Below are 230,686 nucleotides of genomic sequence, written 5' to 3'. Positions count from 1 at the left end.
TTGAGATTTGCCCGCGAGCAGGGAATTGTAGTGGTTAACTGCACGCAGTGTGCGCGTGGCAAAGTTGATATGAGTGGCTACGCTAACGGTCATGTTTTGAGTGAACTGGGCGTTGTTTCGGGCTCAGATATGACGCCAGAGGCTGCATTAGCAAAATTGCATTTCTTGTTGTCGCAGGGCTACGATTACGATGCCACTCGCCAGCTTATGCAACAGGATCTGTGCGGCGAACTTAGCTAAGCTCTGCTAAATATGCACTCTCACCTCGACGTTAGTTTTATCCCATTAACTCTGGGATAAGTGAGCGAAATACTGTGATAGATAGCAAATCTTACTCTCGCTATTTAGCTGAACTAAACTACGCTATATTGGTATTAATTCATTTACCAACTTCGTAGCGGGAAGTACCAAGTTAATACCGCTACACTTACTAAGGACCCCCCCTATGCGAAAATCAGGGTTAATCTTAATCGCAGCTCTATTAACGCCAGCGGTATGTGCTGACACGCCAACCTTATTCGACATTGTTGAGTCTCGACCTCTTGAGGTTAAGGCTCGTGATACGGCGAGAAATCCGGTTGAAACCTTACAATTTTTTAAGCTTGAGCCTGGTATGACAGTCGCTGAAGCGCTTCCCGGTGGTGGTTGGTATACGCAGATTATTGCGCCATATGTGGGCGAGAAAGGACGCGTTTATGGGATCAATTATAATGATGACATGTGGGCCCGTTTTGGCTTTTTCTCGGCAGAAGCCATAGCGGAACAAATCGCGTTAACAGCCAAATTTACAGGCATGGTTAGCGCCTACCCCAATGCGCCATTTGACGTGCAAGCATTCACCTTTGCAACCACACCAGAAGCATTACAGGGCACTGCTGATAGAGTATTATTTATTCGCGCATTGCATAATTTAAATCGGTTTGAAGAAGAGGCTGGCACCTTAACGGAAGCACTAGGCACGGCGTATGATCTACTCAAAGAAGGTGGCATGGTTGGCGTAGTCCAGCATCGAGCGCCAGAAGAAAACAGTGATAAATGGGCAGACGGTAGTGCCGGCTATCTAAAACAATCTCAATTGATAGCCAGCTTTGAAGCCGCTGGATTTACCTTTGTACAAAGCAGTGAGATCAATGCTAATCCTAAAGACAAGCCAACTGAATCTGACATGGTTTGGCGCTTGCCACCCACTTATTTTGGTGTGCAGGATGATCCGAATAAAAAAGCCAGCGTTGATGCGATAGGCGAATCTGATCGCATGACCTTACTATTTAAGAAGTAAAGCGATAGCGAGCGCTTCACAGCGCTCGTCCATCCATCCTGGCCGCTAATGAGTCGAGTCTCGATAAGGTATCATCAAAGCTGCTGTTAGCAGGCTTATAGGTTACCTTCACGTGAGCAGCATCTCTGCCATATTCAGCACGCAAATGGTCTTGCTGCCAGTTCTTCACTGTATTTAAAAAGCGATAGGCCACTGGTTCACTGACAAAACTAAATTCTATACTTTCTGTCACCATCACTAAATCTTCTCCGCTTGCATTATTGCCACCTGCATGCGATCCAGTAATGGCTTTTGATCCGCAAGAATCGGGCCCTTCGCTAACCAACCCGACCATAATTCTTCACTACTCGGCGTGTGCCCATTCTGTAGTTTGGTTTGCAATAGCAATAATTGCTGAGCTTCGCGATCATTCTGACAGGATTGAGGAGAACTCAGCCCCTGAATTATTTCTAATTGTAAGGTCAGCGCGGCACGATCATAGCCCGTTGTATAATCGCTGTCGGCAACCTTAAACGGCAAATCCTTAAGCGTCTCTGGTGCAATGTCGCTCCCTACAATAGACGTCAGTTGCTCAAAAACAGTATGCACAATTTTTGAGTTTTGGACTGTCTGATGTTTTTTCCAACAGACATCGATGTCATCTTCAGCCTGTGTCAGAAGTTTTTGCAAGGCTTTTCTATGTCCAGACAATTCAAGCTCTTCGCTCACTTGCTGTGACAGTTCACGCAATTGTTGATGGAATTGTTCTGCGCGCTTAGAAGTCATTGGTTCCGTTGCAAATGTTTCTGCTATCGCTTTAATTCGCTGTTGCAATTCGTGAAAGCGCTGCTCAGCTAGATTTTTACTTTCTGTTTTGCGTTGTCGCAAACCTGCAAACGCTTGGTCATTGCACTGCCTAAACGCCGTCCACAGTTTTTGATCAGTGCCTTTTCCGGCATACCCTGATAACTTCCACTGTTCTTGCAAGTCTTGCAACTGTGCTGCGCTATCGGCAGGCAATGTCGCCAGAATACTTTGCGCTTGCTCGAGTAATAGTTGTTTGCGCTTGGCATTGTCTTTTTCGAATTCACGCACGCGGGCGGCCAACGGTGCACATAGTTTTTTAAAGCGCCGCGACATTGTTTGCCAATCTGAGCGCTCCAACTCGCCGAGTTCAAACCATGACTGACGGATACGATTGTAAGCTTGAGATAACGTTACATCGTCAGACTCAGCATCCAGCTGAGTTAACTCTTGCAGCAAAGAATCAGCGTGTTGCTTATTCGCCGCACGCACCTGTGCTTGCTGTTGATAAAACTCTCGGCAGGGGTTAAATGCTGCTTCTGCTGCCTGCTCAAATGCCTCGGCAATTTCTTGATCGAGTACAACATCGCCCAGAGAACGCCAGTTGGCGCGTATGGCCGCGACCTGTTGCTTGCGTTTATTTATGTCAATATCTGTAGCGGCTGCTAACTGTTGCATTTGCGTGAGAAGCTCAGGCCGCTTAGGCACGGCCACGTACGCTTGCCAATCATTCAGTTTTTCTGCTTCAGTACTAAGCTGTTCAAATTGACGCGTAAGGTGTTTTTTTTGCGGCTCTGACAACTGCTTGAAACGTTCTTTTACTTGCGTATAAATAGCCAGTGCTGGCTTAAACTTACCCTGCTCAATAAGTGCCAGAGCTGTGCGGATTTTATTCCGACAAAAACGCTGATTGTCGCCTTGAAGCTTCTCATATTCAGCTATTTCAGCCTGCCACTTTGCCGCCAACGAGCGCCAATCCTGCAATATTTCATCGGGTAAAGAATTAATTATCCGCTTCAATTGCTGTTTAACATTCCTCTCTAATTCACGAAAAGCAATAACTTGCTCTGACGTAAGAGAATCTTTCTGTTCTGGGTCGTGCTGCTCGATAAATAACGACAATGCGGCTCTGATCGCATTTATCCCAGCAATATCAGACTTAATGGCGTTGATATTATCATGGCTCTTGGTTAGGTTTTGGTGCACTTGCTTTACTGGATATAGGGCGGCATTCAAAGTTGCAAAAGTATCCAGTTGGTGTTGGATTTGCGTTTGCACCGCTTGTATATCCTGTACTTGCAATTGTTCAAGGCTCTGCACTATGTGTTGCTCAGCAAGCACTACTAAACGTTCAGCTTGTGTACACCACTCTTCTGCAGCCGCTGCTTGTTGTGCAGCCTGCTGTTGCGCATCAATTAATGGTTTAATTCTGCTATATATGCCATCCAAACGAGCTTCAATTTTAGCTAGCTTAGTGCGCATTAATTCAGCCTGCTCTGAAGCCAACGCAGCAAGCTCTGGCAATACAGTATCAATACTCACTCGCAGAGTATTGCGTTTATCTTGCCACGTTAGGTAATCATCATCTTCAGCGAGAGCTTGTAGCTTGGCAAGATCCAACTTTAACTGTTGTTGCAACTCCAGTGGCCGCTTGGCCCGCTCTTCCAATAAAGTAATTCGCGCGGATATTACCTGTTGCATGTTGGGCGCTACTTGCTTACGCAACTTAATTAACATTGCTTGGTTATCAATGTTGTCTAAGAGCTGTTCGAGCACTGCCACTTCGGTCACCTGCGCTAGCACATTGCGGGTAAATTGACTGTCATTTATCCGCCCTAGCACTAACTGCAATAGCGCTGGATCTTGTGCAGGCCATACGGCTTGCTCAAGTACTGCACGTAATATCGTTGGATCTTGAATTTCACTTAAATTCGCTTTTTGTTGCTTTACAGATTGCGCCGAAGTCGGTGCAGATAAAGCTTCAATCACTCGTTGTTGAGCGGCTTTCTTAATCTGTTTATCAACCGCAATCTGGGACATCTTGAGCCACAAATCAAAGCTGTCTAAACGTGTTAATGCAGCCAGGCTAACGCGTGGCTCAGCGTCATTGAATGCGAGTTCGTGTAACTGACTCTTATGTTCTTGTTTAGACGGGTCAAGGTTGGCGATTGCAGCGAACCTTACATTGGGATCAGGGTGCGCCGTTTTGGGCGTAAACAGACGACTAAATATCATGCTTTTTAAACCGTGCAATTAAAGATTCTTGTGCCATCTTGAGCTCATTCTTAAGTTCCTGACGGGATTTCTGTACTATTTCACCGTCTGCCCCTATCGTCATATGCTCGCCTGATTGTTCAACTTTAGCCTGATAAATCATCACAGCCTGTAATAGTAATTCTCGCTGATGCGGCTCTAAGGCGGCACCGTCAAACCATTTCCCCGTTTCAACTAAACCTTTGATGCGGGCGTACATATCGGGCGTTAAAGCAGCAAGTAATTGTTCTAGTTGCATAAATTTATTTACGAAAAACGTTTTAAGATAACCAGTCTGGCGCGATTGATTAAATACCAAACAAAGCCGACAACTGAGCAGCCAACAGCGATATTCTGCTGTAAATCCGTCGGTTGTTGCCCCCCCCAATACCAGAGACCAAATCCAGAAACGAACAGCAACATGGCCAGCATTGATTGATTCTGCAAACTTTGTCGTTTGTTAAAACGCTGCATCTGTTGCTTGCGCAAAATATCCTCTTCACTTGCGTTACCGATAGCGAAATCACAATGGGGACAGCTTTTTGCTTTATCAGAAATTTTCTTATTACAAGATGGACAGTCTATTAATGCCATTTTCGACTCCTCTTCTTTCAGTTGCAGCAACTCTACATGCTGCTAATACGCTCATCGCGTGCAAACAGTTCGCGCAAATCACGATAAAACGATGGATACCATAAAAGAAAGGCACCAGTTGCACACTGATGCCCACGTTAGAAAAGCGACGCTTACTTTTTACCGTTACGTTGCCAGTAATCGTTAACGGTTTCTTTCATCTCTTTGCGCAGTAGCATAATACCAAAAAGGTTAGGTAACGTCATAACCACAATCGCCACTGCAGATAATGCCCATACCAAGGTGGTATCTGAAAAAGATGCCCAGATAAAGCCAGCGACATAAATAACCCGGTACGGCATCACTGAGCGAGGACCTAACAGATAGGTCATTGCTCTATCACCGTAGTACGACCAGGCAATTGCAGTTGAGAACGCAAACAGCAGTAGCCCAACAGAAACGATGTACTGACCAAAATCGCCAAAGAAACCGCGCGTAAAGGCAATCGCTGTCAACGGCGCTGAATGCACCAAAGATTTACCAGACACCTGCAAATTCTCACGTTCAGGCTTGCCATCGACTATTTCCAGCATACCGCTGAATAGATCTTCGTCGTTAACTCGGAACTCAACATCTTCTGCAATAGAGCGTGAATTAATTAACGTGTAGCCGCCAGAGACTGCAACACCATTGACGACCGAAATTTGCCCGTTAAACGCCGTCACTGCATTACCATCAACATCATTTAAATAGCGATATAGTTTATCCACACTAGCTGCGTCGCTTTCAGCGAATTCACCGGCGACAAAAAGCATATCTGAACGATCAAAGATGTTTTCATGCTTCTCCTTCCAGACACCTGAGGACAAGATAACGAGGCCAGTTATAGTACAAATAATAATAGTGTCGATGAAAGGCTCTAAAATCGAGACCATGCCTTCAGACACAGGCTCTTTTGTCTTGGCTGCTGCGTGTGCAATAGGAGCAGAACCTTGTCCAGCTTCGTTTGAAAACAGCCCTCGGTTTACGCCACGGTTGAAAGCATACGCTAAAGTCGCTCCCAAGAAGCCCCCGGCTGCCGCTGAGCCAGTAAAGGCATCGCCAATAACAGCGACAAACGCTGGACCAATATTCTCTACATTGGCAAAAATAACCGCAAAGGCACCAACCAGATAAATGACAGCCATTATAGGTACGATACGCGCAGTCACCGCAGCAATCCGTTGGATCCCCCCAAGAATGACCAAGGCCAACAAAATACCTAGGGTCCAGCCGACAATGTATGCGTCAATGCCAAACGTCGACTCAATACTGGTTGCAATACCATTACTTTGCGGCAGGTTACCCGTACCAAAAGAACTGATCACTGTGGCAATTGCGAAAGCAACCGCTAACCATTTCATGTTTAGACGGCGATCCATGTAATACATGGGGCCACCCGCCATAGTGCCGTCTTCAGTTTTGACCCGATATTTGTGTGATAACGTGACCTCAACAAACTTGGTAGTCATCCCCAAAAATGCGGTCGCCCACATCCAAAACAATGCTGCTGGTCCACCCAAGAAGATTGCAAATGCAACACCTGAGATATTCCCTGTACCAACAGTACCGGATAAGGCTGTAGTTAACGCTCTGAAGTGACTGGTATCACCCGGATCTGACGCTTTGTCATATTTGCCGGTAATAACCTTGCAGGCGTGTTTGAAATAACGAATTTGTGGGAATTTTAAGTAAATAGTAAAAAATAAACCCACACCTAGGAGCACATAGGGAAACCAAAAGGCACCACCCAGCAATCCATCTAAATCAACGAGAAAATTATACAAGCCTTCCAAGGAAATCCCCTTTTATTGTTATTGTTGTGGTTAATGCTCGCAAAGGTTACCCCAGTTCTTTAATAACTGCACGTATTGCGACCAAGATATCTTCACCCAATTGCATACTGCGTTGTGGCGACCAGCCGTAGGCAGGATCAGGTACATTCGCATTATCTTTGAATGGCATCTCAAACGTTAAGCCCATGCAGTTAAAGCGTTGTGCAACCGCATTTGATGCAATGGAAAGATCGGCTTTGCCCGGCTCGTCTTTTGGGTAGCCATGTTCCACTTGAAATTCAGGTGTTACCGCCAAAAGCGTATTACGGAACGTATCCTCTAAGCCTTGCATGCGCGCATCAAAATTCGGGATCCCTTCACTTCCTGCCACAAAATTATAAGGCAGCGCCTCATCACCATGAAGGTCGAGATACATGTCTACCCCTGTGGCCTGCATTTCCTGCAACACATAAAATACTTCCGGGCTGCGCTCTAAGGTCGGCTCAGCCCATTCGCGATTAAGGTTTGCTCCAACAGCATTGGTGCGCAAGTGACCACGCGCAGCGCCATCAGGGTTCATATTTGGTACTAAGTAGAACACAGCATCTTGCAACAGGGCGCGGGCTAATCCATCTTGTTCATCGAGCAAACGTGTCAATAGTCCTTCGGCGCACCACTGGGCCATAGTCTCACCCGGATGTTGACGTGCCGTAATCCAAACACGCTTTTTATTTTCTGCCGGCTCACCAATGATCAACAATGACATATCGCGCCCATCTAGGGTTTGACCTAACAACTTATGACTGCAGTCTAACGAGGTTTGCGCGTGCGCAATCAGGTCAAGGTGTCGCTCGTAACTGTAGGGAGCAAAGTAAGCGAAATAAATAGTGGCATGCTCTGGAGTAAAATCGACGCGCAGTCGCTCGCCGTCGAAGCTTGATTCAATTCGAAACCATTCATCACGATCATAACTGGCAACAATGTCATAGCCCTGCCATCCATCCGGGTAGGCTGATGATTTTAATTCGTTGATTGTCAGTGTGTGTTGTACATAGGGGGTGGAGTGTAGGCGGAAATGGAACCATTGAAAAAAGTCTGATTGATTGTCTTTGCGAATGCGTAGTTGAATATCCGTCGGAGAATCAGCGCTAACGACTTCAATATTACCGCTGTCAAAATTTGCAGAAATTTGCATGACACGTCCGTTTATTTGCCAAAACACTAGTTTAAACGGCAAGCCCCCATTCACTCAATAGCAATTCGTCTTAGTGAAGAGTTTATCTATCCTCCGTGTTAAAAACTTGACGTAATTTTAAGCCTAAAGCGGTGCTGTACCCTTGTGTGCCAGCGACTACCTCATGTGATTTATTAATAACATAGTAGGTTGGATATGCCTTTATTCCAAACTCTCGCTGTAAAGCACGATCACCCAGTAATATAGGAGCGTCTATCTCATGCTTTTGCACAAACTCTGCAACGTCTTCCACATGCGGATAATCAAGTGCAACGCGCACTACCGCGACTTTATCCGAGTCGATGTAATCCAGATTACCAATACTCAAATGACAAACTTGACACCAAGGAGCAAAAAAATAAATTAGTGTTGGTTTATCGTTCGCTAATAGGGATAGCTCTTCTCCATCCAGTGACACCAAGGCCCGATTTTCAATCACAACAGTACCATCAGTGGCGACTAGATCTCGCTCTTGCCACTGTAAAACAACAAAGATGATCAATCCGCCCAACAGAATATCGCGCAACCACACCGTCCATTTTTGCCCTGCTATTCTCATGAAGAATCCGACTCGCTATAACTAGATGATTAACTAAGACCGCTAAACTTACCGAATGATTCCCAGCGATACAAAAACGCCCGCATAAAGCGGGCGTTTTTATTAATTCAGGGATTATTTACGCATATCCGCTGGAATGGTAGGAAAATCTAACCCCGCCATATCACGCACAACACGCATAACCTGACAACTGTAACCGAACTCGTTGTCATACCAAACATACAGGGTAACTCGGTTATCTGCGACAATAGTAGCCTGACTGTCTACAACCGCTGCAGCACGCGCACCAACTAAATCAGTTGATACAATTTCTTTTGATGCGGTGTAATCGATTTGATGCTGTAACGGTGAAAACAACGCCGTGTCACGCAAAAATTCGTTAATAGCAACCTTGTCAGTTGGCTTATTCAAGTTGAGATTAAGAATGGCCATAGACACATTCGGTGTCGGTACACGGATCGCATTACCGGTTAGCTTGCCAGCTAATTGTGGGTAGGCTTTAGCAACGGCTTTAGCCGCTCCCGTTTCGGTAATAACCATGTTCAAAGGTGCACTTCGACCGCGGCGTTCAGCTTTGTGATAATTATCGATCAGATTTTGGTCGTTAGTATACGAGTGCACGGTTTCAACGTGACCACTGATAATGCCATATTCTTCATCAATGGCTTTCAATACTGGTGTTATTGCGTTAGTGGTACAACTTGCCGCACTGAGGATATTATCACAGGCTTCTATATCAGTATGGTTAACACCGTGCACAATGTTTTTGATATCACCTTTACCCGGCGCAGTTAATATAGCCTTCGCTGCCCCTTTGGCTTTTAAATGCAAACCTAAGCCATCGCGGTCACGCCAAATACCGGTGTTATCAATAATAATCGCGTTGTTAATACCGTATTGAGTGTAATCGACTTCGTCTGGACTATTCGCATAGATCACTTGGATATATGAACCATTAGCTTTGATGGCTTTGCGCTCTTCATCGATAGTTATGCTGCCATTAAAAGGTCCGTGCACAGAATCACGGCGCAATAAACTTGCGCGCTTCTCTAAGTCACCATCGCGACCACCACGCACTACAATCGCACGCAGGCGCAATTTATTGCTTTTACCCTGTCGTTCAATCATCAAACGTGCAAGCAGTCGACCAATACGACCAAAACCATAGAGCACGACATCTTGTGGTGTTTGCTCATCGCTACGGTCGACAACGTCAACTAATGCGTCACGCAAATAGGCGTCTAAATCAGTTTTATCTACTGCGCTGCCGTAATGGAAGTCAAAAGCCAATTTACCGATATCAATTTGCGCAGGTGCTAGCTGCATTTTGCTTAGCGCTTCAAGGATAGGCCAACTCTCGCGCAGTCTAAGTTTAACGCCTTCGTGCAAACGTACCGTGCGGTGCGCTTTAATCACATCAATTGCACTGGCATTAAGCAGTGGACGACCATAAATAGAAATTTCAACCGCATTGTTGCGATACATTTTGCCAATTAACGGCAGCATCATCTCTGCGTATTCTTGGCGTTCCTGCCAACTAGATTGTAACTCTTGCTCGAATTGTTGATTCATGCCCCACCTAGAAAGTAATCATTCGCTATACTTAACGCAACGCTGATGCGAGTGTATTGATTCCAATGTTTTAGAACATTAGGCTACACTAATTATCAACGATAACGCCCTCACTCAAATCGGGCGGTATTGTAAAGAAGCATTTGATGAACGCCAAATTGTTGAAAAATTTCAATTTTTCATTCTTAGTTGAGGGGAACACTATTTTTTTTCGTTATTTTTCCACAATTTTACTGTTGCTTTTTGCTCTATTGATCGGTGGTTGTGAAAAGTTCACTAGCAAAACTGTTGCCCAAATGTGTAGCGAAGAGCCCGACATATGCAATGATCTAAATCCTGACGCTTGGTGTCGCGCCGAGAAAGCTGACATTATTAAACACCGCTATCAGCAGGCTGAGCCACCTACCCATGCGCAACAATATCAACTCATTTTGTTTTTTGAAGATTATCAAGACTGCATAAGCAAAGCTGCACAGATCCGACATAAGCAACTGCGGGAAAAAGAAACGGGCCGAATGAAGGGCTTATTAACTGCCCAAAACGAGCTCAAACGTTTGGCTTATGAAACGCGCAATATTGATGACCCCTACCTTAGCTATTACCAATGGTCACGCCATGGTCATGACGATGCGCTTGCTCGCTTTCTTCGCTTCGAGCGTAATGGCGAACTCAATACCGCTCCTTTACAAGTGGGACTTGCCAGTTATCATGCCAAACGTGATACCGGCAAAGCGATAAATGCTCTGTATACCGCACTGTCACTGTACACCGAGGAAGAAGCCATCGATCCAGAAATATTTACCTCTCTTTACACCTTGCATCAGCAACGCGGAGAGAGTGAAATGGCAGTGGTTTTTGCCCTTATAGCCAAGGAATATGACAAAAATGATGTTGATCTAGCAACATTGCAACGGCTAGCAAGTGATGCCGGTTTAGATTTTGATTATTTGCAGAAACGCGCCGGTAGCATTCACGGTGCAATTGAAGCCCGAGAGTTTTCATTCTCCTCATAATTGAAATTAAATTTCATTTTTGCGTATCAAAATATTGACATATTTTGGCTATTTAGCAGATTTATTTGCTCAGAAATGTCAATTCAACAAAATTAACTAACTTCAAAACCCTTCGGAATTACCACTATACCGCTTTCACTGATGGTCAAACCTCGCTTTCGATCCAAATCAGCGTCAAACCCAATTTCGACACCGTCAGCAATATAAACATTTTTATCAACAATGACGCGCCTGAGTTTGCAGTTTTCGCCAACATGGGCCTTTCCTAAAAAAATACAATTTCGAAGTTCAGCTCTTGCGCCAACTTGCACGCCAAATCCTAGAACACATTCAATAATTGACGCAGCAATGATTTGACAACCAGCAGATAATATCGAGTTCACAATAGTCGCCGTATTTCCCTGTGGATCATTCAAGACCTTCACAGCTGGCGATGGCGGGGAGTAGGATCGCATTGGCCACTTTGGATTAACCAAATCCAACCCAACGTTTTGTTGTAATAAATCCATATGCGATTGCCAAAAAGTTTCCAACGTTCCAACATCTCGCCAATAGGGTGCACCTTCCTCACCTCTTATAACATTATTAGAAAAATCATAAACATATACGCGATTATTGGCGAAAACTTTGGGGATAATATCGCCACCAAAATCATGGGAAGAATCACTATCTTGGGCATCTTGATCTAACACTGTATATAGAAACTGAGTTTCAAATACATAGTTCCCCATGGAAACCAACGCCATTTTGGGTTGACCTGGAATAGGTTTCGGATCCGTCGGTTTTTCCACAAATCCTATCATGCGGAATTCACTATCAACCTCTATTACACCAAATCGACAAGCTTCTTCAATTGGCATCCGAGTCGCACAAACTGTCAACTCAGCCTGTTTCGCTTCATGATAATCCACCATCTCACGCACGTTCATTTTATAAACATGATCGCCCCCAAAAACACATACATTGTCAGGATGATGTAAACCAATGAATTTACTATTTTGATAAATCGCATCAGCAGTCCCTTCATACCAATGCTTTCCCATTCTCATTTGCGCAGGAACAGTCTGAATAAAATTGTCGGTAACCCCCGATAAATGCCAAGCTTGTCCCATATGAATACTTAGTGATTGGGACTTGAATTGGGTCAAAACATAAATTTTGAGGAAATCAGAATTGACAAAATTGTTTAACGCAAAATCAATGATCCGCATATTTCCGGCAAACGGCACCGCAGGTTTACTCCGCGAATTCGTAAGCGGATGAAGGCGTTTACCCTCGCCTCCGGCTAGTATCATTGCTAGAGTTCTAGACATAATTGGTAACTCAACTTTTCCTGCTTAATAACAGAGTATCAGAAGGCTTCAGTTACGGGACTAGAGAATGCGTAAAACTAGATTCAGATCAAATCCTATAAGCAGAATCGACTTATTCGTCTGATTAGTAAATCCATAACTAGACAAACATGACGCCAGAGGCACTAACTTACTCGCCTTTTTAGAACAACTGGATTCCCAAATCCACCTAAGTAGTCCTAACGCTTTATTTGTTCATATTTCACTTCTAAATTTTGTTTACCAGCTACAATTAACGACAGTCATTGAAATTTTATCTGTTATTTGCACTGCTTAACCGCCCTCTTAAACAACTTGGAGTAATTATGCATAACATTAGGAAGTTAAATGCTGAACAAGTCGGAAAGTTAGTTGAGATTTTACTGGAAAAAACCTTCGAAGCGGTTGTCATTACCGATGCCGATCCCCTTGAGCACAAAATTTTGTATGCCAATTCTCGTTTTTGTGAAATGACAGGTTACAGTAAAGAGGAGCTCTATGGCTCTTCGCCACGTATGTTATCTGGCGCAGATACCAATCCTAGGGTGATTGCCCGACTTAAAAACGCATTGAAAAAGGGGGAGCATTTTATTGGCGCTGCAACCAATTACCGTAAAGATGGTACGCCCTACCCTGTACAGTGGAATGTTTACCCTATCCCTGATGCCAACGGCGAACCTGAGTTTTTTATTTCAATCCAAAAAGACCTCTCTGATCTCAAACGCTCATTGACAAGGCTAAAATCTTCCAGCGAGCACTTTAGAATATTTTTACGGGAGCTTAAAACAAGTAAAACTGAAATATCGACCAATGAGCATGTGATTAAAAGTGCGGAAAATGAACTAAAAGACAACGCCAAGCTGTTATCCAAATATGTAAACCCCCAGCCAGACGATAGTGATGATATTGACGATTTCTTTGATTTTGACGATATGGCTGTGTTAACCGAGTCAGGTGACGAAGCCGCGCCGAAAACTGTGATTTCGGCCGCTACGTTTTTATCTGATTTAAGTGTGACGAAGGAAAATTTAGACGATATTTGTAATATCAGCCGCGAGCTCAAAGGGTTTATTACTACTTATGATATCGAAGATCTGGATGAATCAGATCGGCGTGAATTAATCACTGATTTGCAAGAGATGGCCAACGCTGTGTTTTTTGTTGAAGAGTTTATTGATATTTCGATCAGTTTGAGTGAATTATCTGTTGTGCTTTACCATCATTACGATAGGCCATTTGATCTAATTATATCGGAAGCGTTGAAAGGATTAGTCAACGACTTGTTCACTTGGACAACAGAAGTCTTTGTAGATAAGACAGCACAAGACATCCATTGGCTTGACGACAGTATCATTGGTAGCTGCAAGCAAACGCTGGTGTTCTTGCGAATGAAGTAAAAGCGTAGAAATAACCTTTACGGTTCAGCAATAAACTTGAGCGATACCGAATTAACGCAATAGCGTTGCCCTGTAGGTGCCGGCCCGTCATCAAACACATGGCCAAGGTGCGCATCACATTGTTTGCACACTATTTCTATACGTCGCATCCCATGACTTAAATCGGTGTGATACCCAACATTATCGTCTTGAGATTGCGCAGAGAAAGATGGCCAACCACAACCGCTTTCAAATTTGGCAGATGCGTCAAATAACGGAGCACCGCAACAAGTGCAATGATAACGACCGGGAGCAAACTGATTTAACAGCTCCCCCGTAAACGGACGCTCAGTCCCCTTCTCGCGACAAACTCGAAACTCTTCAGGGGTTAATTGCTGGCGCCACTCTTCGTTACTTTTCTTCATTTAGCCCTTCCTGCACCTTGGATTTACTTCTTAATACTCACCTGTGGGCGTTGTGGGTCATTCCATTCAATATGATACCGCTTGCCTTCAGGCATATCAGTACGTTGATAGGTATGTGCACCAAAATAGTCTCTTTGCCCTTGCAACAAGTTGGCTGGCAGCACCTCCATGCGGTACGAGTCATAATAGCTCAATGCAGAAGTCATCGCCGGACATGGTACACCTGACAAAACTGCATGGCTAATTGCGCTGCGCCAGTCTTGTTGATAAGCCACAATTTGCTGGGTGAAAAATGGATCCACCAGCAAGTTAGCAAGTTTTTCATCTTGCTCATAAGCATGTGTTATCGATTGCAAAAACACCGCGCGAATAATACAGCCAGCACGCCAAATTTTTGCAATTTCGGCGAAATCCAGCTTCCAGCCGTGCTCTTTAGCCGCCATATCCATTAACTGGAAACCCTGCGCATAAGCACAAATTTTACTGCAATATAGCGCATGCTTAAGTGCGGTAATAATACTTTGCTTTTGCTCTTCGTTGTATTGGGGTAGCTCTGGTCCAGCCAGGCATTTACTAGCGGCAACGCGCTCTTGTTTCAGGCTGGAAAGACTGCGGGCAAAAACCGCCTGAGCTATGGTTTGTGCTGGGCTACCAACCTCTAACGCGCTAACTGCGGTCCACAATCCCGTACCTTTTTGCCCGGCACGATCAAGGATTACGTCGACCAAGGGTTGATTAGTCTGTGGGTCGATTTGCTCAAGCACTTCTGCACTAATCTCTATTAAATAACTATTCAGCTCGCCTTCATTCCATTCTCTAAATACAGAAGCGATTTCCTGTGGGCTCATATGCAGAGCCAAGCGCATGATGTGATACGCCTCACAGATCAGCTGCATATCTGCATATTCAATCCCGTTGTGCACCATCTTAACGTAGTGCCCCGCACCGACCGGGCCGATATAAGTCGCGCACGGCTCGCCTTCTGTCACCGGTTGACCGGGTATATTAGATTCAATCGGCTTACCGGTTTTTGGATCTACTTTTGCGGCGATTGCCTGAAATACAGGTTCTAGTCTCGTCCACGCATAAGGATCACCCGAGGGCATTAACGATGGGCCAAAACGGGCCCCAACCTCACCCCCGGAAACCGCGGTAGAGAAAAAGATGAATTTACCTTTGTAGTGTTTTTCACGTTCAACCGAATCAGTCCACAAACTGTTGCCGGTATCGACAACGATGTCGTCTGCAGCGATGCCAGAATCAATCAAATGATGACATACGTGGTCAACCGGTTCCCCGGCAGGTACAGATAAAATTATCAAATGGGGTGCTTTTAACTTACTCAGTAACTCGGTATAGGACCGGCAAGCAACAACGCGTGCAGGCTTATCATCGCGCTCTTTGGCATCCTGAGCGATGATCGCATCGACCTTAGATTGGTCAAGATCAAAGCACGCAATACGATATCCGTTGTCGGCAAGATTTAAGGTAAGGTTCTTGCCCATTACGCCAAGGCCGATAAATCCGATATCACACAGATTTTCGTCAGCGATTATTTGGTTCGGTTGATTCATCATGTTTTCCCCATCGCATAATGGGGCGGCATAATAGCAAAGCTCGCCTAATAGGAGTAGGTGAAAATTGCAATTGATTTACCCGCCTGTAAAAACAACTGCTTAACGCAGACTTTCGGTTGCATAGACAAATCTGCATAACGCGTATCTAGGCGCAGGGTCCAGCCAGCTTTTGGGGCGAAAAAAGGTAGAGCAAATCGCACATCATCATCGCTAGCATTAAAACAAATTAGCCAATGTTCTGGCCGCATGTTCCCATGCTCATGCACGTGCCCGCGTATTTCGACCGCAAAGGCTTGATTCTCACTTTCATGCCAGTCTTGCGGGGCCTTATTGGTGCCATCAGGTTTATACCAAAAAACACTGGCCGGATTTCTATTCTGATAATAGCTGTCATCATCCAATTGTATCTCTTGTAACAACTGGCTACTATTGCGCAGAGCTATCACTTCTTTACAAAAACGCAAAAAACTAGCTTGTTTAGGAGATAATTCCCATTTGAGCCAGTTAATGGGGTTGTCTTGACAATAAGCATTGTTATTGCCCTGTTGTGTGCGACTTAACTCATCCCCGCCAAGAATATGCGGCGTTCCTTGTGATAAAAGCAAAGTAGTAAACAGATTGCGCTTTTGCCGTTCGCGAAGTGCATTGATTTTAGCGTCGTCAGTCTCGCCCTCATGGCCATAATTAGCCGATAGATTATGCGAATGTCCATCTCGGTTCTCTTCTAAATTCGCGGCGTTGTGCTTGTGCTTATACGTTACCAAGTCATGCAACGTAAACCCGTCGTGATAAGTGATTGGGTTTACCGAGGTACAAATGGGTTTAATGCCTTTGTGAAAAATATCTCGAGAACCCATTACTCGGGTTGCGAAATCACTGGTCAAGCCACGATCACCACGCCAAAACGCGCGCACGGTGTCCCTGAATTTGTCATTACATTCTCGCCAGCCAATGGGAAAACCTCCGAGCTGATACCCTCCTAAGCCAATATCCCAAGGCTCTGCAACTAACAATACATCTTGCAAAACAGGATCTTGCTCAATCGCGCGAAACAACGCTGCATTCGGATCAAATGCTAAGGGGTCACGGCCTAAACTAGCAGCTAAATCGAAGCGAAAGCCATCAACACCAATGACCTCAACCCAGTAGCGCAGTGCGTCCATAATAAGCCGTAACATTTGCGGATGCGCGACGTTAACGCTGTTGCCGCAGCCGGAATTGTTGACAAAGGCTTTGGAACCGTTATCTAAATGTTGATAGAGATAGGCTTGTGAACCTTGCAAACCTTTAAAACTAAGCGTCGGCCCCCCATCGCCACCTTCTGCAGTATGATTAAATACAACGTCCATAATCACTTCGAACCCAGCGTTATGGTACGCTTGAACCATTTGTTGACATTCTGCGACAGGGTCAGCGATCGCGTAACGGGGTTCAACTGCAAAAAAGTTGATAGGGTTATACCCCCAATAATTGGTCAATCCCAGTTGGGTAATATAGGGTTCGGGCATAAAGCTAGCGCACGGCAAAAATTGTATTGTTGTGACCCCCAAACTGCGTAAATGCGCCAAAATAGTTGGGTGGGCAGCACCGAGGTAGGTACCACGTTGCGCTTTTGGCACTTCAGGGTGTAGTTGAGACAACCCTTTTACATGCGCTTCGTAAAGTATCCGCGGCTGTTCTTTACTGAATACATAGGTTTTTTTTACCCGCTTAGGTGTATCACTTACTACACCTTTGGGCACCATCCGGTGACTATCATGTTGATATAACTTTTTATCCCAATGACAGGCCCGACTCAGTTGCTTGGCATAGGGATCAATTAGCAGCTTTTGCGAACTATTGTTACTAGGAACACCATCATCAACACGATATCCGTATAAGGCCCCAGCGGTAACACCAGCAATATGCACATGCCAAATGTGGCCGGTTTTACCCAACATTGCATATTCAACCAGTGGTGTTTCATTTTCTCCATCAAACAAACAGAGCGACACTGCCCGCGCGTCGGGCGCGTACACAGCGAAATTACACCCATCGTTGCAAAGTGTTGCACCGAATGGTTGTGGCTTACCTGCTGCGATTCTCACCATGTTTTCGGTTCGCCATGTCAGTCTAATACGAAGTACAAAGTTGCCAACGGAGGCAAGTTAAAGGTTATCGAACGAGGCTGGTTGTTCCATCCGTGCGAGTCAGATTTAACTAATGCTTGAGTGGCATAATTGCTGCCCCAAAATTCGCTGCTATCGGTATTCAACAACAATCGATACTCCCCCGTGTCTTGCACACCGAGTCTGAAATTATCACGCGGAATTGGAGTGAAATTAGTAATCGCGTAGACTTTTTGCTTGCCATCTTTACTTCGACGGACAAACGACAGAATGCTTTGTTCGGCGTTTTCGTGGTCAATCCATGCAAACCCGCCGGCCTGACAATCCATCTCATAAAGTGCAGGATGTTGGAGGTAACATTGATTCAGTGTTTTGTACAGTTTGTGGATCCCTTGATGTTTTTCAAACGCCAGCAAATCCCACTGCAATTGACCATCGTGATTCCACTCAGCAGCTTGGCCGAATTCATTGCCCATAAAATTGAGTTTTTTACCGGGATGAGCGTACATAAACGCTGCATAACTGCGCAAGTTCGCCGCTTGTTGCCATTCATCACCGGGCATTTTGCGGATCATTGAACCTTTGCCATGTACCACTTCATCATGAGAAATAGGTAGCACAAAATTTTCATCAAAGGCATACACCATCGAGAATGTGATTTCGCCATGGTGATAGCGACGATAGGCCGGATCTTTACTAATAAAGTGCAATGAATCGTGCATCCAGCCCATATTCCATTTAAATCCAAACCCCAAACCACCGTCAAACACGGGGCGTGACACTTTGGCAAATGACGTTGACTCTTCGGCAATGGTCATAGCGCGAGGAAACTTGTGATAAACTTCTTTATTCATCCACTGCAGTAAACTGATCGCCTCATAATTATGGTTGCCACCATCAACATTTGGGATCCACTCACCATCATTGCGTGAATAATCCAAATACAGCATTGACGCCACAGCATCTACGCGTAAACCATCAATATGGAATTTGTCTAACCAATACAAAGCGTTGGCGACCAGAAACTGGCGTACAGTCTGCTTGCCAAAATCGTAAATACAAGAATTCCAATCCGGATGCCAGCCTTTTCTAGGATCCTCATATTCATATACACAACTACCGTCAAAGCGTGCCAGACCATGACCGTCTTCAGGAAAATGCGCAGGTACCCAGTCGATAATTACACCAATACCGTGCTGATGGCACTTGTCCACAAAATACTTAAAGTCGTCAGGATGGCCGAACCGGCTCGTTGGAGCAAACAAACCAACGGGTTGATATCCCCACGAGCCATCGAATGGATATTCTGAGATAGGCAGCAACTCTACGTGCGTATACTGCATATCAACCAAATATGGGATCAATTCGGCAGCTAGGTCGCGGTAACTTAAGTAACGTTCACCGCTATTGGCATCAGGCCTTTTCCACGAGCCCAGATGACACTCATAAATACTCATCGGTTGAGTGTAAGGGTCGCTGTGTTGTCGATTCATCCACGCTGAATCCTGCCACACGTATTCAGTGTGGTCATAAACTCGAGAGGCATGCGAAGGATATTGTTCGGCGCTAAAACCGATAGGGTCTGCTTTGTGTGGCAACTGATTACCCGCAGCGTCTTTGACTTGGTATTTATACAGGGTCCCAGTTTGTAAACCAGGTACAAATAACACCCAAAACCCCAAATCGGTTTTCTGCATGGGATGGCAACGGCCATCCCATAGATTAAATTCACCAATGAGTGAGACCGCTGATGCGTTTGGGGCATAAACCGCAAAGCGCACACCACTGACACTGTGCTTTTCACTTACATCAAGCGTACAAAGTTGCGCACCAGCCTGTTGGTACAGATTCTCGGGGGCATGATCAATAAAATGCACCGCGTGGTAAGCTTCGTCTTTAAACGCATATGGGTCAAGCGCCTGATAGTCTGTCTCTGCCGTAGTAATCGAGTAACCATACAATTCAGGTAATTTGCTTTTGGCTATAGAGGCAATAAACAAGGCGCTATCGTCCTGGGCTTGCATTGAACAAACCACTTTTTTGCTTCGCCAATCAATCAACTCTACGCTCTGAGCTCCGGGTAACCACGCACTTACTTTAAGCTGTTTGCCCTTTTCATGTACGCCTAAAAATTCAAAAGGGTAAGCACATCGGGCTTGAGCGAGTTGTTGAATATGCTGCATTAATGATCCTTACTTGTCATTGCTAGCCTGTCGTCGGGCGCCATCGATCCGCGCTGCAAGGTTTAAAACATTGCCGTCATCAAATATAGACGATAACGAACGCGACAATTTACGTTTCCAATTAGGGTATTCGTCAAATGTACCTGGAATATTGACAGGTTTATCCATTTGAAGCCAATCCTCTAACTGTAGGCTCAATAATGCACTTGATCCACCTGCCATATGCACTTGTAAGCCATGATTTAAGGCTTCAGACATTGGTGTATGATCCACATACCGTCCGACGTCATCTCCAACAGACAGATGTCCGTGAAGTGAATCTAATATTTGCTGTTTATTCGCGTGCCGATCGTCATACAGGGTTTTTAGTACTTCTGGGTCGCGATAAAGGCCAAGAGTTTTACCCAGTTCCAAATCATTACAATGCCAATAACCAATCAGGGTTGGCATATCATGCGTTGTTAATGTAGACATAGACTGCACAGGGTAATGACTTGGTGAGTAAAAGCCGCCGTCTTCAGCTTGCTCAAAGAAAAACACGCGATAAGAATAAATACCATTTTCTGCTAGTTTTTCACGAATTTCTTCCGGAACTGTGCCCAAATCTTCACCAATCACTAAACTTTTATTTCGTTGGCTTTCCAATGCCAATATGCCGAGCAAATCATCTACCGGATAATATACATAGCCGCCAGATTCTGCACCGTCCCCTTTGCGGATCCACCACAGCCGTAATAATGCCATAGCATGGTCAATACGCAGAGCGCCAGAGGCATGCATATTTGATGCGAATAAATCAATGATTGGCTGATAACGCTGCGCGTATAACTGTTCTGGATCCATTGGAGGGAGTCCCCAATTCTGACCCAAAGGACCAAGAATATCAGGTGGAGCGCCAACACTCGCTTGTGTGCAGTACAATGACTTATTGCCCCAAATTTCAGCACTGCCCTCACTAACACCAACCGCGAGATCTCGATATAGTCCAATTGCCATTCCAAGCTCATCGGCTTTTTCGCTGGCTTGTTTAAATTGCAACATGGCCTGCCATTGCAGAAACATATAAAACTTGATGCGTTTAGCATGCTGCTTCTGAAACTTTGCCACCTCTCGGGTACTATAATCAGCGTATTTTGCTGGGAATACTGGCCAACCCCATGATTCTTTACCTTCAGCGTGCAAGTGCTCTTGCATGGCATCGAAAGTTGCGAGTACCTGCAGACTTTCAGCACCTTCCTCAACGAACGCCTTAAACGCTTTGTTCACTCTGGAGTTTTTGCTGAGATGCTTGGTATTGAATACTTCAAAAACGCGTGTCAATGCGGCCAGTTTTAATTTTGCTACAGCTGCATAGTCAATGTAATCAATCTGACGGACGTGTTGCAGTTGTTGCTGGAAGCCCGAATTAGCGACTAGGCTTTGAACTGAATCATCGTTGTAACCATCAATTTGCGTTACATCTATATACAAGTAGTTGAGCCAGCGGCGTGATGATGGGCCATAGGGACTGCATGCGTCTGGGTTCGAGGGGTAAAGTGCATGGATAGGATTTAAACCAATGAAGTCAGCGCCTTGATTCGCAGCTTTCTCAACTAGAAAACTAAGATCACTAAAATCTCCGATCCCCCAATTACTCTCGCTGCGTAAGCAATACAACTGAACACTCAAGCCCCAAATTTTCTTACCTTGCGCGACTGGATCTGGGGTATAGCACTTCTCAGGAGCAATGATAAGACGCATCTCAGCAAGCAAGTCGTTATCTTCCGCACGCAATTCTACGTGGTGATAGCCTAATGGAAGGTCGTCGGCTAAATTAACCGCATAAGCTTGAAATTCGCTATCATTAACCGCTGTCGCGTCAATCAAGTCGCAGTCCACGGGCACGAAAGCATGCTCGATAACTTCACCGGTCTCCAACACCAACACTAAATTGTGTGCATCGTTAACCAGCTCAATCGGTAGTTTAATCGGCACCACAACATGCTCATTTGTTCTCACTACTTGCACGGGCTCAAGCGGCTTCAACCATGCTTTGGCGACATATTGTTGTATTTGCTCTTCAATTACGGCATCAGAGTGGGTGTCATAACCCATAACTTCGAGCAACTTAGATTTGGTCGCTTCATCAACCTGCGCAGGTTTACCCCACGCATCTATATACTTTGTTTCGATTCCACGCATTTCAACCAAAGAATCAAGCGCTTTTGATGCCATATATGTATCCGTATAAAAGTCAGTACATGAACCAACGTAAATAAATTGTTAACATTATGATTTAACAAAGACTGCATCGCATTTGAATACGTTTGCAAAACCCTACGCAAGCGATTAAATGTAATTTTACATCATTTTTGCGCTTATTCTTTGCGAAAATTGCTTTTTTGATCCATAATTTCGTAATTATATTACACGAAAGGCAATACAATGACTATCAAGGTTGGAATAAATGGTTTTGGTCGCATTGGACGACTCGTACTTAGAGCAGCAACAAAACGTAATGACATAACTGTTGTCGCTATCAATGACCTGCTAGACGTAGATTATATCGCCTATATGTTGAAATATGATTCAACCCATGGGCGATTCGATGGCGATATCGACGTTGTCGATGGAAACCTGATTGTTAACGGTCAAGTCATTAGAGTTACCGCTGAAAAGGATCCCGCTGCACTCGCATGGGCTGACGTTAATGTTGATGTCGTAGTAGAATCAACCGGATTATTCTTAACCGAAGAAACTGCGCAAAAGCACATCGAGGCGGGCGCGAAGAAAGTTGTTATGTCAGCCCCATCCAAAGATGCTACCCCAATGTTTGTAATGGGTGTCAATCACAACGACTATGCAGGGCAAACGATTGTTTCTAATGCCTCTTGCACCACCAACTGTCTTGCTCCACTAGCCAAAGTGTTAAATGACGAGTTTGGTATTGTCGATGGCTTAATGACAACAGTACATGCTACCACTGCAACACAGAAAACGGTCGATGGTCCTTCGCAAAAAGATTGGCGTGGTGGTCGCGGCGCTTCACAAAACATCATTCCGTCATCAACCGGTGCGGCAAAAGCCGTCGGTAGAGTAATACCTGAACTCAATGGCAAATTGACTGGAATGGCGTTTCGTGTGCCAACCGCAAATGTGTCTGTTGTAGATCTCACCGTAAATCTAGCCAAGCCTGCGACCTACGAAGCCATTTGTGCGGCAATGAAAGCTGCCTCAGAGGGCGAGTTGAAGGGCGTGCTTGGTTACACTGAAGATGCGGTTGTATCACAAGATTTCATCGGTGAAACACAAACCTCAGTGTTCGACGCCACCGCGGGTATCGCGTTAACCGATACTTTTGTAAAAGTCGTCGCGTGGTATGACAATGAAATGGGCTACTCCAATAAAGTGTTAGACCTAGTTGCTCACATAGCGTAATCAGTGTTTTAGGTTCAATGCCGTCCGGTATTGAACCGCCCATACCCGCACGCTACTCTTATCTTATCTTTAACTAATACAACAGTTTCTTCATGAGTTCACATAAGCTGGAATACTATCAGCGCGACTCGGTTAAAATTGCGCGCTTTGAAAATGCTCATGCACAAGCAGAGATAAGTCTGTTGGGTGGTCAAATTCTGTCTTTTATCCCGCATCACGATCATCGCGAGCGCTTATGGCTAAGCAAGAATGCTAGTTTTGATGGGACACGTCCGATACGCGGTGGGATCCCCATCTGCTGGCCCTGGTTTGGATCTGCTCCAGAATTTTTAAACAATTACTACCAGTTGCCTGCTCACGGATACGTACGTAACTGTGAATGGAAAATTCAACGCGTTAGTGATCAATCTGAGGGTACGTTAGTTGTATTAGAGCCCGAGATTGATTATACGACCCAAGCATTTCCCGATTTGCAGGTGTCATTGCAGGTGCTGATTGGAGCACAACTAAACGTTGAGTTGATTACCGTTAACCAGGGTAACCCAATCTCTTTTTACGCAGCGTTGCACAGCTACCTCGCAGTTGAAGATATTACCTCCACGTGCATAGAGGGCTTAGACTGTCCTTATTTTGATAAGGTCACGCAAAGTAACGACAATCCTGCGCAAATTCCCTATGTCATTACTGGCGAAACGGACCGCGTGCACCCAACCACAATCCCCACTGTGACGATAAAAAATGACAGCCAACAGACCACGATCCATTCCTGCGGACATGACAGCATCGTTGTATGGAATCCGTGGAAGGCACTAAGCCAAGCTATGCCGGATATGGAGCCTGACGGTTATCGTCACATGCTGTGCGTTGAAACCGCTCGCACGCAAGAAAACTCACTAGCGCTAAATAAGAGCCATTGTCTTAGTCAAACAATAGCGTAATCTCAGCCCTCTTCCACGTGCTCCCAATTAAAAGCGAGGTGGCTCAATAAGTTCTGAGCATAAAAACCACCTACCGCAGTAGGTGGCTGAATGGGTAATTAAAACGAGGTTGAGTCAGTAAAAACGGAAATAAACCGTTAGTTTGCGTTTTTAATCGCAGTTGCGGCTAAGTCAGTTATCGCTGACCAGTTCTCTTGTTGTACGACGTCGTCTGGCGCGAGCCAGGAGCCACCAACGCATTGCACGTTCGGCAACGCTAAATAGTCCAAGTAATTATCTGGTCCTATCCCTCCGGTCGGACAAAAAGTAATCTCCGGAAATGGCCCACCAATTGATTTAAGCGCTTTAACACCACCAGACGCTTCTGCCGGGAAAAACTTAAGATGCGTATATCCCGCATCCTTTGCCTTCATCAAATCGCTTATCGACGATATTCCAGGGATCAGTGGGATACTTCCAGCACTGCCAGCGGCCAATAGGTCGGCGGTCATACCCGGACTGATAGCAAATTTCGCTCCCGCTTCAGTGACTTCTTTTAATTGCTGAGCATTAGTCACCGTTCCCGCGCCGATAATCGCGTCAGGAACTGAATCAGCGATGGTCCTGATAACATCAAGAGCCGCTGGCGTTCGCAACGTGACCTCGAGTACTTTAATTCCCCCAGCCATTAATGCTTGCGCAATAGGAACTGCGTGGGCAACGTCGTGGATAACCAGAACCGGAACGACCGGCCCAGAGGCGAAAACCTCAGAGGGAGAGATGGTCCAATTATTCATCATGCTTTTAAACTCGCTGTCTGTTGTGTTAAGTACGCGCCTGCTCCAAGCAATCCATGGTCAGGCTCTGCGATCAAATAGGTTGGGATAGGTTTAACGTAATCGGCGAATTGCCCCTTGGCCTCAAAGCAACGCCGAAAGTCGCCTTTTTGGAGCTGCTCAACGAGGCGCATGGCAATCCCGCCGCCAATAAAAACGCCACCGGTTGTCGCCAAATTCAGGGCCAGGTTGCCAGCAAAATTCCCCATAATTCGGCAAAACTGCTGAATTGCTCGTTGGCTAATTGCACAACTGCCGTTACTAGCCGCCTGACTAATATCTGCAGCTTCTATAAATTCTGGGTCGACATTTTCGTCTAGCGCCAAGGCGCGATAGATGTTGACGATCCCCCGACCAGACATAACCTCTTCCGCAGAGGCGCGGCCGTGTAAATCGACTAAATAACGCCAAATGATAACGTCGGTTTCATCGCATGGCGCAAAATCAACATGCCCGCCTTCACCATCAAGCGTTTGCCAGCCAGACTGAGTAAAAGTCATATGCTCAACGCCCAATCCAGTACCGGGCCCAAACACTGCTATATTACCCTGCTTATCACGCTGGCCAGCGCCTAGCTGGATCAGCTGCTCATCGCTTAATACGGGCAAAGAATGCGCTACAGCAGTAAAATCGTTTATCACTCCGAGCCAATCCAGCCCTAATTCCTTCTGCAAATCGAGCTTGGAAAACTGCCAACTGTGATTGGTCATTTTGACCCAATCGTTATTCGTAGGACATGCAATGGCGACACAACCAAGGGTAAAATCTGTGTGCCCAATCTCATCAAAATAATGCTTAATTGCAGCATCAATAGTGGCAAAATCACGGCACAAATATTTTTTAATATCGCTTAGCTCGCCATCAGCAAAACAAGCTAAGCGAATATTGGTTCCGCCGACATCGGCAACAAATGCCTTCATTGCCGCTGTTCCTGTTCCACAAACAATGAGCATGCACCCTCTTCAGCGCCGGTTAACGTTGAGCGCATACCACCGAACATCTCACGGCCCATACCAATTTGATGCATAGCAATATCCGTATGCGCTGCGTCGCGTGCTGCTAGCTCGTCTGCGTCAACCAGTAATGCGAGAGAGCCGGTAACCGTATCAATTTCAATCATATCGCCATTTTGCACTTTTGCTAACATGCCACCTTTATAGGCTTCAGGCGTGACATGAATTGCCGCTGGCACCTTACCTGAGGCGCCGGACATACGTCCGTCAGTAACCAACGCTACTTTATGACCACGATCTTGGAGAACCCCAAGCGGCGGTGTTAAACGGTGCAATTCCGGCATACCGATGGCGGCAGGCCCCTGAAATCTAACCACTACGATACAGTCGCGATCCAACTCACCAGACTGGAATGCTGCATCCAATTCAAATTGATCTTCAAATACCACCGCCGGAGCAGTGAGTCGACAATTGGGTTCTCTTAGGGCTGAAGTCTTGATCACTGCACGTCCTAAGTTTCCGCTTAAAACCGATAATCCACCATCAGGTTTAAACGGCTCATCGATTGGTGCTAATACTGCTTTATCCAAGGATTCCTTTGGTCCATCGCGCCATTCGAGTTCACCGTCATTGAGGAAAGGCTCTTTAGTGTACTGCTCTAACCCTTCACCACAAATGGTCTTCACGTCATTATGTAATAAACCGGCGTCTAGCAATTGCTTGAATAATAGCGACATCCCACCAGCGGCAGTGAAATGATTGATGTCTGCGGAGCCATTGGGATAGATCCGGGTTAACAGCGGTGTGGCGTTAGAGAGATCAGAAAAATCGTCCCAATTAACGATATACCCCGCCGCGCGCGCAACGGCAACCAAGTGCATCGTGTGATTGGTTGAACCGCCAGTAGCCAGCAATGCAACAAGTCCATTCACTATCGCTTTGGCATCAACAATGTGTCCTATTGGCGTGTAGTTATCACCTAGATCAGTTAATCGTGTAACTTGACGAGCAGCAGCTTTAGTCAGGGCATCACGCAAAGGTGTGCCGGGGTTTACAAATGAAGAGCCAGGCAAGTGCAAGCCCATCATTTCAACGACTAACTGATTACTGTTTGCCGTGCCATAAAAGGTACAGGTACCCGCTGAATGGTAGGACTGTGACTCTGCTTCAAGTAATTCATCACGGCCAACTTTTCCTTCAGCATACGCTTGTCTAACACGCGCTTTCTCTTTATTCGGTAAACCTGATGGCATCGGGCCAGCAGGTACGAATACGGTTGGTAGATGACCAAAACTTAGACTGCCGAGCAATAATCCGGGCACTATTTTATCGCAGATCCCCAACATAAGCGCACCGTCAAACATATTATGTGACAACGCAACAGCGGTGCTCATAGCGATTACGTCACGGCTCATAAGGCTCAGATCCATGCCCGGATTACCTTGTGTAACCCCATCGCACATTGCCGGTACACCACCAGCAAACTGAGCAACACTGCCGACTTCACTGACTGCTTGCTTTATGATCGCTGGGTAGGATTCATAAGGTTGATGAGCGGACAGCATGTCATTGTACGCAGAGACAATCGCTACGTTTGCTTTGGTCATACTACGTAAATCAGCTTTGTCTGCACTATTGCAGGCTGCGAAACCGTGCGCAAGATTGCCACACGACAATACCCCACGATGTGGACCATCACGTCGTGCTTTTTCAATTTTGGCAAGGTAGTCGGCACGTGTCTTTTGACTACGTTCAATGATCCGTTGGGTTACTTCTTGAATTTGTGCATTCATAAATACTCTCCTAAGGCGCCCACATCAATGTCACATCGCAGTTGTCGACGACTGCTTTAATTGGCTTATCTAGGGCTGAATCTGCAGCCAGGGCATCGTTTAAAACCGCTAATTTTTTATCACCGGTTAAGTGCAAAAACACATTCTGCGCCGATACCAATGCTGGCAAAGTGTAGGACATCCGTTGGTGCGGCGCGGTGGTTGGTTCAGTTGCAATAAAAGAACGGCCTGAGTTGAGGTCCAATCCTGCAGCAAGCTGAGCACAACAAGGAAACAACGAAGCCGTATGTGCGTCCTCGCCCATACCCAAGATCAACACGTCAAAAGGTCGAGCTGGCTGATCAGCGGATTGCTCCAGACTTTGCTCTGCCTCAAAGGCCGTACTATGTGCCGTTTTCAAGGCAAAAAAGTTCGCACTTGCAGCATGCTCGACTAACAAATTTTCACGGACTAATTTTTCATTGCTGTCGTTGTGCGTATTATCCACCCAGCGCTCATCCGCAAGGCTTACTGTTACCTTACTCCAGTCAATGCTTGACTGGCTTAAGGACTGAAACAAAGGCAATGGCGTACTACCGCCGCTAACCACTAAGGACGCGTTACCTTTTGCGTTAATAGCGTCGGACAACAATTGCGCGATACGCGCAGAAAATTCAACAATTAAGGCGTTTCTATCAGTAAAGTGTTGTTCTGTTAATGCCATAACGTCGTCCTATTTCTTTTTCGTTGTACGACTTTCATACCACGCACGGTTTTCACGAGCTAAGAGGCCAATCGAGGCAACTGGCCCCCATGTTCCTGCTTGGTATGGCTCTGGTGGTTCGTTGCTCCCCTTCCAGGCATCTAAGATCGAATCCACCCACTTCCAGGCTTGTTCAATCTCATCGCGTCGTACGAATAAAGCTTGGTTACCACGCATGACTTCGAGCAGTAATTTTTCATAGGCATCGGCAATGCGATCATCTGCAAAGGCTTCAGAGAAACTCAGATTTAGTTTTGATTTCTGTAAGTCCATTGACCCGTTACTGGCTAGGCCTGGAACTTTATTCATAACCGTAATTTCAACCCCTTCATCCGGCTGTAATCGGATCACGAGTTTATTCGGTGGTAAGTTAGCGAAACTATCGCCAAACAGGTTATGTGGTTGGCGCTTGAAGTAAATAACAATCTCACTCACTTTAGTCGGCATGCGCTTGCCTGTGCGTAAGTAAAATGGCACGCCAGCCCAGCGCCAGTTATCAATTTCTACTTTCAGCGCAACAAAAGTCTCAGTCAAACTCTCAGTATTTGCATCTGGCTCGTCTAAATAACCAGGTACTTCCTGCCCCTTAACGAAACCATTAATATACTGACCACGCACCGTTGATTGTTGGTAATTGGTCGCGTTAATTGGTCGCAACGCTTTTAATACCTTGAGTTTTTCATCTCGAATACTGTCTGCATCAAGGGTCGTTGGTGGCTCCATAGCAATCAAACTTAGCACTTGTAACAGGTGATTTTGCACCATGTCACGCATTTGACCAGCTTCATCAAAATAACCCCACCGACCTTCAATTCCTACCGACTCGGCTACACTGATCTGTACATGGTCAATACAGTTATGATCCCAGTTCGTTGCGAAAATCGAATTCGCAAAACGTAGGGCGATCAGATTTAATACCGTTTCCTTACCTAGATAGTGGTCGATACGGTAGATTTGATTTTCGCTGAAGTATTCAGCCACCTGTTCATTGATAACACAGGATGATGCAAGGTCATGGCCGATTGGCTTTTCTAGCACAACCCGCACGCTGCTATCAATCACGCCCGCTTCGTTTAACCCACGACAAATATCACCATAAATTGACGGTGGCGTAGCAAGGTAGCAAACCATGGTACGTTCAGGGTCAACATGCTCGCAAAACGCTTTGTAGCTTTTGCTGTCTTTCATATCGACCTTCACGTAATCCAAACGCGCTTCTAGTCGACCCCAAGTTTCCTCACAGAGCTTATCGCCAGAGAATTTCTCTATGTTCTGCTTAACTTGCGCCTTATATTCCTCAACTGAAATATCCTGTCGGGCAACGCCAACAATGGTTGAATTTGGGTGGATAAGTTCAACCTTTTCAAGTTGATATAATGAAGGAAGTAGCTTACGCCGGGCGAGGTCACCGAGGGTGCCAAATAGGACAAAATCACAGGGTTCTGTTGTACTTTCGAATACCATGAGTCTTACCTTAATTAAGGAGTGTGAAGCAGCACCGACTATCGCGGGGCCGCAAACATATGTCAGAGTAAACACTAAATGTTGTAATTTTACAACTTTATCCCACTGTCGTTTTCAATTAAAACCCAAATTTAGGGACTAATCGGGTGACAACTGACGATTTTTTGTCAAAAAATTACAGCTTTTGATGTCATTTTACCAATTTGTCGTAGTATATTGGCACTCATATAACAATAGTATAGTAATCAGCCACAGCATCGCTATGAACATTCTTGAAAAAATCACCGAACACAAAGCTGCATTCAGTAAGTCTGAGCGCAAAGTCGCCGAAATAATACTGGCGAACCCACAGGCCGCAATTCATAGCAGTATTGCCACTCTAGCTAAAATGTCGGACGTTAGTGAACCCACCGTGAATCGTTTTTGTCGACGCTTAGATACTAAAGGGTTCCCTGATTTTAAATTGCATCTAGCACAAAGCTTAGCGAATGGTACGCCCTACGTTAATCGCCACGTTGACGAAAATGATGGACCGGCCGAATACACCAACAAAATTTTTGAATCGACCATGGCGTCGCTAGAAGTTGCGCGTCAAAGTGTCGATATCGCCACAATTAATCGCGTCGTTGATTTGCTCACACAAGCGCAAAAGATTTCATTTTTCGGCCTCGGAGCTTCAGCTTCAGTGGCCCATGATGCTCTTAATAAGTTCTTTCGCTTTAATGTCCCTGTGGTGTATTTCGAAGATGTAGTGATGCAACGAATGAGCTGTATGAATTGCGGTGAAGACGACGTTGTGGTGCTAATATCACACACAGGTAGAACTAAAAGCTTGGTCGAGATTGCAGGAATTGCGCGCAGTAATGACGCAACAGTTGTAGGTATCACCTCAGCTGATAGTCCATTGGCGAAAGAGTGTAACTATGTGCTATCTCTAGAAGTACCGGAAGATACCGATATGTACATGCCGATGGCTTCGCGCATAGCTCAGTTGACCCTTATCGATATTCTTGCAACCGGCTTTACGCTTCGCCGTGGTAACAAGTTTCGCGAAAATCTCAAACGGGTAAAAGATACCCTAAGGGGTTCGCGGTTTGATAAGCGAGATTAGCATTTGCATCATTGGTCGTACCATTTGAACGGTAACTTTCATTTGCACTAACTGGGTACGCTGAACTACCATTAATGTAATTAAATTACGTAATGAAATTCCATTTCATTATTAAAAGGCGCAAAACGGCACAAATTATGACTCGAAGAACAAAAATTTTAGCGACCCTTGGCCCAGCGACAGATACCTTGGAAACCATAGAAGCCATCATCAGCGCAGGCGCAAATGTCGTGCGCATGAACTTCAGTCACGGTAATGCCGATGACCACATTGAGCGGGCCAAAAAGGTTCGCCAAGCAGCCAAGAATCTGGGCAAATACGTGGCCATTCTTGGCGATTTGCAAGGGCCTAAAATACGCGTTTCTCGCTTTAAAGAGGGCTCCGTTAAATTACCGGTGGGTCACCACTTCATTCTCGATGCTGAACTCGATACCGACGCTGGTGATGTCAATACTGTTGGTATTGATTACAAGGCGTTGCCTGGAGATGTAGGTCCGGGTGACATTCTGTTATTGGATGATGGTCGGATCCAACTTGAAGTTGATCATGTGGACGGACAAAAAATTCATACCAAAGTTACGGTTGGTGGCAAGCTATCTAATAATAAAGGAATTAATCGCCAAGGCGGCGGCCTATCTGCTGAAGCGTTAACGGAAAAAGACAAACGGGATATCGTAACCGCGGCGAAAATTGGTGTTGATTACTTAGCAGTTTCCTTCCCGCGCAGCAGTGCAGATCTGAATTACGCCCGTGAGCTAGCGCGACAAGCCGGCAGCGACGCTAAAATATGTGCCAAAGTTGAACGTGCTGAAACAGTAGAGTCTGATTCTGCGATTGATGACATTATTTCAGCATCAGACGCAGTGATGGTTGCTCGCGGTGACCTTGGCGTTGAAATTGGTGATGCTGAGTTAGTAGGCGTGCAGAAAAAATTAATCGCACGTTCACGCCAATTGAATAAGGTGGTGATAACTGCGACTCAGATGATGGAGTCTATGATCGATAGCCCTATGCCGACGCGAGCCGAAGTGATGGATGTGGCGAATGCTGTTCTAGATGGCACCGACGCAGTTATGCTTTCAGCAGAAACTGCTGCCGGCAATTACCCGGTTGAAACGGTCAAAGCAATGGCGCGCGTATGTGAAGGTGCTGAGACCCATCCCAGCGTTAAAATATCCAAACACCGCCTAGACGAATTTTTCACCTCGGTGAGCGAGACCGTTGCAATGTCTGCTGTCTACGCCGCGAACCACTTAGCTAATATTAAAGCCATTGTAGGTCTAACTGAAAGTGGTAATACGCCAAAGTTAATGTCACGTATTACAACTTCATTACCTATTATTGCGCTATCTCGACACGAAGCATCACTCAATACTATGGCTTTGTACCGCGGCGTAAAACCCGTTTACTTTGATTCGCGTAAGAGTGAACCCGGGCAATTAAAACAAGATGTTATTGATGTTTTGAAGCAGCACGGCCTAGTGAAGTCTGGTGATCAGTTTATTATGACTTACGGTGATGAAATGGAAACGGTTGGCGCGACCAACGCGTGTAAGATCGTCACAGTTAACTAATAGAAAGGGCGCTAATAAGCGCCCTTCTCTTTTGCGTTAACCGGAAGCTCGAACTCAGATAGTCGATACCTCTCCTGCTTAATTTTGCTCACCGCGCGTTAATTCTGCTCAACCTTGCCATTCGGTAAAGTAATTATTCGCGTCTCGACTTGGTGGGCCTTTCGGCTCACATGCCGGTGTTCCCAAATATAAAAATCCTACGATTTCATCATCGTTACTGATAGACAACGCTTCTTTTACGTAACTGCATTGAGCGTAGCTCCCAGTTCTCCAAATACCGGCATACCCTTGCGCTACAGCTGCCATTTGCATCGCATGTACGGCGCATCCAGCAGATTGCACTTGTTCAATGAAGGGAACCTTTGGATGTTCGGTATAGCGTGTTGCTGCGACAATCACCATGGGGGCTCGTACCGGTAGCTGCGGCGCTCGTTCGATGGCTTTACTATCTTCTCCGCGATGGATTGCCGAGGCTTCAAAGATTTCACCTAACTGTTTTAAGCCTTCACCAGTAAAGATAATAAACTGCCACGGCGTTAAACACCCATGATCTGGCGCGCGAAGAGCCGCTTTTTTAATGATTTCAAGGGCTTCGCCCGCAGGTGCAGGCGCTTGTAACCGGGGCAGAGATTGTCGTTGGGTTAATAATTTAATGGCATTCATTTCTCGGAACATCATTCGATTATAAAGACCAACACACTATCATAGGAATCTAGTGCTATCGATTATTTTTACTTAACAACTTCTCGTTTGTGTAACCAATAATCAACCGAAACGTAACGCCCACCGCCAAGGAAAAATAGAGCAACTAGCATGATAAAATAAGTCGCCGCAAATTCGATCCCATTGTTCAATATAACGAAATTCCCGCTACTGGTAAGCCAGTCATAATTCCCGTGGGTTTGTAGCAGTGACTTCGCAGCTGCGATCTTATCCGCCGCCTCCATCACACTTGGATTGCTTAAAATGGTTCCGTCTGCTAACCAACTACTGCTATCAGCGATGGCTAGCCAGCCATTCTCCCAATGCACGCTGAAAGCCGCAACTAACATGGTAAACATCAACGGCAGTGCAATTAGTCGAGTGGCTAAACCGAGCAGCAACAACACGCCACCAAGCAATTCTGTTCCAGCAGCCAGGCTAGCCATAAGTGTTGGAAAGGGCATGCCAAGCCCCCATTCACTGTTGCCAAACCACAGCACTACATCTTCAAAGCCAACCACTTTGTTCCAACCTGCTTGCAGCATAATCGGCGCTAAGTACAAGCGCAGTAATAGTGGTGCGATCCCTTCAAATCGCTGGCTTGCATTAATCAATGTATGATAGTTTTGGCTTACTGAGGCAATCACGTCTCTACTCCGTTCATATGGGTTAAATAAATAGAGCGTGCAAGTCATCTTTAAATTTCAATGATAATGAAAAATAATCGCGAGCAAACTCAACCAGCATCGGTATTTTCCCGCTTGCACGTTAGGCAAGCGCATAAAGTTAAAGCAACACCCAAAAAAGCACGTACCTTAATGGCACTGAGCGCGGATGACCATAAAGCGATGGCTCAACTCATACAAAAATGGTTGGGTGAAAGTTAAACAGCAACAGAACTGTCATAAATAATTACATTTTAAATTTCTCGATCCTTTCTGGATTGATTAACATATAGACAGTTAAAGATCAGAGGTAGTACTTGCATGGCAAGCAATGGTAATTGGACGAAATCTTTATTTGTTGGGCTTTGGAATGCGCTGAATTTCAGCCGCAAACTAGTCTTCAATGCAATCTTCATTTTCCTCATTGTAGGATTCTTTATCATCATCAGCAGTGGTGACGACAATAAGGTTACAGTACCGCAAGACAGTGCCCTTGTGCTCAACCTTTATGGAACTTTAGTGGTTGAGAAAACCGCTGTGGACCCGTTTGAGTCTTTTATCAACGAAGCCTTCGAGCAAGAAGAAGAAAACCCTGAGGTTTTGGTGTCAGATGTGGTAATGGTGTTGGAAAACGCCAAGGCTGATAATCGGATTAAAGCACTCGTGTTAGATCTTCACGGATTGTTCGGCGGCGGTTTGGATAAACTGCGTACCATTGCCAATGCGGTTGAAGATTTTAAAACTTCCGGTAAGCCAGTTTATGCCGTCGGTGACTACTTTTCCCAAGACCAGTATTACATTGCAGCGCACGCCGACAACCTCTACCTGCACCCGATGGGTGGGATGCTTCTTGAAGGCTATGGTCGCTATCGCACCTACTTTGCCGAAGCCTTAGAAAAACTCAAACTAACAACCCATATTTTCCGCGTCGGTACTTTTAAGTCTGCAGTTGAACCCTACTTGCGTAACGACATGTCTGATGCAGCGAAACAAGCCAATTCCGCATGGTTAGACGTATATTGGCAACAATATAAACGCGATGTTGCAGCGGCTCGTAATATGGATACCAGCAACTTTGATGAAAAGCTTGATGTATTGGTAGAGAAAATGGCTGCGGTTGAAGGTGATTTTGCTCAATATGCGTTAACTAACGGATGGGTCGATCAGTTAAAGGACCGTAATCAAGTACGCACAGAATTGCAGGAGATTGTGGGCAAAGACTCGTCTAAACTGGGTTACAAGGCGATTAATTACGAAAATTACCTGAGTGTTATTAATTTACCACTGGATTTAATGGCTACAGACAAAGATAAAGTCGGTATTGTCGTAGCGAAAGGCACCATACTCAATGGCGATCAAAAAGCCGGTACCATCGGTGGCGACTCTACTGCCCGTCTTTTGCGTAAAGCGCGTTTAGACGACAGCATTAAAGCGGTGGTACTCCATGTTGATTCTCCAGGCGGCAGTGCGTTTGCCTCTGAAGTTATTCGAAATGAGATTGAATTGTTAAAGCAAGCCGGTAAGCCAGTTGTTGCCAAAATGGGTACCTATGCCGCATCTGGTGGCTATTGGATTTCAGCAAGTGCAGACAAGATTATCGCTTCACCCAGCACCATTACTGGATCGATCGGTGTTTTCGGCATGTTTTTAACCTATGAAAACACGTTGGATTACTTGGGCTTGCATACAGATGGTGTTGGTACAACTGAACTGGCTGGAATATCTCCTGCCCGTGGTCTTGACCCACGCGTTGGACAAATTATTCAACACAGTATTGAACACTCTTACGACCAATTTATTAATTTAGTCGCAAGCGAGCGCAAACTTGACGAAAATAGGGTTCGAGAAATCGCTGAAGGCCGCGTATGGATTGGTGAAACGGCTCTAGAGTTAGGCTTAGTTGATAGTTTGGGCGACCTAGATGACGCGGTACAAAGCGCAGCTGAACTGGCGAATTTAGAAGATTATGCGGTGCGTAAGGTTGAACGTTCATTGTCACCTAAAGAAAAATTCTGGAAGGAGTTTTTCGGTCAAGCCGCCGTTTGGATGGCTGGTTCGGGTATTGCAACCTCTGAAAGTTACGCCATGGGACTATTTAAACAAGTCGTAATGGAATTTGATGCGGTGGCGCGACTTAACGACCCACGCGGTGTATACGCCATGTGTGTCGCGTGCGAAATCAAATAACGATTAACGTATACCCAACCATTGGGCGCCGCTTGGCGCCCTTTGTATTTGCATGCTAGCTGAATCAATAAAACACCAAATTCAACAACAGGTTGAAGCCTTAATTGCACAAGCTGAATCGGCTCTGGCCCAGCCATTGCGCGTACCTACTATTGGTTATCGGCGGGCAGGTAAAACCGGTGGTAGTGCACATCTGCAAAAAAACCATATCAACTTCAACCCCATCTATCTGACAGAAAATCTGGACCATTATCGTCAACATGTGATTCCACACGAAGTTGCCCACATCGTCGTTTGGCAGTGTTTTGGTAAAGTAAAGCCCCATGGGAAGGAATGGCAGACGGTGATGAGCGATGTTTTTAGGGCCACGCCTACGGTGACTCACAATATGCAATCGTCCCTGTTGCGTGATACCAGCGTTACCTATCGTTGCGACTGCGGAGATGTTGGATTAAGCCTGCGGCGACACAACAAAGTCCTGCGTGGGCAACAGTACCAATGCCGGCGCTGTAATCAGATATTAATCGTTAAAACCACGACTTAGTAAATACCCGATCCAATTCATCGAAGGCGGTTTTTAACATTGCCGCCAATTCCTTATAACGCGGCTTGGGGGTCAGTGCTTTTAAACGACAACCGTGCGCAGTCATCTTGCTGTGAATATCGATATACCAAGCTTTGAGTGCTGGAGGTAGCTGCTGGTTGGCGCGAAATCCCAACCACATCAGTCCTTGCAGCGGTAAGCTCAAGAAAAATGCAGCCACGGTCACGGCTTGCGGAATATGCGCTGTACCCAATTGTTGGATCAATACTGCACAACTGACGACCGCTAATGGCGGTGCTACTTTTATCAACAAACGTGTCAGCGCAACCACACGACACTCTGGAAACAGAGCATACAATGGTTTCTCCATCGGCCAAGTCTTCATGTAAGACTGACCATCTTTGAGCATGTTAGCGACTGAGAGCGACATTTGACTCGTTACCTCTAAGTTGATTCTTTAACTATAAACAAATACGGCTCAATTAGGTATATCGATTTATTCTATAAAAGCATGAGCACTGATAGTGTTGATCTTTACGTACAACGAGTGATGTGAATCAGCGTATTCACGCAGCAACTAGTCGAAAACAACAAACAAATTGTGATTAAATTCCTCCAAAGCACGCGGAGACAGTTGATTCTTAAAAATTAACCCCCAGAATACACAGCAGTAAAATTTTCCGGTTGTGTAACAGCGCAACTTTGTTATCGGAGCTCTTTTAATGCCTTCAGAAAAAACAACACGTCACGTTCGTTTATTAATTTTGGGATCTGGTCCTGCAGGGTACTCTGCGGCGGTTTATGCTGCCCGCGCTAATTTAAACCCTGTACTGTTAACCGGTATCCAGCAAGGCGGTCAGTTGACCACCACTACAGAAGTAGAAAATTGGCCGGGCGATCCGGAAGGATTGACTGGTCCTGATCTTATGGTGCGGATGCAAAAGCATGCAGAAAAATTCGATACCGAAATTATTTTTGATCACATCAACAAGACAGACCTTAGCAAGCGCCCATTCACTCTAGAAGGTGATAACGGCATTTATACGTGTGATGCCCTGATAATTGCCACCGGTGCTTCTGCGCGCTATTTAGGCCTTCCAACTGAGCAAGCCTTCATGGGTAAAGGAGTATCAGCCTGTGCAACCTGTGATGGCTTTTTTTACCGCAATCAAAAAGTCGCGGTAGTTGGGGGCGGAAATACCGCGGTTGAGGAAGCATTGTACCTGTCTAACATTGCCTCTGAAGTTCACGTTGTTCACCGCCGTGACAGTTTCCGCAGTGAAAAGATTTTGGCCGACCGGCTGATGGATAAAGCCCAAAATGGAAACGTTGTCCTGCACTTGGACCGCACATTGGATGAAGTTGTCGGTGACGACATGGGAGTTACAGGGATCAAGATAAAGTCAACCAAGGATGATTCGATCGAGTCAATCGATGTTGCTGGACTCTTTATTGCCATTGGACACAGCCCAAACACGGGTATTTTTGACGGCCAACTGGACATGAAAGATGGCTATATAGTAGTTAACAGTGGCCTTAACGGTAATGCTACACAGACCAGTGTCGAAGGTGTATTCGCCGCTGGTGATGTATCTGACCATATTTATCGTCAAGCCATCACTTCTGCTGGTACTGGCTGTATGGCAGCTTTAGATGCTGAAAAATACCTTGACGGTCTAGCTTAATTCAGCGCTATTATTAGGCCTCTAACCGAGGCCTAACTATGATCCAACTTTATCAGTTAGACAACAGCTTACACTTTCCTCCCACCGAGCTTGCTCTGCAAGAGCCTAGTGGTCTTTTGGCGTTTGGTGGAGACCTAAGCGTGGAGCGCCTTGTTCAAGCCTACCGGAAGGGCATATTTCCTTGGTTTAACATCGGCGAGCCAATTTTATGGTGGTCGCCTGATCCACGGGCTATTCTGAGCTGCGATGATTTTCACTGCTCGAAGAGTTTACGTAAACTGATTCGCCAACAGCGCTATCAAGTCACCATAAATAAGGCCTTCGGTGAAGTCATCCAGCATTGTGCAAGCGTGCCGCGCATGCATTCGTTAGATACTGCCGAGCTCAGTAACCACACGTGGATCACTCAGGATATGCAAGCAGCCTATCGCAGACTGCATCAAAATGGCTATGCTCATTCCGTCGAAGTCTGGGATGCAGGTAAATTAGTCGGCGGTTTATACGGCGTTGGTATCGGCGCTAGTTTTGCTGGAGAGTCCATGTTTCACCTCGCACCCAACACTTCCAAGCTGGCGCTTGCAGCTTTGGTTAGTCACCTGAAAGCGCACGGTATAAGCTTTATTGACTGTCAAATTGAAAATCCGCATTTACTCTCGTTAGGTGCTGAATCTATACCACGTGAGCAATTTTTAGCTATGCTTAAAACAGCACAGGCCAAACCCATACAGTCGACATTATGGCAGTCACAACACATCAACTTTTAATGAAGTTTGGGCTCACCCAAACATTTGAATGCAGTTATATTCCCGCACAACGCGAACAATTGTTGGTGTATGTAGAAGAAAACGACGATCAAAACGCACAATACGAATTATTGATACGCGCAGGATTTCGGCGCAGTGGCGAGCAAATTTATCGCCCTCATTGTCCCAACTGTAACGCCTGTGAAAGCTTACGTATTCCAGTGCATGAGTTCAGGCCATCTAAAAGTCAAAAACGAATTTTAGCCAAGAATAACGATGTCAGCGTGCAATACCGACGCGAAGCACTGCCTGAGCATTATCAATTATACGAACGTTATATCTCTGGTCGGCACGCCGACGGCAGTATGTATCCTCCAAGCCCGTCTCAATACGAAAACTTTATTCATTGTAGTTGGAATCAACCGCTATTTTTTGAGGCATGGCACGCAGACAAACTAATTGCCGTGTCAGTGGTCGATGAATTGAGTGACGCCTATTCCGCCCTGTATACTTATTTTGCTCCAGAATTGGCCGACCGTTCGCCGGGCAAATTAATGATCTTAAAAATCCTCGAACACGCCCAAAACCAAGCCAAAGATTTTGTTTATTTGGGTTATCAAATCGATGCCTGTCAAAAAATGAATTATAAGAAAGACTTTTACCCTCACGAGCGATTTTTTGCCAATCAATGGCATCGGATCACAAAAAAAGGCCAGTAAGTGCTTTACACCTGCGTGGTTATTGATTAAAGTCTGCGCGGCTATTTTTTTGGAATATTTTGAGGTAATTGCTTTACATGGCAAAAGAAGACAGTATTGAAATGGAAGGCGTCATCCTAGACACCTTACCAAATACAATGTTTCGCGTAGAATTAGAGAACGGGCATGTGGTCACCGCGCACATTTCTGGCAAAATGCGTAAAAACTATATCCGCATCCTAACGGGTGACAAAGTTACCGTTGAAATGACGCCTTATGACCTTTCTAAAGGGCGTATTATTTATCGCGCGCGCTAAGTAATGGCAAACCAACGAATCAAATAAAAAGCCCGGTTTTAAACCGGGCTTTTTTGTCGCTTAATGCGCTACGAAGATGTTGCCGGCTTATTTTTCTCAAGCGCTTTAAACTTAAAGGTAAATTTATCAGCCTTGAGTCCAACTTTTACACTGCCGCCATTACTGAGCTCGCCAAACAATAACTCGTTGGCCAGTTCTTTCTTCAATTGCTGCTGAATGACTCTAGCCATTGGGCGCGCTCCCATAGCTTTATCATACCCAAGTTCTGCAAGATGAGCGCGCGCAGCATTGCTGACTTCTAACGAGACGCCCTTCGCATCGAGCTGCGCTTGCAGTTCAATAATGAACTTATCCACCACCTGCAAGATAATGTCTGGCTCTAAATGGTTAAACCAGATAATTCCATCCAAGCGATTACGAAATTCAGGCGAAAATATCTTGTTGATTTCACTCAGCGCGTCATGACTGTGATCTTGTTGTTTAAACCCTATAGATTTGCGCACAGTTTCTTGAACACCCGCGTTAGTGGTCATCACCAACACAACATTGCGGAAGTCAACCTTACGCCCGTTGTTATCCGTTAAGGTACCGTGATCCATCACTTGCAACAGGATATTGTATATATCACTGTGTGCCTTCTCTAATTCATCCAGCAGAACCACTGAGTATGGGTTCTTGATCACAGCATCAGTCAACAGTCCGCCTTGGTCAAAGCCTACATATCCTGGCGGCGCACCAATCAAACGACTGACTGAGTGGCGTTCCATGTATTCAGACATATCAAAACGAATCAGTTCAACACCCATTATCTTAGCTAACTGTTGAGTGACTTCAGTTTTACCCACACCGGTAGGTCCAGCGAATAAGAAACTACCGACCGGCTTTTTCTCGTTGCCTAAACCCGAGCGCGATAGATGGATCGCATCGGTTAATGACTCGATGGCATTATCCTGACCAAACACCACCATTTTTAAGTTACGGCTTAGATTCTTAAGCACTTCTTTATCTGATGCCGATACGGATTTTTCTGGGATCCGAGCAATTTTGGCAATTACGTGCTCGATGTCGCCCACCCCAATCGTCTTTTTACGCTTGGACAGTGGTAACAAACGCTGACTCGCGCCCGCTTCGTCCATCACATCGATGGCTTTGTCAGGTAAGTGACGCTCATTAATGTATTTTGCGGATAATTCAGACGCAGCTTGGATGGCTTTGTTGGTAAAACGCACATTGTGATGCGCTTCGTAACGCGATTTTAAGCCCATCAAGATTTTAGTCGTGTCAGCCACACTAGGCTCTACAATATCGACTTTCTGGAAGCGTCGAGCCAATGCCCTATCCTTCTCAAAAATGCCTTGATATTCCTGATAAGTGGTTGAGCCTATACAACGCAGTTCTCCACTCGATAACTTTGGCTTAAGTAGATTCGAGGCGTCCATTACACCACCAGATGCAGCTCCCGCACCAATAATTGTGTGAATTTCGTCAATAAACAGGATCGCGTGTTCATCTTTACTGAGTTCCTTCAAAATTGCCTTCAAGCGCTTTTCAAAGTCTCCGCGATATTTAGTACCCGCTAACAAACCACCTAAATCTAATGAATAAACCGTACTCTCAGCGATAACATCAGGCACTTGCTTATTCACTATGCGATAGGCCAAACCTTCTGCTATAGCGGTTTTACCCACACCCGCTTCACCGACTAATAAGGGGTTGTTTTTACGCCGGCGACATAAGATTTGGATGGTCCTTTCCAGTTCGCTGTCACGACCAATTAAAGGGTCAATTTTACCGTCTTTTGCACTCTCATTGAGATTGCTGGCAAATTTATACAGTGCCGATTGGTTTTCTTCTCCATCAGCCCCTTCTTCAGCGGTCTCAGTCGTGCCAGGACTATCATCATCTGCTTTGCTTACGCCATGACTGATAAAGTTAACCACGTCTAAGCGGGTAACATCTGCCTTTTTAAGAATGTAAACCGCTTGCGACTCTTGCTCGCTAAAGATTGCTACCAGCACATTCGCGCCGGTGACTTCTTCTTTACCTGACGATTGAACGTGGAATACCGCACGCTGCAACACACGTTGAAAGCCAAGTGTGGGCTGCGTTTCTCGCTCATTTTCGTCATCTTCTAGGATTAACGGTGTAGTATCTTTCACAAACTCTGTGAGTTCGTTACGAATAATATCAATGTCTGCACCACAGGCTTTGAGTGCCTCTTGTGCCGCGGGGTTATCCATCAATGCCAGCAACAAATGCTCAACCGTCATAAACTCATGACGGTGTTCTCTGGCGAATACAAAAGCAGTGTTTAAGGTCTGCTCTAAATCTTTATTTAACATACTTCCCCCAATAATACTTACGCGGGCTCCATGGAGCACATCAATGGGTGCTGGTGTTTACGCGCATATTGATTAACCTGCATGACTTTCGTTTCTGCAATTTCAGCAGTATAAACACCACATACCGCCTTCCCCCGATAATGGACCGTCAACATCAGTTGATTGGCCTTCTCACTGTCCATGTTGAAAAATTTTCTCAACACCTCAACTACAAAATCCATTGGTGTGTAGTCATCATTATTAAGCAATACCTTATACATCGGCGGCGGCTGAGCTTTCTTGCGCACATCTTCCAGATGCTTTTGCTTATCAATACTGATGGTGTTGTCTTTACTCATACTTTAATAATAGTCACAGATTTGAAATTTTAAGAAACATTTGTTTCAGCGATTTTTGCCCAATCGCCTTGACATATAGTGGTTAAAATATCTACAGTTTAAGAGTGGTAATGTGAAGTGACGCACATTTCCCGCTTCTCTACTTCATTGTGGGGTCTAAAAAGTTGGAGTTCAAGGATTAAGAGGAAGTTGATGTATGGCAGTTGGTAAGGTTAAGTGGTTTAACAACGCGAAAGGGTTCGGTTTTATTGTGCCGGAAGATGGCGGCGATGACATCTTTGCACATTATTCAACGATTCAAATGGAAGGCTACCGTTCTCTTAAAGCAGGTCAGGAAGTAACGTTTGATATTCAGGAAGGCCCCAAAGGTCTTCACGCGGAAAATATCGATGTCCCGGATAAACCGGAACGCTAAAAGTTACAAAAAAGCCCGGTTAACCGGGCTTTTTTATTACTTATCCTATCGGAAATGAAATAGGCCTACACATTAGAGACCTATTTAGCGGCAACACATCGAATGAAATTTATACGCCGGTAAGCGCATCACGAAGCAACTTGCTCGGCGACATTGCTACACTGACTTTATCTTCATCCGGCATATAGTAACCACCAATATCAATTGGCTGGCCTTGAGTCGCATCAATTTCTGCCAAGATCTCACTTTCTTTTTCTGCCAAGACTTTAGCTAGCTTAGAGAAGTGCTCAGCCATACCTGAGTTTTCTTGCTGTGCGGCAAGCGCTTCAGCCCAATACATAGCAAGATAGAAATGACTGCCGCGGTTATCCAGTTCACCCGCACGACGTAACGGCGACTTGCCTTCATTGAGCAATTTCTCAGTGGCTTGGTCGAGAGTTTTAGCCAAAATTCGTGCGTTGGCATTATCATTTTTGATCGCCACGTCTTCTAGCGAAACCGCCAAAGCTAAGAACTCACCGAGAGAATCCCAGCGCAAGTGGCCTTCTTCCACGAACTGTTGCACGTGCTTAGGCGCTGAACCACCTGCGCCCGTTTCAAACAGGCCTCCGCCGGCCATCAACGGAACGATCGATAACATCTTAGCGCTGGTACCAAGCTCTAAAATTGGGAACAGATCCGTTAGATAGTCACGCAAAACGTTACCGGTTACAGAAATCGTGTCTAAGCCACGAATAGCACGTTCCATGCTGTAACGAATGGCACGCACGGGTGACATGATTTGGATGTCTAATCCAGTCGTGTCGTGGTCTTGCAAATATTTTTCTACTTTCTTAATTAACTGTGCATCGTGAGCACGCTCATCGTCTAACCAAAATACTGCGGGCATGCCACTTTGACGTGAACGAGTAACCGCAAGCTTAACCCAGTCTTGGATCGGCGCATCTTTAGCCTGACACATGCGCCAGATATCGCCCTCTTCAACCTGATGTTCAATCAATACGTTTTCGTCTTGATCAATGATGCGTACGGTTCCATCAGCGTCGAGTTCGAAAGTTTTATCATGCGAGCCATATTCTTCAGCTTTCTGAGCCATCAAGCCCACATTCGGTACCGTACCCATGGTCGTTGGGTCGAATGCACCGTGGGTTTTACAGAAGTTGATCACTTCTTGATAAATCGTTGCATAGGTACTTTCTGGGATCACGGCTTTAGTGTCTTTCGGCTTACCATCTGGCCCCCACATTTGACCTGAATTACGGATCATAGCAGGCATAGACGCATCAACAATAACGTCACTTGGTACATGCAAGTTTGAAATACCTTTATCTGAATTCACCATCGCAAGCAACGGACGGTCGGCGTAGCATTTATTGATGTCGCGTTCAATTTCAGAACGTTGTGACTCTGGTAAGGTAGAAATCTTGTCATAAACGCTGCCCAAACCATTGTTTGGATTTACGCCTAACTCATCAAATAACTCACCGTATTTTTCAAATAAATCTTTGTAGAAAACTTTTACACAGTGCCCAAACACAATGGGGTGCGACACTTTCATCATGGTTGCTTTTACGTGCAATGAGAAAAGCACACCGGTTTGACGGGCATCTTCAATCTGCTCTTCGAAGAACTTACACAATGCGTTCTTACTCATGAACATGCCATCGATTACTTCGCCGGCCAATAAATCAACGCGCGGTTTTAATACTTTTTTATTGCCATTCTTATCTTCGAATTCAATGCGTACATGACCCGCTTTTTCAACCGTCATGGATTTCTCACCCGAATAGAAATCCCCGCCACGCATGTGTGCTACGTGGGTTTGTGAAGCCTGACTCCAGGCTCCCATGGAGTGCGGGTGCTTCTTGGCATAGTTTTTAACTGCCGTTGGTGCACGACGGTCAGAGTTACCCTCTCGCAATACGGGGTTTACGGCACTGCCTAGGACTTTACCGTAACGTTCTTTAATTTTCTTTTCTTCGTCTGTTTTGGGATCTTCAGGGAAGTTAGGAACGGCATAACCTTTGCCTTGTAACTCTTTAATCGCCGCGCGAAGCTGCGGGATAGAAGCACTAATATTAGGCAGTTTAATAATGTTAGTGTCTGGATGTTGGGTCAATTCGCCAAGTTCAGCTAACGCATCTGTAATACGTTGAGATTCCTCTAGGTATTCAGGAAAACTAGCTAAGATACGCCCTGCCAGTGATATATCACTAAGCTCAACGTCGATATCTGCAGTACCCGCGAAGGCTTTAATGATCGGGAGTAATGAATATGTCGCTAAGAGTGGCGCCTCATCTGTTTTCGTGTAGATGATTTTAGACTTTGATGTGGTCATTCTGAACCTCTTCAACTTGGCTCATTGAGCCGATTAATTAAGAAATGCTTAAACGCTCAATTGTATATGGGCATATGTAAGATATACAAGTCATACCATTGTCGTATAAAGCATTTTTGATCAAGGTGCGCTTCGCGTATGATAAATCTTCGAGAAAAAAGCAGGTGCACATGCGCAAACTATCCAATAACTCTAGACAAGTTGTTCTATTTAACAAGCCGTATGATGTTCTGTCACAATTTACCGATGACCAACAGCGGCAAACGTTGAAAGATTTCATCGATATACCGGGAGTGTATGCAGCGGGTCGCCTTGATAGAGATTCAGAGGGACTACTGTTGCTAACCAATGACGGTAAACTGCAACATAAACTCAGTCACCCCGCGCGCAAAACATCTAAAACCTACTGGGCACAAGTCGAAGGAGTGCCGGATACTGGCAGCTTAAAAGCCTTTGCAACAGGGCTGGAACTAAAAGATGGCCTGACCGCACCGGCGAAAATAGAGGTGATTGAGCAGCCTCACATGCTTTGGCCTCGGACACCGCCGATCCGCGAACGTAAAAGTATTCCAACGAGCTGGCTAGCGATAACCTTGACCGAAGGTAAAAATCGTCAAGTCCGACGCATGACAGCGCATATCGGATATCCCACTCTACGTCTGATCCGCTATCGGATCGGTAATTGGACCTTAGATGGGTTAAATAGCGGTGAATACCGGCAAATTATGCTCTAACAGTATCGAATTAGCGCGAGGCTTCTGCTAAAATTCGCGCCTTTCTTTTTTAGCCTAAAGGTAGTCATGTCAGAGCACGCTCTTCCCTGTCCAATGCCGGTTGCAGATGTTGCCGAGCCGCACACCAAGAAAGTCATTGTTGGTATGTCTGGCGGTGTGGACTCTTCTGTTTCAGCTTACGTCCTGCAACAACAAGGTTACCAGGTCGAAGGCGTCTTTATGAAGAACTGGGAAGAAGATGACAATGACGAATATTGTGCAGCGGCTGAAGATCTAGCTGACGCGCAAGCCGTTGCGGATAAACTTGGTATCCATTTACACACGATTAATTTTGCTGCCGAGTATTGGGATAACGTATTTGAGTACTTCCTCGCCGAATATAAAGCCGGGCGAACGCCTAACCCGGATATCATGTGTAATAAAGAAATAAAATTTAAGGCATTTTTAGAGTTTGCTGCCGAAGACTTAGGCGCCGATTATATTGCTACTGGGCATTATGTGAGACGGCGCGAAATTGACGGTAAGTTTCAACTCCTGCGCGGTAAGGATGATAACAAAGACCAAAGTTACTTCCTCTATACCTTGAGTCACGAACACGTAGCAAAAACCCTTTTCCCAATTGGGGATATCGAAAAGCCACAAGTGAGAGAAATTGCTGCGGCGATCGGTTTGGTCACCCATGATAAGAAAGACAGTACAGGTATTTGCTTTATTGGTGAGCGCAAGTTCAGTGATTTTCTAAGCCAGTATTTGCCCGCACAGCCTGGACCAATAGTCAGTGCAGAAGGTGAACACCTTGGCGAACACCAAGGACTGATGTACCACACTTTAGGCCAGCGCAAAGGCTTGCATATTGGTGGGCTACGTGACCATGGTGATGAGCCTTGGTATGTGGTCGACAAAGATGTCGCTAGCAATACCTTGATTGTTGGCCAGGGCGCCGACCATCCACGTTTGTTTTCCAACGGCTTAATTGCCAAGCAAATGCATTGGGTTGCGCGTCAAGAATTGTCCGAGCCACTGCGAGTGACTGTGAAAACCCGCTATCGCCAACAGGACATACCGGCGATGGTATCGCCACAGCCTAACGGTGACATTGAGGTCATGTTTGATAGCCCACAAAAAGCGGTCACGCCAGGTCAATCTGTAGTGATTTATCAACAAGAAGTCTGCCTCGGTGGCGGCATTATAGAGAGTTATATTCGATAAATGTTAGTGCCTGCAATAGAACAACAACTTGCACTTGCTGGGGTTTGCCAAGCCGCTGCACTCGTTCAGCGTATTGCGCGACAGGGCGAGTTCGACAGTAAAGCGACTGAAGCCAGCTTATCCAGTATTTTGGTTACCAACCCTGAAAGCCCACAACAGGTATTTGGCGCCCTCGACAATCTTAAACTCGGCTTTCAGACCATTGTTGCGCAACTCCATAATCAGCCAGGCAATAAAGACGCTGAGCTAACGCGTTATATTGCCAGCATCCTCGGGTTGGAACGTAAACTGGCTAAAAATTCCCGTGCTATGGCGCAATTAGGCGAGCGTATTTCCCATGTGCAACGCCAACTCAATCATGTTGAGTTCGACAATCACCAGATCATCGCTTCACTTGCCAGCATTTATACCGATATTGTTAGTCCTTTGGCACCACGTATTCAGATCGCTGGTCAGCAACAGCATTTAAGTCAACCGCTCAATCAACAACGCGTACGAGCGCTGTTATTGGCCGGTGTGCGCGCAGCAGTTATGTGGCGTCAAATGGGCGGTAAACGCCGTAACATCTTATTTAAACGTAAATCTATCATCGCGGCAGCCCAGCAGGCGCTACGTATAATCAACTGAATCGGAGTCGACTTTGGATATTTCAACACTTACCGCAATCTCGCCAATTGATGGACGTTACGCCAGTAAAACATCGCCGCTACAAAGTATATTCAGTGAGTTTGGCCTACTAAAATACCGCGTTATCGTAGAGGTTCGTTGGCTACAATTGCTTTCAACATTAGAAGGTATCGCAGAAGTTCCTGAGTTTTCAGCACAGGCTAATGCGCATCTGAATGCCATTGTTGATAATTTTTCAGTGAGTCATGCTGAGCGCATCAAAGAAATCGAAAAAACCACCAATCACGATGTTAAAGCGGTGGAGTATTTTCTTAAGGAACAAGTTGAGTCAGTACCTGAATTAGCAGCAGTCACTGAGTTTATTCATTTCGCTTGTACCTCGGAAGATATTAATAATCTATCTCATGCTCTTATGTTGGAAGAGGCTCGCCGTACAGTCGTTTTACCCATGCTGGATAAAATCATTGCTGAAATGCAAGCGCTGAGCAAAGACTTAACGCCAGTGGCAATGATGGCCCGCACCCACGGCCAGCCAGCTTCCCCGACCACCATGGGTAAAGAGTTCGCCAATGTTAGTTATCGATTACAGCGTCAACGTAAACAAATTGCTGAGGTAGCAATTCTCGGTAAAATCAACGGTGCGGTGGGCAACTACAATGCACACTTGTCTGCTTACCCTGACATCAACTGGCACGCAGTTGCTGAGCATTTTGTTACTAGCTTGGGTATCGACTGGAACCCTTATACGACACAAATTGAACCGCATGATTACATTGCCGAATTGTTCGATGCGATCGCTCGCTTTAATACCATTCTGTTAGATTTTGACCGCGATGTATGGGGTTATATCGCCCTTGGTCATTTCAAGCAAAAAACCGTCGCTGGTGAAATTGGTTCTTCAACCATGCCGCATAAAGTTAACCCGATTGACTTTGAGAATTCAGAAGGCAATTTAGGCCTTGCGAATGCCCTATTCTCACATTTGGCGGCTAAACTGCCGGTATCACGCTGGCAACGTGACCTCACTGACTCGACCGTGCTGCGTAATCTTGGAGTTGGTTTGGGCTATTCTTTAATTGCTTATCACGCCACGTTAAAAGGCATGAGCAAGCTAGAAGTTAACGCACAAAGTTTATTGGACGAACTCAATGATAATTGGGAGCTTTTGGCTGAGCCAATCCAAACAGTAATGCGTCGGTACGGTATCGAAAAGCCGTACGAAAAGCTCAAAGAGTTAACCCGAGGTAAAAAGGTTAATGCGCAGATCATTGCTGACTTTATTGATGGGCTTGAATTGCCTGAGACCGCAAAAGCAGAACTCAAAGCCCTCACCCCAGCTAATTACATCGGCGATGCAATTAGCCTATCCGAACAGTTACCACGCTAATAATTAATGATTATCCTTAGCTAACTCAGGTTGGCTAAGGATAGTCTATGCTCGATACAGTAAGATCACTGCTGCGCTTGCAATTGAGCAATAGGGAGCAGATTGCCCGCTCCAGCGCCCTCGTTAAACATTTGCCTGCAAAATCAGTATTCATCATGATTACTTTGTTGGTTTTTGTCTTTCAAGTTGTAACCGCTGTGCACACAGATACTGTATTTCCGACGTTGTGGCTAATACATGCTTTGTTTTATTTGTGTACCGTGCTGGCATTGTTGGGTTATCGCTTCGCAGCACTGCAAGACCTTCGATCGCATAAGTTTTATTTAGTAACCATTGTAAGCGCTTTTGCTATTGTAGAGTGGCAAATACTGCATACCCAATTTGCTTTTGGGATTGTCACTACCCTACTCTTGACCGCTAACAATTGTGTGCTAGTGGCTCTACTAAGTGCTTGTTGCGCTGATCAAATACGCCGCGCTCAGCATGATATTAGGGGGCGTCGCCGTCAAATGTCTCTCACTCGCCAAACCAATCACACGCATATCCAAAGTGGCGCTTTTAAAACGACGACTCTGTATCAAGAATTGCAGAATATCGCGGTAATGTTTATCGACATGAGCAACTTTTGCGACCTAGTAAACCAGCGCAATGCCGCAGAACAACACGCCTTATTACATCAGTTTTATTGTGAATTTGATCGGCTAGTAAACTCATATGGTCTATACCGCATCAAAACCAACGGTGATGAATACATTGTTGCCAGCGGGTTAGCATGTATAGGCTCGCAAACCGATCAAAAAGCGCTTGAGCAGCAAAATGCGCTAGCGTTATGTCTTTGTGCATTAGCGATAAGAGCTTACTTTAACCAAGCCATCACGGAATACACTGACCGGTGTCATTTGCGCATTGGTATCGCCACGGGTGAAGTTGTCGCCGGGCGCATTGGGCGAAAAATGTTAGGCTACGACTTGTGGGGAAAGCCAATGCTGCTCGCATCTCGCTTGGAACACAGTTGTATACCTAATCAAATACAGATTTGTCCGGTAACCTATCAACAAGTAAAAGCGCAGTTGCTGACTAGTCGACGAGGTCCACAAGCATTAAAAGGCTTAGGTATCGTGACCTGCTACTGGCTGCTCAGCGACAGTCACGCTCAGGCTAAACGGCTGGATGGAGTTGTCGCAGCAAACATAAAGTCTCTGTGTTAAGCTCTGAACTTTGTACAATCATCCACCTATACAAACCGTGATCCGAACTGATTTTAATAGCGTTGACTTTCTCACCAACTATTGGCAACAGAAACCCTGCTTATTACGTGGTTTGCTACCCGCGTTTGATGATCCGATCGACGAACATGACCTTGCAGGCTTAAGCCAGGAAGAACATGTCGATAGTCGCATTGTGAGCCAATTAGATACTGGTGAATGGCATACTCAACAAGGGCCATTCAAAGACTTTAACCACGTTTTGCAAGGCAAGTGGAGTTTATTGGTCCAAGCGACCGACCGGGACTTCCCTGCGATAGATGCATTGGCTCAAGCCTTCGATTTTATTCCCTATTGGCGCTCAGATGATGTCATGATCAGTTTTAGCGTGCCCGGTGCAGGTGTTGGAGCGCACGTGGATCAGTATGATGTATTTTTAGTGCAGGGCAAGGGTCAGCGCCGATGGCAAGTAGGTATGCCTTCCAGTGAAAAAGAGGTGATCAATAACGGTCTACGCCACGTCCCACCATTTACCGCGGTAATTGATTGTATTTGTGAAGCTGGCGATGTTCTTTACATTCCGCCAAATTGGCCACATAAAGGTGAAACGTTAGTCGATGCGATAACTTACTCCGTCGGGTACCGTGCACCAGACAGTGAGCTTTTATTTGGAGCGGTTCTTGACGGGATCATGCAACAGACGATTGCTAACCAACGCTACCAGGATCCAAGCCCCCAATTTGCCACTTTGCCCGCACAGGTATCAGCAGAGGAACTTAGCCGTCTAAAGCAGCAAATGTGCGCGACCATCAATTCAGAGGCTGTAACTACGGCTCTGCTAGCCGCATTGAGCGTGCAGCACATTGATACTGAGGGAGAAGCGATTGCGCAAGAGACTATTGCACAGTCGTTGGTTTCTGGATTAACCCTGAATCGCCGAGAGGGTCTGCGCCCTATTTATGCAGATAAGCAGTCGGGTTCTGTTTTCTGGTTTTTCATCAATGGTGAGAAAATGGGCGCTACTATGTCGTTACGCCCTAATCTCGAACCGCTGTTAAATCAACCGCAGCACACAATGTATACCACCACTGAGCCAGAATTAGACGCTGAATTATCTCAACTTTTAGGTGAGTTAATTTCTTGTGGCTTTTACACTCTCGATTAAACCTTTTCACGCCGTTAAGGTGTTAAAGATCTACTGTTGCTGCCAAAGACGATCTTGTCCCTCGAGTTCAAACAAGTTTTCAGCGCGAGCTTCCAGCAAGGTCGCATAATCAAGCTGGGTCTTATCATTGGTGACTTGCAAGCGAATGTTCTCAGCTTGCAATTGCCATTTTAGGGCAAAATGTTTTAACGCCGCACGAGCGTCAGCGGCTACTGAGGCCGGAATAAAATCAACAGGCAGATCACCGCTTACCACCCATAATTGTTTACTATCACTGGTATTGATCTTCCAAACCGCAATTAAAGGCGCTAAATAGCGGCTTTCTTCGGCAACAACAGATTCAAATAACAAGCCATTTTCCGCCAAATGCTTGTTGGCTTTTTGGAATTGTTCCTTCGCCCATTCACCGAGTTGTTGTTGGTTTTGTGGTGTTTGTTGTTGCATAACTATCCTACTGATTGTTGACGCAAGTGTTGTGCTAACACTTGCAATGGATGAAGCGGTTTAAAGTCGGCAAAGCGACCTACCTGACTGCGACAAGAATACCCTGTCGCTAAAATTGTTTCTGGATTGGCATTACCCACAATCGGGGCCCAACTGAGGTTATAAATCCCCTGACTATTGGCTAAATTTTGTTGCTCATGACCGTAGGTTCCGGCCATGCCGCAACACCCGACGGCTGTCGCACTTAGCGTTAGTCCTAGTTTAGCAAATATCTCTGTCCAAAGTCGCTCAGACGCAGGCAGAGCGGTCTTCTCAGTACAATGACTTAATAATCGATAGCTAATCGCTGGTGATTGCACTTGCACTTTTGCAAATTCTACTTGTTCGACTGCGTCTATCAGCCACTCCTGAACAGTTAAAACCGCAAAATCACCACGTTTGTCCTTGAGAATTTTATTGTATTCATCGCGATAACAAAGGACTAACGATGCATCAACTCCAACCATGGGTATACCCAACGTATGGAGCTGATTTAAAAGCTTCGCGGTTTTTTGTGCGGTGCGTGCGAATCGATCTAAAAAGCCTTTAACATGCTGCGGCTTACCGTTGGGTGTAAAGGGTATAAGCACTGGCTTTAATCCAAGTGCTAGTACTAGCTCAGCAAAATGCGCGACAACTTCTGCATCGTAAAACGAGGTAAAAGGGTCTTGAACAATAAACACATACTGAGTGCGCTCTTCTGCAGACATGCCCGCAAAGCGCTTAAACTCATAAGCGTCGCAAAGGTGTTCGACGCGCTGCTTTAAATTGGGGCTGGAAAGCTGAGGCGTATCCACATAGCCAATGGTTTTAGTAAGTAGCCATTGGCTGAGTTTATTGCCTTGCAATACATTGAACAAACGCGGAAAGGCGGCCATTAGAGGGGCTAAGCGTTCAACATTGGCTACAAAGTAATCTTTCACCGGACGCATATAGCGCTGATAATAAATACTTAAGAACTTCGCTCTAAAATCGGGCACATCAACGCCCACCGGACATTGGCTGGAGCAGGATTTACACGCCAAACAGCCGTCCATCACTTCCAAAACTTCGTGGGAGAAGTCTGCGTCTTTGGGAGTTTTGCGGGTATTGACCCATCGTTCCCATATTGAAGTACTGAATGATTGCTGCTCCAACATTGCAACATCTACTCCTTGCCTAGCCAATAACCGTAACCACTCACGGATCATGCTCGCACGCCCTTTCGGACTGTGACGTCGATCGCGCGTGATCTTACTCGACGGGCACATGGGAGAAGTAACATCATAATTAAAACATAGGCCATTACCATTACAGCTCATAGCGGGTTCAAACGCTTGCTTGAACTGAATGGGGATGGTTCGGTCAAGATGACCACGTTTTGGATCTGCGACCCGCACCAGTTGCTCTGACGAATCCATCGGCGTGCATATTTTGCCTGGATTCATTTGATTGTGTGGGTCAAACGCGGTCTTTATCTTACGTAATTCCGTGAACAGCTCTTCACCAAAAAATGCCGGCCCGTATTCACTGCGATATCCCTTGCCATGCTCTCCCCACATCAGACCGCCGTATTTTGCCACTAAAGCAACGACTTGATCAGATATTTGGAGCATCAATTTCTCTTGTTCTGGATCACACATATCCAACGCTGGCCTAACGTGTAAAACGCCAGCGTCCACATGACCAAACATGCCGTAATGTAACTGGTGACTGTCGAGTAAGGCACGAAACTCTAAGATAAAATCAGCTAGGTTCTCTGGAGGTACCGCAGTATCTTCGGCAAATGCAATGGGCTTGCGCGCGCCTTTGGTCTTGCCTAACAGTCCTACCGCTTTTTTGCGCATCGCGTAGATTTTGCTTATATCAGCGCCGTTAAAGGTGATCTGATAGCCAATCACGCCTGCAGACTGCTGTTCAATAGCTTCGTCCAATGCTTTTGATAACGCATTGATACGAGTAGTGATTTCCTCTTCTGATTCGCTGTTATACTCGACCATATTGAGCCCGAGTAGGGCTTTGTTTGGCACGTCACTGATCAAATCTTTAATGCTTTCCCAAATGATATCGGTACGGGCTAAATCGAGCACATTGCTGTCAACGGTCTCCACCGATGTGGCGTTAGCTGCCACCATAGCAGGCGCATGACGCAAGGCCGACTCAAAGCTATCGTATTTGATGTTTACCAACGCTTTATAGGCTGGGATTGGGGTGATATCGAGTGTAGCTTCTGCAATGAATGCCAGAGATCCCTCGGAGCCTGTAAGGAGGCGGGTAACGTCAACGTGTGCTAAGTCAGTATCTACCGCATGCTCTAGGTCGTAGCCGGTGAGAAAGCGGTTTAGACGTGGAAATTTTGCCATTATTGCGTCACGCTTCCCAACACAACTATCAATAACCTGCTGATAAATACGACCAACAGTATCTGTTAGCGCAAATGTTTGTGTGTCAGAAATACTCTGCGGAGCTGTCTTTAGCACCTCACCATTCGCCAGTACAGCAGTCAATCCAAGCACATGATCACTGGTTTTGCCGTAGACTAAAGAGCCTTGGCCCGAAGCATCGGTATTGATCATTCCGCCCAAAGTAGCGCGATTACTGGTGGAGAGATCCGGCGAGAAAAAGAATCCATAAGGACGCAGAAAGTCATTCAATGCGTCTTTGACGATACCGGCTTGAACTTTTACCCAACGCTCCTCAACATTAATCTCAAGCACCTGATTGAGATAACGGCTGATATCAACAACAATACCGTGCGTTAATGATTGGCCATTGGTACCGGTGCCACCACCACGCGCAGAAAACTTAATCGCTGGCATCTCACTGGCAAGCTGACCGACGCGTTGCAAATCAGCAATACTACGTGGATACACGACCGCTTGCGGCATCGCCTGATAAATGGAATTGTCCGTCGCGACAGCGAGGCGGCTAGAATAACTATGCTCAATATCACCTGAAAAAGAAGAATTCCGCAACGCATCTAAGTACGCCATATATTCACTAGCGACACTACTTTCAGGCGGCACAACGGGCAAAATCAAGCGACTAACTCCTTAAAACGACGAGCGCAAAGTATACTAAAGCACGCAACGCTTTGCTGAACATTTTTACTCGATTTAGTGCGGATTGACGCGCCAGGAGAAAAGTATTCGCCTGTTAGCGCGACAACAAAGTAATGCGTAGTTTGGACACGCTCCTTTATCACACAAATTGCCAACCTACTTAAGGAGCAGGCCTCCTAGGATCAATACAGCTGTGGAAGCCATACAGCAATTGAGCGACATTGCGGAAATATTTACTAACATAATTGTGCTCGAACGGTGTAATAAGGGTCTGCTATGGTGAGGTATTAACACGGAGAAGATATGTTAGCAAAAACCCTACGTACTACCATTGGTGCTAGTTTGCTCGCGATAGGCGTGATTTTTACTATTGTGCCTGGGTCAATTTTATTGGTGTTAATTGGCTTGGTCCTTCTCAGCATCGACCATGCACTGCCGCGCAAGTGGTTACGCAAAGCCCAGCGCGGAATGACACTCGGCGCACGCAAACTCGACGCATGGCTACTTAGTCGGCGCTAGTCAAACCTTTAGAATACTCTGCGTACCATTGCGGAAACTCATCAGCTGGCATGGGTTTAGCGAAATAATATCCCTGTAACAAGGTCACTTGTTTATCACGCAAGTAGTTGACTTGAGCCTCAGTTTCAACCCCTTCGGCTACCGTTTGGTATTTAAACTCACGGGCGATAAAAAGTGACGCTCGCACAATCACATCCTGAAAACTACTCGCAGGATCCACAAAGGCTTTGTCAATTTTAATGGTGGTCGCTGGCAAACGTGTTAACTGAGTAAAGTTTGAATAACCGGTACCAAAATCGTCAATCGACAATCCAACGCCAAGCGCTCTTATTTCATTCAGCGTATGCAGGATATGTTGTTGATTCTCCATCAACGCAGTTTCAGTAATTTCCAAATGCAGTTGTTGTGCCTGAAAACCCGTTCGCGTTAATACTTGCTTAAGCCGCGGTAAAAACTGATCACCGCTTAATTGCCGTGGCGAAACATTAACCGAGAGGTGCTTACCTGCAAGCAAGGGTTGCTGTAGCACTTCAACGCAACTTTGCTCAAGTACCCAAAGCCCCAGCTCTAATATAAACCCGGTTTTTTCTGCGAGCGGAATAAAGTCGTTGGGCCTAACAAGGTCAGTATAAAACTGCCAACGAACCAATGCTTCTACGCCCCATAAATCTCCGCCCTCAGCATACACAATGGGTTGATAAACCATAAATACTTGGTGCTGCTTGATTGATTGCTTCAGCCCAGCAATTAACTTTTGTTCTTGGACTACCTCTGATTTAAGCTCGCTATCATAAAACAACACCCCTTCACCCTGCTCTCGTTTGAGTTTGTACATAGCAACATCGGCTTTTTGCACCAAAATCGTGGGAGAGTCGTCATGCTCAGGGAACAATGAAATACCAATACTGGCATCGGTGTTAAGTGAGTTTCCGGCAATATCAAGGGGCTCGCTCACCACATCCAATATGCGTTGAGCAAACTTTTGTACCCGCTCACGCTCAGCATAAGGCAACGCGATAACAAATTCGTCGCCGCCCCAACGGCATAATAAACCTGCCAACATAATTTGATCTAAGCGTTGTGCAATCTCTTGCAGAACCAAATCCCCCACGTGATGACCTAAAGCATCGTTGATGGATTTGAATCCGTTTAAATCAACAAAGAGGATCGCTTGCTCGGACGCACTATTAAGCTCAGCTGTTAAGGCTGCAGAAAATGCTGTGCGATTAAGAAGGTTTGTTAATGGATCTAAGTTAGACAAAGTTTCAATCGCTTTGGTGCGTTCAGCAACCTTGTCTTCCAGGGTTAGGTTAACCTCGTCAAGCTGTTGATTTGCCTGACGCAGTTGAGAATACGCTTTGGCCAATTCGTTCCGTTCTGATTCTATCTGTCGGCGTAGTGTGACCTGTTGATTCTTAAACAAAACAGATTGGCGGGTGATTTCTGCGGCGCGTCGACTCACATTGATCATCAATAGCCAGTATATAAGGCCAAGCACGCCGACTTTGAACAACTCACCTTCAGAGCTAGACAACGCAACAAGGCTGATCGGTAATAATAAACAAGTTGGAAATAGCAACGATAGATAGCGACTGGCGGATAATACAATTACGGCCCCACCGGTCATTGAGCCTAACGCAAGCAACGTAAAGTAGCGTTCTTCTATGTTTTGATAGTTAAATAACACTACAGCGCCACCGGCCCATAACAGCGCAGTGCAGGTCGCCAGACATTTAAATCTAAGCTTTGCGGCGTTGGAATAACCTACCTGTGTTTGATTCACCCGCCAATATAGCCAATCAATCAGGCGCAGTAACAGCACCCCGCCCATAGCGCCCGCTAACGTCGTACGCAGATAAGTCGGTGCCTCACCGGCAAAAAGAAAGATTAAGGAAAAATAGGTGATCCCAGTGATCAGCACGCCATTGAGTAAATGACTGTAGAGGTAGCCGGTCAGTTCTTGTTGATCAAGCGACAGTCCATTGGCAGTCACTTGAGGAGAATTATCTTTCATACACAGGCAAGATTTTTTCTTTTCACCCTACACTAAACCGCTACATTCGACAATCGTAAAGCGTTGCGGGTTATTGAGAATAAAGACAGACACAAAACAAAGCCCCTGTTCAGGGGCTTTGTTAAATTAACTATCTGAATTATCCGTGCTTCTCGGCAAGATAAAGCCAGGTTTCTACCACTGTGTCAGGGTTCAATGAAACACTATCGATGCCCTGCTCGACCAACCAAGCGGCGAAATCTTCATGATCCGAAGGTCCTTGACCGCAGATCCCAACATACTTACCGCGCGCTTTAGCGGCCTTGATCGCCATCGCAAGTAACGCTTTAACCGCCTCATTACGTTCATCGAACAAATGTGCGATTACCCCAGAGTCACGGTCTAATCCTAAGGTCAGCTGGGTTAAGTCATTAGAACCTATCGAGAATCCGTCGAAGATATCTAAGAACTGATCGGCTAACAATGCGTTCGATGGTAACTCACACATCATGATCACACGTAAGCCATTTTCACCCTGTTTGAGGCCTTGTTCTGCAAGTAGCTCAATAACTTTTCGACCTTCTTCCAGCGTGCGCACAAATGGGATCATGATCTCAACGTTGGTCAAACCCATTTTATTGCGAACGCGTTTAATCGCTTCACATTCAAGTGCAAAACAATCACGGAAATCTTCTGAGATATAGCGGCTTGCGCCACGGAAACCCAACATTGGGTTTTCTTCATCCGGCTCGTATTGGTAACCACCGACCAAGTTAAAGTACTCGTTCGATTTAAAGTCAGACATACGCACAATCACCTTATTCGGTGAAAAAGCAGCTCCAATAGTAGAGATACCTTCGACTAACTTCTCAATATAAAACTCAACCGGGGAGGCATACCCAGCGATCATATCCGAGATTTCTTCTTTTAAATCTTCAGGTTGGTCATCAAAATTGAGCAACGCTTTAGGGTGCACACCAATCATACGGTTAATGATAAATTCCAAACGAGCAAGACCAACACCTGCATTTGGCAGACGTGCGAAGTCAAAAGCACGGTCCGGATTACCCACGTTCATCATGACTTTCAACGGAAGATCAGGCATTGCATCGATACGTGACGTTACCACATCAAAATCGAGTGCTTGATTATAGATGTAACCTGTATCACCTTCAGCACAAGACACCGTAACAGTATCACCGGTCTGGATTGAATCCGTCGCATTGGCACAACCAACCACTGCAGGAATACCTAACTCACGCGCGATGATTGCAGCATGACAGGTGCGTCCACCACGGTTTGTAACAATGGCTGCGGCTTTTTTCATGATCGGTTCCCAATCCGGGTCAGTCATGTCTGTGACTAACACATCACCCGGCTGGATTTTGTCCATTTCTTCAATTGACGCTAACACTTTAGCTTGACCAGAACCAATTTTGTGACCAATTGCGCGACCTTCGCATACAATCGAGGCCTGACCTTTAAGCTGGTATCGCTCGATCACTTGCATGTCTTCGCGACTACGCACCGTTTCAGGACGTGCTTGAACGATATACAATTTGCCATCAACACCGTCTTTAGCCCATTCAATGTCCATTGGGCGCTTGTAGTGTTGCTCAATAATTTGCGCCTGCTTAGCAAGCTCCATCACTTCATCGTCAGTCAACGAAAACTGCATCGACTGTGCTTTTTCAATATCAACAATTTCGACTTGCTTGCCGTGTGCCATATCCTCAGAGTAGATCATCTGAGTTAACTTACTGCCCAAGTTCCGACGCACAATGGCCGGATGACCTGCATTTAGAGTTGGCTTGTGCACATAAAACTCATCGGGGTTTACTGCACCTTGTACGACCATTTCACCCAAGCCGTATGAACTAGTGATAAACACAACGTCTTCAAAACCGCTTTCAGTGTCGATAGTGAACATTACGCCGGATGAAGCGATGTCACTGCGCACCATACGTTGGATACCGGCAGAAAGTGCTACGCCTTTGTGATCATAGCCTTGGTGAACACGGTAGGAAATTGCACGGTCATTAAACAGCGAGGCAAATACGTGCTTAATGGCGACCATGACAGCATCATAGCCTTTAACATTCAAAAACGTTTCTTGTTGACCCGCAAATGACGCATCCGGCATATCTTCTGCTGTAGCGGAAGAACGCACCGCAAATGAAGCTTGGTCACCTGCATCCCCTTGTAGGGTATTAAACGCGTCTTTGATTGCGTCTTCCAGCGCGGGTTGGAACGGGGTCTCGATGATCCAATCGCGGATAGTTTTGCCCGCTTCCGCCAACGCATTCACGTCATCCACATCAAGCGCATCAAGAAGTTCGTGGATACGCTTTTCAAGGCCACTTTGATCTAAAAACTCATTAAACGCTGAGGCAGTAGTCGCAAAACCTCCCGGCACTTGTACACCCGCATTAGCCAGGTTAGAAATCATTTCTCCTAGAGAAGCGTTCTTGCCGCCCACTCTACCCACATCATGCATACCTAACTGCTGATACCAAAGTACGTACTCTTGCACTACTGAAGCCTCCGGCTATTTTATTGCTAAATTTTAGGGTTTGTGTTTTTAGTACTGCTGCCTTACATTCTATTAAACTTTGCAGGCCTGCTTATTATTGGCAGCGATTTTAGAATGCTGTTGATATCAAAGTAAAATTTAATTTCCACCTGTAATAAATTTACAACAATGTTAAGGAGATGTTGTGCGCACCGCGTTTTATATTTCTGATGGTACAGCCATTACTTCTGAAGTGTTTGGCCATGCTTTACTGTCACTTTTCCCGCTAAAACTCGAACATGTCACCATCCCTTTTGTTGAAACTGAAGAACAAGCTCACGAAGTATTAACAAAAATTTCTGAAAGTTTTCAAGAAAGTGGTGAACGCCCTTTGGTGTTTTATACCATCGTAAATACCGAAGTCCGCAAAATCGTTGCAACCTCGGTTGGCATCAATTACAACTTTCTTGACCAATTCGTCGCGCCATTAGAGAAAGTGCTGGGCGTTCCTTCAAAACCAGAGAAGCACCGAACCCATAGCATTCACGAAACAACCTATGATATTCGGATCGAAGCGGTTAACTATGCATTAGCGAATGATGATGGCTCGAATTTGAAGGACTACCACGAAGCCGACATTATATTAGTGGGCGTTTCGCGGAGCGGCAAAACACCAACTAGCCTGTATTTGGCGTTGCAGTATGGGATCAAAGCGGCAAACTACCCGTTCACCGAAGAAGACATGGGTGATATGTTAAAATTGCCGCCAACATTGCGACGCTTCAAGAACAAGCTATTTGGCTTAACCATACAACCGGACCGACTGCATCAAATCCGGTCCGAGCGACGCGCCAACAGTCGCTATGCTTCTATTCAACAGTGCCGGATGGAACTGCGTGAAGTCGAAAACCTGTATCGTAAAGAAAAGATCCCGTTTTTAAATTCGACGAAATACTCAATTGAGGAAATATCGGCCAAGATATTGGCCACTACCGGATTACAGCGGCGTAAATACTAGTACCTGAAGACGTTCAGTTGCTTCTTAGCTTGTTAGGGCGACCGCCAGTTACTTTATCAGCTCGCCCTTCTTCTTTGGCTTTTTCAGCACGACGTTTACGGACTTCTTTAGGGTCGGCAATTAATGGACGATAAATTTCGATACGATCGCCTGCGGTAAGCGTTTCTGTGAGTTTTACAGTTCGATTCCAGATCCCAACCTTATTTTCATTCAGGTCGATATCCGCATACATTGCCAGAATACCACTTTGTTCAATAGCACTCTGTACTGTGCTGCCGGCGGCAACTTCAATCGGCAACAATGTTTGTTTTTCCGGTAGCGCATAAACAACTTCTATGGAGATCTTGTTAGTCATTAGGCATACACCTGCTTAGCGCGCTTGGTAAACGCATCCACCATATTGGCGGCGATACTATTGAATATTTTCCCAAACGCCGCTTGAGCTAATCGACTACTGAATTCAAAGGTCAAGTTCAGTTCTATTTTACAGGCTGATTCAGATAGGGGAATAAAATGCCATGCACCACTTAAATGACTGAATGGACCTTCAACTAAGCGCATATCTATGCGCTGATTCGCAACTAACTCATTGTGCGTCGTAAACCATTGTTTAACGCCTGCTTTTGCGATCAATAACGAGGCCTGCATCATCGAGCCTGATTTTTTCTCGACTCGACTTTGCGCGCACCCCGGTAAAAACTCAGGATATGACTCGACATCATTAACAAGCTCAAACATTGATTCAGCACTGAATGCCACTAACGCACTTCGTTGTATGCTTGGCATGAAACCTCAATAAACAATACCTTTGACGAGTTGCAGTTTAACATGAAAGACGCCAAGAAAAAGTGCACAAGTGTCTGTGATTTATGCGTAAACTATGCAGACAATAGCGTTGACTGCAGTATAATGCGCCCATGAAAAAGAAAAATTCAAATCCAGGCACTATTGCCAAGAATAAAAAAGCGCGTCACGAATTTCACTTAGAAGATAAATTCGAGGCTGGCATTGAATTACAAGGCTGGGAAGTAAAAAGCATCCGCGCCGGTAAAGTCAGTATTACTGATACTTACGTCACCATCGATAAAGGTGAGGCGTATTTGTTGGGCTGTACCATTCAACCGCTAAACCAGGCATCTAGCCATGTAATCTGTGAGCCTGCTCGAGACCGTAAACTGCTGTTAAATAAGCGTGAACTCGACAAATTGATGGGCGCTCGTGATCGTCAAGGCTACTCTATTGTTGCCACCGCCATGTACTGGAAAGCCTGTTGGGTTAAAGTCGAAATTTATCTGGCTAAAGGTAAACAGGCGCATGATAAACGCGATGCCGTCAAAGACCGTGATTGGGCGCGTCAGAAAGAGCGCGTTATGAAACACAGCGCGTAAACTGCGCGCTGCATCGAATTCGGTTACTTCACTTCAGCAGCAAAGCGACGGCGATAACGTTTAGTTAGCTTAGCCAAACGTACCTGATCGAGCACTAAACTCCATAGGGGTGAATCAGTATATGACGGTTGCTGACCTTTGCTCATGCGCCGTAACTGACGTTTAATAATCGCCATAGTTGCCAATCCGGCTAAGGTTTTATCCTGCCAGGTAACCTTTGGAATAATGCCTTGGGTACTGGTATCCTCGCGCCATAGATTCACTAAATCAGGCGTAAAGGCCAGTGCACTCGCCATACCCACCAAGCAAACGCCACTTTGCAGCACGCGCTGCACAGTCGCAAATCGGCTAATGCCACCGGTAGTCATGATGGGGAGTTGTGTGCTCTTGGCTATTCTCTGTGCAAATTCTAAAAAATAGGCTTCGCGAGCCAGTGTTCGATCATCAGCGGTGCGGCCTTGCATAGCCGGTGCTTCATAACTACCGCCAGAGAGTTCAACAAAATCTATAGCAAAAGGCTCAAGCATTTTTACCACACTCTCGGCATCATCTATGTCAAATCCACCGCGTTGAAAATCAGCCGAATTCAATTTAACTGAGACGCTGAATTGTGCATTGCAGACCTCCTTGATCCTCGCTACTACGCTTAACAATAGACGCGCTCGATTCGCTAGCTCTCCGCCCCACTGGTCACCGCGCTTGTTGGTTAAAGGCGATAAAAATTGCGCCAATAAATAACCGTGAGCCGCGTGCACTTGAACACCATCAAAACCGGCCTTTTCAGCTAATTGAGCAGTTGTTGCGAAACGTTCAATTAGGTCCGCTATTTCGTCTTCACTCATAGGCTTGGGCTGCGCAAATAACTTGGAATGTTTTCCCATATCCAAAGCAACGTCTGAGGGGGATAACACTTTACCGCCCATTTTCTTAAACACTTGGCGTCCAGGATGATTGATTTGCATAATCACTTTAGTGTTATTTTGTTGTGCAATCGAAGCTAATTGTTGAAAGGGCTCTAATGGCGTTCCCTGTTCTAATACAACGCCGCCTGGGCCCGTCATAGCGAGATGATCAACCATTACATTACCGGTAATGATCATCCCTACACCGCCCTTTGCCCATTGGGCATATAGTTGTTGTAGCTCATCACCAGGCAACTGCTGGGCTGTAGCTAGATTTTCTTCCATCGCGGCTTTTACTAAACGATTTTTGACAACTAGACCGCTGGCAAAGGTAAAAGGTTGTTCAATTACGCTCATAGACATACTGGGTTTTAATTCGAATAGCACTACTATAGGGGCAAAGTGGACTTTAAGGCCAATAGCAGTATGCAAATAGTTAAACTACAAACACAGCAACGTCAGTTCACTGCGCTCAATCAATTGTTAAGAACCACTTGGGAAAGCAGTCAAAATGTTAGTGCAGCGAAGATTATCCAAGCATTAACGACGATGTGATTAGCTGCTCCCCTCCGCAATACACACGTATGAATATTAATACTTATCAGACCTCACCTACTTGATACGATCGCGCAAATTTTGGTCTGAGGTCTAAAATCCATGTTGAAAAAGATTTGTACTTTTGTATTGCTTAGCGCTATTGCAGCGACGGCAAATGCCAACCTAATTGTTAATGGTAGCTTTGAAGATAATGCTGTTAATCCAGGCACTTGGCGTTGGTTTTATTCTGCTGATGTGAATGGCTGGACAGGCAGCAACATTGAAATCTGGGATGATTTCCTAGGTGTTAAAGCGGTTGACGGAACTCAATTCGCAGAACTAAATGCACACGCCAATAGCGGTCAACAATTCACCATTGCGCAAAGTTTCAATACCACGGTAAACAGTCTTTATGACTTATCCTTTTTCTACCGCGCGCGCCGCTCAAACGATGAAGCTTTCCAAGTGTCTCTATCAAATGGGCAATCGAACTTTTTTGAGCAAATAATGACCGATCACATAGTTGGAGAGTGGTCGTTTTTCAACGCCACATTCCGTGCGGCGTCAAGTACGACAACGTTATTGTTCTCTTCGGTACAACCGCATTCTGGTACAGTGGGTAACTTCCTAGATAACATAGTGGTAACAGGTGCCCCAACATCATTGAGCGCACAGCCCGTATCTGAGCCAGCCGCCTTTACGTTACTTGCTATTTTTGGAGGCCTTTTCCTAATGCGCTTAAAAAAGCGCCAATTCGTCAAAAAATAACGCTACGTGATTCAAAGTCGTTAGAATTTTAACCCCACCCTATGCTAGACTATGCGGTCTGGGGCTGATTAGGATTCGACAGGATTTGAGACGCTTTAGGTGCATGCAGAGGTGCGGTTTGCCTCTTTAAAAAGCCGCAATTAAATAGTCGCAAACGACGAAAACTACGCACTAGCCGCTTAATAACCGGTATAGGCCCTTCCACCTCAGTCTCTTTCTGCTAGCGGGGATTCGGAAGGTCATATAAGCAGGATAGCGAGGGAAACTTGTCTGAGGTTGAACCGCGAAATAGTATCAGGCCAGCCGCAAGGAAATCCTGTTTGTCGGAGTTCCACGAGGTTAAATAAATGACAAACTAAGCATGTAGTACCGACGGTAGACACTTTCTGGACGCGGGTTCAAATCCCGCCAGCTCCACCACCTTCTAGATTAACCCTCTGAAAATCAGAGGGTTACATCAACCAACACTGTGGAAATTGCGAGTAGTGTCACACAAAGGTGTCACACATGCAGAAGCTTCCCTACCTTCTAACGAACAGAAATCACACTTACTACATTCGCATTGTTTGCCCTAGGAAAAGCGGACGCAGAGAATTTCGCTTCTCGCTACATACCCAATTTTTCTGTGTAGCAAAAATTCGTTACTTCAATATCATGCCACTCATCAACAATTTTAAGTGCGTGTTATTAGGTAGCGACGACATGAATCATCAACGGGAAGCTCAACTGATCAAGGCAATCAAAAATGAAATCGATTTCCTGATAAATAGCGTTTCTGAAAACGCACCACACTGGAGAACAGTATTAAGAACGAGACAGGTAGTCAGACACTTTAGTGAGTTAGCTGATCAAAATAGACAACTCCAGTCAGAGCTACGCCATCAGTCTACACGCAATAAGAAAAGTGCAGCCATCATTGATGCACTGGCTTCTTCGGGTCGCGTGGATGACGACAATGCGGTTGATAACGAGACGCTAAAATCAGCTCTTAAGACCTATATTTCTACCAAAGCGCCTGAATGGCGCCCTCGCACGCTTTCTATGAAAAAACTATACTTATTGCGCTTTGTCGAAATAATGGGCTTAGAGACGCTCACGCAAAGCATTTCGGGCAAAGATGTTCAACGCTATAGAGAAATCTTAGAAAAACTTCCCGCAAACGTGAGGTTTCCAAAATCACGACCTGTAGAGTCTGCTCTAATTGCAGATTGGTGGGGACAGTTAGCTACCCAAGAGCATGCGAGAGTCTTAGCACCTGAGGGCCTAAACTCTCACTTTTCAGCAGTGCGCTCATTCTTAACGTGGATACACTCTAGGCATTTAAATTCAAAGGACTACTCTAGCTACCTGAAAATCAGTAAGAGAGTGCTTGAGGCAAACAAGATCGTCAAAACCGAGTTCAATGCCCAACAACTCAAAAATATGCTTGGTAGTTATCTATATAGCGACCACCTCAGATCGAGAGAGAAGCCTAAGGACTTTCACTTTTGGTTACCATTGATTGCATTAACTACCGGAATGCGAGTCGGCGAAATCGCAAGCCTAGAGAAACAAGATATCTACCAAATGGATGGAGCATGGGTATTTGACATAAACAGCAAATGGCACAACCCAAAACATGCTGAAAATGGATTAGAAAAAGGCAAAAAGAATAAGTGGTCTGAGAGAATCATACCAATTCCCCAAACTATAATTAATGCAGGCTTTTTGAACTTCGTATCTAGCTTAAGCGAACATCAATTTGTGCTGAATGACCTTCATCGTATGAAAAATAAACCAATTGGGGAGAAAGCGTCCCTCTGGTTCAACGATTATTTCTTAAAGTACGTTGGTATAGGTAAAACAAATGAGAATGGCTCCAAAGTATCACTTCATTCAATGCGCCATACTTTCGTTACACGAGTGAACAAAACGCAAATAGGTGGTCAGTATTTGCCTGATTCAATGCACCACTACCTTACTGGTCACGAGCAGATTGGGACAAGAAACCGTGTTTATAATCACGGCGTTGATATAGCTACATTGAAGCAGTATATGGATGCTATTGACTATGAGTATGATTTAAGTGGGATAGCATTTTCAAGGTTTACGAACAGACGTAAGGGATAGTTCTTTTTAAATTTACTTACGTTAATAATCGAGAAATTGTCAGATTCGGCAATATACGTGAAGCAGACATACGCATACGTCAAAATGGTCAAGATTCATTCCCTGCTCGGTGGTAACAAATTCAATGAATTAGACGTCTACCTAGGGATACAAAGCGTAAATAATTTTGTATTGACTGTTTGAAACAGACGTTTGCTCCCATATTCAGGAAAACGACCCAATCACTCCCTTTTGTCCAAATCGCAAATACCGCTATTGCATCGAAAGCATAGTATCCTCTGGCTTTCAGAAACTTACTAATCATGGCATTATGGATAACAGCAAGAGTAGGATTAATAGAAATATGCGCAATTTGCGCACTATTAAATTGTTATATGCCAAGGATGCAAAAGTGGGTTTAATTGAGGCTATTTTAGCTGGTTTACTATTTGAAAGACTTCAAAAACCAATCGTGTTTTTTACTATGCTCATCGGATTCTTGTTTTTCTCTTTAGCTGGAATTGCAATTTTTTATGCTGTATTTGAGACACTCATTTCAGAACAAAGTAAAGTTTACCGCGAATTTCCATATGGCCCTTTATTTGGCATGGTGGCTTTCTCATTTGTCTTTTGGGGGTTAGCTGCGATCTGTGGGCATATGATAAAAAAATGTATACGGTAATTGCATATAACAAAAGTTTTTATTCGCCCACTCGGGGCATGTTTGTCCCCTTTAAACGGAGCGCTATGTGAATTTTCAAAGTCTAGCTATGGGGTCCGATGTTTAATTTATTAATTAACAATATTAGATTTCATTTAATTTGCTACTTCTCAAAACATATCTGCCCAAGTCAATTTTCACTGACCTCGGATGAAGCTAAAAGAAATGACTTTTACGAAGTCCATATTTTTATACCCAAAGGTACGAATGAAGATATTTCCAAGATCCCAGAAAACAGTCGCGGTGCATTAGAGATTAAATGTGAATTTATGCCCATTAAAAATGGAAAGAGATGGGGCAATATTTTAGCTGGAGTCAAGAAGAGCATACATGATGTTGAATGGCAACCGACTCTATTGTCGGCTGACTTCTTGATGTACTCACGAATTGATGTGAACTTGTTTTTTGGGTTATGGGATTTAAGAGAGCGAAAATGCTCATTACTTACTTTAATTAGGCTATACCTGTTAAGAAAATTTAGGCTTATATATATAGAAATACTTTTTTATAAGTTTAAGAGCTTTGTTAATAAGCAACGTATTCACAGGAGAATAAGAACACCTCTTAGATCCAAATTCGAAATTTATGAAGCTCTAATGAATAGTGATGATTTTTTGCGCAAAGGCACTTTCAGAAAAAGTGAACTATCACAGCTTATTTTCGGAAATCATTACTTAGGGAAAATTGAAATTTATCAGAAAGTATCACAATCGCTGGAATGGATTTTAGATTCATGTGTAGAAGATAAAGAGATTCAAAAAATCTCAGCAAATCATGATCCTGATCCACTATACAAAATGAAAGGAAATGGGATTCATTATTTCACTTTAACCAAAGAAAAATTAGCTAATGCTGAAAATAATAGAGTGATTCAGCGGCAACAAGTTAGCTTGCAGAGATGGATGGCTTTCTTGACATTCTTGCTGGTCATAGGCACATTTTTAACCGCTGTGGATAAAATTGATGCTGCAAAATCATACTTAGCGCCATTATTAACTTATTGTAATAAAGTATTAAATTACATTGGTACTATATTCACCTAACAAATTGCTCAAACGGACACTAAACAGTTGGCTAGATTCGTTCCTCGCGATTTTAGCCAACAATTTCGCCCCGCTTAATAATGCGTGAAGGCCACAAGAAATGGATTACGGAAATGGAGTCTTCGGAAAAACTGGCAGATATCATTCGTGACCATACGCGAGAGTGGCTCACATCCCTTGATGCATGGGCTGAGCAAAGCAACATACTGCTCCCTATTTTGCTCTCATTGGTCGCGGCAATGTTTTTTTGGTTGGTATTCTCATATCTACCAGAGCGAAAACGTAGAAAGAAGCTAAGGCCGATTGTTGAGCTTGCGCTATTTGACGCATACAAAAAATTATTCTCGTTGTTTGACTTGGTTATGCGTCATAGCACCCATAGTCCATCTTTCTTCCAGTCAAAAATTCGTGCAGGCAATCTTTCTGAAGATGACATACTACTTGGACTTCAGAACAAGTGTCTTAATGAGTCTTATCTTTACGACCCCCGCGTAAAAGATGCTCTTCTTGTTGTGGGGGAAGATATCCAAGATCTGACCTTAGATATTGATGAACTAGCTAACAAGGTACTCAGCTTTCACACGTATGCCACCGCTGAAGAGCTTATTCTTCTTGAGAAGGTAAGGGAGAAAATTCATGTGTATCACTTCGGCAAGCGCGATCTAGAAAGGCACTGCAGAACCAAGGTCAATGGACGAGTTATCCGCCCGGTTGACCCATCCATCAGCTACCGCCATCGTAATTTTTTCGAGCTATATGAGCTTTTCTGCCACCTTCAAAAGTTAGTGCTAAATTATAGTCCACTAGATAGGGAGCGTTTTGTCTACAAGATGCAATGGCTATACTATTCAGGTCAGTATCATTTGTGCGTAAAGTTGATTCGATCCCAAGGAAGTCTCTTTAAAAAAGACTCAACGCTCTATAGGAACTACTTGGCGTTGAGTGAGCGTGGAAGAGGCAGAATGAAAGCTTTCTACAAAATCATTGAAGACACTTATAAATCTAGGCCATATGGTGGCTCACTGGTCTCTTCGAGAAGTACATTTACAGAACTCCTTGAAGATAACAAACTGCTTGAGATTTTGGCGCAATTTCATTCCTCTGAGGAAATCTCTGTTTTGAGGGCATCCATAAAGCAAGAAAGTAAAAATAAGGAAGCATTCGAGAATGCGAACCAAGAGTTGGCGAAATATTTTAGGGAGCAAGCAATTCGCGCAGGCGAAGCCTAACAAGTTGCTACTCGCTGAGAAATTACTCGCTGGGCTCCCAATTTTCTTCAATTGCGGGTTGAAATCCTCTATCAAACCCAAAATGAATGGGCGTATTACTCTTGAATAACAGGATCCGTCCAAAACTTTTTTCTTTACGGTTTTATAAGAAAGGTGTGATCTGAGATAGGCAGTGATTAATTGTTTTTGCATCTAAGGATAGATACACCCTATCAACCGTTTGTGCGTAAGTAAAATAACCATATACTTGACCTTTTTTCCCTAACAGCTTGACCTTGCTTGCACCTGCCCCAAATGAACTTAAATTCAAATTCTCTAAATTAGGTGCACTTGCCGCTTTTATTTCAGCTTCATTGAGAGTTTCCCTAAACTCAATCACCTGAGATTTATCCAGAGTAAACATTATCGTATTTACTATGTACTCGTCTGAAACCCAAATAACCGCTCTGTTTGGGCCTTCATTGCTAAAAGAGACTGATAAAATGCCTGTACCTAGATATTCTTTGCACACTTCTACACTACCAGTGCCAACCTTCATCAGCTCTCGGATCTGCATTTCAACGCGGATTTCATCTTCGGTTCTATCAGTCATAGTGATTGCTGTAACACCATCGCATTTATTTTGACTGAAGACGACAGACTGGAATGGCGTCAACATTTTATCCAGATAGCGGTACTCTATGGCTACGCCTAATGTACGGGGAACGCTTTCATTGGTCCCATCTTTACAGTAGAGGGCTCCCAATGTCCCATCAAGCTGCTTTTCAATTTTTGCTTTCTCGCCGTCGCTAATATCCGATGCAAGCCTATCAATGACCTGTATTTCAAAAACATGCGTTGTTCCTTCTATGAATGCATTTCGCAGAAGATTCCTTTCGTTGATAGCAATAGGGAAACTTTCAGCCTGGCGCTTCGCTTCAGCTTTATATTGCTCAAGTAAACTAGCTTTATCTTGTGCATGACTGAAGTTTGAAGAGAGTACTGCTGTTATTACAAAAAAGCCTATATTGAGAAGCTTCATATCCGTTAAGCCCTATCCTTAGTATAACGATGCGTGCATCCACTTTTAACTTGCCCTAATTTAAGCAAGGCTAGTATCTTACCTTTGATGTGGTTGAGCTGCACCACAAAAAAGCAGTAGTAGTAAATTTATACTCGTAAATGGCGACTAGTGAACTGTACCCCAAAATGATTCGGTCCTTTAACGCCCCTGCGTCGCCTTGACCGGCCCCCATTATTAGTACCACTCACTCGAGAATGACGGGCAAGAAGTTACCTGTAACAGTCAATAAAGCGCAAACATACTCACTTACACGCAATATCGCGTGCTTTGATATTTTCAGCCGTAGCGCTCTCCATAACACGCAATGTTGCAACACTGCACGCTTCCTGCTTCTTCTTGCTATCGCTCTGCTCATCAAACGACACGGTTGCAATTACAGGCTTATAATTTGTAGCTGCATTACAGTACATATTCTTGGTTTTTGTATAACGCCAACCTGACTGAGGGTTACTTTGTAAATACATACACATTTCATTAAACATGGCTTTTGCTGCCTGAGTGCATCTGGACTTTTGATTGAGGTCGTTGTCTATCGTTCCGCACACCGACTTATCTTGAATGCGCCACAACTGATGTGAATAGGAAATGCTATGGCCATTATATTGAACCACTTTAGCTTGAACTTCAGTACCGAACTGGTCAGTTAACCTATCGTGAAACTTGTTTGAAACAGCGTCAATGTACGTCGCAAATATGGCTGAAACTACATCCATGTGAATATCCATTTATTGTAAATTTACGAGAGGCTGTAAACATCAACAACCTAGTCCTTGTGATATGCAATCCACCAGCTCACGTTAGCCCATATACGTACTATGCGTCAATATGATCTACCAGCTCTGCTAATTCAGGTCAGCAAGAGTCAATTACCCAAGTATAAGGTTCGTTGTAGGACACTGAACTTTTTGAATGACGGTATCTACCTCGCGTAAGTATTATACCTAGGACTTTACATTCAACTTACCTATAAGAATTGGCACTTCATAAAATATAGGGGTACCAGCGGGGTAAAAATAGGGAAACAGGGTCGTAACACCCCGTGTATGAATGACACATATTGTGCTGCGCGCGTATTTAGCTAAGTGGGTTACTTTACTGACAACCCGCGCTTGATCCTTCTCAATCGATTCCGTTCCACTGTTCGCTCTCTTGCCTCGCGAGCTGCTTCTTCAATTTCCCTGACTCTAGCGGCTACATCTTCCGCAGTGGGTCGCGACTTCCACTTACGTTTCAATGCTTTATTTAACTCCAATTGTTCTTCAATCAATTGAGCAGACTCTTTCCTCAACGCTGAAGAAACACTGAAATTATACCTACTTGATTCAAACAGATTGTTGCCTGTTCCTTTTGCTAAGTAATCAGCGATCCCAATATCGATTCCGTGACTCTCTACGCCCTCATATTTCACGACTTTCCCTGCAGCAGTTTTCTTTTCAACTTTGCTCCACAATGGATTCGCCAGTAACTCAGCATCTAGCTCACGCAGTTGCCCTTCATCGTCACCTATATACTTCAGATATAGCTCCCGAGTATAGGTATTGGTAATCGCGATGCTTGACGGTTTTAGTAATGAGCTTCCCGCATCACCAGTACCAAACACACTCTTTAACAACTCTCGAGTAGTTGATTCACTGCCATTGGGTAGCGCCACTAAAATGTGTATGTGATCTGCTTCCTCTTCACTTTTTTCTACGACAAACCAGTAATGAGTTGCTTTCACTTTCTTGAAAACTCTCTCACGCAGTTTTCGCCCAAGGTACTCTATGGGTTTATCAACGCGTTCCTCTGATTGGAAGGCAGCGTCAATAGCCTTAAGCTTCTCTACAGTTTCGTCTCCGAGTCGAATTGTGATACACTGCACAGTCAGATCGGCTTGCTTATCAGCATAGTCTAGTAAGACCTTCATATAAGCTCTCAACGCGAAATTGACGCAGTGACCCAGCCTTTCATCAACAGTAAGCGTTTTATATAAAAAGCGTTTATCTGTTATAGCTTTAAACTGATCATCATTGATCAATTGGTACCCTTTGTAATATGGGTTTATATAGGGTACTCGACTCATTGTCCCAAAGATCGCGTCATCTAACGCTAAACCACGAGATATAGTAGCTGTAGCTGACAATAGATTCGTCCTTACGTATAACACTTCGTCGGAGTTTTACAAAAATCACCCGACAAAACAACGCCAATTTCCTACGATGTAAAAAGCACAACCACCGTTGTTATTTTTTACAGAGAGAGTATGTCAATGGAAACATATGTAGCTTATTTGAGGGTAAGTACGAAGGAGCAAGGCAGATCTGGACTAGGCCTTCAAGCGCAGCGTCGTGATATAGCATTATTCACTCAGAATGCCACCTCAGAGGCCTCTGTTATAGCTGAATATACTGACGTGCATAGTGGTAGCGATTCATCGCGAGAGAAGCTCACAGAGGCTATATTGCATGCCAAGAAAAGTGGAGCTACATTGCTTGTATCAAAACTTGACCGCCTTAGCCGCAAGGTATCCTTCATTGCCTCCTTGCTGGAAGATAAACAGCTCAATTTCAGAGTGGCTTCAATGCCCAACGCCGACAAGTTTCAATTGCACATCTACGCAGCCTTAGCTGAGCAAGAACGTGATTTCATAAGTTTACGTACAAAAGCTGCATTAGCGGAGAAAAAAATGAAAGGTGCAAAGCTTGGGGGCTTACGAGATTTGACAAATCAACGAAATGAATCTTCACGCGTTCAGGCAAACAAATTTGCAGTTCAACTGTGGCCGATAATTGAGCCAATGTTGACGTCCGGGTACTCACTAAGAAAAGTAGCAGACAAACTAAATCAAATCGGTGTGAGAACTAGACATGGTGGCTTGTTTCATGCTCAATCGGTCAAAAATATATCAATAAGAGTTACTAACCAAAAATCAAATAGTCTTTTATGAACGATCAAAGTTAAATCATCTAATCAATTTTTCTTTCGGATAGAAGCATCTCAATTGCTTCATTTCCGTATTTCTTATGCAATCTAATTTTAAACTCAGGCTCTATGTGAAAAACGAAAGACAAGTAGCCTTGCAATGATTCCACCTGTTCAGGTGTTAATCTCCCGTTCAAATAATGATGAACCCTAGCAATAGTCTCTCGCTTTTTAGATCTGCCTACTGACAACTTTTCGTCATTTGATAAAGTGACACCTGTTACATGTCGATTGTGGCCTTTAGAAGAATACACTGTTTTAGAACGATTCATTTTTAGCTCAGCATAGCCATTAGATTTTAAAGTCTTAGTCACTAATTTGGGTAATTCAAACAATAAACCAGAAATATTGGTAGAGAAACATAAGTCATCTGCGTACCTTGAATAAGCAATGCTTTTAGTTTTGCAAAATTCAGAAATCTTTATGTCAAACTCCCGCATCACTATATTGGATACAAATGGCGAACTTGGCGCCCCTATACTCAACCTTAATTTGCTGTAACTCCGCAGCTTGTAAAATAGTATGTTTGACAAAAACACTTTATCTTCGTCGCAAAACGTTGTACCTAGCTTTTCTACCTGCGCGAAAAACAATTCTGGCGTAATGCTGGGGAAAAAATCTTTAAAGTCCATTTTCAGTAAATACTCGTTTCGAACATGGACTTTGGCATTATCTCTTATACTTTTACCTTTAACATACGCAAAAGCAGACTCATGCGGTGTAAAAAACTTTTCTAGTTCATGCACGGCTAGTCTTTGTATGTATTTTAATTGTTTCGCTGGATGTGCAATCTTTCTCTTACCACTCCCTGAACGCTTAGGTATGTCATACACCTTATAGCGGTATGGAGATGTAGCAGCAAAATTTCTTAAATGTTCTGGTGACGTGCAGAGTGAGTCAACAATTGAATCAAAAATACTCATTTTTGTTGCTCCACAAGTAACTTTCGGATTTCTTTTTTTGCTGTACGACGTTTCCTAGCCTGATCTGTTTCATTGAGAACATAAGACTGGTTTATGCTCATCTGAATTGTCAGTGAATCTAAAATCCTATCGTTTTTATCTTTTCCAAACTGAATTGCTTTGCGCGCATCGAGCAATGGGTAGTAAAACGTGTAAGTACCGTAAATAAATTTAGCAATAAAATTAAGCTTTTCAAGCATGTATAAATGACGCCTTACTTGCGTCTGATCCTGTTCCAGATCTAAAGCCATTAAAGCCATTTCTATTTCTCCGAATAAAATCGGATATGAAAGTCTTACAATTTCATAAACCAAATGGGACATATGTCCCGACTCGTCTTTATTAAACTTACTTTGTTTAGGTATGCTCTGTAACTTGCTATTAACGTGATCGTATAGGTCTTGTAAATGCTCATTGTCATACTTTGCTATTTTATTGTCTGGCCATGGATAAACTAGAACTGAAGATTCGCTGTGTTTTTTGATATGTTCTAGTGGACCAAGAAATATAAATGAATCTTCTTTCTGAATATCCTGGTGCGGTGCTACTATAATTAGCTTTTGATAGAATTCTGGCCTACTAGCAAACATTCCAAATTCTACTAGTGAGCCTGGACTTTCAAGAAAAATCAAAATAACAGACGATATACTTGCTATAGCGTCTTCAAACATTAACAGGTTGTTAAAAATATTTTCTTTGAAGTAATCTTTAAAAGATTCAGCCAGAATAGTAGCGTTAAAAACAGATTTGTTTTCTTGTACTGACGAGAAACTGCACAATCTATCTCTCAAGCTTGGCGGAATAGCTTTTCCACCATCAACTTCTCCGCCACACATGAAAATGTGAGACTTAATATGATTGACTTTGAAACGTTGCCAACGAAGTTTGCCAAACTCATCAATTACTGCGTTTTCAAAGTCTTTATCCATTTAATACCAACGTTCCCTAAACATACGGTTCAAGCCCGCATTTCACTCTTTACTGTCGGAAGCGAAAGATAGTTTTCTCACGCTCGTGAGGGACGAAGGATCGTGAGAAAAGTATCTTTCGCAACCCTAAATGTACCCAATAAATTAGTGTCTGGCGAAACGCCAGACAAGACGTATATTGACACTTTTGGAAGTCAACAAGTCCAAAACGCTAAAGAGTTCGATTAGGGTAAATCAGCAAACCGTAGATTACAAGAGGCCACAAAGCCTGCTGGATAACCAACTGATTTAAAATAAGTTGAAACGACAACGTGTCACATCCCGCCAGCTCATAAAAGCCAATAGAAAAGGCACCTATTTAGATTAAATATTTTTAGCTATCAAATCCGCTTTTAACAAGCCACCTTTCGTGAACAGCTTCGCAGAAAACTTAGGATTTCGACGAGCCCTATACGCGTCCAATATCTTCTTAAGTCCGTCTGCTTCCAGCATAGAAATATTGACCTCTGTATCCATCTCAGCTGATTCAACAAAATCATCCGAAAATGTTGGTGCAACGATTAGTACTTGTGCCACCCGCTTACCCTGACTCTCACAGCGAGATACGTAAGCCTTAACCTGTCTTGATGTGGAGCTATACTTGGCAAAATCGCCGTTTTTGCAAGTCTTTGCTTCTCCAACAATCACATCATCTTCACTGAGTGAGATTATGACATCAGCCTTATCCTTGGCTGTGTTTATCGACCTTCTAAGGTCTTCGTCAACATCCAATCCAAGCTGCTCGAATATCGCTTTTGTCACCTCTTCAAATTTCAAACCCAAATCAGCTTCTGCAATATCGATATTTTCTTGTTTGAGAGCATTCAGGTCTCTGCGGGCGAGAGAGCCATAATTTTCGATCAACTTATCCGTTGCATCAGCAAAGCTATTCAAAATATTGAGCCTTGTGTTACCGCGTCTTGATAACCCCATGCTTTCAGATACTAGCTTTATGTCGTCATTGCTTAACATAAACAAAATATCGTGAGGTGTAATACTTAATGATCTTAACTTTTCAACGTCTAACTCATCTTGATCTTCAAGCTCAAACTCTTGCTTCAACACCTTCGGCAGCGTCGAGAAATGTTTCTGTAATGAAGCAAACAGTTCCTTGAATCCTGTTGCGCTTAACGCATTAAATTCAGCTTCACTGCAAGTATTCAAGGCCTCTATGATCAACTCACACCTCTCGTCTAACGTAGTGCCTAGTTTATCAAGTGGAAGATTCAGGTCTGCAATTAACTGTTTGAGGCGCTCTTTTCTGTCACTAATATTTGTGTCCGACGAATACAAGTCAATGGTGAGTAACTGCGTCGTGCTGATACCCATTTTCAGGATGTTTTTAATTTTATCCGCGCGTTCGACACCTCTGATTGGCTTCCTGTGGTTTTTAAGAATCACAGATAGTTCAGCATCTGAAAGCGTTCGCAGTATTCGCAACGAATGCTTGTCAGCGATTTCTTTGCCTTGAATATCATGCAATAGTGAAACGATTTCATCAGCGACATATACCGTATGTCGTTTTTTGCTAACAAATATTAAGCCAATTTCCCGTAACGCATTTATCGCGTCCGCCACTCCATCTCTGGGAATCGGATCACTTAGATGTTCGATTGCAGCTTGATCATCAGCAGATATGTCAAGTTGCTTTGCAAGTACATTCAATATGCCACGCTCATCGTCGGTAATCTTTGCTTCACGATTAATTTTCTGATCATTTGTGAATGCCTCTTCTAAACAAGCTCGGTATATATGCATGCGCTTGGCATCATCGAACACGTCATCTTGCACATCTTCCAAAGTCGACTTTAACTCTTTACCTCGGTTGTCGATTGCTCTCCATTCCTTTGTGTAAAGCGTTTCTAGCCAATTAATTCGTGCAATACAGTTCCCATCTCTACTCATGATGTTTGTCAATAAAGTAGCTCTGGCACCGAGCATTGCCAGTTGGTCACGCACTGATTGTGCAAAATAAGGTCGGACTAAATCGAAAAGTTGCGTGATGTCATTGCTTGTGGCGTTTTTTATCTGCCCATCCAGTTTGTTTACTCGGGCAGCTAATTTTGAATCTGACTTCATCGCGTCAGAGCAGATACGATCGATTCCGTTAATAAATTTGGACTTTTCAACTTGGTTTACGATGCTGAGGATATTGGCAAGTTTCATATTCGCTCCTTGAAAATCATTGCTTAAGTGACGTGATAGATTTGCTTATTATTTCACTGGTTAAACATACAACGTATGTAACCGTTTGACAAACATTGGAAAACCCTAGCGATTTTGGCAATTTCGTTTTGATTATCGCAAACCGAAAGTGAATTCAAAAGTGTCACACTCTAGTGTCACACTTTTGTTGATAAAGACATTGATAAACCTGCTGGCAACGCTATATTTGACGTATATTTTGAGCGAACTAACTAAGTGTCACATCCCGCCAGCTCCACCACTTTCTAGATTAACCCTCTGAAAACAGAGGGTCATACAACATCAAATATTAGATAGTACAGTGGGTAACGAGGCTACTTTTACCCATAAATGCACCTAAATTACCAACTCCCTCACATTAGCAAGTAACTTATTGAGATTAAAAGGCTTTTCAATGAACCGCAAATGCTGTTGACTAAATTTGAGTAAATCAGAAGACTGCCCTTTGTCGTAACCAGAGAAAAAGATCACCTTAATATCAGGATTGATTTTTCGCATTTCGGAATAGGCATCTCTGCCACTCATAATTGGCATCGAAAGGTCTAGGATCACCAAATCAAAAGCCCCTGCTGCTTTTTGATATTGCTCGACCGCCTCCTTACCATTATTTGCAACAGTAACTAAATAGCCAATCGCCGTTAATAGCTCATTACACAAGTCACAAATCGACGTTTCATCATCTACCAAAAGGATCGAGTGTTGATTATCTGAAACGCTCACATTGGATTCTGTGCTGTAATTCTCATCGCTAATGTTGTTATTACAAGTCTTGCCCACTGGCAAATATATATTGAAAGTCGCCCCGTGGTCTTCCTCACTAAAAACCTCGATGCAGCCTTGGTGCGACTTAACTGTACCGTATACTGATGCGAGCCCCATGCCAGAACCCTCGCCTTCAGATTTAGTGGTGAAAAAGGGTTCGAAAATACGCTTTAAATTCTGATTAGAAATACCGTGACCTTCATCTATAACACTGACTTTAATAAATTGTTCAAACTGACCATCCGTTTCGTTTTGCAAAATCAAATCTTCATCTCGCGTCTTGTTGCAAGTTATTAATTGCAAATTACCGCCGTTTTTCATTGCTGCACATGCGTTTAAGCATAAATTTAATAGAGCACTCTGAATTTGCGATTTATCTGCCAACACCAAGTGTTCAGATGCATTAAGCTGTGTTGATATACAAATCCGCTTGTCAATTGAATGCGAAATAAAGTCTATGACCTCCTCAATTTCGCGGTGCATATCAACATTTTCTCTTTGCAACTGATGTTTGCGCGAATAGGCCAACATTTGTTTAATCAGATGACTGGAGCGCTCTGCTCCGGTAATTATTTTCCTCGCATAATTCGTTGTAGTCGGTTCACTGCTAATACGCTCGATAAGTTCTGCATAGCCTAAAATACTAACCAATTGATTATTAAAATCATGCGCCACACCGCCAGCTAGTGCGCCTAAAGCATCCATTTTCTCTCGATGTATCAATTGCTCTTGCACGGATTTCTGTTCTGTGATGTCTGCGGTTACAACCGTTAAGTAATCTAAGGTTTTGCCATCCTCTTTTAACACTGGGATGATTGTATGAAACAACCAAGCATCGTTTCCGTGTGCATTTTTAGCCAAAGACTCAAAGGAAACTGTTTTATGGGAATCAACCACCGCTTTTAAGTTTTTAACCATTTCAACTTTAGCTTCGTCAGGGAAAAAGCTAAATGGATAGGGCCGACCGAAACGCTCTTCATTAATTTCAAGCCCCAACATTCTAAAACCGTTGGCATTCATGTAGCGCAAATTAAAATCTAAATCGACAATTTTGTGACATACGGGAGAATGGTCCAACAATGCCTGATTGCGTTTTTCTAATGCCACCACCGCCATCTCAGCCGCGCGACGCGCGGTAATATCCATATTTGTACCAAGCATACGAATCGGCCGATTTTCAGCGTCTTTGATTACTTTTGCATCTCCTTTGATGTAACGCACTTGCCCATTGGGCCGCACTATCCTAAATTCAATATCGTATGACTTACCACCTCGCAAAGCTTCATTAAGAGACTGAAGAGCATAATCTTTATCTTCCGGATGCAACGCATTTTCCCACAATCTCACCGTGCTTTTACCAGCATCATTTTTAACCCCATATATTTCATACATCAAGGCATCCCATACCAATTTGTCTTCGCGCACATTCCAGTCCCATATCCCTACTCGACCGGCTTTAACCGCTTCGGTTAGGCGCAAATTAGCTTCTTCAAGTTTACTTTGAGCGCGCTTTAGATCTGAGATATCAAAACCAGTACTGATAAAGGTGTCACCAATCGGCACACTGTTCATCATTAGGGTTTGATCGGTGGCGGCAAAGTATTCTTCCCAGAGGTGTGCTTTACCGGTTGCAAAGATTTGCTGCACAACTGGCATGAATAATGTTGTCGCATTGGCTGCAGGGAAAATTTCATCTGTAGTCTTGCCGATTACATCTTCACGCTTTTTAGACCAATTTAGCAATGCGATCGAATTCGCATCTTGCAAACGCCAAGTTTGGATATTGCCTTCCGGATCCCTGACCAGTTTCCAGCGATGGATTTCATGAAGAGTGTTGTTGAATAACGTTTGGTAGATAAGTTGCTCGTTGCGTAATTCCTGATTCTGCTGTTCTAACTCTTCAATCCGAGAGAGTAACTCTTGATGTGTATTTACTTTAGCCATAAGACCAATGAATCAGGGAATCGTTTGATAAGTATAGAGCAATATTCATAAAAACTAAGATATCGCTAGTCTGGTTTTTTTACCTATCAAACAAAAGCGCTTGTTGCTTAGACAATACTCCTTTGTTAATTGAAAACCCCGCTATAGCGCGGGGTCTTTGATATCAGTCAGAACAAGCAAAGAGTGACGTAAAAATTGAGCATGCACAGTCAGGGAGAACTATGCCGATCAGCCAACACGATCACTATTCACGACTTGATATTCTGTGCGTTCTATACTGGCCAATCGCTGGTCTGTAGGTCGCTTAAGATAGTTAAATACTAAACCAATAAATAGCAAGCAACTAAACCCAGTTGCTACCATGAAACCATATTTGGCATCGCCTCCGTACGCATCGCTCACTATCCCCATTGCCAATGGACCTGCCGCTGCACCAGCTGCTGTAAAAAACAAGATCACACCAGCCACCGTGCCGTGCTCATGTTTAGGAAAGCAGCTTATGCCTTTTGAATTAAACGTAGGATAAATGACAGACATAAAAATGCCAGTGAGGGGGAATAAGTATAAGGCAACGTCCCGACCGCCCCACAAACCACCGATGAAACACATCATGATTGCAAAGCTAAAAACCAACAAAACCCACGACCAATCAAAGTGCTGCATCATCCAAATACCGACGAAACGACCCAGTGCACGAAGCGAGAAAAAAACGGCAACCGCATACATTGCTAGCATTCGCTCTGGCCCTTCACTGTAGCACGCAAAAGTATCGTTCAACGTTACAGCGTCACACACCAGATAACTCGGCATCCAGACGTAAATTGCGCTTTCTGCAGCGACGTACAAAAAGGCGCCAATAGAGAAACCCATCGCGTATGGATCTCCAAGTAATTTCAAGCTTCTGCGCACATCAATTGGCTCTTGAGCTTTTCTGCCTTTTGTATGGTCTGGATAATTAACCTTCCATGCCATTATCATGAGAACCGTACATAGCACTCCAGCTAGCACATATAACCACTTCCAGTCCACGCCTTGACGAATTAACCACGCGACAATCAGAGGACCAATGATGGCACCTACGCCGAAAAAGGCCTCTGCCCCATTCATTGTGCCGGTGTGCTCTTTGGTCGAAGTAGATATATCGCCAATAAGCGCGAGTGCTGCGGTTTTAAAAATCCCAACGGCGATACCTGATAAGGTGATCAAACCAAGAATGAAGCTAAACGTCGACCCCACCAAAAAGAGATAACAAGACACCGCAAACAACGCTAATCCGAGCATTATTGTGCGTTTGCGCCCGAACTTGTCAGCTAAAAAACCTAAAAACAAGCCTGAAAAAGCGATACCTACCATAAATAGAGAATGCATTAGACTTGCTTGGGCGTTATTCACGTCAAACTCTATCTTCACCTCTTTAATAATCTCACCTACAGAATCAGACGTCATCGCAAACATCATAAACATTAGATAGGTAAGCCAACGGATTAATTGCAGATTACGTTGATGTTGAACGCTGGATGCTGACATTGAAAGGAACCTCTGATTCAAGTAATTGTGCTAAAGAATCAATCAATTTTTTGGAAAAAAGGGAGCCGAAGCTCCCAACACACACTAGTCAAACATGTATTTAAGCGATAGAGATGAGGTTCTACCATTCAATGGACGAGCACGAATGATATCGCCAACCATGGCTGAACCCTCTTCAGATTCAGTGATAACGAACTCATCAGTTGCATTATTCACATTTAGTGATACTGAGAACTTATCTGAGATATACCAAGTCGCAAACAAGTTAACGATGTTATAACCGTCTTGTTTTAACTGATTGGAGTCTTGCACGTAATACTCAGTTGAACCCTGAATAGAGGCTCCTACAAGGAATTCGTCAACTTCGTACTGCGGTATAATCGTATAGATCATATCGGCTTGGCGACGAGGAGTCTTGCCGACAAGTGCAGGGTTAAAGGCATCTTTACTTATCTCAGCATCAGTCCAGGTTAAGTTGCCTTGCACACTGAATCCACCATCGAAATTATAACGGCCTTCAACTTCTAAACCAGTCGCATCATACTCTCGGATAAACGTTAAGCCGCTCGTTAACTCAGCTTGTGTATCTTCCGTAACAGTGTCGAACAATGTCGCATTCAACATGAAGTCTGGCGTACCATATTTTACCCCGACTTCTAACTGCTTAGTTTCGTCAAACCCTGATGTCGTATTAGTAAGGCTGCCGTCACCATTCAAAGTCCCAGCGATTTGTAATAACCGGTCTGCAATGGCTCTGCCACCTTTACTATATCGACCAAAGAATGTCAGAGAATCATCGTAAAGGTACGAACCACCCAATGAATATGACGTATTACTGGCTTCATAATTGACGATTTGGCTGCCTGCACCGGCACGATTCAGGTTAATAACACCGCCACCGAAGCCAAAACCATTTGCTGCTGAAGCGTCTTCAGTATTCCCCGAAATAACGCCATCACCATTCAAGTCAAAATCAGTATTTCCACCACAGCAACTGCTGATTAACTCACCATTTGCTTCTACTGTGTCGCGTCGGGCACTGATATCAAACAACCAGTTATCGCCCACTTCAAAACCAACGTTAACGTAAGGCGCTGTAGTTTCGTAGTTAAGGTCCCATTCCCAAGATAGGAAACTTGGAGCCCACAAACCATTATTAACCAACACATTGCCGTCAGCATCTTCGATGTGAAGATATTGCGAATCAGTTCCATCAACAGTTTGAATAAATGTAGGCCAGCTATTCCAGCTAGTCGCGATATCTTGCTTAGAATAGTAATAACCTGCCGTTACCGTGACCCCGTTATCGAATTCTTTGCGAAGATTCATATCATTGATCAAATTACCAAGATCATTGATTGAAGTGTCAAACAGAAGATTTAGAAACGCTAGCCCATTGTAATCGTTACCGGCACCAGGACCATTGGCCAAGGTCACACTTGTGTTTGCGCAATTGAAGGGATTTCCATCTCCGTCACGTGCTGATGCGCAAATCGCGCCAGCCATGCTATCTGCAGACTGTGGACCATAGGCACCAAAAGTGTCCGTAAACGGCGAAATAAATGAGCCTGAAATATCCGAAACTCTAAATTTATTTAAGAAGAATAAGTCTTGTGCAACTTCTAAATCAGCTTCAAACCCAAATGAAGTGACTTCTGATGTTATCCCATCAGTTAAATCACGATTGCGTGGGTTACCATAGCTATCAAATGTAGAGATGTTAGTTGTGTAAGCGGAATGCAGCGTTTCGCTACTCGCATCAAAGTTAGCAACCGGGCCGTACTCACCATCACCTTTAACTAATACAGGAGCGGGCAGATAAGTCGTAACACGGTCATTAAGATGTTTGAAGTAAAAGCGAAGGTGGCCTTCTTCCATTACTTGGGTAACATTGAATTTTACCTGGCCGCCCTGATCACCATTGAATCCAGTGTCACGTGTGCCCTCACCACCACGAGCATGACCGGCTATATGAAAATATAAATCAGAGCTGAATTCTCCGCCGTATGCGTAATCTAATCGAAATTCTTCGTAATCCAAACCAAACGAGGTACCGATAGCTCCGCCCCCCGTTTCACCAGTAGCGCTGATAAGGTTGATAACACCACCAGGAGAGTTACTTGCAAATGTAGAGGCTGAGCCACCACGAACCGATTCAATTAAAGCAACAGACCAATCATAACGGAGAAAATTGTCAGTATTGCCGAAATTGATGTCTCCATATTCTAGAACTGGCAAGCCATCTTCATGGATCTGCATAAACTTTGAGCCACCTGTTGCTAGCGGGATACCACGAATTGTTATATTCGCGTTACCACCACCACCGGATGATTCAGCGCGGATACCGGGCAATGCTCGAAACACTTCAGCACTGGAACGCGGCGCGAGCTTGAGAATATCTTCTTCATTAAATGAACTGACAGAAACACTAGCTTCTTGCATTGTCGCGCCAGTTGGACTGGCAGTAACGACGATTTGCTCATACTGTCGCTTTTCTTCTTGAACTTCTTCTTGGGCCTCTTGTGCCTGAATAGAGCCCGATACGGCTAAAGATACTGCCGTCGCAATAGCGGTATAACGGTTAGTTATTTGCATTGGTTTTCTCCACACTTTTCTGTTCCAAACTTTTTGCTGGTCTGAATATTGTTATCACTTAAGCCAAACCGCTGTTGTTCGTTATATTTTCACCGGCTGTCTCGGTTTAAGATTACTACCACAAACACCTTCTTAAACCTTTAAGTAAATTTAGCACGCCTCCTAAAAGTTGTAAACCCGGTGTTAAATAATTATTTCTAACTGTTGTTTTTCTGTGACTTACAGTTATTGAAAGTCGCAATTATCATTAAATTGACTACCTCGCGACGCTTAAAAAACAAAAATAACTTAATCATATAAGATACCTTCTATTCCTTTTGCCGGAGAGCTTTGAAAACAGAAGTAATATGGTTAAAGCTAGATTTCCTCTTCCCAGTCACTGTTTAGAAATAGATTAAATAGGTGTTAACTATTTATTGATGATTAAAATCTTTGCTATTGTTAGGCAATGTCTCAATGAAACTGTCGGTTAATAATGTTCAATCTAAGGCACTTAGCGCTACTCTGCTGTTTTTTAAGTTTCTGGGGAAAGGCTGCACTTGCGACTGACTATTCCGTTATTATAGTCGACCAAAATGGCAACGCTGTGCCCAATGCTGTGGTTGCGTATCCGGGAGCTTCCACCTCTAGCGAGAATCTCGATGTCGCTATCATGGACCAAATTGATAAACAATTTTCACCTCGCGTAATCGCCATTCAAAAAGGCCAGGCAGTAAAATTTCCAAACAGCGATGATATTCGCCATCATGTCTATAGTTTTTCTCCGGTTAAACGTTTTGAAATTAAGCTCTATTCAGGATCAAATGTTGACCCTATCGTATTCGATAAGCCTGGCATTGGGGTTCTTGGGTGCAACATCCATGACGATATGATTGGCCATGTTTATATCGCTGACGGCGAAACAACTGCCGTAACAAATGCTCAAGGAATTGCAAATTTTGCGAACGCAATCCCAGCAGAAGTCAGTGTTTGGCATGCCGATATGTCACTCGACGGTTCTCTCAAGACGAAAGTCGCATTGTCGATGGTTAATGATCGATATACCGGGGCTATTACGTTAATAACCCGTGAACCGAAAAAAGAACAACGCACCTTTGGGAGCAGAACCTTTGGGCGGAATAATTAATAGTGGCATCTCATTCATTAAATAAACACGTATTTAGGCTAAGTGCTGGCTTGGTTCTGTTGTGTACGCTCGCAATTTTATTGAGTGTATGGTCAACAACCATTCAACACGCCAAACGCCAACTATCAGAAACCCTCGAAGTTGCACAATCAGTAGTCATGGAGGTCCTCAAAGGGCGAGAAGATTTACTCTTCAACTCGGCGAATGTATTAACTTCTGATTTTGGTTTTCTCGATGCAATTTTCACCGAAGATAGCGCTACAATCACAAGTACTTTGGAAAACCATGGCAGCCGCGTAGATGCCGATTTAATGGCATTGATTAACCTGGCAGGAGACGTAACCAGCAGCACTACTGACGGCTTGCTGGCTGGGAGCAGCTTTCCCTACCCCAACTTAGTTGAGCAAACGCTTCAACAGGGAGGGGCTAGCTCAATGATTTTGGTAAACCAGCAGTTGTATCAGGTACTTGCCGTGATAGTTGAAGCGCCACAACCTATCGCAATCGCAGTAATTGGGTTTCGCATAGATGCGGATTTTTTAGCTCGGTTAAAATCAATAACTCTCTTAGAAACAACAATCACCGCCATGAGCGGTGATAACATGTTGTTTGAACGCACCACGTTAAGTGATAAGCAAGCAATATTTAGTGAAACCACTAGCGTGGACGATTTGTCATGGTTATCTTTTATCTTACTTAATCAGGCTAACCTGATCTCACAAAGTGTCCCCTTGATTAGCAATGAATCGCTACAAGTTGCATTGGGTTTATCGGAAAACAGTCAACGCTTGTTCTCCGAGTTCAGTCAATTGCAATTGCAGATCAGTATCATTGCTATCTTATGCCTATTCATTTCTCTTCTATTAGGTGCAGCGGTTGCTAGACGGCTATCGAGTCCGTTGAAGCGTCTCGCCGAAATAACCCAACGGATAGCCAACGGTGACTACGCTGAACCCATTGAAATTAAGTCCAATACCACCGAGATCGCAGAATTATCCAGTTCGTTTTTGTCTATGCAAAGCAATATTAAGCTGCGTGAAGAACAAATCCAATATCAAGCACAACACGATTTATTGACCGGCCTTTTTAATCGCTATCAGGTAACTGAATTACTCAATCATTTGTTTGCGCAGCAGAGTGAGTTTCAGGTGGTTGGTATCAATATTCTTGGGTTTCGCGGTATCAACGACGTATTCGGTCATCACAATGGCGATACCTGCCTGAAAGTCGTTGCAGAGCGCTTATCACGCTTGGGCGGCACCGCTGCGCGTTTAAACGGCGGCGAATTTTTGTGGTTACCTGAAACTCCGATTGACGAAACAGTCCTGCAAAACGTGCAAGGCAAATTACAAACGCCAATAGAGATTGAAAGCGTAGTCATTCCGCTTAGAATGTCATTCGGTGTGGTGCACTGCCCTGAAGACAGTGACGACTCTGCCACTCTTTTGAAGCGGTTGGCCATTACGTTGGATCAAGCGCGCTCGGTCGTCGGCAACTGCGTGCGCTACAATGCTGACTTTGATGCACAATACACCCGCAGAATTACTATCATTACAGAATTAAAAAAGGCAGTACTATCAAATAGCGCCGAACTCTCTTTGTCGTATCAACCTAAATTAGAACTTTCATCCGGAAAAGTTACTCACGCAGAAGCATTAATGCGCTGGAATAGTGAAATACTTGGGTTTGTACCACCGGATGAATTTATTCAAGTGGCAGAGCAAGCGGGATTGATTGGTGCCGTCACTGAATGGGTGGTCAAGCGCGCGGTCGAAGATGCTCACTATTTCAAGCAACAAGAGTTAGAGCTTTGCATTGCAATCAACCTTTCCGCAAAAGATATTCTCGACCCTCAGCTTCTTCCGAAGATCCAGGCATTAATCGAACAATACAATCTTTCCGAAACACAATTAGCCTTTGAGATCACTGAAAGCGACTTAGTCACTGACGCAGTAAAAGCCGTACAAGAGTTAAACACTTACAGAGAAGCAGGATTCACTTTAGCCATTGATGATTTTGGAACTGGATATTCATCTTTGGCCTATTTAAAGAGTTTACCTGTCACTGATTTGAAAATTGACAAGAGCTTTGTTCTAAACCTCGACACAAATGAGAATGACCAACAAATCGTGCAAACTATCATCGGTTTGGCGCACAGCTTTGGCTTGAGTGTGATTGCTGAAGGTGTAGAAAACGCGCGCAGCCTTGCAATGCTGCACCGTTGGCATTGCGAATACATTCAGGGATATCACATCTGTCGCCCTTTGCCGCGAGCGGATTTTATTCAATGGCACAATGAAAATGCCTCAAACAACTGGTTACATTAATGAAGAAACTCTTTAGACAACTCGCCATGTTCACGGTGGCGACCTGCCTTGTTCAGCCAACTATTGCAGCTGAAGGCAAACTGATTGGAACTGCGGGACTTATACAAATTGAAGGGACTGGTGGTGGTGGCATAGTGCCCTGGGCTACCTTGAGTGGTTATGATTCTCGTGACCAAATTTCAGTAAGCGCAGTTTCGACGCAAGTTGACATCGATGATTATCGCTTGAACGTGTTAGGTATTTCTGCTTCTTTCTTTGACCGCGTGGAAATCAGCGCGGCTCATCATCGCTTTGATCTAAAAACCCTCGGTGGCGACATCAAACAGAATGTCTTTGGGTTAAAGTATAGGGTCTACGGCGATGTCGTTTACTCTACATGGCCACAACTGAGCGTTGGCATTCAGCATAAGCGACTCGAGGATAAGGCGGTGGCTGAGTTAGTTGGTGCTAAATCAACCACCAGTGGAACCGACTTTTACGTTGCTGCTACTAAAGTCCATTTAGGCGCTATCGCTGGTTATAATGCAGTTTGGAACCTCACCGCACGCGCGACCAAAGCAAACCAATTGGGTCTGCTAGGCTATGGCGGCAGCGCGAATGACAGTTACGAAATCATGTTAGAAGCGTCAGCTGGTGTCCTACTTTCACGGAACGTCGCCATCGGCGCAGAGTATCGGCAGAAACCGGATAATCTAGGTTTAGGCGAGGACGATTGGGTAGATTATTTCGTAACATACATTCCCAACAAACACTTTGCCTTAACCCTCGCGTGGGCAGAATTAGGTTCAATCGCAGGAGCCGGCGAGCAAAATGGATTGTACCTGTCTATTAATGGACAATTATGGTGAACACAATGGTTAAACTTTTCCTCATCTCTGCACTGTGTTTACTCACAGTTGCTTGTGCGAGTCGCTCCTCTTCCGTTTATGAGCAGTTAGGTGGTGCCGAGAAAGTCACTGAAATTGTTGAAAATTTCGTCGTCGAAATTGAACAAGATCCGACAATCCTAGCCTATTTCGAAGGAGCAAATATTGACCGTTTTATCGAGAAACTCAGTGAGCAAATATGCCAGCGCACAGGTGGCCCCTGTGAATACACCGGTGACTCGATGGAAAAAGTACATGGCGGTATGAACATTACCGAAGCGGATTTTAACCGCACGGTTGACCTGCTAATCAATGCGATGAATAAAGCACAAATACCGCACCCACTGCAAAATGAAGTGCTTGCAGTATTAGCCCCCACTCGCAAGGAAATGCTGTATTTATAATTTTTTAAATTTATGTCCTCGATTGTGATTGTAAAACGTTAAGGGTATGCACAATAAGTTGCAATTACTAAGGAAAAAACGATGCAAGAATATATGTTGATTTATCAAGGTGGCGATCCAGAGTGGCATGAGAAAATGACGGAAGAAGAGAATCAAGCTGTCATGCAAAAGTGGGAAGCTTGGATGACTGCGTTAAGTGAAAAAGGCCAATTAGTCTCGGGTGGTAATCCCTTGCATTATTCTGGCAAACGGCTGACACCAGACCATGTGGTGACCGATATCAGCGCTGCCGAGTATCATGAGTTAGTTAGTGGCTACTCGATTATTGCAGCAGCCTCTATGGACGAAGCGGTAGTGCTAGCTAAACAATGCCCTATTCTGCTGTATCCCGAGGTCACGGTTGAGATACGCGAAATATTTAATATTGAAATGTAAGCTCTTCAATTGGGGGTAGTTACCCCCAATTGCTTGTCTAAAAGCTTCCGTATCTGGCGCTGTAAACTTGTCAAACTCTCGCAATCAAGCCCTTGTGATTGCGCCTCAGCAAAATGTTTTCCACTGAGTTCCTGTTCACCGGTAAAGGCTGATACATAAGCCAATGCTGCATGTGCTCTTGCTCGAACTGAACTTGATTTGTCCGATAATTGGGCCTGTAATAGGTTGATTGCCTCGTTGGGTTGACCGACGTATAACAGTGCGGTTGCATGATTGATTGCTACGCTGGCACTATCGGTTAAACGACGCCATGCGCTATATAACTGAGTGATCCTGTGCCAATCAGTCGCCGCAAACGTGCGAGCACGGCAGTGTTCATGTTGGATCAATGCTTCACATAAATACACGTTCAGTTCGGCGTTTTTGTCTTCTAACGCTTGCGCAAGATGATTTGCACCGCTACCTATGAGGTGTCTAGACCAGGAATTTCGATCTTGTTCATCCAAAGGAACCGGTACCTTTGAGACGACCCGTGTGGGCATTCGCGCAAGGTGGTAATACAAGTTAGCTTGTAGCGCATGGATCATACCGCTGTGCGCTTGCGTTCCCGTTTGCATTTGCTGCAGAAGGTGAATGCAAAAGGTTGTTACTCGCTGACGCTCCTCTAAAGGTAATTGAGGATTATTGCATGCCTCTTGAAACACCAAATAAATTGCAGTCATAGCCGTATCGAACGTACCGCTTGGATAGTCTGAAGTGGAAATTACCAAAGGAACTTCACGCAGTGTTTGACGCGCTCTTACCAAACGTTTTTTAATCGTCTCAGATGTTACGAACATTAGTTTCGCAATTACCGCTACATCCATATTACATACATATCTAAGCACCAGGGGTAAACGCGCAGGTAAAGCGAGGTTAACGCTGCATACCCATAGCATCAAACGCAGGTCATCGTCTGCCAATAAGTCTTGGTTAAGATTGGCATCGACTACCCCTTCAAGGGTCCATTCAGATAACAGAGAGTGCACTAAACTATCCGCTAACATTCGCTTGGTTGACTGCCTGCGCAAAAAATCAATGGCCAAGTGCCGTGCAGTTAGCATCATCCACGCTGGCGGATTACTGGGTATTGCTTGTGCATGCCACGCCTTAATGGTTCGCTCTACAGTGTCCTGCACTAAATCCTCAGCAATCGCGATATGAGCCGACCCCAACATCCGAATAAGTGCAGCGAGTAAACGCGGGTACTGTGCATTAATAAGTGCAGTCAACGACTGATTTGTGTCTTTTATCGTCATACTTGAATGCGCTGGTTACTGCGGTTTCGTTGCTAATAAGTCTGCGCAACAACCCTCTCAATAGCAAGCTTCAACTCAACTAGAGCCAAGATCATAGGCAAAAAAAACTGATGTTTAATAAGTTTTTGTGAACAATTTTCCTGTGTAACTACGTAGCAAGTACAACATGCATTATCCCGCTTCGGCAACTACGCTTGTAATACATGAAGCAAAATGAAAAGGAAGACCCATGAGTAAAAACAGCTTGAACACTAAAAATAGTCTTTCCATCAATGGTCAGACATATGATTACTATGACCTTAGCCGTCTGCCCGATCAAGCTGCGCTTAGCCGCCTCCCCTTTAGCATGCGCATATTATTAGAAAACCTGTTGCGACATGAAGATGATCTGCATGTTACACGCCAGGATATTGAAGCGATTATGAATTGGGACCCGCAAGCGAAACCCACCCAGCAAGTTGCCTTTGCCCCGGCGCGAGTGGTACTGCAAGATTTTACTGGCGTTCCAGCCATCGTCGACCTCGCGGCTATGCGCGATGCAGTTATTGCGCTGGATAGCGATCCTGACAAGATAAACCCTTTAGTGCCGGTCGATCTTGTCATCGACCACTCAGTGATGGTGGATTACTTTGGCTCTCAAGACTCGCTCAGTAAAAACACGGCTCGGGAGTTTGAGCGTAACCAGGAGCGCTACCAATTCTTACGCTGGGGACAAACCGCATTTTCAAACTTTCGCGTTGTTCCCCCAGGCACGGGTATCGTGCATCAAGTCAATTTAGAGTATTTAGCTCATGTCGTGATGCAACAAGACGATGATGACAATCCTGTACTCTATCCAGATACATTGGTTGGCACCGACTCCCACACAACCATGATCAATGGACTAGGTGTACTTGGCTGGGGCGTTGGTGGCATTGAAGCTGAAGCCGCTATGCTAGGCCAGCCGATAAGCATGCTGCTACCCGAAGTGGTTGGGTTTAAATTAGAAGGAGCCCTGCCAGAGGGCGCCACTGCGACAGATTTGGTGCTTACAGTCACGCAGATGCTGCGAAAACGAGGGGTGGTAGGTAAATTCGTTGAGTTCTATGGCGATGGGCTCTCAAACCTGCCGCTGGCTGACCGTGCAACGATTGCCAATATGGCGCCCGAATACGGCGCTACGTGTGGTATTTTTCCGATCGATAACGAAACCCTCGAATACATGCGTTTAAGCGGCCGCGATGAGACTCAGATTGATATTGTTGAACACTATGCCAAGGCGCAAAACCTATGGCGTGAAGATGGCCAATCAGCACCCCAGTACTCAGATACCTTGGTGTTAGATATGAGTGAAGTTGTACCTAGTATCGCTGGACCTAAGCGCCCACAAGACAAAATCGCGTTAGACACTGCCAAATCCGCATTTGTTGAGCACATGCAGTTACAAGGCATCGAGCTAGATGACAGCACGCTGGCACGGTTTGCCGATGAAGGCGGCGCTACTGCTGTAGGTAAAGAACAAACGCCAGGTGTAGAGTCTTTCGAGCTAAATGGAAACACTCATCACTTGAAGCATGGTGACGTGGTTATTGCGGCGATTACCTCTTGTACCAATACGTCTAACCCTGACGTAATGATAGCCGCGGGACTGGTGGCCAAAAAAGCTCGCGAACTTGGGTTGCAACCTAAGCCGTGGGTGAAGACCTCACTAGCTCCTGGCTCACAAGTGGTTCCAGCCTATCTTGAAAAGGCCGGTGTACTCGATGATCTTGAAGCGCTTGGATTCGACGTGGTAGGTTTCGGCTGTACCACTTGTATCGGCAATTCAGGTCCGTTACCAGAGCCCATTAGTGCTGCAATTCAGCGCGGTAAGCTCACAGTCAGTTCTGTGCTGTCAGGAAATAGAAACTTTGAAGGTCGGATCCATCAAGATGTTCGAGCAAATTACTTAGCCAGCCCACCACTCGTCGTGGCTTATGCCCTTGCAGGCACTATGACCCTTGACCTAACCAAAGAGCCAATAGGCAGTGATAAAGATGGGCGACCGGTTATGCTTAAGGATATCTGGCCAACACGCGCAGAGATAAACCAAATAGTTGCGCAAACCCTAAATGCTGAAATGTATAAGAGCCGTTACGCTGATGTCTTTGAAGGCACCGAACAATGGCGCTCACTGCCAAGTCCCAGCGGTAAAACCTACACTTGGCCAGAATCCACCTACGTTAAGAATCCACCGTTTTTCGATGGAATATCAGCAAAAACTCCGGAACTTAATGAAATTAAAAATGCACGATGTATTGTCAAAGTAGGTGATTCCATTACCACCGATCACATCTCGCCTGCGGGAGCAATCCAAAGCGATAGTCCAGCCGGTACGTACTTGCAAGCACAAGGTGTAGAGCCCAAAGACTTCAATAGTTTAGGTTCGCGCCGTGGCAATCATGAGGTGATGATGCGGGGTACATTCGCGAATACGCGCTTGCGCAATCAGTTAGCACCTGACACAGAAGGGGGTTACACACGCTACCTACCCAGCAACGAGGTGATGAGTATTTATGATGCTGCTATGCAGTATGCCGACGATAAAACCCAATTGGTGGTTCTTGCTGGCAAAGAATATGGCACAGGCTCAAGCCGCGACTGGGCAGCTAAAGGCACGAAATTGTTGGGTATTGAAGTTGTTATAGCGGAAAGTTATGAACGGATCCACCGTTCAAACTTGGTCGGATTTGGTGTTCTACCATTGCAATTTGCGGAGGGCGATTCCGCAGCCTCGTTGGAGCTGAGCGGTGAAGAAACCTTTGCGGTGTCATCACTGACTGATAAGCCTGAACGCGTCACCGTAACAGCGACACGTGCTGATGGCAGTCAGTGTGAATTTGAAGCAATCGTACGCATTGATACTGCCAGTGAGTGGCACTATTACCAGCACGGCGGCATCTTACATTATGTGTTGCGCAACTTAGCGGCCTAGTAAAAAAAACGGCGCTTTGAGCGCCGTTTTTATTGCTAAAGACTGATTACCAAATCTTAACGCGTTCTTCCGGCGCCAAGTACAAGGCATCTTCTGGTGTTACGTCAAATGCTGTATACCACTCCGGTACATTTCGTACGGCACCGTTCGCTCTAAATTTTGACGGTGAATGTGGATCGGTTTCAATCCGAACGCGTAACGCTTCATCACGGTACTGATTTGCCCAAACTTGACCGTATCCAAGGAACACGCGTTGGATACCGGTAAAGCCATCCATAACCGGCGCTTCCTTCCCGTCCAACGACATTTGATAAGCCTTAAGCCCGATGCTAATTCCGCCGAGGTCACCAATGTTTTCACCTAAGGTAAACTCGCCATTGACAAAGAGTTCAGGTAAGGCTTCAAATTGATTGTATTGTGCTATCAGGTCACCGGTGCGCGCATTGAATTCATTGCGGTCTTCTTCAGTCCACCAATTACGCATCACGCCGTCGCCATCAAAGGTACTGCCGGCGTCATCAAAGCCGTGACCAATTTCATGACCGATAACTGCACCAATACCTCCGTAGTTAACCGCATCTTCCGCTTGTAGATCGAAAAATGGTGGTTGCAATATTGCCGCAGGGAAGACAATTTCATTTGCCGGCGGATTGTAATACGCGTTAACCGTCTGTGGCGTCATACCCCACTCCGTTTTATCAACCGGTTTACCCTGACGAGCAAGCATCTCTGCATACTGCCAATCCGCAGCAGCTTGCATATTGCCGACCAGGTTCTTAGCATCAATGTTCAAGTCAGAATAGTCTTTCCACTGGTCTGGGTAACCAATCTTAACCGTGAATTTTGATAGCTTATCCAACGCTTGAACACGGGTTTCATCAGTCATCCAATCCAGTTCTTTAATGCTCACTTCATAGGCTTTAATCAGATTGTCTACCAGCTCTTTCATGCGCTCTTTAGCTTCAGGCGGGAAGTGACGCTTTACATACACCTTACCAATCACTTCACCTAATGTGGTGTCTAGCACACCCGTCGCTCGACGCCACATTGGACGTGGCTCTTCAACCCCTCTCAATGCCTTTGAATAAAACTCAAAATTCGCCTTATCAAATTCTTCAGTGAGGATTGTTGATGCGCCTTTAAGTACACTCCAACGCAAATAGGTTTGCCAATCTTCAATTGCGATCGATTGAATTAATCCGTCGACTTGTTTGAGGTAGTCTTCCTGCATGATGATCAGTTTTTGCGGTGGCTTGAATTCACTACCCGCGATATACCGGTCCCAATCGAACTGAGGCATCAACGCCTTGATTTCATCCATCGTAAGGCCTTGATAATTGCCGGCCCAATTACGTGTTTGTTCCTTTTTCATGTGCAGAGCAGCGATTTGCGATTCAATATCGTAAACTTTCGCAGCTTTCTCTGCTGGTGCCTCATCCCCGGCTAAAGTGAAGATTTTTTCTAAATGGGCTTTATAGGCCGTACGAATCGCTTCTGAAGCTTCACCTTCTTTGAAATAGTATTCTCGATCAGGCATCCCTAAGCCATCTTGCCAGATGTACATGCCGTACTCTTCTGGTGATTTAAAATCAGCATATTGGAAAAAACCGACAGGGATTTGCCATTGATAACGATTGGAATAGCCAAAAAATTCAGCCAGATCGCTGTGGGATTTAATGCTCTCAATGCGTTCAAAGGCATCTTTAAGCGGCGTTAAACCCAATGCATTACGGGTCTCCATATCCATATACGAGGTGTACATGTCACCGACCTTTTGCTCATCAGATCCATGCGGAAAACTACCATTAGCAGATTCACGGATAATCTCAATGACGTCTTCTTGCGCATCATCGGCTAATTTTGAAAACGCACCATAAGTAGAGCGGTCAGCTGGGATTTCATTATTCTTTAAGAACGTACCATTTACGTAATTAAAGAAATCATCACCTGGGTCGACACTAAGGTCCATATTTTCAACGAAAACACCGGAGCGCAATTGTTGCTCTTGCTGCTCAGCATTAGTTGCAGGGACGGCGGTTTCTTGCGGCGCTGAAGTGTTGGGGTTACACGCTGACAATGCGAGTGACGTCGCTATCGCCAACAAACTGATCTTGCCTTTCATATCTTTCCTATAGAGTAGTTGTTATTATGCAGAAGACGTATTGATCTTTGCCGTGCACTGCTGAGAGGCAAAGATCAACACGCCATCGCTATTTTGTCACTTTTTTGCGATTGACGCAGGTAAATTCACAGTTTGTAACATGTTTATTCAAGTAGACGCGGAAATTCAACGCGGATTAACAATAATGGATACAAACAACATCAACTTGGATTACTGCGCAATTATAGTTTGTGCAATTTGAGGATTAATTTGTGACTGACAGTACCCCATCTATCAACGAAGAATCTGAACACCTACTAGAATTACGCCACCTAAAAATGGATGACTTTGCCGATATCAAAGAGCTAATGGATGTGGTTTATGCTCAAGTGGGCGGAGCATGGACGTTAAAGGAGTATAAAGCACAAATCTCGACCTTTCCCGAGGGCCAAATTTGTATCGAAGATAAAGGTAAAGTCGTCGCCGCGGCATTTGCAGTCATTGTTGATTACGAACAATTTGGTGACAAACACACCTACGATGAAATTACCGGTGACGCCTATTTAACTACGCACGATCCTAACGGTGATGTACTGTACGGCGTGGATATTTTCGTCTCGCCTGAGTATCGTGGAATGCGGCTTGGGCAGCGTTTGTATGAGGCGCGTAAGGAGCTATGTCGGAACCTCAACCTGAAATCGATTATAGCCGGTGGTCGGATCCCCAATTATTCGAAGCATGCGCACTCGATGACGCCCTATGAGTACATCGAGCAGGTCAAGTCGAAAGATATTTACGACCCCACCCTTACCTTTCAAATTTCCAATGGCTTTGAGGTTAAGCAGGTTCTAAAAGCCTATTTACCTGAAGACAAGGCGTCATTAGGCTATGCCACCTTACTGCAGTGGCACAACATCTATTACGATGCAGAAAAACCCAGTCTTATTGGCGGCAATAAATCCACCGCGCGCATTGGCTGCGTTCAATGGCAGATGCGCTATTTTGAAAATGTGGAAGAGTTGCTGCAACAAGTGGAGTACTTTGTCGACGCATTGAGTGACTACAAGTGTGATGTTGCGTTATTCCCTGAATTCTTTAACGCGCCATTGATGGGATTAAGCCCATCTGACAGCTCAATCGATGCGATTTGGCATCTTGCCACTTACACGGAAGAAATTCTAACCGCTATGTCGCATCTCGCGGTGAGTTATAACATCAATATTATCGCAGGCTCGATGCCAGTGATCGAAGATGACGAGTTGTACAACGTGAGTTATCTCTGTCACCGCGATGGACAAATTGAAAATCAACATAAATTACACCCTACGCCGCATGAAAAAGAAGACTGGATCATGAAAGGAGGCAATCAATTAACCGCGTTTGATACCGACTTTGGCAAAATCGGGGTGCTGATTTGTTACGACGTAGAATTTCCTGAACTTGCCCGTTTACTGGCCGATCAAGAAATGCAGGTGCTGTTTGTGCCTTTCTGGACAGATACTAAAAATGGCTATCTGCGGGTGCGCCGCTGTGCGCAGGCTAGAGCTATCGAAAACGAGTGCTATGTTGCCATTGCGGGCAGTGTGGGTAATTTACCGAAAGTCGATAATGTCGATATTCAGTATGGGCAAACCGCAGTATTCTCTCCCTCTGACTTTGCCTTTCCGCATGATGCTATTGTGTCAGAAACCACACCTAACACGGAAATGACGCTTATTGTTGACCTCGATTTTGATAAGTTAACCAAACTGCAAAATGAAGGTTCCGTGCGCAACTACCTTGACCGTAGACGCGATCTTTATCGTGTTGAATGGATAGGCAATAGTGACGACTAAACTGGCCAGAAGCATTGTAAACACAGGCGGCATCGGGCTATCATGCCGTAATAACCAATTAAATTTTCAGAGTGCTGTTAACGAATGAGCAATAGAAATGATGATGATTTACCACGCATCATGTTAGATGAAGAAGATCGCCGTGGATATCAACAAAAAGCTAAACCCTCTACTGCTGGCGCAAGCCCGGCACCGTCTTCTAGTAGTGCAGCTACAAGCAGTGGCTCAAGTGGTAATGGTTTAGCGGTTTTTGCCTTGTTGTTGGCGCTTGGTGCGGGTGGTGCTGCCGGTTATCTTTATATGCAGTTACAACAACAACTCACAGCGGCAACTGCCGCAGAAGCGCGAATTGCGGATTTAGAAAACCGCCTTTCTGCGACCGGAGAAGATCTGGGTGAATCCACAGTGGCGCTACAAGTCAAGGTTTCGGAATTATCCAACCGTGCGGAAGAACTTTGGGACCAGATGGATAAACTTTGGGCTTCTGCTTGGCGCCGTAATCAAAAAGAAATTGGCGATCTTAATACTAAAGTTGATGAACAAGTAGCATCCCTGCGCTCGACGGCTAACGCGGCTAACCAAAGTGCCACCACTAACAAGCAAAGTATTAATGGTATGCAAACGCAGGTCGAAAATGTTGCCAGTGAGCTCCTTGCTATCAATGTTCAGCTAGAGCGTTTGGCAGCTGCTAACGGGCAAGGTGAACGTGACCTCAAATCTACGACAGAAAAGCTTAGACTCCTAGAGCAGCGCAATGCCACGTTAGTCACCCGCATTGGACAATTGGAAACTGAAATCCGCGATCTAGCAACACGTGTCGCTAGCGGTAGCGCAACTCCATAGGGTAAAGAATGCAGGTAAAGCATAACATCTTGCTGCGTTGAAACAATTTCAAGCCCCATAAAAAAAAGCGCCTAAAGGCGCTTTTTTCTGGATTCGACATCGAATTAACGACGTAAACCTAAGCGTTTGATCAAATCAGTGTAACGCTCTGCATTCTTACCTTTAAGGTAATCCAGCATTTTACGACGTTGGCTAACCATGCGTAACAAACCACGACGTGAGTGGTGATCTTTTTTGTTGCTAGCAAAGTGGCCTTGAAGCTTGTTGATGTTGTGCGTTAACAAAGCAACCTGTACTTCAGGTGAACCAGTGTCGCCTTCTTTGGTTGCGTAATCAGTAATGATTTGTGCCGTTTCTTGTTTAGTGAGCATAGGATCTCCTAATGAGTTTATCGAACGAGCCGACCGATCACTAATTCAGCCAAGCTCAAAAGAGCGCGTATTATAGCGATGTAGCATCACAACGCAAGTTTTTGCTGCAGTAATTTATCAGCCACTGCTTGCTAAGAGGATGGAAATACCACTAATCGTTTTGGCGTCACAAAGGTATGCTCAGCAAACAAACTTGGCGATTGGTCACGTGCGCGTTCGATATGCTCACCTACCCCAATAAATCGTGCCTTTGGTTCGCCCTCAACCTGTTGATACACCCGGACAAAAGTACCTAATCCACAGTCTAAAGTGCAACAAATACTCTGGCCACGCAAAAAACGCTCACCATTAGCTTGGTCCACTTCCATTATTGCTAGATCACTGGCAGCTGCATCCATGGGCAGCAGTAAATTATCCAGTGCCGCAAAATCATTATCATCATCTTGCTCAGCTATAGCTGTGAGATCAGCTAGCGTATACATTGGCTCATCAGCATAGTGTGACACAGCAACCCGGTGCAGCTTAGACACATAGGCTCCGCAGCCGAGCTCTTGCCCCATGTCGTCAACCAAGGTTCGAATGTAGGTCCCTTTGGAGCAGTGCACACGCATGGTCGCATGGGTGCCATCAAATCCGGTGAGTTCCAATGCATAAATCATAATGTCGCGAGCTTCTCGCTCAACAGTCAAGCCTTTGCGCGCATACCAGTATAGAGGCTTTCCCTCATACTTAAGTGCTGAATACATGGAGGGTACTTGCTTAGACGCACCGGTGAATGCTGCAATTGTGCTACGCAAATCTTGTTCTGAAAACGTTACTGGATGTTCAGCGACAATATCCCCATCGGCATCAGAGGTTGCAGTACGCACCCCAAAGGTTGCGGTAACCTCATAGGTTTTATCCGCATCCAGCAGAAATTGCGAAAATTTTGTTGCCTCACCCAAACAAATCGGCAACATGCCCGAAGCCAAAGGATCAAGCGCTCCAGTATGACCGGCTTTGGCGGCCTTATACAAACGCTTGACCTTTTGTAAGGCGTCATTTGAAGATATTTCCAGCCCTTTATTGAGCATCAGCATGCCGTTAACCGCACGCCCTTTATTTCTGCGCCCCACTAATTGTCCTCGTCAGAGGATTTCTTACCTGAGCGGCGTTCATCATCAGCAATGGTTTGTGAAACCAAATTGGCAATGCGGATACCTTCAGTCAATGACGTATCACGCACGAAGTGGACTGCCGGCACTGAACGCATGCGAACACGTTTCGCCAATAACGAACGCACCATACCCTTTGCCTCTTGCAACAACTTTAAATTCGCTTCAACGATTGCTTGATCATTTTCATAGAAGGTAACGAATACCTTCGCATGCGCAAGATCACGCGATACTTCAACACCAGAAACAGTGACCATGATCAACTCCGGGATCCGGTGCTTCACTTCATTTTGTAGAATACTTGCGACTTCTTTGTGGATCTGCTGTGAAACGCGATCAGTACGTGAAAACTCGCGAGCCATACATTACTCCTATTAAGTTGGTATTAAGCGCAAAACGGAGGCTGACGCCTCCGTTATTCTGCGAAACCAACAGCGAAAATTAAATTTCGCGTTTAACTTCAACCACTTCGAATACTTCGATCTGGTCGCCGACTTTTACGTCATTGTAGTTCTTAACGCCGATACCACATTCCATCCCGTTACGGACTTCTTGCACATCGTCTTTAAAGCGACGCAGTGATTCTAGTTCACCTTCGTAGATAACCACGTTATCACGGAGAACACGGATTGGGTTGCTACGTTTAACCGTACCCTCGGTCACCATACAACCAGCAATCGCTCCCAGCTTCGGCGACTTAAACACATCACGAACTTCTGCTAGACCCATAATTTCTTGTCTGAATTCTGGTGCCAACATACCGCTCATGGCTTGCTTAACTTCGTCAATCAAATTGTAGATTACGCTGTAATAGCGCAAATCAATTTCTTCCGCTTCAATAACACGACGCGCAGTGGCATCTGCCCGTACGTTAAAGCCAAGAATGATTGCACTGGATGCTGCAGCAAGGCTGGCATCCGTTTCCGTGATCCCACCAACACCACTACCCACGATGTTAACTTTAACCTCGTCTGTAGACAGTTTGATTAATGATTCAGAGATAGCTTCAACAGAACCTTGAACATCAGCTTTCAGAACAATATTAAGTTCGCTAACATCACCCGCTTCCATGTTCGCAAACATGTTTTCGAGTTTCGCTTTTTGCTGTTTAGCTAGTTTCAATTCGCGCTGTTTAGCATGACGTTTCGCTGCCACTTCTCGAGCTTTACGTTCGTCTTTCACTACCAATGCATCTTCGCCAGCGATTGGCACACCTGATAGGCCAAGCACTTCTACTGGGGTTGATGGACCGGCAGTTTTCACTTCGTTACCGTTCTCATCACGCATGGCGCGCACGCGACCATATTCTTCACCACACAGTAAGATATCACCCGCCTTTAGTTCACCTTGTTGGACTAAAACAGAAGCCACTGGTCCGCGACCTTTATCCAACCGTGATTCGATTACGATACCGCGACCAGGACCGCTTGAAACTGCTTGTAGATCGAGTAATTCGGCTTGCAAGGTGATGGCATCTAACAGCTCGTCAATACCCATTCCTGTCTTCGCAGAAACGTTAACAAACTGATGCTCTCCGCCCCACTCCTCTGAAATGACTTCCAGTTGAGATAGTTCGGTCTTAACACGATCTGGATCGGCAGTTTCTTTATCCATTTTATTGACTGCGACGATTAACGGTACACCAGCTGCACGACTATGTTGCACAGCTTCTTTGGTTTGTGGCATTACGCCATCATCCGCAGCAACAACTAATACCACTATGTCTGTAGCCGTAGCACCACGTGCTCGCATTGCAGTAAATGCGGCGTGACCAGGGGTATCTAAGAAAGCGATTCGCCCTTTATCAGTTTCAACACTGTATGCACCGATGTGCTGAGTAATACCACCCGCTTCACCATCAGCAACTTTTGCACGACGAATATAATCCAATAATGAGGTTTTACCATGGTCAACGTGACCCATGATGGTAACTACCGGAGCACGAGTGGTTTTTTCGCCTTGGTCAGTATCTGCCAACAATTCGTCTTCAAGCGCATTGTCGTTTACCAGCTCGTATTTGTGACCCATTTCTTCGATCACTAATACCGCAGTGTCTTGATCGAGTACTTGGTTAATGGTCGCCATCTCACCCATTTTCATCATGGTTTTAATGACTTCAGTGGCTTTAATTGCCATACGACTAGCCAACTCGCCTACAGTGATGGTTTCACCGAGTTTAACCACACGTTCAACCGGCGATGCAGGCTTCTGGAAGCTATGCTTAAGGTCTTCACCCGCATTCTTGCGCTTCTTGCGACGGCGTGAAGAACGCTCTACCTGCATATCTTCTTCGTCTTCGGCTTCTTGCGCGTAGCGATTTGAGTGCAAATGCACCTCTTCAGCTTCTTCGCGCTTACGACGCTCTTCTTCTTCTTTCCAACGACGCTCGTTTTCCTCTGCTAGCTTACGAGCTTCTTCAGCTGCACGCTTAGCATCTTCTTCAAGTTTACGCTGCGCTTCTTCTTCCTGTTGCTTCTTGATCCGCTCCGCTTCTTTCTGCGCAGCCTCTTGCTCAGCTTTCTCTTCTGGGCTTAGAGTAGATTCAGCAGCTTTGCGCTCTTCCGCTTCTTTCTTCGCTTTCTCAGCACGTGCTGCACGTTCAGCTTCTTGCGCTTTGCGTGCTTCATCAGCTTTGCGCTTCGCTTCTTCAGCCGCTTGACGCGCTTTGTCAGCCGCTTCTTGCTCAGCTTTACGGCGCGCTTCAGCTTCTTCAGCTTTACGTTTTGCTTCTTCTTCCGCTAAGCGCTGCTCTTCAACTTCTGTGCGTTTAACGTAAGTACGCTTCTTGCGCACCTCTACCTTAACTGCTTTAGACTTACCAACACTCAGTGTACTGGTTGTTTTGCGCTGTAAGGTCATACGCTTTGGTGCTTCTGACCCTGTGCCGCCGTGTTGTTTACTGAGATAATCTAACAGTTGACGCTTTTCATCTTCTGTGACGCTATCTGCGGCCGCTTTTGTGATGCCCGCATCTTTAAACTGAGTTAACAGTCGGTCAACCGTTGTGCCAATATCTGTGGCGAGTTTTTCAATGGATACTTCTGCCATTACGCGTAATTCCTCTTGTTGACCCTACTCTTCGTTAAACCAAACAATGTTGCGTGCTGCCATAATCAGCTCACCCGCTTTTGCTTCGTCTAACTCTTCTATATCACTGATCTCATCAGTGCCTTGCTCGGCCAACGCTTCCAGGTCGGTAATTCCACGACTGGCCAGTACGAACGCAACATGTCGTTCCATACCTTCCAAATCCAATAACTCTTGAGTTGGCTCATTAGCTTCTAGGGATTCTTCATTTTTCAGTGCCTGTGTTGTTAACGCAGCGCGAGCTCGATTACGTAACTCTTCAACAGTATCTTCGTCGAGACCTTCTATCGCTAACAACTCACCTACCGGCACATAGGCGACTTCTTCTAAAGTTGTGAAGCCTTCGTCAACTAACACGCTGGCGAAATCTTCATCAATGTCGAGACCTTCAGTAAACACACCAAGCACTTTGGCATTTTCTTCAGCATGTTTATTGTTGAGGTCTTCAACTGTCATTACGTTAAGCTCCCAGCCAGTAAGCTGACTCGCTAAACGTACGTTTTGACCACTGCGCCCAATCGCTTGAGCAAGGTTATCGGCTTCAACCGCCACATCCATTGTACCACTGTCTTCATCGACAACGATGGACGCTACTTCAGCAGGAGCCATGGCGTTAATCACGAATTGTGCAGGGTTTTCATCCCACAATACGATATCAACGCGCTCACCACCAAGTTCACCCGATACAGCCTGAACTCGAGAGCCTCGCATACCAACACAGGCTCCAACCGGATCAAGCCGCTTATCATTGGTCTTTACAGCAATCTTCGCGCGCGAACCTGGATCACGTGCTGCGGATTTGATTTCAAGTGTTTCTTCAGCGATTTCAGGCACTTCCAAACGGAACAGCTCAACTAGCATATCCGGATGAGTACGGCTGATAAATAACTGTGCGCCGCGCGCTTCTGGACGAATAACGTATAATAAACCACGAACACGATCGCCTGGACGGAACGTTTCGCGCGGTAACATATCATCGCGGAAAATAACGCCTTCTGCGTTATTACCCAAATCAATGATAACGTTATCGCGATTAACTTTTTTAACCGTACCAGTTACCAGATCACCGACACGATCTTCGTATTCTGCGATCATTTGCGCACGTTCTGCCTCGCGAACTTTTTGCACAATCACTTGCTTAGCCGTTTGTGTGGTAATGCGGTCAAACGCGATTGATTCAATTTGTTCTTCGACAAAATCTCCAACCTGAATCTCAGGCTCATCGATTTGCGCCGCCGACAACGTCATCTCCGCATATGGATTTTCCTGCGGCTGATCATCTGGGATCACTAACCAACGACGAAATGTATCAAAATCACCCGTAGAACGGTCAATTTCAACACGAACTTCAATTTCGCCTTCATTTTTCTTTTTAGTGGCGCTCGCTAGGGCGTATTCCAACGCTTCAAATATTTTTTCACGAGGAACTTGCTTTTCATTTGATACGGCTTCCGCCACCAATAGTATTTCTTTACTCATTTCTGCCTCATTGACAATTACAGCGTAATTGAGCTGTTAATCAAACGTTGGAACCAGGTTCCCTTTTTCAATATTTGCAAACGCCAGATCAAACTTCTGCCCGTCCACTTCAACACTCACCACGCCGTTTTCAGCAGCCAACAACGTGCCTTTAAAATTACGTCGGTTGTTCATTGGCATGGCTAGGCGCACACTGACCATTTCGCCCACAACCGCTTGATAATGCTGTTCTTTAAATAAAGGTCTATCCATGCCAGGCGAAGACACTTCAAGGTTGTATTCTGTACTTATTGGGTCTTCAACATCGAGTACCGCACTGACCTGATGGCTAACATCAGCGCAGTCATCCACGCTAATACCATTTTCATGATCAATGAAAACGCGCAGAATGGAGTGTTTTCCAGCCCGCACAAATTCGATACCCACCAATTCATAGCCCAAGGCTTCAACTGGCGAATTCAACATTTCTGTTAGTCGTTTTTCTAATTGCGACAAACAAACCTCCAAATACGAAAAAAGGGCCTATAGCCCATCAGAAAAGCACGTCCAAGTAGTGCCGATACGGAAAATACCAATAAAAAACCCCGAACAATGCGGGGCTCATATACTGGATGGGCGTTATTTAAACCCCATTTAATGAATCGGCAAGTTGCGCTTACACAACACGTGCCTCGCGTGACACGTTACTATCCGTTCGAGGGAGCCCGTGTCAACAATGAGGCGCATTATATAGTGCTGAGACGCTGGCTGCAACCACCGCGTGCGACTATTAGGGATTACCTATTCCATTACCATTTCTGGATTCTTACGTTCCAGATAATCTTCGAGCCGATTTGATATATTATGTAAGTGCGCCAGCAACTCTGGTGAATCTTTGGCTAATTCTTCAATGTGTTGATAAAACGCTTTTTGTTTATGCTTGGTTGCAAATGCAATATCACTCTCATGTGCTGGCAGAGAATTTGATGCGCCTAACATAAACATTTGACTTTGGTACCCCCACTCATCGCGATAGAAGCGAGGTAAACATTCCTTTTTAGCGATCTGCGTGCCGACGGGCTTAACCACTCTGCAATCTATAGTAAATTCTTTAATAGTATTTATCTCATTGAACGCTTCATACATGGCAAATTTAGCCCGTTCATATTCGCGCAAATAATAGGCAGACGAGCGTACCCCTTGCACCGACACGACCTCCATATCTTCAGGCACCGCAGTTTCAGAATATGGTTGAGCTAATACCGGGTAAGTAAAGAGCGCTGTGACAAACGCAGCACAAACAATCAGTTGATAGTGTTTCTTCATTATCCAAGGTCCTTGTGTAATTCAACGAAAATATCATTAAGATGCAAACCTGCCTAAATTAACATCCTAGTAGGCAGGAATTTCATCACATTTAACTATAGTCATTGAACCTGAACGGTTTATGAACCGATTCACTTGCGATTTGCTAAAGTGCACAGCGACTCGTCTGTGAGGAAAGGTTGGGTATTACCGTAAGCAAATGTCACTGCAAATTCAGCGGCTTAAATCGCTGTAGCGAGCAGAAAAAGACAAATTACTACTCAGCGTATAGTTAAGCTCCACAAGTTCAATTTTTGACCATCATGGAGCAGTTAACAAGGGAGCAACACGCTTCTAACCCCAAAAGCGTAAATCTAATAGCGAGGCTGTACTTAGAGCTCAGTGAGAGAATCCAAGACGGCCATAATCTTATCTGAAGCCTGTTCCATGCGCGTCAATTCTTCTAAGATTTTAACCGTATCCCCAGCCTTGAACGCTTCTAGTGCTTTAACACCACTTCGATGTAACTCGCCATGCGGTTTCTCTAACTGTTTATATGCTGATTCATTACCAAACAACGATTTACCGTCGCCGTTGTACCATTTACCTAACCTACAACTAAGCTGATCAGCAAAATCGTCGGCAGATTTTGTACTCAAACCATAAAGTACTGCGTACACGTCTGACTTCCAAACAATATGATCTAACTTCACGGTTTGAATAAATGTTCTGACTGATGAATCACTGATAGTGTTTTTCATCGACGAACAACACTCAATGATCTGCGTATAGTGTTGATTAAGGTTTGATACACCGGACGACAATTCAGTATTATTCTCACGGATTTCATCCACTGAACTAACCGCTGACTTCGTTGATGCAATTATGTTAGACACCAGGTCAGAAACTTCACTGGCAGATTTGTTAGTCTCGGTTGCGAGTGTTCTTACCTCATCAGCAACAACACTAAAGCCGCGCCCAGCATCCCCGGCACGCGCAGCTTCAATAGCAGCGTTAAGTGCAAGCAAGTTGGTTTGATCAGAAATACTCGTGATGGTGGACACAAATTTATTAATACTATCTGCTTTTTCAGAGAGTCCAGTAATACTGGTGTTCATACCTTCCATCTTTCCGCCCATCGCGTTCATGGCGCTTACGATGTCATCCAGCGATGCGGTTGCTGTATCAAATAACTCATTAACGGTTTGGATGGCTCCGGATTCTTCGTCAATGCGTTGAAATGATTCAAGTACCGTGGTGCGAATACCTTCCACCTGCTGTAAGGACGAGAGAACGGCTCTGGCTAATTGGTTCTCAAATGAGCCGGTATCACTGCTGGTTAATTTTTCCAGCTCTGCTTGTAATGCTTCATTTTCTTGTTCGAGTTGCGCCTTATCAGCCGCTAATTCTGCAACCTGATGCTGTAAGTTACGATTCTTTTGCTGCGCCTCTTCAAGACGGCTGGCTTTTACAAACATATGCTTTCTCGTTTTATTATTTATATCTAGATTAGCGAGGCTTACCTACAAAGCAAGTATTGATGGATACTTTTTCGCTTGGTTTGCGTAATTGCATAGGTTATCGGCTCAAAAATAGGTATCTTGATGGGAGTCGTTGGTTTCAGCTTGATATGTTAAATATCAACCTTTATCGAATTCCCGTGGAAAAAATTCATTCGCGCCGCCACAATTCAACCACTAGATTCGAAATTGGATACCATAACTAATTAACGAGCTGCTTGATCACGTCAATAAGCGCTGCTGGTTCAATCGGTTTTACGATGTGTGCATTCATACCCACCCTTCTGGTGCGCTCAATGTCTTCGTCAATGGCATGCGCAGTCATAGCAATAATGGGAACATTGAGCTTAAGATCTTGGCGGATCTTTTGTGTTGCAGTAAGTCCATCCATAACCGGCATTTGAATGTCCATTAAAATTAAATCGATACTATTGTCTTGCTGCACGATATCTACCGCTCGTTGACCATTCTCTGCGACGCTAATGCGTGCTTTTGTATCTTTCAAATACCCTATTGCAACTTTGCGATTAAGTGCATTGTCTTCCGCCAATAAAATATGGATTGCACTGAAATCAGGTACGTTATCAAAGTCAAAAGCTGACGTTTTCGGTTCTAGAACTGCACTTGCAGACAGGTTTATAATCGCATCAAATATTGCACTTGCACTCACTGGCTTGGTTAAGAAACAACTGATCCCTAACGGGTTTACTAACGCTTTTAACGTGGCCAGATCATGCTCTGCTAACATAATAATGTGTGGCGAAGTCTCACGAAATTCTTCGCGCACAATCGACGCTACCTCGACGCCATCGATGTGAGGCATTTTCCAATTCAATAGGATAATGTCATACGGTTGCTTCTCTTGAACCGCAATCCGCATCAATGTGATCCCAGACATACCATCATTGGCTATCGTGACCGTTAAATCCATTCGATTAAACGTTTGCTCACACAATTCGCAAGTGGCAGGGTCATGGTCAATAACCAATACACGAAGTTTATCGTTAGACGCATTGAAACTGCGTAATTTGGGTTCATCAACTTTTTGAGTAGTAATGGTGAAGTAAAATACTGAACCTTGACTAGGCACACTTTCAACGCCAATCTGACCGCCCATTAGCTCGACCAACTGTTTAGAAATGGAAAGTCCCAGCCCGGTCCCGCCATAGCGTCGTGTAATCGATTCATCTGCTTGAGAAAATGCACTGAATAAACGTTCTTTTTGCGTGCTAGACATGCCAGTTCCGGTATCTTTCACTTCAAAGCGCAAAACCAGTGAATTTTCATTAAACAGGCGATTAACCACGACTGATATGCTCCCCTCGTCGGTAAATTTTATCGCGTTACTTAACAAGTTATTAAGCACCTGCTGTAATCGAAGTGCATCTCCACGAATTCTTAGCGGCACATCTGGACTTATAAACCGAGATAATTCAACCCCTTTTTCGTGGGCTTTTAGCCCAATCATGCGCATAGAGCTTTCGATTACATCGTCTAAACTAAACGGCTTAGATTCCAGCGTCATCTTGCCAGCCTCGATTTTAGAAAAATCAAGAATGTCGTTGACCAATCCCAATAAGGTTTGCGATGAGTCCTCGATTTGCTTTAGATTCGTTGCTTGTTGTTGATCTTCACTACTCCGCAATGAAAGCTTGGTTAACCCGATTATGGCATTGATTGGTGTACGGATTTCATGACTCATGCGCGCAACGAACGAAGATTTTGCATCGGTGGCTCGTTGGAGTTCGGCAGAGGTTTTGCGCAGTGCTTTTTTCTGACGTTGAAGGCGAACAGTAAATACCACTAAAATCGTCATGGTAATAACCGCAGACGTCAATAACAACACTTGTAATTGCAATTGCTGCGAGCTAATTTTTTGCTCAAGTTGTAATTGCTCGATTTGCCGGTTCTTGGTCTCTAAATCAAGTCTTGCCTGATTTATTGTCAATAACTGACGCTCTTTGGCTAACTGAGCTTCATCTGCTATTTTTGTTTTCTTTTTAAAGGCCGCTAAGCTCTTTTGAAACTCCCCCCCCTGCTCGTATACGGCAGCAAGCTTTTCAAGAGCTGTAATGTGCTTATCTGTTGATTTAATCTGCTCTGAAAGAAACGCTGCGCGATTGAGCAATTGCGTCGCGAGTTCTCGTTGCCCTTGCGCTAAACGGATATCACTTTCAACGAATAAAATATCTGGGAGCGCATAAGTGAAATTAATTGCATCGATAAAAGCCTTGGCTTTTTCGATATATTGGGCAGCTTCCTCCAATCGTCCCTCTGCTAATTCTAACCGCGCAAAGCCATAATAATTGGTTACTAAAAAGGGGGATTCGGATTGATTATGAGCGTCTAATTCCTGTTCAAAATGATAACGTGCTTGCTCATACTCCTTTCGACTTAGAAAGACTAAGCCTAAATTATGATGGGCCGATGCGACTGCTTGTGTATTCTTATGTTTGAGCGCTTCCTCAAGGGAGATCCAGCTATATTCCGCTTGTTTATCATATTGATCCAAACTTTCATAAATATTGATTAATCCATCTAAACTTAGTGTTACCTTTGGACTATCAATAGCACGAAAAATATTCATACTGCGGATAAATACTTCAAGCGCCTTGGGGTATTGACCGAGCTGATCGTATACAAAACCTTCGCGCCGGAAGGCATCGCCTAGTTGGTCTTGGTTGTCGCTGGCATTGGCAAAATCTTTGGCCTGTTGAATATTTTCAAGCGCCATAGCTAGCGCACCATTCATTATTTGATGGTAAGCGAGCAAGTTGTGATAGTAACTTTGTAAACTCTGCGAATTCTGAACTATGGCGTCTGTGGCGCTCAATTGTAAAAGTCGCTCAGCCTCTGCCCTGTCGATTAGCATGTTACGCTCAACAGCATCCAGCAACGCATGCCCGTTAAGGTTTTGGTCAGCATGAGTGGGATGACTAATAAAAGCCATCAAATACACCCCTACAATTAGCCCAGCGACAATTCTAAACATAGGATTATTTTGCGTGAGTCACCCATTGAATTGACTTTAGGCCGGCCATCTCTAAACGCTCTTTAAGGGCCGCCTGATCACCACCAAAGAGTAGGTCTAGATCTTTTTCTTCAACACCAAATGATTCAGCAGTTGCGCGCGGAGACACTTTGTATTGCTCTTGTAATTTCGGGTTTTGGTCAAGCTCAGTGACAAATTCAACTAAACGATCAGTCATATCAGTTCCTTATTTTTTGCTTATTTAGCTAAAGTAGTGGGACTTCCGGGGCTATCCAAATGGCTTAGGATATCATCTTCAGTTAGCCCCAAAGCATCTAACGCATCATGATCAAAATCTGGTAAAGAGTTACCCGGTATTACCAATGTAGATACCGCTGACAATGTCGCGTCTGGCAATTCTTTTAAGGTGACCTCCGCAATACGAGAGACAAATATTGGTGAAGTCTTTGCTTCATAGATTATCACACGCTGTTCAGCTGGATAATATCGTTTTAACTTCTCAGTCAGGAGTTTAAGACCATCAGTTGTATGCGCTAACTTTGACGTAAAAGTATGATCACCTACCCCCCAAATCTGCCATATAATTTGCGTCATGTGAGGGTCAATTGCGTACTTGCGGAATAAAAATTGGGTCGCTTCATAGCTTTGGCAGCCATACTCGGCAGGATCAATACCCAAATCAGCAACTAAACAGTCCTCGGCACTGATCCCTGGCTCCATATGCGCTGCGAATCCACGCTCGCGTAAAAGCTGGATCACGCGATGTGATGGATTTACAAAAACGCCTGGATGACCATAAAAAGCCGCACAAACACGTTTCCCTTGGCTGACTGCTGCGATTAATACATCAACCATTTGCTGGTAGGTTTGGATGCGAGATTTGCCTTCGGCATAAAAATCCGTTAATAGATGCAAACTGGGATTTAATTGACGGATATACTCGATGCCCGGCTTATTCGGAATGGCCACATAAACTTCATCGGCAGCGCGGATTTGATTTTGGGCAATGGCAGTCATTTGCCCAGAGACACTGATCCCGGTACCAACAACGACTAACGATCCTTGTATTTTTGCGTCCATAATGCGTACTTCATTTACTCTTGACTAAAAGTATACGCTAATTTGCACAGAACGTAGACAGCAATTTAAAGCTTAAAGTTATGACTAGGGAGCTACCTAAGTCATGTAAAACGTCTAGTTATGTTAATCAAGTTACCCTGAATAAAGGCGCATGCTTGTTAAGCGACCGCGGTGCGGCTTACTATTTCGCCGTATACTGATAACAAATACACTACTGCCGCATTAAAGAATTCGGAACCAAGCAGTTTGACGACGTTTTGCTATAAGGACAGCAAAAATCGAGACCTGTAATCAAGCCAAAAGCGTTGAGATCCCCTTGAGACTATTAACGCCGTCGGTCGGGGTTAGACCAAAGACTTCACGAGCTGTTCTTGATGTGTGCGCAGCATCTGAAAATCCTGCATCGAGTCCTGCGTGTCCTATGATTAGCCCATCATTAAATACACTTGAAGTGACAGTTACACTCGCAGCCCACTTTTTAAAGCGTCTAAATGTTTGCCCAGTTACACGCTTGAATAGTTTAAGTGCTTGAGTCCGCTCCATCCCTAAATGTTGCGCCAACTCATCTTGGCTCATGCGCTCTAGTGGATGAACATAGAGCCTCTCTATAATCGCTAAAATTTTTTGATCATCGGTAGAAAAATTACTATTGAGTGCGCTACGTAATTCCGAAAAACGCTTTTTGTTTGCGCAATGAAATGCCTCAGGTATATCCGCCCAGACATTATCCAGTAAGGAAAAATCAGCGTAATCACTCGGTAACTTAACGCCATCTAGGTATAAAACATCAGCGCCTCCCTCTGGAACAATAACACCGTGCATCACATCAGGTTTAATACACACGATCCGTCCACTCACCTGTTCATTTTCTCCATGTACTTTTACATCGGCTTTATGGCCGAATATCACACATGTTATTAAATTTTTGTGCATCGCAAGTTCCACCTTTGATAACGAAAAGATGTGCGAGCGATAGGTGTACTGATTATTTTTACTGTTGTCATTGCAATGCATGCACGTTTATTCAACTGAAATTGAGAATACTCCGGTACAGTCTATATCAAAAGAAGGAGGTTCAATGAAACGATTTTTTCTAATTACTTTTTTATGTGTTGGATTAGCTATTTCCTCGATATGGTTTCTATTCCCCCAATCCATGGCCAAAGCTTTACTAACACTTAATAACTATTCTGCAGGTGTGAGCGAAAAAACAATCGACACCAAAATTGGGCAAATCCACTACTTGGAAGGAGGAGCCGATAAAGATAAAGCGGATACTGTAGTGTTACTACATGGCATATTTGCACGTAAAGAGCATTGGGTTGACCTTATTCGACATTTAGAACCTGACTTTCATGTAATCGCATTAGATTTGCCTGGCTTTGGTAACAATCTACAACTCAAAGACAACGAATATCGCCTGAACAAACAAGCGAGTAACCTTGCGTTGGTGTTGGAACAATTAAACGTTAAAAACGCTCACGTTGGCGCAAATTCTATGGGAGCGCAGGTCGCAGCTTTAGTTGCAACTCAACGGCCCGAATTGTTTAAATCACTCGCCTTTATTGGAAGCCCGCTAGGAGTAAAAAGTGCAATTCAAAGTGAAATGGAATCTGCCATTAAAAAGGGTTACCTCCCACTTGTAGTACAAAGTGAAAAAGCTTTTCATGCTCGCAACGAATGGCTTTTCCCCGAAACACCGAGTATCCCCTCTCCAATATTAAAGACATGGATGCAACAGGAACTAAATACGCCAGTTAAAAATAAACAAATCTGGTATTCAGCGAACAGTTTTATTAATACACCAAAGTTACTTGAGGTGGCGCCGAAATTACTTATGCCGTCGCTGATTATTTGGTGTAAAGAGGATAAAATTTTTCATGTCAGTGGCGCCAACGCACTTCAAAATGCTCTGCCTGATTCACGTAAAGAAATCATGCACGGCTGTGGCCATGTACCCATGCTAGACAAACCAGAGCAAGTTGCTGATTTATACGTCGACTTCCTGCGGAAGCTTTGATAGATGTTGACGACTGACCTATGACTCGGCTCAACCAAGGCATCTAAACAGCACTTCATCTTGGGCCGCTTAATTTGTGACGGCCCCCCCGTGCTGATATGAAACACTAAATTCGGAGATAATCTATGAATAAAAAATAGGCAGGATTGGAAGAGTCTCAAGTTAGGATTTCAGCATATATCTCCCAGCACAAACTTTAATGTTTTCTTTCTCTGCGCAGTCCATAAATTGATTTCTTTGCCGATTGTCTTTAGGCAAGTCGTTACCGAATGCACAATCAAATTTTTTGATTGGCATATGACTTATCTAGGTTTGCATTGAAGTAAAATAATAACGTCATGGATTACGGTGTTTGCGGCTAGTCAAAAGACGTATAGTTGCGACTACACCAACCATGAGTCCAGTGACAAACAAAATCAGTTTTAATGCAGTGACCACGCTCTTTATTGTCACAACGTCATCATGGCCTCGAAGCAACAAAATTTGAATAACGCCTTCTAGTAAATCAACAGGAATGACCAAAATACTCGGTAGCATTAGCCAGTATCCATGCACTGGAAACGACCTGAGCGTTAGACCAATAAATAAAGCGCCGTAGGCAAATGGATAAGCAACATCCAGGGTTGCCGTCAACCAAATATGAACGTTTTTTTGCCGCTCAGTCATCGCATTAATATGCGCTAAGATCTCCGCTGGAATAAACATTTCATCAATGATTTGGAACTGTTCCACGTACATGACAACTCCAAAGGCGGCAGTCATTAATAGCGTTAACAGAAATAACGCTATTAAACACGTAGGCGCTCTTAGTCGATTGATCCAATACACGATATTCAAACTGCTATGAACCGGCTTTTCAGTCGTTAATAGTTAATATCATCTTGATTCGCCCATTCTTCCTGCAACGCTTGTTCCGATAATGTCATGCACAAGTCATTGACCGCTGTTTTCAGCTCAGAGACTGCTTGCTCTGATTTCAAACCCTGTATGATCTTATCCAATAGTATTTTCCCTGCGCTATTTGGTTCGTAGTACTGATACTGTGCCCACTCTTTCATCAACATTATGGCTTGTGGTTCAGTTTTTGTTTCAATCAAGATCTGGTGACTAGCATGGTGTTGATATGCTAATTCCTGCCAATGTTTGCACGTATCCTGTTTAGTCCATGTTATCGCTTGAACCTGACTTGCGAAGATAGTGACTAGTAAAACAGCGGCTCCAACTTTCTTTAGCATTTTGGCTTTTCCTTTGTTTAACAAAAAACCACATTAGCCTATCAGCTTCATTCAACCTCTCTTTGAATAAACGAGCTTTTATGGATGGATTAATGGGTCTAATTGATGGACCGCTTCATATTGTGAATGGACGCCATTAGCATTTGGCCTAAAGCTAATTCTCATATTTGATCGCTTCGTTCGTCAAGACTCCGGCGTTGCTCAACGTCTTACATGCAAGCCATCGTTTGTGCATGAGTGAACCCTCTCTTGTTGAGTAAGACGCAAGTATTCGAAAATGTCCGCTTTTTATCAAGCTACTGCTCACTAGCACTTGCACGTTTATTCAATAGGCTTTCAAAAATCTGAGGTAATGTTAAAAAAAGAGTTTGTTATGAAAAATTTTATTCTATTTTTATGTGCAGTCGCGATTTTGCTGAGCAGGTGTCACAATGCGATTGCCCACGGTCATGATGGATATAAGGGCTTTACAACAACGAACGGCCACATGATTCACTTAACGACATGACACCGATTGAGTATAGAAATGCGGCCTAGATATTCTACGAAGTAACTGTGTTAGATATGGGGTATTTACACTCAAGCACACTTAAGATGACAAAAAGAAAATTCAATGAAAAAGAAATTCGCCTTCTCGCTTTACTTAATGAATGCGCTCGCTATGTTGGCAATCGGATGGGCTTATCAGTTTAGTCATGAATTCATGCCGTATCACGCCGAAGTAATTGGGACTCAATGGATTGATCTGACGGACGTGCAGCAGATTTTATATATCGGCATGATGCGAACCGAAGCAGCAGGCTTTCTTGCCACCAGCACAGCTTTGCTAATACTGTTATTCATACCTTTCAGGCAAGAACAGCCATGGTCAATCTCCGCAATGACCGTGATTGGATTGGTCGAATATTTACCGTCAGCGATAGCAACATTTAATGTTTACAAGGCTACTGGGGCGTCAACCCCCTGGTTGGCTCTCATAGTTGGCATGTTCACTCTGTTACTTGCGTGGTTATTGGCAAATGCAGATTTTAAAACTACAAAAGAGCGTATAAATAGTGATTAAATACAAACTTCCGTACTTAATGGTGTTTTCTCTTATTGCGTTTAACACCTTCTCAAAAAGTAATGAAACGCAAATCGAGCATGAAGTGCTAGCAGCATTTGATCAGCTGGTAACTGCTTCCAAAAATTTGGACGCTAAGCATTACTTTAAGCTCATTGACACAGAGAAATTTGTTGGCTTAGACAGTGATGGTACTAATTGGAACTCAATTGAAGATCTAAAACCTCTTATCACTATAGGTTTTAGCGCTATCAAAACGATTTCTTCATTAGAATTCACCAATATAAAAGTGTCTGTAATCGATAGTCAAACAGCCATTCTTGTAAACGAATTTACCCAATCATTTACTCTACAAAATGATCAATCGATGACTATCAGTGGTGGCGGTGCTCAAGTCTGGCATAAAAAGAATGGGTCTTGGAAAATAGTAAGTATTTCAGCAGGTATTAAACATTAACACTCCCTAAACCAGATAAACGGCGAAAATATAAAAACGTTAAAATCTATTAGATACAAAAAAGTCCCAGCAATTACTGAAGCCTTCAAGGTGATAGCGGTAGCAGGATTTGTGCATAGATTTTACATGCTCAGACTTGACCTAACAGTTACCCATTTTTTACGGGTGATACGGTCAGATCAAGTCGAGCCGATTCATCTTAAATGATCCACTGCAATCTGTAGTTCCTTAATGGGACTCACCTTAACACTACTAGTTTCTTGCTTCACTTTCCTTCCATCAACAGAATGTTTAATTAATAGAAAAAATAGAAACGTAGCTAGTCCGAAGCAGATACGATTAGTAATAGTGTAAAAGTTCAAACTACTTCCTTTCTAATATTTGAGAATATTGAAATCGATAAAATGAAGTGATTACAAAAACCGTTACAATTGGTGCTAAAAGAATTGGAACAGTGCGAAAAGCGTCTGGGAGCACATGATTGTTACCAAGGAAAAAAACAATCGTCGCTATAAGCATCGACGCCCCAATTCGCGTCAGGTGCCTTTTGAATTGTGATGCTTTTTCATGAATACCGCTCATCAATTGCTTTATATCCCCATACACAAAGAATCCTGTGCATAAACCTATAAACGCATAAGCTTCGTAAGGCGGTTCGGTACTCGGGTATGGCCAATTTAAGCTTATCCCAAGAGCAGAAAGTGCAAAGCAAGTTAAGCAAAGCAATGCACTACAAGTGACTTCTAATCTGGCTCTAACCGTTGTATGCAAAAGGTTTTGCTTTATTGCTAACCAACCAGTCACCACCAAATACAAAGATAAAGCAGACAGTAGGAATGTAAATTGGAGTTCTCGAACATAAGATAGATAAAAGCCGCTCAAACATAGGATTACCATAGCGATTACGTAAATAAGACCCGCAAATTTATGTATGCCGCTACCTTTTTTAGCAAACAAAGAGGTGAACCCTGCAACAACCGAACAAGTACCGACGAGAAAATGCAGCAACGCAACGATACTCATAGTTTAATCTCGTTCTTATGTCGAAACATGGCAATTCCCATCAGAATAAACCAGATTATTTGACATAAACCGAAAGCTTCCTTGAGGCTGGGAAGAGATAGATAGAGCGTGCCAATTCCAAGCATACCAACTAGACATCCAAAAAAATTAACTCCCTTGCTAAGTTGGTTTGTTCTCAGTGCGAAAACACTCAAAAATAGCACCCATAAACCTCCTACAAGTTCGATACCCCCACCCAGTCCATTTACAACGGTTGTTTGTATATAGAACAGCGTTTCAGAATGAGGGTTTCCTTGAGAAAACAATTCAATCATCGTATTCATCCCTACCAGAGCAAGCATTCCTGAGCACATCATAAGGACTACCCAAATCAAGCCAAATGCACTAGCAAGATTAAGCATATGCGACGACGATTTAATTAAGTAGGCATGTGTCGCCTGAACGGCAACGAGCAGGAGTCCCCCAAAAATTAGATAGCCGAGTACATAGGCAAGACTGAGCAAATTTTGTTGTGAGGCAATGTACGCTATTTTGTCACTGATATCAGATGCATGTGGAATAGATAATAAAATGCCAAAAATAAGAAACATACCGATATAGCAGATCGGCATCGCAAAATAAGCGATAGCACCGCAGCGCACCAGTGTATTCAATGCCTTTGTGTTTTGACTCTTATCTCTATTCATTTTGACTTATTTCCCAAGGTTAACTGATTTAAAAACGGGTAAATACTACGATGGGAAATACCCAAAATCGTCTTACCCATGCATCTCGTACAGTTTTCAAATATAAACAAGGGAAACACTTGTAAATGTGGTGTTTAGCTCATTTAACCGTGAAGCGAAGCAATAATTCTGTATTAGATATCTTTCTGCGACAGTTTTTTACCGAGCTATGCTATCGTTTACGGCATTTTTCAGGAGTTTTGCAAATGACGGATATTGTTGTTTCATCCTTTGCAGTATCAGTGGCGCTTTTCGCTTTGCTGATGAATAAACTGCAATCACCATCACAATCCAGTACTCCATTTTGTTTGCTTTTAATCTGCTTACTGGTGATTGGGTTAGGACCATTGTTATTTGAGCTTACACCGTCTTTTATTCAATTCTACGTAAGCATTTTGCCTTTATTGTTTTTCTCTCTTTTTCCATGTTTATGGCTTTATCAAGATTCTCTGATATCACAAGAGAAATGGAAATGGCGAAAAGCTATGATGTGGCATTGCATACCACTTCCTTTTATGACGATACTTGGTTTAGCAATCTTTCTTTTACCTAAAGCAACATTTGAACAAATGTTTTTTACTGAGCAATCAGAAGATGTGCTTGTCATAAATATTCTATCGTTCGCGTTTCTACTATCTTTTCTTGTCTGGTGCACGCTGAGCTGCGTCTATGTTGAAAGGATGCTAAGACGAACCATTCGGCTACGTAAAAGACTTAAAGATGTATACTCTCAAGATGAGAATAGAAACCTAATCTGGCTCTCATGGGTATCATTATTATTAGTAGTAACGTGGGCAGTCGCACTACTGGTCTTGACGTTTGACTCTCATTTGAGTAACTCGACAACAGCGGAGACAGGAGTGCTAGCGTTGTTTGCCGCTCTGGTTTGGTTGATTTGTCTGAATGGCCTTCGTCAGCGTCCCTGTTTTGAAGCGATAAACCAAGAAACAACACCTCCTTCATTTGTTAGGCAGAAGAAAAACTATGAACGCTCAGCTTTGAAAACAGCGGATTTGGCAAGAATCGCAGATAAAATATACATATCAATTCAAAATGACAGAATATATCTGAACCCCGATATCAACCTCGCAGTGTTGGCGAGCCACCTAAGTGAGCCACCACAATACGTTACCCAAACGTTATCTCAACAACTTGATACATCGTTCTTTGATTTGATCAATAATGCCAGAATTGATCACGCAAAATGCTTACTAATTGAAACAAAAAACTCCGTTTTGGATATTGCCCTAGCAACCGGGTTTAACTCCCGTTCTTCTTTTTACAGGGCGTTCAAACAGTTTGAAGGTTTAACTCCAAGCGAATACCGGAACCGCGAAAAGTAACTATACAATTTTCCTTCGAAAGATTAACAGCATGCCTTATCTACTCTATGGTTATTCAACTTCTATTGTCTTTCTTTTGCGCGTTCCCTGCCTTTTTTGTTACTTTTCGACTTAATGTAAGCCTCAACGATATCAAATCCTGGTGTCTTTGCGTGGTTCACCAAGTCGGCTTTCTCCAAATCATGGCAGTAATTGGCAATATCCATTGGAGAAGTTGCTTGTACGAAACTAACACCTCTATGACCACCTAATCGCAACGATTCGAAGTATTCACGTTGCGGCTCAATCAAGCGCAAGTGCATTTCAAAATTACTTCGCTTTCGCCTCTTATCGTTTTCTTTCCTTGCTCGTAATTCATCTAAACCAATATGCAATAAAACATATGCATCAGGGAAATCTAATTGGCCTTGTAGAAATGCTTTGGAGTAAAAATCCAAAACTTCATTCACAGGTTGAAAATTTAGATCATCAAAAATCCAGTTATACCAAATCGGTTGTAAGTGATCCCCATCCAGAATGGCTACTTTTCCAGATTGAGATTCATTTTTTGCTAACTCCCAACGTTTAATTTGCATCTCAAAATACCAATCAACTGATTCATTAGATGACCGTTCAAATAGCTCGTTTACTTCTGGAACACGGACATATCCGTATTCCTTTTCCATAAAATCAGCAGCTGTGCTCTTACCGATACCGCTAGCTCCTTCAAGACATATTATTGCCATTTAGCTTCCTTTGACCTTTGCAATGAACTGAGCACTCTAACCATTTTTCTGATTCCCTTTACCAAAGGGCCTGCAACAGAGGTATCCACTGAAATTCCGCAGGCTCTTTAAATATTAAAGGTCGTTTTTAAAAACAATGGATATTTCAATTGCGTGCTAATCTGAATACGCTATCAAGTTTCAAGTTAGGCACCACAGTGTCCAACACAAAATTGGGGTTATCAGCTTTTATCTTTGCGCTTAATTTTGAAACGAGCATATAGCTCGCTTCTGAGAACATCACAGTCAAAAAGCCCATAAAAATTAGAAAAATGAACGTACCTTCAGTCATTCAGAATACTCACCACTATTCATTTAAAAAGACTAGCAAAATATTCTCGACTTTCCCAAGAGGAAGAGCATCAAATATGGAACTTCTAAACCTAGAGAAACAGCAAGTAAAATTGCAATTACAGTAAATGTTACAAACTAATCACAACATACGCCAAGCTCACATATAAATTTAGGACTGTGACTGTCTGTAGAATTACTTTTTGGCACAAAAAGCCCTAAGCTCGCGTTGGGCAAGTATCCCGACGGTCAAACTGAACAATAATAAACGATTTTAAAAAGTAGTGGGCACGTTTTGGGCTCCGCGTGCCCAAAACGTGAAAAACCTAAAAAAAGTCTCGAGGATTTCTGACACGAAAAGCCCTATAAATCAGGACATTATCTGAAGGCGCGGAACGACAAGTCACTAGTATTGACGAAACGTCTATAAGTGTTGTGTTTATCATGAATTTCTTTCTTTGCGAACTACGCTTGAGTGTAGTTGAGTTTCTAAATGATTGTTGTTAGATTGCTGGGATGAAATATATTTTAACGCATACACTTTTCTTCTGGTGGCGCTCTAAATAGAGCGGCACTGAATTTTTACATTCTTAAGCTGCTGGAAGGTAGCTAAGATTGTAATTTCTTTTGTATCTCCAGTAGCAATCCGTTTTACCTAGGAGATATGTCCATGAGTACAAAACAAACTACTGATAAAAAAGAAATTATTTTAACCGGTGATAGAGCTACAGGCGCGTTACATCTAGGTCATTATGTCGGGTCCTTAAAGCAGCGAGTTGCTTTACAGGCAATTCATGAGCAAACTATTCTTGTTGCTGACATGCAAGGTCTTACTGATAATGCTCATAATCCAAAAAAAGTGTCATCCAACATTCTAAATGTCGTTGCAGATTACCTAGCTGTAGGCATTGAGCCATCTAAAACAACCATTTGCCTTCAATCACAGCTACCAGCCCTTGCTGAATTGACTATGTATTATAGCAACCTTGTTACAATTAGTCGGCTAGAACGAAACCCAACAGTCAAAAGTGAAATTCAAAACAAAGGATTTGAACGATCTATCCCGGCTGGCTTTTTAACATACCCAATATCTCAAGCCGCTGACATAACTGGCTTCAACGCAACATTGGTACCTGTAGGGGATGACCAACTACCAATGCTTGAGCAAACTAATGAGATAGTGAGAAAGCTTAACTCATTAGCAGGGCGTATCGTCTTGAATGAATGTAGGCCTTTATTAAGTAATACATCACGTTTGCCTAGTGTGGATGGGAAAAATAAGATGTCTAAGTCTATGGGCAACGCCATTAATCTTGGAGCTACCGAAAAAGAGATATCCGATGCGATCAAATCAATGTATACCGACCCCAATCACCTGAGAGTCGAAGATCCTGGCAGTACTGAAGGAAATGTTGTGTTTACCTATCTTGATGCTTTTCATCCAAATGAGGACTATATCAGCCAATTAAAAGAGCACTATCGACGTGGAGGTCTTGGAGACGGTAAAACGAAAAAAATACTGGAAGAGTGTCTGCAGGACATGCTCCGTCCAATAAGAGAGAAAAGAACAGAGTTTTTACACGATAAAGCTCAACTGATTGATATATTAGTCGAAGGAAGTCAAATCTCTAGAGATAAAACAGAAAAAGTACTTTTCGACGTTAAAGATATTTTTGGGCTCAATATTCTCTGAATAACGTGTTTTAAACAGCCAGCTTCGAGAAGGTAAAACGGCTGAACCTCTTGAAGCTGTTTTTCACTATTCGAGATACTTTAAATTTAATTCATTTATACCACACATTCCTGTATCTCGACAGGAAACGAACCACTGGTTTTATGCATATTATCGTAAAGGCGGGAAAGCATTTGGTTGATACTTTTTTGTGTGCCCAATAAGGGGCTTGAGCCATCTTTGGGCATTCCATCACAATGGGCAAGGTAAAACTTTAATGCTTCCTCTAAGGCAATACATTCTGAAACATCAAACGATAAATCAACTAGTCATATTTTTACCCAAGTTGTATACGTGACCATATGGCTATCTCATAAATACACACGAAAGACACTCCACTACTTAATCAACACTTGTACGCATTTCCAATCACGGTAGAGTTTGTAACATCAAACGATAAGTCAGATTCAGTATTAACAGATTCAACTAAATGGACGTGAGTAGCGCCCAGTTTAAACGCTTCGTTACGCATCTCATTGCGAGCACCTAACATTTTGTTTTTGGTTGAAGTTACATCGTCTGTCCACCAATTTCCTTGCGAGCCTATGACTTCGCCAACAAATTCGCAGTTCCCTTCTGGCGCTTCAGTTACAACTTTAATTGTTTCAGCACCAGGCAACATTTCTTTAGCCGCGCACCCGGATAAAACAATAACCGCCGCACTCATCCATAACTTCATTTTCATATTTTTGCTCACAATAAAATCGCTTACACAAAACAGTACCATATCTCATTTAAAGAACATCGACAAAATAAAGCCCCCCCTGTGGAATCTTGAGCTCTAATTCTATTGTCATCCTTTTGAACGTTTAAAATTCAGCAATAGGATGGGGAAAATATGCGTATTACTTGCAAATCAGACATAAACAATTCAGTGGTCGACGCTCCTAGCTTGGAGTCTTTACTGATTGAATCGCTCAAGCGCTGCAATGTCCCACAAGACGCGATAAACACGGCTTATGTGATACACAACCGGAGCGCAAATAGCGCGTGTATCTGCAACGTTGCCATCGAATTCAAACCTGAAGAAGAATTATCACCGGCCAAATCACTTGAGCGGTTGGCGACACGACACGTCGGTTCAATGCTATAGGGTGAATTGGCTTAGAAGTCATTGCCGCGGGTCAAAATGTTTCTATTAATGCAATATATTTACATATTTGGATTGCTTTAATTTGAATGATGATCTAACCTATGCATGTAAAATAATTGCACAGATAGATTTAACATGAAGCACGAAGACATTACTCCAGAATTGTACGAGGACGTTAGCCATCGGATAGTCCGGTTCTTAGAAGATAAGGTGAATATTTACGGCAGCATTGGTGGCGGGCATATATCTCTGGGTGAGACAGCTGAAGATGAAATGATCCGATTTTTGCAGCGCATGTATGCGTTTGGGGTTCAAGGGATGCTCATAGAAGGAAACTTATTACCCGGCGATTTTCATGAAATCGTCGACCTGCAAAAATTGGAAAAAATCACAATATCATTAGCCGATGATAATGATCCGATAGCGCTTATCAGTAAAGCGGCGTTTGGACGACTTCGATTGTGCTTTCACGATGAATTACCACTAGGTGAAATTTACGAGATGGACGAGGAGTTTGAGGACTTGGCGCTATTTTACAAATCAGACATGGCAATTGAAGAGCTAGCGGCGTTGTCGAATATGAATATCCGCTCGGTTAAAAACGACATGATGAAAGCGCCGGAAGATAAATGCTACAAAAATAGTCACGGTGAATACTACGTTGATATCGAATATGCGAAAAAGTGGCTACGTTCCAGGATTGATTTTAAGCCAACCAAAAACTGTTCTGCTCATAACCTCAGTAACGGTGAGTTTATCCTAGTCCCTGTGGCGAGTGATGGTACGCACTTCGGTCCCGCGTGTGAATATAAACGTGGCGGCTATACGGTGGGTGAAAAAGGCGACGAAATCAAAGTGGAAAGCTTTGACGAAGCGCTGGACTATTTACAGGCTATGCCTCTCGCAAAATGGCGACGTCCAAATGCATCGGGTAATTTTGGCATCGTCAGTGCGGTTGATTGGAAACGCATCAATCGAAGTGAACTTTAAGCTTTAATGAAAATGACCATGCACGAGTCAATCGCAAAGGCAAAAGTTAAAGGTATCTTTAGACAGGCTGGAAAACACCACGACGCGCTTGATAAGTACGCTGACCAACAGTTAGCGCGCGGGGAGTGTCTGGAGGGCCGTAAACAAATTGAACGCTTCGTAGAGTACTTTTTGAAGGGAAATAAGGCAGTAGAAATTGGCTACTGGCGCAACAAAAAATCAAGTTCATGGCACCAGACTCATGTTCAAATGCATTTTTGCCCTAAAACGTTTGATTTTGATGAGCTTGGCATGCTCTACCCGATATTTATCAATATTCTAGATACCCGGGGCCTGAACAAAGGCAACGATAATGGGTTTAGAACACTTTATTCGCGGGTCTGTGTGCATGACCATTTCATGATCCGCCTAATGCAACGCGTTGATAAAAAAGATTCGGATGCTCTGATAAAAAGCATTGCGTATTTAGTATTTGGACTCAGCTTAGTGTTAGGTAACAACATAGAGACGTATCTGGTTGGCGGTGATGGCGAAAACACTGTTGATGATAAATTCGTTTTCAAGCTATTAGCAGCGTCAGGGTATGTGTTGGTTGTCACGTTTCACCGGCGTGATTTTGTGTTTGTGCTTAACACCGTGTTAATGGAAGAGCGCTTCACTGATAACCAACGTAAGCTTTATCAGGGGCTTTTCGATGACATGAGAGAAAGTAAGAAGCAATCTTGTATATACTGCGAACTTACCGATAAACTGATTGATATCAGCGAGTTAGAATCAACATTCAGTCGATCCAATGATTTGCTTCGCCTGTCACAAGGATTGTTTGACGATAGAGACTAACCGCCCGATAAGCGTCGAGATCTCGAAAGATAATTAACTTAGTTTCACTGGTAAGGATGCTGATCAAGCGGTTCGTCAATACGCGTCTGCAGTTGCGTTTCACGAAGTGATACTTATGCGCAACCCGATCTAAGCAAAAAGAAATGCAGAGGCGATTGCTTGGATCATAGCAGCGTGTTTAATTTCCAAAATCGAGCATTAAGAACCTCTTACAAGGATAACGGTTCGCTCTGAAGCACTCGCTATTTACATAGATGTTCAACTCAAATTATGTACTGCAACGTTGAAAATCACAGTCGTCGCACTGCACACAGTAATCATTGATATACCATCTGCCCGCTTCCTTGCAGTTGGGACATAGATCACCAATTTCCGACATAGGAGTTCCTTGATGTAAAAAAGTGCCAGTGGTGAGCCACCGGCATCAAAGCAGCTTAATGCAGTTTAAATGATTGGCCGATGAACAAGCTTACCGTACTGCCTTCACCGCCACTTTCATAGTCTACGCGAACGCCTCCATTCAACCCACCCTCTTTGGCACCATACAGATAAACGGGGAATGCGACAGAATGCTCATCATCGTCAAAGTCATAGGTTACATCTGGTGCAAATCCAACATCTCGACCAAAAAAATCTAATGTAAAGCGAGCACCGAGTTTGAGATTTTTGTTCTTGGTGCTAGTGGGGCTCGTTTGCTGCGCTTCTAAGCACTGCACGAATGTGGCATCATCAGCGGCAATGGGACAGCGGGTCACTGCACTGGCTGCTGAGTAATTTTGCTGATACTGAAGCGTAGCAATTAGCGAATACTGCGTCGGTTTTATGTAAGTCGCGCTTACACTTATGCCATAGGGATTTTCAGTCGCTTCCTTAGTGGTGAGTGCGTCGCCGGTAAAGTGTGTAAACTCCTCGCGACCATAGCTAAGGGACCCGCCAAAGAACCATATTGGACTTAACACTTCATCTTTGAAGCGCTGGATGATTGCTAGGTCGTTGGCGGATAATTGGGTGCTATCTAAGTCGTCTAAGAGATCGCCAATTTCACCTTTGCTATTGCATTCATCAGCCTCTTTTAGGTCAAATGCTTTAGGGTTTTTACGGCAAATGTCCTCTACATCAAGCGAATTAAACTCAAGACGCGTGAATTTTGCATAACTATAACTGAGCGTGAGTGTTGTTGAATTCGCAAAGGCGTCAGTTTCACTGTCGTAAAACGTGGTCACGCCGTCACTGTCTAAAGGCGCGGCGAGGCTGATAGCAAAGTTATTGAGCCCGGTAACCGGGGCATACTTAAAACTGACTTGCTTCTTATCGCTACCAGTGACAAGTGCCCACCCTGTTTCATAGGACTCAGTATCAGCAGGTTGAGGTGGTGTCACTTCATCGGCGGCAATCCGTGGGGTCTTATTAGCAAAGTCTGCAACTGTTTCATTGGCAAAGACAGTAGAACTAAGCACCATGGCCAAGGCAATGGAGAGAGTCATTTTTTTCATTGAGAAGTCCTTATCCTGTGGTTCTGACTACAAAGTGATCTAGATTGTCATCAAGGGTTTGTTCACCCGTCGGGTATACTGCCGAACTGGCACCTGTCACCTTGATTTTGTATTTAGTACCTTCAGGGCCAGTTACAGCGATGGCTGTTCTGTAGGTCTTTCCTGTTTCTGCCTCATACGAATGTGAGAGCGACCTGTCTGTGCGAGCAATGGTATTGTTTTGATCATTCCTGGTTTCAAATGAGCCAGATAGCGCTGGGTTTGAAAGAGCAATAGTGATGCGGGGCATTGAACATTCCTTTTCGTTGATTCCTTTTTATAGCTGACTACTTTTTAAGCAATGTGTCAACCTTAAAGCGCTTGCAGATACTAATTCAAGGTTGACTCTGACTTCAATTCAGCTACACAGCCCTGATAGCTACTGCTGAAGTTGTGTGGCTGCAAATCTAACTGCTCTTCGTGCATACGCTTTACTGAGTTATCCCTAGCCTCAATGATTGACCCGGTTCGATTTAACTTGAATAGCTACTGATTTACTAGACACCCTCAGTTAGATAAACTAACTTAAATGGCTGCTTAAATTGTCTTCAGAGAACTTGCACCCTAACCGTATCAATCTCCATTTTCGCTCTGATCAAGAGCCTTAATAATTGTTGATCCTAATTGCCGAGTATTGAAAAGATTTCCGTTTGCGTTAGTTATTGGGATTGAAAGTGCCTCTGCAATGAGTCGCAAGTGCGGCTTGACAGGTGATTGAACGCAACCATTCATGACTACTTCTATAGAGCCGTTTTCCAGCTCAGATATAACATACTCATTCCAAACTACTCTTTTTACCTCTTTGAGTTCTCGCTTGACGGTAACTGACTTAGTCAGCTTACTTAGAGCTAGTTTATAATTTGAATCTGGATTAGGTTGATTCATGAGCGGCATTGCTGCATCAACGCTACCATCAAACAATGTCTCGATCTGCATATCTTCGATGTTAATTCTAAAAATCATGATACGGTCAACTTGGTCCAAAGTCCTTGGGTTAAATGAAACCTGGCCATTTGAGCCTGCACGCCCTGTTGTCTTTACGGAAATTCTCTCTCCATTTGCGCTGACCACATCATATCCATTTTGATTGACTTCTAGTGCCATCTGCCCATTGGTTAATAGTGCAGCGTATAACTCTCCTATTCGCCCACTAAGGTGAGTAAGTTCTGTTACTGGCACGCCCCATCCAAGCTCTCTATCAAGCCATGACATAGCTTCCCCAAGAGACTGGATAATTTGGACTTGTGTTAATGCCATAATAACAACCTATTGCGGTGGAAGTTTAACCAAAGCGATGCTGTAAATAAGCGTCGCGTTTCGATTCTGAATCAAACTCTATAACCATAACTAGTTCAACCGCATCATCATCGATAAAATCCGTCAACGTAGATTCATCAAGAACCACAAGATACTTTCCACCTAATATCCCAGTATATACAGCACCACCTTCAAAAGATTTATAGCGATTGGTTTCTGTCATTACTTTTAGTATTTCTCGGGATGACATCTATTTTGTAGCCTATATCTCGGTCCTATTTACTCAGTATATGCATCAACAACGAGTCTTTTATATGTTTTTAGGCCAAATGTAGGAGTATTAGACAACTTAGTTAATATCCTCGTATGTTTACTGTCAGAATTTGAGGAAAAAGTTCATTCATCAGTTCAATGCTTCAAGAGCTGAATTTCAAGAGTCTGTATCTTTGACTCAAAATGACAGACTCAATTTGAGTAATTAAAAGAACTCACAGCAACACTTATTTGACATATAAACTACTTCTAATTTCTGTTACCGTCAGCGCTTCCGCAAAAACCAACTTATCCCACTTAAAATTCTCGCATACCGATTTGATATCATCATTTAACAGTGGATCGATGTTATAAATAATACGTTTCGCCCATTGTTCGAATTCTGAGAGATCTTGATCTGAAGCTGTCGCATCATATGATAGGTTAGCATTTGCTGAGCAATATGATGATCAGTCCACAATACATCAGCGGTGTATTGAGACCACACAGCAGGTTTAGCTGTTGCGTTATTAAGTTTTTTGAACATATCGTAATTCCGACATTAGACTAAAAAATGTCGTCCTTACTAACGGCGTGATTTAAGCGTATTTCGCCAGAGTAAGGACGGTTTGTAATGGGTATGTGTGTGTACGATACATTCGAGCACCTCCTTACAAATGATGTGATGAGTGAAAAACAGCCGATACATTAAAGCCTAGCCAAACTCCTATCAATGCGTGACGTATTAAGAGGACCTCTTAGGGGGCACGTTAGCTCCTAACCGGTGTTATGTTCAATGGCCTTCTCATCCTTTTGATTTACCGCGGCTTTCGCTCAACCGCAAGGATGTCAAAATACGCATCGGGGTCGGTTGCTTTCAGTTCGGTCAGTGCCGCCTTGCGGGCCTGCCGCGCTGCCACACTTTCACCGAATACGGCCTGATGCTCTGTCTCTATCATTTCATTGAGTTGATCGGCTGAAGTCAGTCCCAACAACCGCGCTGCATGCAGGAGTCCTTCGGCGCGATATTTGAGCTTGTCATCCGGCTTACCGGCTTTAGTTCGCTCGAAACTTTTTCGAACTTCATTTTGGCAGAAAACAAGGTAGTCGTCGGGTGTCATCATGGCTTCTTTACTTTAACGAAAGTGTTGAACGAAAAATCACGATTACTCGGATGTGATTTGAACAGATCCTTTAATGAACGTCTCACGATACGGCGCCTTTGTATCCCATAGTTCACCGTACCAAAGGCCACGTTGTCCATCGAAAATAAAGACGCGATGCTGCTTCTTCAGATTCAATGTCAGGGTATCTTCGTGTTCGGGCGTATAGGAAAAATCAAAAGGGCCGCCCGGACGGTTAAGCTGAGTTTCAAGCGCATGAACCGAACTGAGCTCTTCGTCTGACGGCATCTCAAAGCTCCCCATGACGATCGGGTACTTATCGATATCGCTGCGCTTTCGCGACAGCGTCCAATACGGCTTTGTTGTATCTACCTGCACGTGCATAGCTTCAAGGCTCCATCAAACTGACACATGATTTTCTCCTTTTGATTGGATTGTCGAACACGTCTCCACGCGCCCCTTCATGCCCACACCAGCTTTGACGGCTCAAGCGTAGCCTCGCCATCAAATCTATAGCCCACCATGTGACCATCGGCTTTCACTACCGACCAATCGAGACAGGCAACGGACGGTGACAACAGTTTTGGCGTACCCCGCATCCAATAATGGCCAAAAAAGACCGGCTTTTCAGGGGGCGAACATTCCAATACAGACGTCGGCAGCGGGATTTCAGGTAATAAGTGAGGCTCAGGAACAGATACTGCCGTTGACTGATAGGTGGCGTTTTCATCCACCTGCCACCAAGCAAGACGCATTTTATTGCGGGTAACATGGGCCGTATCTTTAAAGGTATGCCCATCTGGCAAGGGTATCTCAGGCCCTTTGAGGCAGTATTCTATCGCCTCATAGAGTTCGTGAGACGTATCGTTTGCTTGTTGCCACTGGTGCGGATGCAGCGTCAGTTCATTGCTTAAATTCGTCTTTAAGTAACCAATGTTTTTCTTATCCCACGCTGCATGAATGCAGCAAAATGCTTCATGCTCGAACATCAATGGTAATGTCTTGAACCAATCAATGGTTTCGTTATACCAAGCGCTTTCTGGGTCTGCTTGCTCAAGAAATTGCCTATGCTGGTGATAATTTTTTTCTGTGTGCGGACGTAAGTAATTACCTTCATTGTCTTCGAGCGCCCATGACACTGCGTTGAATTCATGGTTTCCCATCAACACTATTGCATTTCCAGACAGCGCCATCGGCTTTAAAATATCTGTGACCTCACGCTGTTGTGGGCCACGATCTACGAGATCACCGACGGAGATGAGCGTCCGCTCAGGGTGCGACCACACTTCGCCTGACTTCGAATAGCCTAGCTTTCTAAGCAGCTGAACCAATTTATCTGCGTGCCCGTGGATATCACCAATAATGTCGAACATAAGATCCCTTTCCTTTATTAATTCTTATGCCTTAATGGCTTCTGCGATCGCTCGTTCAACCTCAGAAATAAAGTCCTTTTCCCTAGCTAGATGGAGCTCAATATCGTCCTTTAACACGTCCAACTCTTCATACTTCTCGCTGTTTACATTGATGCGCCAATTATGATTATGTATCGTTGCCCACTGCTTCCCTCTGGGCTCCTTTGCGCCTTTTATTGTTTGTAGCGCAGTGATGAGCTTCGTTCTTATCGCTTGCTCACCCGGTGATACCACGCACTTTAAGCTGACCTTCCCATCATAAAATCGGATTTCAAACAAAAAGGACTCGCTTTGCTTCCAACCGACCTCAGAGCTTTTAGGAAGTAAATTATCTAGCGCTTTTGTAGTAAAACGACAGTAACCTTTATTTTGCGTTCCTAACACATATCCGGCTTGCTTGACTGCGGCACCAAAAGTAGCGCCAATTTCAGAGGAACGGTCTGGCTTATTTTCAAAAATAAAATCCAATGCATCTTTATGGTTTTTATAGATTTCTTGAGCGATAGAAATCGCTTCATCTTCTTGCATGACATGCCTCCTAAGGACATCTACATAATCCTTAATATAAGTCGTGATCTTTTCAGATAACGAGTGCCCATAGGTATCTAGAATAATATTGAGGATCCGCACAATCGACGCATACCCGTAGGTAACATATAGGTCTCGATCATAATCTTGCTCTGGAGATTCACCGTAAGGCGTAAGAAATACAAATGCGTGATACTTACCTGAAAAATCTTTATCAATAGTGTCCGAGTATCGGCTAAGCTGATTAGAGTGTTCTTTTGACCATAATTTATTTTCAATCACGACAACAAAGTCTGAGGTTTCAAGTAACAAGTCGATGTTTTTATATTCTCTATGAACGACTAATTTGTCGGTCTCTATACTATCTACGCGAAATTCGTTTATCCATGGCACTCGACTGTCACTGAAAACATCTTTCAAAAACCATTTAAGAAAAGAGTCTCGAAGATTGTGGCTTTGGTTAGGGTTAAGCACCCAGGCTAAAAAATTAGAGTGACGGATCTCAGTATGAGCAATCCTCAAAATTTCGAAAATATTTGGTTTGGATATGGTTAGGTCAAGACGTTCCAAAGCCGGGTCTTTTATTAAGCTGCTTAATTTACTTACGATTTCTGAACTCAAAAAGATATCCTTTTTCGATTCGGTCAGTGATAACCAGTTTACTGGTTTAGTTAATATTACTTAATCTAAACAGTGACAGTTTACTTTTTATTTTGTTAAAAGCTTTCCTAAACGATATTGACTTTTAAAGCGATAAAATAATTCTAATCAAATCAATACTTTGCTGACACCAAAGCCAGAGTGGCGGAATTGGTAGACGCAGCGGATTCAAAATCCGCCGCCCGCGAGGGTGTGCCGGTTCAAGTCCGGCCTCTGGTACCATCCATCTATTCTTTGCACACATTAAACCGACCTTTGAGTCGGTTTTTTTGTGCGTAATTTCTAGTTACTCATTTCCAATCTGGGCTAGTATGCTCCATATGAAAAGTGGAAAGCTATTCGCTTCATAGGCCATCCCCGGTAATTCAACTTCTTCTTCATTATTTGAAGCATATTTTTCACTCAACGCTATTTGGTACATTTCGTTTAAGAAGCCTGTGAGATAACTTTTTAGCAGGTGCACCGTTACTGAATCAGTAAACTGATGTTTTACCACATGCCATAGAGGCATGGACAACCGGGCATTGAAACTAAGGCCAACACTGTTCTGAGTCGCTTCATTGAAAGCTTCTCTTACCTCTCGTAAAAGGTTGTCTGTAAATTTTGTACTCAAGTTTTGAACCCAGGAATCTAAATTGCTTCCTGCCATTTGAGACGTAAGTTCATGTACTAAAGCATCCCTGACTTGCGTTTCGTAAATGTTTTCAGCCAACGGATCGAGAACTGCTACGTATATTGCGTTGGGGTTGGGAAAAACCTTAGAGAGTTCTCCCCATTTCTGTGTGGCATAAACTAATGCGTGGTAACCTTTCGTCTCCAACCGCTGCGCAATGTGTGAAGATATGGCGTTAAGTGCGTCAATCGTGTACCTGGGGAGGTCACCTCCGTTGTCTAAATCATTATCTATCCATCCGTCAATTATGGGAAATTCAATAGCCACTGAAAGCATGTTCTCATCTATGAACAAATCATTGGTATAAAATTTATAGTAATGCTGTTCTGGAAGGTAAGGAGTTAAAGTAAGGTTATTTCCGTCGAAATCAGGAATTAGCACAAGAATATTTCTTTGATGAAAAATCACCTCTTGTGCGTAAGCATCTCGTATAGTCCTACTTTGCATCGGAGCTATCAAGATGCAGTCAATCAGTTCTTTATTGAGGTCAGGAAACAGATAAGAAAAGTAACTAGTGTAGGCCAAGAGCTCTGTAAAGCTTTGCCTTTCTGCATTTCTACCTACCTTAAGTTCAATTATCGCTATTCCTCCTGATTCGTATAATCCAAATAAGTCGACTCTAGTTGGGAAAGCATTATTTTTATTTAGCCTAAGTTCTCTCGCCTGTATCTCCAATTCCTTCAGTGAAGAAATCATCGCAAATATTCTTTTTTCAACTTTCTTTTGAACATTTCCCGCCAAAGATTTTTCATAGAATGATTTCTTAACTGTAGAAATACATTTATACAGATCTGTTCGATGCCTATCGTAAATGTAATCTCGTAAATCACTCTCTTTAATTTGCATTTAAAAAACCCCAAGCACTCTGGCTATCACCCCCGATATTACTGCCAGCATAACAAACAAGGACCAGATCCAATGTTCCTTTATGTATTCGATTATTGCTTTAGGATGAGCGCCATATTTATCCATCCATGAAGCATTTGTTTCGAGAGAACCATCTGCTAATCGTTCTACAATATTTGAGATACAATCAACCTTCCTAAGCGTTGACTGGTGTAGCTTAACGTACTCACCATTATCAAAAGCAGCGGCTTCTTCTTTACCGGTCAAGGCACCAGTGTCTGTCATATGATTGAGCTTTATTAGCTCATGAAATCGACCTGCTTCACCATGCCCAACATATTGACGACCATATAACCCCACCAGAGCTCTAGCCAAATCAAACTTCTTATCATCGGGCACGACAAAAGGCTCGCCGCCCAAAACCTGAAATCGATGTTCAATGGCAGAAAAGCCATAATTACCGTCACGCATGTTCCAGTGAATAAAGTTAAAGGTTTGGCGATATTTAAGATATTCATAAAAATCTGCCAGCATCTCCTTTTCTAGCTGGTCATATTGCGTCGGGATATCCGCAATTTCTATGCCTCGACGTTCCGCTATTTTGTGAATAGAAAAGCTCTCAGTTTGAGCTGTCTTTAGATTTCTTAAGGCTATTGAAGTGACACGAGGAGTCCTGCCGTCCTTGATATCATAGAAAGACTCGCAGGAGTAATGTATCAGGAAAACATGTTCAGCTCTTTCGACTAGTCTTTCTAGCTCTTTCTTAGTTTCTGAACGTTTTTTCAATCGCTTTATTTCAGATGACATAAGTATTCCCTGAACTGAGTTCCGTTGACCAATTTATCATCGACTAGACACCACCATAGAACGTATTCACAAAGTCTTTCAGCTTCTCGGTAAGGCGCGGTATGACTTTCTTGCGCTGAAGTATGCTGGGTGGTTTCTCCATGAGACCTGCCACTTCTTCACGTAACGGTTCTTGGTTGTTGTAAATCATTCGTTCGACAACATCTTTCATGCGTTCTGGAACGAGTTGCTCTTCTTCTGCAATTTGCTTTGTCGCCTTTTCTTTCTCAACTTCCCAATATGCTGCAAATGCGTCGTCTACTTCTTCGGCAGACTTCACATTAGGCAGGTTTTCTTTAATAAATTTATCGATGAGTTCCTGTTTACTTCTTAGGTTGGGATCACCATTCACCGCTTGCATTAGTGCCTTGTACTGATACTGGTATTCTTCCTCCGACTCGGTTTCTTTTAACTTACTAAGGAGTTTAAGTATGTAGGCAACGTTTATCTCATCCATCGCCAAGAGTTCGAGTTCAAAGTCGACCTCTTCCAGAACAGACACCTTCTCTTTGGCATTATTCGTCTTCACTTTGTCGTGTAGGTCGAGGTACTTACTCTTATAGTCTTCGAACTCTTGCTCACCTATTCGCACGTCGTCATAACTAAAATCTGCAAAGCTTTCCAAAATGTTCCTCAAGCGCATTAACTCGCGAAACGCTTTTATGTATTCCAGTTCCTGATTTTCATCTTCCAGACTGTCGACACTTTCAGGATCTGGGGCGATTGCTAAAAGGTTGCCAAAGGCTTTGTTGAAGAGCTTCACAAACTCGTCATACGGCGGCATTATGACAGTGTCTTTAGCGTCTTTATTTGAAAACAGAGCCAGAGCTTCATCTGTGCGCTTTTTGAGGTTACGGAAGCACACAATATTACCTTGTGACTTCTGCTCGTTAAGGATGCGGTTAGTGCGTGAATATGCCTGTATTAAGCCATGATATTTGAGATTCTTATCGACAAATAGCGTGTTCAAGGTTTTGCTGTCAAAGCCTGTAAGGAACATGTTTACTACTAACAGTATGTCCACCTTACGCTGGCGAACTTTCTTTGAAATATCGTTGTAGTAGTTATAGAAAGACTCGCTGTCTTTGGTGGTGTAACTACAACTAAACATTTCGTTGTAATCGCAGATAAACTGCTCCAACTTGTCGCGGCTGTGGCTATACACAGCCTGAGGTTCCGCCACCTTATCTAAATCGTTATCGTCTAATCCATCGGCGTCGGGATCTTCTTCATTGGCTGCATAAGAAAAGATGGTCGCAACTCGTAAGTTGTGTTTTCCTTCCGCTTTCTTTTTGGCAAACAGTTCGTAGTACTTTATCAACGCAGGAACGCTTGATACGCAAAACATCGCAGTAAATTCTCGGCTATGAGTCTTACGGTTATGTTGAGCAATGATGTAATCGACAATTTTTTCTAGCCGAATCTCTGATTCCATAAGCTCTTTGGTGTCAATACCTTCAACTTCAATGTCTATCTCATTTGCGCTGTCTTTCTTCTTGTACCTGCCGACATACTCAACGTTAAACTTAAGTACGTTCTCATCTTTAATCGCATCGACAATGGTGTATTTGTGCAGCGGCTTGTGAAACAAGTCCGTTGTTGTGTATTTGCGAGATGATTTCGAGACGGCGTTCTCCACAAAAATCGGCGTACCTGTGAAACCGAACATTTGATGATTTGTGAAGAACTGGCTGATTTTTTGGTGTGTATCACCAAACTGGCTTCGGTGACACTCGTCGAAGATAAACACAATATTTTTATCTTTCACCGGCTCCATGCGTTTAGAGTAACGCTTGTGGCTAATGGCGTTGTTAAGCTTTTGAATAGTAGTAACTATTAGCTTTGTATTGCGTTGCTCATTGATTTTGTCAGCCGCAACCGGCGCATCGGTGAACTGATCTACAAGTAACTTTGTATTGTCCGTGCTATCCACACACCCTTTCGAAAAGCCATTAAATTCTTTGCTTGTTTGATAGTCGAGATCCTTGCGATCAACAACAAACACTACTTTATGAACGTGACTGTCTCCTGTAAGCAACTGGGCCGTTTTGAATGAGGTTAAGGTTTTACCTGAGCCCGTTGTATGCCAGATATAACCATTCATCTTATCGGTCGATTGCGCACTTGCGACTAAAGCCTGGCGTTCCGCAACGCGTTCGATAATCGCTTCCGTTGCATATATCTGGTACGGACGCATCACCATGAGAATGCGATCAGTCTCATTTAGCACCACGTACTTCGTGATCATGGCAGTGAGATGATTGGGTGTTAAAAACACCTGCGCGAAATCAGCCAGGTCACTGTAACGTTTGGTATTTAACTCATCTGCCCAGAAGAATGTTTGCTTGAAGCGTTGATTGCGGTTGTTAGCGTAATACTTGGTGTTCGCTCCGTTGGATATAACGAATACTTGCACGTACTGAAACAGGCCATCTTCTGCCCAATACGAGTGACGCTGATAACGGTTTATCTGATTGAAAGCTTCCTTCAATTCAAGTCCTCGGCGCTTAAGTTCGATTTGCACCAAAGGCAAGCCGTTCACCAGAATAGTAACGTCGTAACGGTTCTTGTAACGACCTTCTACGGTAACTTGCTGAGTAACCTGAAAGTGATTTTGCTTAACATCTTCATCCAGAAAGCGGATGTAACCCGTAGTGCCATCGTCCTTGTTAATTTGCAGTCGGTCACGAAGAATCTTGGCCTTATCGAATACGTTACCTTTCGCTAGGGCGTTACGAATGTGTTTTAGCTCAGTATCGCTAATATCAAAACCGTTGAGCTTAGAAAGCTGAGTTTTCAGGTTTGCCTGTAATGATTTAATATCTGTAATTTGAACACGCTCAAAACCTTGTTTAGCGAGTTGCGCAACGAGCTTATTTTCTAATTCTTGTTCCGACTGATAGGCCACATTTACTCCTTGTACACCGTTATCCTAAACGAACATTTGCTGTAGCAAACCCTTTTTAAAGGTTTGGGTTAGCTCTATTTGCTCTTTCACTGAATTAAGCTTCTTGTCTAGAACGCAGAGAAAATCAGCAATTTTTCTTTGTTCTGCTCTAGACGGGACAGGCACTTCAATATCATTGAAAAACTCAGTAACGCTAACATTTAACAGGCCGTGATTTCTGGCACCTTCCTGAGCAATTTTATTTATCTCTCTATTGAGCAGCCCAGCTTCAAAGAATTGTTCCCAAAACAATGGCTCTTGCTCTCCAACAACTCTGAAACAAATATACAGGGTTGATACAACGCCTTTATCGTAGTTATTTAGGCGCTTAATTGCTCCCATCGGATAACCTTTCGAATAACTTTTATTGTAAGCAAAGTCACCATTCTCAAGTAGGTAGTAACCAGTTAAGTCTTTAGCCGACACTGATTTATTAAAGTACTTTTCTTGATTTACCAAGCCCATTTGAGCAGAGATAGTAAGTACGTTTTGATTATCTTCTTTATTTTTACGGGTAATTCTTACAAAAACCTCTTCAAACCTGCGACTTTGCCAATCGGGAAACTCGTTTCCACTATTGTCCTTAAAACGAATCTCTTGCTTGAAAAGCTTTTGCATCACGCCCTTTTTGTATTGCTCTAGCAAGGCATGCTTTTCTTTTAAAAGGCTGATTTTTTTGTCTACTTTACAGAGAAATTCGGCTATTTTCTTTTGCTCAAGAGTGGCTGGCAGCCTTATAGGCGTCGCTTTACCTTGTTCAATTGTGAAATGGGATATCGTTCCGGTATGAGTAATTTTTCTGAGATATTGCCTAAATGTTGGACTTAGAAAAAACTGATACAAATAAGGACCGTAAATTGTTTTATTACTTTTGAAGCATATTAAATCTGCATCTTTAAAGTAAAGAGGCTCATCACTCTTAACCAAATATGGAATTCCAATCGATCCACCACCTGTTACCAATAAGTCGTTTTTTTTCAATCGCCCTGATTTACTGGATAGTTCCTCGAACAACTCTTGAGCTATATATACTTTTTTATTTTTCTCCATTTTATGTGCGGCGACGACATCACTTGAGCGAAAAAAAGGCACGCCCGAATCTTGCCACTGCTCTCTAAGAACCCTTGACGCGGATTTTATTTCTGTAATCTGGCCCAACTTATAAATCTTATATTCACAGGTAAACTCAGAAAACCTTAAAATAGGCGAAGTTCCGTTACTACTCACAGAAAGCACCTCTTATTCCTAGTTCTTTACAAAACTCATCTAGAGTGCGATCCAATACCGTACTTTTCTGTTCAACTTTAGCTAAATCAGTTGATACCGCATCTAAATCGACAATAGCTTCTTCGTTAAAGGTATCAACATACCTTGGAATATTAAGGTTGAAGTCATTTTCGTCGGCTATTTCAGCTAAAGGTGCGACATAAGAAAACTTATCTTTGAACTTACGCTCTTTCACCGCCTCCAATATTGCTTCTAAGTCTTCATCTCGAAGGTAGTTCTGATTGGTAGCCTTACCAAAGCTCTGACTTGCATCGATAAATAATATATTGTCTCTATGCTCACGATTCTTTTTGAGTACCAAAATACAAGTTGGAATAGATGTGCCGTAAAAGATGTTTGCAGGTAAACCAATTACCGCATCGAGATAGTTTTTTTCTTTGATTAGATGTTTACGAATATGGCCTTCCGCGGCACCACGGAATAGTACTCCGTGTGGCAGAACTACTGCCATCGTGCCGTTATCATCTAAATGGTGAATCATATGCTGAACAAAAGCAAAGTCGGCCTTCGAAGCGGGTGCAAGCTTGCCGTAGTCTTGAAAACGTTCGTCAGTGAGAAATCCTTGAGATGAACTCCATTTTGCTGAAAAAGGCGGATTAGCAACTACGGCTTCGAACTTATGTTCCAAGTGATGTGGTTGCTCAAGTGTGTCGTCCTGCTGAATATCAAATCGACGATAGTGCACACCATGCAAAATCATATTCATTCTAGCCAGGTTGTATGTGCTAGGGTTTTGTTCCTGGCCGTAAAAGTGTCCAACGTCTTTCACTTCTTTTGCTACTCGCAATAGCAATGAGCCTGAGCCACAAGTTGGGTCGTACACGCTGCGAAGTTTGTCTTTCCCTTTAGTTACCAGTTTCGCCAAAAGTTTCGACACCATAGGCGGTGTATAAAACTCACCAGCCTTTTTGCCTGCACCTGATGCAAACTGACCAATCAGGTATTCATAAGCATCACCCAGTACATCAATTTCCGTTTCATGATGTAGAAAGTCGATATCGTCGAGATGAACCAGTATCTTAGAGATCAGCTCGTTTTTGGCTTTTTCTGTTTTACCGAGCTTGTTTGAGGTTAGGTCGAGATCGTCAAATAGGCCATTGAAATCATCCTCAGCCGCCGTACCCATAGTGCTTTGCTCAATATGATTCAGCACTTCAGTAAGCTGCTCTAAAATGAACTCACCGTTTTTACCTTTTTCAGCCAGCACGTGGAAAAGCTCACTGGGCTTTAGGAAATAGCCTAAGTGGTCGATCGCTTCTTCGTGAATGGCATCCAGATACTCTTTACCCTGTTGTGAATTCTCGTCAACTTCATCAAATTTAATGCCATCCTCTTTTAGAAGTTCGTCGGCATAAATATCCATTCGTTCAGAGAGGTACTTATAGAAAATAAAACCAAGTATGTAGTCGCGAAACTCATCGGCGCTCATATTACCTCGAAGCGCGTTGGCAATATTCCAGAGCTGTTTTTCTAATGCTTTTTTATGTTGTTCAACCATTGTCTCTTATTCCTTGCTACATCTTTTCCTAATGAAGCTTTAATTCTTTATTTGATGACTATTGCGTTAAGTTATTTAGAAGCTTTGCCATTTCTCTATCTGGCCAAATGTAATCTTTCTGACCTTTCACACCGCAGGGCCTATGGCTTAAATCTGCGCTGTATCGGTACGGGCTGATATCTGCTATCGATGTACTCTTGTAATACAACCCATAATCTATTTCCTGAGCCACCTGATTCATCGTACCTTGAACCGAGCGATTGCAGTTTGTATCGAACGTAAGTGGTTGGTAGTTCGTCGCAGCGACATCAACCAGTTCAGGCGGCATATCACTTTTCAACAAGGTGTTAATAAACACATCGTTAAAATGCCAATCGAGGTTTGCGAAGTCTTTCTTGGTTAGGCATGGTATGAAAAGAGTAAAACGTGTCGCATCATGCACTGCGATGACACATTGTCTTCGCTGAATAGTAATAAGGTTTGCATGCCAGTTTAGCCACTGTGCCTGAATACCTATAGCAGTAGCAGGTTGCTCTGTAGCTTTCACCGTCTCAGGCAGTTTGGCGTAAAGCTTCTTTGTGCAATGGAGGATCAATTACCACCTCCGCTTCCGTTACCTTTAGCTTCATACCCCGGTGCAATCGCCAAATTTTGCACATTGATTAATGTAAACCGGTTCTGTAGCCAAAGTTGGTATTCCGCTCCTTTTAGTGTACCTCGCTCGGTACAGTCCACGTTCCATCGTCTTAACAGATAACCCGCCATTGCCGCTCGCACCTCGATAAGCAGTTGCTTGTTGTCCATGCCGTAATCCATTTCTATTGCGGTAGCATGCTCAACATTCTTTGGATGCGGCACGAGTTGAAGTGATATAAGGCGCTGCCATTCGGTATCTGCTTGGACGCTTTCATCTTCGTTAGGCGTGTCTTTAATCGTTACCTTGCTAATGCGCGTTAACACAAAGTCTCGGAAGCTTTGACTCTTACGATCAAAGGCACGAACGTGCCAGCGTAGGCCATTGTCCACGATGGAGTGCGGAACAAGTTCTCTAGCATTCGAACCGCTAGAAAGTGACGTGTAGATGACGCTAACCGCTTTGTTATTAAGAATGGCCTGAACAAGGCGCGCAACGATAAAGATGTCCGGTACATTCAGACTAGACGGTGCTTCTACTGGGAAATGAATATCGCCTATTGCATCAAACCCGTCGGAGATATCGTTGGCTAGTTTGATTAAAGTGCGTCTAGCGTCGTGCTCGAAGACAGGTTTGAACTGAGGCGTTTGAAAATATCGTTTTTCTCGCGAATCGTAAGACAGGTTATCCGGCGCAAGCTCTTTGTAAATACCGAAATCGCGTGATCCCGCCGACAAGCCGACCTGAAAACGATTAATTAAGTCCTGACGATAAATCGCACCTTTGAATAGCAGGCAAAAGTCGATGTAGGCAAGGCGTTGTTTTTGAGCAAAGCTGATAGAGTCGAGCATCGTCCCTGTGTACTTTTCTATACTTTAGTCCAGTGTGGTTTATTTTGAAACGGATGTAAAGGGGTTACATTTTTAACTGCTCATAAATCGACGCTTAAACTCCTTCTTCCTCTCTTGGGGATCAACTTCTTTAAGTCCTGTGCAGCGATGCGCAGCATGCGAGTCCCACCCAAACGGCCAGCGTTTAAATTCATGTTGATGACAAGCTGGGCAAGCACGCTGATGACTTGCATTGGAAACAGGCTGCTTTACCTTTGTTGTAGGGTTGAGCTTTGTCGGTGGTTTTGCCGTTGGACTGTTTATCGGCTTAACTTTTGGTATCCAGATAGCATCGCCTTTTTCAGGATCGCCAAAACAGATGCGTTCCTGTTCAGGTAAGCTTGCTACCCATGCCGCACTGTATGCGTCCACTCTGTCGTGCATCGGCCCTAGGCACATTTTGCCTGCCTGCACCCAATCATCATTATTTCTTGGCCAACCGGTGTAATGCGACATTGCAGACAATTGCAATTCGGCCTGATTACCTTTGTTTTTATGGATATCTCCGACTCCTAACTGCTTGACTGTGGCGTGGGGATAAGCTTCGATGCATTCGGCTAACTTGCTAAGCCGATCGTTCAATGAAAAACCCAATAGCATAAAGATTTGGTGGGCATGTGGCAGGTTTTGTATTGGCTTACTCGCCTTTATGTGAGCAATACCTTTTGCCTTAATCGCTTCGAAGTCGTCAGCAGACGGCGTGGTATAGCAGCTTATACCTGCCCTATCTAGCGCCTGCTCTGCAAGTCTACGTTTGAGATGATTATCTCTAGGCCGAAGTGGTGAATCGATACCTATGCAAACCGGATTTAAATAAAATGTGGCGCAAACCGTTTCTATGTAATTCGCAACATCATTTGCAAATTCCTGATTCATCTTGTCATACAATGTCAATGTGTTACCCAAACCTCTTGGAGGTTTTATTTGATAATTGGCCAATGGAAGCGGTATTAATCGGCCATTTTCTTTACTGCAAATCACCAGTGGCAGGTACTTGCCTTTGGCGCAAGCGACATCGATACCAATAAACACGTCCATGTTTACCTCGCCTCATACTCTAGAATTAAAACCGAGCTATAAGACAATACTACACGATTGGAATTAATACCCAACCAAGGCGTTGCCTGAGTTACTATATCGAGGTTTTTCAACAAGGATGTTTGATTGTGCCAAGAAAAAATACGTCTTTTGCCGACCTACTGCTCCAAGCACCGTGGTGGGTTTCTGTGGTAACAGCGGTTATCGTCTATTTCGTAATGGGTTATCTATTGCCTTTAATTGAAATGGACAATCAGTTTATCAACATGCTGTTTAAGTCTCTTGCCGTTCCTGCTCCATTTTTCGCCATTTTTATATTACTCATTGCGCCCTTCTCATTCTTTAATGCACGACGAAAGGCAAAGCAGCTAGATAACCAAAAAAGTATCGAAACGATTCGACAGCTCCATTGGCGCAACTTCGAAGAACTGGTAGCCGAAGCCTATCGCAGACAAGCCTACCGAGTGACGGAAGGCTCTTATGGTCCCGACGGCGGCATCGATTTGGAATTGAGAAAAGGTACTGAAGTGGTACTTGTGCAATGCAAAAACTGGAAGGCTCAAAAGGTTGGTGTGAATGTGGTGCGCGAGATGTTTGGTGTACTAACAGACAGCAACGCAGATAGAGTGATTGTCATCTGCTCCGGGTGGTATACCCAACAGGCGATTAATTTCGCATTGGATAAACCTATCGAGCTAGTAGGCGCAAACGAGCTGGCCTCATTAATTCAGGGTGTGCAAACAAAACCCCAAATAGAAACAATAAAAAAGAACATCTGCCCAAGATGTGGTGGTGAACTCGTAGAACTAAAAGCGAGACGTGGTCCAAATGCAAATAACATATTCGTTGGTTGTTCCAATTTTCCTAAATGCAGATATACACAGTAACAGAGCGAACAAGAAAAGCTAACAAACACTCTGTAATCAGTGATTATTAACTCTTTGGCCGTTACACAAAGAAGATAGCAATTAATGAGAATGCAATATCTTGAAGCTAAGAGCAGTTTTGAACATAAAGAATATTTTAATATAAAACTAAATGAATGATTGGCTCAGCGACTAATTATGGGCACGAGTTGGGCACGCTTAAATGGGGGCCAAATGGGCACAAAAAGCCTGAAGGTCATCAATTTTGACCGTCGGGCAACGGCTCAAATTTAGCCCGAAGGTCGCCATGGGCACGCATCCCTAAGGTCAATTCGAACATTTATTGAACGATTTTGAAAAAATCGTGGGCACCGAATGGGCACGTTTTGGGCACCGCGTGCCCAAAAGTGAAAAATCGAGAAAATTTTGACGTATTTCAGATACAAAAAAGCCCTGATAAATCAGGGCTTTATATTTGGTTGCGGGAGCAGGATTTGAACCTACGACCTTCGGGTTATGAGCCCGACGAGCTACCAGACTGCTCCATCCCGCGCTTGTTCTGGTTTGAGGCGGTGGCTTACCGCGTCAAGTGGGGCGTATTATACATAGCAGTTGATAACACGCAAGCGCTGTTTTACAAAAATAGCTCGTTCGCTTAATTATTCGCCAATCTGATGGTTATTGAACGAATGTAGCTTGCTCGCTACTTAAAGGCTTCCATTTTTTGCGCAAGTTTAAAATCCAAATCACTGAGCCCATCAACATCATGCGTGGTCAAAGCTACGTCTACTTTGTTGTACACATTAAACCATTCTGGATGATGCTTTAGCTTTTCCGCCCAAATGGCTATTTGCGTCATCCATCCAAAGGCGCGAATAAAACTTTTGAATTTAAACGTTTTAACGATTTTGTCTCCATCCAATGACCATTGCTCATCACTGTCTAGCGTCGCATTCAATTCCTTGAGTGCTTCTTGGATTTGTTCGCTCGAAAACTTCTCTGCCATGCCATCTCTCCTGCTTAAATAAATCTTTCTTGAGGTGCTTCTCACTTTTGCGTATTAAATCAGAATTTAGATCACGAGATATAAAAACGCCCGGATTAACCGGGCGTTGAGTGTCAACAAAAGCTAACGAATTAGAATTCGACAGCGATGCGTGCGTAGATTTGACGACCACGCGGATCATGCACTTTTGAATCGAAACCGCTGTTTGTAAATACTTGAGGTGGTTCTTCATCAAATAAGTTGATGCCACCAAGCGTTAACAAATAATCAGTTTCGGTTTCAAATATCTCACCGAGATTTACATTATACTGCGCATCCACAGTAACCATGCTATCGATTTCTTTGAATCCGCCAGCACAAGAACCACCATTAGGTGAACCATCAGCACAGTTTTGATCGTCATCATAAGAGCTGATATACCGCACAAATAGGTTAGCACTGTGAATATCGTGCGACCAATTCAAGCCTAAATTCGCTCTCAGCTCTGGTGAAGAAGTACCAATGTTGGTGAAATTGCGGCGACCAGCACCATCAACCACACCCGCTTGAGGATCAGTTAACTCGTAATCAAGCACGTAAGTTGCGTTAATGCTTGGCGTGAATGTCCCCATGTCGGTTTCAATTTTGTAGCTGGTAACAATATCAATACCTGATGTATCCTGCGAGCTCGCATTCACATAGGTATTTAATACCTGCAACAATGGTCCATTTAACGGGTCACCAGCACGAATAATCACATCCGTATTTTGCGGACCAGCATTCAAAAGTGCTTGCGCATTTTGCTGAATAATCAAATCTTCGAAACTAAAGTTCCAATAATCCAATTCGATTGACAAATCATCAACTGGCTCAAAAGAGAAACCAACGTTGTAAGCAGTCGACTCTTCTGGCTTCAAGTTCTCATTACCCGATGTGCGAACCGCAGCAAACGCGGCAGCACCGCCAAATAACGGATCGTTCAATTGTTGTAATGTTGTTGCACCGCCATTACGCAAGAATACTGTTGGAGCACGGAATGAGGTTGACCAAGAACCGCGCAGTGAGAAGTCTTCAGTTGCACGCCAAGAGAACGCTACTTTAGGGTCGATGGTATCACCGATAGCACCGCCGTAGTCCTCATAACGCAGTGCTAACTGAATATCGAGATCTTCAGACACCGGTAGGGCCATTTCAGCAAACGCCGCCCAAACATCCAATTTACCCTCGAAGTCGGGGTTACCAATAACGAAGGTAAAGCTATCCTGATTCGACAGTTCGTCGTAATCCTGACTCAGTTTTTCTTCGCGATACTGTAATCCGAATGCAATACCTGCTGTTCCACCTTCCATATCGAACGCATCTAAGGACGCGAAACCTTCAATCACTTGGATATCAGATTTTGAATCAATCACCTGCTTGGCAGAGAAAGAATCAATAACATACTGTGAGTTTGGTAATACAGAATATGAAGTCGCGAATGGGTTGAAGTATTCACAAGCTCCTTGGCCTGGGGTACCGGTTAATGGATTACAATCCGCTCCACCTAAACCATTCAATGCAAGGTTAAATTCGGTGTTCAATACGTCTTCAACTTGGAATAAGAAGTCGTTGGTCGCATTGGTATAGCTTAACTCCCAAAAGCCATTATCCAATTCGCCTGTTAAAGTGGTATTGAAACGGAAAGTATCAGACTCAGTGTTTGCTGGGTCACCTTCAAAACCATTACCTTCAGCACGTCCAAAGAATGCTACTGGCGCACCAAATGGGTTACTCGGATGGGTCGCCGGTACTACTGGCAGTGTTAAAATCGGGAAGCTTGGAGCACCACCACGTTCCGCACGATTACGTGCAATACTGATTTCATTCGACCAACTTATATCATCCGTCAATTGATAATTTGAGCTAACGTAAGCCGTTACCCGCGTTTCATCAGGTACATAGCTATAATAGGGACCGAAATCAAAGCCACAGAAACCAACGTTTAGTCCTGGTACTGTACCTGGCGGTGCTAGTAAACGTGGGTAACCGCCATTTTCTTCACATCCTGTAGGATCAATAAATGGGAATCCACCGAGGAAAAATGCGCCTGGATTACCCAACGCACTGGTATCATCTTGTGGACGCGATAAACGGCGGTCAGAAATAAACAATGGTGAACGGTTAGTGTAGCTAATCGCTGCCATTATGTTCCCATCGTCACCTGAAGTACCCCACAAACCTTGGAGGATGTATTCTTTGTTATCACCGTGGGCACCGTCTTGATAATCAAAGGTAACTTTCGCCCCTTCATAATTCTTTTTGGTGATAAAGTTTACAACCCCGGCAACAGCGTCTGAGCCGTATAATGCTGAGGCGCCATCCTTAATCACTTCCATGCGGTTAATGGCAATCATTGGCACCAAAGAGCTGGTATCAACAAAGTTCAATCCGTCATTGGTAGGCTGAGCATTAACGACTTGGCGTTTATTATTCAGTAGTACAAGCGTCGAAGCGACCCCGAGACCACGCAAGTTGATGTTAGAAGTACCTGCCGTTGCGTTTTGGGTAAATGCATCAGGGTTATTTTGCGCACCGGTGTTTATCGTTAGGGTTTGTGTTATGTCGGCGATATTTTTCGCCCCAATCGAGTCGATAGACACGCTATCAACTACCGCTAGTGGCGACGGTGACTCGAAGTTCTCGCTGCGTCGAACGAAACTACCAGTAACCATAATTAATTCAAAATCACGTTGTTCCGCTTGTTGAGCGTCTTCTTCTTGGGCAACGGCGAGTCCCGGTGCAAGCGCAAATTGAGCGGCAACGCAGGCGGCCAAGGCCGTTTTGCGTGTGGATAACTTCATTGTGTGTCCCCTATAATCAATGCCACCGATTAGGATTACATTGACGTTTGTGTAGTGGTCTCTAGGTTATTGTTATTGCGTACCTAATTTAGGTACACAATCAAAATAGTAGGCGTAACCCAGCACAATGTAAATTATATGTTACTTATATGTAAATATTCGCAATGCAGATGGTCTGACCAGATCCACCATTTGCATCAAAATTAAGCAACGGAGCGGATCACGGCCAGCATCAGAAATTGTCCAACTAACGCAGGCTTTTCTCGCCCCTCAATTTCAACAGCACAGTCAAAAGTATACAGACGCCCCATTGGCTTTTGCTCAATTGCCGCGACTTTAAACCCATAACGAACCTTGTCGTTAACTCGTACAGGCTCTAAAAACCGGAGGTTATTAATGCCGTAATTCAGTACCGAGGCAATTTCGGGATGAGCGTCGATAACTTCACCAAAGGCTCGTGGCATCAATGACGCGGATAAAAAGCCATGGGCAATCGGGGTTTTAAATGGGCTCTGAGTGGCACAACGTGCTTCATCAATATGGATCCATTGATGATCACCTGTCGCATCAGCAAAGGTGTTAATCATTTGTTGTGTTATCGCCATCCAGTTGGATGACGGTAATACATCTTCAACATTCAAATCTAACAAAGTTTTACGCATAGCGATTCCATGTAATTGCGATAATTGGCTATTTTTATACTATTAACTGCCTGAATATTTCAAATTAGATTCTATAATGTTTATTGATGATTAAACATGTTAAATTCTGATGTAAGAAAACCGGACACAGCGTACGTTATGAACTTAAATCGAATCGACCTCAACTTATTTGCAGTATTTGATGCGATCTACACGGCAGGAAGCCTAACTAAAGCGGCTGATGTGCTATGTATTACCCAACCGGCGGTGAGTAATTCACTGGCGCGTTTGCGTGAAATGTTGAATGACCCCTTATTTGTGCGCACTGGTCACAGCATGACTCCTACCCCCGTGGCACAAAATATAATTGTACCGGCACGTCAAGCGCTAGGTTTATTACGTAAGAGCGTGCAGCAGAGTCACACCTTTGATCCTGCAATTTCAGAAAAAGCGTTTAATTTTGCCAGTCGGGATTTGTTAGAGGTGAGTATCATGCCCAGACTCATGGTACGTCTGCAAAATGTAGCACCTAATGTCACGTTAACGAATTATGAAATTGCCCGCAGCCAAGTTGTTTCCTCAATGGCAAATGGCAGCTTGGATTTCTTTGCTGATGCATCCACGTTTACCGACCCACATTTATGTAAACAGCGGATTGCCTCTGACCGTTTTGTCGCCATTGCCCGTAAGAACCACCCTGCGCTCAAACACGGGCTCGACTTAGAAACCTTTTTACGCTTGGGGCACATCAATGTTTCACATCGTAAATCAGGCGCTGGGCCAATTGATATTGAGCTCGACAAGATTGGTAAAAAACGCAAAGTCATTATGCGTGGCCAACACTTTCTCACCGTACCAAGTGCCATAGTGAAGACGGATCTCATTGCTTGCCTGCCATACCATTTAGCCAAGCATTATGATCTGGCTATCTATGAATTACCTCTGAATGTGCCACCGGTAGAATATTTCTTATATTGGCATGTCAGCGCCGATCATGATCACGCGCACATGTGGATGCGTGAGCAAATCGCCGAAGTAGCTAAGGCTTACGAGCCACATTGAGGAAAAATAAAAAGGCCCAGACCTGAGATAACATCAGATCTAGGCCTGTTTAATAATAACTACCATCAGTCAGGGAAACGACTGTCCAGTATTTTTATTCAATAGCTTAGGGACTTGCGACCGTTCTACTCTTCGTCATCATCTCTAAAGATACAGTGTGAAGCGTAATCTTTAGCTTCGTTTGCAGTCCAATCACCTTTGGGTTTTTCAGCCAAGTCTTCACACCATTGCTTACTTCCCACCTCTGGCGCACACCCAGCCACAAGTGCCACTGCAGCGATTGCTAATAAAAGTCTCTTCCACATATGAATACTCCTTAAAAAACCTTTACAGCCAACTTTATAGTGCTATTTACATTTGTTCAATGCTTTTTAAAATACTGGCAAATCCAGTAGCTCCCTGCGCTTGTGCCATACGATCAAACAGTAATGGCCCTAGCAACGGAAATCGAATGTGGCCCTGCGACACCCACGTAACTTCAGTACCTTCGGCATGTTCTTTAAGCATAACCTCGCCCTTGATATGCTCAAAGCGCAGTGGTGCTGAGCGCTCAATTTGATATCCCAGTCGATACGGCGGCTCAAACAACACTATTCTTTCATGCAGTGTCATGCCCCCCAGCTTCACTTTGCGGAGTGCGCCGAGTCCATTTTGCTCAGTTTTACCATGTTCAACTAATATGGACTCATCCACTGGCTTGAACTGCGAGTAGTTCCCATGGTCGGCTAAAATCGCAAACACGGCGTCGATCGGTTTCTTAACTACTCTGGTCACTTTTATATCAAACACTGCCAACTAACCCCTCATCTAAAAAGTTATTAAAAAAAATACCCATGTATCACATTGACTGTTTTTCAACCGACTTCCATAGGCTTTAATTACGTTCGTTGAAAACATTTACTTTAAATTAAATCGAGGAATTAACCATGTTGAAAGTAGTTAAAACTTCTATCGCTATCGCTGCTGCATCACTAATGTTTACTGGTACTGCTCAAGCAGACGTTAACGAAGCCCTAGCTAATATCTGTAACATCGTGCAAGCAGATGACAAAGGTCAACTGCGTAAGAAAATGAAAGCTGTTCAGTCTGACTACAACTTACGTTTGTCTGACTACTACTCAGGCATTTCGTGCGGTGGTAATAGTCTCATCCGCTTGGCTATCCTAAACAACGCGGTAGAAGCTGGCGAGTTGTTAGTTAAAAAAATGCCTAAGAGTGCATTAAGCGAGCCTGAGCAGGACGGTAAAACACTATCTGCTTGGATCACAGAACAAGGTTTAGCAGCGAACCCAGTTGCGGCAATATTAGCAGAGCGTATCTAAGCCCTAACCACAGATTTGGTGACTTCGGTCACCCCCATGTTTCAACATGGTCGGCAGAGCAATCTGCTTCCTCGAAAGGCTCCTTAGGGAGCCTTTCTTCTATTGTTCAAGCAGTATAGATAAACTTATCTATTGCTTGTTGAATGGCCTCAGGCTCTTCGTGATGCACCCAATGGCTAGCAGCGGGAAAACGCAGCTCCTCATAATCATCAATGTATTCGCCTAATCCGCCAAGTACACCAATATCAAACGCTGCATCTTTTTCACCCCACAAGATCAATGTCGGCACCCTAATTTTAATATTGGGTACACGTATCTCAGCCAGTGAGCGGACTGTGTTATTTTTATCCAATTGTTGACTTTCAATACCCTCTCGCGGAAAGAGTTGCGGCATAGCTCGATAATAGTTCAGCATTCGCGTAACAGCACCCGGCCTTTTCCATGCTGCAACATACGCTGCGACTTCATCCTCACTGGGTGGAGATTGGATTTGCTCAATACTGTGTTGCTTTAATTGCTTGAATCCGTCTTGCGATAAATACTCTTCTGCCTTTGGATCCAGAAAAGTGTGGATATAATCACTCATCAACCGCTGTTGCCGATTTTGGATCATTTCACGCGTGAATGTACTGGGGTGCGCCGCATTAATAATAACCAAACGCTTTATAAGCTCAGGAAATCGCGCAGTTAAGGGCCACGCAATTGCCCCTCCCCAATCATGGGCAACTAAATAAATCGGCTGATTATTAGCGATACTGCGAATAAACCTAGCAATCAAATTAACTAGATTGGGCACATTATAATCGTGTGCATTGCTTGGCCCTTCACTAAGATTATACCCTGGCAAATCTAGGGCTATCGCCTGATAACGCTGACCAAAAAAGGCTAACTGCCGTCGCCACACACCGCAATGTTCAGGAAAGCCATGTAAAAAAACGATAATGGGAACGTCTGCATCATCAGCTTGCTGTGCTGGCGCTTGCAACAAATAGTGCAAACGTAAACCAGACACTTCAATATATCGCGACTCTGCATCAACGCTCCCCGCCATGGTTTTATTTATCCTTGGAAAAACGCTTCTTCGGTCATGGTCATTAGATTGTCTGAACCAGAATGAATGGCTGAAACCAGCGAGCGCGTGCGCGTTAACAAGCGGTCAAAATAAAACTGTGCTGTTTGTAATTTCGCCGTGTAAAAATCTGTCTCAGTTGTTCCCGCATCAAGCTTTTCTTGCGCAGTCACGGCCATCCGTAACCAAAAGTAAGCTACCGTGACATAACCTGAGTACATCAAATAATCTACCGCTGCTGCGCCTAATTCATCAGGGTTATTGCCTGCAGACTTCATGATGTCGTTGGTCAATTGCCCCCATTCATCAATGTGGCTTTCGACCGCATTCGCCCAGGCATTAAATTGCGCCTTGCCGCGTAAACTCTCACAGTAGCTGCGCATTTCTTGTACGAATACTTGTAATAACTTACCCTGGCTACCAACGATTTTACGAGCCAGCAAGTCGATAGCTTGAATACCCGTTGTGCCTTCATACATGGTACAAATACGAGTATCCCGGGCAAGTTGCTCCATGCCCCACTCTTTGATATACCCGTGACCACCGTACACTTGCATACCATAGCTGGTGCACTCTTGCGCAGTTTCGGTTAAGAATGCTTTCACGACAGGTGTCAATAACGCCAGTTTAGCATCGGCAACTTGGCGCTTTTCAGCGTCCTGTTCGTACAAGGTTACGTCAACCAATTGCATACAGTATATCGCTAGCGCTCGGTTACCCTCTCGCAGGGCTTTCTGAGTTAGCAGCATGCGTCTTACATCCGGATGCACGATAATTGGATCAGCCGGAGCATCCGGATTCTTTTTGCCGGTTAAAGAACGAAATTGCAGACGATCTTTGGCGTAGGCCAATGCGCCTTGGAACGATGCCTCAATCGCTGATAAACCTTCCATGCCAGTACCAATGCGGGCCATATTCATGAAGGTAAACATGCAGTTCAAACCGCGATTTGGCTCGCCAATGAGGTGACCCGTTGCGCCGTCGAAATTAATCACACAAGTGGCGCTGCCTTTGATCCCCATTTTGTGCTCAATAGAGCCACACTTGACTTGATTGCGGTCGGTTTTCTCACCATTTTCATCTACATTGAACTTTGGCACGATGAATAATGAAATACCTTTGGTACCCGCTGGTGCATCAGGCAGCCGCGCCAGTACGATATGCACGATATTTTCTGACATATCGTGCTCACCTGCAGAGATAAAAATCTTAGTACCGGTGATTGAATAAGTACCGTCGGCATTGGGCTCAGCTTTACACTTGAGCATACCAAGGTCAGAACCACAATGTGATTCTGTTAAACACATTGTGCCAGTCCAAGTTCCATCGATCAGCTTTGGTAAGAACTGGTTTTGCTGTGCTTCGGTGCCATGGGCTTTAAGCGTTTCCATACAGCCTTGACTCAGACCGGGATACATCGCCCACGCATGATTGGCGCCAGAAAACCATTCTGCCATTGAGGTGGCTAAGGAATATGGCAATGCTTGACCACCAAATGCTTCCGGATGCGCCATTGAAGGCCAACCACCTTCAACATACTGCTGATACGCTTCCTTAAAGCCTGTGGGCGTGGTGACCTCGCCATCAATCCAAGTACAACCTTCGTCGTCACCCACCGCATTTAATGGTGCAAGCACGTTTTCTGAAAACTTTGCTGCTTCATTAAAAATAGCAGTGACCAAATCTTCGCTGACATCATTAAAACCTAACTCAGCATAATGTTGCTCGAAACCGAGTAACTCATACAAAGTAAATAGCGTATCACGTTGAGGAGCTTTGTAATTTTGCATTGTTTGTTGCCTTATAACACTTCAAATAAGCCGGCTGCGCCCATGCCGCCGCCAATACACATTGTGCACACCACATATTTTGCGCCGCGACGCTTGCCTTCAATCAAGGCATGACCGACCATGCGCGCACCACTCATACCGTAAGGGTGGCCAATTGAAATTGCACCGCCATTAACGTTTAGTAACTCATTTGGGATCCCGAGTTTGTCACGACAATATAATACCTGCACAGCAAACGCTTCGTTGAGCTCCCACAAGCCAATGTCATCCATTCCTAAACCGTGCTTTTGCAGCAGCTTGGGTATGGCGTATATCGGTCCAATCCCCATTTCATCTGGCTCACAACCAGCCACTGCAATTCCGCGATAAACACCCAAAGGCTCAAGGCCGCGGCGTTCCGCTTCAGTATCACTCATTAAGACACTGGCACTGGCACCATCCGACAACTGACTGGCATTACCCGCAGTAATGCAGCCTCCTTCAATCACCGGATTTAAGCCCTGCAATCCCGCTAACGTGGTTTCTGGACGGTTGCCTTCGTCTTTTGCTAACGTTGCACTGTGATAACTCACCTCACCCGTCGCTTTATCCATTACCGCTTGCTGCGCTGTGATAGGCACGATTTCTTGATCGAACTTACCAGCCGCTTGCGCCTCTGCCGTGCGCATTTGTGATTGATAGCCGTATTCATCTTGTGCATCGCGGCTGATGTTATAACGCTTGGCTACGACTTCAGCAGTTTGCAGCATCGGCATATAAATATCTTTGTGCTTCGCAATGAGGGCTGGATCAGTCATACGATACGTATTCATGTGCTTGTTCTGCACTAGTGAAATCGAATCCAACCCGCCCGCGACCATGATGTCGGTCTCGCCGGTCATAATACTGTTGGCGGCTGTCGCGATGGCGTACATCCCGGAGCTACATTGACGATCCAACGTCATACCAGAAACTGTCACTGGTAAGCCGCCGGCTAATCCTGCCAAGCGCCCGATATTCATCGAACCAGACCCTTGCGTTAAGGCTGACCCCATGATCACATCATCAACTTCTTGGCCTTCTAACTTGGCCCGCGCGACCGCTTCTGCGATAGCATGGCCGCCTAACGATGGGGCTTCTAGATTATTCAAAACACCCTTATAGGCACGACCAATAGGAGAGCGTGCGGTTGATACGATAACTGCGTTGCGCATAATATTTCCTCTAAATTCTTTAATCTAATTAGTTGAAGGTTTTACCTTGCGCGGCTAATTGCTCAAGTAACGGCGCTGGTTGGAACCACGCTTTACCGTATTCGCCGAGCTTGTCTTGGTATTTCTTCATGGCACTCAATACAGTTTCCAAACCAATTTCATCGGCATATTTCATCGGGCCACCGCGATACACCGGGAATCCATAGCCATACACGTAAATCACGTCGATATCACTGGCTTTGGCTGCAATTCCTTCCTCCAGGATCAACGCCCCCTCATTAATTAACGGGTAAATGCAACGTTCAATGATCTCTTGTTCGCTAATTTCACGTTGTTCAATCCCAAGTCTTGCAGCCTCTTGCTTGGCCAACTCCATGACAGTTTCATCTGGAATAGGCTGACGACTTCCCTCTTCATATAAATAAACGCCTTTACCGACTTTCAAACCAACGCGCCCATCTTCTACTAACTTGTTAGCAACCACGCAGTAACTTGGGTCATGCTCGATAAATGCCTTGCGCGACTGGCGCACAAAATAACCAATATCTAATCCAGCCATGTCGCCCATCGTGAACGGGCCCATTGGTAAACCAAACTTGTAAATAACCTTATCCACTTGTTCAGGGCGCGCTCCCTCAAGCATCAAACGGTTGGCTTCCCTACCATAGGTTTCAATCATACGATTGCCCACAAACCCAAAACATACGCCAACAAGTACAGCCACTTTCTTGATGGTTTTTGCTAACTGCATGCAGGTTTTTATCACGTCAGGCGAAGTTCGTGTGGTCTTCACGATTTCCAAAAGCTTCATCACATTTGCTGGCGAGAAGAAGTGCAAGCCAATAACGTCTTCTGGGCGTGAAGTAGCATCAGCAATTAAATTGACATCTAACGTTGACGTATTGGTCGCCAAGATTGCCCCCGGCTTACACACTGCATCGAGAGATTTGAATACGGTTTGTTTAACGTCTAGCTTTTCGAAAACGGCTTCAATCACTAAATCTACATCGCTGAGATCAGCGTATTCGGTAGTGCCGGTTAACAAGGACATCCGAGCTTCTACTTCTTCTTGGCTCAACTTACCTTTTTTCGCACTGCGCTCGTAGTTGCCACGAATAACCTTCAGGCCTTTGTCTAAGGCTTCTTGCTTCATTTCCAACATCAACACAGGAATACCGGCGTTGGCGAAATTCATTGCGATCCCTCCGCCCATTGTTCCGGCACCAATCACCGCAACACGTTGGATAGGACGCGTAGGTGTTTGCTTATCAAAATCTTTCACATGCCCTGCGGCACGCTCAGCAAAAAAGAAGTGTTGCTGTGCACGTGCTTGTGGGGTTTTCATGCACTCCATGAACAACTCACCTTCGCGAGCCAAACCCTGATCAAACGGAAGTTCCGTTGCGGCTTTAACCGCCTTTATGCAGTTAAATGGTGCAAAGAATCCACGCGCGGCCTTTTCAGTGCCTGCCGTAAACTGCGTAAATAGCTCATCACTGTAGGTTTCAGGATCGACAGTGAGATCACAGGTACGCGGTATCGCAGCCGAGGTATCGAGTTTTTGTACAAACTCAGCCGTCGCGGACTGCAAGTCCTCAGGTCGATCGGTTAACACGGCAAACAAACTGGGCAATTTTGATGCAGCTTCAGGCTTGCCTGAAACAATCATATTAAGGGCCTGTTGCACGGGTATTAAACGCGGCAAGCGCTGCGTACCGCCTGCACCTGGAAGAATCCCTAAGTGCACTTCAGGAAGGCCAACTTTATTGTCCTTGAAGGTAATTCGGTAGTGACACGCAAGCGCCAATTCGAGTCCGCCACCAAATGCTGGGCCGGGCAAAACAGCAACTACAGGTTTGCTTGATTGTTCGATTTTAGCTAAAACCTTGGTCGACAGATTAGGTTCAAAGTCACCGGTTGAAAATTCACTAATATCAGCACCACCACTGAAAAAGCCGATATCAGAAGTGATAACAATTGCACTAATACCATCATTCGCTAGCGCTTTGTCCATACCTTCAATGAGGCCAACTCGAACCGCCTTACCCAACGCATTAACCGGCGGGTTGTGCATGACCAAAGTAGCGACAGATCCATTCTCAATATACGAAACGGCAGGTTTTTCACTCATAGCTAAATCACACCAAGATTAAAATTTATTGGCATGGTATGACCTGTCGCCTAATCAGTGAAGTTTATTGGTTTTATAATTCTAAATAAATTAAATCAATACTATTTACAATCCGTTTACACTAGAGGCCTGCAGCAAAATCTAGATTGTTACTCCGATTTTCATTGATTGATCCCGCCTATTGGTTTCATGTAAAAGCGAAATATCGAGCGATAAAGGAGTCCATCATGCAGGCACTAAGAACACCAGATGAGCGATTTTCAGACCTACCTGGATATGATTTTGCACCAAACTATATCACTGTCGATGATTTCGAAGGTGGTCAATTACGGATGCATTACATCGACGAAGGTCCAAAAACAGGGGAGGTCATCTGGATGCAACATGGTGAACCTAGCTGGGCGTACCTTTATCGCAAAATGATCAGACCGCTAGTCGCGGCTGGCTATCGCGTTATTGTGCCAGACTTAATTGGCTTTGGACGTTCAGACAAACCAACCCAGCGTGCAGATTATACCTACCAACGTCACCTTGATTGGTTGCAACAACTGTTGGATATTTTGGAGCTCGGTGATATTACCCTTGTCTGCCAAGATTGGGGCGGGTTACTTGGTCTTAGAATGGTTGGTGAACAACCAGGCCGATTTAAGCGGGTTGTCGCGTCAAATACAATGCTACCAACCGGTGACCATCCGCCACCAGAAGCATTCTTTAAATGGAAGGCATTTTCTCAAGAAGTGCCTGAGTTTCCGGCCGCAGGGATCATCAAAGGTGCCACCGTTTTACCTTTAGCTGAGGGGGTCTACAACGCTTACAATGCCCCCTACCCTGATGAAAGCTATAAAGCTGGGGCAAGACAGTTTCCAGCGTTAGTTCCGGTGTCCCCCGATGACCCCGCCAGCGCAGCCAACCGCGCGGCCTGGGAGGGCTTAAAGCAGTTCAACCGGCCTTTTTTGACCTGCTTTAGCGATTCTGATCCAGTCACCGCGGGCGGCGATAAAATCATGCACAAATTAATTCCGGGCTGTGCAGGTCAGCCACACACGACGATTGCCCAAGGCGGTCATTTTGTACAAGAGGATCAAGGCGAAAAATTCGCCGAAATCATCTTATCGTTCATGCAAGCAACAGCTTAATCTAATTTAACCAGAGTACTGTTATGGATCCTTTACTTAATTTTTCTGCAAAAACAATTTTGATCACCGGTGCAGCCAGTGGTTTTGGGCGACTATTAGCGCAAGCATTTGCGGCTCGCGGTGCCAATTTAGTGCTCGGCGATATTGATGAAGCCGGATTACAAGAGACCGTCGCGTCGCTTAACATTGATGACAATCGCGTTGTCGCCATGGTGAATGATGTTGCCAAGGAGAGTGATTGTGCAGCTTTAGTCGAAGCCGCTACCTCACGTTTTGGTGCGCTGCATTATGCAATTAATAATGCAGGGATTGCACACGCACCCGCAGCTATACACGAATTAACCGAGGCAGTATTTGATAAACAAATGGACGTTAACGTAAAAGGCGTCATGTTTGGTATGAAGTATCAAATTCCAGCCATGCTCAAAGCTGGCTCTGGGCATATTCTGAACTTAAGTTCGATGGCGGGTATAGGCGGCGCACCTAAAGGCGGGGCCTACGTAGCTGCCAAACATGCCGTAGCAGGGTTAACGCGCACCGCAGCCATTGAATATGGCCGTAAAAATATTCAAGTCAATGCCGTGTGCCCGTTTTTTAGTCCGACCAATATTCTCAATGTTGACGGTTTTAATACCGAGCAAGATCGCGCTCGCATGGCGATGGGGTCTCCGATGAAACGCCTGGGTGAACCACAGGAGATGGTGAATGTTATGGTACTCATGCTGTCACCCGGCAACACTTATATGAATGGTCAAACCATTGCCATAGATGGGGGAGTCTCGGCCTGGTAGCAACCCCCAACCAAAATGACCACAGTAACCTTCTGGGGTTAAATTCACTCGATACGTAGGTGTATTAAAAAATATACCTATGTATCGCACCGACTGTTTTTTAATCGACTGCCATGGGCTTTAATTACTCTCGTTGAAAACATTTACTTCAAATTAAATCGAGGAATTAACCATGTTGAAAGTAGTTAAAACTTCTATCGCTATCGCTGCTGCATCACTTATGTTCTCTGGTACTGCTCAAGCAGACGTTAACGAAGCCCTAGCTAATATCTGTAACATCGTACAAGCAGACGACAAAGGTCAACTGCGTAAGAAAATGAAAGCGGTTCAGTCTGACTATAACTTACGTTTGTCTGATTATTACTCAGGTATCACCTGTGGCGGTAACAGCCTTATCCGTACCGCTATCCTTAACAACGCGGTTGAAGCCGGTGAGTTGTTAGTGAAAAAAATGCCTAAGAGTGCATTAAGCGAGCCTGAGCAAGACGGTAAAACCTTGACTGCATGGGTCACCGAGCAAGGTCTTGCAGGTAACCCAGTTGCAGCAGTGTTAGCAGAGCGTATCTAAGCCCTAACCACAGATTCGGTGACCTCGGTCACCTCCATGTTTCAACATGGTCGGCAGAGCAATCTGCTTCCTCAAAAGGCTCCTTCGGGAGCCTTTTGCTTGTGCCAACATAAATCCCAAGCCTCACTCAATAGACGCGAACTATTTAAACCATCTCGTTTTGTCCGAATGACTATTGTGAATTACTGGTTGATTTATTTTTACCTCTGCGTGCACTGACGTTCGCATATTCAAATGCAAAAGCGGTGTCTCTTTCGATTTTAGTGATCGCTTCTTCGACCGGAGTATGGTTTATCTCAGTGATACCAATCCACGTATCTCGGTTATTATTTTTCGCCGCGTACAAGGCCATATCAGCAATTCCGATGGTTGCTTCCCAACTTAAAGCATTCACTTTAGCCATACTTAATGGATAAGCAGTAAAGCCTATCGAGCAGGTAACCTGCTTGGTTTCATCATCCTTTATGTGGTAATGATTACCCCCTATCGCGTCCATGACACGTTCAGCCAACACCTCACCTTCCTGACGCGGCGTGTTATGTACAACAACTAAAAACTCTTCTCCACCCCAGCGGATCAGATAGTCAATTTCACGAAAAACCTGCTGCAAGCGTCGACTGGTTTCTACTAACACTTGGTCTCCGACTTGATGACCATAGGTGTCGTTAATCGCCTTAAAATGATCGATGTCGATCAGAAAGAAGATCACGTCATTAGCATAATCCGGCGGTATAGCGCTTTTTTCACATTCTGCATAGTAGCGATTGAGTTTAGCCATATCGCGTTCAATGTTTTGCGCTAAATAGCGGCGATTATGTAATCCCGTTAGCGCGTCAGTCATGCTGGCCTCACGCAAAGCTTCAGCCTGTTGATTTAATGTCTTGTTGGCAGCTACCAGTTCAGCGGTGCGGGCTGATACACGGTCCTCTAACACACTTTGTTGACGCCGTAGTTTCCTTACCCGCAACTTGTGTACGCTATACAAAACAAACCCTAACAAAAGTCCAAACATAAGGTTAGCAAACCAGGTTTGATACCACGCTGGAGGAATTAGAATATTGCGTGAGAAAGCATTTGCCTGCCAAGTCTCACCATCATAAGAATATTCAATCTGCAGTGTGTAGTTACCTGGGCTGAGCTGGGTAAACGTTGCGATTCGATGGTCAGAATCGGTATACGACCAGCTGTCATCGTGCTCTTTCAAGCGATAACGATAAAGTACATTATTCGACCCAATATAATCGAGCACTGTAAATTCAAAGGAAAAGCGTTTATTTAATGCTGGAAACTTAAGCTGTTTAGCTGTTAACGAAGGTGACAATATACGATCTTCAGATGTCGTTACACTCACGTTAGTTAGTAAGAGACTGGTATTGATTGGGTCGGATTTTATCTTAGTAGTATCGATCAACGTTAATCCATTAGAACCACCAAAAACCATCACTTCATTTGGCAATTGGGTCGCGGCTCCACGTCGAAACGGGCGGTTAATTGCGATTGATTCATTGACTACCGCATGAATACCTAAAGTGACGATGTCAACTGCGACAATACTTTTAGAAGTACTAACAAACACTCTTCCATTCGCTTCTCCAGCAATTGCTTCGACCCGGCCACCAGGCTGTTCTGGGCTAATATTTATCTGCCGCCAGCCTGCTCCCTCGCTATATACGAATAATCCTGCGTTGCTTGTAGCCGCCCAGATTTGCGCTCGGCTATCGCGGTACAGCATGGCAATAAACTGCTCTTGCAATAGTTCTGTTGCCTCTGGTGCTGGCTTTACTTCTGGAGCTTCTGACGCGGGTTCAGCAATTACATATAAGCCTCGCCATGTACCAATCCAAAGCTGCGAGGGTGTTGCTAATAAGGATGCAACGCGGCGGTCATGCTCTGCATCTGCAAACACATTTTGTGCCCTTTGATTAGTCCTGTCGTAAGCCCATAATCCATCGGTACCACCCACCCACTCAATCGCGCCAGTTTGAGCATAAGCGCTAGAGTATTTGGCGACCGGACGCCCGGGCAATTCAATAGGTTGGGCGTCTCCAGATTTTGGGTCGACAAGGACTGAAGAGAAGTTACTCGACGCAAACAACTTTCCATTTTTCGTGGCAAATAAGGTTTCAACGGGATCAGCATCGCCTGTCCAAAAAATCTCACTTTGTCCAGTTTCCGGATCGAGCTTTTCGAGCCCTTGACTACCGGTACCAACAATCAAATCGTCTGCCACCTCGCGAACAGAGTGTACACTGCGTTGAATGAGTCCTTTACCTGACTGCAGATTACCCAGTATGCGTTTAACCGCCTGATTCCCAATATCATAGAACTGTAAGTCAGTATTAACCCCCATCCATACGATCCCGCGCGAATCGGTCAATAGAGCCCAGACATTATCATTTGCTAAACCCGATGGATGTAAAGGATTTGCTCGAGAATTCTGGACTTCATTCGTTGCTAAATTCAGTTCCAAAAGGCCCTTACCAAAAGTACCTAGCAGCAAAGCCGTATCATTTACCGCGGTCAATGAATAGATCCAGGGGTTAGGTTCGTTGTTCAGTAAAGTGATCGAGACAAAACCTTGTTCACCTTGTGGTGTAAATAATCCTTTGTTTGCAGTGCCAACAAATAGCTGTCCATTCGGCGTAATCGTCAATGCACTGACTCGGGTATTTTCGGGGAATTCGGCAACAGGAGCCGGTTGAATATCAGTCTTACCAACCTCCATAAACAATAAGCCACGGCCAGTACCTATCCATAATTTATTGCCGTGGATAAGTAATGCATGGATCCTGGCGTCATAGGGTAAAATTAACGATTCCAACATATTTGTCGCGGTGTTGAAGCGAAAAAGATTTCGATCTGAAGCGAAAAATACAGCGCTATCTGTCAACGAAGACACACTCACTTCCTGCACTGACAGGGTTGCTACTTCTGCGTTTTCTACCGCATTTAATTGTCGACTGTCGGTGTTGAGCGTATACAAACCTCGACTCGTTCCAACCCAAATAGTACCGGTACTATCGGTTGCTAATGTTTGTATATCCGGACTTACGCCTCCTGTGGATACGTCGGCGAATGTTGCCCTGACCAGAATATGCGAATCCCAGCGCCACAATCCGTTGCCTGAGACAAACCAAATAAACCCCTGTCGATCTTCGGCAATTGCAACAATATCACCATCGACGCCGACTAAATTTTGCAACGGGGAGTAATAAACTGGGTGTTCAAAAAATTGCTGTGTGGCCGTTGTTAATGGCGAGAATAGGCAGGCAATAACGCAACAAAAGTAATGCAAAAAATGCGGAGGACGCCTCATTATTTTCCCATGATTTGTAGTTGTTCTTATTGGGGTGAACAGTATTGCTATATAGCAACTAGAATATATTCTCGCTATGGCTTATGCAATGTAAAACCCAAGTCCAGTTATTTGAGGCGAAGCAAAACAAGGCACGCTATAAGTATTAGAAAAAATACCCATGTATCGCACTGACTGTTTTTTAATCGACTGCCATGGGCTTTAATTACTCTCGTTGAAAACATTTACTTCAAATCAATTCGAGGAATTAACCATGTTGAAAGTAGTTAAAACTTCTATCGCTATCGCTGCTGCATCACTTATGTTCTCTGGTACTGCTCAAGCAGACGTTAACGAAGCCCTAGCTAATATCTGTAACATCGTGCAAGCAGATGACAAAGGTCAACTGCGTAAGAAAATGAAAGCGGTTCAGTCTGACTATAACTTACGTTTGTCTGATTATTACTCAGGTATCACCTGTGGCGGTAACAGCCTTATCCGTACCGCTATCCTTAACAACGCGGTTGAAGCCGGTGAGTTGTTAGTGAAAAAAATGCCTAAGAGTGCATTAAGCGAGCCTGAGCAAGACGGTAAAACCTTGACTGCATGGGTCACCGAGCAAGGTCTTGCAGGTAACCCAGTTGCAGCAGTGTTAGCAGAGCGTATCTAAGCCCTAACCACAGTTTCGGTGACCTCGGTCACCTCCATGTTTCAACATGGTCGGCAGAGCAATCTGCTTCCTCAAAAGGCTCCTTCGGGAGCCTTTTGTCTTTGCATCAAGACCAGCAAGATGGTTAATACTTAAGACACGATTGATCTAAATATTGCTTAAATGCTTTTGGGTCATCAAGTCCCAAATAAATAGCGGAGATTTGTCCTTGTGGTTGTTTTAAGCGGATGACAACGTTTGGTACGCCGGCATAATTGTAGCGTTTTATATGACGCTGCCGCGCTACCCTCTCACGATTAATACTCACACTTTGCACATTAGTTAATGTCACTCGATAAGTAGGATACAAACCTACTCTGATGAGCAACTCAGAGCCAGTTATTGCAATGGGTCGCTTCGGCAAAGCGCGATATTCTGCAAAGAAAAAAATTAATGATAGAAAAGTTATTACTGTTATTACTGTAGCTACCAAAGGCGACCATAAAAAGTGCAATAATAGATGCACAACTGGTATTTCGATTGCTATGAGTATAATAAAGCCCAGTAAATTACTTTGCGCACCGTCTTTTCGATGGTAGGTAAAGTACGCTTGTCCAGCATAGTTTGTCGGTTCAATATGCCTGGCGAACAGTGCAAAAGTCCACAGCCTAGTTTCAAAACTTAACCATGACACGATCGGTGAGTCACCTAGATATCTTTTAAGCGTTTGTTCAATCGACTGGTCAGGATCATGTTGCTGCTTGAGCAATATAGCAATCGCAAAATAAACCGTGAGTAACGCTATCAACTCAAAAAGTAGTAGAAACCCAATGACAAAATAGCGTCCATCATCGATATAAAACATAACATTTTTCGCGTCCTGAGGAATGATGAAACTGGCAATAACGAGGGCCGCACTACATAGCACTAAGGCCTTTAGCATTGCGGTTTTGTAATCAGTAAAACAGAAAACGCATAGCAACGGCAGCACCACCAAGACGTCGAGTAAATAAAGCCATTCAAAGTTTGCAGCACCATAGTCATTGAGTGCACCATTGCTGCCGTAATAGAAAGCCCAACTTACTGATACCAAGAGTAGAAATAACAGTGGTATCTTGCTTTTGATATTTGAAATTAGCATTTCAATCACCTACTTACCGTACCTGCCTAGCAAAGTTAACGCTGGCCTCCAACGCCCTCCTCTCTAGCAGGCCTACCAATATTTACTGTAGTTATTGCCTTTATTGCATACACAGTACGGTTGCACAACAATCAATTTACACCTGTATGTCCTGCAAGCGCACCATGTACTGGGCTAGCACTTTTTTTAGTTTGAGTTAGATCTTCTAACAGTTTTATGTTTACCTGAAGACACCTAACGTTATTTATGAAAGAGACTTAAAGGATTCAAGCATGGACAAGAAGCTAATTGGGTTAATCTTTATTGTTGTTGGCATCGGCCTTACCGTCTGGGGATACAATGTGTATGACTCAGTGAGTTCAGAAATAAGCCGTACATTTAGTGGTGATACTCCAATTGAAGCATGGCTTGGTATGGGCGGTGGTGCAATATGCATTATGATTGGTTTAACCCGGCTAAAGTAGGCTCAGTGATTGCTGTTTGGTGAGGTGAGTAAATGTAACCCCCACCACCCTGCAATGGCGCTGGACATTGTTAAGAATATACCCCAGCCCCAATCCAAAAGTGCGATAAAAAGAGAAAAGTTGGCCAAGATGCTGTAATTCGTCAGGTTGTACGCACCATAGCTAGCTGCGCCCAGTACAGCACCATTTAGAGCAGCATAACTTATCGATTTACTTCGATTAGGCAACACAGCAAGAATAAAAACAGCCACCCCATATAACGTATAAAAAACACCCCAAGGCCAAGTAATCACCTCGGCACGCATTAAGCCTGCCATTTCTATTTGGTACCATTCCTGCGCGTACCACCCCAGCCAAAATACATCCAATACCGCAAAACTTAGCAAGATTGCGCCCATTGAAACGACTATTTTCGCTGTACTTAAAGGTATATTTTGCTCCATTGGGAACTCCATTGGTTCAATTCTTGATTTCAACTAAAACATTAGCACTGTTTACCCAAAGCTTTCTAACGCATTGCTTTGTAAAGTATTTAGCTTATTTATTACCAAAGCGCCTCGCCCGAGAATTTGTTCTCAAATGCGCTATCGTATTAAAAAATATACCCATGTATCACGCTGACTATTTTTTAATCGACTGCCATGGGCTTTAATTACTCTCGTTGAAAACATTTACTTTAAATTAAATCGAGGAATTAACCATGTTGAAAGTAGTTAAAACTTCTATCGCTATCGCTGCTGCATCACTTATGTTCACTGGTACTGCCCAAGCAGACGTTAACGAAGCCCTAGCTAATATCTGTAATATCGTGCAAGCAGATGACAAAGGTCAACTGCGTAAGAAAATGAAAGCCGTTCAGTCTGACTACAACTTACGTTTGTCTGACTACTACTCAGGCATTTCGTGCGGTGGTAATAGTCTCATCCGCTTAGCTATCCTTAACAACGCGGTTGAAGCCGGCGAGTTGTTAGTGAAAAAAATGCCTAAGAGCGCATTGAGCGAGCCTGAGCAGGATGGTAAAACCCTATCTGCTTGGATCACAGAACAAGGTTTGGCAGCAAATCCAGTTGCGACAATACTAGCAGAGCGTATCTAAGCCCTAGCCACAGATTTGGTGACTTCGGTCACCCCCATGTTTCAACATGGTAAGCGAACTTAGTTCGCAGTAGAAAGCTCCTTTTAAGGAGCTTTTTATTTTGTGCAAAAACTATTGCCCTCGAATAAGGGCAACTAGCTCCTAGGGTTTCAATACCATCTTTCCTCGCACGGCTCGCCCCATAACCTTTTCCAGCGCAACTTTGGCGTCAGGCAGCGGTAAGCATTCATCGACAATAACTTTGACTTTTCCTTGCACATACCAAGTCAGTAGCTCGCGCATATTCTGGGCAAAATCTTGCGGCTGATGCTGGGTAAAAGACCCCCAAAACACGCCTACCACCGAGTAGCCTTTAACCAATGCTAGATTCACTGGGAACTCTGGAATTTCGCCACCGGCAAAGCCAATCACTAGTAATCGGCCATTCCATGCCATTGTGCGGCTGCAAGCATGGAAAGTATCACCACCAACGCACTCATAAACAACGTCAGCACCTTTTCCATCAGTTGCTTGTTTGATGGCTTCCTTTAGATCTTGCTCAGTGTAATTGATCAGAACATCTGCACCATTGGCCTTTGCAGTGGCTAATTTCTCAGCCGTTGAGCAAACGGCAATCACTTTTGCCCCCATTAATTTACCAATTTGCACCGCCGCCAAACCAGTACCACCAGCAGCTCCTGTGACCACAAGGGTTTCACCGGCTTGTAGTTGGGCACGTTGTTTCAACGCATGATGCGCTGTTGCGTGGGCTGTAACTAGCGCTGCGGCCTCCTCGCTTGGGATAGCATCCGGCAATGGCATTATGTGGGTCTGCGGCACCAACACCTTCTCCGCATAACCACCCAGCATACATAATGCAATAACACGTTGACCGACCTCTACGCCTTGTACACCCTCACCGATAGCAGAAACCGTTCCCGCCACTTCGTTTCCCGGCACGAATGGGCGTTCAGGCTTCATCTGATACAATCCCTGCACCAATAACCCATCCGGGAAATTGACGCCAGCGGCTTCTACGTCGACAACCACATGCCCCTTTTTAACCGAGACATCATCAATATCCTGATAAACTAAGTCTTCAACCGGCCCAAATTCATTACAAACAATCGCTTTCATTCTAATTATCCTTATTTGATCAGTGATACTGCGTGAGCAGCCAAAGGGCGCATCATCGCTTCTAATGAGGCCGCTTGTTTATTCGACGCATTGCCCATCTTGGCGCGCTTAACTACCCCTTGCACAATCGCTGCGAGACGGAAAAAGCTAAATGCCAAGTAGAACGACCAGTTGTCGATCGTATCGATCCCGCGGCGTTGGCAATAACTTTCGATATAATCCTGCTCTTCAGGGATCCCCAATGCTTTACGGTCTACACCCCCCAATCCCGGCGCATGGCCAAGGTCTGAAGGTAAACGCAGCTGCATACATTGATAAGCTAAATCCGCAAAGGGATGGCCTAAAGTGGATAACTCCCAATCCAGTACGGCAATCACTTGGGGAGCGTCCGCAGCAAAGATCATATTGTCCATACGAAAATCACCGTGTACCAACGACACTTGACCATCATCATCTGGCAGGCTTACCCCTAACCAATCGATTAATGCTTCAATATCTTCGATATGCTCAGTCTCTGCAGCACGGTATTGCTTAGTCCAGCGTTCATATTGACGGGCGAAATAATTGCCCGGTTTGCCATAGTCTGACAAACCAACCGCGTCGACATCGACATTGTGCAAATCAGCTAATGTTCGATTCATGGCATCATACATTGCTGCGCGTTCGCTGTTTGAACTTATCTCAGGCAACGCACTGCGCCAGAATATGCGCCCTGGCTTATATTCCATCAAGTAAAACATTGCACCAAGCACTTCAGGGTCGGTACACAGATGGATAGCGTTGGGTACGGGCACCGCAGTATCACGCAGCGCTGATAAAACCGTAAATTCTCGGTCAACAGCATGCGCAGATTTGAGCAATTTACCCGGAGGCTGTCGGCGCAAAACGTACTTACGCTGTGCTTGTGTTTCCAGCAAAAAAGTTGGGTTAGATTGACCACCACTGAACTTTTCAGCATGCGTGACTGCGCCGATAGCGACATCCGTTGCAGCCAAATATGCATTAAGTTTCGACAATGAAAGCAATGGATCATTTTGCATTTTTGACTAGCCTGCTTTTGCGTTAGTTTCGGCGATTAAATTACGCCCCAATTGCATCATATGCACTTGATCAGGCCCGTCAGCAAGTCTTACCGTGCGAGCATAGGCATAAGCGGCAGCCAACGTAGTATCCTGACTGGTGCCCATAGCGCCGTGCATTTGGATCGCATTATCGATCACTTCACAGGCCATCTTCGGGGCTACTATTTTGATTGCGGCGATGATGTTTTTTGCTACTTTATTTCCGTACTTATCCATGCTGTCAGCGGCTTTTAACGTCAATAGTCGCGCCTGCTCTATATCACAATGCATCTGCGCAATGGTTTCTCGTACGGATTGTTGTTTACTCAACGGCTGACCAAAGGCAATGCGCTGCTCAACTCGCAGACAGGCTTCATCTAGCGCACGCTGAGCTACACCAATCAAACGCATACAATGGTGAATACGGCCCGGCCCTAGACGCCCTTGAGCGATTTCAAATCCTTTACCCTCGCCGACTAACAAGTTCGTCGCAGGCACGCGTACATTGTCAAACACAACTTCAGCATGCCCAACGGGTTCATCATAGAAACCCATGGCAGACATTGGCCGCACAACTGTTACGCCAGGCGTATGCATTGGAACCAAAATTTGACTTTGCTGCTGATGACGCGCAGCGCTAGGGTCAGTTTTTCCCATCACGATCATGATTTGGCAGTTTTCATTCATTGCACCGCTGGTATACCACTTACGGCCATTGATCACATATTCGTCACCTTCGCGCTTTATCATGGTTTCAATGTTTGTAGCATCAGATGACGCGACCGCAGGCTCTGTCATGGCAAATGCAGAGCGAATTTTGCCTTCTAATAAGGGCACTAACCATTCGGCTTTATGCGCCTCAGAACCATATTTTGCTAACACTTCCATGTTGCCAGTGTCAGGTGCACTGCAATTAAAAATCTCAGCACTCCATGGGACTCGCCCCATAATTTCGCATAGCGGTGCATATTCAAGATTGGTCAACCCAGCCCCATAAGGTTTGTATTCCTCGGGCAAAAATAGGTTCCATAGCCCTGCGTCTTTCGCCTTTTGCTTCAAGGACTCCATCAGCTCTGGGGTACGCCAACGGTTGTCATTATTTTCCACCGCATGGATATATTCTTGCTCGATAGGATATACATGCGTGTGCATGAATTCGTTCAATTGCTTGATACGCGCTTGCGTGGCCTCGGTATAATCAAAATTCATAGTGGCTCCGATTGTTTCGATTAACTATAGCTAATCGCCGACTTTTTGCTGGGTGATTCCAAATGCGGAATGGCGTTAAATTGATGCAAATGCGCACCGCCTTGATTTGCGTAAATCTTCGATACGCTGGTATTTCTAATCTGTAAGTTAAGGTTGACCATAGTGGCCGCATTGGCGCCCAAAACCTGGCTAACCATCATGGCAATAGCACCGCCCGACGTCGCCATCAGGATCCGCTTGTGGGGGCTTGCAATCGCTTTTTCCAATACATCCATTACACGAGTTTGAAACCCTTGCCATGATTCTGGCAAGGCTTGATTGTCCAGCTCGCCTTGCGACCAGGCCAGCATTGACTTACGTAATAACCGATAAAACTCTTCTGGCTTTGCCCCCTGAGACGGCTTATCCTCTGGGTTCAGCCGTAAGTAGCCATCTGCAACGGCTTGGAAGTCAAACTCGTTTAAACCGGGGTGTACGTCAATGTGGCTTAGGTGGTCGTATTCATTGCCTGCAGAGACCTGACCCAGCCCCTGCAAAAAACCCTCCGCCGTTTCACGATGACGCAACATATCGCCTCGCCAAATCGCATCAACTGCGGTTTGATTTTCGCCAAAGTGCTCACCCAACCAAATGGATTGCTGGATGCCCAACTCACTTAATTTGTCGTAGTCAGCCTTGCCGAATGAGGCCTGACCATGGCGCACTAAAATAATTTCTGCCATGCGTTTAATCATCAATGAATTATTATTGTTCGATGGTAGGGGAAAACCGCCCTATAATTGTAATTGATTCTATTGATGAATTTTTATTACACAGGCGAATAGTTGTGAGTGTTCAATCATAAGTAAGATTAGCAACTAGGCAAGCTCGTAAAAAAGGTGAATAAAGCGGCGTTTTATTGAATGAGATCAAAGTTCGCTAGTTAAGGCAGGGGTAAAGTATTGGCTCGATATCGAGAGGATTCAGACAGTGCCAAACTTATTTGATGCCAACCTATTAAACAAATACAACACCAGTGGCCCGCGCTACACCTCATACCCAACTGCCCTCGAGTTCAGCTCTGAGCTCCCAGACAATCCTCTACACCATGCCATGTTAACTAGTGCGGGAAGTGATTTATCCTTGTATATCCATATCCCGTTTTGTCATCAGCTATGCTATTACTGCGGCTGTAACAAAGTAGTCACTCGCCATCAACATAAGGCTGATCGCTACCTTGACTATCTGGCCAAAGAAATCGCTTTAAACCACCAGTGGTTTAGCCTTCAACAGATCAAACAATGCCATCTCGGTGGCGGTACCCCTAGCTTTCTTACCCCTGAGCAAATGACGCGGCTCATGGCATTATTACGACAGCACTATAGATTCGCAGACGACTGTGAAATCAGTATTGAAATTGACCCACGCTCCGTTGAGCCTACCTATTTAACCACACTAAAAACCCTAGGCTTTAACCGTATCAGTATTGGTGTTCAAGACATAGAGCCGGAAGTTCAGCGTGCGATCAATCGTCTTCAGTCTACTGAGCATGTCGCCCAGCTAGTGAGAACTGCAAAAGATTTAAGCTTTGATTCTGTGAATCTAGATTTGATCTACGGTTTGCCACACCAGAGCACCGATTCGTTTAAACGTACAATTGCAGCGGCCATTCAGATGGAGCCAGAGCGGATTTCGTTATTTAGTTATGCGCATCTTCCTGAGCGATTTGCGGCCCAGCGGAAAATAAAATCAGACTGGTTACCAGTGCCCGCAGCAAAATTTGAACTCATGAAGTTAGCCATCGAAAAGCTAACCTCACAGGGATACAGTATGATTGGTATGGATCATTTCGCCAAACCGAATGATGAATTGGCGCTGGCCCAGCAACGAGGTTGCTTACATCGCAACTTCCAAGGCTATACCACTCAAGGTGAGCTCGATATGCTTGGGCTTGGTGTTTCATCGATTAGCTTCATGGGTGACTGGTATCTGCAAAATGCCAAAACACTGAATGACTATTATGCGGCGTTGGATGCGCAACACCTAGCCATAGAAAAAGGCGTTGGGATCAATAATGACGACGCCATTCGCCGTGCTGTGATCATGGCACTTATGTGTAACTTGCGCATCGACTTTGCGGCCATCGAACAAAACTATGAAATCGTATTCAATGAGTATTTCGCGAAAGAGCTTGCGCTACTAGCGCCCTTTGTAGAAGATGAGTTGGTTGAAATTCGTGCTGATTCTATTGTAGTCGCCGAGCATGCACGATTACTCATTCGGACCATTTGTATGGTGTTTGACGATTACCTTGGATTAGCTAAAAACTATCAACGGTTCTCACGCGTGATCTAATTACTCAAACGAGGCGTCCCATGCACATACTGCTGCACCGACTAATCATTGTTAGTGTACTTGTAATGTCTCCTGCGACCGCTAGTGCGCAGCAAGATAACGTCAGTGCAGGTCGTCTTGATACCTACACCAAATTGCACTCTGAGTACGTGCCAACGCGCCGTGTGCAAGTCTGGCTCCCTGAAGACTATTCAGCTGAGCGAAAGTACGCAGTGCTGTACATGCATGATGGTCAAATGCTATTTGACGCGACCGTCACGTGGAATAAACAAGAATGGCGAGTTGATGAAGTTGCAGCTGAGTTGCAAGCGTCACAGCAAAGTAAACCGTTTATTGTAGTGGGGATCGATAACGGTGGAGAGCAACGGCGCTATATTGAGTATCTGCCACAAAAGCCCTATCAACGATTGCCGTTAACGGATAAGCAACATTTGTTCATGCCTTACTTGGCTGAGTCTCCGAGCAATATTGAAAGCATTATTCAATCCGATAATTACCTTAAATTCCTTGTTACTGAACTTAAACCCTTTATCGATAAAACCTATTCCGTACATACTGATCGAGCACATACGTTCATTATGGGTTCAAGTATGGGTGGCTTGATATCACTGTATGCCTTGGGCGAATATCCTGAGATTTTTGGCGGTGCTGGCTGTATTTCAACGCATTGGGTGGGCGGCTCTGCAGAACAAACCAATGCCATTACGGCAGAATTTATGCGGTATATCGCCGAAGACCTGCCCGCACCGGGCTCACATAGGATCTATTTTGATTATGGTGACCAAACGCTCGACGCCCACTATCCACCGTTGCAAAAGCAAGTGGATGCCATTATGCAGCAGAAAGGATTTACGCCTGCACAATGGCAAACTCTGTTTTTTCCCGGCGCCAATCATAGTGAGGACGCGTGGCAAGCGCGCTTGGATAAACCGTTGCTATTTCTCTTGGGTCAACACTAAATCACTCTCCGGCGACAAGCGTAGCTTGTGTTTTCTTAGGCAATTTAGCCACCACTAGCGCATAGGAATTGTCAATCAGGCGAATGACTTCGCTACGGGCGATCTCAAACTCTGGATAGACCGAAATCCAGTGACGCTTATCCATATGATAGCCTGGAGTAATTGCTGCATAAATGTCGCACAATGCTGCAGCTTCGACCGGATCGCATTTCAAATTGAGCATCAAGCGATCATTGTGCCTAACTAACAGGGCAAACATTTTGTTAGCAACTTTGAAAACCTCAACATCCGGTCCAAATGGATAGTCTAGTGTCGCCTGCGGTTTGCTAAGCAGGTACTCGCGCCACTGCGCTGGGCCGCATGCAGCATTATTCATAAAGAATCCTAAAAATACGCTTGAAACGTATCACCTATTTGTACAGCCAAATTTTGTACCACTGTATTTGACTGGATACTGGGCAACATACGCACCTGCCCCGCTAGATTAAATTCCAGCGTCACCAGGCAATTCTCTCGAGGCATTTGCTCGATCCCATTAATCCTGACTTCGAGCCGATTTAGTAAGCTAACCGCAGATAATCGCTCGCGCGCAATTATAAGTTTATCTGCAGGGATCAGAATTCTTGTTGACCCACTAGCTGTCAAATAATCAGTACTGTGCAGTTGTGTTTTTCCCAGCGTAAATGTGCGCATGTTTAGGCAAGTGTCATTTGCTGATCCCGTCTGCTCTTGTTGCTGATCTTTCGATGCTTCCGCAGTTGCAACTTTTAGCGTGCAAAATAACAGTTCTGGCTGGTGTAAAAACGTTTCTTTGTCAAATTGCTTTGCTAGCGCATAGCTCAGTTTATCCGCTTCTACTTGTAACCCTAGTAAGCCATTGTCGATCTGCCAAATCTGGTCGCTGACCAAGGTCAATTCACGGATATCATGCGACACCATTACGACCGAAATTCCACGCTCAGGCAATTGTGCTATCACCTTTAGAATGCGACGCCGCAACCGCTTATCCAAGCCAGTTAGGGCTTCATCAAGCAATAGCACATCAGGTTGATTCAATAGTGCCCGAGCCATCGCGACACGCTGCACTTCACCACCAGACAACGTATCTACCGATTGTGAGAGAAGATGTCGGATGGCAAACCAATCCAGTAACTCTTCATAATTTAGTAGCGCACTACCTGGGTCTGAGCTTACTGATTTTGCATGTTGCTGGGCAAATCTCAGGTTGTCGGCCACATTTAAATGTGGAAATAACTGCATTGACTGAAACACAATACCCACACGCTTCCCGTGATCGCGAAGCGTTTTTGCCGTATCACCTTGATAGCACGTTAACCCGCTTTCTAAACCCGCAAGGCAGCGCAGAAAACTGGACTTACCCGCACCCGATGCACCAAATACGCCAATAACACAGGGCTCCTTTGGAAACTGGGTTGCAACAGTAATGATTGGTTTCGACCCAATCTGCCAATGAAAATTTACATCCATGATCCTACCCGCCGCTTTTGTAAGCGGTACAGTAAAGCTAGGAAGATCATAGAAAACAGCAATAAAATAAAGGCTAATTGATGGGCCTGTTGATAATTCATCGATTCCACATGCTCGAATAAAGCGATAGAGACCACGCGGGTTTCACCTGGAATATTGCCGCCGATCATCAGTACCACGCCAAATTCACCGACGGTATGGGCAAAACTTAGCCCCGCAGCAAGAATAAATGCTGGCTTCGTTAACGGCAGGATCACTTTTCGCCAACGCTGCATTGACGTGAGTTGCATGGATTTCGCCACATCAATAAACTGCGGATTGAGTTGTTCAAAAGCATTCACTAAGGGCTGCACGGCAAAGGGGAGCGAGTAAAACACAGAGCCAATAAGTATGCCGGTAAAACTAAAGGCCAGCGTATTACCGCTGACCGAGACCCACCACTCACCCAGCGCATACTGTGGAGAAAACGCCACTAACAAGTAAAAACCCAGCACCGTGGGTGGTAGCACTAGCGGTAGGGCAATTATTGCATGCACGATTGGCTTAGCGGGGTGGCGCCAATGGGCTAACCACCACGCAAGTGGCGTTGCAATGATAAGCAATATCCCTGTTGTCATTGCCGCTAAATAAAGCGTTAACGCAATCGCCTGCCAGTCAAGGCTGTCCATCATCGACTCCATCCGGGACGCTAGTAAGTGAACTCAACGCATTTGCGCGCACAAACTGAGCAAACTCAGCTGCTATCACGGGTAGTTGAGTACGCTTTAAGATCACCATCTGTTGCTCAATCGGCGCATAAAATTGCGGCGGAATGAGCACGCTTTGCGATCTATTTGCAATTAAATGGTCGGCAACAAAGCCGCGAGTTGCATTTCCCGAAGCGATAAATTGCATAGCTTGCATCACGTTATTCGCAGTCACCAGTGGCACGGATGTTACTGCCACATCTATACCTACATGCTGCAGCACTTGCATTGCAGCTATCCCATAAGGCGCTAGTTTGGGATTCGCAACGACCAAAGGCTCTCCATTGGTGAACCACTTTTTTAAGGCTAAAGGCGATGTATCTACCGGCAAGTCATTAGTTGACCAAATAGCCAGTTGACCGACTAAATAGGTATATCGACTACCGGCAACTGTCATACCTTGTTGTTCTAACTTTTGTGGCCGAATGCTATCTGCCGAGAGAAAAAGATCGTAGGGAGCGCCATGCAGGATTTGGGCATACAGCGCCCCACTGGCACCCGCTGCGATGGTGATTGGTTGCCCCGTCTGTTGGGTAAAAGTGTGTGCCAGTTGTTCAGCGAAAGGATGGAAATTTGTTGCTACAGCAACCCGCAGGGGCTGTGCATTTGCGATAAAACAATAAAAAACCGCACAGAGTAAGCAATATCGCCATACCGCTACCATCGTTTAGCCGCTTCTTTATCACGTTGTTTCATTTCAACCCACTGCCATTCCCCTTGGCAGTTTTGCTCCTTTTTCCACAAAGGTACATCAGTTTTCAGGCGGTCCATAACAAACTGCGCACAATCAAAGGCAGCTTTTCGATGTGGGCTGGCAGTCCCAACAAACACGATTTGCTCATGCGCATGGATAAGGCCTACGCGATGGATGAGCATCAACTTCTCGACTGCAAAACGCTGAGTTGCTGAAACCGCCAGCGATTCAAGTGAGGCCTCAGTCATCCCAGGATAATGCTCAAGCTCAATTGCCTGTATTTGTTGCTCTGGGCTGTAATCTCGTGCCACACCGGTAAAAGTAACGATTGCACCGCAGCCCCCGGCTTGACGTAACTCTGCATACAGTGCGCTAATGTCAAAATCTGCATGTTGCAGCCGAACAGTATGCACCATCAACCTCCGGTTACCGGCGGTAAAAATGCCACTTCATCGCCATTATTCAACGCATGTTCAAGACCGACCAATTGATGATTCACTGCGCAAAGTGTGTTTTGCGATTTCACCATTTCAGCCAAGCGTGGAAAATCTTGGTAAAGTCTATTGAGCACATCCTGTACCCTGCTATTCTGTGCGCATTCGACGTCAATAGCGCTTATGCCTAGTTGTTCACGAAAGAAAGCAAAAAATTTAACTGTAACCTTAATCACTAACACTCCAATGGCCGGTTTTACCACCACGTTTTTCCAGCACTCGAATCCCCTCAATGCGCATATCCGCTTGCAGGGCTTTACACATATCAAACAGGGTCAACGCGGCGACGCTAACCGCCGTTAAAGCCTCCATTTCAACGCCTGTTTTCCCGGTCAATCGGCACACACTTTCAATCCTGATCCGGTTGTTTTCAGTGTCTAACGAAAAATCTACACCAACCTTAGTCAACGCTAGTGGATGGCATAATGGGATCAGGTCACTGGTACGTTTCGCCGCTTGAATACCAGCGATTCTGGCAACACTAAGTACATCGCCTTTGGCAAGAGATTGCGTAGCGACTGCAGCTAACGTCTCTGCGTGCATATAAACAAAGCCTTCTGCGCGCGCTTCACGCACAGTTTCGGCTTTATCCGAAACATCAACCATATTAGCATTGCCTTGCTGATCCAAATGCGAAAACGGCATCTCAATCCTCCCTACCCAATTTTTTAACACCTAAATGAGTCACAAAATTACACGGTCGATGGGTACTGTCGAGTTGTGCTTGAATGATTTGTTCCCAACCGGTTTTGCACGCTCCCGTTGAACCCGGCAAACAAAATATGACGGTATGGTTAGCAAATCCTGCTAGCGCACGAGATTGAATGGTTGATGTACCAATTTCATGATAAGAAATCGCCCGAAACAATTCGCCAAAACCTTCCACCTCTTTATCAAACAAAACCTTAACCGCTTCTGGTGTTGAATCACGCCCACTAAATCCGGTGCCACCATTAACCAGTACAGCATGAATGTTTGGATCAGCAATCCATTGCGATAACACCGCTCGGATAGCATAGATGTCATCCTTTACAATCCTTTTATCAACACATTTATGCCCCGCTTGTTGCGCAGCAGTTTGCAAGTAACCTCCTGACGTATCGGTTTCCTCATCACGTGTGTCCGAAACTGTCAAAACCGTTAGATTAACTGGTGTCATTGGCATATAGATCCTTTGTACTTGTGCATGAGGTTGTACCTTATTGCGCCTTTAGACTCAACCGGTCATTAAAAAAACGAAGGACTCATGACGTTGGCCTGAAAGCCAAGTAATATTCGATGTATCCACCCTCATTAGGACCCTAAAGTTTGATAAATTCATTCAGCAAAGACTATTTAGTTGTGGCGCAAAATGCTTCTGGTAGAAATATGCAAGTGCCGATTTACCGTTTTCGCGGCCAGCAATCTGGTCCTAAGGTTTATATTCAGAGCTCTATCCATGGCGCGGAGGTTCAGGGCAATGTCGTTATTTACCATCTCATTCAGTGGCTGCAACAGAACCCTATCTGCGGTGAGATCATTTTAGTGCCAAATTGCAATCCTGTCGGCACTAATATTAAAGCGGGAGAGTACACGCTGGGTCGTTTCGACCCGGTGAATGGGACGAATTGGAATCGCGGTTATCATTATGATCAAGCAAGTGTTCTGGCATTTGCATCGACAGTCACCAAAGAAGAATCGATAGCTTCTATCAAGCAACGCTTCCGCACATTTCTAACCGAACAACTTGATCAAAAACTCAATAGCGAATGGGGTTTAGGACTGGCCAATCAGCTTAATTTGAAGCTGCAACAATTGGCACTGGATGCAGATATCGTGCTGGATTTGCATAATGGTCCGGTATCAACACGCCATATTTATATTCCTGAATACGCAGCGGATGCTGCGCACGCATTTAACATACCGCACATCATTTATATGCCAAATAAGTTTGCCGGAGCGCTCGATGAGGCGACCTTTTGCCCCTGGTGGACACTGGCAGAAACCCTTAGCAAAGAGCACAAACGAGCCGTTGAATTTGCGGTTGAAGCATTCACCGTTGAAATGGGCTCACAAGAGGTGGTTAATTTTGCTGAAGGAGAAGAAGACGCTGAGAGTATTTTAAGTTACCTCAATAGCAAAAACGTCTTACTAGAGAGCACAATTTCGCCTAAATCAATGCCGCGCTACGTTACCCATTTACACAACTATAAAACCCTTTATACGCAACAAGGAGGCATGGTTGAATACTGCGTACCACCGGGTAAACAAGTTAAGCAAGGCGAGTGTTTAGCCAAAGTTCTGAATGTTGATGAGTTAGACAATGAACGCGCAGTGGAGCTGATTACAGCTCCCTGCGACTTGATTGTAATATTGCACTTTCCATCAGCATCGGTACTCAGTGGTACTCAACTGTACAAATGCTTTACCCAGTTTACCCTTTTAGATGGGTGAGCCTGGTGGCATGCGCATTGGCACAAACTTACCGTGCCATTCGCCGGTTTGCCAAAATTGCTGCAAACTAGCCAGTAATCCTTGCGCTAACGGTTCGTCATCATTACGTTGTAGCCAGCGAGTAAACTCGCGCAACTTTGCTTCTAAAATAAAACGGTTTTCCGGGTCTAGCCCTGCATCTTGCATGCTTGTGACCAAAGCATTGATAACCAATAATCGCACGCGTACATTGATGCCCTGAGCCTGTGACTGAGATACATTTTCCGTTGCTCGGATCCGGCGTTTCCACGTTGCTTCAATAATCGCATCAATGACATCAGTCACCGCTGGCAATTGATTATCATCTGCATGCTGCCAGGTGAGTCGATTTAACCGTTCAGGTGTCAACACGAGTGCGAGTGTGTTTGCCGCACTCGCTTCAGCCGCGGCTAATGGGTCAAACATTCGCCCAGTTCTTCCTTGGAATGATTCGCGTGAATCCTGGCTGCCATAGACTTTTGGAATGAGTAGTTTGTTAACATGTTGAGGGATAGCTAAAAACTCTGGTGCCAACGTATCTAATAACGCATTTAACGCTTGATATTGGCGTGCTGCTGCAACGGGCGCTTGGCCTTGTGCCGGAACTGTACTTTTAACCTCATACTTATACTCTATGCCACCTAATAGCTTAACCACTGCATCTACTTGATAGCGGTGAGCAAAATACAGCGGCGCCAAGTATTCTTCCAAAGCAGAAAGCGGTGTTGTCGCGGGGATCGTATCTAGGCCGAACTTGCGCAAGGCATAATCACGCACTTCGATAATGCGCGACAACTCTGCAATAGCATCTGCCCCATTATCCCATAGATGTCCGTCAGCACTAGGATGGCGAGCGACTCGGGAGTCCGGATCAGATTTGTAGCGCATACCACTGGCCTGCGCCTTAGCAATAGTTTCTGCTAGCCCCGCTGCCTCTGCCTCGGCGGTAGTGTAGTCCTGATAGCCGTAGGCAATCGTGTGAAAATCCCACTTACCCATCCCAACCGCATAGGCATTCTGCAAGGATATTTTACCATCCACCAGCTCTGCTTGTGGGTGCGGATAATCCATGACTGAATCACGGCCCGTTTCACTGGCGGCAAAGTTATGTGCAATCCCTAAAGTATGGCCCACTTCGTGTGCAGATAACTGGCAAATACGCGCCAATGCCATATCAAGCTGAGCTTGAGTATTTGTATTGCCATCAGCAAATGGACTAGTTAGCCCAAGGGCGATTAAATAATCTTGTCTTACGCGCAATGAGCCTAAGGTTACATGCCCTTTAATAATCTCACCGGTACGCGGGTCAATAACGGATGAGCCGTATGACCAGCCGCGTGTAGCTCGATGGACCCATTGGATCACATTGTAGCGCACATCCATTGGATCAGCGTCAGCAGGTAAAACTTTAACCTGAAACGCATCTTTGTAACCAATCGCGGCAAAGGCTTGATCCCACCATTGCGCGCCCTCACGCAGGGCTGACATTACAGGCTCTGGGATCCCCGGGTCAAGGTAGTAAATAATCGGTTCTTTCGCTGCACTTTCAGGTGCATTTGGGTCAACCTTTTCTAAGCGATGTCTAGGAATGTACTGCTGCTCCATGGATGCTGTCAGTGGCGCAGAGTAATCCATAAAGCTATGCTCCCAAAAACCACTGAATGGATGAAACTCGCGCGGCGTGTAATTGGCATCTGGAAGTTCAATAAAACTATGGTGTGAATGCACCGAAATGATTTCCGCATCCGGAGAAACTTGGCGTACATACTCCCCCGGCTTTTTGCCCGCAAAGGTGATTAAGGCTTCTAACTCAGTATTTTTAGGAAAGGCTTTACTGCGTGGCAGATACACACCACTGCGCTTAGCATCAGGTTTGAATTGACCTTGTTTAGTGCTATCCAACCGGTTGGCGATACCGTGGATATCACTGAGTAAAAAGTCGGTGTAATCCACTAACACCTGCGCGTCCGACTCAGCAACAATGGTTAACCCCGCGATAACAGAGTCGGCAAAAGCCTCATCAATGCTGGCCTGTTCGGCGAGATTTGAGGAGGATGCACGAAATGCCGTGTTTAGCTGCTTGAGTAATACCTGTTTACCGTAGCGTTCAAATTCAACTAGCCGCGTATCACCTAACTGCCCTCGGTCAAGACCAATATCATTCGAGCCAACACCTTGCGGTAGACTGCTTTGAAACAGCATTTGTTGATCAAACTGGTTAATCTGAAGGTAAAGTTTTCCTTCACTGGGATCGTAATAAAAAGGTACAAAGCCATCTTGATGTTGCATTCCGGCAGTAAATTCCGCGATGCTTTTTGCCAACAAGGCGGGACTGATTAAAAATAAACTCAGAACGAATAACCACTTTTTCACGCAAGACTCCAATACATTGAGTTGGGTAATGACTGCTAGTATGACAAGCAAAGGGCATTTAATACAATGCCATCAACGGAATTGATCCATGTCAAAAAGAAACCATACAAAACCTATAGGCTACAACATAAATAACGGTGCAAAGTTTTTCTATGGGTCAGTCAATTCATCATCAAGCGTTTGCGCAAGAACACTACCAAGCCTTTCACCGCCGTTTGGAGACCGAGCTTGCATTGCTTAAGCCTTTATTAACTGACAGCCAGTTTGACAAATCAGCTCCATCACTTGGCGCTGAACTGGAAATGTATTTGGTTGATAATCAATGGTTACCCAAACCTTGCAATCAGTGGCTGCTGGACCAGCGCAACAGTGATTTGGTGCAGCCAGAACTTAATCAGTACAACCTTGAGTTTAACCTTGCCCCAGTAAGTACCCAAGACCGCGCCCTTACCGCACTGCATGATCAGCTAGAAGAAGAGCTTGCTGCACTGCGTTCAATCGCTTACACATCTGATACCCAAATCGTTCCTATTGGCGTATTACCCACTCTCGATGAACGGCATTTAAGCCGTGAATTTTTGACTAATCGCCCTCGCTACCACGCGCTATCAGAACAATTGAATCAACTCAAAGGTTCGGCATTTGATGTTGATATCAATGGCCTCGACAGCTTAAAGATGCGCACCAATGAAGTCACTTTGGAGGGCGCAAACACATCTTTTCAAGTGCATCTGCGAGTGCAGTCTAGTCGCTTTACAGAACTGTTTAATGCCGCGCAGTTAGTCACTCCGTTGGCGCTAGCATTAGCGGCCAATTCGCCCCTACTCATGGGCAAACGTTTGTGGCATGAGACTCGGATCGCACTATTTAAACAATCTATCGACAGTCGCAATCACGATTCCACCCGCTGGCGGCAACCCGCTCGAGTTAACTTCGGTCATGGTTGGTTGCGCCAATCGGTGCTTGAAATATTTGCTGAAAACATTGCACTTTACCCGGCCTTGTTACCACAGCTACCCGATGACTCTCCACCCGATGCTTTTAAAGCTATTCAAATGCATCAGGGCACAATCTGGTCATGGAATCGTCCGGTATTAGATATGGGTAAAGACCCGCACTTACGCATTGAGTTTCGCGCCCTTCCTGCAGGGCCTAGTAATTTAGATATGATTGCCAATCTGGCACTCCTCGTGGGCCTTACCGTTGGACTCAGTCACAACATCGACAGTTATATCAACAAACTGCCATTCGAATATGCCGAGTTCAACTTCTATCGCGCCGCTCAGCAGGGTTTAAAAGCTAATATTCTCTGGCCACAACAGCACCAACATCAACTGACTGAGCGCAAGCTTAGTGATGTAGTCGCTGATTTACTACCCACTGCGAGTGCAGGCCTGCAAGAGCTAGGCGTGGCTGCAGACGATATTAAATTATACCTTGGCATTATTGAGCGCCGCTTAGCAGCACAACAAACGGGTGCAATTTGGCAACTCACCGCTCTTGATACCTTAACAAATACAATGAATCAAGAAGCAGCTCTCAAAGAGTTGATCAAGCAGTACACGTTAAACAATATTGCTAACCTACCCGTGGCTGATTGGGACCCTGTAAAGTGAGAAGCGCTAAGTCCATTTACGTTCAAGCAGCAGATTCACTCAGCTATAACAGTGTTGCGCAATTTTTAGCCGAACTCAAAGGCCCATCTGCGTTTTATTTTCAAGGGCGTGATCCCGATCGCCGTTGTCGCATTATCACCACATTGCTGCACGCCAATGAACCCAGCGGATTTAACGTTCTGCATAAGTTTATCCAGGACGGTTTTCAACCGTTGGCAGACACGTACTTCGTGGTTGCGAGTGTGGCTGCCGCGCAACTTGAGCCAACTTTCAGTCACCGTATTTTGCCCGGGGAGCGCGATCTAAACCGCTGTTTTAGACCTCCCTATCAGGACTTCAATGGCCAGCTCGCCAAGTCAATTATTGATTTTATCGTCTCAAAACACCCTGAGCTTGTAATCGATATGCATAACACGTCGGGAAATGGCCCCATTTTTAGCGTCGCCACGCGTTATCAGCAGGAGCACCTAGCTTTAGGGTCCTTTTTCTCGCGTTGGCTCGTGCATACCGATATTGCGTTAGGAGCGCTCATGGAAGTGCCCTTTGCCTGTCCTATAATTACCGTAGAAGCAGGCGGTGCTCATGAGCCTCAAGCCGATTTTAATGCATATAACGGACTCACGAGTTTATTGCTTAGTGCGCAACCTTTTACCCAACAACAATCCATCGATGTATTGCATCAACCCATTCGTTTTCGGCTCAGTGCAGACAGTACCCTCGCCTATTCCGACCGCCCCGTTTTTGGGGTAAATGTGACTTTGGAGCAAAGTATTGAAAATGCCAATTTTGGCGTTGTCGATGAGAATACGCGATTGGGTTGGACGGATCTTGACGGCCTCGACCACTTTGAATTACACGGCTGTGATACCCCCATTGAACAATACTTTAGTGCTGAAAGTGGTGAATTACGACCGCGCCAACCCATGAAGTTGTTTATGGCGACGACGCAAGCTGATATTGCCAAAAATGATTGCATTTTTTACTTTGTTGATACCGAGCGTCATGCCCACTACAAAATTGCTTCCCCGCCGCAACAAGACCATAACGCGCTGAGTGAAAGTTATTAGCAGAACCTTGAGCAAGAATCTAACTTGGCGAATTCCAGAATTGTTTTTTAATAGTTAGTATACATTGTTCAATTTGCCGCTAACTCAAAAAGACAACTTCCTACCCGTCATCCTCGAGTAATCGAGGATCTCCTGAAGACAAGGAGCCGACATTCGCATTTTTTGATATGTAGTATTGGATGATTGCGGATTTAGGGCTTTCGCAACTTCAGATATGAATGATCACTTTGCTTTGTGAGCGGACGGTCGAGAACGCCTTACTAATGGGCCAAAATGCTTGGCTAAAATTAGCGACGAAGGAGCACAAGCCAAGCGTTTTGCGTCCTTTTGAGTAACTTGTTAGGTTGCGATTGAATCCCATTTTTCAATAACCATTGCACGCCAGTCTTTATCTAGTATGTTTTCTGAAACAAACTCCAAATAAAAGTCTACATCTCTATCAATTTGGTCGTAAGTAACATCAATAATCGAATACAACGCTCTAGCTAAGTGAGAATATAAAATACTAAATGTACAAACACCGTTTTCAATAACTTGAAACTTTGAAATAAATGGAAAGGGCTGTGAATGTTTAAACTCTAATTCCGATATACTAGTGTTCCAATTTTTATTGCCAGCGGAGAATATAATGTTGTCTTTTTCTCTGTAGATCGCAAAGTTTACTCTGGAGCCAAAAATCCTCTTCTCGCTATGGGCAAATCCCAAACAAGGTTTATCCATGTTTTTAGCGTTGCTCAAGTTTATCGTTTTCGCTCGACCTGTTTCAGAGTTAAACTCGATCAGCTTACGTTCGTGAGTCCAATGATTTAGCAACATCTTCCCTAGCAACCTAACGCCTTGGTAAGGTGCGCCGCCAGGCGTCACCTTGAACAACTTGTTATGTGATTATTCATTAATATGCCCACATTCTACAAGCAACCTAGATGCAGCTTGTTCTATACTTTCATCTGCAGTTACCTGGTAAGAATCCCAATACCCAGGCACAAAGTCTTCAATATCTTTGGACAGGCCTGCTTCCATTAGTTTATCTAGCAAGACGCACATTGCTTCTTCATTACCATGAAAACAGAAAGATGACATTTTTCTGTATGGTAGATACAAGCTTGAATCTGAGGCTATTCTCTCACGAACGAATTTCCCTACATTTTGGTAACCGCCAGCCCAGGGGTTCCCAATTTGGCCAAAAGCATCCGAGATAGAGAATAGCCCTTTAGTTGGAACATTAACGGGTAATATATTTACGATTAATTTAGCTGGCGATACATCAGAAATTCCTAGCGACTTTGCAAAGTGGTAGTCGATATATGGCTCGATCCAATAATCCTTAAGATCACTTATGTTGGCTTTGCTAACTTCAAGGTAGTGTTTCCTACCGTCTTTTACCACATAGCTTTGAAAAGCATCTGTCCATTTTGGCAGATTTTCACCGCTCAATTTACTAAACCATGAAGCTTTATAGCCATAGAGATAGATATATTCTGCTGAGCAAAGGAAATCAGAAAGAAAGTTTTCGTATACTGTATCAATGCCAACCCAACCATCTTCCGAGTAATAAGCTTGGGATATGCAACCAAATTGATTTTCGTGCGCCGCTAGGTTTTTATAAGCCAAGCTAAAGATTTCTTTCCTTCTATCGCTCACTTTTCACCTTTCTCACATAACGTCGCAATCACGCGCTTGTCGCGTGCATTGCTTTGTTAACTGCGGATGCTCAATTCACGATCAAGCACCCAGCAACGTGGATTATGCTCAAAGCCGAGGTGCTCATAATACTGATTGGCTGCTGGAGCGGCTAAGAGTATGAGTTTGCATTTTGGTCCAAGCTGCTCTTGAGTCAAAATTTGGAGCTGCTTACCAATACCAGATCGTTGGCACTCTAAACTTACGGCCAGATCCGATAGGTAGCAGGCATAGTGAAAATCCGTGACGCTTCGGGCGATACCGACAAGCCGATTACTATGCCAGGCACTAACGATAAGGTTGCTATTTAAAAGCACCCCCTCCATGCACGCCCTATCGTCTATAGGACGGCGCTCACCCAGTGTCGATGCTTTTAGGAGCTCTACAAATTGGTCAGTTCCTATGGGCTCATTGATTTTGTATTCGATGCTCATAAATTCCTTGGCCAGTTAACAATTTAATAGTGCGCAAGTTGCGCGTTTTCCTACCGAGCCTGTGCTCGTTTTTATCCATAGTGCCACGATTACCAAGTTCCTGAAAGTCAAAGAATACAAAGGATACCAAACAATTCCGCGATTTTCATTTTGGACAAAAACGCGCGATTGGGTCGTTTTCCTGACTATAGGGGCAAACGGCTGTTTAAAACGGTCAAAACAAAAAAATATTTCTGCTTAGCATCACTAAGCAGACGTTCAAAAGCATTGAACCGGCCACCATCAATTAGGAGCTCCGTAGCAGGCATTTTAGAAATATCTGGATGTCTGAAATACGTACACAGCAGATCCTGACTTTCGTCAGGTCGACCGGCGAATGAACATACATAGCAGCTGTCAGTTTCAAATATTTCGAAAGTCCAACATGCATTTCATGCTGCAATTTTGCATCAAGCAAACTGCACACTCAACTAGAACTCACAACAACTAAATCGGCTTTAATCCACTCCAACGCTCTCCATCACGTTGTATTGCGTCTATAAACTGAGCTTTTTCGCTAAATAAATACAAGGACTGCTTAGCTCGCGTTATTGCAGTATAGATCAGCGCATTAGACAGTAGCTCGTGCGGAGTCGCCCGTGGCAATAATAAGCCAACATGTTCGAATTCACTGCCCTGAGACTTGTGTACAGTCATTGCAAAAACTCGCTCAAATGCGCTGATCCGATTCAGATCAAGGAAACGGATTGTGGCTTGGTCCGCATGTAAAAAAGCAATCCGCATCCCCGCCTGCGGTGAATTCCAAACCACACCAACATCACCATTAAACAGTCCGACACTGGGCATATTTTGCGTAACCATCAACAACTGACCATGAAAATGGCGCTGCTCTATGGAAATGCCAAGCCGACGTTTAATCGCCTGCTCTATCGCCTCATTGAGCATTTCAACGCCTTCAGGTCCTTGTCGAACACAACATAGAAGACGAAACTGGGCGGCCAAGTGCAATGCTTTGGCTGGATCTGAGGTTTCGCGTGCAATCGGCAGATAGTAATCATGCACCCATTGCTGAATTGCAGAGGTTAACTTGGACCGTTCGATTAACTGCAGTGAAGATGCGGGGTCGGTCGACAGCTGAGAAATATATTGGTGAGCTTCAACAGACTGGGTGGAATCCAGCTTACTGGCCAAAACTTTATTTGCAAAGGTGGATAATGCACCGCTAAAGCGGTGGGTATGAGTCAGCTGTATCGCACTCACTAGCTGTGGCGCCTCGCCCACATACTGGCTTGCTGACGAAAACAATTTATTTAGCCACTCTGCTTGTACACAGCTCAATTGGTTTGTTGACTTTGGCATGATGTTGGGCAACACATTGCCACTTTCAACTGCCGGTAATTGATGTGCGTCGCCCACCAAAATAAGGCGACAATGGTCCGGAACAGCGCGCAGCAATCGGGCGAAAATTGCTACATCTAACATCGAGCTTTCATCCACCACTAAGATATCTAATGGCAGCGGCCTTTCTTTATCGTACTTTACCGAAACATCACTTTCTCTTAAGCCCAATAGCCTATGGATCGTTATTGCTGACGTGTTTATTTCAGCAATGTCAGATGCAAGTTCTGGTGCCTCAGCAAGGGAGTTAAACGACTGTTGCAAGGACTGGCTGAGGCGCTGAGCGGCTTTTCCGGTGGGTGCAGCAAGGCCAATTCGCAGGTTCTCTTGCTGGGTCAATTGTAATGCCACGAGGAGCCGCGCAACCGTATAGGTTTTTCCCGTACCAGGGCCTCCAGATAAGATTAACAACCGTTGTTGTTGCGCTAGTGCAACAGCGACTTGCTGCCAATCAACTTGTGGGCCGCTGGCATTAGGTGGAAACAGTAAAGGCCATGCATGCTGCAGTTTCGTTAACGTTTCATCAGAGCATGGTAGATGCACATGCAATGTAGACAATCGCTGTTGAATGTCAGCTTCAAATTGGTAATAGCGTGCGCTGTAAAGTTTATCTTCCGCGAGTACTAAAGATTCAGGGTCAGTAAAGCACTCCGTAAGCGTTAACAAGTCTTGCCGCACCGTCGTATCGTCTGCAAACTGATACCCAGACTTATCCGCTTCAAGATCGCACCACCAGTTCTGTTCTGCAATTTCACCTAAAGGTAAGCAGCTATTGCCGTGTCGCTGGGCCCACGACAACGCCATTATATAATGCATACAACGGTGCCAGCACTCTTCGTCCAATTTCACACGCAGCGGCTCTAACAGACTTTTTGCTAGGTAGAAATCGAGTGGCGTGAGGCCATGGTAACGCAGTAATACATTCGCTAAGGTTAGTTCTAGCATAGTGCGCCTTTGGTTTCTTTATGCGCCGTAAACAGCTGATCTAATTCATCCACAGTGGATTTTGTAAGTGGATGATAGAAAACCCCTTGTTGATCTTTACCGTCGGGATGCATGCCGCGCAGATAAAGATAAGCTACACCACCAAAATGACGGTCAAAGTCATAATCAGGTAGGATATTTTTCAACATCCGTTGCAGCGCGACAGCGTAGATTAAATATTGTAGGTCGTAGGCATGCTCAAGATTATTCAATGCTAGCGCGGCAGGCGCGTAATCATCCAGATTATCGCCCATATGTGTCGATTTATAATCGCACACATAATAGCGGCCTGCAGACTCAAAAATGAGATCGATAAAGCCATGCATCATGCCTTCCAATACCCTTGATGCTCCTAAAACTAAATTTACGTTCACATCCTGTGGCAACAGTCGCTGAGCAACTAACTGTTGACGATGTTGCGCTAGTATTTGAGAAACCTGATGCGGGTCAACCTGGGCCACAGGGAAATAAAACTCTGCTTCGCGTAATGTCTGAGCGTTGGCAAGTTGGCTTAAGGTGAGAGTTGTACCGGCTTGTCCTAACTGGATCGGCGTTACCATAATTTCCTGCAGCCACTCTTGCATGGCTGCTTGGTGCTTTGCGGTGCGTAACAACGCGTACTGCTGATCAGCCGCTGCACAAACCGTCGACCAGTCCGGGTGACTAAAATCAGTGTGTTCCAACACATCATGTAAAAAATTTCCCGCTTGCGCACCTTTGGCAAATCTAAACCTAAAGGCTAACTCTGCTTGCTGTTTTTTGCTTTGCTGCTCTTCACTGTCAGTCTTTGCCGCAACATACTCAATCTCGCGTAAAGTTAAATCAGCACCGTGCGACAATCGAGTAAGCGCACTAAACGAATGGAGCTGCCACTGCGTGTTTATCTGCCCAGTAAATGTGCTTAGCATTAACGGAGCATCATCCATAGGATTGTGCGAACTTTCTACATGCTTAGGGAGTTCATGCGCAAAATGAAGATGTGACTGCATTTCAGCATCATTGCAAATGTGTTGTAACATCGGTAACCACGGCACTTCTGGATTTTCCGTGATATTCAACAACCGGCCTAATGCTGAAGCGTGATACCCTGCTATATCAACTACCCCCAGATAACAGCGATACTCAGCCCGGGTAATTGCGACATACAAAAGCCTTACCGTCTCTTCAAGTTCTTGCTGTTGCAACAAGGTCTCTGCTGGCAAGGTAACGCCCAGCTGGCAAACCCGTTGGTCAGTTTTCGGATCGTAGTATTGCAGAATACTTTTCTCACGATTCCCCACTTTAGTCGGGTCCGTGTACTCATTTGCAAAAGGGATAAAAACAATCGGGTATTCAAGTCCCTTCGACTTATGTTGGGTAACAATTTGGATTAATTGAGCGTCAGACTCTAAGCGCTGTTGAAACGCTTCACTCAGATCTGGCTGATGGATCTGTTGCTGTAACCAGAGGATTGTTTGTGCTGGATTCGCATGTTCTAATTCACGCTGTTGTAACAGCTCAGCCAAATGCAAATAATTGGTTAGTGCCCGCTCGCTATTAGCTATAGGCTGATACTCGTTGCGCAGCACTGCAAAAAGCAGCGCCAATACTCCGTTATCCGACCAAGTGCTGCGTAATCTTTCAAGCTTCACTCGTAACTCACTCCACAATGGCGATAACGGATCGCTTTGCATTTCTTGTAGGTGGGTTAGCGGAATACTCAGCAATTGAGTTGATAGTGCGGCGAGTAAATATCTATCGCGCTGGTTATACCAAATCCCCTCAAGCAGACGTAACACTTCAGCGGCTTCTTGGCTGCTAAACAATGGCGTTTTATCGCTCAAGTAGACCGCATTGATATCCTGGCTTCTCAATGCCTTTATCATGACTTCGGCTTCGCGCCAGTTGCGCACTAAAATTGCAATATCATTGGGTTTAAGTAACTTGTCTTCACGCTTTGCATCACGCAATAAACGCTGAATTTCAAGGCTGCACCACTGCGCTATCGATTGCTTTACATGCCTTTCTTGTTGCCCATGAGTGGCTTCATCATCAGCAGACGCATGAATGTAATTTATCGCGCCTCGCTCAGTTTGCAGAGGGTCATAAAAGGGCTTCTTAGCAGCAGCTGACTGTTCAGTGGCATTCACCAACTGATAGCTTATTTGTGCCCCAAACACGGAGCCCTGCGTGCTATCAGCTGCCCTTCCGCTGAAAAGTTGGTTATAGGCTTTCACCATGGCCGCAATGGAACGCCAATTAGTATCCATCAACCAAATGTGATCAGCACTGTCACGCGCTCTGAGGTAGGTGTAAATATCCCCGCCACGAAACCCATAGATTGCCTGCTTGGGGTCGCCGATCATCATCAGTAGACTATTAGACTGGGCGTTTGACTTAACATACACAGATTCAAAAATTGCGTATTGATAAGCGTCTGTGTCTTGAAACTCATCAACCAAAGCGACTGGATAGGTCTGTTTTAAACGACTCGCCAAGGCAGGTGAACGTGCCACCCCATCAGCCATCTGCTTGATCAAGTCATCAAAGCCGACTTCACCCAAACGCTCTTTTTCCTGCGTGATGCGTTCACGGATCCAAGTAACCCCTGTTAAAACCTCGCTGAATACGGTGCTTGCGTCAGTACGCTGCTGTACCTTTTTATTCAAACTGGCGACGCTGGACATGACTGATGTGCGCAAATTCTTAAGGGGTTCAAATAGCGTTTTTATGACGTCGTTACCGCGGTAACGGTTGCCATTAATAAAACGCCCCACTTCTGCTGGTATTTCCTCTATGCTACCTGCCGAAAGCCAATTTAATAAAATTTCCCATTCGCGCGTACGCTCAGTGATATGTTTAGGTTCCTTGATAAGCGCCGCACAAATTTCCGCCTCGTGAGCCAACATATGCGCATGTAATTCAGCCATCTGCGCTTGGAATTGGCTTTGTAACAACGCAATTCGCGCTTGATGATCTGCTTTAAGTTGTTCTGCCGTCACTAGATTGATGCTTTGATCGCGATAAAGCAACGCTTCAAACGCTCGCTTAAAAGATGCTGGTGAGTCCCAACCCTGTTGACTAAGAGCATTGAGTTTAGCCGGAGCTCGCTGCAGAATACGGAACCAATCTTCAACTGCCTGCTCAACTATGTGCGCATGGTCTTGCTCTAACGTAACGGTAAAGGGGTTATGCGCATCAAAAGCAAGCGTCTTTAGCATCCTCTGACAAAAACCATGAATGGTATAAACCGCGGCTTCATCCATCTCTAGCACCGCCACTTTTATGCGTTGCATTGCTTGCGCAGGTTCATTGCTGGAATATAGTGCTTCAAGCACAGGGTCTGAAGCCTCCACTCGGTAATGCGCACTGGTCCAGTAACTCAAGGCATGTTGTAACGCTTCGGTTAAGCGACCACGCAATTCTTGCGTTGCGGCATTGGTAAATGTCATCACCAGTATTTGCTGAACCGAATAGCCACATTCGATAATAAGACGCAAATACAACCGGGTAATATTGAATGTTTTACCTGTTCCGGCACTGGCTTCAATTAAATGAACGCCGTTGAGCGGTAGAGCAACGACATCCAGATTTTTCGCCTTTGGTGACATCGCAATTGTCATGCTCGCCCCTTGTTCTGTTTACGCAGCTTTTTATGCGCCGATAGAAACGGTCGAAAAACTTCATACATAGCCGTTAATTCATTAAAATCAGGGAGTTGATTGTCAGGGTTAAAGCGTTGCCAATACGGACTGTCCGCAAGTGTCGTTTGCATAGGCTGAGGAGTTGTTTGCTTTTCTATGGCCTGCCAAAGTGAAGTTGTATCTTGCAAAGGCTCTTGTTGACACACAACCGCCGCTAAATCGATAAACCAATAACAAGGAGATTGTTGCAGGTAAATTAACCGATCCAGCAGCAGATCAAGACACTGCTTAGCCTGGGTGGGTGTGACAGTTTCATAAACTATGTGATCAATCTGGATTTCCGTGTCTTTATGATTTAGACAGTACCCTACTCCGTCAACCTCTTTGTCTAGCGCAATACTGCATAACATCTGCTCAATACGGTTTTGCATATGCTGGCGCGCAGCAAATTCTCGAATATGCCAATGCAGTGTAGTGCCAAGTATCGAGCCGACAGCCAAATTGTAACCCGCAATAGTGCCCTGCAGAGTGGTATTTTCATATTGATAGCGCCCCTGTATCTGCTCACAGGGTTCCCCACCTATAGTTTCCCGCAAAGCAATGATAGCCTGCTGCCATTCAATTAAAGTTTGCTCGACAACTGGATTCTTCGGAACCGCACCGTCAGCAAAATAGTGTTCTGTAATACGCGAGTAAGATCCCTCTTCAGCACCAGATAATGCCTGGTCTAGGAGCTCATGCAATAGGTTATGCCGAGTCAAGTTATCAATGGTGAAGGGTTCAACGTCTTGTAACAGTGGCTCCTGTTGGTCCAGGTACAAGCCCAACCCTTGATTCGCAAAATATTTAAGCGGATCACGAAAGGCGCGAGTCAGCTCACCAGGGCTCAACGTGAGCGGGGATGCAGCTCTTATCGGCCATTGAATAGTAGGTTTAAATTTATTTCTCTGCTGCAGTGCGCTAGCCAATTTAAACCACCCGGCATCGTAACTATTGAGCATGGTCGCCTGACTTTGCTGAAAGTTCTGAGCTGAAAACGCATGCAACGAAGTCGCATAATAGCGATAAACGGGTATTGAACCTTGAATACCATAATCGCTATCCAAATAACTTTGAAACTCGCGCAACACCAGACTCGGCTGACGTTCCGAGTTATCTTTTACCTGCCGTGCTTGATAACTCAAATAGATTTGTTTGCGAGCAGAAACAATAGCTTCTAAAAATAAATAGCGGTCATCGCCACGGCGTGAACGATCACCTAAACGACGCGGCTGATGCTGCATCAAATCAACCGACAAAGCTTGACTTGGGCGCGGATAATCTCCGTCATTCAGTCCTAGAAGTGCAATGATTTTGAATGGGATACTGCGCATGGGAAGCATAGAGCAAAACGTAACCTGGCCGGTCATAAATTGATTGATGACATCGGGCTGCGCAAACTGGCCTCGCAGCGCAATACGCAATTCGGCTAAACCAATGGGTTGTGTAAAGTCAGCCATTTCAGCATGTGTAGTTAATTCAGAAATCCCTCTTTCAAGCAGCATTGCTGCCCGTGTCGAATTCGACAAGTCGCCGAAAACACTTTGTTTGAGCTGATGCAAATACGCCTGCCATTGCGGTATTGTTCGCGGCTTTTGTAGATTGCCTCGGTGCTCTTCCAGTAGCTCCAATAACCAACACAACTTACCCAAAGCCTCAGCTGCAATACCCTCCACATCTGGAACAGTCAACGTACCGTCGATGAGTACCGCACTATCAATATGCAATAAGCCCAGCAACAAACGTTGTAACCCCCATTTCCAACTGTACTTGCGTAACTCGCCATCATCCTCAACGACAAGGCTGACATCCCCTTGCTGCAGTATATTGCGCTTATGCTCTTGATCTAAGCCCCAACGCACGTTTGCCGCGGCGAGCCATTGTTCTAACAATTGTAATTCTTGTGGCTGTATAGAAAAATGAGTCGCGATGGCTTCGGTTCGCAAGTATTCGATGATTGCGGTAACTTCAAAGCGACTGTCGGGTAATTCCAATAACCGCATGAACATGGCAATTTCAGGAATACTATCAAGCGGCGCCCTGTCAGCCACTGAGCACGGAAGCCGAGCCTCCTCAGAAGTAACAGTGCGACGGGTTGAAAAAACGGCAGATATATACGGGGTATAATCTTCAATAGCCGGACACATCACCAGCACATCTTGTGGACGTAATGTTGGATCCTGTTGAAATTGTGCGAGCAAATGATCGTGTAAGCTTTGTAGTTCACGCAATGGGCTGTGGGTCGCAACGATAGTCACCGAGCTATCGGCCTCATTCTGCGGCATATCGGGTAAGCGCCTGACCCCATTAAAGATGGCAGACTGAACTTGCTGCAGAAGCGTTGGGGAGAGATTATCCAACGGTTTAGGTTGCTCCAGTGGGTTCTCAAATGCGCCGATTTCGAATAATTGTTGTTGCTGCAAAAGATTAAATAAATCCCGACCTTGTTGCCCCATATTGGCCAACATTGGATTTGGCGAAGATTCGTCTAACCACGTGGCAAGCTGAGTCGCGCGTGCGCGCGCCCGATCGGTTTGCAAATCGCCCCAGTAATCCATGCACGGATTTAGATGAAATATATGGATATCACAGTGATTGGCTAATGCACTAAAAAACTCCACTAATTGTGGTGCCATCGTATTTAATGCAAACACATAGATATTCGCAGGGAGCCCATCTAACTGGTCCCGCTTTGCACTTGCCAAAGCGTTAATCGCTTGCCGATGTAAAGCGGCTGGATGTAGCGGTTCAATGGCCACCAAGGCTCGCCACAAAGCCGCTTGCCATTGTTCAATATCGGCTCCGTGTTCATCATTAGTGACCGTGTCGTGGCTTTCCCAAGCAAACAGCCAATCTGGTCGGTACAACATGTATTGTTCAAACACATCGGCAATGGCCGTGGCAAATTCAAATACACTCGCATTTGCCTTGGTGCTACTCCTCTGCTGGAGTGCGAGAAGATAGTTACGCAAGTCGCTAAACTCGCCTTGTTGCAAAAACGACTCTTGCTGAAACAGTCGATAAAGGCGCCAAGCCAGTACTTCACGTTTGTAGGTAGATTGCAATGGAACCTGGTCATCACCCAGAATATGACGCGCGACTTGCCACATAAATCGCGTTGGCATAGGGAACTGCAAATTCATCGCGATCCCGCTAAGGTCGGCCAATTGCATGTTCAACCAATGCTGCATACCTAAACTCTCAACCAAAATAGTTTGCGGTTTTAGGACACTCTGAGGTGAATCACATTCACGCGACGCAGTCATTACTGCATCCAACAATGTAACCAAGTGTTCGAGTTTGTTTGATGGGTATAGGCGGAGCAAGATAGTCGAGTTTTTTTCTATTCTGTACACATGGTAAAACATCGCACAGTGAAAACCTAGTGAGAAAAATCCCGTACGAATTTCAGGACACGTAAAATTCGTACGGGCAAGGTTATTGCGTTATTACCCACTCCGGCGGCTAAGCGTTGCCTGGCACTTAACTGCCTTCCATGTAGATAAAAACTCAGTTAACGAAAGGTACTCAGCATTATCGGTGCCAATATTTTTTAGTGTTTATTTTCAATGACATGCATGATTCTAGTGGTACTGAAGTCGTTCTGGCAATGACTGATTTGGTGCACAGCTGCATTACATTAGTGCAGTATTTAGTAGCAAAACGAATGCTCGACTAATGCATTGTGAGCAAAAATCGGTAAACTTAGCAGCCTGATTAATCCATTGAAATTTGCTATGCAACCGATTGAACTTAAAATCTTAGATCCACGCCTCGGTGACACTATCCCTTTGCCTGCCTATGCAACTGATGGTTCGGCCGGAGTGGATCTGCGCGCTTGCCTCGATGAAAGCGTGGTATTACACCCAGGCGAAACCTACTTAGTCCCCACTGGAATTGCTATTCACATTGCTGACAATAACCTCGCTGCGACTATACTGCCACGCTCAGGGCTGGGTCATAAGCATGGAATTGTATTGGGCAACTTGGTTGGGTTAATCGATTCTGATTACCAAGGTCAGTTGTTCATCTCCTGCTGGAATCGCGGCAATGAAACCTTCACCATTGAAAGTGGCGACAGGATCGCTCAACTGGTTTTTGTACCTGTAGTACAAGCGGCATTCACCATTGTTGATGAATTTGGTTCCAGTCAACGTGGCGAAGGCGGTTTTGGTTCTACCGGCGTTGCTTGATCACGCTATTGCGAATATTGCTCAGCGCGGCGTTCATACTCCGCGCATGCAGGCGTCGTAATATCGTCGTTTAATTGCTCACAGCTTAACTGCGCCATTGAATTGAGGCAGTCCGCGGCTGGCTGGTAAAGTTCATGCTGACCTTTGATGTCGGAATAATCCATCAAACTATCACAAACACCCGCAATCATTCCTTCTAACATTTGCTTCATTTGCGGCGTAATATCAGGCGACCCAGCCATTTCCTGTAGCGCGCAGGCTTTAAATTTCTCACATGCCGCTTTCGACGCTTGATGCAGCGCATCATTAGCCTGTGTACCAGTCGCAGCAAGACAAAGCAGTATCGTGACAGTAAGAAAAGAATTAAAAGAAAGACTCAGCGACGGATAAAAATTGAATTGAAACATGTGATATTACCTTCCCTGGAAAACGTATATCAAACGTAGTAAAGAGCTTAATTGAAAGCAAGGCAAACTTAAACATTCATGCTTTTTACTTTTCTTCAATTCAATGGCATATCTATTTATTACACAGAATTAGTGGATTAATGATATGAAAACAAAAAAGCCGAACACTAGATGACACCTACTGTTCGGCCATAGCAATTAACTTCTAGAGTTAAAATACGTAATTCACACCCACTCTGACTAGCGTAGCATCGGCAGAATCATCGACGTCATCTGAATATCTGCTGATATCTGCTTTAAACGCAATATTAGTATCAAAGTCATAACGTAACGTTGCGGTCAATACATTGTATTCGTCAAGCTGAGCTAATTGTGAGCCCGCAGCAACACCGACTAATTGAGCGATAAGTTCAGGCGGTAATGGCGCAGAACCAATTGCCGCAATCTTGTCTGCATACTTCACATCACCGCTGGATTCGAAGCTTTCATACGTCAATGCTGGTGTCCATTTACCGAAACGCTTGCCGGCTGTAATGTAGTAGGCATCATCGTCATTAGCAAAGCTGTCATCGACTTTAATATTGGTATATTCAGCACCGACGAACCAATCAAAATTGTCGTACATCACACTGAAACCAACGAATTCACCAGTGTCATCTTCAATTTTTAGATTACCGGCCAACTCGGTGAAACCTAAGCTTTCCAGCGCCGCGAAGCCTTGTCCAACAGCCAGACCGACCGCATCCGTTGATTGGGTCAAATCAATTGTGGTGCTGGTTCTTCCGTATACGCCACGCAAAGTCCACTCACCATCGCCGAATTGCAACGAAACTAACCCTGTATTGTCGCCAACGTTATCTGCACCAAAGGTTTCACCTTTGAATTGCCCGTAGGCTAGATCTAACAAGTAGTCCCAATCCCCAGCCAAACCAGTGACTGACACTTTAATCCCATCCATGTTATTGAACGGCACGTCATAAACCACTGATGGTACTGATAACCAGTGATAGGAGTAGCCAACATCTAAGGATGAAGAATAGGTAAATAGTGGTAAGCGAAAACGCCCTGCAGTCACAGTGACGTTGTCTGTAGCGGCATAGGATAAATAAGCCCATTCAAAGTCAGGGTCATAATCATTCTCGCCTCTTGCCAAAACCTGTGCCGTAGCGGTCATTTTATCATTGATATCACCACTGACTTGTATCGCGAATAAGCTACCTTGGCTAAAATCAATGTCGTCGTCATAGCCGTATAACGTGTCGTCGCTACTTGTCATTCCACCAACAAGATTAGCGAATCCGTTGATCCTTACATCTGCATGCGCCGCGGTACTGATCGCCATGGCAATTGCTGTCATTGCAAAATACTTTTTCATCGGAACCCCCAATCTTAATTAACTGAAATGGCTTTTACATCGCCGGTTACAGAAGCACTATCCACATAGCCGATGGCACTAGGATCTGCTGCAACCGCAGCAATCACAGCTGCATCGTCGGCAACTTCGGTAGGTGGAACGCCTTTACCCGTGAATACGAGTTTTGACCAGTAAGCAGATACCTGAGCTGAACTACGGCCAATAATTGAGGTATCGAAATCAGCGCGTACGCCAGATTCAGCCACCTGATTGATAGGAGTCGCTTCAGAACCTCCGGGAAACTTCTTTTCCTTGCCCAGGAAAATACGCTGCACCGTTTTAGCGTCGATGGCGTCGGCGTTGCTGGGATGCACTACCATGACCACTTCCGCCGAAGCGATATGACTCGCGAGAGACAATAAAACTGCTATGCCTCCAGTAATAACGTGCTTTTTCAACATGGCATTCCTCATTTTTTGAGTGTTTTCATCAATTTAGCGGCGCGCACTTTAGTGACACCATGATTAATAAACAACCAATTTCGGGTATCGTTTTTTATACGCTGGTGCTACAAAACATAACCAACGTTCAACTCGCCGTAAGCAATCCTGCGCGCACAAAAAAGGAGGCAAATGCCTCCTTTCTGAATGCTGCAATACCGGCAACTTTCACTTGCCAATATGGAACAAAACCCTGTTCTTAATCAACAGTTTAGTCGTTCCACACAACCTTGCCAGTATATTTTTTCTGGATCACGTCTTGAAAACGTTCTTCAAGAACATGGCGCTTCACTTTTAATGTTGGCGTGAGCAGATCATTCTCAATTGACCATTCTTCTTGCATGACTACTACGCGGTCCAAACGTTGGTGACTTTCTAGTTCGCCGTTGACTTTTTCTAACGTTGCTAACAATGCAGACTCAACTTCCTCCCGAGACTCGTTGGCAGCTTCTGCCGATAGCACCAACAGCGCAATAGGTTGTGGCAAATTTGTACCAGTCACACAGACTTGTTCAACGATTGGGTTTTCCATGATTTTCGCTTCAATCGGTGCTGGCGTTACGTACTTGCCCTTAGCGGTCTTAAAGATATCTTTCAGGCGACCGGTAATACGCACGTAACCGTCATTATCGATAGTGCCTTTGTCACCCGTGCGCAACCATCCGTCTTCGGTAAAAGCTTCAGCGGTTTTCTCCGGCTCTAGATAATACTCTTTCATGTTGCACGGTGACTTAACTTGAATCTCACCTTCATCTGAAATACGTATATTGACTCCATCATAGGCATGTCCAATGCAGCCCACTTTATCTGTCCGATACGGCACGCTGCTAGTGCCATACGCACAGTTTTCAGTCATTCCCCAACCTTCACTGATTTTCACCCCGATCCGCTCAAACCAACGAATAACTGCAGGCGCTAGTGGCGCCGATCCACTGGCCCAAAGCCGCGCTTGATCGATACCCAACCCTTGTCTTATCTTGCGCGCGATCGCTCCTTTTACAATAGGAATACTCAGTAATAGATTCAGTTTCTTTTGTGGCATTTTGGCTAAAATACCCATTTGGAACTTCGTCCATAAACGAGGTACTGAAATAAACAACGTGGGCTGGCAGGCCACTACGTCACGTTGGAAAGTATCCAATGATTCCACGAAACTCACTTGCATAGACGAATAGATACTCGCCAATTCAACCAATACGCGCTCAGTAATATGCGCCAGCGGCAAGTAACTTAATACGCGATCATCTTTCGACACAGTAAGTGCTGTGAGTGAATTTTGTGCAGCCCAGCAAATTGTATTGAAGGTGTGCACAACCCCTTTTGGCTTACCGGTACTCCCAGAGGTATAAATGATTGTCGCCATGTCATCCATTTCAATGTTTGGCTGCCCTTCCAAGGGTTCAATATCCATAAACTCTTGCCATTGCATGTCCACATCGATACCAGGGTAAGGGAATGCAACAGATTTAATGTTGTCGGGAATGGCTTTAATTTGGTTTTCGGTATCATCGAGCTTACCAACGAAAATCAGCTTAGTATCGGAATGATTCAGTACGTATTCAATGGTGCTATGACCAGCCGTGGCAAAAATTGGCACTGACACATGCCCTGCCATCATGATTGCAAGATCAGCGACAAACCATTCCATGCAATTTTTAGATAAAATACAAATACGACTGCCAGGCTCTAAGTCCATTGAGACCAACCGGTTCGCAGCCCTTCTAACCAATTGTCCAACGTCTGACCAAGTATAGTCTTTAACGACGCCGTCTACCGGCTGTTTCAAATAAACCAAATCGGGATTTTCTTGTTCCCATTTATAGAGCATGCTGAGCGGTGAAGTTGGGTTTTGTGTCATAGTTGTCAATACTTCCGTTTGTAGGGGCATATTCATCTTATGGTAGACCAATTAACATTGCATTTACATAGGCTAATTAAGACTGCTTCTTTTGCCAAATTCAATATTAATAAGTCGACTAATAACTCATGTTTATTCGAGCTATTCTTTCAGTCGCAACGTAAAAAGCGATTCTCTGCAGAGAGGGCCGCTATGCTTCAATGGGAATACGACCGACTTTGATGTGTTTGCGCTTTAACATTGGCTGGGGTGCGAGCTGAAAAAAGTCTCCATTTTGGCCTGCAAAGGATTTCATCACACCCGCTTTTTTTGCTATCCGAGCATTAGCTTCAATATGTTCGGCTTCACCATGCACCGGAATCGCTATTTGCGGCTTAACCCAACGGTACATCGCCATCAATTCGTCTTTGTAAGGGTGTCCCGACGCATGGATCGGATGTTCACTGGTTTCGGATAAAATGACCTTGATTTTACGGCGTTCGAACTGGGTTAATAGACGCTCTACATCTGTTTCGTTACCAGGAATGATCATCGCACTGAAAAGCACAGAATCTCCAGCATCGAGATTCAATTCAGGGTGAGTGTCCATTGCAAGCCGCGCCAAAGCCGCGCGCGGCTCTCCCTGACTACCTGTAGCAATCGCTAGAACTTCTTCACGCGGTAAATAGCCAATATGTTGAGGATCAATAAGCTCAACATCTTCTGGCCAATATCCGCACACCCGCGCGACGCTAACCATGTTCTGTAGACTCCGGCCTAAGACTGCGACATACCGCTGCGTTTGTTGTGCGACTTTAGCAATGGCCAACAGACGCGCAACGTTACTGGCAAAGCAAGTGACCACAACCCTGCCGGGTTGGTTCTTAACTGTCTTAAGTAAGCCTTGGTAGCACTGATACTCAGAGGTTGAATGCCCTGCTTTCAAGGCATTGGTTGAATCACAGACCATCGCCAATACATTGCGCGCAGCAAGTTGTTCAAAGATTGATGCATCAAATTTTTGCCCGATTCCTGGCCGATAATCGATTTTCCAATCCGCAGTATGAAAAACGTTACCAACCCGCGTCGAGATTAGTAACGCGCTCGGCTCTGGCAAAGAATGTGTGATGGGTAACCACTCAACAGAAAACTCGCCAATGCTTACCTCTGTGGCAAAGTTTACCTCGACAATCGGCACCTGCCCATCTAGCCCCACTTGCGCTAGTTTTCGGCGTAATACCTCAGCCGTGAATGACGTTGTATAGATAGGTGCCTGAAGTCGGCGCCATAAGTGTGCAATGCCACCGATATGGTCCTCATGGGCATGGGTAATAATTATTCCAACAAGATTTTCTTTTTGCTGCGCAATAAAAGTAGGGTCAGCAGCGACTACACGGAAACGCTGGTTTAAATCTGGTGTTAATGGTTCATCAAATGTGATTCCGCAGTCCACCATTAACCATTGACCATTATGGCCATACAAGTTCAGATTCATACCAATTTCACCGGTTCCCCCCAGTGGCACAAACCATAGCTGATCTTGATCTGCTGTCATTGGTAACTGTTCGCCTTAATTATCGTTAAAAAAAAGGGTGCCGAAGCACCCTTAGCTCAGTTAGAAATAATACCTGAATGTCGCACCTATGGTACGCGGTTGATTGGTTCGATAGGCCAAACGAGCGCGTCCGCCACGTTCACGGTCAAAGGATAAATTAGCATTCTCATCGAGTACGTTGTTAACGTAAAGGAGCGCCTCCCATTGATCGAATTCAAACCCCATATTCAAATTTAACGTTTGATAGCTATCCAGCTCTAAATCGAGATTGGTCGTTTCAGAACCGGTTGCCCCGCCAAACGGTAAGTTAGATACAAACTGACCAGCTCCGGCGACTTGGTCACTAGGCTGCGTAATCCGATCACCTACGTATTGTAACGAAGCGGACATGTATGTATTAACCGAATTAAACAACGGTGTCGGGAAGTTGTACGTTGTTGCTAAAGCAAACTGCAACTCTGGCACTGACGCTAGTCGGTTCCCCTTTGCAACGCCACCGATAATATTGCCGTTACTATCTAGAACGGTGGAATCGAACTCAGCTTCAATGACTGACCCGGCAAAGCTGATAAACAGATAATCCGTTGCTTGGCGCGTGACCTCAAACTCAAGACCTTGGGTGTGGGCTTCTTCGACGTTAAAGGAAATCCGTGATGAACATGAACCTGCATCCAAGGTTACCTGTAAATCGTCGATGTCATTGTAGAAAGCCGCTACGTTGGCAGTCCAACCCCGCGCTGCCGCTTTCATTCCCACTTCATAGTTGATCAAGGTTTCATCATCATAGTCTTGGAAACCCCCAAACACGGCGCGATCACTATCATTACATAGGGTTTCGTTGAGTGGATCATTAACCCCTCCTAAACGAAAACCTTGTGAGACCTGCGCATTGACATTGACGGTTTCATTCATTCGATAGTTAGCAATAAGGCGTGAGGTGAATCCATCAGATTGCGTTGAGTCGACCTGATCATCGCCATTAGAGAACAGTCCCCCCGTTGTAAACCGACGACTTTCCTCATAATCATAGAAACGAGTACCCGCAGTAACGGTTAAGTCTTCGTTAACATCAAAGGTCAATTCACCAAACACCGCTAATTGCTCTAGATCGTATGGTAGGTCTGCGTTATAGGGCGAGTCGGCACCAAAGCCGTTAGCAACTGCAGCGGAAACACCATCGCCCAGAACTGAGTCAGTAAATGCATCATAACCTGGAGTGGGTAAACGCTGTGAATACGTGCGCTGGGTATCAGAAAAGAAAACGCCGGTCAGCCACTGCAAGGCCTCATCACCATTGGAGGCAGCACGGAATTCAAAAGTATCTTGTTTAACTTGGGTGCGATCACGCAAATTTGATGGTAACAACACTGCAGCATCAGGATACCCCAGATCAACACTGACTGAACCAGTTAGAGCGCTGGCATCTCGACTGACTAAAATATCTCTGTCGGTATAACTATACACGGCGGTAAGATCAACTTTGTTCAGCTGCCACTCTGCCGTCACATCTGCGATTGTAATATCGTCTTCAAATCCTTCATTCAGCAGTAAGTACTGCTCACGTTCGCCGAGTTGAATCGCTGGTCGTGTTGTGGTGTAAGGGTTAGCGAAAAGGTTGAAAACTTCCTGTCGGTTGAAGCCGCCCATGTCAATAGACTGAAAAATAAGTCTTGGCGTGATACTGAGATTTTCAGTGGGTTGCCATTTTAGCGCGACTCTGCCACCGGTCCTCTCGCCATCGTTAACGTCTTTGAACCGCGTATTATTCTCGCTAAGTGCATCGATGAAACCAGCATAATCCGTACGATAAGCTACTGCTCGTAATGCCAGCGTGTCATCAGTTAATGGGACATTCACCATCCCTTTGATATGGTTACCATTGCTACCATCAGTAACTGTATTCAAATTTGCTTCTACCGATGCTTCAGTTAGCCCCAATTCCGGTTGATTGGTGATGTAACGCAATGTGCCGCCAATAGAACCACTACCGAACAGTGTTCCTTGGGGACCGCGTAAAGCCTCGACACGATTCAAATCATAAAGATCTAAATCAGGCGTAAACAATGATAATGAAATGACGCTTTCATCCAGATATACCCCAACCTGTTCTTTAACTCCGGGTTGGTCTCGCACGATTTGTCCAGCAGATACTCCACGCATAGCAACCTGACTTTGACCAGGTCCTAAGTTCTGAATGGATACACCGGCAACACTGCGGGTTAACTCTTCAAGATTAGTCGCACCAGCGCGTTCGATATCCTTTTGGGTTTGCGCGTTTATTGAAAATGGAACTTCTTGCAGGCTAGTCGAGCGTTTGGTCGCGGTGACCATTATCACTTCGATATCATCTTCATTGGGTTGTTCTTGGGCAATTGCAGGCGTAGCAAGGAGACTCGACATTGCTAGAGCAAGCAAAGACGGCTTGAACAATCTAGGATTATTTTTCATTGTTGTGTTCCTTCAATACTTTTTTTGTTATCTCGTGTATTCCGCAGATCCTCAATGGCAAGTGGAAACCATGTGTCGCTATGAGGAACGCTTTCTTTGGTTTAGCAACAAACCCATTAACATACAAGTAAACCAACAAATACTTACAATTTAACAACCCAAAGCGGCACAACGCTATCTATCGTGTAAGCAGGGTTTCTAACTCTTCGGGCAAAAATACCAGCCCATCTTCACCCGGTACAGGAAATACTGCGACGGCAAGGTCGTCGTCTTGCATTCCTCGAGTCCAACGCGCAAACCAATCGGTTAAGCTGATTGCGAGTGCAGAACACTCGCTCCATTCTTCATTTCGCCAGAGCTCGGCAGCCTCTTGTGTCGGCCACACGGGGATACAGTCTTCATCGTCAGTCGTTAACATTACCGCGCCATCAGCATCGGATAAAATCCAAATCTGCTGATAGTGATTAACAAGTTCATCGAAATACTGGGTTCGTTTTTCTGCTGGAGCAGCTAACATGTCGTTTAAATCAGGTGAATTCAATTTATCGTTCATCGTTTCTTTTCTGTGGGCCTTTTGCCTTAGAGTATCGTACAAACACGTTAAACTGCTACCAGCAAACCTTAAAATCATTACTTCTCGTCCATCGCTGCTGTTAACAAGGTGTTGATTTGAAAAAAGAATCGCTAGCGAAATGGCTTAACTATGGAAATTGTACTCATACACGCTTATGATGATGGAATAGCAGCGAAAGAGCGCATATTATGAATAAGCGGCTGTGTTGTCTTCTCATCGTTATTGGGCTGATTTCCTTCTCGAGTACTGCCAAGCAGCAACTCAGGATTATCTATGCCGCAGATTTGCCAATTATTGGTACACAAGCCCATGGTGATTACGCAGAATTAGCGACCTTGTTGCGCGAACAACGAGCACAACAAGACATTATGTTTGTTTTCGGAGGGGCTAGCCTGGCTCCAAGCCCTTTAGCCTCGTTTGATTCTGGTTCGCACATCATCGACATTCTTAATTTACTCGCGCCTGATGTGATGAGCGTCACGAAACGTGAATTTAGCTATTTTGAAGATGAGTTAATCCTCAGAAGTTACGAAGCCTCCTTCCCATTGCTGCTAACTAATGCTGTAGACAGTTATACGCAGCAACCCCTTGATGGACTCTACACGCACATTGTTATCGCAAAAAATGGGCTGAAAGTGGGTTTTATTTCGATTTTATCCCCACAAATTAGCGAAGAGTATTTACTCCAACGCGCCCGAATCTTGCCGCCGCGTGAAAGCGTAGAACGTTTTGCAACAGAATTAAGTGGGCAAGGCGTCGATCTGATAGTGTTATTACATTCTGATAGCTTTAGTTTTATTCAAGAATTGTTAGACGATGCTACGATTCACTTGGCCATACAGAGCGATCCAAATAGTCTGACAAGGGCATCCGCGGAGACTAAACAGCGGTCCAACCAATTAACAGTTGACCAGAACGGTCAGGCAGCAATTATTAATGTGACACTCGAAGAACCGGGATTTGAGGGTAATAATTCAGGGATCGTAGTCGATTACTCACTACACGATCTAGCTGAATTCAAGCCTAACCCACAGGTTAACGCTGCAATTGCTCATTATCAGCATCGGCTGGAATCACAATTAAGTGTGCCACTCTCAACCATCACGCAAGGTTTCAGTACCAAAAAAGAAATAGTACGACAGCATGAAAGCAGTTTTGGCAATTTTATTACTGACGCAATGCGACAGGAGGCCGATAGTGATATTGCTGTCATCAACGGTGGTGTTATTCGTGGTAATCGCGAGTACCAACCCAATACGATTTTTACCCAGCGTGATTTATTGTTAGAACTACCGTTTCGAGCTCGCTTGGTTGAGCTAACTATCACTGGGGAGCAGCTTAAGATAGCGCTTGAAAACGGCGTGAGTTTGTATCAGCAGGGTAAAGGACGCTTTCTACAAGTATCCGGCATGGCTTATGCATTTTCTCCTTTACAACCGGTTGGACAAAGAGTGAGTAATATTACGGTTAATGGCCAACCACTTATAAAGGACAAAATTTATCGCTTAGCAACTACGGATTATTTATATCGAGGTGGTGATGGTTTTGCAGTATTCAAAGGACTTGAACGTAATTTTAGTAATGCGCCAACCAGTCCCTTGATTGCAGATATTGTTGCGCGTAATCTGAAGCGGAACAAACATTTATCCGTCGCGACCGAGCAACGGATAACGCGAGTTGAATGAGGAAGAGAATTATTAACATGGCAAGCCTGCATTCCATCCGCACGATCACAAATATTTTGCTGGGGCTATTTGTCGCACTATTTCTCATTATCATTGTATTTAGCTACCGCCAGCTCTCTGAAACCGAAAATTCTTATTCTCACATCGCTAATAACGTTGTTCCTACCTTGGCTGACAATGGAATTATACACAGTCAGCTCACGGCTCTGGCCTTCTTAGTATCAAGCTTTTCTCAATCTAAAAATGCCCCAGAAATGCGCGTAAACGAGCGGCAGGTTAATGAAAAAATAGAAGAAATATATCGTCTTATGGATGCTGAAAGTGCAGCAGTGAATGACCTCAAAACCGTAGAAGCAGAGTTTGAACTTTTAAAAGATGCTATGACCCAGTCATTGTCTCTGCAACAAGTTGAAATTAGACAACAAGGTTTAATTAGCCAGCAGATGGCACAGGGCCCAGATGCAGTTAGGTACTCAATTGAAATTAGCCAATCCTTGTTCGCCGTGCATACCGCAATTGGACAACTCTTCCAAGCTGAGCGATTGATGGACCTGCGGAATCAAGAGAGCCGAATAAACGGACTTTTTTCGCAACTGTATGCGCAGAGTGAGCAACTAGAGGAAATAAACCTTTACCTCAAGGCAATCCAAGAGCTTACGTTTGGCGACGAAGGTTACACAAGTATCAAAGCTAAGATCATGCGTGAGCGTGCTCGTATTGAGGGACAAAGTAATTTTATTCGACGATTTGTTCTTGATATCGCTAAAGATGCCGAATTTCGTGCTTATCAATTTGCTGAACAGCAAGCGCTGTTGACCTCCAACTTTGCAAGAACAACTTCGCAAAAATTTAGCATATTGCTGGCCGTCTATACCCTAACTTTCTTGATCGGTTTTTTACTGATCTTATATATAAAAACTCGCGTTGTATCGCGATTAGTGACCTTAAATCAATCAATTAAAGCGCAAGCAAAACGTGCCATATTGATCTCTCGTACTGAAGACAAAGATGAAATTGGCGAGTTAACCAATACCATTGCCAACCAATTCGATACGATTGAACATCAAAAGAATGAACTTACTCAAATAAGTTTTGTGGATAGTCTGACTAAAGTTGCAAACCGACGCGCATTTACCGAACACATGAAACAAATCTTGCCTTTAGCGGTGCGCAATAAAATACCATTATCGGTGATGTTAATTGATGTGGATTTTTTCAAGCAATACAACGATGAATACGGTCATGTTAAAGGTGATGAGACGTTACTTGCAGTGGCCCAAACACTTGAAAAACTGAGCCGCAGGGGGACTGATTTCGTTGCCCGCTATGGCGGTGAAGAATTCGTTTGTGTGCTCCTTGGGCCATCGCATGAAGAAGCGCACAATTTCGCCGAGCAAATCTGCGAACATATAAGAGCACTTGGCATACCTCACAGCGCGAGTTTGAACGACCCAAGACTGACGGTCAGCATCGGCATTTGTACCGAGCCCAATCCAGATGAAGCAGCAACAGAACGCCTTATCCAGTGTGCGGACACTGCGCTATATCAAGCCAAAACACAAGGTCGTGATCGAGTGGTAGATTACAAAGCGTAAAAAAACTTGCATTTAATTTGATATCAGCAATACTGTATATAAACACAGTATTGGAGATCATTTATGTCTTATGGACTAACTTGTATCGATCAAGCCGTAGCAAAATATGGTTTAAGTGCAGAGCCCTGCGACAACCAATTTCAACGGGTTTTAGGTTGTTTTGGTGGCGAAGTTCCAAGTGTTGAAGGTAAAAGCTTGCCGTTTTGTATTAAGCGCTTTTTGTTTCAGGCCCCTCTCTACTCGCAATGGTTTTTACACGTATTGACATTACCCAAAGCAAATAAGCCTTTAGCGTGTTTTATTTGCGATGTTAAAGGCAATATTGTTGAACGCGTGTACTATCAGAACTCACGTAAATATTATGCTGCTTGTGATCGGTTATTGAACTCTATAAAAGAGCTAGCAGAAGAGCACCGAATTGCCGCTTAAGTTAAGCATAGATGTTGATAAAAAAGATTAACGCTAGGTGCATGGAGGCTCTTTGCAAAAAAAAGGCTAATTTACCAACGGCAAACTAGCCTCTTAAAAAACGACGGGCTTTAATTCACAAATTCTTCATTGGCTTTAATTGTCAATGGATGATAACCCGGTTTTGCCTCAGCAAAGGCTTTTTGCGCAAAAGCCTTGCCTTGTGGCGTTTTTGCCAGTTCGCGATACAGCGGCTTTACAAGCTTATTTCGCCCTATCGACACTAAATAACTGTACAGTCGGTCGTAGGCTGGCATGTACTCATTTCGCACCGCAATCATGAGCCAGCTATGTGCAATTTCATTATTCGTACTTGCCGTCAAACTAAATGCAGCATCAAGCTCAGACAACTGCTCGTCGGTCAGGGATTCTGGCATGTTATTTAGAAAATACAGCCATTCATGCACAGTCCAGGCAGTAATATCTATGCTACTTGCAGCGGAATCTTGGTTGAGCCATGCCATACGAGTACTGTCAATTTTGCTAAATGCATCAGACTCCGGCTCTGGCGCATCTGCGGGAATTCCTGGTGCAAAAATCCATTCTTCGATGCGTGTCCTATCAAGCTTATCAGCGTAATCTGCCAATAACGTCTTATCCAGATATGCCAAGAACTCATCAGTGGTTATGCTCTGAAACGCGAATGCGTTGAAATACTCTAATAAAAATTGGTCAAAATTATCGCGACCTACCTTGTATTCTAACTCCCGCAGAAACAATGCGCCTTTTTCATAAGGAATGTTAGAAAAAACATCGTCCGGGTTACGCCCGCGTAAATCGATGGCCATGATTTGGTCATTTGCTGGCAAACTGGCTATGTCTGCTTGCAAATCTTGATAGCCCAACACGGCTTCCATTTTATAACGATCAGTACCGTAAATCATTTCCATGATCCGATACGTTAAATAGGTTGTGAATCCTTCATTAAGCCATAGATCACGCCACGCCGCATTGGTCACTGTGTTACCAGACCAGCTGTGGGCAAGCTCATGTGCAATCAAAGCAACTAAGCTTTTATCGCCTGCGATTACTGTTGGAGTGATAAATGATAAACGCGGATTTTCCATGCCACCAAATGGGAATGAAGGCGGCAGTATAAGCAAATCATAACGGTCCCAACCGTAGGGTCCATATTTTTCTTCAGTCGCAATCAACATACTCTCGGTATCAGCGAACTCATCAGCAGCCGCGTCTAATATCGAAGGTTCAGCGTACACGCCAGTGCGCTCGCCCATTGCCTTGAATTGCAAATCACCAATGGCCAATGCAATCAAATACGAGGGAATTGGCTGTGGCATCGTAAATTCATATTCACCATCTCGTGGGGTGTTGGGATCATTGGCTGCACTCATTACTGCAACGAGTTCTTCTGGTGTTCTGATCGTTGCGTTGTAAGTCACTCTAACTTGCGGTGAATCCTGCAGCGGAATAAAGCTCCGTGCGTGCACAGCTTGTGCTTGAGTAAACAAAAATGGATGTTGTTTGCCTGCCGTTTGTTGTGGTGTTAGCCATTGCACACCGGACGCATTGGGTGATGTAGCATACGTAATGGTAACTTGGTTCACCGCATCAGGTAATTGAATGTGTAGCGCCGCGCCTAACTCAGGATCAGCCGGCATTACTTCAAAAGGGATCGGTAGGTCGTTAGCCGCTACAGCAGAAATCAATAGATCGCGCGTATCCAGAATTAATGTTGACGCTGATGGGTCAACTTTTTCTATTTGCAACGTCACTGTGCCACTCAGTGTTTGCGCCGAAAAGTCTGCAGTCAAATCCAAATCTAAATGCTTAACCTTTACAGCATTGGGATTGGCATAGGAGTGGTAATCAACTCCGGCCTCAATATTTGATGATTGTTGTGTAGCAGTTGCTTGCGATTCTTCGGTTTGCGTAGCCGTCGGTGCAGGTGAACATGCAACAACACCAAACCAAATAACTAATAATAAGAGTGCGGTTTTGCGCATAATGGCCCTTTAGGTTAATTGATAATGTATAAACGTCATATTGTACACAACTAGAACATCCATGCGTATTTATCTTGGTTTAACGCATCAGTATGCAAAAACCTCGGTTTCCGGCCTGGCGATACATAATAGTTATTCAAAATAAAATCTATAAATCATAGACTTATTTGAATTTTTTCCAATAAAAATAGGTTTTTATACTTGCGATCTACAGACTAATCTCTAGGATCTATGGTTATTCAAATATACAGGTAGCTTATTCGTGGATACCCTTAACGCGCCATCAATTACTCTGCTCAAGAATGCACAGGTCTATTCCCCTTCCTCATTAGGATTGATGAACGTTGTGTTAGCTGGCGGTAAGATTATTTACCTCGGTGCAGAGATGCCTAGCATTGATGACGTGATGGAACCAGAGGTGATTGACGCCGATGGCAATGCGCTAATTCCGGGATTCATTGACAGCCACACTCATATTACCGGCGGTGGTGGCGAAGCAGGGTTTGCCACTCGCGTTCCGCCTGTACCTTTGAGCCAATTTACCCGGGCTGGTGTGACCACAGCGGTGGGATTATTAGGCACGGATGATGTTACTCGCAATACCGAATCAATGCTGGCACAAGTATATGCGTTGCGTGAAGAAGGGCTTTCAACCTATTGCTACACGGGAGGTTATCATCTGCCACCCACAACACTAACCGGCAGTGTCAAATCCGACATAGTGTTCATTGAACCCATTATTGGTGTCGGCGAGCTGGCAATAAGTGATCATCGTTCTAGTCAACCTACCCTGAATGAGTTATTGAAAGTCGCTGCAGATGCCCATGTAGCCAGATTAATGACAGGTAAAGCTGGTATCGTGCATCTACATTTAGGTGATGGTGAACGTGGCTTGAGTCTGGTGAGAGACGCTTTGTCACAAGCTGAAATCCCAGCACGTACCTACAATCCGACGCATATTAATCGGCGTAAAGCATTGTTTGAGGAGGCCTGTGAACTGGCTAAACTTGGGTGTTGGATTGACGTAACGGCTTTTGAAACTGGCGATGTTGGCTATGAGCCAGCTGAAGCATTGATACGTTATATTCAGCAGGCATTACCACAGGATAAATTAACAATTAGCTCGGACGGTGGCGGTTGTTTACCAACCTTTGATTGTCATGGTCACATGACTAAAATGGATTTCGCCAGTTCGCAAGCAATGACTGACGTATTTTACAGTTTGCTCGACGAAAGTTATTCATTAGCCACAATTCTTCCCTTTTTCACCAGCAACGTGGCTGACGTCATGCAATTTCATCAAAAAGGTCGAATTGCTGTTGGCAAAGATGCTGATTTGATCCTGTTAGATCGCAGTAACCGTATAGATGGTGTCTTTTTGCAGGGGCGCCAACATATTAAAAATGGTCAAGTTGTCATCAAAGGTACTTTTGAGTAAGCCGCAATAAGGTATGCTACCGTTACTATGAACGCAATTGAGATCAAAGATTTACAGTTTAGCTATTCACCCTCCGATGCCACAGTTATCGATATTCCGGCGTGGACGGTTAAACAGGGTGAACAAGTGTTCATTGTTGGTCCTTCAGGTTCAGGTAAAAGTACATTACTCAACCTGTTGTGTGGCACACTTTCTCCCCAAAAGGGCGTAATTGAACTCTTACAGCAGTCATTTTCAGCACTTCCCTCGCGGCAGCGGGATCGTTTTCGAGCAAAACACATTGGCGTTGTATTTCAGCAATTTAATCTCATTCCCTACATGACTGTAGAGCAGAATATTCAACTGGCTGCTTATTTCGGCGATAATCATATCCAAGAAAATCATGACACACTTGCCGCTTATTTTAGTCTCTTGAACCTGCCAGAATCTTTGCTGGAAAAACCCGCAGCAACCTTAAGCGTAGGTCAACAACAGCGCGTCGCAATTGCTCGAGCACTGATTAACAAGCCAGAAATTTTGATTGTCGATGAGCCAACCTCTGCGCTCGATAAGCATGCGCGCGATGGCTTTATGCAGTTGCTTCTTGATTGTATTAACGGGAGTAACAGTACACTGCTATTTGTCAGTCATGATGAAACGCTGGCTGCACATTTTAATCGCACTGTTCATATTAAATCGTTGCAGCAAACAGGAACAATTGCATGTTAGTCCGGATTGCAGTTGCCAGCCTCAAGAGCCGACGTGGGGCAGTGAGCATGACGTTGCTGTCAATTATCGTTAGCGTATCACTATTGTTAAGTGTCGAACTGATCCGGCAACAGGCTAAAGCCAGTTTTGGTCGCACCGTTTCCGGCGTTGACCTGATTGTAGGCGCGCGCACCGGCCCAACCAACTTACTGCTCTATTCCGTATTTCGCATGGGTAATCCAGCCAACAATATTGCTTGGCAAAGCTATCAGAACATTGAGCAATCACCCAGTGTCGCTTGGATCATTCCTATGTCGTTGGGAGACTCTCATCGCGGCTACCGTGTCTTAGGGACGACAGAAGATTATTTTAGCCACTTTAAATACGGCAATAAGCAACCATTGACTTTCGACACCGGGGTTGTATTCGACTCTCCCTTTACGATTGTTTTGGGGGCTGATGTAGCAAGCTCACTCGACTATCAAGTTGGCGATGAAATCGTCTTATCACATGGCGTTGGACACACTAGCTTTCATCACCACGAGCATTCTCCTTTCACCGTTAGCGGTATTCTCGCGCCTACCGGTACCCCGGTTGACCAAACATTACATGTCAGCTTAGCCGGTGTCGAAGTTATGCATATGCCTGAAAAACAGGTATTTGCATTAAAAGAACAATGGGCACAAGGCAACGATATAAGTATTGAGATCACTTCGGTGTCAGCGATTATGTTGGGGCTAAAATCGAAGATCCAGGCCCTGCAGTTGCAACGTCAAATCAATCAATATCAACCTGAACCGTTAATGGCAATCCTACCTGGCGTTGCCCTAGCAGAACTGTGGCAACTAATTGGCAATGTTGAGAATGTCCTATTGTTAATATCTGCATTTATTCTGGTTTCGTCACTGCTGGGAATGGCGACTATGTTATTAACGTCCATTCGTGAACGTCAGCGAGAATTCGCCGTTTTACGGGCGATTGGTGCAGGTCCGCTAACAATATTTACATTGATCCAAGTCGAAGCGATTTTAATCACTCTGTTAGCCTGTGCGATAGCCACTAGTTTAGTGTGGTTGACTATCGCTCTGGGCAGTGATTGGTTAAGTCACGAATTTGGATTATTTATCGAAAATACCGTATTCAGTGCGCACACCCTGCTGATTTTTGGTGTGGCAACCTTGTTGACTCTATTGATCGCTTGCATCCCTGCCCTCAATGCCTACCGTCAAACTTTGCATCGGGGCTTAAGCAATTAAGCCGGTATCGGCAGGGTTCCATCAAGACAAAAGTCAGCACGTCTAAAGCAGGTTACCTGGGACTCTTCAGTTGCTTTAAATGCAGCCGTTTCAGCGCCAACCTCACTAACCCAATGCCACATTGCCAAGGGTTTGGGCTGCTTAAACGCTGCTGGACTAAATAGCCCTATACAGGTGGTAGGTTGCACAGAGCGTGCTGATGGATATTCAAACGCGGTGATATTATTGCTGCGCATATCACTTCCCAACTGCTGTGCGGCAAGATAATTCGATTTATTGCAAATCATATCCCGAAAAGCGATAAAGGCTTGTGATTGTAGTTGCAAGCCTCGCTCACACTGATACTCAGCACTAAACAATGTATGCTCGCTGCGTAACATGGGTTTTGGCGGACGTCCCTGCATAGACTGCCAAAATACGAAACGATAGTATGCGCATTCAGCTAACACCGCCATAACACTTAAACCGCCATAAAAGAGACTAGGCTCATGTTGGCGTCCGAACCGCGAGCCCCAAGGTAACGGCGGATAGCGAAATGGCGTGCGTAATAAGTAATGGTAATGATTGTATGCGCTCGCTTCTGGAGGCTTTACTTGTTCGAGTAAATCTTCAAGTAACACCTGTTCTTCAAGCGTATCAACAAGACTGAGAGTGGCTGCATGTTCTTGCCCTTCGACTAAACGGTACAAAAGTCCAGCAAGCGGTGTAATTTGGTCTTCGGCCTTTGATACTTGCCAAAGATTCATGCTTTACCACGCAGCGCATCGACATAACTTAACACCACCATCAAGCCCTGAATTGATTTTATTTGCTCGCGCGGAATACCGTGAGTTACAGTGTTGTAACTCGACATAAAGTGCTTAATCCAGTCCTTATCTCCTCCCGTCAGCGCATAAATAGCTCGCGCAATTCGGATCAGTAACAAAGCCAATTCTCCATGTTTACTCGCTGGATCAATGCTTGTGTGAGTTTTCATCCGGCTAATAGCGGTTCTGTGCACGCCCAACACCGCGCCTAAGTCAGCCTGCTTAAGGCCCAACTGCTCTGCGGCATTAAAGAATGCTTTAGCCAGAACCATGTCTGGTTCAGCGCGAGTTTGTGGAATTGCTGACATACTTCCCTCCTAGTCATGGATAAGTATAGTAAAAATGTCACATTTTCACAATTTCTATAATTATGTGAAAATGCAACACTAAAATCGCTTTCGCTCTAACCACAAAGCACTCGCTACCAGCAACCACAAGGCCCATAACCATCCCTTACTTACCGGTTGATAATTGGCAGACGCAGGTAAAATAACCTCGGCAGTTAATTCTGCGATCTGTGCTGTAGCGGTTAATGCACTGTATTGTTTAGAGGCAGCCCAAGCTGATTCTGAATACACATACATCGGATACGCAGTTGAATCTTCCACCCTGTCAGAAGAACTGAGCGAAAGATTGTGCCAGCCTGCAGACTCTGCCCATCCAATGCCACATTGCAAGTCAGGCTCTAAGATGTCAGGCACAAGAGCAAACATTGTTGTTTTACCATCGGCTGCACCGATACTCAGCTGGACCAACTCTGCGGAATCATAAATACATGCTTTGAACGGCTCATTTACAATTTTTATGGCATTCTCAAAATCGACCATAATCTGCTTGTTGTCAGATGGGCGGGCCAACCCGCCAAGGAGATTTGCCCAATAATCGCTGTAGCGTTCAGTTTCCCCACTGGTTTGCATCACATAGGTCGTAGGCAAAAGGCTCAGTGCAACTTGACCATTAAACCACGGGCGCTTAACCACTAGCGGTTCCCCCGTCGTCGCTCGTACAGCAATAATCGTATTCTTCGTGGGTAACCTAATAGGCACATGTGTCATGGGCTCAGCGGCTCTCTGACTCTGCCAAATCGGTAACACTGCCGAATAGTCTTCACGCATAGGTTGGAGTATTTCAGTTTCGTATGCTGGAACATCCTGCCAGGCGTTTGAACCGAGCGCCTCGATGGTTACCCCTATATGTAGTCCCAGCCCCGATTTAATTGCGTCTCTTAGCTTCTCCAATTGCGCTTGACTCAAAGCAGAAAATGCCCGCCAATCAATTAGCGCGACATCATATAAAGCCAAATTCTCAGGCAACTGAATACGCTCAATAGGAATGCTAGGCAGAGTTTGATTAAACTGCTGAATGCGTGTTGAGTTTTTACTGATCTGGGTAATAACTTTAACTTGGGCACCGCTATCAACCAGATAGTTTTGTAGATGCCGGGTGTCGAAACTTGGCGCTGACTGGACAATAAGGGCACGCAATGGCTCAGGCGCCAATACTGCAACCGCTATCTGCTCGGAAGCTATCGTTGTTCGTCCTTGCCGATCAGCTAAAACGCGTAGTTCATACAACCAGTTTCCGAGGCTTTGCGGTTGCCACTGCATCTGCACTATTTCATGATCATGCACTAGCTGTTGCTGAATTACTGCTCCCGTTGGATCTAACAATTCCACTTGAAATAATGAGTCGTCGGATCCGGTCTCAAGCACAAAAGATAGTCTAACGCTTTCACCTAAGCTCACTCTAGATTGCCATCGGGCATTATAGATCCCAGGTATTTGTTGACTTGGAATATGCGTGAAACGTTTACTTTGCCATTCAGTAGCTTGTTGCACCTGCCGCCACTGCCGCAGATTTAATCCATCCCCCACCAATACAACGTGTGAGGCTCGATCAATACCATGCAGCCAGTGTTCACCCTCTGTAGATATACCTTGCAGACGCGCTTGAGACGTTGCTGCTTGTAGGAGCTCATTGTCAACCTGATTTGCATTAGTAGTGTGTAACACAACCGTCTGCTGTTTTGATGTTTGCCAGCGAATATCACTCAACAACAACACTAAAATGAGCCATACCAATCCATTGCCTAAAAGCACCGCGCGCTGACGTTTAGGGTGAGTCTGTAATCGTTGCCAACTCCAGTGTGCAGTCACACTGAAACCGATACACGCAAATATTAGTAAGGCAACATTGAGCGTACTTGCGTAAGGGAGTTGGATGAAAAGGTCTCCGATACTCATTGACCAGCTTCCAATGATTGATAATGCTGCACCAGCGGATGATTGGAACTATTTCTTTCGCCGCTCGTGCGCGGCGGTGCATTTAACGGTGGTAACCACTGGTACAAGGCTAGCTGTAAATCCAGTGCACAGCTGCTGCAGGCGCTAGACTGCCACTCCCTTGCAACCAATAAGCGTTGGATATTGGTCAGTGCTTGTAATAACGCACCGCTTTCGGTCTGATCTTGCTCAGCGTTTGCCAACGCCTCTTGCAGACCACTGCTGACTTGTTGCAATAGTTGTTGGTCACTAGGACTTATGTCTTGAGCCGCATACACAGTGACTTGATTGAGGCGCAAGAGTAATTCGCGCGCTCTTGCTTCGCGGTCTTTGGTTAGTTCGATTTCATAGAGCCGGCTCAATGCCGGAATATCACTGAGATCGCCTTGGTATCGCCGGTTTTCCGTTACTGGTGGAGGCTCAAATCCGAGTCGTTGCACGTAAACTCGATCGGCTTGTTTCGCCCGATTAAGGAAATCCAAGGCCTTTTCTTCAAACGGTAATGCACGCTCAGGCTCAGACAGCAAAAGGAACAGCTCTGCTTGCCACATATTAGCAATGGACTGCTTCATTAAGACTTTGGGGCTGAATTCTCCTTTACGCAATGAATTAAATCCCACATCAACTTCACCGTGATCATGACCAAATTGCTCGATAACCTCAGTGAAACCAGAGCGATCGGCGTTTGTCTGTGTCGAGATCACCTCAGAATCATGAGCATGTGAGTGTTCATCAGAACCTTGCTCATCGTGCCCCTCTCCCTCATGCTCATGATTGTCATGCACAGGGCCCTGCTCCATAGTTTGCATGACGCCGCTTTCAAATTCATCACCTAGATATTGTCCGTAGCGATGTTTCAAATCACTTTGCGCCATACCTAAATCTCGCGAAACCTTATCAAACTCAGCTTTTGTAAGTTGCTCTCGCTGTTCAATTAAGGCATTGGTTTCAATAATTATCTGGCGCTGACTTTTAAAATACTCAGGCATAAAATCAATCACGATCCCTTCACTGGTTACACCGTCAACATTCTCGTCAAGCCATCGAATAATGCGGGTTTCCGAACGCGCTTCCTGTGCCTGAGGTTGCTTATTGTCAATTGCAATGACGGTAAAATAAAACTCGTCACCCGGCTCCATACCTAATCCGCTTAACAACCATTGTTTCTCATACTCACGAGCTACCCCAGTAGTCGCGGTAGTTACATCTGTTGCAGTATCGAACTCAAATACTGCGTCGCGAAATTTCACTGCCTCACCGCTGCCTTTGGCAATCGACGCTTCAATGTAAACTTTGGTTAACCCATAGTCATCGGACACTCGCACCTTTGCATTCACAACCGGTTGACTGTCTTGAACAAATTGAGTCACTGAATTTTGTGGCGCCAATAGCTGGGTCTGCGGGCGTTGATCGCGAATAACTTCTAAACTATAAATATCCGAAATCACTTGCTCTAGACGAGTGAAATGATAAATGCTAGAACGCGTAACGACTTCCGACGCCACTAAATCCTGCGCACTCTGTGCATTCATAGCAAGGCCTTCGTTGCCAACGACCACAGTGTAGTCCAGCGCATTTATGGGCTCTGAACTGCGCACTTGCCAAGAAACTGTTGAGCCCTCGACAACCTTAGTATGCGTTGCTGATGATTGCACAGCGGGCAGCTCTGTATACGCTGGAGGATGTACCTCTAGCCCGAATTGGTGAGAGATTGGCGTTGCTTGTAATTGCGCTTCGTCTGTACTCTCTAATCCTGCCACCAAAGGTTCGTTTGAATAGGGTATTACATTGATAACGACCACACCCAGCAGCAACATTGCCGCACTTGCCAGCGTGTTACGCCAGCTAACAGTCGCCATTACAGCCCTGTAGAATTGGTCCCAATCGGCAGCAATAACATTAGCTATTCGCTGCTTTTGCAAACGCTGCAATAAATTAAGTTTATCGTCTGACTTTACCAATAGCTGCGCGCTTTGTTGCAGTTGTGGTAACTGGTGATTGGCATGCAATAGCACATTACATGACGAGTACCGCTTCAAAGGGCGGCGCCAGCTAAGCCAAATAAACCACACAAATAATGAGAGCAATACACTCAACTGCGGAATAGTCGCGTGCATAAATTGATTGATGCCGGTTAGCATTAGCCAAGACAGAATAAGCCAATTTAGCCCAACTAAAACTAACTTGAGCGACGCTTTGAGTTTGACCTGGCGGAGCAAGTCCGCTAAACGACTACTCAGCACGGTGACCCTCAACGAATGGTTGGCGATGAGCTTGATATTCACTCACCACGCGCTCGGCTAAAAGCAAGAATACGATACCAAATGCAAGCCAGACAGGGACAAGATATGGCGGTTTAGCAGTTGATGACGCTATGCTGGGTAATGCGTGATTGGAGGCTATGCCGTGGTGTTGAATTTGTTGTTTCGTTAACGTAACTCGGTGCCATAATTCTTGGTCAATTTCTTGCGCAAACAATCGCTGAGCTAATTGCAAGGCAAAGTTGCGGTGCTGCCATGCTAATTCTTCCGCTTTTACAACCGTCCGCTCTAACGCCCCCAGGGACCATTGATGAAACGCGTTCTGGATTTCAAGCGGTAATGGGTCGGAAGATAATAGGAATACTGTTTCTACGTCTTCAGACAGGTTCCGCACATCAAAATCGGTTAAATACGTGATCACGAGCTCAGACGCCAAGACATCTTGAATGGCCCTTAGTGCGGTTTTAAGCTTGGTATCTATGAACGGATTGTCGCCAACTACAGCGATGCGCTTTGTTACTGACGGAAAGGTCAAATTTGAAGAGGAGGCAACACCCAACGCATCTACAATGTGCCATTCTATTGGTTGAGGCGAAGCGATTTTGTGCCCCCTAAACTGGTCCGCCGCATTACTCGCGTACACCGCTATTTTCGTATCAGCCGTTATTTGTCGCTCTTGCTCTAACTGGGCTAACAACGCGGCGAGTCTTGCCCAAGTGTTAATCACTAATGCTAGGTTGTTGTCCGAGCCACTCGACTCGAAAGACTCTGCATTGAGTTGCTCAAGACTTATGGCTTGGGGTGTCGGTGTCAGGAACCAATAGCTAGCATCTTGTAGTTGCGCAAAATCACTCAAAACCTGTTTTTTTTCGCTCTGAGTTACCGAATCGAACCACCCTGGCGTAATGATGTTGATTGTTTTTGGCTTCGCATTTTGGTCGCTACAGGCGACATTGGCCAAAAGTAAAGTTAATGCTAGCAGCAACAGCATTCGTATAAGCAGCAACAAACGCTCGGTAAGTTTGAGTTTGTGTTCTATTGGGATCGTCCGGGTGGGTAATAAGCGCGTAAAGGCAAACAGTTGTCGGCGCAAGTCACTGCGACTGATCAAGTGGATAATCAACGGAACGAGTAATGACAAAGCAGCCCATAGGGCTAAAGGCGCATTCACTTGCAAGTTCAGCCAAGACATTAGCGGCGTTCCTGCCATTTCATCAAAGCGACCATTTCACGCAGAGCTGAGCCTACTGGCGTAGCAATATTCACACTGTGCAATCTACAATCCAAAGACAAGAGCTGGCGTTCAAGCGTCGCAAAATACATCTGCCGATTGTGTAAGTATTCCTGTTTAACGGTTTCAGCGTTTACTTTGATCCGCTCGCCGGTTTCACGGTCTTCAAATTCCAACCGCCCTTGGTAGGAAAATTGCGCCTCTTGTTCGGTAAACAGTTGGATAGGATGAATTGCCGTTTGCCGACTCGACAATTGCCGAATAACTTCAGTTACCTCCGTCCGCTGTTGAAAAAAATCACTCAACAGAAAAATGATTGAATTCTTTCTCGCCATAGCTAGTTGCGATTGCAGTTGAGTAACATCCGGAAATACATTACCACTTTGCAAATTCTGTAAACTAACCAAGCAACGATTGAAGTGCTGCACCCCAGGCATTGCTGGCATGTATCCTGAGCTATTTACCGACAATCCGACAATACCGACAGAGTCGCCTTGAAAACACGCGATATGGCCTAGTGCTGCGGCAAATATACGAGCAAAATCTAATTTACTCAGTCCCGTGTGCACACAGGTTTCTTGCATAGATGCGCTACAATCAACTAGTAGCCAAATATTAATGTCACTTTCTCTTTCAGCCTCTCGCACAAAGTGACGCTGACTACGCGCATAAAGTTTCCAGTCTATTTTATTGATCTCGTCACCTGGTTCATAGGCACGATATTGGGCAAATTCAGCACCAATACCTCGTTGGCGACTGGCATGCTCGCCCATTCGGGCGCCCTGCGCCACAGTGCGTGCAAGCAGCCTTAAATCACGCATTTCAGCCAATAATTGGGAGGTTAAAATAACGGACTGGGACATCGAATTTATGACAACGGACTCACCGGTAGCGGTGTCCCTTCAACCAATTGTTCAATCACATCATCTACCATTACGCTTTGTGCTTCAGCTTGAAAGTTCAACAATAGACGATGACGCATGACTGCCGGTGCAACGGCACGTATGTCATCAGCCGTGACGGCAAAGCGTCGTTCCAGCAAGGCATGGGCCTTGGCACATAATACTAAAGCTTGACCACATCGTGGCCCTGCTCCCCATTGCACGAATTGCTTAACCTGATCACTATTAGTGCTTTGAGGTCGGGTGTTTTGCACTAGTTGAACAACCCATTCCGTTATTGCATCACTGATTTCTACTTGCCGAACGAGACCTTGCAAGGCCAATACTTCTTCACCTGTCAGTTGCGCCTGAATAGACGCCTTTTCCACACCCGTCGTGCGCTGCAGTATCGCAACTTCATCGCTAAACGTGGGGTAATCCACTTTGACAAACATCAAAAACCGGTCCAATTGCGCTTCTGGCAATGGGTAGGTACCTGCCTGTTCAACGGGATTTTGGGTCGCTAAGACAAAAAACGGTTGTGGGAGTGGACGAATTTCCCCGGCATAACTAATTTGCCGCTCTTGCATGGCCTCTAACAAAGCGGCTTGAGTCTTGGCTGGTGTACGATTAATTTCATCAGCTAACAGGATTTGAGTAAATACCGGTCCTTGTTGAAATTTAAAGAACTTATCTCCGCTATCGTGATCTGTTTCGAGTATTTCGGTACCCAAAATATCACTTGGCATTAGATCAGGCGTAAATTGAATACGTTTAAAACTCATCGCCAACGCGTCGGCTAAGCTGCTTACCATAAGCGTCTTGGCCAAACCAGGAACCCCTTCAAGCAAGCAATGTCCGCCGGCAAGTAAACTGATCAATAATTGCTGCACGACCGAGTGCTGTCCGACAATAACCTTGCCTATTTCAGCGCTAACCGCGTCTAATTTGCTTAGCGCCGCTTGTACCTCTGTTTCGGAGGTTAACTCTGTTGTTTGCATAATTTCATTCCATCAGGCCGTCATTGCATACATCACAATATTGACAGCGAACTTGGTATTGTCGACGCGCAACCAGCGCTTATTGCGAAAGTCATAGTCCCACTCACAACCAAAGTCTTTGTTGCTATAGAGAACGCCGATACGACCGTTAATTATTATTGCTTTTAAATATTCATGGACCAGATCATCGCCCCACCCATTCAACTCCATTGAGGTTCGCGGGGGCCCATCAAACTCAAAAAATGACGAATACAACGGGTGATCATTGGGAATTTTTTGCAGCGCATCAGGCCCAAAAATTTCTGCCATTTGACGTTCAAACGAACGCGCAAACATCCCGTCAATGTCATGGTTACAATCATCAACAAAGACAAAACCACCGTTGCGGACGTAAGTCTCAAAATTTTGCCGTTCTTGTCGGGTAAACTGAACTAGTCGATGCCCCGCCATGTAGCAAAATGGAGCTGTCAGCATGATCGGATCGCTGAGAGGCACAATCCTTTCGGTTAAATCAACGCGCAGACTCGTGTATTCAATTAATGAATTGAGAACATTCGCTGGCATCCGTTCATCCACATCCCAGTTGCCTGACTCATAGCTTAATCGCGTAAAATAAAAGTCATACGATTGAGCATGCACTGCGCTTGGGAGTGCAGCTGCAACTGCGAGGTACGCACTGGATTTTAAAAAGCGTCGACGATTTACATGCATGATTGAGCCACTGCTTGAGAACTACAATAGTGATATGGACCGCGAATAGAAGCCAACAGACGGATGAGCACCATCAACACAACTAATGTGGTTGATGGTGCTATATCTATTTACACCGCGTCAGATAAACTACTAAAGGTGAAATCTCTGACTTTCATTGTTGGGATCATGTTGCCGTCGATCCGCTGAGGTTCCCCCAATGCTTCAATGTTATTGAGCATTACAATTGGGCTCTCATTGAAGCGGAAGTTTTTGATCGGGAATTTGATCTTACCGTCCTCAATGTAGAAAGTCCCATCGCGGGTTAATCCTGTGTATAACAATGTTTGTGGATCGAGCTGACGGATATACCATAAGCGTGTGACTAATACACCGCGGCGCGTACTTGCAATCATATCTTCGAGAGACTGATCACCGCCCTCCATAATGATGTTGCCACCATTAGGGATGTAAGGCACACCGGTTTTCTTCGCCCAATATGGAGTGTTTGGCATATTCATTACCACTCCATTTTTGATCCAATCTACGCGTTTACGCGGGAAGCCATCACCACCGAATGGTGCTGCAGGAGCAACAGGATGCTGTGGGTCACTATACATCGTGACGCGCTCATCAAACATTTTCTCGCCCAATCGGTTCTTTGGCGCTTTTTCCGCGTCTTCACCTTCTTTTGGTTTGTAGCTCAAGAAGCTGCGGCCTTCATCAGCGGCACGCTGACCGAAGTTAAATGCCATGTTATTAAGCAACCCGACACTGGCAGCCGGCTCAAGTATGACGGTATATTTGCCAGGTTCCATAGCTTTTGCATCAACACTACCCTTGGCTTTTTGAATAGCAATGCTTGAGGCTTTGGCGGTATCAAGCATTTTGTAGTCGCTGTAGTTGCGGGTTACCCAGCCAGAACCCTTGCCATCTTCAGTGCGTATCGTCACTGAGAAGTCCACATTGGTGCTCTTATTGTAAGCAAACAAGCCTTTGTTGTTCATGATCGCAGTAAAGGTCACCGCTTCTTCCAAAAAGCCCGAGGATACGAGTTTGTTCTTCTTCGACGGAGCGATACTGTTTTCCGCAGCTTGAGCTCTATCTTCAGGCGAAACGCTTGCGGTAGAATCAAAATAGGTTTTTGATTTAACGTACTCTTGTTTACCAAACACCGGCATATGCTCTTCGTTTTCCGGTGCTAATTTAGCTAATTCTTCTGACCGTCTAACCACTTTTTCCAATGAGGCATTATCAAACTCATTGATCGTTGCCACACCAGTGCGCTTGCCAAACGTTGATTGCACGGCCAGCGTAAGGTCACTTTCTTCACCCGCGGTGGATACTGTATTTCTGGCATACCGAATATTCCCACCAACGCGGCCTTCTAAATTACATTCACATTCATCAGCTTTAGACAACGCTACCACTTTCTTTAATAGGGCTTGCGCGTCTTTTTCAGTCATTATTGTCATTTTCTATTCCTTCTTAATTCGACTTAGACGTTGCGCGCCGTGTTGATCACGTTCACGTTGTTAAAGCGCGTGGTAGGACACCCGTGCGAAACCGCACTGACCTGTGAAGGTTGCCCTTTTCCGTCAAAGAACGAGCCTCCTAAGCGGTAATCCGACTGTCCTGCCATTTGCACACAGTTGTTCCAAAATTCTTGGGTATTGGATTGATAAGCAACATCTTCAATCTGTTCAGTAATTTTACCGTTCTTGATCTCATAGAACAGTTGCCCACCAAATTGGAAGTTATAGCGTTGTTGATCGATAGAGAAAGATCCACGACCGGCAATATAGATCCCATCTTCAACGTCTTTGATAACATCATCAGCAGATAAATCTTCTTTATTTGGTCGCAAGGAAACGTTTGGCATACGCTGGAACTGAACATCACGCCAGCTCTGCGAATAACAGCAACCATGCGACTCGTTCTGGTCGATCATGTGGACTTGGTCGCGAATTGCCTGATAGTTAACCAAGATCCCATCTTTCACCAAATCCCATTCTTTGGTTTTAACACCTTCGTCGTCGTAACCAACGTTACCCAAAGAGGTAGGTTGGGTTTTGTCTGCAAACAAATTAACGATGTCAGAACCGTACTGGAATTTGCCGCTGCGCCATTTATCTAATGTGGCAAAGCTAGTACCTGCAAAGTTTGCTTCATAGCCCAATACACGGTCTAGTTCTAATGGGTGCCCAACTGACTCATGGATTGTGAGCATGAGGTGAGCAGGATCGAGTACCAAGTCATATTTACCCGGTTCTACCGATTTAGCCTTCAGTTTTGCTTGTAGTTGTTTACCCGCAGCAGCCGCATCCTCAATCATATCGTAGCTATTTTTGTAGCCAACATTGGCGCCAGAAACTCGGATCTTGTCTTCTTCTTTACCATCCAAATATTCAAAGCCCATGCCTACGGGATTCCCAAGACTGGTTCGTTGTTTAAAGCCACTTTCACCAATTGCCGTGGCAAAAAACGGTGCCCATAGTCGGTGCACATCTTGATCAATATATGAGCCATCAGTAGAAGCAAAGTACTTTTGCTCATTAACTAAAAAGAGCACTGAAGTAATAAAGTTAGCCCCATTCTGCATGGCTGCGTCATTCACTGAAAGCAATAGATCTACCTTCTCTTTGACCGGAATTTCCATCGCGTTTTTCTTAATTGGCGTTTGCCAACTAACATCACCCACACCTTTGACGGGTGCCAGTTTTACCGGCTCAGTTTGAAATTTAGAATTCGCTTTCGCGACCGCGACCGCTCTCTCTGCGGTGCGGGCGATACTATCGGGAGTCATGTTAGAGGTAGATGCAAAGCCCCAAGTACCATTCGCAATAACGCGGATGCCGATACCAGCAGATTCTGTATTAACAATATTATCAACGCGATTTTCATTGGTGGTCACAAATTGGTTCAAGTAGCGACCAATCCGCGCATCGGCATAAGTTGCCCCCTTTGCTTTTGCGGCGTTTAACGCAATGTTTGCCAACTTTTTCTTATAAGCGACATCCATGGGTTTATCCAATAGCTGATCTGCGCTAACCGCGATCCCGGAAACAGGTAGCATTAGCGCTCCCATTCCGGCGGCACCGCCGAGCTTAATAAAATCGCGTCGTTCCATTTCTCTTCCTCTGTCTGCTAGTTTTATTTTTTATCTGGAATTTGGTAACACAGGTACATACTGAATGCGACCTACTCCCGTTGAACCGCTATTAACACACGGCGAATGCCCGCAAAATACTCACCCTTAAATAAAAGTGACGGGCTAAACAGTGTTTCAGTATAGGAGAACAATAAAAAACCGCTCAATAGTTGAGCGGCTTTTTAAGCAGAGGAATTCGTAACAAAGCATTACATTTTGCCTAACTACTGAAATGTAAGCGCATAAGCCCCCAAGATCCCAGCTTTATCACTCAGACCCGGCGGCTGAATAATATCGCTAAACTCTACACCCTGTGGCAACACCAAATAATCCGCGAGTGAATGCGCGGTTTTGCGAGCAACTTCTGTGTACAATTCTGCGCGCGCCATAACGCCTCCACCGATAATTATTTTAAATGGACTGTAGGCCAGCATCAGGTTATGACACAGTAGGGCCAACACATCAGTTTCTGCATCCCATGCCGGATGATCGAGCGGCAGCTCGTGTGCTGGCGTCTGCCAAATCTGCCGCATACTCGTCCCCGAAGCCAATCCTTCGATGCAGCTGCCATGAAACGGGCACTGCCCCTCCAGCGCAGTAGGCTTTGGAACTAACCAGTGACCGACCTCTGGGTGCACCAGTCCTTTTAACGTTTGTCCATTGATCACCACCCCTACTCCAACACCGGTGCCCACGGTAACGTAAACAGCAACCGATGCGTGCTGCGCTGCGCCCCAAAGTGACTCAGCCAGTGCTGCGGCATTCACATCGGTATCCAACGCAACTGGCACTTGAAGCTCTCGTTCAAGCCACTGCTTAATTGGTGTATTACTCCATTCAGGCTTCGGTGTGCGAGCGATACTACCAAAGGTGTCTGAGTTTGCTTGCAAATCCAAAGGGCCAAAACATGCTAGCCCTAGTCGTGCGAAATCGAACCCCTGGTCACGTAGTCGCTGAAAAAACTGTATTGCTTCACCGATAGTCTTGTCTGGCGTTGTAGTTGCTACTCGTTGTTGTGCAATAATATTGCGGTTAGCATCGACCAAGGCGCAATTAAACTTCGTCCCGCCGGCTTCTATGGCTGCAACATATGGTGCGTTACTCATTTTACCCTCACTTTAAACTAGCAAAACTGGTTTGCTAGTTGACAAATCATCCGACTTACTCTAAAACGTTTAAGTTAATATAGCGAGTAAGTCGCAATGTGTAAATAAAATGTGAAAGCAACAATGTCGCTTTTTATTCTTAGTCAGCAAAAATGACTCATGCGGTAACGTAGGTGGAGCACTATGGATCTACAACTAGAAAGTCAAAGAACACTGCAGCGCGTTCTCTCAGACCTCGATCTGAAACAGCTTACTAAAGCTCAACAAAAGACTTTCGTTACACGACTGGAAGAAGAGTTTACGCAGCTATTTACTTTGCTGCACGAAATCTATGGTCATCGCTACGACTTTTACTTTCATATTCAAGCGCTACTCAAAATCATGCTGACAGGTTATGCTGAACGCTCACGTAGACTTAAAAACCATGATCAGAAAAGGCTGAATGATCCACAGTGGTATCGCAGTGAAAACATGGTGGGCATGGCTTTATATGTTGATTTGTTTGCTGGAGACTTAAGCGGCGTTATCCGTAAAATTCCGTATTTGAAAACACTCGGGATCAGCTATCTACACTTGATGCCCTTATACAAATCTCCAGAGGGTGATAGTGACGGCGGCTATGCAGTATCCGATTACCGCACCGTTAATCCGCAATTAGGTAACGTGAATGACCTCGAAGCTTTATCCAAAGCGTTAGCAGAGGCCGATATTAGTTTAGTTTTAGATTTCGTTTTTAATCACACCTCCGATGAACACCGTTGGGCCCAGGCCGCTAAAACAGGCGATAGAGATTTCCAAGAATTTTACTACATGTTCGATGACCGAACACTTCCGGACCAATACGAGCGACACCTACGCGAAATCTTTCCGCAAGTTAGGCGCGGTAATTTCACTTGGAATGAGGAGTCTGGTAAATGGGTCTGGACCACATTTAACAATTTCCAATGGGATTTAAATTATTCAAACCCTGCCGTATTCAATGCTATCGTCGGTGAAATGCTGTTTCTAGCTAATATTGGCTGCGAAGCATTGCGACTGGACGCCTTAGCTTTTATCTGGAAGGAAATGGGGACAAACTGTGAAAACCAAGCCAATGCACATCGTCTTATTCAAGCATTTAACAGTTGCCTGCGGATTGTAGCCCCTGCGGTTGTTTTTAAATCCGAAGCCATCGTTCATCCCGATGAAGTCAATAAATACATTGCGCCTGAAGAATGCCAACTCTCCTATAATCCCCTTTTAATGGCACTAATTTGGAATAGTTTAGCTACTCGAAAAACGCACCTTTTGACTGATTCAATGCGACGAAGTTTTACCATTAGTTCAGCATGTAGCTGGGTCAATTACGTGCGTTGTCATGATGATATCGGTTGGACCTTTGACGATAATGTCGCCTGGCAATTAGGCATTAATGCAGATGACCATCGCTATTTTCTGAATCAATTTTATACCGGTCGATTTGAGGGCAGTTTTGCGACAGGCGTAGCTTTTGCTGAAAACCCAACGAATGGCGACTGTCGAGTGTGCGGTTCACTCGCTTCACTTGCAGGGCTAGAAAAAGCAATCGCACTAGGTGATCAAGAGCATATAGAACATGCCATTGCTCGTATATTACTAGTGCACACGGTTATATTTGGCATTGGCGGGATCCCGCTGTTGTATTCTGGTGATGAACTTGGCTTATTGAATGATTACTCTTATCAGCAGGTTCCCTCAAAGCAACACGATGCACGGTGGGTTCAGCGCATCCCAGTTAAAGATTCTGACATTGCACGAGCAAAGGATAGCAAAAGTCCCGAAAGTCGTATTTTTAAAGGGTTACAAAAATTGGTTCAGTTACGCAAGTCGCTGCCAATACTAGGCGAGGCAGACACTCAAATTTTGGTGACTAACAATCCTCATGTGTTTGCTTTCTTGCGGCTCAACGAAAGCAGTGAAAAGCTGCTCGCGTTACATAACTTCAGCGAGCATACACAGCGAGTTGATAAGAAAGTTTTGGAGACCATTGGTCATCGAAAACTACAAGATCTACTCCAAAACGTGGAATACGATTACTTCGATCAAGACCTAGTTCTAGCGCCTTATCAGGTTAGTTGGCTACGCGCTCAATATTAAGCAAGGTAATCGTTCAGCGCGATCGAATTGAGTCGCGCTCCACCACGCGAGTGGCGAATACCACTTGTTTGTTCTCACCCGACAGCAGCATCGTCGCTGCCAACTTGCCCTTTTCAATACTTTGCTGACATACGGTAGACAGCGCGGGGGTTGAACGCTCTGCTTCCGGGATCCCGTCGAAGCCGGTTATCGAAACGTCTTCGGGTACGCGCAACCCAAGCCCTTTGGCAACTCTAATTGCAGATAATGCTATTACATCACTCATACAAAGAAGGACACTCGGTCGCGGGGTTCTGGTTAATGCTTCTCGTGCCGCGATTTCTGCGTTAGATGGAGTATTAAGAGGAATATTCCAAATTGCATCAGCAGGAATATTCTGACCTACTTCTTTAGCGGCCTTAAAAAAACCTGCCAACCGATCTCTGGATATTTCTTTATACTCAATTTCAATATCATCCTGAGTCAAGCGACACACGCGATTGGAATCGATCAACCTCAGTCCGAGGATCGCAACTTCGTCATTAGTACCAATCGCAAGATTCGCTATTTGGTAGGCGCCTTGTTGATTATCAATGTTGACCGAGGCAGATGTGCCACCGTCGAAATCCACTACTACAAGAGGTTTTCCGGTACGCAATATCCGCTCGTAAGTCTCATCGTTAATTGTGCCATATAGAATAAAACCATCTGGCAATGATTCTGCGCCGCGTTGTTCAGAATTATCGACATGACTGGACAACAACAACATGTGCTTGTTTTTTTCCACCAAGACGTCAGCGATACCCTGCAATAACTGACTCGCTACCGGGTCAGATAGACTATAG

Annotated in this window: 198 protein-coding genes, 2 tRNA genes and 1 other RNA gene (2 of these 201 cut by a window edge); 72 read left to right on the top strand and 129 right to left on the bottom strand. The window is 44.7% G+C overall.

Going from position 1 to position 230,686, the window contains the following annotated elements:
• Nucleotides 1-240, top strand: partial view of an asparaginase gene (ansA, locus tag CSH92_RS08100; RefSeq protein ID WP_100657105.1) — the final stretch only. 765 nt of this gene lie to the left of the window's left edge; 240 of the gene's 1,005 nt are visible here — the last part of the coding sequence; its start codon lies beyond the left edge, outside the window; it ends in the stop codon at nucleotides 238-240.
• A 205-nt stretch (nucleotides 241-445) separates the two neighbouring features.
• Nucleotides 446-1,279 carry a class I SAM-dependent methyltransferase gene (locus tag CSH92_RS08095; RefSeq protein ID WP_100657104.1) on the top strand — a complete coding sequence of 278 codons (834 nt, stop codon included), beginning with the start codon at nucleotides 446-448 and terminating at the stop codon, nucleotides 1,277-1,279.
• Nucleotides 1,280-1,295: 16 nt separating this feature from the next.
• On the opposite strand, the gene CSH92_RS08090 is transcribed toward CSH92_RS08095, so the two are convergent.
• The 8 genes from CSH92_RS08090 to CSH92_RS08055 all read right to left on the bottom strand — a co-directional run bounded on the left by CSH92_RS08090 (nucleotide 1,296) and on the right by CSH92_RS08055 (nucleotide 10,067).
• Nucleotides 1,296-1,514, bottom strand: coding sequence for a hypothetical protein (locus CSH92_RS08090; RefSeq protein WP_240612762.1), 219 nt, complete (start codon nucleotides 1,512-1,514; stop codon nucleotides 1,296-1,298).
• Nucleotides 1,515-1,516: 2 nt separating this feature from the next.
• A complete protein-coding gene (locus CSH92_RS08085) occupies nucleotides 1,517-4,297 on the bottom strand; it encodes a DUF349 domain-containing protein (protein WP_100657103.1) in 2,781 nt (926 codons plus the stop codon).
• The gene (locus CSH92_RS08080; RefSeq protein ID WP_100657102.1) at nucleotides 4,287-4,574 is read right to left on the bottom strand and encodes a YeaC family protein; all 288 of its coding nucleotides are present in this window, start codon (nucleotides 4,572-4,574) and stop codon (nucleotides 4,287-4,289) included. The genes CSH92_RS08085 and CSH92_RS08080 overlap by 11 nt, the downstream gene beginning before the upstream one ends.
• Nucleotides 4,575-4,582: 8 nt before the next feature.
• Nucleotides 4,583-4,909: a zinc ribbon domain-containing protein gene (locus CSH92_RS08075; RefSeq protein WP_100657101.1), complete on the bottom strand. Its 327-nt coding sequence runs from the start codon at nucleotides 4,907-4,909 to the stop codon at nucleotides 4,583-4,585.
• Nucleotides 4,910-5,061: 152 nt separating this feature from the next.
• On the bottom strand, nucleotides 5,062-6,723 hold the full coding sequence (locus CSH92_RS08070; RefSeq protein WP_100657100.1) for an alanine/glycine:cation symporter family protein: 1,662 nt from the start codon (nucleotides 6,721-6,723) through the stop codon (nucleotides 5,062-5,064).
• 46 nt (nucleotides 6,724-6,769) lie between these two features.
• A complete protein-coding gene (locus CSH92_RS08065; protein ID WP_100657482.1) occupies nucleotides 6,770-7,897 on the bottom strand; it encodes a M14 family metallopeptidase in 1,128 nt (375 codons plus the stop codon).
• Nucleotides 7,898-7,979: 82 nt separating this feature from the next.
• Nucleotides 7,980-8,495, bottom strand: a complete 516-nt coding sequence (locus CSH92_RS08060) for a redoxin domain-containing protein (protein ID WP_100657099.1) — start codon at nucleotides 8,493-8,495, stop codon at nucleotides 7,980-7,982.
• Between the two features lie 114 nt (nucleotides 8,496-8,609).
• Nucleotides 8,610-10,067 (bottom strand): glyceraldehyde-3-phosphate dehydrogenase, encoded by a 1,458-nt coding sequence (locus CSH92_RS08055; protein ID WP_100657098.1) that lies wholly within the window; start codon nucleotides 10,065-10,067, stop codon nucleotides 8,610-8,612.
• 146 nt (nucleotides 10,068-10,213) lie between these two features.
• On the opposite strand from CSH92_RS08055, the gene CSH92_RS08050 reads away from it, so the two are divergent.
• Nucleotides 10,214-11,080, top strand: coding sequence for a DUF2989 domain-containing protein (locus tag CSH92_RS08050; protein WP_100657097.1), 867 nt, complete (start codon nucleotides 10,214-10,216; stop codon nucleotides 11,078-11,080).
• Nucleotides 11,081-11,172: 92 nt separating this feature from the next.
• On the opposite strand, the gene glgC is transcribed toward CSH92_RS08050, so the two are convergent.
• Entirely contained in the window at nucleotides 11,173-12,393 is a 1,221-nt protein-coding gene (gene glgC / locus CSH92_RS08045; protein WP_100657096.1) for a glucose-1-phosphate adenylyltransferase, read from the bottom strand.
• 344 nt (nucleotides 12,394-12,737) lie between these two features.
• Between glgC and CSH92_RS08040 the strand changes: the two genes are divergently transcribed.
• Nucleotides 12,738-13,808, top strand: a complete 1,071-nt coding sequence (locus CSH92_RS08040) for a PAS domain-containing protein (RefSeq protein WP_100657095.1) — start codon at nucleotides 12,738-12,740, stop codon at nucleotides 13,806-13,808.
• A gap of 17 nt (nucleotides 13,809-13,825) precedes the next feature.
• Here the strand turns inward: CSH92_RS08040 and msrB are convergent, their stop codons facing one another.
• From msrB to malQ, 5 genes are read right to left on the bottom strand one after another with little or no spacing between them, the layout of a single operon-like run.
• Nucleotides 13,826-14,212: a peptide-methionine (R)-S-oxide reductase MsrB gene (gene msrB, locus CSH92_RS08035; RefSeq protein ID WP_100657094.1), complete on the bottom strand. Its 387-nt coding sequence runs from the start codon at nucleotides 14,210-14,212 to the stop codon at nucleotides 13,826-13,828.
• Between the two features lie 23 nt (nucleotides 14,213-14,235).
• Nucleotides 14,236-15,786 (bottom strand): NADP-dependent phosphogluconate dehydrogenase, encoded by a 1,551-nt coding sequence (gene gndA, locus CSH92_RS08030; protein ID WP_100657481.1) that lies wholly within the window; start codon nucleotides 15,784-15,786, stop codon nucleotides 14,236-14,238.
• 47 nt (nucleotides 15,787-15,833) lie between these two features.
• The gene (gene glgX, locus CSH92_RS08025; RefSeq protein ID WP_100657093.1) at nucleotides 15,834-17,879 is read right to left on the bottom strand and encodes a glycogen debranching protein GlgX; all 2,046 of its coding nucleotides are present in this window, start codon (nucleotides 17,877-17,879) and stop codon (nucleotides 15,834-15,836) included.
• Between the two features lie 17 nt (nucleotides 17,880-17,896).
• Nucleotides 17,897-20,080 (bottom strand): 1,4-alpha-glucan branching protein GlgB, encoded by a 2,184-nt coding sequence (gene glgB, locus CSH92_RS08020; RefSeq protein ID WP_100657092.1) that lies wholly within the window; start codon nucleotides 20,078-20,080, stop codon nucleotides 17,897-17,899.
• A gap of 9 nt (nucleotides 20,081-20,089) precedes the next feature.
• The gene (malQ, locus tag CSH92_RS08015; RefSeq protein ID WP_100657091.1) at nucleotides 20,090-22,294 is read right to left on the bottom strand and encodes a 4-alpha-glucanotransferase; all 2,205 of its coding nucleotides are present in this window, start codon (nucleotides 22,292-22,294) and stop codon (nucleotides 20,090-20,092) included.
• Nucleotides 22,295-22,504: 210 nt separating this feature from the next.
• On the opposite strand from malQ, the gene gap reads away from it, so the two are divergent.
• Together gap and CSH92_RS08005 are read left to right on the top strand one after the other, a co-directional pair.
• A complete protein-coding gene (gene gap, locus CSH92_RS08010) occupies nucleotides 22,505-23,497 on the top strand; it encodes a type I glyceraldehyde-3-phosphate dehydrogenase (RefSeq protein WP_100657090.1) in 993 nt (330 codons plus the stop codon).
• Nucleotides 23,498-23,589: 92 nt separating this feature from the next.
• Nucleotides 23,590-24,435, top strand: a complete 846-nt coding sequence (locus tag CSH92_RS08005; protein ID WP_100657089.1) for a D-hexose-6-phosphate mutarotase — start codon at nucleotides 23,590-23,592, stop codon at nucleotides 24,433-24,435.
• Nucleotides 24,436-24,572: 137 nt separating this feature from the next.
• On the opposite strand, the gene CSH92_RS08000 is transcribed toward CSH92_RS08005, so the two are convergent.
• Genes CSH92_RS08000 through zwf form a run of 5 tightly spaced genes read right to left on the bottom strand, consistent with a single transcriptional unit; the run spans nucleotide 24,573 to nucleotide 30,202 of the window.
• On the bottom strand, nucleotides 24,573-25,214 hold the full coding sequence (locus CSH92_RS08000) for a bifunctional 4-hydroxy-2-oxoglutarate aldolase/2-dehydro-3-deoxy-phosphogluconate aldolase (RefSeq protein WP_100657088.1): 642 nt from the start codon (nucleotides 25,212-25,214) through the stop codon (nucleotides 24,573-24,575).
• Nucleotides 25,211-26,170: a glucokinase gene (gene glk, locus CSH92_RS07995; protein ID WP_100657087.1), complete on the bottom strand. Its 960-nt coding sequence runs from the start codon at nucleotides 26,168-26,170 to the stop codon at nucleotides 25,211-25,213. Before glk ends, CSH92_RS08000 begins: the two co-directional genes overlap by 4 nt.
• The gene (gene edd, locus CSH92_RS07990; protein ID WP_100657086.1) at nucleotides 26,167-27,996 is read right to left on the bottom strand and encodes a phosphogluconate dehydratase; all 1,830 of its coding nucleotides are present in this window, start codon (nucleotides 27,994-27,996) and stop codon (nucleotides 26,167-26,169) included. Before edd ends, glk begins: the two co-directional genes overlap by 4 nt.
• A 10-nt stretch (nucleotides 27,997-28,006) precedes the next feature.
• On the bottom strand, nucleotides 28,007-28,699 hold the full coding sequence (gene pgl, locus CSH92_RS07985; RefSeq protein WP_100657085.1) for a 6-phosphogluconolactonase: 693 nt from the start codon (nucleotides 28,697-28,699) through the stop codon (nucleotides 28,007-28,009).
• Nucleotides 28,700-28,708: 9 nt separating this feature from the next.
• Nucleotides 28,709-30,202 carry a glucose-6-phosphate dehydrogenase gene (gene zwf / locus CSH92_RS07980; protein ID WP_100657084.1) on the bottom strand — a complete coding sequence of 498 codons (1,494 nt, stop codon included), beginning with the start codon at nucleotides 30,200-30,202 and terminating at the stop codon, nucleotides 28,709-28,711.
• Between the two features lie 262 nt (nucleotides 30,203-30,464).
• Between zwf and CSH92_RS07975 the strand changes: the two genes are divergently transcribed.
• Nucleotides 30,465-31,313 (top strand): MurR/RpiR family transcriptional regulator, encoded by an 849-nt coding sequence (locus CSH92_RS07975; RefSeq protein WP_100657083.1) that lies wholly within the window; start codon nucleotides 30,465-30,467, stop codon nucleotides 31,311-31,313.
• 137 nt (nucleotides 31,314-31,450) lie between these two features.
• The gene (pyk, locus tag CSH92_RS07970; protein ID WP_100657082.1) at nucleotides 31,451-32,887 is read left to right on the top strand and encodes a pyruvate kinase; all 1,437 of its coding nucleotides are present in this window, start codon (nucleotides 31,451-31,453) and stop codon (nucleotides 32,885-32,887) included.
• 108 nt (nucleotides 32,888-32,995) lie between these two features.
• Here pyk and CSH92_RS07965 read toward each other — a convergent pair whose 3' ends face one another.
• Nucleotides 32,996-33,550, bottom strand: a complete 555-nt coding sequence (locus CSH92_RS07965; protein ID WP_100657081.1) for an NAD(P)H nitroreductase — start codon at nucleotides 33,548-33,550, stop codon at nucleotides 32,996-32,998.
• Between the two features lie 68 nt (nucleotides 33,551-33,618).
• Nucleotides 33,619-34,236 (bottom strand): HvfX family Cu-binding RiPP maturation protein, encoded by a 618-nt coding sequence (locus tag CSH92_RS07960; RefSeq protein WP_240612761.1) that lies wholly within the window; start codon nucleotides 34,234-34,236, stop codon nucleotides 33,619-33,621.
• Between the two features lie 66 nt (nucleotides 34,237-34,302).
• Here CSH92_RS07960 and CSH92_RS17100 point away from each other — a divergent pair, with 66 nt between their 5' ends.
• The 3 genes from CSH92_RS17100 (at nucleotide 34,303) to CSH92_RS07950 (ending at nucleotide 36,985) form a co-directional block, all read left to right on the top strand.
• A complete protein-coding gene (locus CSH92_RS17100; protein ID WP_164084690.1) occupies nucleotides 34,303-34,476 on the top strand; it encodes a hypothetical protein in 174 nt (57 codons plus the stop codon).
• Between the two features lie 99 nt (nucleotides 34,477-34,575).
• On the top strand, nucleotides 34,576-36,441 hold the full coding sequence (sppA, locus tag CSH92_RS07955; RefSeq protein WP_100657079.1) for a signal peptide peptidase SppA: 1,866 nt from the start codon (nucleotides 34,576-34,578) through the stop codon (nucleotides 36,439-36,441).
• Nucleotides 36,442-36,493: 52 nt separating this feature from the next.
• Nucleotides 36,494-36,985 carry a SprT family zinc-dependent metalloprotease gene (locus tag CSH92_RS07950; protein WP_100657078.1) on the top strand — a complete coding sequence of 164 codons (492 nt, stop codon included), beginning with the start codon at nucleotides 36,494-36,496 and terminating at the stop codon, nucleotides 36,983-36,985.
• Here CSH92_RS07950 and yfbV read toward each other — a convergent pair.
• A complete protein-coding gene (gene yfbV / locus CSH92_RS07945) occupies nucleotides 36,969-37,415 on the bottom strand; it encodes a terminus macrodomain insulation protein YfbV (protein ID WP_100657077.1) in 447 nt (148 codons plus the stop codon). The genes CSH92_RS07950 and yfbV overlap by 17 nt on opposite strands.
• Nucleotides 37,416-37,707: 292 nt before the next feature.
• Between yfbV and trxB the strand changes: the two genes are divergently transcribed.
• The 4 genes from trxB (at nucleotide 37,708) to infA (ending at nucleotide 40,428) form a co-directional block, all read left to right on the top strand.
• Nucleotides 37,708-38,670, top strand: a complete 963-nt coding sequence (gene trxB, locus CSH92_RS07940; RefSeq protein WP_100657076.1) for a thioredoxin-disulfide reductase — start codon at nucleotides 37,708-37,710, stop codon at nucleotides 38,668-38,670.
• A gap of 38 nt (nucleotides 38,671-38,708) precedes the next feature.
• Nucleotides 38,709-39,434: a leucyl/phenylalanyl-tRNA--protein transferase gene (aat, locus tag CSH92_RS07935; protein ID WP_100657075.1), complete on the top strand. Its 726-nt coding sequence runs from the start codon at nucleotides 38,709-38,711 to the stop codon at nucleotides 39,432-39,434.
• Entirely contained in the window at nucleotides 39,434-40,132 is a 699-nt protein-coding gene (locus tag CSH92_RS07930; protein ID WP_100657074.1) for an arginyltransferase, read from the top strand. The genes aat and CSH92_RS07930 overlap by 1 nt, the downstream gene beginning before the upstream one ends.
• A 77-nt stretch (nucleotides 40,133-40,209) precedes the next feature.
• Nucleotides 40,210-40,428 carry a translation initiation factor IF-1 gene (infA, locus tag CSH92_RS07925; RefSeq protein WP_100640785.1) on the top strand — a complete coding sequence of 73 codons (219 nt, stop codon included), beginning with the start codon at nucleotides 40,210-40,212 and terminating at the stop codon, nucleotides 40,426-40,428.
• 68 nt (nucleotides 40,429-40,496) lie between these two features.
• Here the strand turns inward: infA and clpA are convergent, their stop codons facing one another.
• Nucleotides 40,497-42,770, bottom strand: a complete 2,274-nt coding sequence (clpA, locus tag CSH92_RS07920) for an ATP-dependent Clp protease ATP-binding subunit ClpA (protein ID WP_100657073.1) — start codon at nucleotides 42,768-42,770, stop codon at nucleotides 40,497-40,499.
• A 17-nt stretch (nucleotides 42,771-42,787) separates the two neighbouring features.
• Nucleotides 42,788-43,108 carry an ATP-dependent Clp protease adapter ClpS gene (gene clpS, locus CSH92_RS07915; protein WP_100657072.1) on the bottom strand — a complete coding sequence of 107 codons (321 nt, stop codon included), beginning with the start codon at nucleotides 43,106-43,108 and terminating at the stop codon, nucleotides 42,788-42,790.
• A gap of 196 nt (nucleotides 43,109-43,304) precedes the next feature.
• On the opposite strand from clpS, the gene cspD reads away from it, so the two are divergent.
• On the top strand, nucleotides 43,305-43,523 hold the full coding sequence (gene cspD, locus CSH92_RS07910) for a cold shock domain-containing protein CspD (protein ID WP_100657071.1): 219 nt from the start codon (nucleotides 43,305-43,307) through the stop codon (nucleotides 43,521-43,523).
• Nucleotides 43,524-43,632: 109 nt separating this feature from the next.
• Here cspD and CSH92_RS07905 read toward each other — a convergent pair whose 3' ends face one another.
• On the bottom strand, nucleotides 43,633-45,861 hold the full coding sequence (locus CSH92_RS07905; RefSeq protein WP_100657070.1) for an NADP-dependent isocitrate dehydrogenase: 2,229 nt from the start codon (nucleotides 45,859-45,861) through the stop codon (nucleotides 43,633-43,635).
• Between the two features lie 170 nt (nucleotides 45,862-46,031).
• On the opposite strand from CSH92_RS07905, the gene CSH92_RS07900 reads away from it, so the two are divergent.
• The 6 genes from CSH92_RS07900 to CSH92_RS07875 all read left to right on the top strand — a co-directional run bounded on the left by CSH92_RS07900 (nucleotide 46,032) and on the right by CSH92_RS07875 (nucleotide 52,188).
• On the top strand, nucleotides 46,032-46,595 hold the full coding sequence (locus CSH92_RS07900) for an rRNA large subunit pseudouridine synthase E (protein WP_100657069.1): 564 nt from the start codon (nucleotides 46,032-46,034) through the stop codon (nucleotides 46,593-46,595).
• 93 nt (nucleotides 46,596-46,688) lie between these two features.
• The gene (gene mnmA, locus CSH92_RS07895) at nucleotides 46,689-47,804 is read left to right on the top strand and encodes a tRNA 2-thiouridine(34) synthase MnmA (protein WP_100657068.1); all 1,116 of its coding nucleotides are present in this window, start codon (nucleotides 46,689-46,691) and stop codon (nucleotides 47,802-47,804) included.
• The gene (gene hflD / locus CSH92_RS07890; protein WP_100657067.1) at nucleotides 47,805-48,431 is read left to right on the top strand and encodes a high frequency lysogenization protein HflD; all 627 of its coding nucleotides are present in this window, start codon (nucleotides 47,805-47,807) and stop codon (nucleotides 48,429-48,431) included. It begins immediately after the preceding gene.
• A gap of 13 nt (nucleotides 48,432-48,444) precedes the next feature.
• Nucleotides 48,445-49,818 (top strand): adenylosuccinate lyase, encoded by a 1,374-nt coding sequence (gene purB / locus CSH92_RS07885; protein WP_100657066.1) that lies wholly within the window; start codon nucleotides 48,445-48,447, stop codon nucleotides 49,816-49,818.
• Nucleotides 49,819-49,865: 47 nt separating this feature from the next.
• Nucleotides 49,866-51,026, top strand: a complete 1,161-nt coding sequence (locus CSH92_RS07880) for an adenylate/guanylate cyclase domain-containing protein (RefSeq protein WP_100657065.1) — start codon at nucleotides 49,866-49,868, stop codon at nucleotides 51,024-51,026.
• Nucleotides 51,027-51,036: 10 nt separating this feature from the next.
• Entirely contained in the window at nucleotides 51,037-52,188 is a 1,152-nt protein-coding gene (locus tag CSH92_RS07875; protein ID WP_100657064.1) for a JmjC domain-containing protein, read from the top strand.
• Between the two features lie 30 nt (nucleotides 52,189-52,218).
• Here the strand turns inward: CSH92_RS07875 and CSH92_RS07870 are convergent, their stop codons facing one another.
• Nucleotides 52,219-52,632, bottom strand: a complete 414-nt coding sequence (locus tag CSH92_RS07870; RefSeq protein ID WP_100657063.1) for a DUF4826 family protein — start codon at nucleotides 52,630-52,632, stop codon at nucleotides 52,219-52,221.
• A 2-nt stretch (nucleotides 52,633-52,634) separates the two neighbouring features.
• The gene (gene ydiJ, locus CSH92_RS07865) at nucleotides 52,635-55,688 is read right to left on the bottom strand and encodes a D-2-hydroxyglutarate dehydrogenase YdiJ (RefSeq protein WP_476692333.1); all 3,054 of its coding nucleotides are present in this window, start codon (nucleotides 55,686-55,688) and stop codon (nucleotides 52,635-52,637) included.
• 327 nt (nucleotides 55,689-56,015) lie between these two features.
• On the opposite strand from ydiJ, the gene CSH92_RS07860 reads away from it, so the two are divergent.
• Nucleotides 56,016-56,231, top strand: coding sequence for a PGPGW domain-containing protein (locus CSH92_RS07860; RefSeq protein WP_100657062.1), 216 nt, complete (start codon nucleotides 56,016-56,018; stop codon nucleotides 56,229-56,231).
• On the opposite strand, the gene CSH92_RS07855 is transcribed toward CSH92_RS07860, so the two are convergent.
• Entirely contained in the window at nucleotides 56,218-58,245 is a 2,028-nt protein-coding gene (locus CSH92_RS07855; RefSeq protein ID WP_100657061.1) for a putative bifunctional diguanylate cyclase/phosphodiesterase, read from the bottom strand. The genes CSH92_RS07860 and CSH92_RS07855 overlap by 14 nt on opposite strands.
• 139 nt (nucleotides 58,246-58,384) lie before the next feature.
• On the bottom strand, nucleotides 58,385-60,757 hold the full coding sequence (ppsA, locus tag CSH92_RS07850; RefSeq protein ID WP_100657060.1) for a phosphoenolpyruvate synthase: 2,373 nt from the start codon (nucleotides 60,755-60,757) through the stop codon (nucleotides 58,385-58,387).
• Nucleotides 60,758-60,941: 184 nt separating this feature from the next.
• Between ppsA and ppsR the strand changes: the two genes are divergently transcribed.
• Nucleotides 60,942-61,754 carry a posphoenolpyruvate synthetase regulatory kinase/phosphorylase PpsR gene (gene ppsR, locus CSH92_RS07845; RefSeq protein WP_100657059.1) on the top strand — a complete coding sequence of 271 codons (813 nt, stop codon included), beginning with the start codon at nucleotides 60,942-60,944 and terminating at the stop codon, nucleotides 61,752-61,754.
• Between the two features lie 13 nt (nucleotides 61,755-61,767).
• Here the strand turns inward: ppsR and CSH92_RS07840 are convergent, their stop codons facing one another.
• Entirely contained in the window at nucleotides 61,768-62,109 is a 342-nt protein-coding gene (locus tag CSH92_RS07840; RefSeq protein WP_100657058.1) for an RnfH family protein, read from the bottom strand.
• Complete coding sequence (locus CSH92_RS07835; RefSeq protein WP_100657057.1) at nucleotides 62,109-62,540, bottom strand: type II toxin-antitoxin system RatA family toxin; 432 nt, start codon at nucleotides 62,538-62,540, stop codon at nucleotides 62,109-62,111. Before CSH92_RS07835 ends, CSH92_RS07840 begins: the two co-directional genes overlap by 1 nt.
• Before the next feature lie 131 nt (nucleotides 62,541-62,671).
• Between CSH92_RS07835 and smpB the strand changes: the two genes are divergently transcribed.
• Nucleotides 62,672-63,142 carry an SsrA-binding protein SmpB gene (gene smpB, locus CSH92_RS07830; RefSeq protein WP_100657056.1) on the top strand — a complete coding sequence of 157 codons (471 nt, stop codon included), beginning with the start codon at nucleotides 62,672-62,674 and terminating at the stop codon, nucleotides 63,140-63,142.
• 23 nt (nucleotides 63,143-63,165) lie between these two features.
• Here the strand turns inward: smpB and CSH92_RS07825 are convergent, their stop codons facing one another.
• A complete protein-coding gene (locus CSH92_RS07825) occupies nucleotides 63,166-64,407 on the bottom strand; it encodes an NADH:flavin oxidoreductase/NADH oxidase family protein (RefSeq protein ID WP_100657479.1) in 1,242 nt (413 codons plus the stop codon).
• A 63-nt stretch (nucleotides 64,408-64,470) separates the two neighbouring features.
• Here CSH92_RS07825 and CSH92_RS17310 point away from each other — a divergent pair, with 63 nt between their 5' ends.
• The 7 genes from CSH92_RS17310 (at nucleotide 64,471) to CSH92_RS07795 (ending at nucleotide 70,430) form a co-directional block, all read left to right on the top strand.
• Nucleotides 64,471-64,599: a hypothetical protein gene (locus CSH92_RS17310; protein WP_276307861.1), complete on the top strand. Its 129-nt coding sequence runs from the start codon at nucleotides 64,471-64,473 to the stop codon at nucleotides 64,597-64,599.
• A gap of 102 nt (nucleotides 64,600-64,701) precedes the next feature.
• Nucleotides 64,702-65,349 carry a DUF642 domain-containing protein gene (locus CSH92_RS07820; protein WP_100657055.1) on the top strand — a complete coding sequence of 216 codons (648 nt, stop codon included), beginning with the start codon at nucleotides 64,702-64,704 and terminating at the stop codon, nucleotides 65,347-65,349.
• A gap of 60 nt (nucleotides 65,350-65,409) precedes the next feature.
• Nucleotides 65,410-65,769: a transfer-messenger RNA gene (gene ssrA, locus CSH92_RS07815) on the top strand.
• An 87-nt stretch (nucleotides 65,770-65,856) separates the two neighbouring features.
• Nucleotides 65,857-67,458, top strand: a complete 1,602-nt coding sequence (locus CSH92_RS07810) for a tyrosine-type recombinase/integrase (RefSeq protein WP_100657054.1) — start codon at nucleotides 65,857-65,859, stop codon at nucleotides 67,456-67,458.
• Nucleotides 67,459-67,801: 343 nt separating this feature from the next.
• A complete protein-coding gene (locus CSH92_RS07805; protein ID WP_100657053.1) occupies nucleotides 67,802-68,119 on the top strand; it encodes a hypothetical protein in 318 nt (105 codons plus the stop codon).
• 98 nt (nucleotides 68,120-68,217) lie between these two features.
• Entirely contained in the window at nucleotides 68,218-69,201 is a 984-nt protein-coding gene (locus CSH92_RS07800; protein WP_100657052.1) for a hypothetical protein, read from the top strand.
• Between the two features lie 113 nt (nucleotides 69,202-69,314).
• The gene (locus tag CSH92_RS07795) at nucleotides 69,315-70,430 is read left to right on the top strand and encodes a hypothetical protein (protein ID WP_124916940.1); all 1,116 of its coding nucleotides are present in this window, start codon (nucleotides 69,315-69,317) and stop codon (nucleotides 70,428-70,430) included.
• Nucleotides 70,431-70,572: 142 nt separating this feature from the next.
• Here CSH92_RS07795 and CSH92_RS07790 read toward each other — a convergent pair whose 3' ends face one another.
• From CSH92_RS07790 to CSH92_RS07780, 3 genes are all read right to left on the bottom strand, one after another.
• On the bottom strand, nucleotides 70,573-71,451 hold the full coding sequence (locus tag CSH92_RS07790) for a hypothetical protein (RefSeq protein ID WP_100657050.1): 879 nt from the start codon (nucleotides 71,449-71,451) through the stop codon (nucleotides 70,573-70,575).
• A 284-nt stretch (nucleotides 71,452-71,735) separates the two neighbouring features.
• On the bottom strand, nucleotides 71,736-72,206 hold the full coding sequence (locus CSH92_RS07785) for a hypothetical protein (RefSeq protein ID WP_100657049.1): 471 nt from the start codon (nucleotides 72,204-72,206) through the stop codon (nucleotides 71,736-71,738).
• Nucleotides 72,207-72,580: 374 nt separating this feature from the next.
• Nucleotides 72,581-73,399 (bottom strand): hypothetical protein, encoded by an 819-nt coding sequence (locus CSH92_RS07780; protein WP_124916939.1) that lies wholly within the window; start codon nucleotides 73,397-73,399, stop codon nucleotides 72,581-72,583.
• Between the two features lie 342 nt (nucleotides 73,400-73,741).
• Between CSH92_RS07780 and CSH92_RS07775 the strand changes: the two genes are divergently transcribed.
• The gene (locus CSH92_RS07775) at nucleotides 73,742-74,419 is read left to right on the top strand and encodes a recombinase family protein (RefSeq protein WP_100657478.1); all 678 of its coding nucleotides are present in this window, start codon (nucleotides 73,742-73,744) and stop codon (nucleotides 74,417-74,419) included.
• Between the two features lie 19 nt (nucleotides 74,420-74,438).
• Here CSH92_RS07775 and CSH92_RS07770 read toward each other — a convergent pair whose 3' ends face one another.
• From CSH92_RS07770 to CSH92_RS07745, 6 genes are all read right to left on the bottom strand, one after another.
• A complete protein-coding gene (locus tag CSH92_RS07770) occupies nucleotides 74,439-75,377 on the bottom strand; it encodes a retron St85 family RNA-directed DNA polymerase (protein WP_100657047.1) in 939 nt (312 codons plus the stop codon).
• Nucleotides 75,374-76,345 carry a retron St85 family effector protein gene (locus tag CSH92_RS07765; protein ID WP_100657046.1) on the bottom strand — a complete coding sequence of 324 codons (972 nt, stop codon included), beginning with the start codon at nucleotides 76,343-76,345 and terminating at the stop codon, nucleotides 75,374-75,376. Before CSH92_RS07765 ends, CSH92_RS07770 begins: the two co-directional genes overlap by 4 nt.
• A 363-nt stretch (nucleotides 76,346-76,708) precedes the next feature.
• Entirely contained in the window at nucleotides 76,709-78,550 is a 1,842-nt protein-coding gene (locus CSH92_RS07760) for a hypothetical protein (RefSeq protein WP_100657045.1), read from the bottom strand.
• 375 nt (nucleotides 78,551-78,925) lie between these two features.
• Nucleotides 78,926-81,295: a hybrid sensor histidine kinase/response regulator gene (locus CSH92_RS07755; protein ID WP_100657044.1), complete on the bottom strand. Its 2,370-nt coding sequence runs from the start codon at nucleotides 81,293-81,295 to the stop codon at nucleotides 78,926-78,928.
• A 228-nt stretch (nucleotides 81,296-81,523) separates the two neighbouring features.
• Nucleotides 81,524-82,759, bottom strand: coding sequence for an MFS transporter (locus tag CSH92_RS07750; protein WP_100657477.1), 1,236 nt, complete (start codon nucleotides 82,757-82,759; stop codon nucleotides 81,524-81,526).
• A gap of 147 nt (nucleotides 82,760-82,906) precedes the next feature.
• On the bottom strand, nucleotides 82,907-85,417 hold the full coding sequence (locus tag CSH92_RS07745) for a TonB-dependent receptor (protein WP_100657043.1): 2,511 nt from the start codon (nucleotides 85,415-85,417) through the stop codon (nucleotides 82,907-82,909).
• Between the two features lie 475 nt (nucleotides 85,418-85,892).
• Here CSH92_RS07745 and CSH92_RS07740 point away from each other — a divergent pair, with 475 nt between their 5' ends.
• The 5 genes from CSH92_RS07740 (at nucleotide 85,893) to CSH92_RS07720 (ending at nucleotide 90,575) form a co-directional block, all read left to right on the top strand.
• Nucleotides 85,893-86,543: a methylamine utilization protein gene (locus CSH92_RS07740; RefSeq protein WP_100657042.1), complete on the top strand. Its 651-nt coding sequence runs from the start codon at nucleotides 85,893-85,895 to the stop codon at nucleotides 86,541-86,543.
• An 80-nt stretch (nucleotides 86,544-86,623) separates the two neighbouring features.
• The gene (locus CSH92_RS07735; RefSeq protein WP_240612760.1) at nucleotides 86,624-88,870 is read left to right on the top strand and encodes a bifunctional diguanylate cyclase/phosphodiesterase; all 2,247 of its coding nucleotides are present in this window, start codon (nucleotides 86,624-86,626) and stop codon (nucleotides 88,868-88,870) included.
• A 26-nt stretch (nucleotides 88,871-88,896) separates the two neighbouring features.
• Nucleotides 88,897-89,718, top strand: coding sequence for a DUF3034 family protein (locus CSH92_RS07730; protein ID WP_240612779.1), 822 nt, complete (start codon nucleotides 88,897-88,899; stop codon nucleotides 89,716-89,718).
• Between the two features lie 5 nt (nucleotides 89,719-89,723).
• A complete protein-coding gene (locus tag CSH92_RS07725; protein WP_100657476.1) occupies nucleotides 89,724-90,140 on the top strand; it encodes a group I truncated hemoglobin in 417 nt (138 codons plus the stop codon).
• A gap of 81 nt (nucleotides 90,141-90,221) precedes the next feature.
• Nucleotides 90,222-90,575 (top strand): YciI family protein, encoded by a 354-nt coding sequence (locus tag CSH92_RS07720; protein ID WP_100657039.1) that lies wholly within the window; start codon nucleotides 90,222-90,224, stop codon nucleotides 90,573-90,575.
• 5 nt (nucleotides 90,576-90,580) lie between these two features.
• Here the strand turns inward: CSH92_RS07720 and CSH92_RS07715 are convergent, their stop codons facing one another.
• A complete protein-coding gene (locus CSH92_RS07715; RefSeq protein WP_100657038.1) occupies nucleotides 90,581-91,873 on the bottom strand; it encodes a sigma-70 family RNA polymerase sigma factor in 1,293 nt (430 codons plus the stop codon).
• A 229-nt stretch (nucleotides 91,874-92,102) separates the two neighbouring features.
• Here CSH92_RS07715 and acnA point away from each other — a divergent pair, with 229 nt between their 5' ends.
• Complete coding sequence (gene acnA / locus CSH92_RS07710; RefSeq protein WP_100657037.1) at nucleotides 92,103-94,826, top strand: aconitate hydratase AcnA; 2,724 nt, start codon at nucleotides 92,103-92,105, stop codon at nucleotides 94,824-94,826.
• 46 nt (nucleotides 94,827-94,872) lie between these two features.
• Here the strand turns inward: acnA and CSH92_RS07705 are convergent, their stop codons facing one another.
• Nucleotides 94,873-96,948 carry a M13 family metallopeptidase gene (locus tag CSH92_RS07705; RefSeq protein WP_100657036.1) on the bottom strand — a complete coding sequence of 692 codons (2,076 nt, stop codon included), beginning with the start codon at nucleotides 96,946-96,948 and terminating at the stop codon, nucleotides 94,873-94,875.
• Between the two features lie 317 nt (nucleotides 96,949-97,265).
• Between CSH92_RS07705 and CSH92_RS07700 the strand changes: the two genes are divergently transcribed.
• Nucleotides 97,266-98,762 carry a bifunctional GNAT family N-acetyltransferase/carbon-nitrogen hydrolase family protein gene (locus tag CSH92_RS07700; RefSeq protein ID WP_205662156.1) on the top strand — a complete coding sequence of 499 codons (1,497 nt, stop codon included), beginning with the start codon at nucleotides 97,266-97,268 and terminating at the stop codon, nucleotides 98,760-98,762.
• An 84-nt stretch (nucleotides 98,763-98,846) separates the two neighbouring features.
• A complete protein-coding gene (locus CSH92_RS07695) occupies nucleotides 98,847-99,605 on the top strand; it encodes a hypothetical protein (RefSeq protein WP_100657034.1) in 759 nt (252 codons plus the stop codon).
• A gap of 104 nt (nucleotides 99,606-99,709) precedes the next feature.
• Here the strand turns inward: CSH92_RS07695 and rpsO are convergent, their stop codons facing one another.
• The 12 genes from rpsO to CSH92_RS07635 form a co-directional block, all read right to left on the bottom strand.
• Complete coding sequence (gene rpsO / locus CSH92_RS07690; protein WP_100657033.1) at nucleotides 99,710-99,976, bottom strand: 30S ribosomal protein S15; 267 nt, start codon at nucleotides 99,974-99,976, stop codon at nucleotides 99,710-99,712.
• Nucleotides 99,977-100,107: 131 nt separating this feature from the next.
• On the bottom strand, nucleotides 100,108-101,091 hold the full coding sequence (gene truB, locus CSH92_RS07685; RefSeq protein ID WP_100657032.1) for a tRNA pseudouridine(55) synthase TruB: 984 nt from the start codon (nucleotides 101,089-101,091) through the stop codon (nucleotides 100,108-100,110).
• A complete protein-coding gene (gene rbfA, locus CSH92_RS07680) occupies nucleotides 101,091-101,492 on the bottom strand; it encodes a 30S ribosome-binding factor RbfA (protein WP_100657031.1) in 402 nt (133 codons plus the stop codon). Before rbfA ends, truB begins: the two co-directional genes overlap by 1 nt.
• A gap of 79 nt (nucleotides 101,493-101,571) precedes the next feature.
• On the bottom strand, nucleotides 101,572-104,178 hold the full coding sequence (gene infB / locus CSH92_RS07675) for a translation initiation factor IF-2 (protein WP_100657030.1): 2,607 nt from the start codon (nucleotides 104,176-104,178) through the stop codon (nucleotides 101,572-101,574).
• A gap of 24 nt (nucleotides 104,179-104,202) precedes the next feature.
• Nucleotides 104,203-105,696 carry a transcription termination factor NusA gene (gene nusA / locus CSH92_RS07670; RefSeq protein ID WP_100657029.1) on the bottom strand — a complete coding sequence of 498 codons (1,494 nt, stop codon included), beginning with the start codon at nucleotides 105,694-105,696 and terminating at the stop codon, nucleotides 104,203-104,205.
• 36 nt (nucleotides 105,697-105,732) lie between these two features.
• Entirely contained in the window at nucleotides 105,733-106,191 is a 459-nt protein-coding gene (rimP, locus tag CSH92_RS07665; protein ID WP_100657028.1) for a ribosome maturation factor RimP, read from the bottom strand.
• A 285-nt stretch (nucleotides 106,192-106,476) separates the two neighbouring features.
• Nucleotides 106,477-107,001, bottom strand: a complete 525-nt coding sequence (locus CSH92_RS07660; RefSeq protein WP_100657027.1) for a hypothetical protein — start codon at nucleotides 106,999-107,001, stop codon at nucleotides 106,477-106,479.
• A gap of 371 nt (nucleotides 107,002-107,372) precedes the next feature.
• Complete coding sequence (locus CSH92_RS07655; protein WP_100657026.1) at nucleotides 107,373-108,458, bottom strand: methyl-accepting chemotaxis protein; 1,086 nt, start codon at nucleotides 108,456-108,458, stop codon at nucleotides 107,373-107,375.
• 244 nt (nucleotides 108,459-108,702) lie between these two features.
• Nucleotides 108,703-111,492 carry a tetratricopeptide repeat-containing hybrid sensor histidine kinase/response regulator gene (locus tag CSH92_RS07650; protein WP_100657025.1) on the bottom strand — a complete coding sequence of 930 codons (2,790 nt, stop codon included), beginning with the start codon at nucleotides 111,490-111,492 and terminating at the stop codon, nucleotides 108,703-108,705.
• Between the two features lie 4 nt (nucleotides 111,493-111,496).
• A complete protein-coding gene (locus CSH92_RS07645) occupies nucleotides 111,497-111,709 on the bottom strand; it encodes a hypothetical protein (RefSeq protein WP_100657024.1) in 213 nt (70 codons plus the stop codon).
• 20 nt (nucleotides 111,710-111,729) lie between these two features.
• Nucleotides 111,730-112,572: an SAM-dependent methyltransferase gene (locus tag CSH92_RS07640; protein ID WP_100657023.1), complete on the bottom strand. Its 843-nt coding sequence runs from the start codon at nucleotides 112,570-112,572 to the stop codon at nucleotides 111,730-111,732.
• Nucleotides 112,573-112,863: 291 nt separating this feature from the next.
• Entirely contained in the window at nucleotides 112,864-113,505 is a 642-nt protein-coding gene (locus CSH92_RS07635; protein WP_164084689.1) for a helix-turn-helix domain-containing protein, read from the bottom strand.
• 145 nt (nucleotides 113,506-113,650) lie between these two features.
• Between CSH92_RS07635 and CSH92_RS07630 the strand changes: the two genes are divergently transcribed.
• Nucleotides 113,651-114,592 (top strand): alpha/beta fold hydrolase, encoded by a 942-nt coding sequence (locus CSH92_RS07630; protein WP_164084688.1) that lies wholly within the window; start codon nucleotides 113,651-113,653, stop codon nucleotides 114,590-114,592.
• A 336-nt stretch (nucleotides 114,593-114,928) separates the two neighbouring features.
• On the opposite strand, the gene CSH92_RS07625 is transcribed toward CSH92_RS07630, so the two are convergent.
• The gene (locus CSH92_RS07625; protein WP_124916938.1) at nucleotides 114,929-115,330 is read right to left on the bottom strand and encodes a hypothetical protein; all 402 of its coding nucleotides are present in this window, start codon (nucleotides 115,328-115,330) and stop codon (nucleotides 114,929-114,931) included.
• Nucleotides 115,331-115,455: 125 nt separating this feature from the next.
• On the bottom strand, nucleotides 115,456-115,827 hold the full coding sequence (locus tag CSH92_RS07620; RefSeq protein ID WP_100657019.1) for a hypothetical protein: 372 nt from the start codon (nucleotides 115,825-115,827) through the stop codon (nucleotides 115,456-115,458).
• Between the two features lie 613 nt (nucleotides 115,828-116,440).
• On the opposite strand from CSH92_RS07620, the gene CSH92_RS07615 reads away from it, so the two are divergent.
• Both CSH92_RS07615 and CSH92_RS07610 read left to right on the top strand, forming a co-directional pair.
• On the top strand, nucleotides 116,441-116,890 hold the full coding sequence (locus CSH92_RS07615; protein ID WP_100657018.1) for a hypothetical protein: 450 nt from the start codon (nucleotides 116,441-116,443) through the stop codon (nucleotides 116,888-116,890).
• Nucleotides 116,883-117,347, top strand: coding sequence for a nuclear transport factor 2 family protein (locus tag CSH92_RS07610; RefSeq protein WP_100657017.1), 465 nt, complete (start codon nucleotides 116,883-116,885; stop codon nucleotides 117,345-117,347). Before CSH92_RS07615 ends, CSH92_RS07610 begins: the two co-directional genes overlap by 8 nt.
• A 363-nt stretch (nucleotides 117,348-117,710) precedes the next feature.
• Here CSH92_RS07610 and CSH92_RS07605 read toward each other — a convergent pair whose 3' ends face one another.
• Entirely contained in the window at nucleotides 117,711-118,370 is a 660-nt protein-coding gene (locus tag CSH92_RS07605) for a DUF2306 domain-containing protein (protein WP_100657016.1), read from the bottom strand.
• Nucleotides 118,367-119,056: a hypothetical protein gene (locus CSH92_RS07600; protein ID WP_100657015.1), complete on the bottom strand. Its 690-nt coding sequence runs from the start codon at nucleotides 119,054-119,056 to the stop codon at nucleotides 118,367-118,369. The genes CSH92_RS07605 and CSH92_RS07600 overlap by 4 nt, the downstream gene beginning before the upstream one ends.
• Before the next feature lie 245 nt (nucleotides 119,057-119,301).
• On the opposite strand from CSH92_RS07600, the gene CSH92_RS07595 reads away from it, so the two are divergent.
• Nucleotides 119,302-120,438 carry a helix-turn-helix transcriptional regulator gene (locus CSH92_RS07595; protein ID WP_164084687.1) on the top strand — a complete coding sequence of 379 codons (1,137 nt, stop codon included), beginning with the start codon at nucleotides 119,302-119,304 and terminating at the stop codon, nucleotides 120,436-120,438.
• 62 nt (nucleotides 120,439-120,500) lie between these two features.
• Here CSH92_RS07595 and CSH92_RS07590 read toward each other — a convergent pair whose 3' ends face one another.
• Entirely contained in the window at nucleotides 120,501-121,163 is a 663-nt protein-coding gene (locus tag CSH92_RS07590) for a nucleoside/nucleotide kinase family protein (RefSeq protein WP_100657013.1), read from the bottom strand.
• Between the two features lie 1,000 nt (nucleotides 121,164-122,163).
• On the opposite strand from CSH92_RS07590, the gene trpS reads away from it, so the two are divergent.
• Entirely contained in the window at nucleotides 122,164-123,186 is a 1,023-nt protein-coding gene (gene trpS / locus CSH92_RS07580) for a tryptophan--tRNA ligase (RefSeq protein WP_100657011.1), read from the top strand.
• A gap of 385 nt (nucleotides 123,187-123,571) precedes the next feature.
• Here the strand turns inward: trpS and CSH92_RS07575 are convergent, their stop codons facing one another.
• Nucleotides 123,572-123,910: a DUF4156 domain-containing protein gene (locus CSH92_RS07575; protein WP_164084686.1), complete on the bottom strand. Its 339-nt coding sequence runs from the start codon at nucleotides 123,908-123,910 to the stop codon at nucleotides 123,572-123,574.
• Nucleotides 123,911-124,063: 153 nt separating this feature from the next.
• Between CSH92_RS07575 and CSH92_RS07570 the strand changes: the two genes are divergently transcribed.
• The 3 genes from CSH92_RS07570 (at nucleotide 124,064) to CSH92_RS07560 (ending at nucleotide 126,148) form a co-directional block, all read left to right on the top strand.
• Nucleotides 124,064-124,318 carry a hypothetical protein gene (locus tag CSH92_RS07570; protein WP_100657009.1) on the top strand — a complete coding sequence of 85 codons (255 nt, stop codon included), beginning with the start codon at nucleotides 124,064-124,066 and terminating at the stop codon, nucleotides 124,316-124,318.
• A gap of 135 nt (nucleotides 124,319-124,453) precedes the next feature.
• Complete coding sequence (locus tag CSH92_RS17165; RefSeq protein ID WP_205662139.1) at nucleotides 124,454-125,308, top strand: hypothetical protein; 855 nt, start codon at nucleotides 124,454-124,456, stop codon at nucleotides 125,306-125,308.
• Nucleotides 125,309-125,326: 18 nt separating this feature from the next.
• Nucleotides 125,327-126,148, top strand: coding sequence for a hypothetical protein (locus tag CSH92_RS07560; RefSeq protein ID WP_124916937.1), 822 nt, complete (start codon nucleotides 125,327-125,329; stop codon nucleotides 126,146-126,148).
• Between the two features lie 434 nt (nucleotides 126,149-126,582).
• Here CSH92_RS07560 and CSH92_RS07555 read toward each other — a convergent pair whose 3' ends face one another.
• From CSH92_RS07555 to CSH92_RS07515, 8 genes are all read right to left on the bottom strand, one after another.
• Nucleotides 126,583-127,641: a hypothetical protein gene (locus CSH92_RS07555; RefSeq protein ID WP_100657007.1), complete on the bottom strand. Its 1,059-nt coding sequence runs from the start codon at nucleotides 127,639-127,641 to the stop codon at nucleotides 126,583-126,585.
• A gap of 10 nt (nucleotides 127,642-127,651) precedes the next feature.
• On the bottom strand, nucleotides 127,652-127,930 hold the full coding sequence (locus tag CSH92_RS07550; protein ID WP_100657006.1) for a hypothetical protein: 279 nt from the start codon (nucleotides 127,928-127,930) through the stop codon (nucleotides 127,652-127,654).
• Nucleotides 127,931-128,253: 323 nt separating this feature from the next.
• Nucleotides 128,254-128,937 (bottom strand): DUF6998 domain-containing protein, encoded by a 684-nt coding sequence (locus CSH92_RS07545; RefSeq protein WP_100657005.1) that lies wholly within the window; start codon nucleotides 128,935-128,937, stop codon nucleotides 128,254-128,256.
• Between the two features lie 25 nt (nucleotides 128,938-128,962).
• Nucleotides 128,963-129,160 carry a hypothetical protein gene (locus CSH92_RS07540; protein ID WP_240612759.1) on the bottom strand — a complete coding sequence of 66 codons (198 nt, stop codon included), beginning with the start codon at nucleotides 129,158-129,160 and terminating at the stop codon, nucleotides 128,963-128,965.
• 847 nt (nucleotides 129,161-130,007) lie between these two features.
• Nucleotides 130,008-130,313: a hypothetical protein gene (locus CSH92_RS07530; RefSeq protein WP_240612758.1), complete on the bottom strand. Its 306-nt coding sequence runs from the start codon at nucleotides 130,311-130,313 to the stop codon at nucleotides 130,008-130,010.
• Nucleotides 130,314-130,355: 42 nt separating this feature from the next.
• A complete protein-coding gene (locus CSH92_RS07525; protein ID WP_100657002.1) occupies nucleotides 130,356-130,697 on the bottom strand; it encodes a hypothetical protein in 342 nt (113 codons plus the stop codon).
• A gap of 77 nt (nucleotides 130,698-130,774) precedes the next feature.
• Entirely contained in the window at nucleotides 130,775-131,686 is a 912-nt protein-coding gene (locus tag CSH92_RS07520; protein WP_100657001.1) for a metallophosphoesterase, read from the bottom strand.
• Nucleotides 131,687-131,710: 24 nt separating this feature from the next.
• A complete protein-coding gene (locus CSH92_RS07515; RefSeq protein ID WP_164084685.1) occupies nucleotides 131,711-132,874 on the bottom strand; it encodes a PDDEXK-like family protein in 1,164 nt (387 codons plus the stop codon).
• A 174-nt stretch (nucleotides 132,875-133,048) separates the two neighbouring features.
• Between CSH92_RS07515 and CSH92_RS07510 the strand changes: the two genes are divergently transcribed.
• A tRNA-Leu gene (locus CSH92_RS07510) sits at nucleotides 133,049-133,135 on the top strand.
• A gap of 64 nt (nucleotides 133,136-133,199) precedes the next feature.
• On the opposite strand, the gene CSH92_RS07505 is transcribed toward CSH92_RS07510, so the two are convergent.
• The 8 genes from CSH92_RS07505 to CSH92_RS07470 form a co-directional block, all read right to left on the bottom strand.
• A complete protein-coding gene (locus CSH92_RS07505; protein ID WP_100656999.1) occupies nucleotides 133,200-134,432 on the bottom strand; it encodes a hypothetical protein in 1,233 nt (410 codons plus the stop codon).
• Complete coding sequence (locus tag CSH92_RS07500) at nucleotides 134,433-135,239, bottom strand: hypothetical protein (RefSeq protein ID WP_100656998.1); 807 nt, start codon at nucleotides 135,237-135,239, stop codon at nucleotides 134,433-134,435.
• A gap of 43 nt (nucleotides 135,240-135,282) precedes the next feature.
• On the bottom strand, nucleotides 135,283-138,186 hold the full coding sequence (locus CSH92_RS07495) for a type I restriction endonuclease subunit R (RefSeq protein WP_100656997.1): 2,904 nt from the start codon (nucleotides 138,184-138,186) through the stop codon (nucleotides 135,283-135,285).
• Between the two features lie 24 nt (nucleotides 138,187-138,210).
• Entirely contained in the window at nucleotides 138,211-139,452 is a 1,242-nt protein-coding gene (locus CSH92_RS07490; RefSeq protein WP_100657474.1) for a restriction endonuclease subunit S, read from the bottom strand.
• Nucleotides 139,445-141,010, bottom strand: coding sequence for a type I restriction-modification system subunit M (locus CSH92_RS07485; RefSeq protein ID WP_100656996.1), 1,566 nt, complete (start codon nucleotides 141,008-141,010; stop codon nucleotides 139,445-139,447). The genes CSH92_RS07490 and CSH92_RS07485 overlap by 8 nt, the downstream gene beginning before the upstream one ends.
• A 58-nt stretch (nucleotides 141,011-141,068) precedes the next feature.
• Nucleotides 141,069-141,605 carry a DUF6933 domain-containing protein gene (locus CSH92_RS07480; RefSeq protein ID WP_100656995.1) on the bottom strand — a complete coding sequence of 179 codons (537 nt, stop codon included), beginning with the start codon at nucleotides 141,603-141,605 and terminating at the stop codon, nucleotides 141,069-141,071.
• Nucleotides 141,602-142,495, bottom strand: coding sequence for a WYL domain-containing protein (locus tag CSH92_RS07475; protein WP_100656994.1), 894 nt, complete (start codon nucleotides 142,493-142,495; stop codon nucleotides 141,602-141,604). The genes CSH92_RS07480 and CSH92_RS07475 overlap by 4 nt, the downstream gene beginning before the upstream one ends.
• Before the next feature lie 72 nt (nucleotides 142,496-142,567).
• The gene (locus CSH92_RS07470; protein WP_100656993.1) at nucleotides 142,568-143,572 is read right to left on the bottom strand and encodes a DUF429 domain-containing protein; all 1,005 of its coding nucleotides are present in this window, start codon (nucleotides 143,570-143,572) and stop codon (nucleotides 142,568-142,570) included.
• Nucleotides 143,573-143,700: 128 nt separating this feature from the next.
• Between CSH92_RS07470 and CSH92_RS07465 the strand changes: the two genes are divergently transcribed.
• Nucleotides 143,701-144,459, top strand: a complete 759-nt coding sequence (locus CSH92_RS07465; RefSeq protein WP_100656992.1) for a DUF2034 domain-containing protein — start codon at nucleotides 143,701-143,703, stop codon at nucleotides 144,457-144,459.
• 455 nt (nucleotides 144,460-144,914) lie between these two features.
• Here the strand turns inward: CSH92_RS07465 and CSH92_RS07460 are convergent.
• The 4 genes from CSH92_RS07460 to CSH92_RS07445 form a co-directional block, all read right to left on the bottom strand.
• A tRNA-Met gene (locus CSH92_RS07460) sits at nucleotides 144,915-144,991 on the bottom strand.
• A gap of 150 nt (nucleotides 144,992-145,141) precedes the next feature.
• Nucleotides 145,142-145,444 carry a 4a-hydroxytetrahydrobiopterin dehydratase gene (locus CSH92_RS07455; protein ID WP_100656991.1) on the bottom strand — a complete coding sequence of 101 codons (303 nt, stop codon included), beginning with the start codon at nucleotides 145,442-145,444 and terminating at the stop codon, nucleotides 145,142-145,144.
• 131 nt (nucleotides 145,445-145,575) lie between these two features.
• Entirely contained in the window at nucleotides 145,576-148,263 is a 2,688-nt protein-coding gene (locus CSH92_RS07450; protein WP_100656990.1) for a TonB-dependent receptor plug domain-containing protein, read from the bottom strand.
• A gap of 203 nt (nucleotides 148,264-148,466) precedes the next feature.
• A complete protein-coding gene (locus tag CSH92_RS07445) occupies nucleotides 148,467-148,925 on the bottom strand; it encodes a MaoC family dehydratase (RefSeq protein WP_100656989.1) in 459 nt (152 codons plus the stop codon).
• A gap of 138 nt (nucleotides 148,926-149,063) precedes the next feature.
• Between CSH92_RS07445 and CSH92_RS07440 the strand changes: the two genes are divergently transcribed.
• Nucleotides 149,064-149,966: a LysR family transcriptional regulator gene (locus tag CSH92_RS07440; RefSeq protein ID WP_100656988.1), complete on the top strand. Its 903-nt coding sequence runs from the start codon at nucleotides 149,064-149,066 to the stop codon at nucleotides 149,964-149,966.
• Nucleotides 149,967-150,091: 125 nt separating this feature from the next.
• On the opposite strand, the gene CSH92_RS07435 is transcribed toward CSH92_RS07440, so the two are convergent.
• Entirely contained in the window at nucleotides 150,092-150,271 is a 180-nt protein-coding gene (locus CSH92_RS07435; protein WP_100656987.1) for a DUF3012 domain-containing protein, read from the bottom strand.
• A gap of 46 nt (nucleotides 150,272-150,317) precedes the next feature.
• Complete coding sequence (locus tag CSH92_RS07430; protein ID WP_100657473.1) at nucleotides 150,318-150,755, bottom strand: SRPBCC family protein; 438 nt, start codon at nucleotides 150,753-150,755, stop codon at nucleotides 150,318-150,320.
• A 137-nt stretch (nucleotides 150,756-150,892) separates the two neighbouring features.
• On the opposite strand from CSH92_RS07430, the gene CSH92_RS07425 reads away from it, so the two are divergent.
• A complete protein-coding gene (locus CSH92_RS07425) occupies nucleotides 150,893-151,288 on the top strand; it encodes a DUF3718 domain-containing protein (RefSeq protein ID WP_100656986.1) in 396 nt (131 codons plus the stop codon).
• 106 nt (nucleotides 151,289-151,394) lie between these two features.
• Here the strand turns inward: CSH92_RS07425 and CSH92_RS07420 are convergent, their stop codons facing one another.
• Genes CSH92_RS07420 through CSH92_RS07405 form a run of 4 tightly spaced genes read right to left on the bottom strand, consistent with a single transcriptional unit; the run spans nucleotide 151,395 to nucleotide 157,471 of the window.
• Nucleotides 151,395-152,339: an alpha/beta fold hydrolase gene (locus CSH92_RS07420; RefSeq protein ID WP_100656985.1), complete on the bottom strand. Its 945-nt coding sequence runs from the start codon at nucleotides 152,337-152,339 to the stop codon at nucleotides 151,395-151,397.
• Nucleotides 152,340-152,347: 8 nt separating this feature from the next.
• On the bottom strand, nucleotides 152,348-154,147 hold the full coding sequence (locus tag CSH92_RS07415) for an acyl-CoA dehydrogenase C-terminal domain-containing protein (RefSeq protein WP_100656984.1): 1,800 nt from the start codon (nucleotides 154,145-154,147) through the stop codon (nucleotides 152,348-152,350).
• A gap of 11 nt (nucleotides 154,148-154,158) precedes the next feature.
• Complete coding sequence (locus tag CSH92_RS07410; RefSeq protein WP_100656983.1) at nucleotides 154,159-155,340, bottom strand: acetyl-CoA C-acyltransferase; 1,182 nt, start codon at nucleotides 155,338-155,340, stop codon at nucleotides 154,159-154,161.
• A gap of 28 nt (nucleotides 155,341-155,368) precedes the next feature.
• The gene (locus CSH92_RS07405; protein ID WP_100656982.1) at nucleotides 155,369-157,471 is read right to left on the bottom strand and encodes a 3-hydroxyacyl-CoA dehydrogenase NAD-binding domain-containing protein; all 2,103 of its coding nucleotides are present in this window, start codon (nucleotides 157,469-157,471) and stop codon (nucleotides 155,369-155,371) included.
• A gap of 227 nt (nucleotides 157,472-157,698) precedes the next feature.
• Here CSH92_RS07405 and CSH92_RS07400 point away from each other — a divergent pair, with 227 nt between their 5' ends.
• The 3 genes from CSH92_RS07400 to CSH92_RS07390 all read left to right on the top strand — a co-directional run bounded on the left by CSH92_RS07400 (nucleotide 157,699) and on the right by CSH92_RS07390 (nucleotide 159,966).
• Nucleotides 157,699-158,607: a haloalkane dehalogenase gene (locus CSH92_RS07400; RefSeq protein WP_100656981.1), complete on the top strand. Its 909-nt coding sequence runs from the start codon at nucleotides 157,699-157,701 to the stop codon at nucleotides 158,605-158,607.
• Between the two features lie 23 nt (nucleotides 158,608-158,630).
• A complete protein-coding gene (locus tag CSH92_RS07395) occupies nucleotides 158,631-159,398 on the top strand; it encodes an SDR family NAD(P)-dependent oxidoreductase (RefSeq protein WP_100656980.1) in 768 nt (255 codons plus the stop codon).
• Between the two features lie 172 nt (nucleotides 159,399-159,570).
• Nucleotides 159,571-159,966, top strand: a complete 396-nt coding sequence (locus tag CSH92_RS07390; protein WP_100656978.1) for a DUF3718 domain-containing protein — start codon at nucleotides 159,571-159,573, stop codon at nucleotides 159,964-159,966.
• 172 nt (nucleotides 159,967-160,138) lie between these two features.
• On the opposite strand, the gene CSH92_RS07385 is transcribed toward CSH92_RS07390, so the two are convergent.
• A complete protein-coding gene (locus CSH92_RS07385; RefSeq protein ID WP_100656979.1) occupies nucleotides 160,139-163,282 on the bottom strand; it encodes a ligand-binding sensor domain-containing diguanylate cyclase in 3,144 nt (1,047 codons plus the stop codon).
• Nucleotides 163,283-163,535: 253 nt separating this feature from the next.
• On the opposite strand from CSH92_RS07385, the gene CSH92_RS07380 reads away from it, so the two are divergent.
• Nucleotides 163,536-163,931 carry a DUF3718 domain-containing protein gene (locus tag CSH92_RS07380; RefSeq protein ID WP_100656978.1) on the top strand — a complete coding sequence of 132 codons (396 nt, stop codon included), beginning with the start codon at nucleotides 163,536-163,538 and terminating at the stop codon, nucleotides 163,929-163,931.
• A 124-nt stretch (nucleotides 163,932-164,055) separates the two neighbouring features.
• On the opposite strand, the gene CSH92_RS07375 is transcribed toward CSH92_RS07380, so the two are convergent.
• On the bottom strand, nucleotides 164,056-165,051 hold the full coding sequence (locus CSH92_RS07375; RefSeq protein ID WP_100657472.1) for a hypothetical protein: 996 nt from the start codon (nucleotides 165,049-165,051) through the stop codon (nucleotides 164,056-164,058).
• 272 nt (nucleotides 165,052-165,323) lie between these two features.
• Between CSH92_RS07375 and CSH92_RS07370 the strand changes: the two genes are divergently transcribed.
• On the top strand, nucleotides 165,324-165,515 hold the full coding sequence (locus tag CSH92_RS07370) for a DUF3185 family protein (protein WP_100656977.1): 192 nt from the start codon (nucleotides 165,324-165,326) through the stop codon (nucleotides 165,513-165,515).
• Between the two features lie 2 nt (nucleotides 165,516-165,517).
• On the opposite strand, the gene CSH92_RS07365 is transcribed toward CSH92_RS07370, so the two are convergent.
• A complete protein-coding gene (locus CSH92_RS07365; protein ID WP_100656976.1) occupies nucleotides 165,518-165,958 on the bottom strand; it encodes a DUF2177 family protein in 441 nt (146 codons plus the stop codon).
• A gap of 257 nt (nucleotides 165,959-166,215) precedes the next feature.
• Between CSH92_RS07365 and CSH92_RS07360 the strand changes: the two genes are divergently transcribed.
• A complete protein-coding gene (locus CSH92_RS07360) occupies nucleotides 166,216-166,611 on the top strand; it encodes a DUF3718 domain-containing protein (RefSeq protein ID WP_100656975.1) in 396 nt (131 codons plus the stop codon).
• A 141-nt stretch (nucleotides 166,612-166,752) separates the two neighbouring features.
• Here CSH92_RS07360 and CSH92_RS07355 read toward each other — a convergent pair whose 3' ends face one another.
• Genes CSH92_RS07355 through CSH92_RS07340 form a run of 4 tightly spaced genes read right to left on the bottom strand, consistent with a single transcriptional unit; the run spans nucleotide 166,753 to nucleotide 170,719 of the window.
• On the bottom strand, nucleotides 166,753-167,727 hold the full coding sequence (locus CSH92_RS07355) for an NADPH:quinone oxidoreductase family protein (protein ID WP_100656974.1): 975 nt from the start codon (nucleotides 167,725-167,727) through the stop codon (nucleotides 166,753-166,755).
• An 11-nt stretch (nucleotides 167,728-167,738) separates the two neighbouring features.
• The gene (locus tag CSH92_RS07350) at nucleotides 167,739-168,767 is read right to left on the bottom strand and encodes a phosphotransferase family protein (RefSeq protein WP_100656973.1); all 1,029 of its coding nucleotides are present in this window, start codon (nucleotides 168,765-168,767) and stop codon (nucleotides 167,739-167,741) included.
• Nucleotides 168,768-168,773: 6 nt separating this feature from the next.
• Nucleotides 168,774-169,997 (bottom strand): acyl-CoA dehydrogenase family protein, encoded by a 1,224-nt coding sequence (locus CSH92_RS07345; protein WP_100656972.1) that lies wholly within the window; start codon nucleotides 169,995-169,997, stop codon nucleotides 168,774-168,776.
• A gap of 20 nt (nucleotides 169,998-170,017) precedes the next feature.
• Nucleotides 170,018-170,719, bottom strand: coding sequence for a histidine phosphatase family protein (locus CSH92_RS07340; RefSeq protein WP_100657471.1), 702 nt, complete (start codon nucleotides 170,717-170,719; stop codon nucleotides 170,018-170,020).
• A 247-nt stretch (nucleotides 170,720-170,966) separates the two neighbouring features.
• On the opposite strand from CSH92_RS07340, the gene hemN reads away from it, so the two are divergent.
• A complete protein-coding gene (hemN, locus tag CSH92_RS07335; protein ID WP_205662138.1) occupies nucleotides 170,967-172,331 on the top strand; it encodes an oxygen-independent coproporphyrinogen III oxidase in 1,365 nt (454 codons plus the stop codon).
• A 20-nt stretch (nucleotides 172,332-172,351) separates the two neighbouring features.
• Nucleotides 172,352-173,290, top strand: a complete 939-nt coding sequence (locus tag CSH92_RS07330) for an alpha/beta hydrolase (protein WP_100656970.1) — start codon at nucleotides 172,352-172,354, stop codon at nucleotides 173,288-173,290.
• Nucleotide 173,291: 1 nt separating this feature from the next.
• On the opposite strand, the gene CSH92_RS07325 is transcribed toward CSH92_RS07330, so the two are convergent.
• Genes CSH92_RS07325 through moaB form a run of 8 tightly spaced genes read right to left on the bottom strand, consistent with a single transcriptional unit; the run spans nucleotide 173,292 to nucleotide 177,877 of the window.
• The gene (locus tag CSH92_RS07325; RefSeq protein ID WP_100656969.1) at nucleotides 173,292-173,666 is read right to left on the bottom strand and encodes an MmcQ/YjbR family DNA-binding protein; all 375 of its coding nucleotides are present in this window, start codon (nucleotides 173,664-173,666) and stop codon (nucleotides 173,292-173,294) included.
• 8 nt (nucleotides 173,667-173,674) lie between these two features.
• Nucleotides 173,675-174,778 (bottom strand): ATP-binding cassette domain-containing protein, encoded by a 1,104-nt coding sequence (locus tag CSH92_RS07320; protein ID WP_100656968.1) that lies wholly within the window; start codon nucleotides 174,776-174,778, stop codon nucleotides 173,675-173,677.
• Nucleotides 174,769-175,449, bottom strand: a complete 681-nt coding sequence (gene modB, locus CSH92_RS07315; protein WP_100656967.1) for a molybdate ABC transporter permease subunit — start codon at nucleotides 175,447-175,449, stop codon at nucleotides 174,769-174,771. Before modB ends, CSH92_RS07320 begins: the two co-directional genes overlap by 10 nt.
• Nucleotides 175,433-176,188 carry a molybdate ABC transporter substrate-binding protein gene (gene modA / locus CSH92_RS07310; RefSeq protein ID WP_100656966.1) on the bottom strand — a complete coding sequence of 252 codons (756 nt, stop codon included), beginning with the start codon at nucleotides 176,186-176,188 and terminating at the stop codon, nucleotides 175,433-175,435. The genes modB and modA overlap by 17 nt, the downstream gene beginning before the upstream one ends.
• Entirely contained in the window at nucleotides 176,182-176,634 is a 453-nt protein-coding gene (locus tag CSH92_RS07305; protein WP_100656965.1) for a molybdenum cofactor biosynthesis protein MoaE, read from the bottom strand. Before CSH92_RS07305 ends, modA begins: the two co-directional genes overlap by 7 nt.
• Nucleotides 176,634-176,888, bottom strand: a complete 255-nt coding sequence (locus CSH92_RS07300; RefSeq protein ID WP_164084684.1) for a MoaD/ThiS family protein — start codon at nucleotides 176,886-176,888, stop codon at nucleotides 176,634-176,636. Before CSH92_RS07300 ends, CSH92_RS07305 begins: the two co-directional genes overlap by 1 nt.
• On the bottom strand, nucleotides 176,881-177,357 hold the full coding sequence (gene moaC / locus CSH92_RS07295) for a cyclic pyranopterin monophosphate synthase MoaC (protein ID WP_100656963.1): 477 nt from the start codon (nucleotides 177,355-177,357) through the stop codon (nucleotides 176,881-176,883). The genes CSH92_RS07300 and moaC overlap by 8 nt, the downstream gene beginning before the upstream one ends.
• 1 nt (nucleotide 177,358) lies before the next feature.
• Nucleotides 177,359-177,877, bottom strand: a complete 519-nt coding sequence (moaB, locus tag CSH92_RS07290; protein ID WP_100656962.1) for a molybdenum cofactor biosynthesis protein B — start codon at nucleotides 177,875-177,877, stop codon at nucleotides 177,359-177,361.
• 143 nt (nucleotides 177,878-178,020) lie between these two features.
• Here moaB and CSH92_RS07285 point away from each other — a divergent pair, with 143 nt between their 5' ends.
• Nucleotides 178,021-179,145 (top strand): M14 family metallopeptidase, encoded by a 1,125-nt coding sequence (locus CSH92_RS07285; protein ID WP_100656961.1) that lies wholly within the window; start codon nucleotides 178,021-178,023, stop codon nucleotides 179,143-179,145.
• Here the strand turns inward: CSH92_RS07285 and CSH92_RS07280 are convergent.
• Nucleotides 179,134-181,566: a zinc-dependent metalloprotease gene (locus CSH92_RS07280; RefSeq protein ID WP_420807504.1), complete on the bottom strand. Its 2,433-nt coding sequence runs from the start codon at nucleotides 181,564-181,566 to the stop codon at nucleotides 179,134-179,136. The two genes, CSH92_RS07285 and CSH92_RS07280, sit on opposite strands and share 12 nt — an antisense overlap.
• A 122-nt stretch (nucleotides 181,567-181,688) precedes the next feature.
• Between CSH92_RS07280 and CSH92_RS07275 the strand changes: the two genes are divergently transcribed.
• Both CSH92_RS07275 and CSH92_RS07270 read left to right on the top strand, forming a co-directional pair.
• Nucleotides 181,689-183,152, top strand: coding sequence for a glutamate-cysteine ligase family protein (locus tag CSH92_RS07275; RefSeq protein WP_100656960.1), 1,464 nt, complete (start codon nucleotides 181,689-181,691; stop codon nucleotides 183,150-183,152).
• Nucleotides 183,149-184,219 carry a M14 family metallopeptidase gene (locus CSH92_RS07270; RefSeq protein ID WP_100656959.1) on the top strand — a complete coding sequence of 357 codons (1,071 nt, stop codon included), beginning with the start codon at nucleotides 183,149-183,151 and terminating at the stop codon, nucleotides 184,217-184,219. The genes CSH92_RS07275 and CSH92_RS07270 overlap by 4 nt, the downstream gene beginning before the upstream one ends.
• Before the next feature lie 339 nt (nucleotides 184,220-184,558).
• Here the strand turns inward: CSH92_RS07270 and CSH92_RS07265 are convergent, their stop codons facing one another.
• The 6 genes from CSH92_RS07265 to recC all read right to left on the bottom strand — a co-directional run bounded on the left by CSH92_RS07265 (nucleotide 184,559) and on the right by recC (nucleotide 195,745).
• The gene (locus CSH92_RS07265; protein ID WP_124916936.1) at nucleotides 184,559-185,083 is read right to left on the bottom strand and encodes a hypothetical protein; all 525 of its coding nucleotides are present in this window, start codon (nucleotides 185,081-185,083) and stop codon (nucleotides 184,559-184,561) included.
• Nucleotides 185,084-185,104: 21 nt separating this feature from the next.
• Nucleotides 185,105-185,860, bottom strand: a complete 756-nt coding sequence (locus CSH92_RS07260; RefSeq protein WP_100656957.1) for a hypothetical protein — start codon at nucleotides 185,858-185,860, stop codon at nucleotides 185,105-185,107.
• A gap of 56 nt (nucleotides 185,861-185,916) precedes the next feature.
• Nucleotides 185,917-186,333: a GNAT family N-acetyltransferase gene (locus tag CSH92_RS07255; protein ID WP_100656956.1), complete on the bottom strand. Its 417-nt coding sequence runs from the start codon at nucleotides 186,331-186,333 to the stop codon at nucleotides 185,917-185,919.
• 486 nt (nucleotides 186,334-186,819) lie between these two features.
• A complete protein-coding gene (recD, locus tag CSH92_RS07250) occupies nucleotides 186,820-188,676 on the bottom strand; it encodes an exodeoxyribonuclease V subunit alpha (protein WP_100656955.1) in 1,857 nt (618 codons plus the stop codon).
• On the bottom strand, nucleotides 188,670-192,317 hold the full coding sequence (gene recB, locus CSH92_RS07245) for an exodeoxyribonuclease V subunit beta (RefSeq protein ID WP_100656954.1): 3,648 nt from the start codon (nucleotides 192,315-192,317) through the stop codon (nucleotides 188,670-188,672). Before recB ends, recD begins: the two co-directional genes overlap by 7 nt.
• A complete protein-coding gene (gene recC / locus CSH92_RS07240) occupies nucleotides 192,314-195,745 on the bottom strand; it encodes an exodeoxyribonuclease V subunit gamma (RefSeq protein WP_100656953.1) in 3,432 nt (1,143 codons plus the stop codon). The genes recB and recC overlap by 4 nt, the downstream gene beginning before the upstream one ends.
• Nucleotides 195,746-196,114: 369 nt before the next feature.
• Between recC and dut the strand changes: the two genes are divergently transcribed.
• Nucleotides 196,115-196,570 carry a dUTP diphosphatase gene (gene dut, locus CSH92_RS07235; protein ID WP_100656952.1) on the top strand — a complete coding sequence of 152 codons (456 nt, stop codon included), beginning with the start codon at nucleotides 196,115-196,117 and terminating at the stop codon, nucleotides 196,568-196,570.
• A 5-nt stretch (nucleotides 196,571-196,575) separates the two neighbouring features.
• Here the strand turns inward: dut and CSH92_RS07230 are convergent, their stop codons facing one another.
• The 7 genes from CSH92_RS07230 to CSH92_RS07200 form a co-directional block, all read right to left on the bottom strand.
• Nucleotides 196,576-196,977 carry a hypothetical protein gene (locus CSH92_RS07230; protein WP_100656951.1) on the bottom strand — a complete coding sequence of 134 codons (402 nt, stop codon included), beginning with the start codon at nucleotides 196,975-196,977 and terminating at the stop codon, nucleotides 196,576-196,578.
• A gap of 211 nt (nucleotides 196,978-197,188) precedes the next feature.
• Entirely contained in the window at nucleotides 197,189-198,352 is a 1,164-nt protein-coding gene (locus CSH92_RS07225) for a porin (RefSeq protein ID WP_100656950.1), read from the bottom strand.
• Between the two features lie 14 nt (nucleotides 198,353-198,366).
• A complete protein-coding gene (locus CSH92_RS07220; RefSeq protein WP_100656949.1) occupies nucleotides 198,367-198,792 on the bottom strand; it encodes a phosphate ABC transporter substrate-binding protein in 426 nt (141 codons plus the stop codon).
• 250 nt (nucleotides 198,793-199,042) lie between these two features.
• Nucleotides 199,043-200,719, bottom strand: a complete 1,677-nt coding sequence (locus CSH92_RS07215) for an AMP-binding protein (protein ID WP_420807498.1) — start codon at nucleotides 200,717-200,719, stop codon at nucleotides 199,043-199,045.
• Nucleotides 200,720-200,879: 160 nt separating this feature from the next.
• Complete coding sequence (locus CSH92_RS07210) at nucleotides 200,880-202,223, bottom strand: ribonuclease J (protein ID WP_205662137.1); 1,344 nt, start codon at nucleotides 202,221-202,223, stop codon at nucleotides 200,880-200,882.
• 60 nt (nucleotides 202,224-202,283) lie between these two features.
• Entirely contained in the window at nucleotides 202,284-204,671 is a 2,388-nt protein-coding gene (locus CSH92_RS07205) for a TonB-dependent receptor (RefSeq protein ID WP_100656947.1), read from the bottom strand.
• 178 nt (nucleotides 204,672-204,849) lie between these two features.
• Nucleotides 204,850-205,224 carry a DUF2750 domain-containing protein gene (locus tag CSH92_RS07200; protein WP_240612756.1) on the bottom strand — a complete coding sequence of 125 codons (375 nt, stop codon included), beginning with the start codon at nucleotides 205,222-205,224 and terminating at the stop codon, nucleotides 204,850-204,852.
• Between the two features lie 209 nt (nucleotides 205,225-205,433).
• On the opposite strand from CSH92_RS07200, the gene CSH92_RS07195 reads away from it, so the two are divergent.
• The 3 genes from CSH92_RS07195 to CSH92_RS07185 all read left to right on the top strand — a co-directional run bounded on the left by CSH92_RS07195 (nucleotide 205,434) and on the right by CSH92_RS07185 (nucleotide 208,954).
• Nucleotides 205,434-206,930 carry a bifunctional metallophosphatase/5'-nucleotidase gene (locus CSH92_RS07195; protein WP_100656946.1) on the top strand — a complete coding sequence of 499 codons (1,497 nt, stop codon included), beginning with the start codon at nucleotides 205,434-205,436 and terminating at the stop codon, nucleotides 206,928-206,930.
• 17 nt (nucleotides 206,931-206,947) lie between these two features.
• Nucleotides 206,948-208,525 (top strand): GGDEF domain-containing protein, encoded by a 1,578-nt coding sequence (locus tag CSH92_RS07190; protein ID WP_164084681.1) that lies wholly within the window; start codon nucleotides 206,948-206,950, stop codon nucleotides 208,523-208,525.
• Between the two features lie 63 nt (nucleotides 208,526-208,588).
• The gene (locus CSH92_RS07185) at nucleotides 208,589-208,954 is read left to right on the top strand and encodes a hypothetical protein (protein WP_100656944.1); all 366 of its coding nucleotides are present in this window, start codon (nucleotides 208,589-208,591) and stop codon (nucleotides 208,952-208,954) included.
• A 110-nt stretch (nucleotides 208,955-209,064) separates the two neighbouring features.
• Here the strand turns inward: CSH92_RS07185 and CSH92_RS07180 are convergent, their stop codons facing one another.
• A complete protein-coding gene (locus CSH92_RS07180; RefSeq protein WP_100656943.1) occupies nucleotides 209,065-210,957 on the bottom strand; it encodes a M1 family metallopeptidase in 1,893 nt (630 codons plus the stop codon).
• Between the two features lie 262 nt (nucleotides 210,958-211,219).
• Between CSH92_RS07180 and iadA the strand changes: the two genes are divergently transcribed.
• Genes iadA through CSH92_RS07165 form a run of 3 tightly spaced genes read left to right on the top strand, consistent with a single transcriptional unit; the run spans nucleotide 211,220 to nucleotide 214,338 of the window.
• A complete protein-coding gene (gene iadA / locus CSH92_RS07175; RefSeq protein WP_205662136.1) occupies nucleotides 211,220-212,395 on the top strand; it encodes a beta-aspartyl-peptidase in 1,176 nt (391 codons plus the stop codon).
• A 27-nt stretch (nucleotides 212,396-212,422) separates the two neighbouring features.
• Nucleotides 212,423-213,103, top strand: coding sequence for an ABC transporter ATP-binding protein (locus CSH92_RS07170; protein ID WP_100656942.1), 681 nt, complete (start codon nucleotides 212,423-212,425; stop codon nucleotides 213,101-213,103).
• The gene (locus tag CSH92_RS07165) at nucleotides 213,097-214,338 is read left to right on the top strand and encodes an ABC transporter permease (RefSeq protein ID WP_100656941.1); all 1,242 of its coding nucleotides are present in this window, start codon (nucleotides 213,097-213,099) and stop codon (nucleotides 214,336-214,338) included. The genes CSH92_RS07170 and CSH92_RS07165 overlap by 7 nt, the downstream gene beginning before the upstream one ends.
• Here CSH92_RS07165 and CSH92_RS07160 read toward each other — a convergent pair.
• The 11 genes from CSH92_RS07160 to CSH92_RS07110 all read right to left on the bottom strand — a co-directional run bounded on the left by CSH92_RS07160 (nucleotide 214,335) and on the right by CSH92_RS07110 (nucleotide 227,747).
• Nucleotides 214,335-215,084, bottom strand: coding sequence for an RES family NAD+ phosphorylase (locus CSH92_RS07160; protein ID WP_100656940.1), 750 nt, complete (start codon nucleotides 215,082-215,084; stop codon nucleotides 214,335-214,337). The genes CSH92_RS07165 and CSH92_RS07160 overlap by 4 nt on opposite strands.
• A complete protein-coding gene (locus CSH92_RS07155; protein WP_100656939.1) occupies nucleotides 215,081-215,452 on the bottom strand; it encodes an antitoxin Xre-like helix-turn-helix domain-containing protein in 372 nt (123 codons plus the stop codon). The genes CSH92_RS07160 and CSH92_RS07155 overlap by 4 nt, the downstream gene beginning before the upstream one ends.
• Before the next feature lie 78 nt (nucleotides 215,453-215,530).
• The gene (locus tag CSH92_RS07150; protein WP_100656938.1) at nucleotides 215,531-217,387 is read right to left on the bottom strand and encodes a hypothetical protein; all 1,857 of its coding nucleotides are present in this window, start codon (nucleotides 217,385-217,387) and stop codon (nucleotides 215,531-215,533) included.
• A complete protein-coding gene (locus tag CSH92_RS07145) occupies nucleotides 217,384-219,711 on the bottom strand; it encodes a hypothetical protein (RefSeq protein WP_124916935.1) in 2,328 nt (775 codons plus the stop codon). Before CSH92_RS07145 ends, CSH92_RS07150 begins: the two co-directional genes overlap by 4 nt.
• Nucleotides 219,659-220,879 (bottom strand): BatA domain-containing protein, encoded by a 1,221-nt coding sequence (locus CSH92_RS07140; RefSeq protein WP_164084680.1) that lies wholly within the window; start codon nucleotides 220,877-220,879, stop codon nucleotides 219,659-219,661. Before CSH92_RS07140 ends, CSH92_RS07145 begins: the two co-directional genes overlap by 53 nt.
• A complete protein-coding gene (locus tag CSH92_RS07135) occupies nucleotides 220,879-221,739 on the bottom strand; it encodes a DUF58 domain-containing protein (RefSeq protein ID WP_164084679.1) in 861 nt (286 codons plus the stop codon). The genes CSH92_RS07140 and CSH92_RS07135 overlap by 1 nt, the downstream gene beginning before the upstream one ends.
• A 47-nt stretch (nucleotides 221,740-221,786) precedes the next feature.
• Complete coding sequence (locus CSH92_RS07130; RefSeq protein WP_100656934.1) at nucleotides 221,787-222,800, bottom strand: AAA family ATPase; 1,014 nt, start codon at nucleotides 222,798-222,800, stop codon at nucleotides 221,787-221,789.
• Nucleotides 222,801-222,812: 12 nt separating this feature from the next.
• The gene (locus tag CSH92_RS07125) at nucleotides 222,813-223,511 is read right to left on the bottom strand and encodes a DUF4159 domain-containing protein (protein ID WP_100656933.1); all 699 of its coding nucleotides are present in this window, start codon (nucleotides 223,509-223,511) and stop codon (nucleotides 222,813-222,815) included.
• Between the two features lie 110 nt (nucleotides 223,512-223,621).
• A complete protein-coding gene (locus CSH92_RS07120; RefSeq protein WP_100656932.1) occupies nucleotides 223,622-224,965 on the bottom strand; it encodes a TldD/PmbA family protein in 1,344 nt (447 codons plus the stop codon).
• Nucleotides 224,966-224,988: 23 nt separating this feature from the next.
• Entirely contained in the window at nucleotides 224,989-226,620 is a 1,632-nt protein-coding gene (locus CSH92_RS07115) for a TldD/PmbA family protein (RefSeq protein WP_100656931.1), read from the bottom strand.
• A 245-nt stretch (nucleotides 226,621-226,865) separates the two neighbouring features.
• Nucleotides 226,866-227,747 carry an ROK family protein gene (locus CSH92_RS07110; RefSeq protein WP_100656930.1) on the bottom strand — a complete coding sequence of 294 codons (882 nt, stop codon included), beginning with the start codon at nucleotides 227,745-227,747 and terminating at the stop codon, nucleotides 226,866-226,868.
• A 183-nt stretch (nucleotides 227,748-227,930) separates the two neighbouring features.
• Here CSH92_RS07110 and CSH92_RS07105 point away from each other — a divergent pair, with 183 nt between their 5' ends.
• Nucleotides 227,931-229,862, top strand: coding sequence for an amylosucrase (locus CSH92_RS07105; protein WP_100656929.1), 1,932 nt, complete (start codon nucleotides 227,931-227,933; stop codon nucleotides 229,860-229,862).
• 13 nt (nucleotides 229,863-229,875) lie between these two features.
• Here the strand turns inward: CSH92_RS07105 and CSH92_RS07100 are convergent, their stop codons facing one another.
• Nucleotides 229,876-230,686, bottom strand: the 3' portion of a protein-coding gene (locus tag CSH92_RS07100) for a LacI family DNA-binding transcriptional regulator (protein WP_100656928.1). Its footprint extends 212 nt past the window's final position; 811 of the gene's 1,023 nt are visible here — the last part of the coding sequence; its start codon lies off the right edge, out of view; it ends in the stop codon at nucleotides 229,876-229,878.

It is taken from the genome of Neoalteromonas flava, assembly GCF_002807685.1.
Taxonomy (GTDB): domain Bacteria; phylum Pseudomonadota; class Gammaproteobacteria; order Enterobacterales; family Alteromonadaceae; genus Alteromonas_E; species Alteromonas_E flava.
This window is presented reverse-complemented; position numbering and strand designations above follow the sequence as displayed.

Coding starts and splice junctions, on each gene's coding strand:
- CSH92_RS08095 (WP_100657104.1), top strand. CDS start 446: ATGCGAAAATCAGGGTTAATCTTAATCGCAGCTCTATTAACGCCAGCG.
- CSH92_RS08090 (WP_240612762.1), bottom strand. CDS start 1,514: ATGGTGACAGAAAGTATAGAATTTAGTTTTGTCAGTGAACCAGTGGCC.
- CSH92_RS08085 (WP_100657103.1), bottom strand. CDS start 4,297: ATGATATTTAGTCGTCTGTTTACGCCCAAAACGGCGCACCCTGATCCC.
- CSH92_RS08080 (WP_100657102.1), bottom strand. CDS start 4,574: ATGCAACTAGAACAATTACTTGCTGCTTTAACGCCCGATATGTACGCC.
- CSH92_RS08075 (WP_100657101.1), bottom strand. CDS start 4,909: ATGGCATTAATAGACTGTCCATCTTGTAATAAGAAAATTTCTGATAAA.
- CSH92_RS08065 (WP_100657482.1), bottom strand. CDS start 7,897: ATGCAAATTTCTGCAAATTTTGACAGCGGTAATATTGAAGTCGTTAGC.
- CSH92_RS08060 (WP_100657099.1), bottom strand. CDS start 8,495: ATGAGAATAGCAGGGCAAAAATGGACGGTGTGGTTGCGCGATATTCTG.
- CSH92_RS08055 (WP_100657098.1), bottom strand. CDS start 10,067: ATGAATCAACAATTCGAGCAAGAGTTACAATCTAGTTGGCAGGAACGC.
- CSH92_RS08050 (WP_100657097.1), top strand. CDS start 10,214: ATGAACGCCAAATTGTTGAAAAATTTCAATTTTTCATTCTTAGTTGAG.
- glgC (WP_100657096.1), bottom strand. CDS start 12,393: ATGTCTAGAACTCTAGCAATGATACTAGCCGGAGGCGAGGGTAAACGC.
- CSH92_RS08040 (WP_100657095.1), top strand. CDS start 12,738: ATGCATAACATTAGGAAGTTAAATGCTGAACAAGTCGGAAAGTTAGTT.
- msrB (WP_100657094.1), bottom strand. CDS start 14,212: ATGAAGAAAAGTAACGAAGAGTGGCGCCAGCAATTAACCCCTGAAGAG.
- gndA (WP_100657481.1), bottom strand. CDS start 15,786: ATGAATCAACCGAACCAAATAATCGCTGACGAAAATCTGTGTGATATC.
- glgX (WP_100657093.1), bottom strand. CDS start 17,879: ATGGTGAGAATCGCAGCAGGTAAGCCACAACCATTCGGTGCAACACTT.
- glgB (WP_100657092.1), bottom strand. CDS start 20,080: ATGCAGCATATTCAACAACTCGCTCAAGCCCGATGTGCTTACCCTTTT.
- malQ (WP_100657091.1), bottom strand. CDS start 22,294: ATGGCATCAAAAGCGCTTGATTCTTTGGTTGAAATGCGTGGAATCGAA.
- gap (WP_100657090.1), top strand. CDS start 22,505: ATGACTATCAAGGTTGGAATAAATGGTTTTGGTCGCATTGGACGACTC.
- CSH92_RS08005 (WP_100657089.1), top strand. CDS start 23,590: ATGAGTTCACATAAGCTGGAATACTATCAGCGCGACTCGGTTAAAATT.
- CSH92_RS08000 (WP_100657088.1), bottom strand. CDS start 25,214: ATGATGAATAATTGGACCATCTCTCCCTCTGAGGTTTTCGCCTCTGGG.
- glk (WP_100657087.1), bottom strand. CDS start 26,170: ATGAAGGCATTTGTTGCCGATGTCGGCGGAACCAATATTCGCTTAGCT.
- edd (WP_100657086.1), bottom strand. CDS start 27,996: ATGAATGCACAAATTCAAGAAGTAACCCAACGGATCATTGAACGTAGT.
- pgl (WP_100657085.1), bottom strand. CDS start 28,699: ATGGCATTAACAGAACAACACTTTACTGATAGAAACGCCTTAATTGTT.
- zwf (WP_100657084.1), bottom strand. CDS start 30,202: ATGGTATTCGAAAGTACAACAGAACCCTGTGATTTTGTCCTATTTGGC.
- CSH92_RS07975 (WP_100657083.1), top strand. CDS start 30,465: ATGAACATTCTTGAAAAAATCACCGAACACAAAGCTGCATTCAGTAAG.
- pyk (WP_100657082.1), top strand. CDS start 31,451: ATGACTCGAAGAACAAAAATTTTAGCGACCCTTGGCCCAGCGACAGAT.
- CSH92_RS07965 (WP_100657081.1), bottom strand. CDS start 33,550: ATGAATGCCATTAAATTATTAACCCAACGACAATCTCTGCCCCGGTTA.
- CSH92_RS17100 (WP_164084690.1), top strand. CDS start 34,303: ATGAAAAATAATCGCGAGCAAACTCAACCAGCATCGGTATTTTCCCGC.
- sppA (WP_100657079.1), top strand. CDS start 34,576: ATGGCAAGCAATGGTAATTGGACGAAATCTTTATTTGTTGGGCTTTGG.
- CSH92_RS07950 (WP_100657078.1), top strand. CDS start 36,494: ATGCTAGCTGAATCAATAAAACACCAAATTCAACAACAGGTTGAAGCC.
- yfbV (WP_100657077.1), bottom strand. CDS start 37,415: ATGTCGCTCTCAGTCGCTAACATGCTCAAAGATGGTCAGTCTTACATG.
- trxB (WP_100657076.1), top strand. CDS start 37,708: ATGCCTTCAGAAAAAACAACACGTCACGTTCGTTTATTAATTTTGGGA.
- aat (WP_100657075.1), top strand. CDS start 38,709: ATGATCCAACTTTATCAGTTAGACAACAGCTTACACTTTCCTCCCACC.
- CSH92_RS07930 (WP_100657074.1), top strand. CDS start 39,434: ATGAAGTTTGGGCTCACCCAAACATTTGAATGCAGTTATATTCCCGCA.
- infA (WP_100640785.1), top strand. CDS start 40,210: ATGGCAAAAGAAGACAGTATTGAAATGGAAGGCGTCATCCTAGACACC.
- clpA (WP_100657073.1), bottom strand. CDS start 42,770: ATGTTAAATAAAGATTTAGAGCAGACCTTAAACACTGCTTTTGTATTC.
- clpS (WP_100657072.1), bottom strand. CDS start 43,108: ATGAGTAAAGACAACACCATCAGTATTGATAAGCAAAAGCATCTGGAA.
- cspD (WP_100657071.1), top strand. CDS start 43,305: ATGGCAGTTGGTAAGGTTAAGTGGTTTAACAACGCGAAAGGGTTCGGT.
- CSH92_RS07905 (WP_100657070.1), bottom strand. CDS start 45,861: ATGACCACATCAAAGTCTAAAATCATCTACACGAAAACAGATGAGGCG.
- CSH92_RS07900 (WP_100657069.1), top strand. CDS start 46,032: ATGCGCAAACTATCCAATAACTCTAGACAAGTTGTTCTATTTAACAAG.
- mnmA (WP_100657068.1), top strand. CDS start 46,689: ATGCCGGTTGCAGATGTTGCCGAGCCGCACACCAAGAAAGTCATTGTT.
- hflD (WP_100657067.1), top strand. CDS start 47,805: ATGTTAGTGCCTGCAATAGAACAACAACTTGCACTTGCTGGGGTTTGC.
- CSH92_RS07880 (WP_100657065.1), top strand. CDS start 49,866: ATGCTCGATACAGTAAGATCACTGCTGCGCTTGCAATTGAGCAATAGG.
- CSH92_RS07870 (WP_100657063.1), bottom strand. CDS start 52,632: ATGCAACAACAAACACCACAAAACCAACAACAACTCGGTGAATGGGCG.
- CSH92_RS07860 (WP_100657062.1), top strand. CDS start 56,016: ATGTTAGCAAAAACCCTACGTACTACCATTGGTGCTAGTTTGCTCGCG.
- CSH92_RS07855 (WP_100657061.1), bottom strand. CDS start 58,245: ATGAAAGATAATTCTCCTCAAGTGACTGCCAATGGACTGTCGCTTGAT.
- CSH92_RS07840 (WP_100657058.1), bottom strand. CDS start 62,109: ATGACTAACAAGATCTCCATAGAAGTTGTTTATGCGCTACCGGAAAAA.
- CSH92_RS07835 (WP_100657057.1), bottom strand. CDS start 62,540: ATGCCAAGCATACAACGAAGTGCGTTAGTGGCATTCAGTGCTGAATCA.
- smpB (WP_100657056.1), top strand. CDS start 62,672: ATGAAAAAGAAAAATTCAAATCCAGGCACTATTGCCAAGAATAAAAAA.
- CSH92_RS07825 (WP_100657479.1), bottom strand. CDS start 64,407: ATGTCTATGAGCGTAATTGAACAACCTTTTACCTTTGCCAGCGGTCTA.
- CSH92_RS17310 (WP_276307861.1), top strand. CDS start 64,471: ATGCAAATAGTTAAACTACAAACACAGCAACGTCAGTTCACTGCGCTC.
- CSH92_RS07820 (WP_100657055.1), top strand. CDS start 64,702: ATGTTGAAAAAGATTTGTACTTTTGTATTGCTTAGCGCTATTGCAGCG.
- CSH92_RS07810 (WP_100657054.1), top strand. CDS start 65,857: ATGCAGAAGCTTCCCTACCTTCTAACGAACAGAAATCACACTTACTAC.
- CSH92_RS07805 (WP_100657053.1), top strand. CDS start 67,802: ATGCGCAATTTGCGCACTATTAAATTGTTATATGCCAAGGATGCAAAA.
- CSH92_RS07800 (WP_100657052.1), top strand. CDS start 68,218: ATGTTTAATTTATTAATTAACAATATTAGATTTCATTTAATTTGCTAC.
- CSH92_RS07795 (WP_124916940.1), top strand. CDS start 69,315: ATGGAGTCTTCGGAAAAACTGGCAGATATCATTCGTGACCATACGCGA.
- CSH92_RS07790 (WP_100657050.1), bottom strand. CDS start 71,451: ATGAAGCTTCTCAATATAGGCTTTTTTGTAATAACAGCAGTACTCTCT.
- CSH92_RS07785 (WP_100657049.1), bottom strand. CDS start 72,206: ATGGATGTAGTTTCAGCCATATTTGCGACGTACATTGACGCTGTTTCA.
- CSH92_RS07780 (WP_124916939.1), bottom strand. CDS start 73,399: ATGAAGGTCTTACTAGACTATGCTGATAAGCAAGCCGATCTGACTGTG.
- CSH92_RS07775 (WP_100657478.1), top strand. CDS start 73,742: ATGGAAACATATGTAGCTTATTTGAGGGTAAGTACGAAGGAGCAAGGC.
- CSH92_RS07770 (WP_100657047.1), bottom strand. CDS start 75,377: ATGAGTATTTTTGATTCAATTGTTGACTCACTCTGCACGTCACCAGAA.
- CSH92_RS07765 (WP_100657046.1), bottom strand. CDS start 76,345: ATGGATAAAGACTTTGAAAACGCAGTAATTGATGAGTTTGGCAAACTT.
- CSH92_RS07760 (WP_100657045.1), bottom strand. CDS start 78,550: ATGAAACTTGCCAATATCCTCAGCATCGTAAACCAAGTTGAAAAGTCC.
- CSH92_RS07755 (WP_100657044.1), bottom strand. CDS start 81,295: ATGGCTAAAGTAAATACACATCAAGAGTTACTCTCTCGGATTGAAGAG.
- CSH92_RS07750 (WP_100657477.1), bottom strand. CDS start 82,759: ATGTTTATGATGTTTGCGATGACGTCTGATTCTGTAGGTGAGATTATT.
- CSH92_RS07745 (WP_100657043.1), bottom strand. CDS start 85,417: ATGCAAATAACTAACCGTTATACCGCTATTGCGACGGCAGTATCTTTA.
- CSH92_RS07740 (WP_100657042.1), top strand. CDS start 85,893: ATGTTCAATCTAAGGCACTTAGCGCTACTCTGCTGTTTTTTAAGTTTC.
- CSH92_RS07730 (WP_240612779.1), top strand. CDS start 88,897: ATGTTCACGGTGGCGACCTGCCTTGTTCAGCCAACTATTGCAGCTGAA.
- CSH92_RS07725 (WP_100657476.1), top strand. CDS start 89,724: ATGGTTAAACTTTTCCTCATCTCTGCACTGTGTTTACTCACAGTTGCT.
- CSH92_RS07720 (WP_100657039.1), top strand. CDS start 90,222: ATGCAAGAATATATGTTGATTTATCAAGGTGGCGATCCAGAGTGGCAT.
- CSH92_RS07715 (WP_100657038.1), bottom strand. CDS start 91,873: ATGACGATAAAAGACACAAATCAGTCGTTGACTGCACTTATTAATGCA.
- acnA (WP_100657037.1), top strand. CDS start 92,103: ATGAGTAAAAACAGCTTGAACACTAAAAATAGTCTTTCCATCAATGGT.
- CSH92_RS07705 (WP_100657036.1), bottom strand. CDS start 96,948: ATGAAAGGCAAGATCAGTTTGTTGGCGATAGCGACGTCACTCGCATTG.
- CSH92_RS07700 (WP_205662156.1), top strand. CDS start 97,266: ATGGATGACTTTGCCGATATCAAAGAGCTAATGGATGTGGTTTATGCT.
- CSH92_RS07695 (WP_100657034.1), top strand. CDS start 98,847: ATGAGCAATAGAAATGATGATGATTTACCACGCATCATGTTAGATGAA.
- rpsO (WP_100657033.1), bottom strand. CDS start 99,976: ATGCTCACTAAACAAGAAACGGCACAAATCATTACTGATTACGCAACC.
- rbfA (WP_100657031.1), bottom strand. CDS start 101,492: ATGGCTCGCGAGTTTTCACGTACTGATCGCGTTTCACAGCAGATCCAC.
- infB (WP_100657030.1), bottom strand. CDS start 104,178: ATGGCAGAAGTATCCATTGAAAAACTCGCCACAGATATTGGCACAACG.
- nusA (WP_100657029.1), bottom strand. CDS start 105,696: ATGAGTAAAGAAATACTATTGGTGGCGGAAGCCGTATCAAATGAAAAG.
- CSH92_RS07660 (WP_100657027.1), bottom strand. CDS start 107,001: ATGAAGAAACACTATCAACTGATTGTTTGTGCTGCGTTTGTCACAGCG.
- CSH92_RS07655 (WP_100657026.1), bottom strand. CDS start 108,458: ATGTTTGTAAAAGCCAGCCGTCTTGAAGAGGCGCAGCAAAAGAATCGT.
- CSH92_RS07650 (WP_100657025.1), bottom strand. CDS start 111,492: ATGTTTAGAATTGTCGCTGGGCTAATTGTAGGGGTGTATTTGATGGCT.
- CSH92_RS07645 (WP_100657024.1), bottom strand. CDS start 111,709: ATGACTGATCGTTTAGTTGAATTTGTCACTGAGCTTGACCAAAACCCG.
- CSH92_RS07640 (WP_100657023.1), bottom strand. CDS start 112,572: ATGGACGCAAAAATACAAGGATCGTTAGTCGTTGTTGGTACCGGGATC.
- CSH92_RS07635 (WP_164084689.1), bottom strand. CDS start 113,505: ATGCACAAAAATTTAATAACATGTGTGATATTCGGCCATAAAGCCGAT.
- CSH92_RS07630 (WP_164084688.1), top strand. CDS start 113,651: ATGAAACGATTTTTTCTAATTACTTTTTTATGTGTTGGATTAGCTATT.
- CSH92_RS07625 (WP_124916938.1), bottom strand. CDS start 115,330: ATGTACGTGGAACAGTTCCAAATCATTGATGAAATGTTTATTCCAGCG.
- CSH92_RS07620 (WP_100657019.1), bottom strand. CDS start 115,827: ATGCTAAAGAAAGTTGGAGCCGCTGTTTTACTAGTCACTATCTTCGCA.
- CSH92_RS07615 (WP_100657018.1), top strand. CDS start 116,441: ATGAAAAAGAAATTCGCCTTCTCGCTTTACTTAATGAATGCGCTCGCT.
- CSH92_RS07605 (WP_100657016.1), bottom strand. CDS start 118,370: ATGAGTATCGTTGCGTTGCTGCATTTTCTCGTCGGTACTTGTTCGGTT.
- CSH92_RS07600 (WP_100657015.1), bottom strand. CDS start 119,056: ATGAATAGAGATAAGAGTCAAAACACAAAGGCATTGAATACACTGGTG.
- CSH92_RS07595 (WP_164084687.1), top strand. CDS start 119,302: ATGACGGATATTGTTGTTTCATCCTTTGCAGTATCAGTGGCGCTTTTC.
- CSH92_RS07590 (WP_100657013.1), bottom strand. CDS start 121,163: ATGGCAATAATATGTCTTGAAGGAGCTAGCGGTATCGGTAAGAGCACA.
- trpS (WP_100657011.1), top strand. CDS start 122,164: ATGAGTACAAAACAAACTACTGATAAAAAAGAAATTATTTTAACCGGT.
- CSH92_RS07575 (WP_164084686.1), bottom strand. CDS start 123,910: ATGAAAATGAAGTTATGGATGAGTGCGGCGGTTATTGTTTTATCCGGG.
- CSH92_RS07570 (WP_100657009.1), top strand. CDS start 124,064: ATGCGTATTACTTGCAAATCAGACATAAACAATTCAGTGGTCGACGCT.
- CSH92_RS17165 (WP_205662139.1), top strand. CDS start 124,454: ATGAAGCACGAAGACATTACTCCAGAATTGTACGAGGACGTTAGCCAT.
- CSH92_RS07560 (WP_124916937.1), top strand. CDS start 125,327: ATGCACGAGTCAATCGCAAAGGCAAAAGTTAAAGGTATCTTTAGACAG.
- CSH92_RS07555 (WP_100657007.1), bottom strand. CDS start 127,641: ATGAAAAAAATGACTCTCTCCATTGCCTTGGCCATGGTGCTTAGTTCT.
- CSH92_RS07550 (WP_100657006.1), bottom strand. CDS start 127,930: ATGCCCCGCATCACTATTGCTCTTTCAAACCCAGCGCTATCTGGCTCA.
- CSH92_RS07545 (WP_100657005.1), bottom strand. CDS start 128,937: ATGGCATTAACACAAGTCCAAATTATCCAGTCTCTTGGGGAAGCTATG.
- CSH92_RS07540 (WP_240612759.1), bottom strand. CDS start 129,160: ATGACAGAAACCAATCGCTATAAATCTTTTGAAGGTGGTGCTGTATAT.
- CSH92_RS07530 (WP_240612758.1), bottom strand. CDS start 130,313: ATGATGACACCCGACGACTACCTTGTTTTCTGCCAAAATGAAGTTCGA.
- CSH92_RS07525 (WP_100657002.1), bottom strand. CDS start 130,697: ATGCACGTGCAGGTAGATACAACAAAGCCGTATTGGACGCTGTCGCGA.
- CSH92_RS07520 (WP_100657001.1), bottom strand. CDS start 131,686: ATGTTCGACATTATTGGTGATATCCACGGGCACGCAGATAAATTGGTT.
- CSH92_RS07505 (WP_100656999.1), bottom strand. CDS start 134,432: ATGCAAATTAAAGAGAGTGATTTACGAGATTACATTTACGATAGGCAT.
- CSH92_RS07500 (WP_100656998.1), bottom strand. CDS start 135,239: ATGTCATCTGAAATAAAGCGATTGAAAAAACGTTCAGAAACTAAGAAA.
- CSH92_RS07485 (WP_100656996.1), bottom strand. CDS start 141,010: ATGGTTGAACAACATAAAAAAGCATTAGAAAAACAGCTCTGGAATATT.
- CSH92_RS07475 (WP_100656994.1), bottom strand. CDS start 142,495: ATGCTCGACTCTATCAGCTTTGCTCAAAAACAACGCCTTGCCTACATC.
- CSH92_RS07470 (WP_100656993.1), bottom strand. CDS start 143,572: ATGGACGTGTTTATTGGTATCGATGTCGCTTGCGCCAAAGGCAAGTAC.
- CSH92_RS07455 (WP_100656991.1), bottom strand. CDS start 145,444: ATGGCAGAGAAGTTTTCGAGCGAACAAATCCAAGAAGCACTCAAGGAA.
- CSH92_RS07450 (WP_100656990.1), bottom strand. CDS start 148,263: ATGAAGTTATCCACACGCAAAACGGCCTTGGCCGCCTGCGTTGCCGCT.
- CSH92_RS07445 (WP_100656989.1), bottom strand. CDS start 148,925: ATGCGTAAAACTTTGTTAGATTTGAATGTTGAAGATGTATTACCGTCA.
- CSH92_RS07440 (WP_100656988.1), top strand. CDS start 149,064: ATGAACTTAAATCGAATCGACCTCAACTTATTTGCAGTATTTGATGCG.
- CSH92_RS07435 (WP_100656987.1), bottom strand. CDS start 150,271: ATGTGGAAGAGACTTTTATTAGCAATCGCTGCAGTGGCACTTGTGGCT.
- CSH92_RS07425 (WP_100656986.1), top strand. CDS start 150,893: ATGTTGAAAGTAGTTAAAACTTCTATCGCTATCGCTGCTGCATCACTA.
- CSH92_RS07420 (WP_100656985.1), bottom strand. CDS start 152,339: ATGGCGGGGAGCGTTGATGCAGAGTCGCGATATATTGAAGTGTCTGGT.
- CSH92_RS07415 (WP_100656984.1), bottom strand. CDS start 154,147: ATGCAAAATTACAAAGCTCCTCAACGTGATACGCTATTTACTTTGTAT.
- CSH92_RS07410 (WP_100656983.1), bottom strand. CDS start 155,340: ATGCGCAACGCAGTTATCGTATCAACCGCACGCTCTCCTATTGGTCGT.
- CSH92_RS07405 (WP_100656982.1), bottom strand. CDS start 157,471: ATGAGTGAAAAACCTGCCGTTTCGTATATTGAGAATGGATCTGTCGCT.
- CSH92_RS07400 (WP_100656981.1), top strand. CDS start 157,699: ATGCAGGCACTAAGAACACCAGATGAGCGATTTTCAGACCTACCTGGA.
- CSH92_RS07395 (WP_100656980.1), top strand. CDS start 158,631: ATGGATCCTTTACTTAATTTTTCTGCAAAAACAATTTTGATCACCGGT.
- CSH92_RS07390 (WP_100656978.1), top strand. CDS start 159,571: ATGTTGAAAGTAGTTAAAACTTCTATCGCTATCGCTGCTGCATCACTT.
- CSH92_RS07385 (WP_100656979.1), bottom strand. CDS start 163,282: ATGAGGCGTCCTCCGCATTTTTTGCATTACTTTTGTTGCGTTATTGCC.
- CSH92_RS07380 (WP_100656978.1), top strand. CDS start 163,536: ATGTTGAAAGTAGTTAAAACTTCTATCGCTATCGCTGCTGCATCACTT.
- CSH92_RS07375 (WP_100657472.1), bottom strand. CDS start 165,051: ATGCTAATTTCAAATATCAAAAGCAAGATACCACTGTTATTTCTACTC.
- CSH92_RS07370 (WP_100656977.1), top strand. CDS start 165,324: ATGGACAAGAAGCTAATTGGGTTAATCTTTATTGTTGTTGGCATCGGC.
- CSH92_RS07365 (WP_100656976.1), bottom strand. CDS start 165,958: ATGGAGCAAAATATACCTTTAAGTACAGCGAAAATAGTCGTTTCAATG.
- CSH92_RS07360 (WP_100656975.1), top strand. CDS start 166,216: ATGTTGAAAGTAGTTAAAACTTCTATCGCTATCGCTGCTGCATCACTT.
- CSH92_RS07355 (WP_100656974.1), bottom strand. CDS start 167,727: ATGAAAGCGATTGTTTGTAATGAATTTGGGCCGGTTGAAGACTTAGTT.
- CSH92_RS07350 (WP_100656973.1), bottom strand. CDS start 168,767: ATGCAAAATGATCCATTGCTTTCATTGTCGAAACTTAATGCATATTTG.
- CSH92_RS07345 (WP_100656972.1), bottom strand. CDS start 169,997: ATGAATTTTGATTATACCGAGGCCACGCAAGCGCGTATCAAGCAATTG.
- CSH92_RS07340 (WP_100657471.1), bottom strand. CDS start 170,719: ATGGCAGAAATTATTTTAGTGCGCCATGGTCAGGCCTCATTCGGCAAG.
- CSH92_RS07330 (WP_100656970.1), top strand. CDS start 172,352: ATGCACATACTGCTGCACCGACTAATCATTGTTAGTGTACTTGTAATG.
- CSH92_RS07325 (WP_100656969.1), bottom strand. CDS start 173,666: ATGAATAATGCTGCATGCGGCCCAGCGCAGTGGCGCGAGTACCTGCTT.
- CSH92_RS07320 (WP_100656968.1), bottom strand. CDS start 174,778: ATGGATGTAAATTTTCATTGGCAGATTGGGTCGAAACCAATCATTACT.
- modB (WP_100656967.1), bottom strand. CDS start 175,449: ATGATGGACAGCCTTGACTGGCAGGCGATTGCGTTAACGCTTTATTTA.
- modA (WP_100656966.1), bottom strand. CDS start 176,188: ATGGTAGCGGTATGGCGATATTGCTTACTCTGTGCGGTTTTTTATTGT.
- CSH92_RS07305 (WP_100656965.1), bottom strand. CDS start 176,634: ATGGTGCATACTGTTCGGCTGCAACATGCAGATTTTGACATTAGCGCA.
- moaC (WP_100656963.1), bottom strand. CDS start 177,357: ATGCCGTTTTCGCATTTGGATCAGCAAGGCAATGCTAATATGGTTGAT.
- moaB (WP_100656962.1), bottom strand. CDS start 177,877: ATGCCAATGACACCAGTTAATCTAACGGTTTTGACAGTTTCGGACACA.
- CSH92_RS07275 (WP_100656960.1), top strand. CDS start 181,689: ATGGGTCAGTCAATTCATCATCAAGCGTTTGCGCAAGAACACTACCAA.
- CSH92_RS07255 (WP_100656956.1), bottom strand. CDS start 186,333: ATGAGCATCGAATACAAAATCAATGAGCCCATAGGAACTGACCAATTT.
- recD (WP_100656955.1), bottom strand. CDS start 188,676: ATGCTAGAACTAACCTTAGCGAATGTATTACTGCGTTACCATGGCCTC.
- recB (WP_100656954.1), bottom strand. CDS start 192,317: ATGACAATTGCGATGTCACCAAAGGCGAAAAATCTGGATGTCGTTGCT.
- recC (WP_100656953.1), bottom strand. CDS start 195,745: ATGTTTTACCATGTGTACAGAATAGAAAAAAACTCGACTATCTTGCTC.
- dut (WP_100656952.1), top strand. CDS start 196,115: ATGCAACCGATTGAACTTAAAATCTTAGATCCACGCCTCGGTGACACT.
- CSH92_RS07230 (WP_100656951.1), bottom strand. CDS start 196,977: ATGTTTCAATTCAATTTTTATCCGTCGCTGAGTCTTTCTTTTAATTCT.
- CSH92_RS07225 (WP_100656950.1), bottom strand. CDS start 198,352: ATGAAAAAGTATTTTGCAATGACAGCAATTGCCATGGCGATCAGTACC.
- CSH92_RS07220 (WP_100656949.1), bottom strand. CDS start 198,792: ATGTTGAAAAAGCACGTTATTACTGGAGGCATAGCAGTTTTATTGTCT.
- CSH92_RS07215 (WP_420807498.1), bottom strand. CDS start 200,719: ATGCCCCTACAAACGGAAGTATTGACAACTATGACACAAAACCCAACT.
- CSH92_RS07210 (WP_205662137.1), bottom strand. CDS start 202,223: ATGACAGCAGATCAAGATCAGCTATGGTTTGTGCCACTGGGGGGAACC.
- CSH92_RS07205 (WP_100656947.1), bottom strand. CDS start 204,671: ATGAAAAATAATCCTAGATTGTTCAAGCCGTCTTTGCTTGCTCTAGCA.
- CSH92_RS07200 (WP_240612756.1), bottom strand. CDS start 205,224: ATGAACGATAAATTGAATTCACCTGATTTAAACGACATGTTAGCTGCT.
- CSH92_RS07195 (WP_100656946.1), top strand. CDS start 205,434: ATGAATAAGCGGCTGTGTTGTCTTCTCATCGTTATTGGGCTGATTTCC.
- CSH92_RS07190 (WP_164084681.1), top strand. CDS start 206,948: ATGGCAAGCCTGCATTCCATCCGCACGATCACAAATATTTTGCTGGGG.
- CSH92_RS07185 (WP_100656944.1), top strand. CDS start 208,589: ATGTCTTATGGACTAACTTGTATCGATCAAGCCGTAGCAAAATATGGT.
- CSH92_RS07180 (WP_100656943.1), bottom strand. CDS start 210,957: ATGCGCAAAACCGCACTCTTATTATTAGTTATTTGGTTTGGTGTTGTT.
- CSH92_RS07170 (WP_100656942.1), top strand. CDS start 212,423: ATGAACGCAATTGAGATCAAAGATTTACAGTTTAGCTATTCACCCTCC.
- CSH92_RS07165 (WP_100656941.1), top strand. CDS start 213,097: ATGTTAGTCCGGATTGCAGTTGCCAGCCTCAAGAGCCGACGTGGGGCA.
- CSH92_RS07160 (WP_100656940.1), bottom strand. CDS start 215,084: ATGAATCTTTGGCAAGTATCAAAGGCCGAAGACCAAATTACACCGCTT.
- CSH92_RS07155 (WP_100656939.1), bottom strand. CDS start 215,452: ATGTCAGCAATTCCACAAACTCGCGCTGAACCAGACATGGTTCTGGCT.
- CSH92_RS07150 (WP_100656938.1), bottom strand. CDS start 217,387: ATGAGTATCGGAGACCTTTTCATCCAACTCCCTTACGCAAGTACGCTC.
- CSH92_RS07140 (WP_164084680.1), bottom strand. CDS start 220,879: ATGTCTTGGCTGAACTTGCAAGTGAATGCGCCTTTAGCCCTATGGGCT.
- CSH92_RS07135 (WP_164084679.1), bottom strand. CDS start 221,739: ATGCGTGATTTAAGGCTGCTTGCACGCACTGTGGCGCAGGGCGCCCGA.
- CSH92_RS07130 (WP_100656934.1), bottom strand. CDS start 222,800: ATGCAAACAACAGAGTTAACCTCCGAAACAGAGGTACAAGCGGCGCTA.
- CSH92_RS07125 (WP_100656933.1), bottom strand. CDS start 223,511: ATGCATGTAAATCGTCGACGCTTTTTAAAATCCAGTGCGTACCTCGCA.
- CSH92_RS07120 (WP_100656932.1), bottom strand. CDS start 224,965: ATGACAATAATGACTGAAAAAGACGCGCAAGCCCTATTAAAGAAAGTG.
- CSH92_RS07115 (WP_100656931.1), bottom strand. CDS start 226,620: ATGGAACGACGCGATTTTATTAAGCTCGGCGGTGCCGCCGGAATGGGA.
- CSH92_RS07110 (WP_100656930.1), bottom strand. CDS start 227,747: ATGAGTAACGCACCATATGTTGCAGCCATAGAAGCCGGCGGGACGAAG.
- CSH92_RS07105 (WP_100656929.1), top strand. CDS start 227,931: ATGGATCTACAACTAGAAAGTCAAAGAACACTGCAGCGCGTTCTCTCA.